Here is a 230686-nt window from a genome sequence, read left to right as displayed (position 1 = left end):
CAGAATCGATACGTGCGAATCGTGCCCGCAGGCGTGCATCACGCCCGTCTGTTGCCCATTGTATTCCGTTCGCGCTTCTGATTTAAACGGTATGTCGACGCGCTCCGTTACGGGCAGCCCGTCCATGTCGGCCCGCAGCGCGACGACCGGCCCCGGCTTACCGCCTTTCAGCAACCCAACGACGCCCGTCTTACCGACGCCCGTTTTCACCTCGATCCCCAGCGATTGCAGGTGGGCCGCAATCTTACTGGCCGTTTGGAATTCGCGGTTACCGAGTTCGGGATGCTGGTGAAAATCACGACGCCAGCCAATAACTTTTTTCTCCAGACCATCCGCCGTCTTATCCATCCGGGCGGTCAGGGCGTTTTGGGCATAAATGGCATTTCCCGCCAGCAAACTGCCCATCAGCAGTAAACTTATTCTTGTCTTGTCCATCCGACTTAATTCTATCAATTAAATAGTTTAATCTATAATAATTGGCAATTTAATCCTTAATCGAAATATATTATTGGTTAAAATGATGTTAAGACATATTTTTGTTCCCTGATTTTTTTACAAAATCTCATTTTCATTTTTATCACTCCTATGAGAAAACTTCTATTCGGAAGTTGGTTGCTCTCGTTGTTTTTCTGCCTGTCGGTTATGGCGCAGGATGCAACGATCAGTGGCCGGGTCACTTCATCAGACGACGGCTCCGCCCTACCCGGCGTGAGTGTACAGGTAAAAGGAACGACACGCGGTACGACAACCGACGCAAACGGTCGGTACAGTATCAGCGCGTCACCACGCAGCACACTGGTGTTTAGCTTTATTGGCTTTACGAACCAGGAAGTAGTTGTCGGGAACCGTAGTAACGTAACGGTTACGCTCGAAGGCTCAGCCAATGCCCTGAACGAGGTTGTCGTAACGGGTTACGGTGGTACGGTCAATCGGCGCGAATTCACGGGAGCCAGCTCGAAGGTAAACGGCTCTACCATTGCAAACCTGCCAGTTGGTAGTTTCGACAAAGCCCTGGCAGGCCGGGCAGCGGGTGTGCAGGTAACGTCGGCGAACGGCGTACCGGGTGGTGCCATTCAGATTCGTATCCGTGGTATCGGCTCGATTTCGGCCGGTAGCGATCCGCTGTACGTAGTGGATGGGGTACAGATCAACTCGACCAACAACTCCAGCTTTACAAGCACCAACCCGCTTGCGTTTTTGAATCCAAACGATATTGAAAGCGTTGAAATTCTGAAGGATGCCGCAGCAGCTTCGATCTACGGATCGCAGGCCGCCAACGGCGTCGTACTGGTTACGACTAAGCGCGGTAAGGCGGGTAAAACCCAGATCACGCTGAACTACTACAAAGGACTGGCTGACCCGATCAAAAAGCTCGACGTGCTGAACACGCAGCAGTGGATTCAGCTTCGTACCGAAAACCTGGTAAATGCTGGTACGGCTGCTGATGCCGCCCGCTCCACTGTACTGGGTACTCTGCGCCTGCCCACAACGCTGAGCGATGCTGACATCGCTGCTTTGCCCACCTACGACTGGCAGAACGCCGTTTTCAGACAGGGACAGACCGACAACTACGAGCTGGGCCTGAATGGCGGTAATGAGAAGACCCGCTTTTTCGTATCCGGGTCTTACTATACGCAGAGTGCCAACGTCGTTAACGTTAACTTCAAACGGGGTACGCTGAACACGACGCTGACGCACCAGATCAACAACAAGCTGAGCATCGACCAGACGCTGAAGCTGAGCACGATTATCTCTAACGGTCAGTTCGGCGGTCCTAACGGGGGTTCATTCCTGGGTGCTGGCGCTTTCTCCTCGCCCCTGATTCTGCCGAGCGTTGCCATCTACAATGCCGATGGCAGCTACAACGGTACACCTGCCTTGGGTGGAATTCCGGGTATCCTGAACCAGAACGTTGTGCAGGTCAGCGAACTGAACCAGATTCGCGCCAATATCAATCAGTTTGTGGGTAGTATCGCGCTGAACTACAAGGTGAATGACAATCTGACCATCCGGCCGTTCATTAGCCTGGATTATCGCTCGATTCGCGGTAAGAACTTCTCAGATCCACGTACAGCTGATGGTATCAACGTGCGGGGCCGGATTCAGGACCAATTCAACGAGAACAAGAACTTCCTGACCAACATCACAGCGAATTACACCAAGACAGTCGGCAAGAGTGATTTTGGCGTCCTGCTGGGAGCCGAATTCCGCTCTGACGTCAACGAAAACCTGCTGACCAACATCACCAACGTTCCGACGCCCGATTTCAAGTACGCCAGTGCAGCCGCGCTACCGCAGAACATCGGTGGTTCGTGGACAGGCTACCGGAAAGGCTCGGTATTCGGGAACATCAAATACAACTTCAACAAGAAGTACGACTTGAGTTTCATCGGTCGTCTGGACGGATCGAGCCGGTTCGGGGCCAACAACCGGTTCGGTTTCTTCCCGTCGGTATCGGGCGCGTGGTTGATTTCGGAAGAAGACTTCCTGAAAGGTGGCCGTTACGTGAGCGACCTGAAACTGCGGGCTTCGTTTGGTACAACGGGTAACGACCAGTTGGGTTCGCTGTTTGCCGCAGCTAACTTCCCCGGTCTGGGTCTGGTTAGCCCCGGTTTCGACTACAACAGTCAGGCTGGCTTCGCACCATCGCAACTGGCAAACCCCGACCTGAAGTGGGAAACCAACCAGACGATCAACCTGGGTCTGGACTTTGGTTTCCTCGGCAACCGGATTACCGGTTCGGTCGATGTGTTCCAGCGGACGAGCAAAGACCTGCTCCTACCCTTCAACCTGCCCTTCACGAGTGGTTACTCGGCGATCTCGCGGAATGCCGGTGAAGTACAGAACCGTGGCCTGGAGCTTGAAATCAATACGGTAAACGTTCGGGCGGGTCAGTTCCAGTGGAAATCGTCGTTCAACATCACGACGATTAAAAACAAAGTCACGAAACTGTACCCCGGTATCGTCCCACTGAACAACCCCGACAGCACCATCCTGCTGAGCTATGTCGATTTCTACGGAGTAGGACGAAATGCCATCCTGGGTCGGCCACTGCAACCACAATTCACCACCGATTACGCCGGTGTGAACCCAGCTACGGGTCGGGCTATGTGGTACGATTACGCTGGCAACATCACGTACCGCCCACTGTCACCCCGCGACCAGAAGTATTTCGGTTCTGAACAGCCGAAGTTCTACGGGGGCTTCAACAACACGTTTGTATACGGCAACCTGACGCTCGATTTCCTGTTCCAGTTTGACTACGGTCGTCGGTCGTTCAACTCACAGACCTCATTCCTGGTTGAAAACGCCGGGCGTAACTTCAACGCACTTACGGACGTATATAACCGTCGCTGGCAGCAAGCGGGCGACATTACGGACGTCCCCCGCGCCTACAACGCCAACGCCGAGACGAACAGCGTCAGCAACCTGGGCGGTACTCGTACGCTGGAAGATGCTTCCTACATGCGTCTGAAGCAGATTACACTGAGCTACGACGTACCAGCGGCCATCAGCAGCCGCATCAAGGCTTCGAAAGCCCGTATTTACATTCAGGGAGCTAACCTGCTTACGTTCACTAACTGGTCGAGTTACGACCCTGAATTCCTGAACTTTGGCTCGGGCAACAGCGGTGTTGTGCCCAACTCGAAGACCTATCAGGCAGGTATCAACGTAACGTTCTAATCACGACTTCGACAATACACGCTATGCGTACACTTAAGTCCATATTTTTATCAACCAGCCTGTTGACGGTTAGCCTGCTGGCCGCTACAGCCTGTAAAGACAGCGCGTTGCTCGAAGTTGCCCCTCGTTCGCAGGGCGACTCGCAGACTGCGCTGACCACAGCCGAAGGTTTCGATGCAGCCGTAAATGGTATTTACGACCGGCTACAGAGCGTCGTACTCTACGGCCGCGATATGCTCGCTGTATCAGAAGCCTTAGGTGACAACGCTCAGTTTACCAATAAATCGGGGCGACTATCCGGCGAAAACCGGAACCTTATCAATAACACCTTCGGTACAGCTACGTCGGGGGGGGCAACGTGGCAGACAGCTTATTTTGCGATCAACCAGGCTAACCTTGTGCTGGATAACATCGGCAACGTAACGTTTTCTGACACATCGCAGCGCAACCGGCTCCAGGGGCAGGCTTATTTTCTGCGTGCTTTGCTATACCATGATCTGTCGCGTATTTACTCGTACGATCCGGGTGTTGCTGTTCCGTCACAGGACCGGGGCGGAGTGCCCCTCCTGACAGCTGGAGTAGCCGATCAGAGTAAGATTACGTTTCCGGCGCGTGCAACTGTCGCTGATGTTTACAAGCAGATTTACAGTGACTTGCAGAATGCCATCCGGTTGTTCAGCCGCTCGAACCCCAGCGCACCAGCGTACGGCAACCTCCAGGCAGCACAGGCGCTGTTCTCCCGCGTTGCGCTGTACAACAAAGACTACGCAACTGCTGTACAGTATGCGACCAGTGCTATTGGCGGTTCGATCAAACTATCACCCAACGCATCGTATATCGGCGGCTGGCGCGCCCCGCAGAATCCAGAGTCTTTGTTTGAAGTTCAGTTCATCGTAGCGGAGAACATCGGGGTGAACACCTCGCTCCAGACGAGCTATACAACGCTGGTTCGGACGGGCGACCGGACAGCCACGGGCGGCTTCGGCGACCTCGTACCCACAACGGCGTTTATCAATGACCTTGAAGCCGAGAAAAGCTCGACGGGTGCCGTACTCGATATTCGTCGGCAACTATACGAACTGGGCACCATAGGCCGGGGAACGGCATTCATCGAATGCACCAAGTTTCTGGGCAAAAATGGAACGATCAACCTGGACAATGTACCAGTTATCCGGGTATCAGAACTGTATCTGAACCGGGCCGAGGCTAACTACAATCTGGGCAACACGACTGACGCGCTGACCGACCTGAACGTGATCCGCCAACGGTGCGGCCTGACAGCGGCTACCCTGACGGGCTCGGCTATCCTGACGGAAATCTACCGGCAGGAGCGCTTGGAGTATGGCTTTGAAGGGCACCGCTGGTTTGACCTGAAGCGCACGGGACAGAACGTAGTGAAGGCAACCGCGCAGGGTGGTGGCCTGGCTTACACGGACAACCGCATACTGGCTCCTATTCCGGTTAACGAACTATCGACGAACCGGAACATCGTACAAAACTTCGGCTACTAATTAACTGGCTCAACGGGAGTAATCTCCGTTGAGCCATTCAAACACATTTGATTGATGAAAAAAATAGCAGCTTTTCTGGCAACTGCCCTCGCACTAGTCGGTATGTATGCCTGTAATAATAACCTGGATAAAGTATTCGACGATAAAACACTGGTCGAGTTTCAGCCAGCCGTTGTCAACGCTACCAGTGTTGGCCGGACGTATCCGCTTCTTACAGCGCCCAACAGCACCACCGCTGGCGCAACGATTACGGCCCAGCTTAATCTGGTTGGTCGCCAGCGGGCTAACGAACTGACCGTACGTGTTGCCCCGGATCCGACAGCAACAACGGCGTCGGCATCGAGCTATACTCTGTCGAACGGTGGAACGGTTGTGTTCCCGCCCATGTCGAGTACCGTAAACATGACCGTTTCCGTTGCCAGAGCCAGCAGTTCTACCGCTGCTTCGGGTGTCCTGGTACTGGTTATCGATAGCACCAGCACTGACTATCAGGCCAGTCAGAATTACAAGCGAATTGGCTACTCGATTCGGCAATAAGATCGCCTGAACGACTCGTCAACAAAACGATTATCTGCAAACCCTCTGACTATCAATGGTCAGAGGGTTTTGTTTTTTACAGACTTCCCGCGAATGAACAACATAATTACTCTATAGAAAAACTTATTAAATCTGAATTAATGATATATTTGTTGCCCCAATTGGGGCTTAAGCTACTTTTTAAAACCACAGTCACCTCATGAACAAAATTTTATTAGGAAGCTGGTTATTGACTTTCCTGTTCTGCCTATCGGCAGTGGCGCAGGACGGCACGATCAGCGGCCGAGTCACTTCATCAGATGATGGTTCCGGGCTACCGGGCGTAACTGTCCAGGTACGGGGAGCCAATCGAGGCACAACGACCGACGCCAATGGTAATTACCGACTGACCGCTACGTCAGCCAACACACTTGTCTTTAGTTTTATCGGTTACGTTACGCAGGAAGCAGCCGTCGATAATCGGTCGGTGATCAATGTTTCGCTCGTTGGCGATTCGCAGCAGCTAAGTGAAGTCGTCGTTATTGGCTACGGTACACAGCAGCGGCAACGCGTCACGTCGTCGATTTCCGAAGTGAAGGGTGACGCTATCGCGAATCTGGCTACACCAAGTTTCGATCAGCAGCTGGCCGGTCGGGCAGCGGGTGTGCAGGTGTCGACGCCATCGGGTATTCTGGGTCAGGCACCCGTTATCCGGATTCGGGGGATCAACTCGATCTCGTCGGGTGCCAGTCCATTGATCGTTGTCGATGGGGTTCCGCTTATCACGGGCAACCAGAGCGGTACTACGCCCACCAACCCGCTGGGCGACATCAACCCGCAGGACATTGAGTCATATGACGTGCTGAAAGACGGTGCGGCAACGGCTATTTACGGCTCGCGGGCTGCCAACGGCGTTATCCTGATTACGACCAAAAAAGGCCGTAAAAACAGCGGTGTTCGCGTAAACCTCGATGTGCAGGGTGGCGTTACGAACCCGATCACGCGTTTCGATCTGCTGAACGCGCAGGAGTTCGTTCAGATTTCAAATGAGAAAAGCGCGAACGCTGGTGGGCAAACGATTGCCGCACTGGACGCTAACAACACGAATACCGACTGGCAAAACCAGATTTTCCGGCAGGGTACGTCGAGCAACTACAACTTGAGTATTGCCGGGGGTGGTGAGCGGACCAACTACTATACGTCGGTTGGTTTTAACAAGCAGGTCGGAGCGATCCGGCCCAACGATCAGACGCGTTTCTCGTTCCTGAGCAACATCGACCACAGCTTCAACAAGTTTTTGTCGGTTGGCGCGAAAGTACAGGTAGCCCGTACGATCAACAACGGTCTGAACACCGGTACGAACGCCCTGTCGGGTAATATCACGGCGGCTGCGCGGCTGCTGCCTAACGTTCCGGTATACGATGCCAGCAACCCAACCGGCTACAACATTTCGCCCGATGGGGCCATTCTGGGTTCGGGTGCCAACAGCCGCAACATCGATAACAACTACACCAACATCCGGTTCGTTATCGACAACAACAAGCTTGGCGCAACGACCACGCGGATTCTGCCAACGGCTTTCGTTAACATCACGCCGTTTTCGGGGCTAAGCCTGCGCTCGCAGGTGGGTGCCGACTACACCGATGTTCGCACACTGCTCTCCTACGACCCCCGTCATGGTGACGGTCGTGGCTCGAACGGTATCGTCAGTCAGACGTCGCGTGAGGTGATTCGCTGGAACGTTCAGAACGTCCTGAACTTCGACCGCGATTTCGGTGGTCATAACATCGGCCTGACGCTGGGTACCGAATATCAGAAAACCACAACTTCGTCGTTCACCGCCGGTGGTCAGAACTTTTCGGACCGCTTTTTCCTCCAGAACGGCCTGATTACCGGTAACTACGCGACGCAGTTGTCGAGCGGTACGTTCGTACCGTCAGGCTTCGACTCGTACTTCGGTCGACTCCAGTACAGCTACCGCGATAAGTATCTGGCTTCGTTCAGCGCCCGTAACGATGGTCTGTCGTCGCTGCCGCTGGCCAACCGCCGGGGTACGTTCATTGGTGGATCACTCGGTTACCGCATTGCACAGGAAGATTTCTACAAAAATTCCAGCCTTGCGCGGGTCATGAACGACCTGAAAATCCGGGCCAGCTACGCCGAAGTGGGTAACACGGAAATTGGTAGCTTCCCATACGTTGGCACCTTCTCGGCCGCGCAGTACGGCTCCCAGAACGGTATCGGTTTTGGGCAGGCGGGCAACCTCGATCTGCGCTGGGAGCGAAGCAAGAAAATCGACATCGGTTTGGATCTGGGCTTCCTCAGTAACCGAATCACGGCCAGCTTCGACTTCTTCCGCAACAACATCGACGGGCTGATTCTGGCGGCACCAACGCCAAGCTCGCTGGGTATTCCCAACAACTCGATCAACCGGAACGTCGGGGCGATGTACAACCAGGGTTTTGAAGCAGCCGTTACCGTCGACGCGATCAACAAAGGTGGTTTCCGCTGGAATGTCAGTGCCAACTTCACGACGCTGAACAACAAAATCGAAGCCCTCAACAAAAACAACGAAGGCGTCGATCAGGACATCATCTACACGTACAACATCAACCGGGTTGGCTACGCTGTCGGCTCAATTTACGGGTATGAGTACGCCGGTGTAAACTCGTCGAACGGTAACCCGATGTACTACAAAGCAGATGGGTCTATCGTACAGCGCATCCTGTCGTCGGGCAACTACGCCGTATACGACCCCAACAGCCCTTCGTCGGTGGCGCAGTCTGCCACCCTTAATGCCACTACCGACCGGAAGATTCTGGGCAACACGAACCCAACCTATTACGGTGGTGTAACGAACTCGTTCAGCTACGGCGGTTTCGACCTGCAAGTGTTTGTACGCTATTCGGGCGGCAACAAGATCATGAACGTGACGCGTCAGGAAACCCTGCTGAACCAAGATTTCAACAACAACGGCCGCGAAATTCTGAACCGCTGGCAGCGTGAGGGCGACGTCACCGACGTACCCCGCCTGTATCTGTCGCGTACGGCGCAGGCCAACCAGACGGGTAACGCCATCAGCCGGTTTGTGGAAAAGGGCGATTTTGTACGTATCCAGAACATTGTGGTTGGCTACACCCTGCCGAAGGGCCTGCTGGGCCGCGGTGCATTCCCGATCAACAGCCTGCGGGTTTATGCACAGGTGCAGAACGCGTTCACCTTCACGAAATACAAGGGACTTGATCCCGAAATCAATGCCAACGTAGGTGTCGACAACGAAAACAGTCAGTTTGGTGTCGATTACAACACCAACCCGCAACTGCGGGTGATCACCTTCGGTCTGAGCCTTGGCCTGTAAACTCGCACATTCATGACGTTCAAAAAATCATATATATACTTCGCGTTGGGGGGCTCACTACTGATGTCTTCCTGCAACGTGACCGATCTGGAGCCCCAGACGGCTCTTTCTGAAACGACCGCCTTTCAAACTCCCGAACGTATCGCCCTCGCCGTTGCGGGCGTGTATGACGGTGGTCAGTCGGGCTTTTACGCGGGTGGTGCCGTACGCGGTTACTCGTTCGGAGCCGCCCACCTCGAACAGGGCGATGTACGCGGTGAAGACATGGCGCTGGCAGCCACCTTCTACGGTGTTACCTACCAAAGCACTTACGACGCGACGCAGCCCAACAACGTGTACTACTGGCAGAACGCCTACGCGATGATTAACCGGGCCAACGTCGTTATCGCGGGCCTGAACAGCGTACAGCCGTCGACAGCCCTCACACAGGAGCAGATCAACGCTTACATTGCCGAGTGCCGGTTCCTACGGGCAATGGGTCACCACTACCTGCTGGTCAATTTCGCCCGGCCATACGGCGATAATCCGACGGCGGCTGCGGGCGGTGTTCCTTACCGGACAACGGCCGTAACGGGCGGCAGCACCGTTACAGAAGCTATTCAGCAGGGCCGCAACACGGTAGCTGAGTGCTACACCCAGATTTTGGCTGACCTGGATTACGCCGAAACCAACCTGCCCGAGTCGCGGACGGGTAACCTGAAAATAACCCGCCTGACCAAAGGCGCGGCCATCGCGTTTAAAACGCGGGTCCGTCTGCACCAGAACAACTGGGCGGAAGTGATTCGGGAGGCCAACAAGCTGGTTCCGAACGCGTCGCCATTCAACAGCACAGTCGGTTCGTATGCCCTGGCATCGACACCACTGGGGGCTTTTGGTTCAGCCAACAAGTCGAACGCCGAGTCGATTTTCTCGATGGAGAACAACGACGTCGACAACGCGGGCGTCAACGGGGCACCAGCCGCTATGTACACGGCGAGTTCGCTGGGTGGCCGGGGCATTATCCTGATTAGCCCTATTCTCTGGAATCAACCCTTCTTCCCAGCTGGCGACCTGCGCAAGGCACCCGGTACGGCTACCGCAGCGGATGCAGTCGGTTCGTCGGGTAAGGGCGGTTATTTCACCCGCAAGTATCCGGACGCGACGACACGCACGGAAAACGCGCCGATCATCCGGTACGCGGAAGTACTGCTGAATCTGGCCGAAGCCCTGTCGCGCGGTGGTTCTGGTGTCGATTCGCGGGCGCTGGCGTTACTCAACGCCGTTCGGAACCGCTCGGTAACGACGGCGGCCAACCAGTACACGGCCGCCAGCTTTGCTTCGGCAACCGACCTGACCCGTGCTATCATCAACGAACGTCGGCCGGAGTTTCTGGCCGAGGGTATGCGTTGGCTGGATATTCACCGGCTGGCTACGGATGCAACCTTCCGGCAGGCATCGGGTATTCCGGCAAAGGCCGCGATCAACATCACGAACTTTGCCCCGCTGTATACCAACAGCACGACGACGACGTTTGCAACGGAACCCGCCATTCCATACAACGACTACCGGTTTGTGTGGCCCATTCCGCTGGAGGAAATCAACAATAACCCGGTGCTGGCCCGTCAGCAAAACCCCGGCTATTAAGCCAGACAGCATACCTAAATGTGAAAAGCCCGCTCAGTGTGTAGCGGGCTTTTCGCGTTTTATCCAGACATTACACCCTCCTTACGCTAACCTGCCTCCCCTACTCACATGCAACCGGGCGATACGTACAGCCACGAATACCAGTTCTCGCAGGACGACGTCCGGCGGTTTGCCGAACTAACCGGCGACGATAATCCGCTCCACCTCGATGCGGAGTATGCTGCGCAGACGCCGTTCAAACGCCCGATCATGCACGGAATGCTGAGTGCCAGCGTATTTGCTAAAGTGTTTGGGCGCGATTTCGGCGGAACGGGTGGGGTGCACCTGTCGCAGTTACTGGAATTTGTCCGGCCTATGTACCCCGACACGTCGTACGAAGCGCGGTTCAAGTGTGAATCCATCGACACGCGCCGACACACGGCCGAAATCAGCTGCACGGTTGTTGATCCGTCAACGGGCAAAGTGACATTGCGCGGTACGGGGGTCGTGTTTCACAAAGACATGTTCAGCTAGTTGCGTAGCCGCACAAATGCGGAATGGCATCCTTCGATACAGGGTGGTGACAACCGGAGTGTGTCGTTGCGAATACCTACCCCCATCTGCAAACCAAGCAATTTACCTGCTGCATCGAACAGCGACACGTAAGCCACACGTACTGCTCCTCGCTGTAATGAATCGATGCGGTATGTACGAGCTGACGAGAAGAACTGATCATCGATTTTCGAGGTCAGTACCGTATTATCTGCCAAAAAATCGATCCGCTGAATAGGTTTTCGGGGTATCTGATCGACGATATAGCCCGCACCCGGTGAATAGCCCCGCTCCACGTATTGCCACGACCCAATCAGCCCCGCACCGGGCGCAATCAGATCCTTCGTTGACTGACAGGCGAGTGTATTCAGCAGCACAAACAGCAGGAGCGTAATCCGGTTCATACAAAAGTCAATTCATTTTTTTCCGTATAGACCCATCTATTGGTTTATGGGTTGTAGTCCTGCTATATGCCGCTAGCGAACTATACCACTCTATCCAATAGAGCGGAAAACTGCTGGAGAAACGGTTACATACACGAGCAGGACCCGTCAGTACGTTGTATAGACGTTTACCTCGTACCTCTATTCATAAAACTAACAACGCCCCTTTTGCCATGAAACGATACGGTATCGGCCTGGTTGCGGTTTGCTGGTACCTGCTAACCCCGGCCCTACTATCGGCGCAGACGCGGATCAACGCCACTGACTGGCCGTACCTCGACCCGAAGGCCGATTCTGTTGCGGGCATCAGCCTGAACAAAGCGTATGATCTGCTAAAAGGCCGCCCGTCTGTGCCCGTTACGGTGGGTGTCCTCGATTCGGGCGTCGACCTTGAGCACCCCGATCTGCGGTCCGTACTTTGGACAAATCCGAATGAACAGCCGGGCAACGGCACCGACGACGATAAAAACGGCTACGTCGATGATGTGCACGGCTGGAATTTTCTGGGTGCTCCCGACGGCACGACTTACGAGTACGATCAGCCCGAGATTACGCAGACCTACCTGCTGCTGCGCGGTAAATACGACAACGCAAACCGGGCGTCGCTATCGCCAACGGAGCAACGGCAGTACGATACTTACCAGCAGGCTAAGAAGCTGTTTTTACCCCGCTACAAAGCCGCCCTGCCCCAGTTGCTGGCCTTCACCGACACGGCCCGGTTTTGGCAAACCGCCAATCAACTGGCCACGCTCCTGCCCGACTCGGTCACGTCTCAAGCCGCCATTCGCTCGGCAAACATCGGCACCGACTCCGTAGCTGTAGCGGTTCGGCAAACGTTGGCCCGTGCTTATCAGCCGCCCTACGGTTCGTTTGCCAATTACCTGAATCTGGTGCGGCAACACTTCGATCGGTTCATGCTCATTGCCGGTGGCGAAGCCCTGATTGCGTACAATCCAGCCTATAACGCCCGGCAGTCGGTTGGCGACAATCCGGCAGATTTAACCGAACGCTACTATGGTAACCCGGCGGTTGTAATCGGTAAGTCAGCCGAACTGGGGCTGCACGGTAGCCACGTGGCGGGTATCATCGGGGCCACTCGTGGCAATGGTATCGGTATCGACGGGGTGGCCGACAATGTCCGGATTATGTCGGTAGCGGTGGTTCCGGCCAACGGCGATGAACGCGATAAAGACATCGCCAACGGCATTCGGTACGCCGTCGACAATGGGGCGAAAGTGTTGAATATGAGTTTCGGCAAGCGCTTGTCGCCGTTTAAAGAGCAGGTTGATGCCGCCATTCGCTACGCCCTCGATCACGACGTAATCATTGTTCACGCGGCTGGCAACAACGGCGAAGACCTCGACAAAACAACCAATTATCCCTCAGCTACCGACGAGCAGGGCCGACGCGCCCCCAACGTACTGACCGTTGGGAACAGCACCCGATACCTGAATAATCGGCTAGCGGCTTCGTCGTCTAACTACAGCCTGAATCAGGTTGATCTGTTTGCGCCGGGCACCGATATCAACTCAACCGTACCGCACAACCAATACGCCGTTTTTTCGGGAACGAGTATGTCCGCTCCGCACGTGGCGGGGGTCGCGGCCCTGATTCGCTCTTATTTCCCGCAGTTGACAGCCGTTCAGGTTTGTAACATCCTGCGGGAAAGCACACACCGCCCCACGCTGGTGGTAAATCGCCCCGGCCGTTCGGGCGATCTGACGCCGTTCAGTACCCTGAGTCAGACGGGTGGTTTGCTCAACGCGGCAGCTGCCGTTCAACTCGCCATCGACCGAACGCGACAGCCGTAAACGCCGTAAGCTCAACCAACGACCGCTTACTCAGACATTAGTCAGTTCCATTCGCTTATCCGCTAAACTTACACTACCGATTTATGAATCCGTTCTGGCACACCAATTTGTCGGCACTAGTTCTAACAGGTCTGACCACCGTTTCGGTGCTGGGGCAATCGGCTCCGCCCAACCGGCAGCAGGCTTTGTACGATCAATACAACGGCATCAGTCACCGATCGACCGGGGTCAAACCGGTGACGAAGCAAAAACAGCCTGTTGTCGGGCAGCCGCGCCCGGAATCAGCGCCTGCGCCCGTCGAAACTGACAGCCGGACTGAGGAAGCTGCGATGCCTGTTGTGCACATCTCCGAGCGGACACGGGTACGCATCGGGGCGCGGGGTGGTGTGCTGACGCCCGTTCTGACGGGAAACAACCGGTATTCCGCCGGAACGGACTTTATCGGTGGCGTGATGCTGGTGGTGGGTAGTGGACGGGTGCAGTTTCAACCCGAAGTAAACTATAGCCGTACCGCCTTCCGAAGCCGGTTTCTGGGAAACGGCATCGCCCGGTCGGCCGTCGATCAGGTTGTTGTACCGTTGCTGGCCCGGCTATCGTTTGGTCCCGTTACGGGTACTCAGGTGTATATCAATGCCGGTCCGTACAGTGCGTATGAAACGAGTAACAGTGTAAATGGCTTAAAAATACCGTTCGACCGCGACGAGCAGCGGCTTAGTTACGGGGCAGCAGCCGGGGTCGGTCTGGCCGTTCGTACCGGGCCGGGCCATATTGGTCTTGATGTGCGGGGACGCTATCAGCTAACCAGCACGACACCGGCAGGCAGCGAGGCCCGTTCCAGTGCTCTCTACACGGAAGCCACCCTGAGCTATCTGTATCCGCTCGGCCGACGACGCTGATTCAGACAAACTATTCTCATAGAGTGGGTTTTAAAATGGCGGTGGCTGTCTGGCTCCCGCCATTTTTGTGCGGTGCAGGTTTCAGGTTTGAAGTTTAAGGTTTGAGGTTCAACGTTGACCAACCTTAGACCTTGAACATTAGACTTTAAACCTTGAACCTCAAACCTTGAACCCAAAATCAAACCTCCTCCACATAGGCCATTGACTTTGTCCACAGCCATTCGGCGTTGGCGTCGGTGACGTCGCGGTTTGCCGTCTTCTTCGGGCGGCTGTCGGCGAAATAAGCACCGTTGTTCGATTCACCAATCGTTTTGAGTGGGGCCGAAGCCAGAAAAACGGACGTCTGGGCACCCTTTTCCGGTGATCGCATCAGAGGACCTGCCAGTTTGAGTGCCTGCCCGATAAACCCGGGCGTGTCGCTGCCGAAACTGGTTCGCACTGCGCCCGGATGCACCGAATAAGCCGTTATGCCAGTGCCGGACAGATGGGTGGCCAACCCTTTCGTAAACAGTACATTCGCCAGCTTATCATCGCCATAGGCGGCCCAGGTCGAGAGGTTGTCGATGTGGCGGAAGAAGCGGGCCTTACTGCCGAACGCATGCGCAGCCGACGAGAGATTGATAATCCGCACGTCGCCTGTTCTAGCCGCCGTCTTCTTCATCAGATCGAGCAGCTCGTGCGTCAGGACGAAGTGCCCAACGTGGCTGGAGAAAAACGACAACTCCGTACCATCGGGGGCAAACTCGATCGATGCCGGTGTGTAGCCTGCGTTGTTGAGCAACACGTCGAGTCGGTCGTAACGTTTCCGAATGTCGGCCGCTGCCTGCCGAACGGAGTTTAGATCCCCCAAATCGGCCGTTATCAGATCAACCTGCACGTTTGGATTTGCGGCTTTTACATCAGCCAATGCAGCTTGTCCCCGCTTTTCGTTTCGACAGATCAGCACCAGATCAAACGACCGAACGGCCAGCGCTTTCGCCGTAGCCAGGCCAATACCCGAATTAGCCCCTGTAATTACTGCTCGTTTAATACCCATAGTATCAATACCGTGTTTCATAAAACTGATAGAACAGTTTATAGACGAACGGCGGGAGAGCAATGTTTGCCGCAAACGAAAATCGCCGGATGTTGTCCGGCGATTTAATGATTAAAACAGGAGTTTCCAGTTGTTGAAAAACATGTCCTGTCCCGGTTGCCCCGACCAGTGTTTACTCTCTTCTATTGGCTCGTCGAGCGTGCTTTCTTTCTGCCGAACGATGGCCGAAACGCCTTCTTCAGCGAGTGAACGACATAGGTTTCGTACGCTCTGATCGCACGATCCTGCTAACATCGTAATGATTTTGTTGTCCTGTTTCATGGTTGCCTACTGGTTTAGTTGTTTGCACATACAAAATTTCACAAGTCGATAAGCCATCTGCTTACCAGCTATTCATCACCGGTCAACGCTTTTGCCGCCTGAAACACCTGCTTGGTTAACTGACAGACATTCGTTTCACCGATGGCCGCTGCGTACCGTTGCCCCACCCGACCCCAGGCTTCGTTGATATCCGCCTGGAGCGCTTCACCTGCTTTAGTTGGCTGGATCAGCGTTTTCTTACCTTCCGACTCCCGCCGGACGAGTTGCTTCTGCTCCAGTTTTTCCACCAGCCGCGTGATCGTTGATGGCGTCAGGTACAGCGTATCACTTAATTCAGAGGGCGTAATGCCCGGCTGACTGATTACTTCCGACAGCAGGTAGGCGTGCGAATACGACAGCCCCACCCGACCAAACTCTTCATCGCCGATGGCCGTGATTGCCCGCGCCAGTGCGTTTGCCGAAAAAAGCAGACAGGCACTGAACCGGGTTCCGCTCTTCTCTCCACTCCCAACTTTGCATTCACTCACTACGTCCATATCCGTATTTGCTGCTTGCGTGGTACAAAGCTATGCATAACATTTGTATGTGCAAACAAAAAAGATAATATAGTTGTAAAGTTATAGAGTCGTAGGGTTGTGAAGTTGCTGGCGCGTCCTGGCTGACGCCGGATGGACTGACGCGGTAGCAACTTTACAACTCTACGACTCTATAACTTTATAACTTCTATTTCAAAGGGAGATGTACTTCGGCCATCATGCAGCGGGCTGAGCCGCCCCCGTTGCCTTCGATCACATGCAGGTCGAAATGCATGGGCGTTGCGTACTCGTTGAGCAGGCTGATCTGCTGCTTCGTGAATGCTTTGTAAGCCTGCGTCGACATGACCAGCAGTTTGCGGCCCTTGTTAGTTTTCACCTGCAACACGTTGCCCGCAAAATGCGCCATCTGGTCCATCGTAATATCGACCACGCGCTTGCCCAGCGACTCCAGTTCCTGCCGCACCATCAGCCGCTCGTCGGGGTCGGGGATGGCCGATAGGCAGATGATGGCGAACGTATCACCGATCGACATCAGCACATTGGTGTGATAGATTGGGGTTCCGTTGGCGTCTACGGCGTCGAACGAAACCGTTCTGTAACCCGTCTGCGCAGCAAATTCGGCCAATACAGCGGCATCTGTCCGGGGCGACAGACAGGCGAACGCAACGCGGTTCATGCGGTCGAACACCAGGCTACCGGTGCCTTCCAGAAACTTACCTTCCTGCTCGAAGTGCGTCAGGTCGACGACGCGGGAAACGTGGTATGTCTTGGCCAGATCGTCGATAATCTCCTGCCGCCGTTCGGCCCGGCGGTTTTCAGCCAGCATCGGATACAGCACAACTTTGCCACTGGCGTGAAACGAGACCCAATTGTTCGGAAAAATGGAGTCGGGCGTGTAGGGTTCGTCGGTGTCATCGTACACCAGCACCTCAACCCCGCTGGCCCTTAACTGCTGAACCATGTCGTCAAATTCCTGCCGGGCGTCGTTTTGGGCAACGTCTTTCGTTTGCGCGGCTATCTCGCTGTCCTGAAACGTATTGGAATCGGCCGTTTGATCATTAAACCCGAACCGAACCGGGCGAATCATGAGAATGGTAGACGTTGCCTGTGATTGCATAACGGGGGTAAACAAGTAGATCAGTTGTGCCGGACTGGTGTAACTGGCAGACCAGCTTCCGGCTTAAAAGTACGTAAAAGGCGTCTCTTTCCGCCACTGCACCCGCCTTTACCGATCAGATTGCATCGCGGAGCAACGGTAAGCTCATGCAGTGCGACCCGCCCCGCGCCCGGCTCAGTTCCGCTGATGGCAGCATAATAAACGTTTTTTCGATCGTTTCCGGCGACGATTCTCCGCGCTCAAATCGCTGCAACAAAGCTGCCGCACCCACTACATCGAAACCGGCTTCCCGGAAGGCTTCGGCCGTTTTGTCGTTGCGGTCGTAGCCCACCACAACGCCGTCTTTCAACGCGAGCAGGTTACACGAGTCGGTCCACTGCTCGCGGGCACCAAACGGAAATTCGTTATTGCCCGAATAAATAAACCGGATGGGTTCGGTAGCGCCCAGCTCGCTACGACTGATGCTGCTGAGCAAGTCTTCCAGATTCTCGATCTCGACGGGTCGTTGTTCCTGCCCTTTCGTAAACTGGAGAATCTTCAGCTCTTCCGACAAATCTTTAGCCGCGAAAAAGTGGAGCACATCACGCTTGCGGGTTTCGTCGCCGGTGCGGGCCAGCGAACCCAGCACCACCCACGTATTGCGGCTCACCTGGGTAAACACGGTGTCGATGTGCATGTAATCGCGCTTCTTCGGAATTCTGATAATCGTCAGCGTATCGACCAGATCGCGGTCGAACACCAACCGCATGACCTGTTGGGCGGCATACAGGGTCGTGCGTTCGCTGACGCCTACGAGCAGGTGGCGCGGGGCAATCATCATCACGTCGCCCCCTTCCAGCGTCGAGCGGGTCAGGTCGCGGTTTATATCGGCATCGGCCAGCAGAAAGGCGTGTTCGTTGTCCGGTATTTCGATGATCTTGTCGCGGTACGGGGCAAACAGCGGATGGTTGAAAAAGATGTACTGCGCCAGCAGAGCTTCGCGCGTCCGGGCCGATTTGGCAGGCTTGTTCAACAGAATATGATCGCCGATGACGATACCAATGTCGCGGGTAAAAATAAAGTTGGGCAGGGGCGCAAACAGCATCGTCAGGTCAGGCATCGACCCCGAAATCATCACTTTCGCCAGTTCCATCGGGTCAAGCTGCGTGAGTTGCTGCTGGGTCCGAAACGACGTTCGTTCGATGCCGCAGATGGCCGCAATCAGCCGCGTCCGGATCGTTTCGTCGGCCAGTATATCCGACAGTAACCACTGAATATCGATGACCGCCGTAGACCGAAAATAATCGGGACTGTCGGGTTTGAAGAACGACCGGTCGTGCTCCCCAGCGTATCGACCCGCCCGCGTACGGTGTCGGGTTCGAGAAAATACAACAATAGATTGACGTAATAATCGTACTCGTCCCGGCGCATCATATCAAGATGAACGATGTCTTCAAACAGCCAGTCCTGCGCTTTTGAGGGTACCACTTTGCCCAGCCCCCGGTCGGGACTGTGAATCAGCAGCCGCCGGAGCCGGCCTATCTCCGATGACACGTTAATAGCAAATTTCTCTGAATCAGGCGAATACACTGTTTTTGTCGATTCTCGCCCTGTGGTTTGTTGTTGCTTATCCATGCACTAGCCGGTCGCCGTTAGTAAGCAGGCCGGGCGGTTAATGTACGCTTTTTTGACTGATGCGTATACCGCGACGCCATAGCCTGCAAGCGATCGTCAGAGTCATACGCTCACTCTTTTTTCCTTTCTCTATAGAGATGTTCTAAATAGCTGGATGGCCGTCAACTTTTAAGACCCCTATTTTGTTGTCCTTGAAAGGCAGATACCGTTTCGTCTGCTAACTTTGCGGCTTTGTTTGGCCGTACACGCTACAACCTATTATGTTATCCATCAGTAATTTACAGGCCGCTATCGGCGAAAAGCAGATATTAAAAGGACTTGACCTGGAAGTTAAAGCCGGTGAGGTTCACGCAATTATGGGTCCCAACGGGGCCGGTAAAAGCACACTGGCATCCGTACTGGCTGGTCGGTCAGACTATGAAGTAACGGGAGGCAGCGTATTGTTCGACGGTAAGGATCTGCTGGACATGGCTCCCGAAGAACGGGCCGCTGAAGGTATCTTTCTGGCATTCCAGTATCCGGTCGAGATTCCGGGCGTCAGTACGACCAACTTCCTGAAAACGGCGATGAACGAGATCAGAAAGCACCGGGGTGAGCAGCCGCTCGACGCCGTGCAGTTTCTGAAACTGATGAAGGAAAAGATGCAGCTCGTCAACATCGATCAGTCGCTGCTGAGCCGGTCGCTGAACGAAGGCTTTTCGGGCGGTGAGAAAAAACGGAACGAGATTTTCCAGATGGCCATGCTCGAACCGAAACTGGCGATTCTGGACGAAACCGACTCGGGTCTCGACATCGACGCACTGCGGATTGTGGCCGAAGGGGTCAACAAACTGCGGTCGCCGGAGCGGGCTACCATCGTTGTTACACACTATCAGCGTCTGCTCGACTATATCGTACCCGACTTCGTACACGTACTGTATAAAGGCCGGATCGTGAAGTCGGGACCGAAAGAACTGGCCTACGAACTCGAAGAAAAAGGATACGACTGGATCAAGGCGGAAGTGGCCTGATCCGCTCCGTAGTGACTCGACCCCCAACCCACCACCGCTACGACGGGCCGTTTCAAACTACCAACCAATGACTCCGACTTACGAATCATATACTGATTTTAAAAACCAGCTACTGACCGCCTTCCGGGCCGGTGAGGAACGCATGAATGGCGAAAGCAAGACAGCCCTGCACCAGGTTCGGCGGCAGGCCCTGACTGCGTTCGATCAGCTTGGCTTTCCCACCATCCGGCACGAGGAATGGAAATATTCCAACGTCAATAGCCTGATTAAACAGCGGTTCGCCATCGACGGGACGTCGACACTGACCGCTGACGACCTCTCGTCGCTGGAGATTCCCAACCTCGACGGCAACATTCTGTATTTTGTCAACGGGCACTACAAACCCGAACTGTCGCATATCGTTAGCCCGGCCTCGCAGGTGCAGATCAGCAGTCTGGCCGACGCCATCAAAGCTGATCCCGACGCTGTTGGTAGCCACTTTGCTACCTATGCCGACTACAAAGACAGCGCGTTTACGGCTCTGAACACCGCCCTCGCCAGCGACGGCGTCGTAATTCGGGTACCGGCCAACACCACCGTCGAGCAGCCGATCATTCTGCGCTTCATCTCTGATGCCCGCGACAATAACGTGGCGTCGCAGCCGCGCAACCTGATTCTGGTGGGCAAAAACGCCGAGGTCACGATAGCCGAGTCGTTCCGCACACTGGGCGACAACAGCAGCTTCGTCAACATTGTAACCGAGATTTCGCTGGAACGCGACGCCCGGATGCAGTACTACAAAGTGCAGGACGAAACCAACCAGGCCTACCACATCGGCACGACGCAGGTGCATCAGACCGACAACAGCCACTTCTACGCGGCTACCGTCACGCTGAACGGCAACTTCGTTCGCAACAACCTGAACATTGTGCTGAATGGTCAGTACGCCGAAGCGTTTATGTATGGGCTGTATATGCCGAACGGCCGTCAGCACGTCGACAACCATACGCTGGTCGACCACGCGATGCCAAACTCGTATAGCAACGAACTGTACAAGGGCATTCTGGACGACAGCGGCACGGGCGTGTTTAATGGTAAGATTTTCGTCCGGCCCGACGCGCAGAAAACCAACGCGTACCAGTCGTGTAAGAACGTGGTACTGTCGCCCAACGCGACGATGAACACCAAGCCGCAGCTCGAAATCTTCGCCGACGACGTGAAGTGTTCGCACGGCACGACGACTGGCCAACTGAACGACGAGGCCCTGTTCTATATGCAGTCGCGGGGTATTCCAAAAGCCGAAGCCCGGACGCTGTTGCTGTATGCCTTCGCGCAGGACGTGCTCAGTCAGATCAAGATTCAGCCAATCCGCGACTATCTCGAAGGTGTCGTAACGGCCAAGCTGGCGAAATAGTAAACACTGTCTTTCTGTCACTCCAACGACAGGAGGAATGATAAGGAACGGGGATTAACTGAGTTCTATCTAGGATTCGTTAATCCCCGATTTTTTTGCACCTTTCCCGCGCTCAGCCTGTTATTTATACAGCAACACCAGACAGTCTTATGCAAACGGCTATCGCCCCGTCTCTCGATATTCAGCAAATCCGGCAGGATTTTCCCATACTCGATCAGCAGATCAACAACCGTCCGCTGGTCTATCTTGACAATGCCGCTACGACGCAGAAACCCCGCGCCGTGATCGATGCACTGACGAATTATTACGAGGGCTACAACGCGAATATTCACCGGGGTATCCACCACCTGGCGGAGCAGGCTACGGCCGCGTTTGAAGCGTCGCGCCGGGCGATGCAGTCGTTTCTGAACGCCGAACACTGGCAGGAAATCATCTTCACCTACGGTACCACCGATGGGATCAACCTTGTCGCGCAAGCCTATGGCCGTCGGTTCCTCAACGCAGGCGACGAGATCATTATCTCGGGTATGGAGCACCACTCCAATATTGTGCCCTGGCAGATGCTGTGCGAAGAACGCGGCTGTGTGCTGAAAGTGATCCCGGTCGATGAACAAGGCGATCTGATGCTCGACGAATATGACAATCTGCTGTCGGAAAAAACGAAGCTGGTGTCGGTCGTCCACGCGTCAAACTCGCTGGGTACGGTCAACCCGGTCAAAACGATCATCGACAAAGCCCACGCTGTTGGTGCCGTTGTCCTGATCGATGGAGCACAGTCGTCTTCCCACCTGACCGTCGATGTGCAGGACCTCGACGCTGACTTCTTTGTTTGCTCAGCCCACAAATTCTACGGCCCGACGGGTATGGGCGTGCTGTATGGTAAAACGGCGCTGCTTGAAGCCATGTCGCCCTACCGGGGTGGTGGCGAAATGATTCGTGAAGTGACGTTTGAGAAGACGACATACAACGACATCCCCTACAAATTCGAAGCCGGCACGCCCAACATCGCCGATGTGGTAGCCGTGAAAGCCGCTATCGAGTATATCGGTCAGCTTAGCAAGGAAGCGATTTCGGCTCACGAGCTGGATTTACTCCACTATGCAACGGAGCAACTAAGCGAAATCGACGGGTTGCGGATCATCGGTCAGGCCAGGGAGAAAATCGGCGTTGTATCGTTCGTTATGGACGGTATTCACCATCAGGACATGGGCGTTATCCTCGATCAGCAGGGCATTGCCGTCCGGACGGGCCACCATTGCACCATGCCGCTGATGCATCGCTTTGGCATTGCCGGAACTACGCGGGCGTCATTTGCCGTTTACAACACCAAAGACGAAATCGACCGGCTCGCTCAGGGCATCCGCCGGGTTCAGAAAATGATGCTGTAAGGCTTTAACCGAAGTTGGTCATGCACAAAGACGAAATTTTGCTTGATAAGAACCAGGTCTTAGCCGCACTCAGCGACTTACCAGACAAAGTTTCTTCCGAGGAACTGATCGAGCGCATTCTCTTTATTAAGTTGATCGAGAGCCGACTGCTTGAAACAGCTGAGGTTCCAAACGATCAGGTTATGCAGTTGTTACGTGACGTAAAGCAGCAGAAGGTGGCCGAAGTAAACCGTAATGCATGATTACCTGGAAAGAGTCAGCGCAGGAGGAAGTTCGCGTCATTTACGAATACTTACTTGATCAGTCTTTTGCAGCGGCCGATGATTGGTCTGATCAGTTGGAACGCAAACTCGCCCTGTTAGATCAGTTCCCGGAAATGGGCCGTATCGTACCAGATTTGCATATTTCGTTCATTCGGGAAATTTTTGTGGGTAGCTATCGGGTTGTTTACAGCACGCAGGAGCCTAACGTAAAGATTATTGCCGTGCGTCCGATGAGCAGACCACTTGGCAAGCTATAACGATGACAATCAACGAGAAACAGGACGAGATAATCGACGAATTTGATTTATTCGACGATCAACTCGACAAGACGCAATACATCATCGACATTGGCAAGAAACTCCCGCCGATGCCGGAAACAGCCAAAACCGACGAGAACCGCATTATGGGTTGTCAGTCGAAAGTTTGGCTCGATGCCGAATTACAGGGCGATACCATTCGTTTTTACGGCGACAGTGAGCCAACAGCGCAGGTGTCGAAAGGGCTGATTAGCCTGCTGATCCGGGTGCTGTCGGACGAAAAGCCGGAAGACATCGCCAAGGCTGACCTTTATTTCATCCCCGCGTGGGCATGGGTAACCTGATCACGTCGCTGCGGGCGGGTGGTCTGGCCTCCATGATCGAACGCATGAAAGCCTACGGCCGGGCGTATTCGGCCAATTCCGTACAGTGATGACAGACGAAGAATTGAAGGAACAGGTCGTGCTGGCGCTCAAGAGCGTGTACGACCCCGAAATCCCGGTCGATGTATATGAACTGGGGCTGATTTACGACATCAAGATATTTCCCGTCAACAACGTGTATATCCTGATGACGCTGACGTCGCCCTCATGCCCATCGGCTGGTACGATTCCCAGCGAAATCGAAGAGAAAGTACGGGCCGTCGAGGGGGTTAGCGACGTTAGCGTCGAACTAACCTTCGACCCACCCTACTCAACCGAACTGATGTCGGAAGTTGCCAAACTTGAACTGGGTTTCATGTAATCAGCGTTTACGGTTAGCAGCATTCGGTTTACGGTTTTAGCAACTAGTATGCGAGTCAGCACCGAAAACTTTAAACCACAAACATTACAACTAACAAACACTTATGTATCCTCCTCATTTGCTTGTCCCGATGCGGGAAGACCTGACGAGCGTCGGGTTTCAGGAACTGACTACCCCCAAGAAGTTGATACGGCTATGGCCGATCAGCAGGGCATCACGCTACTGGTTGTCAACTCGGTTTGTGGCTGCGCGGCTGGTGCTGCCCGTCCGGGTGTGAAGGCCGCGCTGGCAGCGTCGCCGGTTAAGCCCGATCAACTACTAACGGTTTTTGCCGGTGGTGACACGGAAGCTACAGCCCGGATGCGGGAACACCTGCTGCCTTACCCGCCATCGTCGCCATCGATTGTACTGTTTAAAGACGGCGAGCTGGCGCACTTCATCGAGCGGCACCACATCGAAGGCCGGTCGGCTCAGATGATTGCTCAGCACTTGGTTATGGTGCTTGATGAGCTAAGCACACCTGCAACGGCTGCTTAATTTTTCGTCTCAGACAGCATCCCTGCTGTCGTGGCAATGCCTAGTTAGCCTACGGCTACGACAGCAGGGATGCTGTCTGAGACAAAATCATATATAGCCTGCCTGCCAAACGAACTTGTTTGGCAGGCAGGCTCTTTTTTTACCCCTCCGCTACCAGCGAAACGACGCAAAACGCGTCGACTATCAGCAGGCCAGCGGGCACTTCGCTGTATTTGCCAACGGCCAGTTTGATAACCGTCCACGACAGAAAACCCCAGATCAGACCCTGCGTAATAGAATAGCTGAATGGAATCAGGACGAGGGCCAGAAAAGCGGGTATAGCATCATCAAGCTTATCCCAGTTGATCCGCACGACGGGTGTCATCATAAACGCGCCGACCAGCACCACCGCCGGGGCCGTTGCAATAGCCGGGATCGCGGATAGCAGTGGCGACAAGAACAGGAACGGCAGGAAGCAGCAACCCGCCACAATCGCCGTCAGACCTGTGCGCCCGCCCTGCGCAATCCCCACCGCCGACTCGATATAAGCCGTTCCCGAACTGGTGCCCAATACACCCGCCAGCGTCGTTGCCACGGCATCGGTCAGCATCGACTGGCGCAGGTTGCGCGGTTCGCCAGTTTCGTCCATCAGGTCACCCGCTTCGGCGACGCCCACGAACGTCGACAGGCTGTCGAACAGGTCGGTAAAGGCAAAGGCGAAGATGACCGGGGCCACCGACCACCGCAACGATCCCCACAAGTCCAGCTTACCGATCAGCGAAAAGTCGGGAGTTGCAATCACTGACACCAGATTCACCAACGTTTTCTGCCCATAGTTCACCGCCGATGCGTCGCCCCAGTATCGGCCGATGGGCCAGGCCAGCAGGGTCGTCAACACAATGCCGATGATAATGGCCCCCGTCACCCGTCGCACGACGAGTACGCTGGTCAGCAACAGGCCGATAATGAATGTGAGTACGACAGGATCATTCAGCCGGGCCACACCGACGAGTGTAGCCGGGTTGTCGATGATAAAGTGTGCGTTCTGAAAGCCGATCAGCGTGATAAACAAGCCGATACCCGCCGAAACAGCGTAGCGCAGCGGCAGCGGAATGATGCGTACCAGTGCCGACCGGATATTGAAAATAGACAACGCCAGAAAGATAATCCCCGCCCAGAATACCGCCCCCAGCGCTGTCTCCGGTGCAATGCCCATCCCTTTGACGGCAGTGAACGTAAAGAACGCGTTCAGCCCCATACCCGGCGCGACGACGATCGGGTTACGGGCATACAGCCCCATCATCAGGCTACAGAAAAACGCCAGCAGCACCGTAGCTGTCAGTACCCCGCTAAATGGCAAACCCGCCTGACTCAGAATGGTGGGGTTGACAACGATGATGTACATCGTCGCCAGAAAGGTAGAGATACCGGCAAGCACTTCCGTCCGGCGGGTCGTTGTCGTCATAGTTCTGTAACGGTCGTATTCGTCACAAACTACGCAGGAATGGCTGAAATTCGGCAGTGTGTAGCCTGATGCGTAGCCTGGACCGGTCCGCCGGTGCGGTCCACGTCCGGGTGCCCGTTAGGGCAACTACGCAAGGCGGCAGCTTTGTTGGTCGCTTCGCGCCCACCCGGACGTAGACGTCCAGGCTACACAGACACACCAGACCACACCCCACAAACTTACCTCCGCTGGTTCAGGCGGAGTTTGCGACGGCGGTTCGAGACACCCGGCGGCTCATCGGTGACAGCGGTCGGGGCGGGATTCGAGCTGTTGTCGGGTAAGGCGGGGTCGCCGGAGGGGCCGCGCTGCTCGGCCGTGAGTTCGGCAGGTCTGGGCGACCGTTCCCAGTCGGCGGATAGGTCGCGGGTGAGCTGGGCGGTGCCCCGGCGCGTTATGAGCCGAACCTGTGCCATCAGCGGCTGGGTACCAAGAAGCAGGCCAAAAACGAGCGTAGCGTATGTAGTTGACATGAGCAGAAGATGCGTAATTTTGCGGTTCGTTTTTACACCAGTATGCAACTTGAACCATCTTCGGGTCGGTCGGCCCGCTACCAGATTCAGGGCGTCGATGTACTCAGCATAGCCGAGCAGTTTGGTCTGCCGCTGTATGTGTACGATGCTAACAAAATTATCGAAAAAATCGGCGACCTACGGTCGGCATTTAGCGGGGTAAATCTGCGCATAAAATACGCGGCAAAAGCCCTGACCAACGTGTCGATTTTGAAGCTAATGCGGCAGCAGGGCGTCGAGATGGATTCGGTGTCGATCAACGAAGCACGAATGGGTATGCTGGCCGGGTTTGCTCCGGAGCAGATCATGTTCACGCCCAGCGGGGTTTCGTTCGACGAAGTTCGGGAAGCCATCGAACTGGGCGTACAGCTCAACGTCGATAGCCTGTCGCTGCTCGAATGGGTAGGGCAGAATTACGGCGGCAGCGTCCCGGTGAGTATTCGCATTAACCCGCACATCAGCGAAGGCGGTAACCTGAAAATCTCGACCGGCCACGCCGATTCCAAGTTCGGTATTTCGGTGGAGCAACGAGCCGACATTCGCCGGATCGTGGAGCAGTACGCCATCCACATTGTCGGGCTACACGTTCACACCGGCTCTGATTTCAAAAACGCCAGTGCGTTTCTCGACGGTGCCGCCGTGCTATTCAACATGGCAACCGACTACACGGATCTGCGCTTTATCGACTTCGGCAGCGGTTTCAAAGTTGCTTACAAGGAAGGCGATCACGTAACCGACATTGCCGATCTGGGTCAGAAAGTGAGTACTGCTTTTCAGGCGTTCTGCGAGCGGTACGGTCGTAACCTCGAACTGTGGTTTGAGCCGGGCAAATTCCTGGTCAGCGAGAGTGGACATCTGCTGGTGCAGACAAACATTGTCAAGGAGAATCCAACCCGGACGTTTGCGGCTGTCGACTCTGGTCTGAACCACCTGATTCGGCCAATGATGTACGACTCGTGGCACGACATTCGGAACGTATCGAATCCGGAAGGCGACGAAAAGCCGTATACGGTTGTTGGTTATATCTGCGAAACTGATACGTTTGCCACCGATCGGCCTCTGCCGGAAGTACGGCCCGGCGATGTATTGTCGTTCGAGAATGCGGGAGCGTATGGCTTCAGCATGGCCTCGACCTACAATGCCCGGTTCCGCCCAGCGGAAGTGCTGGTCTACGACGGTGCGCCCTACCTGATTCGGCAGCGCGATACTTTCGAAGACCTAATGCGCGGCCAGGTCGACGTACCAGTTTTGAATACGGAAGAAATTGCTCAGTAAGTTTAATGTTTCAAGTTTAACGGTCAAGGTTGACTTCGATTGCCATGAACGTTAAACGTTAAACCTCGAACCACAAACCAAGAAAATGGGACGCGCGTTTGAATACCGGAAAGCCCGGAAAATGAAACGGTGGGGCCAAATGGCCAAAACCTTTACCCGCATCGGAAAAGACATCGTGATGGCCGTGAAAAGCGGGGGCCCTGACCCTGACTCCAACGGTCGGCTGCGGGCTATCATCCAGAATGCCAAGGCGGCCAACATGCCGAAAGACAATGTCGACCGGGCGATCAAGAAGGCATCATCCAAAGATCAGGAAGACTACAAGGAGATCGTGTACGAAGCCTACGCGCCCCACGGCATCGCGCTGGTAATCGAAACGGCAACCGACAACCACAACCGTACCGTTGCCAACGTTCGCAGCTATCTCAACAAGCTGGGCGGTAGTCTCGGCACACAGGGTATGCTCGACTTCATGTTCGATCGTAAATCAGTTTTCCGGATTCCGGCCGAAGGTATCGATCAGGAAGAACTGGAACTGGAACTGATCGACATAGGTGGCGACGAAATCGAATTCGACGACGAGACGGAGCAATTCGTTATTTATGGTGAATTTACGGCCTTCGGTGCGATTCAGAAATTCCTCGAAGAAAAAGGCTACGAAATCAAACAGGCCGAATTTGAACGTATCCCGAACGACTACAAAGAACTGACAGACGAAGAGGTTGCCGACGTCGAGAAGCTGATCGAGCGCATCGAGGAAGACGACGATGTGCAGACGGTTTACCACAACATGAAGTAAACGATCTTCTGGCAAGTAGCTATCAGGTGATGAAACGGAAAGGTTCTCTCGTTCCCGGCCCTTGGACGCTGATTTTCGTCATAGCGACAGCGCTGTTCATACTGGCTGTCTGGTGGCTACTTAACCGGTTTATGTAACAGTTACGCTTACGCAAAAAAGGGGGCCTTGTTTCGACAAGGCCCCCTTTTTTGTGTGTCGGTGCTTACCGCATGCTGACCCCTTCGCGTAGAATCTGCACGTAGCCTTTGAAGACCTGCGCTGGGGTATTGCGATCCAGTACCGCGTACCGAACCGTGGCCTGATAGTAGTACAGACCACTGGGCAGCTCCGTACCATCGCTGGCCCGGCCGTCCCAGTTGAGCACCGCCGTCGTTGTTTCGTATACTTTCGTGCCGTAGCGGTTGAAGACCACAAACGTGACGCTTTCTACCGCCCGCGCACAGCGCATCGGCTGGAAGGTGTCGTTTTTGCCGTCGCCGTTGGGGGTGAACACGTTAGGCAGGGCGAAATACGGACAGGCATCGTTGCAGACACGGTTGGACGGTACACTCTCCTGCCCTCGCGCATTTACCGCCGTTACGTAATAACAACCCGCCACCGTCGTCAGGCTACTATGGTCAAATGTGGTCGTAGGTGCGTTGACGCTGGTCAGCAGCGCGGGCGTATCCTGACTGTATCGGCCGTAGTAAATTTTGTAGCTGGCCACGTTGGGATCGCAGTTAACCCCGCTGGTCTGACGCCAGCGCAGCTTATTGGTAAAGCTGCTCAGGTTGCACTGACTCTCGGGGGACAGGCTGGCGCAGTTCAGACTATCCAGACCTAGATTGACCGGGCAGGGCCGGGTGGTATCGGTGGGCATGGCGCAACTGACCTGACTGTCGTTTTTTAGTATGCCAAACACCGCCAGCCGCGTGTCGGTATAACGGCCCTGCGTCGTCACCCGGTAGCAGTAGCTGCTGTCGGCGGTTAGCTGGCGGCTGGTGTTGCCGTCGGCTACGTAGGTATCGTTGCCCGTGTCGGTGAAGGTGTAGGTACCACTACCCTGCACAGATACGTCGGCGATGCGGTTGAACGGACCGTTGGGGCCGGAACGACTGCGGTAGACAATATGGGTCTGGTTGTCGTTGCTCCAGGGCGTGTTTGTCTGCCAGCTTAGCACTACGCTCCGGTTGGCCGGAGCCGTGCTAAGCCGCACACTCGAAGCCGCATCAGCCACGCCCAGCGAGGTGAGTTGCCGGGTTGTGGGGTCGGTGTAGAAGAACTCGATTTGGTAGCGATAGGCATTGGCAGTCGTGTTGAGCGCACTGGTTGAAGTACCCTGATCGACATAAACCGTATCGACTACATTCCGGTCCAGGTTGGTACTAACCGTGCCAATAGTGGTGAACGCCGTGCCACTCAAGCCCGTCGCCCGCTGAATGCGGTACTGGTAAGGCGCACCCAGATCACCCGCCCGCAGGTCGAGGGGACGGGCCCAGCGCAGGGTAATACGCCCGCGTGTTTCGTTGGTACTGTCGACGGTGACCTGCGTCAGCACGGGCGTCAGGCGCGGGAGTTCAAGACACACCTGCTGAGACGGCAGGCTCAAGCCCCCGTTGTTGACGTCGCCGGGGTTACGGGCAACGATGATGTAGGAGTAAACGACGCCCCGTCGGAGAGCCGTAGTGTCAGTAAACGTCGTAGCCGTGTAAGGCACCCGACCAACTTCCGTGAAGCCTAGTCCCGCCGGAACGCCAGTCGTACAGGAGACGGATGGGATGTTCGAACAGCTTCCCTCGCGCCGGTAGATAATCAGTTTGGTCGTATCAGGTCCGAGGCCCACGTCGACGATGCGGCCACAGCTATAAGCCGCCCAGTTGATCTGGATGGCGCGGCCCCCGGCCACGGCACTGGCCCGGCCAGTGAGGTTACGCACGGCAGGGGCAATGATTTTCACACTCAATGTCGCGAACGAAACAAGCGTAGTCGTACCACGAGGCGGCACGTCGCTGGCTTTTAGGGTAATATCATACGGCTGATTGCGGACCTGGTTACAGTTGGTCTGCCAATAAAACGTAGCCGTACCGGGCTGCGCCAGCGGTGTCCCGCCGTTGATGAGCCGGGCATATTCCTGCGGAACGCTCAAACTGGCTGGCAGTGGCGACCCATCCGCCAGTACGTTCAGTGGTCCGCCATAGGCGTTGATGATAACCCGTTGTCCATCGGGGTCAGTGGCGGTAATCGGTTGCTGAATCAGCGTACCCGCTTCCACGCAGAGCGACGCCCCCGCAATCAGCGGTCGTTTATTCGGCTGATCGACTACCACAATCTGCATATCGCGGGTGACTTCGCCAATCAGTACGCCATTGCGCCATTCCTCCACAATGAAGGCAAAGTTGAACTGACCAATTCGGTTAGGTGAATCCCAACAGAGCTGCCCGGTGCGGGAGTCGATCGTGAAACTGGGCGCACCTCCCGTCTCGCTGGTGGTGCTGTAAACGGTCGGATCCTGATAAGCCGGAATTACGCGGCTCCGGCAGCTGTTAGGCAAGCCTTCCTGTGGTTTGCTCAGACGGTAAGCCAGGCTGTCGCCGTCGGCATCGTAAGCCGCCGGGTTGTGGCAAAACCGCTGACCAACACGAGCTGAGTCGAGGGGTGGGTTGAGCATCACCGGCGTCGAGTTCAGGCCCAGGTTCGTCGGAATTAGAATCGTGGTCGAGACGAAGAACGTCAGGTTGTCCGACGTAGCCGGTGGCGGGAGGTTGATCGTACCGGCGTTCCGGTTGGCAATCTGCACGCTGATCGTGTAGACACCCGGCCCCGGAAAGGTGTGCGTCGTCCGGTAGATGTTGATCGACGACGTACGCCCGTTGATAAACCGAATCGGTAGCTGCCGGTTGACCGACTCCGTCGTGTTATCGCCGAAACAGAACGTGTACGAGTTCGCATCGCGGGCGGCAGCGGCACCGGTCCGTTCGTCGTAATAAGCCGTCAGCGTCACCTCATAGCTGAGCGACGTAGCCGACAAACGCCGAGTGGTGATTTCACCGGCTCGTACGTGCGTCGCCTGACTCACGTACGGCAGCAACAGTAACCCGAAAAAAAGGGCTGTCAGCCCGTATCTGTACAGTAAACGCATAGTCTTGACGCATTTCAAATACAACGCATATTCACCCTGAAAGCGTATTAATTGGGCCACCTGAAACCTGTGTTTTTCAGACCTTGTACAGCCCGGACCGATTGAATATAGTTTTCCAGAAAAAACGGCCAAAAATTCCTACCTGCCGGGCAAACATCCGCTGATTGTCCAGCTCCAGAAACGGTGATTTTCGGTTCTTCAGGTTGATGAGCATCTTCCCCGCAAAGACCACCGGCACAAGCAGTTCGTAGTGGGCCATGAGCAGCAGATAGGCCCCTACGCCATACTGCTTGCGCACCCACAACAGCTGCGATACCTGAATCTGCGACCGAAAGCGGTTGATGTGTGTTACGACGTGCTTACTGTTGTCGCTGCTACCGTATTCGAGGTGAATAAACCGGGCGTCGGGCAAGAGTAGCAACCGGCCCTGCTTACCGAGCCGATAGCCCCACTCCACGTCTTCGCCGTACATAAAAAACGATTCATCCAGCCCACCCGCTTTGGCAATGGTCGAGGGGCGGGTCATCAGAAACGCGCCCGACAGCCATTCGACCTGCGCGGGGTCGGCAAACTGAGGGTCGGGTAACTGACGGCTGAGCCAGTCTTCAGACCGCTGCCCCGCTGGCAGGATGTAGAACGCCCGGCGCATCTGATTGAATGTCGTGTATAGATTCGGGCGCAGGCTTCCGTCAGCCCCGAGTTGGTGCGCACCCACAGCCGCTACGTCGGGCTGTTCATCCAGCACCCGAACGCAACGGGCCAGTACGTTATCAATCAGCAGCGTATCGGAGTTGAGCAACAGCACGTTGCGGCCCGTTGCGTGCTGAATACCGAGATTATTTGCCCGCGCAAACCCGGCATTATACCCCATATCAAACCAGCGGACGTCGGCGTAGTAGGCCATCACCTGATCCCGACTGTCGTCTTCCGACTGGTTGTCAACGATAATTATCTCGAACGTAATGCCACTGGTATGGGTGTATACCGACGCCAGACAGTCGAGAATCAGTCGGGGCGTTTTGTAATTGACAATGATGATACTCAGATCCGGCAAAGCAGGCAGGGTTGGTCGGCGGTAAAGATAGTTTAAGGTTTACTGTTTAACGTTTAAGGTTGCTGCCGCAGTCAATCTTTTCACCGCGATAGCAACCTTAAACGTTAAACAGTAAACCTCAAACTTAATACAACACCCACGTATCCTTGCCGCCACCACCCTGCGAGGAGTTGACCACGAGGGAGCCTTTGCGGAGGGCAACGCGCGTCAGACCGCCGGGAATTACGTTGACACCATCGCCGTAGAGAATGTACGGACGCAGGTCGACGTGACGCCCCTCCGCCCGGTCGCCAACCAGGCAGGGCACCCGCGAAAGCGAAATCGTCGGCTGGGCGATGTAGTTGCGCGGGTTTTCGCGGATCTTCTGCCGGAACAGTTCGTGCTCTTCTTTGTCGGCTTTCGGCCCGATCAGCATCCCGTAGCCGCCCGCTTCGTTGGCTTCTTTCACGACCAGTTGCTCAATGTTGTCGAGCACGTACTGACAGTCTTCCTCTTCGCGGCAGATGTAGGTCCGTACGTTCGGGATAATCGGCTCTTCGTTGAGGTAGTACTCGATGATGCGGGGCACGTACGCATAAATTACTTTATCGTCGCCAACGCCGGTTCCGGGGGCGTTGGCGAGTGCGACACGGCCTTTTTTGTAAATCTCGAAAATACCCGGTACCCCAATCATCGAGTCGGGGTTGAACGCTTCCGGGTCGAGGAAGGTATCGTCGATGCGCCGGTAAATGACGTCGACAATCTGGAAACCTTTCGTGGTTCGCATCTTCACGTAACCACCCGACACGACCAGATCCCGTGCTTCGACCAGTTCAACACCCATTTGCTGGGCGAGGTATGAATGCTCGAAGTAAGCCGAGTTGTAAATGCCCGGTGTCAGCACGACCACCGTCGGGTTGGGCCGGTCGGCAATGAACTGAAGCATTTGCAGCAACCGCGTCGGGTAGTCGGATACGGGCCGAACGCCGGTTTTTGCCAGCACTTCCGGGAACGTCTGCTTGGTCAGTTCGCGGTTTTCGAGCATGTACGACACGCCCGACGGACAGCGCAGGTTATCTTCCAGCACCATGAACTGCCCGTCTTCACCCCGGATCAGGTCGGTACCGGTAATGTGACACCAAATGCCTTTCGGCGGATGAACCCCCATGCAGACGGGCAGGAATGACTTACTCGACTCGATCAGATCGCGGGGTACCACGCCGTCGTTCAGAATCCGCTGATCGTTATATACGTCGTCGAGAAACATATTCAGCGCCTTGATCCGCTGAATGAGTCCTGCTTCCAGCCGATCCCACTCGGCCGATTCGATCACGCGCGGGATAATGTCGATGGGCATAATCCGCTCAGTACCCTCGCCTTCCGAGTACACATTGAACGTGATACCCATGCTCATCAGCGATCGCTCGGCAGCATGTTGCCGGCTCACCATGTCTTCGCAGGTCAGCTGTTCGACGCGTTGCTGGAACGGCGCGTAGCCCGAACGTACCTGCGTTTCATCGACGAACATTTCATCAAAAAAATCCTCGGTGCGGTAGTCGGAAAAACTAAAATTGGTGGGCTTCTGGCTCTGCGACTGATTCATGCCGTTGAGCGATTGCGACTGCGACTGCATAGGTTAGCTAAGACAATAAAATACAATGTATGGCTAAATAGGCCGTAAGCCAAATAAACGACGCAACATAGACCCAAATGCCACATAAAACAAGCACGTTCCCTTTTTACAAACCAGATGAACCGCGCCATAAACACGTTGACCCGCCTGAGCGGGTCAACGTGTACTATCGGTTACCCGTCGTATCGGGCGGGGTAGTCGGCTCGGTAGGCGGGGCAGTCTGAATAAAGGTTGAATCCGTGGCTTCGCTATTCGTACTCGTCGAATCAGATTCGTCCGATTCTTCCTCATCATCCGGGTAGCTACATCCTTCGTACTCTTTCGTCACCGCAAATGTCGGCTTCGGAAATGGCCCCTGTAACGGTTTGAACTTCGGATCGGCGTAGACTTTCTGGAGAAACGTACCAACGATTGGCAGGGCCGTTCGGGCTCCTTCGCCCAGATCGGTCGATCGGAAGTGAATGCTGCGATCGTCACCGCCGACCCAGGCCCCCACCACCAGATTGTTCGACACAGCGACAAACCAGCCGTCGGAGTTATTGGACGTCGTACCCGTTTTAGCCCCAATCTCGTTACGATTTTTGAACAGATCGTATTGCCACAAACTCTGCGACGTACCACCTGACTCCTGCAAACCACCCTGTAGCATGTAGCGCATCAGGAAGGCCGACTCAGGGCTGATTGCGCGTCGGGTCGTCGCTGTAAAGGTCTGAATCTCTTTACCATCCCGGTCTTCGATCCGCTGCACAATGATCGGGTCGGTGGCTTCACCGTCGTTAACGAATGTGCAGTAAGCGCCCACCAGTTCGTAAAGCGACACGTCCGACGAGCCAAGCCCGATCGACGGCACAGCGTCGAGCCGGCTTTTTATGCCCATCCGATGCGCGTATTCGGCCACCCGCTCCGGCCCTACCCGATCGGTCAGTTCAGCCGTGATCGAGTTGACCGACCGGGCCATTGCCCGACGCAGCGTCATACTCGAATAGGTATAGTAGCCCGTCGAGTTGCGGGGTTCCCACACTTTATCCTCGCCGTTTTCGCGGTAATCCTTGCGGAACGGTTTGTCGGTAATCCGGTCGCAGGGGCTCATGTTGCTGAGCGTGTCGTCGATGGCGGTGGTGTACACAAACGGCTTAAAGGTCGATCCCGGCTGCCGCTTGCCCTGTTTGACGTGGTCGTACTTGAAATAATCGTAGTCCAGCCCACCGACCCATGCCCGGATGTAGCCCGTGTGCGGGTCCATGGCCACCATGCCCGCCTGTAGAAAATGCTTGTAGTAAGCAATGGAGTCGTACGGCGTCATCTCGGTTGAGTCGTAGCCGCGCTTATTATTCCAGCTGAACACCCGCATCTTGTACTTTTTATTCTTCATGTAGTACATGATCGAATCGGGGTACAGCGGCATGAAACGACGGCTCAGCGATTTGTAACGCTCGGTCCGGCGGGCTACGGAATCAATAAAGCCGGGCAGTTCGTTGCCGTCTTCGTCGGTCCACGGATTTTCGTCGCCCCAGTGATCATTGAACGCCTGCTGGAGCTTCTTCATCTTTTCCGATGTGGCGCTCTCGGCGTAGGTCTGCATGCGTGAATCGATGGTCGTTACGATGCGCAACCCATCGGTGTAGAGATCGTAGCCGTTCTCGTCGCCCCACTTCTTCACAAAATCCTGCACCGCGTTCTTGAGGTAACTGGCCGGGCCGGAGTACGGATTTTCGGGTGTAAAGTCAGTTACCAGCGGCAGGGCACTGATCGAATCGGCCTGATTTTTAGTCAGGAACTTGTACTTCGCCATCTGGGCCAGCACGATATTCCGCCGATCTTTCGACCGTTTGGGGTTTTTCAGCGGGTTATAGGCCGTCGTTGCTTTCTGCAAACCAACCAGCACAGCCCCTTCCTGCACGTTCAGGCTGTCGGGCTCTTTGTCGAAAAACGTACGGGCGGCTGTTTTCAACCCGAATGAGTTACTGCCAAAGTCAACCGTATTGAAGTAATAGGTCAGGATTTCGTTTTTCGAGAAATTACGCTCCAGCTTCAACGCCATTAGCCATTCCTTCGACTTGTAAACGATCGTCCGGACCACCGGAATACGGGTCAGCAGACCGGTATCCTGCTTCCGCCGGGTCTTGAACAGGTTCTTGGCCAGCTGTTGCGTAATCGTCGACCCACCGCCATCGCGCCCCAGGCTCAGCACAGCCCGACCAATGGCCCGGGGGTCGATACCGCCGTGCGAGAAGAACCGCACGTCTTCCGTCGCGACGAGCGCGCTGATGAGCGGTTTCGGAATGTTTTCGAACTTGATGGGCGTGCGGTTTTCGGCGTAGAACTTCCCGATCATCACCCCGTCCTGCGAGTAGATCTCCGACGCCTGATTGAGCTTCGGATTTTTCAGTTCCTCCACGCTCGGCATCGGGCCGGTGAGGTACAGGAAGTTGTAATTGATTACGAAGACGTACAGCCCGAGCAGCAATGCCCCGATCATCGCGAAGCGGGTGCCGTTTTTCAAATACGGATAATACCAGCTATTGGGGTCGACGTAGCGGTGAACAAACGAACGCAGGCGGTCGCGGTACTCGTAATAGCTTTCAGACCAGGCACTGACGCGTTCTTCACCGGCTACGCGGGCCGTTTGCCGGTAAATGTGTCGGCCGACTCCGCGTCTGACATCACCAAGCTGCGCCCGGCGCCGTCGAATTCGCTGCCGGAACGTGCCAAAGGCGTGCCTGACAGCGCGGAATCGCTTCCTATCTTCACTCATGCGATTAGTTGCGAATAAGAGGTTGGTTCAGGGTTTCCTGAGTCCCCCGAAGGTTGTATTTACGTACTGGCGGGGTCTCAAATATAACGTATTTCGGCCCATCTCGCGCATACCGCCCATCCGATTCACCGGCCGCCCCAACGGCCACCCAGCCATAAAACGAAACAGCCGACCCTTGGCGGGGTCGGCTGTTTCGTGCGAAGTGTCTCTTATTTTTTGTCAAACAACATGGCGGCTCCGTTCATGCAATAGCGCAGGCCGGTTGGCTTAGGGCCGTCATCGAACACGTGACCGAGGTGACCATCGCACACGCTGCACAGAATTTCGGTCCGCGCCATGCCATACGACTTATCGACTTTCTCTTTCACCGCATCTTTCGCGATGGGCTTATAAAAACTCGGCCAGCCTGTTCCCGAATCAAACTTCGTATCCGACACGAACAGCGGGTTTTTGCAGGCAGCACACACAAACGTGCCGTGCTCGTGGATGTCGTTGAGTGGGCTGGTGAAGGCACGCTCCGTACCGTGTTCGCGCAAGATATAGTACTGCTCAGCCGTGAGTGTTTTCTTCCACTCGGCGTTGGTCTTCACCACCCGACGGCCACCCGGCGATGTATCGCTGATCGTCTTTTTTAGTGGATCTCCAGCGGCATTCGACAGACTGGGAATCAGCAGGATACCAGCCAGCAGGCCAGCGTACAGTTTCGATAGGGGTGTCTTTTTCATAGTTCGTTCAGTAGGTATTGTCAGAAGCCCGGCGAGTGGCCGGGCTTCGTAAGTAAAACGTAAAATTGTGGGGCTGCGTTCCCATTGCTAGGCAGTAGGTGACATCGCCAGCAGTGTCTCCATCGAGGGCGTTGGGCTTCCTCCGCGTTTCTCTACCGTAACGGCAAACGCATCGGCTTCGGCAATAGCCCGGTTCAGTTTCTGAAGGGCCGTACCGTCTAGATTACCATCAAACACGCCAGCATCAATCGGCTTACCGTTAACCAGCGACCACAGCTGATACTGCTTGTCGGCGGGTAAGGCAGGCAGCGATTTTACTTCGACGGCCACCTGCTTGGTGCCGGGATTCCAGAACACCAGGATATCGCCCTTGGGTGATTTGTCGTTGCCACGCAGTTCCAGCGTGCGGGTGCCGGGCTGCCGCAACATGGCAAGCGTCTGCTCGGTTTGCTGTTGACTGGTACGCGTCTGCTTCAGTTCATTCTGCATCGATTCGTTGGCTTCCCGCAGTGAGGCCATCGCTTTCTGGTTCGACTGAAGCTGGGTGATCAGGAAATACGAAAAAAACAGGACCAGCAGCGCAGCCGCAGCCGCTACCATCCAGGTCGTTTTGTACGTATATGGTTGTGTGGCGGCAACGGGCGCTTCCCGGTCAAGGGGTAGCGGCCGGACGATTGTGTTATTATCGTCGGCTTCCTCAAACGTCAATTGACTAGCAATCCGGTCCCGCAGGCCAGTTGGTGGTTCTATACTGTGCAGCAGGGCGTAGTTCTCCACCGATAGCATCAGCTCGTCGAGCTCGTGCCTAATTTCGGGGTATATAGACGCCAGACAGTTAACCTCCCGCAGTTCCTGATCGCTAACCGCGCCGACTGCGTATGAGTCCAGAATGCCTGAAGCTATGTACTCTTCTACGTTCATGACTTAAACAATTGTTTCAGTTCCTGTAAAGCCGCGCGAATACGGGTCTTGACCGTACCGAGAGGCAGATTTAGTTCATCGGCCGCTTCTTCGTGGGTGTAGCCACCAAAATACACCAGGTCGATCAACTGTCGACGGTCGGGCCTGAGCTGGCTGACCACATCCTGTATGCCGATATGCTCGGGGTTAGGTTGCTGGGTATTATGCTGCCGATCAACTACATGTACGTTTTCTTCATCTGTACGGATTGCGTTGGCTGAAGAAGGCTGCGATTTTTGTGCGCGCAACGCGTCGATTGCCGTGTTGCGGGCTACGTTCAGCATCCAGGTAAACAGGCGACCCTTGCTGGGGTCGTAGGCATCAAGATTTTTCCAGATTTTGACGAAGATGTCCTGCACCAGATCCTGAGCATGCTCTTCTTCGCGCACAATCCGCAACACAACACCGTAAAGCGCAGGCGAATACTGATCGTATAGCCAGTGGAATGCCTTCTGATCGCGCTGGACCAACTTCTCGATCAGGACACTTTCCGAGACCAGGGATGATTGACGTTTCACAAGGAGGTAATTATACGCACCAATTGGAGATGAATTTTACAGGAACAGAGTAGCATTTTAATCAAATGCTAATCCAATTATAAAGCCCGTCGGGGTAAATGTATCCTTTTTGGTTAACAATATTTTCGCTGAGTAAACAACGTCTATAGACGAGCCTATCACCCGTGCGTTGCTCCATACCGTTACCAACAGGCATCAAACTAAAGCATAAAACACCAGATTGCCTAAACATCGAGAGGCAGTGACTATTGCGAGGCAAGTCGTGCCCATGCAATAATCACTGCCCGACCGACAGCCCATTGGTGATTACACCCGTCAGGCGGGGATTACCCTAGCGGTTACCCCGTTTTTTGGGCTTCGGCGTCGCTGCCGGACCTGCGGCTGCACTACCCACGCCCGTCGGAGCGTTCGTCACGGCGTCGGAATTGTAATTCGTAACGTTACTGTTGTTGATGGCCGTGCCGTCGTCGGTGGCTGCGTTGCGGTAACGCTCTTCCTCCACCCGGCTCGATACTTTGGACGTACCCCGTTTTTTCGACATCATCTTTCCGCCTTTTCGCGCCGATTTGGGCATGGTATCGGCTGCTACAACATTATGACCCGGGCTGGGTTTCCGATCAAACGACAGCGCTGGTACGGCCGAAACAATCAGCAGACTCAGTGCGATATGCATACTGGTTTTCATAACAGGATAGGTTAATCTGGTTTACTGAATATGCCAGTATGAACCCGCGTTATTCCGAAAAGTTTTAGCAACTACACGTTGTTTACCGACGGGCCGATAGCTTTGTTAGGTAATCAGCAAACCCGTTTTGTTTGTATGCAGACCATCCTTCCCTTACCGACTCAACACGTCAAGCCCGGCACCAGCACGGGGCAGCAGTTCTGGAGTTCGACCGAGAAAACGATTGATTCGTACTCCCCCGCCGATGGGCAACTCATCGCCCGGGTTCACCCCTCCACCCGCGCTGACTACGACCGCGTAGTTGAAACAGCACAGGCCGCACTGACCGAATGGCGGCTGGTACCGGCCCCACGCCGGGGCGAAATTGTCCGGCAGATGGGTGAGCAGTTCCGGCGTTACAAGCGTGAACTGGGTACACTGGTCAGTTACGAAATGGGCAAGTCGTTGCAGGAGGGGTTGGGCGAAGTGCAGGAAATCATCGATATCTGCGACTTCGCCGTGGGGCAGTCACGGCAGCTATACGGGCTGTCGATGCACTCCGAACGACCGGCGCACCGGATGCTGGAGCAGTGGCATCCGCTGGGTGTCGTCGGGATTATTTCGGCGTTTAACTTTCCGGTAGCTGTCTGGGCCTGGAACGCGATGATTGCCTGGGTCTGCGGGAATGTCTGCGTCTGGAAACCGTCGGAGAAAACGCCCCTCACGGCCCTCACCTGCCAGCAGATCATCAGCGACGTGCTGCGCAACAACGACGTACCGGAGGGTGTATCGTGCCTGATTACCGGGGGCAGGTGGCGGGCGAATGGCTGGCGCACGACCCGCGCATTGCGCTCCTTTCTGCCACGGGCAGCACCCGCATGGGCCGGGCGGTGGCGACGGCGGTGGCGAGTCGGCTGGGGAAAAGCCTGCTCGAACTGGGTGGTAACAACGCCATTATCGTCACCGAACATGCCGACCTCGACCTGGCCATTCCGGCTATTGTGTTTGGGGCGGTCGGCACAGCCGGGCAGCGATGCACCACCACCCGCCGAATCATCGTGCAGGACAGTATCTACGACGATGTAAAAAATCGGCTGGCGAACGCGTACGCGCAACTGCGTATCGGTAATCCGCTCGACGAGTCGTTTCACGTGGGCCCACTGATCGACACCGACGCCGTGCGGGGTTATCAGCAAGCCATCGACGCCGTTCAGCAGGCGGGTGGTCGGTTTGTGGTGGAGCCGGGCATACTCGACGGTCCGGGCTTTACGTCGGGCTGTTACGTGAAGCCGTGCATCGCCGAAGCGCAGAACGACTGGGCCATTGTGCAGCACGAAACCTTCGCCCCTATCCTGTATCTACTCCGCTACACGACGCTCGACGACGCCATTGCGCAGCAAAACGCCGTACCGCAGGGCTTATCGTCTGCCATTTTTACGCTGAACCTGCGCGAAGCCGAGCGGTTCCTGTCGGTGGCAGGTTCCGACTGCGGCATTGCCAACGTCAACATCGGTACGTCGGGTGCCGAAATCGGGGGTGCGTTTGGTGGCGAAAAAGAAACCGGCGGTGGGCGCGAATCGGGCTCTGATGCGTGGAAAGCGTATATGCGTCGCCAGACCAACACTATCAACTACGGCACGACGATGCCACTGGCGCAGGGGATTTCGTTTGAATTGTAAGTGGGTGCCTGTTCACCAGTGATACGTTCCAACTGATCGCTTGGGCAATGTGCTGACTATCGACTGGCCTTTGTACCGGATATTGAACGACCTAGTGGCGTCACTGTCGTTCAGCACAAGCACCGTGATACCGCCATCGGGGTCTTAAACGCTACATTGGGTAGCGCGCTGACGGTATTGGACGCGATACGAACCGACCCCGGCCGCACCAGCTTCGAGGCCGTAGCAATGGTGTAATAAGCCGGGTTGCGCGTTACCGCGTTCCCCGCCAGCGTAACGGCTCCCAGGCACTGTGTACAGCCGCCGGGTGTATGCGGTTTCTGATTCGGGTCGGCGGCCAGATTCCACTCCAGCACCGTCCGGGCCCAGTTGCGCGTGGCCCCGATGATCAGCGTTTTTACGTGCCAGTTCACATCAACAACCATGTTGCCTGGTGCGCCAACCCATTGCTCGGTGAAATATATGTTCTTGTCTGGGTAGGCGTTGTGTACGTCCGACAGTGCCGTAATCGGACCGGCGTAGAAGTGAAAAGCCGACCCATCGACGTATTGCCGGGCGTCGGGGTCGTTGAGGATGGCAAGCGGATAATCGGGGTGGTCGGCGTTGTGGTCGTACAGCAGGATTTTCGTAGCGAGCTTCGCCTGCCGGAACGCGGGGCCGAGGTTATGTTTGATGAATGCAGCCTGTTCGGTCGGCAGCATCAGCAAACTCGGGTTGTTGCCCGGATGCAGCGGCTCATTCTGAATCGTGATCGCGTCGATCCGAATACCTTCCGTCTGCATACCCTGAATGTACTTCACGAAATATCGGGCGTAGGCATCGTAAAAGTCAGGCAGCAGGCTCCCTCCTTTCGACTCGCGGTTGGTTTTCATCCAGACCGGCGGGGACCACGGCGACCCTAAAATCCGGATCGCTGGATTGATCGCCAGAATCTGCTTCAGCACCGGAATCAGATACGTTCGATCGGGGTCAAGCGAGAAGTTGGTCAGTGCCGGGTCGGTTTGTCCATCCGGCAGGTCATCGTACGAAAACACTTTCCCGTCGAGGTCCGACGCGCCAATGCTGATACGCAGATAGCTCACGCCGATACCGTTGCCAGCCGTAGAAAACAGTTCATTCAGCAGTGCCGACCGCGCCGATGTGTCCATCTGTTGCAGCAGCATGGCACTGCCGCCCGTCAGGGTGTAGCCGAAGCCGTCGATGGTCTGAAACGTCTGGCTTTCGTCAATACCGATCGTCGGGTTTTCATTGGCAACGCTGCCAAACGATAACATTCCGGGTTGCTTCACGAACAGAGCCGAGCCGTCGGGATTGGTGAGCCAGTACTCAGCGCCTTTCGCAGCAATTCGGCCTACGGTTGGGCGGAAGCAGGCGGTCGTCAGACCAAACAGTACCAGGGCGGTCAGCAAAGCCGGTACGTTACGTAGAAAAGTCATTCGTCTAATCTGCTAAGTGATGTCGCGGTGTGAAGCTAGCGGTTAAACGGCAAACACGGAAGCGATTACCCACCGGCCTCTACCCGTCCCACTCCCTCACTCCCCAGGCCGGTTTTCAACGATTCGGGTACCCCGGCAGTAGCTGTAGAAAAACAGATCGCAACTATGGCTTCGTTTCGTTGGGTGGTCAGTACGGCCTGGATACTACTGCTGGGCTGCGGGGGCGACAATACATCGTCGAACGTTAAGTCGCCGGGCGAAACGACGACCGCCAAAACCAAGACACTGGCCGCCGGTGCCGACCTGCTCCAGAATAAAGCCCCGCTGCGTAAGCTGAGCATGTATCTGGACGGTTTTCACTTTTACAACGGCGATCAGCGGGGGCAGATGGAAGCGCACCACTTCTGCTCGGTCATCAACGAAGACGTAACCCAGTGCATCATCTACGACGGCAATGGCGAAAACGCCAAGATCATGGGGGTTGAATACATCGTTTCGGAGAAGCTGTTTGCCAGCCTGCCCACTGACGAAAAAAAGCTGTGGCACAGCCACGTGTTCGAAGTAAAATCCGGTCAATTGATTGCGCCCGGCATTCCGGAACTAGCCGAGCACGAACTGATGGAAAAGCTGGTGTCGACCTACGGCAAGACGTTTCATACCTGGCACACCGACCAGGATTTTACGCTACCCATCGGCCACCCGATGATTATGATGGGCTTTACGAAAGACGGACAGCTAAACCCAGCGTTGGTAGCCGACCGAAACCGCCGGTTCGGCGTGTCGACGGACGCAAAGAGGAAAGACCGGGCCACGATCGCATCCCCGCCGATTCAGCCCGGTGCCGATGCCTGGCAGCAGGGCGACGTGGTACAGCTTACCCTGACGGACTCCGCAGCACCAGCCCACAATCACCGGGCCGTTAGGCAATAATTAACGCCCCTCCCATCAGGGCTATTACGGTTTTTTGGCATGAAGGTTTTGACAGGACCCTTCTACCCCTAAATCCCCTTCAGGGCAGGGCCGATAATGGTCAAATTTTCTTCGGTCTGTTTACCCCCCGGCCCCCTGAAGGGGGAGAAGTCTATTTACGGAATGCTCCCCCTTTAGGGGGCTGGGGGGTAGATTATCCAGAACATAACAACCCTGCCCTTCAGGGGATTTAGGGGTAAAATAGCCCTCTCCGTCAGGGAGAACTCGGAGGGGGTTCAACGCCCCATTGCCTTACTCAAGCCGGACACTTATGTCTCCGCAGAACGTGTGGCCCGGTGTCAGCACGACTAATCCTTCACCGTTGTTGAACGAGTCAACGTTGGCCGACAGTGGCTCAATGGCGACACTGTCCCGGCGGGGTGGCGTGAAACATACCAGGTAGTTAAGTTTGCCCGGCCCCGTTTGCTGGCGCATAACGATACTGGCGTTGGCAGCATCCGAACGCAGGCTGGTTTCCAGATAGCCTTCCTCACCCGTTTTCAGCTCATAGGCATTGTCAAGCTGAACACCATTCAGCGACAGTGGTTCTTTCTCGCGAACCGCTTCGCGCCCCGTCGGAATCATCGTTTTCTGATCGAGCACGATGGGCGCGCGGTCCGGCATCGTGATCGTCAGCGTATCGACAGATTGACCGTTGAACGTAAAGTACGGATGCCAGCCAAAAGCGACCGGACAATTGACCGACCCGGTGTTCAGGGCTTCGTATGACAGGTGCATGGTCGTCGGCCCGGCGGTTTTACGCAACGAATAAGACACGGTAAAATCAAACGGAAACGGATACCCTACCGTGTCGCCTTTGTGCTGATACCGGATCGTCAGGCACGCTTCAGTCGAGGTAACTTCCTTGTTGACGACGGTAAATTCTTTGTCGCTGATAAACCCGTGGATCGAGTTGTCGCGGTTCATTTCGTTGAGCCGCAACGCGTGGTCGCTGCCCTCAAAACTATACGTACCGTGCTTGATTCGGCTGGGGTACGGAAAAAGCAGCGCACCAGCGTACATCTCGTCGGCTACCAATGACGAAAGCGAGGTAGGGGCATGAAGAATCGGAATCAGCTTCTCGTCTTTCCGGAGGGCGAGCCGCCGGAGAAGACCGCCGTAACCGGGTATGACGGTCATGTATTCCCCGGTTTCGGTATCCTTGATTGTGTATTCAATAATGGGGTCGTACTGATCGGGCAGCACCCCAAACGGTTCTGACGTGATTACGTAGGCCATGCAGCTATGTGTAGGAAGTTTGTCTGCCAAAATAAGCCATTACAAACGGATTTTGTTTGGTATGACCCGGCCCGGCCCGCTTTATAACTCCCCTTCGACACCCAGCCCAAACAAGGCAAAGTCGTATCGGACGGGGTCGTTCGGATCAAGTTCGCGCAGCGTTTCGGTCAGGCGAAGGGCCGTCTTCCAGTCGGGTGAAGCGGGCTGATCGGTGCGGCTGTCGAGCAGACCCAGCCGGTGCGCCACCCGGTTGACGTGTACATCGATGGGGATAACCAGCTGACTCGGTTTCAGGCGGGACCAGAGGCCGAAGTCAACGCCTTTATCGTCCTGCCGAACCATCCAGCGCAGAAACATCAGCAGCCGTTTGCACGACGAGTTGCGGGCGGGCGTGGCGATGTGCTTGCGGGTGCGGGCGGGGAAATACTCACTTTCGGCGCAGAACCGGTCGTGAAACGCCATCAGGGCGGGGCCAACCGTCTCGGCGTTCGGGTCGACGCCCTGCACAAACGCATCTTCCAGCGAATTATGCTGTAGGTAGTATTCCCGGAAAAAGTGAATGAAATACAGCGCATCCGTCGCGTTGAAGGTGCGGTGTTTGAAATCCAGAAAGCGTTTGAGGTCACTCTCCTGATGCGTACGGATAAACTCGTAGGGCGAGCCGTCCATCAGGTCAATTAACTCGGCGGTCTTGCGCAGAATCACCGGGCGCTGTCCCCAGGCCAGCACCGCTGCCCAGAAGCCCATGATCTCGATATCCTGCCGAACCGTGAATTTGTGGGGAATGGAAACGGGGTCGCGCTCAATAAATGACGGCCCATTGTACTGATCGACCTTGCGGTTTAGCAGGTCGGCGACTTCGGCCCGAATCAATGCGAGCGCCCTCCGCTAACAACCCAGGCCATTGCTTTCGAAACGCCCGAAAAGAGGGCCAGCAACGTCGACATAACAAATGTGAAGACCGCAATGAACGGATAAGCCAAGGTAAACATGATGTTGAACGTCATGTAGCCGGGCGTAGCCTTCATCTTCTTTTCCCGTTCCTGATGCCGCCGGGCAAAGCGCTCTTCTTTAGTTTCCATAGTTGGGTTTAAGGTTTGTTGTTTAACGTTTAAAGTTTTGCCAGCGCAGAAGGAACATTGAACCTTGAACAACAAACCTTAAACTGCGCACCTACGGCGCGATATAACTGACTTCGGCTCGAAAACGCCGGTCGTCGGGGGAAAGTTTCGCGAATGCCTGACTCGACAGCTTTATCAGAATCTTGTCGTTGACACCGGTATCGGGCAAACGACCGATGACTTTCACCCAGATACTTTGATTGTTGAACGCATTGCGCACCTGCACCAGCGTACCGACGGGGGCACTCCGATGCAGGGCAAGGTACTTGCCCGATCCGTCGGTGCCGTCGATCATTTCGGCTACCCCCGTCGTCGATAACCGACGCCCCCGTGTCGGCATGGGCGCATCGTTGCCGGGGTGCGGCAATTCTATTTCGGTGATGGGCACGGCCGACGTGGGGCGGGACTCCGTTGGGCGGGTCGACGCGGGTTCGGTGGTGGCGGGTTTGGTCGTCGGTTTCGGCTCAGCGGGGCGCTCCGTACGGGTTGGCTCGGTTTTGGGCTCTGTCTTCGGCTCCGACTTGGGGGCTTCTGCTTTGGGCGTTTCAGCCTTTGCCGTCGGTTTTGGTTCGGCCGTCCGGGGTTCCGGCTTCGGGGTTTCTGCCCGTTCGGGCGTGGCCGGGCGCGACGTGTTGGCCGCTACCGACGGGCCGGGCACCCGTTCCAGATGTGCCTTTTCCGTCACGATCAGCGCCTGCCCGATCAGCACACTGTTCGACGGCAGATTGTTCCACTGACGGAGCTGATCCTGCGACACCCCGTAGCGCGTTGCCAGGCTGTAGAGCGTCTGCCCTTTTTCCACCACGTGAATACCGGTCCGCGTCGGGTCGGCGGCTTTGGCGGCAGCTTTTACCGTGCGATCTTCCTTGATAATAGCCTTGTCGATAGCGACCGCCTGTTTTGGGGTCAGCGCGTTGGCTGGAATAGGGATGCGAATGACCTGATCGAACCGGACGGCATCGGCCATATCGGGGTTGGCGGCTTTGATGGCACTAACCGACCGCTTGTACCGACGGGCAATGGCGAAGAGCGTCTGCCCCTGATCGACCCGGTGGAGAATGTATCGTTTGCCGTCTTTCTTCTCGACCCCCACCGAGTCAAACGGGACCGGCCGGGCGTGAACAGTGGCACTCAGAACAAGCAAGCCAAACAAACTCAAAAGGAACTGCTTCATAGGTTTTTATACGTAGTCTTCGGGGAGCGAAAGACTGCTGTAAAAGTACGCCAAAATTTATGGTTCGTTTCGATACAAACGGTGACAGACCCATTTTCTGTCTAGGTTTTCAGTTTATGCTTTTCCCTCGATTCACCCCCCGTCCCCCTGAAGGGGAGAGGACGCAGTTTTTGCTGCGGGGACTTCTCCCCCTTCAGGGGGACGGGGGGTAGATGACGACCAAACCCAACACCTTCCCGCTGTTAAAAAACCTTAATTCTGAACCCGCCGAACAGAAGGAGACGTTTGCAGTTAAACCAGTTCGGGCTTTATTCTTTGGAAAATGGCCCGCCTAACCGTTGATCTCATGCAAAACTATTCGATACTCTGGGCCGACGACGAGATTGATCTGCTCAAACCGCATATCCTGTTCCTGAAGAATAAAGGATACGACGTGACGCCCGTCAACAGCGGAGCCGACGCACTCGATCAGGTAGAGCAGTCCAATTACGACGTCGTCTTTCTGGATGAAATGATGCCGGGTATGACCGGGCTAGAAACGCTTGGGCAAATCAAGCAGATGCGGCCCAACCTGCCCGTCGTGATGATTACCAAGAGCGAAGAAGAGCACATCATGGAGGAAGCAATCGGCTCGAAAATAGCCGACTACCTCATCAAACCGCTCAACCCGAATCAGATTCTGCTGTCGGTTAAGAAAATTCTCGACAACAAGCGACTCGTCACCGAGCGAACCAACATCGGCTATCAGCAGGACTTCCGCAACATATCCATGCAGTACAACGACCGTATGGATTTCGACGAATGGGCGGAAGTCTACAAAAAGCTGATTTACTGGGAATTGGAACTCGACAGTTCGCAGGATAAGAGTATGCTGGAAGTGATGAATATGCAGAAAAGCGAAGCCAACGCGACCTTCTGCAAGTTCCTCATGGACAACTACGAAGACTGGCTCAACGACCCGAAGGCACCTCACCCGGTGATGTCGCATCAGCTGATGCGTAAGAAGGTATTCCCACTGCTGGACGCAGGCAACACGCAGCCTCCGCTGTTTTTCTTGCTCATCGACAACCTCCGCTACGATCAGTGGAAAGTGATTGAGCCGCTGCTGGCCGATTATTTCACGGTGGAAGAAGAGTCGTCGTACTACTCGATTCTGCCCACCACGACCGGCTTTGCGCGGAATGCCATTTTCTCCGGTATGATGCCCAGCGAAATGGAGCGCAAGCACCCCGATCTGTGGGTCAATGACGATAACGAAGACGAAGGGCTAAACAACCACGAAGACGAGTTTTTGCGTCGGCAACTGGAGCAGAGCCGCCTGAACGTGAAGATGTCGTACCACAAAATTCTGAACGTCAATCAGGGCAAATCGCTGGTCGACAACTTTAACAACCTGCTGCAAAATCAGCTCAACGTAGTCGTGTTCAACTTCGTCGATATGCTGTCGCACGCCCGCACCGATATGGCGATGATTAAGGAACTGGCCCCCGACGAGTCGGCGTATCGCTCGATTATGCGGTCCTGGTTCCTGCACTCGCCCCTGCTCGAATTCGTGCAGAAAGTAGCGGCAAAAGGCGGCCGTCTCGTCGTTACGACCGACCACGGCATGATTCGGGTGCAGAAACCGGCCAAGATTGTCGGCTACCGCGAAACGAACACTAACCTGCGCTACAAGCAGGGCAAGAACCTTGGCTTCGACGACAACCACCTGTTTGTCGGCCGCAAGCCCGAGCGGCTTTTCCTGCCGAAGCCCCACGTCTCGACGGCTTATGTGTTTACGCTGGAAGATTACTTTTTCGCGTACCCGAACAACTACAACTACTACGTGAATCACTACCGCAACACGTTCCAGCACGGCGGTGTCTCGCTGGAAGAGGTAATTATCCCGTTTGCGTATCTGAAGGCGAAATAGGGAGTTGTAGAGTTATATAATTGTAAAGTTGGCTGACGCCTGACTTGCGCCCCGGTTCTTATGAAGAACCGGGGCTTTTTTTGTCTAAAATCGCTTATAAACCGCTATCTTTCAACGTCAGACTCAACATCACTATCCGTATGATTGCAACAGAAAAGCGGCTCTATACGCCCGAAGAGTATCTGACGCGCGAACGGCAGGCCCTCGACAAAAGCGAATACTTTGCCGGTGAAATTATTCCGATGGCCGGCGCAACACGCAACCACAACCGCATTCGCGACAACGTAAATGGCAAAGTTATCAACCATCTCGAAGAGGGACCCTGCCAATCTTTCTCATCCGATATGCGGGTCCATCTGCCCGAAACGGGCTTGTATGCTTATCCTGATCTGGTAATCGTCTGTGGCGAGCCAGCCTTGTTGCCCGGTGAATTCGACAATCTGCTCAACCCAACCGTACTGATCGAGATCATGTCTGACAGTACGGAAGACTACGACCGGGGCCGTAAATTTTTCCGATACCGCGCCATTCCAACTGTTCAGGAATACGTGCTGATTGACGCGCAAACGATTGAAGTGGAGGTATGGAGCAGAAACGAACTCGGTAAGTGGACGTTGGCTGAACAAATAACCGACCCCGCCGGTCAGTTTACGATTCAATCCATCGACCTGACCATCACCCTGCAACATACCTACGCCCGTACGGTTGGGTTGCTGGCATAGACTACGAATTCAACTTCACAGACAAGCCTTCCATGCAGCAATTTTCTACACTGACAATCAACCTTACGAATCAGCAAATAGAGTCGAGTCTGGTAAAGATTAAGGCCGGCCTTGCCAAATATCTCGCGATTCAGAAACGATTCAACGAGCTGGAAGGTCAGCCAATACATAGTGACGACAACTTTAAAAAAAGCGTCAACGGTTTTTACCGCATTCGACAAAAACCGGCTACCTGGTACGCTACTTTCTACAAACTACTCGATGACTCGCGTAGTACAAAACCTGATTTCGCCACCGTATTGCATGAGTTGTCCAAAGCCACGAACAGGTTTGAAGTTTCATTCGCCAGCAAACTGCTCGCAACGATTGACCCTCAAATGCCCGTCATCGACTCTGTTGTGCTAAAGTACCTGAACGTAAAAATACCAGCTAGAAAGGGTGAAAATTATCAGGAACGGCATGACGCAGTTTGTGCCCTGCATAGCGCAATGAGCCGCTGTTACATGGATTATCTCGCATCGGAGCAAGGACAACGGCTCATTACTCAGTTCAGGCAAACATATCCCAAAGCAGATATTTCGACTGTCAAAATGCTTGATCTAGTTCTGTGGCAAACCCGTTAGACTACGCCAGCACAACGAAGCTGTAGGCAGGTACGCTTACTGTACCATCCTGAAAAGTACCCCCCTCCACCGACGACCAGACCAGTTGCTGACACCAGCTTTCGTTGGGCGACAGCACCACATCAATCGCCTTTCGGGACAGATTATGCACGACCAGTACACGCTGCCCATCGGCCGATTGTCGGGTAAAGGCCAGCGTACCCCGCTGCCGGATACCCGCTTCACCAATCCGGCTCAGGTTGTCGTTGAGCACCGGGTGGCTGTTGCGGAAGTGAATCACGCGTCGGTAATGGCTAAACAGCGAGTTTGGGTCGTTGCGTTGGTCCGATAAGGGCGGATAGTTTGGCTGGTCGAGTAGCGGCCCCGTCGCCAGGAGGTGCGCTGCTTGTCGTGGGCACGGTCGGCCCAGAGAAACGGCTCCCGGATGCTCTCGTCGGGTTTCATGCCCAGCATCCCGATTTCTTCGCCGTAGTACAAATACGGATTTCCCGGCAGGGTCAACAGCAGGTTAGCGGCCGTTGTCAGGTGTTTTGGGCTTCCCTTCAACAGACTACCGATGCGGTTCTGATCGTGGTTCGACAGGATAATGCCGTCGATAAACTGCGGGTTCACTTCTGCAAAGGCCCCCTGTACATACGTCACAAACTCCACCAGATCGTCGGAGTCGTATTCCCGGCGCACCACCGATTCAATAGTTTCGGCCAGATCGAAATTAAAATTGGCGCGCAGCCCCCGGAAGTAAGGCGCGATGCGTTCCGGCCGGGTCCAGACTTCACCGACGGTATAGGCCCCCGGTTTGGCGGCTTCTACCACCTGCCCGAACTCGTACCAGAACTGATGATTTTTCGGCTCCTCAAACTCGCGGTACAGATGCCGGGCCGCGTCGAGCCGGAACCCGTCGACGCCAATGTCGTTGAGCCAGTACCGGGCCAGTTTGAACATCTCTTCCCGTACGGGTGGGTAGTCGAAATTCAGGTCGGGCATCCCGCCCCAGAACATACCGTAGTACTTCTCCGGATAGCGCGCGCCCGGCACCGCATGCCACGGATTTTTCTCCCCCGAATCGGCTGTGATGTCGCGGGTGTTGAGCTTTCGCCGACGAATCTCGTCGGGTGTCAGCCAGTGGTAATAGTTTCGGTACGGGCTGTCCGGTCCTTTTGATGCGTCGACAAACCACGCGTGCTTCGTACTTGTATGGTGCAGTACGAGGTCGATAATCACGTCGATACCGCGCCGGTGCGCTTCGGCGATTAGTCGCCGAAAATCGTCCAGCGTACCGTATTCCGGGTCGATGCCGTAGTAGTCCGTGACATCGTATTTGTGGTAGGTCGGCGAGGGGCTAATGGGCATAAGCCAGATGGCCGAAATACCCAAATCCTGCAAGTAATCGAGGTTGGCCGTTACACCGTTGAGGTCACCGATACCATCGCCGTTGGAGTCGGCGAAGGAGCGTACAAAGATTTCGTAGTGAACCCCCGTCAGGCCGGTTTTCAGATTGCCGTGGGGCGTATGTGGGGAAGACGTATTCGGTACAGATTGGGCAGATTGTAGTGCCGTCATTGACATAGGTTATGGGAATCGACCGGAGAACGGCAGGCGGTCTAAATGAGTTTGACGAAGCCGCGAAAAAATGGACCCAAAATCATAAAAATCAGCTGAGCTGACGGTGGGATTCCATCAATCCTATCTTTACAAACAGAACTAATTGCGCTATAACCTTGGAAAAAATTTGGTGGAAAGAAGCGGTCGTTTATCAGATTTACCCCCGCAGTTTCAACGACAGTAACGGCGATGGTATCGGTGATTTACCCGGTATTATCGACAAGCTCGACTACATACAAAGCCTGGGCGTCGACGTCATCTGGCTCAACCCGATTTACGGCTCGCCCAACGACGACAACGGCTACGACATCTCGGATTATCAGGCTATCATGGCCGAGTTTGGCAGCATGGCCGACTTCGACCGCCTGCTGACCGGCCTGCACGAACGGGGTATCAAACTGGTCATGGACCTCGTCGTCAACCACAGCAGCGACGAGCACATCTGGTTTGTCGAATCCCGCAAATCGCGCGACAACCCGTACCGCGACTATTACCACTGGTGGCCTGCCGAAAACGGTAAACCGGCCCCGCGCTGGAGTTTTTTCGACAAAGACGGCGACGCCTGGAAATACGACGAAACGACGAACGCATATTACCTGCATTACTTTTCGGAGAAACAACCCGACCTCAACTGGGAACACGAACCCCTGCGCCGGGCCATCTACGACATGATGCATTTCTGGTTCCAGAAGGGTATCGACGGCTTCCGCATGGACGTGATTACGTTCATCTCCAAAGACACGACCTTCCCGCCCATCCCCGACCGGTATCAGGGCAAAATGTGGGATTATTTTTATGCCTCGGGGCCCCGGCTGCACGAGTATTTGCAGGAGATGAACCGGGAGGTGCTGAGCAAATACGACGTGATGACCGTTGCCGAAGGACCAGGTACATCGACCGAAACGATTCTGGACCTCGTCGCCGAAGACCGGCACGAGCTGAACATGGCGTACCACTTCGACATCGCTTATCTGGGACTGCTGCCCCGCAAGATGATATCGCCGACGGGCTGGAACCTGGTCGAGTTCAAGGCGATACAGTCGCGCTGGGATGCCGTTTTCGCTGAGCGGGGCTGGGGCACTATCTACCTCGGCAACCACGATCAGCCGCGCATGGTCAGCCGGTGGGGCAACGATAGCCCGGCATGGCGCGAACTGTCGTCCAAGATGCTGACGACGTTTATTCTGTCGATGCGGGGAACGCCCTACTACTATCAGGGCGACGAACTGGGCATGAGCAACATCCGGTTCGACCGGATCGAGGACTACCGCGACCTGGAAACCATCGGCTGGCACGGGCTGGTGCAGCGCGAAGGGGGCGACCTGACGCAGTTTATCGAGTCGCACAAAGTGACAGCCCGCGACAACGGTCGTACACCCATGCAGTGGGATAATTCGGCCAACGCGGGCTTTACCACCGGCACGCCCTGGCTGAGCGTAAATCCCAATTACCCGACGGTGAACGTAGCGACGGAAGAAGCCGACCCCGCCAGCTGCCTGCACTATTTCCGAAAGATGGTGCGACTCCGCAGGGAAAACGACGTGCTGATTTATGGCCAATACGCGCTGCTCGACGCGGCCAATCCGCAGGTCTACGCCTATACGCGAACCTGGGAAGGCCGCCGTCTGCTGGTACTGCTGAATTTCTCTGCCGAACCGGCCACGGCTACTATCGACCTTGACTTGAGCCGGGCTACCGTCCTGATCGGTAACTATCCATCCAACACGCCTTCGACTGAATTTCGCCCTTACGAAGCGGTAATTTACGATCTGTAAGCAGCACACCGTCTGCTCGTTACCAAAAGCAGCCCTGAGATTTGGGGCTGCTTTTGTTTTTACCAATCGCCCGGCTTATTCGCAGAATAACCGTTTACTCATTTCGGCTTCCAGGAGTATGAAATCTGGCAAATAACTGACAGATAATTAGCTACTTAGCACGATTTCACAGAACCCCTTTTTTACCATGAAACTATCCAATCTAGTAGCACTAACTCTCGTTTTTGGCACCGCCCTGCTGACGGTCAGTTTTTCCAGCAAACCCGCTGAGCCGCCAACCACTGCGGTTCGGCTACCACCCGATCAGGCACTCGTCAAGCGGGGTGAGTATCTGGTTGCAATTATGGGCTGTGGTGACTGCCATTCGCCAAAAGCGATGGGTCCCCAGGGGCCCGAACCCGTAGCAGGCAAAGCCCTTTCCGGTTACCCAGCCGACCGTACGCTGCCTGCGCCGAATACGGATGCACTAAAAGAGTGGGTGCTGTTCAACGGCGACAATACAGCCGCCGTGGGGCCGTGGGGCGTTTCGTTTGCCGCCAACCTCACCTCCGACGCGTCAGGCATCGGCAACTGGACGAGAGACCAGTTCAAACGGGCGTTGGTACAGGGGAAGTCCAAAGGTATTGCTACCAACCGCATGCTGCTGCCACCGATGCCGTGGCCCAATTACCGCACCATCAAAGACGCGGATCTGGATGCCATCTTCGCGTACCTCAAATCGACGAAGCCAGTAGAAAACGTTGTTCCGGCTCCGGTCCCGCCTAGACGTTAGTCGCTATATATAGTTGCGGATAGCCAGTTTTTGTCATTCCGAGCCTACGAGGGGGCTTCGAAGCTGGGCTGAACCCTTTTTCTACCGAAGATTCCTCGCAGGCTCAGAATGACAAAAAGCGTCAAATTTCAACAAATCAAGCACTTGCTTTCGTACATCACTTCACGACGAAGCCGTTCGTTGACCCTACAGAAACGCAGGCCCAGCGAACGGCCTCGTTTCATTTTCTATTACTGCGCCAGCGTTACACCGAAGCGTTCACCCAGTTCGAGCAGGCTTTTCATAACCGGCTCCACGACGGGAATCCCGTTAGCAAGTCGGTCGGCTTCCATCATCCGCTCGGGGTCGCCGGGAATCAGCACCTGTTTGCCTTCAACCGCTTTTGCCTGCCGGAATCGCTGAATCCAGGTATCCATGTGGGTTTTGAATTCATCGGCGGGGCGGAAGGCGTCGATACGCATGGCACCGAAGAAATGGCCCGTCCCCTGCCCTACACCTTCGTTAACACTCATAAATCCCGCGGTAGCGAAAGGTGGTACCCACGGCCCGTAGTTCGCACCCGACAGCACGCCCGAAAAAATATCGACGATCGCGCCCAAGCCATAGCCCTTGTGCGAACCGTGTTCACGGTCGGTACCCAGCGGCACGAGTGCGCCCCCGTTCCGCACGGCGTTGGCATCGGTCGTGGGGTTGCCTTCGGCGTCCTGCGCCCAGCCCAGCGGGAGGTCCTGCCCTTTGCGTTGCAGGATTTCGAGTTTTCCGTAGGCCACGGCCGTGCTGGCAAAATCGGCCAGAAACGTCGGTTCGGTAGCGGCCGGAACAGCAACGGCGATCGGGTTGGTACCCAGCATCTTCTCCAGCGAATAGGTCGGCGCGACGAGCGGTGCCGCGTGCGTCATGGCCTGCCCGATCATGTCGTGATCGGCAGCCAGCAGGGCATGGTAACCGGCAATGCCGAAGTGGTTGGAATTACGCACCGCGACCCAGCCCGTTCCAGCTACCCGCGCTTTCTCGATGGCAACCTGCATTGCCCACGGGCCCACCACAAGCCCCAGCCCCCTGTCGCCATCGACAACGGCAGTCGACGGTGTTTCGTGGACGATCTGCATACGTGGCTGCGGGTTGATTCGTCCATTGTCGTACAATCGGACGTAACCCGGCAGGCGAGCCACTCCGTGCGAGTCGACCCCGCGCAGGTCGGCGCTGACCAGCACGTCGGCGGCTAGTTGGGCGTCGGATTCAGAGCAGCCAATGGCCAGAAATATCTGTTCGGTAAAAGAGCGTAGTGCGTTGGCAGAAATCATGGCGCAAAAATACGTCTTTCTGCGCTTTGCTCTCCCCTCCCCCATTTTCCGACGTTGATTCGTTGACGAGCCACGGTTAGCCCGTCCTGCTCGTACGGATTCTCACTTTTTTCAAGCCGACAACCCGGCGGCAGGGCACTGTGCACTGGTGGATGTTATGCATTGACTGACAACGTCAAGTACGCACCCGTCAATGCCAGACAGTCCGTAGCACGGGTCGAATCGGCTTTTTTGGTCAATCGATCTGAGGAACCATCTTCGTCGGGCGGTCGTACGTTTTGTAGTTCCGGGTTCTCACCCTGCTGACGAGCCTGATGCTCGCTTCGGGGCGTTAACCGTTTAGAAAAACACCCTTGCCAACGAATGAAGAAACTTTTTGTGGGCCTGTTGCTGCTCGTCGGCACGGTCGCCAATGCGCAGAAAACAGCCGATGTATACGTCGATAAAGCCGGTGTGCTTCGCTGGGGAAAAACACCCGGTCAGCGGCCGGGTGCCGAAGTGCAGGGGTTTGGTACCAACTACACCGTACCGTTTGCCTACGCGTATCGCACGGCGAAGAAGCTGGGTGTTTCGCCCGAGAAAGCCATCGCCGACGACGTTTATCACTTCTCCCGACTAGGCTTCGACTCGTATCGGGTCCATGTCTGGGATACGGAAATCAGCGACACGCTCGGCAACCTGCTCGACAACGACCATCTGCGGCTCCTCGATTTTACGCTCAAACAGCTGAAAGACCGGGGCATCCGGTTTGTGCTGACGCCGATTGCATATTGGGGCAACGGCTGGCCCGAACCCGACGAGAAAACACCCGGCTTTTCGGCCAAATACGGCAAGGCAGCCTGCCTGACCAACCCCGATGCAATCCGGGCGCAGGAGAATTACCTGTACCAGTTTCTCAATCACGTCAATCGCTACACGGGTATTGCTTATCGTGACGAACCGAATCTGACGGTGCTGGAAGTCAGCAATGAGCCGCACCACGGTGGTACACCCGCGCAGGTGACGACCTTCATCGACCGGATGGTGACGGCGATGCGCCGGACCGGTTGCCAGAAACCCATTTTTTACAACATCAGCCACAGTATTCACCTCGCCGACGCCTATATCAACTCGACGATTCAGGGCGGTACATTTCAGTGGTATCCCACGGGTCTGGAATCGCGGCACGCCCTGACCGGCAATTTGCTGCCCAACGTCGACCGGTACACGATCCCCTTCGCCGACAAGCCGGGGTTCAAAAAGATGGCGAAGATTGTCTACGAATTCGATGCGGCCGACGTTGGCAGTTCGTACATCTACCCGGCGATGGCGCGGAGTTTTCGCGAAGCCGGTATGCAGCTGGCGCATCAGTTTGCCTACGACCCGACATACATGGCCGCGTCGAATACCGAATACGCGACGCACTTCATGAACCTGGCCTACGCGCCCCAGAAAGCGCTGAGCCTGAAACTGGCGTCGGCGGTTTTTCACCGGGTGCCGCTGTATCAGTCGGGGAAGCGGTTTCCGGCCGACACGCTATTCAACGATTTCCGCATCAGCTACGTCCGCAACCTCGCCGAACTCGTCACGGACACGCAGTTTATCTACACCAACGATACCGACGCCAAACTGCCCGCCCCCGACAAGCTGACCGAGATCGCGGGATACGGCCGGTCGGCGGTGGTCCAGTACGACGGCACGGGCGCGTACTTCCTCGACCGCATCGAACCGGGCGTATGGCGACTCGAACTCATGCCCGACGCCGTCTGGGTGCGCGATGTGTTCGAACGCAACAACCTGAGCAAGGAAAACGTGGTCATCAACTGGCGAACCTGGCCCATGACGATCAACCTGCCCGACCTCGGCACCGACTTTACCATCCGCCCACTCAACGACGGCAACGCATTTACCGGGCAGGTCAGCGGCATGACGGTACCCGTATCGCCCGGCTCGTATCTGCTGGTACGCAAGGGTGCGACGACACAATTGTCGGGCAATAGCCGCTGGAAAAATCTTACGCTAAACGAGTTTACGGCCCCGGCAACCTCAGTCGCGCAGACGTATGTGTTGCACCAGCCTTTCCCGACCGCTACAACCGGACAACCCTTGTCGCTGACGGCAACGATCGTTTCGGTCAACGAACCCGAAGCGGTCAACCTGTTTCTAACGGGTGTCGATCAGCAGCGGCAAACGATTCCGCTGCAACGGAGCCGGGGGTATACGTACACGGCCCAGATTCCGGCGTCGCTGGTTCGCGAGGGCATCCTGCGCTACACCATCGCCGTAACGGAAAAAGGCAATACACGAACCTATCCGTCGGGCGTAGCGGGTAGCCCCGACAGCTGGGATTTTTACGATACGGCGGCCTGGTCCGTCCGGGTGATGCCGAAACAGACGCCCATCAGCCTGTTCAATGCCGCTACCGACACCGATCGACTGAGCCGGGATTACCTGCCGGAGTCACGGCTGTTGCCCCTGTCGGAAACGGGTGATGCCGAACTGTGGCTGCCGATTACCAACCTGGCGACGACCGACCCGGAAGACAAAAACGCCAAACCGATTTACGATTATTCGATGCGCTACTACGTCGCGGCAAACGTAGCCGGGCGACGCCGTGACGTATCGTCCTTTCCCAATCTCGTGCTGTACGGCCGCTCGCTCGATAACCAGCCCTGCCCGGTGCAGGTAGCCCTGATTACGCGCAGCGGCACCGTTTACGGCGGCACGGTCCTGGTCGACGCGACGACGGGTCGGTTTGCGGTGCCTGTCAATCAGTTGAAACCGGTACCGTTCGTCAGTCTGCCCCGTCCGTACCCGTCGTTTCTGCCTTACTTTATCAATACCACGAGTCCGGCAACCCGCTTAGATCCGGCGACGATCGAGTCGATTCAGCTGTCGGTTGGGCCGGGGATGACGCCGGCGCAGGCGAACCAGAAACACGACCTGCGCATTCGCCGGGTAACGCTGGAGTAAGAAAAGTTTACAACCCGGATTAAACGGAGCCGTATCGGGTGGGGTCTATGGAATAACTACGTCAACGTACTCTAGTGGGTAGTTTACCATTCATTAACACAAATCCGATGAACCGATTACCGTTGTTGCTTTTCGTTTTTCTGTCCACACTTGCCCAGGCCCAGTCGGCTGATGAGCTGCGCGTGCAGGCTACGCTTCGGCAGGCCACCGTTTTTCTAAATCGCGCGCAGCTCGCAGCACAGGCCACGGCAACCATCGACGCGGGTACAACCCGGCTGATCATCGACAATGCCCCGCCCAGACCGACCCGCAAAGCATACAGGTATCGGGCAAGGGCGATGCTGTTATTCAGGGGGTTCAGTTTCGCACCAACTTCCTCGACAAAGCCCCGCGCCCGGCCTCGTTGCAGCGGCTGGACGATTCACTCCGCACGACGCGCGACGCCTACGAATCGCTGCTGGTGCAAAAGGACGTGCTGGAGCAGGAGCGCAGCCTGATTCTGGCGAACAAGGAAGTCGCTGGGAAGGATCAGGGCGCGACGGTCAAGGCGGTGTCGGAGATGGCGGCTTTCTACCGCGAACGCCTGACCCGCATCGGGCAGGAGTTGCTGGTGCTGAACCGACGTATTATCGAACAGAAAAAACGCGTCGACCGGCTGGATGCGCAGGTAAAAGAGCAGGACGCCAAGCGCGAACGGCCCGTTGGTGAGATCGAAGTGACGCTGACCGCCCGCAGCCGCACGGCCGTTTCGCTGAATCTGAGCTATGTCGTCAACAGCGCGGGTTGGTCGCCCGTGTACGACGTGCGGGTGCGCGACACGAAAAGCCCGGCGTCGCTGGCGATGAAAGCGCAGGTGTACCAGAATACCGGCTTCGACTGGCAGAACGTCAAACTCACGCTCTCGACGGCCAACCCCACCCTGTCTGGTTCGTCGCCCACGCTAAACACCGACTATGTTGGTTTCTATGACCCGAAGCCACCAGTAGCATACAGTCAGGCAGCACCAACACTTCGCATGAGCGCACGTGCTAAAAAAGCTGAACTCGAAGGTGGTCCGAACGCCGAAGAAGTCATCCCCGCCCCAGCCGCCGACCTGACAAACACCGCCACATTTACGCAGGCCGTCGATCAGCCGACCAACGTCAGTTTCGACATTGCGATTCCGTACACAATTCTGACCAACAATCGTCCGCAACTGGTCGACGTACAGACGGCAGAATTACCGGCGTCGTACCGCTACGAAATCACGCCCAAGCTCGACCCCGACGCGTTCCTGACGGCCCAAATCACAGGCTGGGACAAGCTTAACCTGCTCAACGGCACGGCCCGCATCTATTTCGAAGGTACGTTTGTCGGTGAATCGCAGGTAAGTCTGGCCGAAGCTAAAGACACGCTTTCCCTGTCGCTGGGCCGCGACAAGCGCATCATCGCCAAGCGCGAACAGATCGAAGACGTCAACTCGCGGCAGACCTTTGGCGGCAATCAGCGCGACGCCCATGCCTACCGCATTACGTTGCGCAACACCCGCCCCGAACCGATCAGCCTGACCGTCTACGATCAGATTCCGGTGTCGACCGACGAGCGGATTGTGGTGCAGCTAACCGAGAACGGCGGAGCGCAACTGAACCCCGAAACGGGTAAGCTCACCTGGCGACTGACGCTCAAACCCGGCGAAAGTCAGGCACTGAGTTTCCGTTACGAGGTCAAGTTTCCGAAAGGTAAAGTCATCACCCAATAAGGGCTTACACGCCCTTTCCGAACCGGCTCCGCTACATGGCAGAGCCGGTTTTTTTGTTTTCAGCCAACGCTATTTCACCGACCAATCATCACCTTTTCCGGCTCCGGTCAATAAAAGGAGGAGTCGGCAGTCGGGTAACGCTGCTTATTTTTCATGTAGCTCATCGGCTACTGCCGCCAACGTAACGATATACCTCAATCGCAACCTGTCAACCTCCTTACAACCAATACCTTATGAAATTCTATCAAGTCGTAGCTCTGTTACTGATTGGCCTGGCGTACACCGCGGTTTTTATCGCCAACAACTACCTCATGAATGGCCTGTATGGCGACGAGATTCACTTCTGGCCCACGGTGCTTCTGTTTAGTCACGAACCGATTCCGTCGGCCCACCTGCTGAATACGTACCCCGAAGTCATTGCCCCGCTGCCGTTTATGGTTGGCGGCTGGGTTATCAACGTGTTTGGCGAATCGCTTCAGCATCTGCGTCTGCTCAGTTTCACACTAAGCTTCGGCATCCTGACGCTATTTCTGGCGATGAGCCCCAACGCCAAACGGTTCTGGCTGGCCGCGCTGGGGCTAGTCGCGTTTCCATACTACTATTTTTGCAGCACGCTTTTCTACACCGACATGACCGCCCTGACGTTTATTCTGCTGGGCTGGGTGGCTTACCTGAAGCGGGTGCACTGGGCCAGTTGCCTGTGTTTCGTGGCGGCTGTCAGCTCCCGGCAGTACGCCGTCGTCTTTCCGCTGATCATCCTGTGCTACGAAACGCTGCCAGCCCTGTTTGCCGATCCCCGGCCCGGCACGATTACGGGGCTGATGCGGCAGAAGCCGTACCTGTTTTTCTACGTGCTGGCCGGGCTGACGCTGGCAGGCTGGTTACTCTTCTGGAAGGGCCTGGGACCGGCTCCCGAAATTGCCCGTCAGAAATACAACGGCACGGTGTATCAACCTTCCTACCAGCCCGGCTTTGTGTTGTACGCAGCGGCCTGTCTGGGGCTCTACTACGTCTTGCCGGAGCTACTGCTTACCCGCAGATTCCAGTTTTACGCCCTCCGAACGCAGTCGGCGGCTAGCGTGCTGGGCTGGCTCGTACTCATTGGTCTGCTGGTCACCACCTTTCCGGCCGTGCAGATGAACGACGGCTTTTTCGTAGTCCCCAACCTCGGCTTTTTCGACCGGCATCTGGAGATGGTTGGTATTAGCGGAACAACAAAGCAAATCCTGTTCGGCGGGCTGATGTTCCTGACAGTGCTGCGGTTTGCCAGTCCGGTGAGTGGGCTGGCGGGCTGGGTCGTTCTGCTCAACCTGCTGCTCATGGGCAAAGCGCATATCGCCTGGGATAAGTACCTGATGCCCACGGTGGCTACGCTGTGGTTACTTACCCTGTTCGATGCTCACTGGCCAGCCGCCGAACGCAACATGCGTCCGTCAACGCTGATCCGATTGGTTTCCCGCCGGGTAAGTCGGGAACCTGCTCCGGTGGACGAATAGCTTATTCCGGGTATCGGCGAACAAACGGGACGTTTTGCGTTTATATCAGGTAGACCATTACCCCCACCTGCGCCACCATGATTCGTCTGCTCATCACAACGCTATTCTCCATTGGTTTCTTCCTTTCCGGCTACGCCCAACCCCGCGACACGCTGACGATTGAGCAGCAACTCGAACGGCGGGGCGGCATCTATCTGGCCCAGACCCGTCCGACGAAATACCTGGCTCTCGACGTCAACCACGCGCTCGGCGGTTTTCACCGGTATCGGTTTTTTCCGGGCGATGAACTGCATTTCAAGGCGCGGGGCGAAAAGTACCGGGAAGAACTGTATGCCGTCAGCGATACCACGTTCACCATACTAATGGCCAATGAAGTGATGAACCGCGACGAACCGGTGTCGTTTCGATTTGACGAAGTGCAGAAGGTGATGCTACACCGTCGTATTCCGTTCGTCACTGCTGCGGGGACGCTGTTTCCGCTGGCGGGGTCATCTACGGAGCGGCCGACCTGATTCGCGACGAACGGTTCAACCGAGGAGTAATTCCGGTTGTGGGCGGTTTGATTGTCAGCGGTGGTATCTTCCACCTGCTGAGCAATCCGCGCATTCACATCAACAAAAACCACCGGCTGCGGGTATTGCGGACGTATTGAGTTGGCCGAACAACGGGTAGCCCCCTATCTTTGCGGCAATGACTGCCGTTCGACTCTCTCACCCCCACCGCCCCGTCCGGGCGACGATTCCGCTGGCTTCTTCCAAAAGTGAAAGCAACCGCGCCCTCATCATCGACGCCCTGACCGGCTTCCGCTGCGACCTGACTAACCTCGCCAGCGCCCGCGATACGCAGACCATGATCCGGCTGCTGAAAAGCACCGAGCAGACCGCCGATGTTCTGGACGCGGGTACGACGATGCGCTTTCTGACGGCTTATTTCACCGTCACCAACCAGCAGAAAATTATGACCGGCACGGCGCGTATGTGCGAGCGACCCATCGGTATTCTAGTCGATGCGCTGCGGTCGTTAGGAGCCGACATTACCTACCTCAACAACGAAGGGTATCCACCCCTGCAACTCAACGGCTTTACGGCCAACGGCAACAGTGAACTCAGCATCCGGGGCGACGTGAGCAGCCAATACGTATCGGCCCTGCTGATGATTGCGCCCCTGCTGCCCAGCGGACTGACGATCAACCTGACGGGTGCGGTTGGCTCGCGGCCGTATATCGAAATGACCATCGAGCAGATGCGTCATTTCGGGGCCGTTGTCGATACCGACTGGACAGCCAACCAACTGCGCGTTCAGCCGACACCGTACACACCGCAGAGCTACGCCGTTGAATCTGATTGGTCGGGGGCCAGCTATTGGTACAGCGTAGCCGCCCTCGCCGACGACGATACGGCCGAACTGGAACTGCTTGGGTTGAAAGCCCGCTCGTTGCAGGGCGACAGCGCCATCGTCGACATCATGCGGCCGTTGGGCGTCGAAAGTACATTCACCGAAACCGGCGTCCAGCTGACCAAGCGCCCTGCCGAACCCACGCTCGAATGGGACTTTACCAACTGCCCCGATCTGGCGCAGACGGTAGCGGTTTGCGCGGCCATGAAAGGTATCCGGCTGACGCTGACGGGGATTGAAAGCCTGAAAATTAAGGAGACCGACCGGGTCGCGGCTTTGCAGGCTGAACTACAAAAACTCGGTGCCGAACTGGTAGAGGTCGAGACAAACCACCGCTACGAAGTGCGTCGGCTGATGCAGCCGCTGGAAACGCTGTCCGTACCCGAAATCGACACCTACGACGATCACCGGATGGCGATGGCCTTCGCGCCGGTAGCGATGCTGCATCCCATTGTTATTCACGAGCCGGGCGTGGTTGCTAAATCATACCCGAGTTTCTGGGACGATATGGCGCGGGTCGTGACGGTTGAAGAAGTGTAGCTTACCAGCTTACGTTTCGCTTCACCACGCGGGCCGGGTTCCCGGCAATCAGCGTGTTTGGTTCGTCGAATGTTCCTCTGACGACCGAGTTGGCGGCTATCACACAGCCGTCAGCGATGGTCGTGCCCTTGTAGATCGACACCCGCGACCCGACCCATACCCGCCGGCCCAGGGTAATATCGGGCGAGGGTTGCGCCTTGCGGCCTTCGTAATAAATCTCGTGAAAATCGTCGTCGAGAAACTGGCATTCCCACGAGATGTTGCAGTCGTCGCCGATGCGTAGTGTGTGCATGATAACGAACGTGGTCAGTGCGTTGATAAACGTGCGCTGCCCCAGCTCGATACGCCCCTGCGCACCAACTGCCATCCGGCACCCCCGCCCGATCGACGCGGTACCCTTACAGTCGAGCCGGCCATCGATGTTCAAATACGTTACGTCGTTGCGATGGACGAACCCAGCATAGTCGAGACCAACTTTCAGCGGTCCGTTGGTTGAGATATGGTCGGCGTGTTTGATAATGGCCTGCTGGTGCGCGAAGATCATCTTGCCCGATAGCCGGTAGCCGAGGTAGCGCATCAGCACGGTTAGAAAAACAGAATCTGACTTCCGGCACAGCGCGTACAGCCGCTTCAACTCATTCATAGGTACTGCGTAAATCGACGGTGAAGATAGGCAGCGAACGGTCGTTAGCGCGCACACCGCCATTTTTTCGTCATCGGTCAGTCGATTTGCACGTTCGGTCACCAGCCGCCCGGACGCCCCGCACCACCTTTGTTGCGTCTTCAAACAAACACGTTTTGTTATGCACACGCCCCCTAAAACACTGGTGCTGGGCGCAACCGGCGGTATCGGTTACGCGATTACGAATAGCCTCCTTGCCCGGCAGTGGCCAGTAACGATACTGGTCCGCAACCGAGCCAAAGCAACGGCACTGTTTGCCACCAACCAACTGCTCACTATCGTCGAAGGCGACGCGCAGGATGCCGCCAGGGTCGATGCACTGGCGGCCGATGTCGACTTCATCGTTCATGCCATCAACTACCCGTATCATCAGTGGTTTGGCCGGATGGAGTCGGTGACGCGCCACGTCATCGAAGCCGCGAAGCCCCGCCCCGAACGAACCCTGCCCGGACCGGCAACGATTGTATTTCCCGGCAACGTCTACAACTTCGGCAATACCCACCAGCCCATCCGCCCCGATAGTCAGCCAGCGCCCTGCACCCGGAAGGGGCAACTACGGGTCGAGCTGGAGGCCATGTTACAGCAAGCCGCCGACGCCGGGCAGTGCCGCGTGCTGACGGTTCGCCTGCCCGATTTCTGGGGGCCGAACGTACTGAACGAAGGCATTGCCCCGGTGCTGCGGGGCGCACTAACGGGTCAGCCGATGCCCTGGCTCGTAAACGCCGACATTCCGCATCAGTTCGTCTACACACCCGACGCAGGCGAGGTAACGGCCCGGCTAATGGAACAGCACTGGCACGACCGCCTGACATCGGCAAACGAAGTACCGGCGTATCGCGTCTGGAATTACGGTGGCACTACGCACACGTCGATGCGCGACTGGTTTGGGCAGATGATGCAGCAGACCGGGAAAGTTTCGTCCGTCCGGGTCTATCCGCGCTGGCTTTTCTCGGTACTGGGTCTGTTTAATCCGGTTATGCGGGAAGTGAAAGAGATGCTGTACCTCTACGAAAATACAATTCGGCTCGACGACCGCGACACGCTGGCGGCCCTACCCGACTTCCGCCCGACGCCGATGAATCAGGCCCTGCGCGATACGCTGCGCTGGTTCTCCGAAACGCAATTGAAAAACTAACTCCACCACTTTATCTACCATGAAAACCTTGCTCAAACTCGAAGAATTGGCCCTGTTTCTTGGCTGCGTTTATTTGTTTTCCCGCCTGGCGTTTGCCTGGTGGTGGTTCCCGGCGCTGCTGTTGGCACCCGATATCAGCATGATTGGCTACGCAATCAGCCCGGCCGTTGGCGCATTCACCTACAACGTGGCTCACCACCGCGCCCTGGGGATTATCGTCGGCTTGTGCGGGCTGGCGATCAGCAGTCAGCCGCTGATGCTGGCGGGGCTTATCCTGGTAGCGCACACCAGCTTCGACCGGATGCTGGGCTACGGCCTGAAATACCCGGACGATTTCAAACACACCAGCCTGGGCTGGATTGGCCGCTCGTAGCTCAACGGGCAAGCTGTCGGTACGCGCCGGGCGTTTGCCCCGTCCATTTTTTGAACGACCGGAAAAAGACGCTCGGTTCGGCGTAGCCAAGCAGGTAGGCAATGTCGGTGGTGCTGAGAAACGGATCGCGCAGGTGGCGCTGGGCCAGTTCTTTCCGCACCTCATCGAGCAGGTTCTGGTAGGTCAGTCCTTCGCTGCGCAGATGCCCTTGTAACGTCCGAACGCCTATTGCCAGCCGGTCGGCGACGGCTGTCAGCGTTGGCTCCTCGCCTTTCATCAACGTCACGATTTCGTTGCGCACCCGCCCCGCCAGTGAAGGCGTCGTGAGTCGGTTCAGCAACGCATTGGCATGTTGCTCAAACAACGGCATCATACCGGGACTAGCATTCAGCACCGGCGTATCGAGCAGGCTGGCGGGTAGCACCAAAGCAGTCTCCGGGGCATCGAATACCAATCGCGCCGGGGCGAAAGCGCGCTCATGCTCACGGACATCCGCCGGTTGAGGATAGGCGAACCGAACTTCAGTAGGCGTGACCAGCAAACCGGTTAGCGCCCGGAACGCCGACAGAACGATCGACAGTTCCGAATTGTAGACCAGCGCCGGATACACAATGTCAGCACTGGTAATCCGCGAAACGAGCGCTACCTGATCGCCTTCCTGCCGCACCAGCAAGCGTGTTCCGTCGCAAATAATATCCTGATACCGACATAGCTGTTTGATTGCGCGGTCCAGCGTAGGACTGTGCATCATCACGTACGCCACCACGCCCACCGCCGACGGATTAATCAACTCACCCAGCCGCAGCGAAATCCGGTTTGTGTTGGTCAGCGCCGACAGTTCGCGCCAGATCGCCTGCACCTGCCGGATCGGCAGGCGACCATCCGGGTCCCGGAGGCAGTCCGGAGAAATACCAACGGCTTCAATCAGGGTATCCGTGTCGATCCCCTGCTGACGGGTCGCACTCAGTATCATATTCACCGACGCGGCCGATAGTGTATTGGTGGTAGGCAAGTGAGTCATTGTCGAATAAATTGTCGACGCAGTTGGGCAAAGTAAGCGCCGGATTTCACCAATCGACTGCCGTACCACGAAAACAGTTCACCATCGACCAGTTCAACCCGCGCATCGGGGCAGATGACTTCCAGTTCCGCCCGGTGCTTATCGCGGAACGGGTACGGCTCCGACGACAAGAAAATCAGGTCAGGGCGGGCCGCGCGCAGGTCGTCGGCGGTCAGTACGGGGTAGCGGGTCTGGTTGGCCAGGGCGTTGCAAAACCCAGCCACCCGCAGCATGTCGTCGATAAACGTGTGGCTCGCAGCGGCCATGTACGGCTTGCGCCAGATCAGATAAGCAACACGCAGGGTCGACGCGATCGGCGGGGGCATCGACGCCCTGATCTGGCTCACCAGCTGCTCCGCCTGCGACGGCTTCCCGACCAGCTGCCCCACCTCCTGAATCATCTGCAAAGCCTCCGGCAACGTAGCCATGTCCGTGACGTGAACGGGGTAGCGTTGGGCCAGATACTCAATCTGTTCGCACTCATTTTCTTCCTTGTTTGCCACAATCAGATCGGGCCGGAGCGTATCAATCAGATCGAGGTTCAGGTTCTTGGTACCCCCCACTATGGTTCGCTGCTTAACCCGGTCGGCGGGGTGCGTACAGTAGCGCGTCACGCCCACAATCTCCGCGTCGAGACCCAGATCGAAAAGCAGTTCCGTCTGGGAGGGAACAACCGACACCAATCGGCGCGGATATTCAGGAATTCGGCGCATTAAATCGGTCATTGCGCGGTATGTATCGGTGAATCGCCCGAGGAAAATCGTTGAATTTCGGAAATTTACGCAACACATCGCACCAAAACTCATCTTTCACGCATGGTCCGTTTTCCCGCTCCGCTTTTACTGGTCATGCTACTGACTAGCCTCTGCACACTGGCACACGCCCAGACAGCTGCCACCGCCCCATCGGGCAAAATCACCTACGAAGGGCTCCGCCGAATCGACATGTCACGGATGCGAATGAACGTCAACGGGCAGGACGTACGGCCCGGCAGTGGCGACGCAGCGGAAGGTATGCCCGACGTGATTTCGTTTACGCAGAAACTGATTTTCGCTGGCTCGTTCGCCAAAGAAGAGCGCGACCGGCCGCAGAACCCGATGCGCCAGAACCGGGCGGGCAACGCAAACAGTTCGCCCGACGGCGCTCCCACTGGTGGCCCGTCCGCTGGTGGACCCAACATGCGCATGATGCGGATGAACGATCAGGAGACGTATCTCGACATGGCCAATCGCCAGCGCATCAGCATCATGACCGTTCGGCGCGACTCGACAACCCAGCGGTACCGCACCGAACGACCGTTTCCCAAGCCCGAAGGCTGGCAGACGAGCGACAAGACCAAGAAGATCGCGGGCTACGTGTGCCACAAAGCGACCGTCACGCGTCGGAACGCTCCCTACACCATCTGGTACACAACTGACCTACCCTTCACCTACTCCCCCGTCGCCGACCTGACACCCGACAAAGGCGTGGTGCTCCAGATCGAATCCGATGATGAATCATATAAAGCATCAGCCGTCTCGCTGGAACCCGTCGACGCGGCCAGTCTGCAACCACCAACCGACGTCAAGACTATTTCATCCGAAGAAATGGAGCAGATTCGGCGCAAACAGATGGCCGACTTCCGGCAACGCATGATGCAGAACGGCGGCTTCCCCGGCCGTAATTGATCCAGCGTCAACTTCCCCGAAGTCTATGTCCGCACAGACCTTACTCGCGTCATCTACTCAACCGCTCTTCCTCTTTTCCATGCGCCCTCTTTACGTCTTCCTGCTCCTCCTGATTCCGCTCGCGTCATTGGCGCAAACGCCCGGTACGATCCGCGGTTCCGTCGTCGATTCCACGACCCGCAAGCCGCTGCTGGAAGCGTCGGTGTCGCTGCTGTCGGGCCGTGATTCGTCGCTGGTGACGTTCGGCATTACCGACGGCGACGGGCGGTTTACGTTTACGGGCGTGAAGGAAGGCAACTACCGCGTGCTGGTCAGTTATCTGGGCTACCGGAGCCGCGCGCGCCGGGTATCGGTCAGCGCCGACAAGCCCACCGCCGATATGGGGCCATTCGAGATGACTGGGCAGGCTAACGCGCTGACGGAAGTGACGGTGCAGGGCGAGAAAGCACCCGTTGCCGTAAAAGGCGACACGCTGGAGTTTAATGCTGGGTCGTTTAAAACGCAGCCCAACGCCATTGTTGAAGATTTGCTCAAGAAGCTGCCGGGGGTAGAAGTAGCCACCGACGGAACCGTAAAAGCCCAGGGGCAGCAGGTGTCGAAAGTGCTGATCGACGGTAAGCCGTTTTTCGGGAACGACGCAAAAATGGCGACCCGCAACCTGCCCGCCGACATTATCGACAAGGTGCAGGTGTTCGATCAGGCGTCGGAACAATCGCAGTTTTCGGGCGTCGATGATGGCGACCGCGAAAAGACGATCAACATCACCACCAAGCGCGACAAACGCAAAGGCGCGTTTGGGCAGCAGTCGGCGGGGATCGGTCCCCGGCCCGGCTCCGACCCGCGCTACTCCGCCCGGGCAACCCTCAACCGCTTCAATGACGGGCAGCAGATTTCGGTGCTGGGCATGGCCAACAACATCAATCAGCAGGGCTTTACCGGGCAGGACCTGGGCCTGGGCAGTAACTTCGGCGGTGCCGGGCAAGGGCAGGGTGGCGGAGCCGGTGGGGGTGGCAACGTAATCCGGGCCGGGGGCGGTGGTGGCGGAGCGGGCAACGGCAGCGGACAGGTCGGTAACAACGCCATTACGCAATCCTGGGCCGCTGGCATCAACTACCGCGACGGCTGGGGCAAGAAAATCGACGTGGTGGGCAGCTACAATGCGTCGAACACAAACACGCTGACCAATCAGACGAGCCGCCGGGACAATATTCTGCCGACAACCACGGCGGGTAGCACAACCCGTACTGACTCCGCCTTCGTCACGAACCGCGCCAACAACTCCGACAACACCAACACCAATCACCGCGCCAACCTCCGGCTCGACTACCGGCTCGATTCGATGACAACGATCCGGGTCATTCCCAGCCTGTCGTGGCTGAATTCGACCTATCAGAACAACAGCGATTCGCGGACATTCAGCGGATCGGGCGTCCCGACCAACACCAGCCGCACCAACTACAATTCGACGGGTTCGGGCTTTACGGGCAACAACACGGCCCTCATCATGCACAAGTTCAGAAAGAAGGGCCGCACGATCTCGCTGAACTGGAACACCGCCATCAACAATCAGGATAACGTAGGTTTCAACAGGTCGGTCAACACTTTTTCCCGACCCAACACGCCCACCTCGTCGACGGCGGTATCCACGTCGGCGGTATCCACGTCGGCCATCTCCACGTCGGGAACGTCTGGTACGGCCAATGGGGGGCTTTATGCTACCAATATCGATCAGCGCAGCCAGCAACGGACCGAATCGATGACCCATAGCATCAACCTGTCGTATACCGAACCGCTGTCGATGCGGCAGACGCTGGAGTTCCACTATTTCCTGTCGAACAACCGCAACACCTCCGACCGGGCCGTATTCGATCGCAACGCCGAATCGCAGCAGTACGACCTGCCCAACGCGACACTGACCAATAATTTCGTCAACACATACATGACCAACCGGGGCGGACTGACCTGGCAAACCAACCGGTTGAAATACACCTACGCCCTTGGCCTCGACGCGCAGCAGGCCACACTTCGCTCCGACAACCTGAGCCGCCCCGCCGATGTGCCGCTCAACCGAACGTTCAGCAATCTGCTGCCCAACGCGCTGTTTACCTACAACTTCGCCAAAAATCAGCGGCTGCGGTTCAACTACCGCACGCGGGTCAATGCGCCGTCGGTCAATCAGCTACAGCCCGTCATCAACAACACGAACCCGCTGAATATTCAGGTGGGCAACGCGGGGCTGCAACCCGAATACAGCCACAACCTGAACCTCAACTACAACCGCTTCAACCCGGCTACGTTCCGCAGTATGTTCGTGTTTATCAACGCCAGCCGGACCGACAATAAGATCGTTAACTCGACCACATTCAGCAACGCGGGCGCGCAAACCACCCGCCCCGTCAACACCGATGGCTATTACACAGTCAACGGTAGTCTGGCGTTGGGTCGACCCCTGCGATTCGATGAACAGCGCGTCAATCTGAATCTTAGTACCAATCTGACCTACAACACGGGCACGAGTTATATCAACGACCAGACCAACCGGTCGCAGAACTGGCTCATCGGGCAGAGTCTGGGATTCAACACCAATATCAACGACAAACTCGACGTTACGCTGCGGGGCGACATCACGCTGCAATCGGCCAAATACTCGCTGCAACCCCAGCAGAACACGACCTTCCTCAACCAGACGGCATCGCTCGACTTATTCTACCAGCTCCCCTTCCGCTTCACGTTTACCAGCAACGTACTGTTCAGTCACTACGGTGGTAGCTCATCCTCGTTCAGCCAGTCGTTTACGCTGTGGAACGCGGCCCTGTCGCGGCAACTCTTCAAGCAGAAGCAAGGCGAACTACGCCTGTCGGTCTTCGACCTGCTGAATCAGAACCGCAGCGTCGTACGAAACGTAACCGACACCTACGTGGAAGAAGTGCAGAGCCAGGTGCTGACGCAGTATTTCATGGTAAGCTTCGTTTACAACCTGCGCCGGTTCGTTGCCGGGACAAACGTCCCTTCTTCTCCTTTCGACCAACAGAACCGGGGCAACCGGGGTAACGGCGGCAATCGGGGTTTTCGGCGGAACGAATAATCTGCCCGGCTGACCGTTCAGCGCAGACCTAATCAAAGTCAACTGTCCCCGGCAGCTTCCAGCTGTCGGAGCCGTAGGCTAAACACAGCTGCCCAAGCAGCCGCTATCGCGGCTCCGACAGCTGGAAGCTGCCGGGGACAACACTGGTATCACCCCACAGTTATCTACATCTCCTATAGGCTGATATTAAAATCGGCTTTATCGTAGCTTGCCGTTTACTAAGTAACAGCACTGAAAACCAGCGCCATAAGAAAATTGGTATAAAAACTTTGTGTTACCATTGTGGAATTTAGTCCCCATTTATTTGGCATTCATTCCACAACACAGTAGTTTTATAAAACCTGACTCGGTTTTAACCTCTTTCGCATGACGAAAAAAATGCTCCTGACGGCGCTCCTCGCCGGCTCGTTTGGCATCAGTATGGCACAGTCCGTACCCACCGTTACCGAAAACGCATCCACCGTAGCTGTTTCATCAATACCCGCTGAAACGAACGAACAGACGTCTTTTTATGAGCGGATTCCGCTGGTGAACGACGTTATCGGCTTCGCAAAACAGCACCTGTCCATTCGCTACCGCTCCGGCGGTACCACCCGCAGCGGCTTCGATTGCTCCGGTTTTACCCGCTTCTGCTACAAACATTTCGGCGTTTCGCTGCCCCATTCCAGTGCCGCCCAGGGCAACGTGGGCCACTCGGTCGATAAAGAGGAAGCCCAGCCCGGCGACCTGATTCTGTTCAAAGGCCACAGTTCGGCGGGGAGCCGGATCGGGCACGTCGGCATGATTACCGAAGTCGTCGGCAACCGCATCAAGTTTATTCACTCAGCCTGGAACGGCGGTGTCCGCTACGATTACCTCCACGCCGACTATTATCAGCGTCGATTTGTTAGTATCCGCCGGGTCACCACCCTGCTGGCCAGTCGATAAGCCGTTTGACATACAACTAAAAAGGGCCTTACAATCGTCGTAAGGCCCTTTCCTTTTTGCAGATTACCTCGATTTACCGCTTATCTGCGTCGTTGTACGTCACCTCACCGTGCTGGAGCTGATCGGCACGACCGAACAGTTGCAACGCCTTCTTGTAGGTATCGTCGGTGTTGTTGATGACCTGGAAAAACTCGTTGTTCTGCCCGGCTTTGTTGCCCCGCTGGTAAATAGACCGGGCCACCAGCGCCTTGATCTGGTTCCGAATGTAATTCTTCGAGCGCAGGTACTCTTTCTCATTGAACCGAATTCCTTCGGCCGTCGCGTCGTTGAGCAGCTCGTTCATCTGCTGATCGGTGATGATGACCGACTTGTCGAACTCGGCAAACGGCATTTTCTCCAGCCGCTTCCGGTTTTCGTTGGCGTACTCCATCGCAAACTCCCGCACGATATTCTTGCTGTAGAGCTGAATCAGGTAGTTCGTCTGCCAGGTCGAATCGCGGGGGATGAAATAGTCGGGCGTGATGCCGCCACCACCGTAGACCGTGCGGCCGTGATCGGTTTTGAACTTTAGCTTCGGATCATTTTTGATCGAATCGGCGATGTAGTATTCGCCCCGCTTCGAGCGCAGTTCGAGGTCTTTTTCGTAGTCGCCCTCCTGCCCCATCACGTACGGCTTCTGAATGCTCCGGCCGCTGGGCGTGTAGTAGCGCGAGATAGTCAGGCGCAGTTCCGAACCGTCAGACAGTTGCACCGGCATCTGCACCAGCCCCTTACCGAACGACCGCCGACCAGCTATCAGAGCCCGGTCGTGGTCCTGCAAGGCACCCGCCACAATCTCCGACGCCGACGCACTGCCTTCGTCGATCAGCACCACCAGCGGGCCGTCTTCAAACTGCCCGGCGATGCGGGCGAACGTCTGCCGATCGTAGCGCGTGTCTTTACCTTTGGTGTACACCAGCATTTTGTTACCCGAAATAAACTCGTCGGCCAGGCTCGTTGCCCGGTCCATGTAGCCGCCGGGGTTGTTGCGCAAATCCATCATCAGTTGCGTCATGCCTTTCTCCTTCAGCGACGCCAGCGCGGCCTTAAACTCGTCGTATGTCGTTTCCGAGAACCGGTTGACCTTGATGTACCCTGTCTTGTTATCGATCATGTAAGCCGCGTCGACGGAGTAGGTCGGAATTCGGTCGCGGGTGATCGTAAACACACGCGGGTCGTTGCTGCCCTTACGCAGGATAGTCAGCTTCACGGGCGTCCCCCGCTTACCACGCAGCGCTTTAAACACCTGTGTATTCTCCACCTTGCCGCCTACCAACGGCGTTTCGTCGACCTTGATGATCCGGTCGCCACTCAGGACACCCGCCGTTTCCGACGGCCCACCCGAAATCGGCGTCACGACGTACACCGTGTCTTTGTAAATGTTGAATTCGACCCCGATACCGTCAAAGCCACCCTCCAGCTGCGACCGGGCGGCTACGGCATCCGTCGCGTTGAGGTAGGCCGTGTGCGGGTCGAGTTTGCTCAGCATCTTCTCGATCGAATAGTCGACCAGTTCGTCGGTGTTGACCGAGTCGACGTAATTATTTTCGATCAGTTGCAGAATCTCGCGGTACTTGGTGTAGCCCCGCCCGATGGTGTTGAGGCTCTTGGTGCTGCCGAAGAATGTCGCGCCGATCAGGATACCGCCCGCCAGTGTAATGCCCAGCAGCATCGGCAGCCGCACCGTTGCCCGATCATTGTGTATGCCTTCCTGCTGATGCCGCCGGGCCGCATCGTCCCGGTGCATCGCGTCTTTATGCTTATTTTCTTCGTGCTCCATTCGTTTGTCAGTCCCTTCTATTCGGCGTCGTATATACCCCTAAACGTTTGAATGGCAGCGAAATGTTTGCCGAAATGCAGGCAATACCAAAAAAAAGAAAAGGGGGCTGATTATCAACAAAGTAGCTTGGACGTCCACGTCCGGGTGGCCGTCAGGCCAACTCTGTAAGGGGCAGCTTTTTTGGTCGCTATCGCGCCCACCCGGACGTGGACGTCCAGGCTACGTAGTCGCGCCAAGTGACAACCCCACCACGCGAACCCACCGCCCCCGCCCGGTGTTAACTACATAGACGGGATAACTATCCGATCACCCGTACGTTTGGCTGAATGCTATACCCTACTACGCTAGAACACAAACTTGGTTTCGACACGATCCGCCAACGGCTGAAAGATGCCTGCATTAGCCCACTGGGGCAGGATTACGTCGACAAAATACGCTATACCGATAACGGGCAGCTGATCGATAAACTGCTGCGACAGACCGATGAATTTCGGCAGATCGTACAGTTCGAATCCGACTTCCCGAGCAACAACTACATCGACATTCGCGCCCATCTGGGCCGCGCCCGTATCGAAGGCCTGGCCCTGAGCGAAGCCGAGTTTTTCGATATCAAGCTGGCCCTGCGTACCGTGCAGGACTGTTTCCGGTTTCTGGCCAAGCGCGCCGAAACCAATGCATTTCCGTACCTGCGCGAACTGGCTCAGATGGGCGGTACCGGCTCGACAGGTATCGACAAACAACTGACCGACGCCATCGAGCGGGTCATCGACGACCGGGGGCTGGTACGCGATTCGGCATCGCCCGAACTGGCCAGCATTCGTCGGCGCATCATCAGCGAGCAGGCCAATTTGCGCAAACGACTCGACAGCATTATCCGGCAGGCCCGGCAAAATGGCTGGATTCCCGACGATCTGAGCCTGACCGTACGCGGTGGGCGGCTCGTGATTCCGATTGCGGCCGAGCACAAGCGCAAGATCAAAGGCTTCGTGCACGACGAGTCGCAGACGGGGCAAACCGTGTTTCTGGAACCGGCCGAAGTGTTCGACGCCAACAACGCGATCCGCGAACTGGAATACGAAGAACGGCGCGAAATTCACCGCATTCTGCTGGCCCTGACCAGTCTGCTACGCCCGCATCTGGATGAGCTGAAGAGAGCCGTCAACTTCCTGGCGCAGATCGACTTTATCCGCGCCAAAGCCAAACTGGCCCTGCAACTCGACGCCGTACTGCCCAAGCTGGTCGACCGCCCGCTAATCGACTGGACCAACGCCCGGCACCCGCTGCTGTTTCTGTCGTTTCAGAAGCCGACCGTAAACGAAGACGGGACGACCGCCGAGCGTAAATCGGTAGTGCCGCTGAGCGTTCGGCTCGATGACAAAGCGCGGATTCTAATTATCTCCGGCCCCAACGCGGGCGGTAAGTCGGTCGCGCTGAAAACCATTGGCCTGATTCAGTACATGCTGCAATGCGGCATGCTGGTACCCATGGCTGATTACTCGGAGATGGGCGTGTTCCAGAACCTGTTCATCGACATTGGCGACGAGCAATCGCTGGAAAACGACCTGAGTACGTATTCGTCGCACCTGACGGCGATGAAGCAATTCGTAATCGGTGCCAACAAGCGGACGCTGTTTCTGATCGACGAATTTGGTACGGGTACCGAGCCGGGGCTGGGCGGAGCCATTGCCGAGTCGATTCTGGAGGAAATCAACAAGTCGGGCGCGTACGGCGTCATCAACACGCACTACACCAACCTGAAAGTATTCGCCGATAAAACGCCGGGCCTGGTCAACGGGGCGATGCGCTTCGACGGCGAACAGCTGGAGCCGATGTATCAGCTGGAAATCGGGCGGCCGGGTTCGTCGTTTGCGTTTGAGATCGCGCAGAAAATTGGTCTACCCAAAGGCGTCATCGACCGGGCGAAAGAGAAGCTGGGCACGCAGCAGGTCAACTTCGAGAAGTTGCTGAAAGAGCTGGATATCGAACGGCGCGTGTTTGCCGAGAAGAACATGGAAATCGGCATCAATCAGCGTAAAGCCGCCCAACAGCTTGCTGAATACACCGCCCTGAAGACCCGCATCGACAACGAGCAGAAGCAACTCATCAACGACGCCAAGCAGAAGGCCAAGTCGCTGGTGCAGGAAGCCAATCAGCGGATCGAAAATACCATTCGGGAGATCAAGGAAAACAAAGCCGAGCGCGAACCAACAAAGCAGGTCCGGCAGGAACTGGAAACCTTCGACCGCACGCAGCTACAGCCTCAGGCGCTGGTCGTTGAAAAACCACAGCCTGCCGAAGAGGAGTTTGAAGCCGACGGCGGAGCCATCACGGTAGGCAGCTACGTCCGGATCACCGGGCAGAACGCGATCGGGCAGGTGCAGTCGATGCGGGGCAAAGACGTGGAAGTACGCATTGGTGATCTGAAGTCGAATGTGAAGCTCAGCCGACTCGAAAAAGTCAGCCGGAAGGAGTTTCGCAACGCCACCGAGAAGAAAGACGATACACCGCGCAGTCGTGGTCTCGACATCAACGAGAAGATGCAGAACTTCAACTTCAACCTCGACATTCGGGGCAAGCGGGGCGAAGAAGCCATCGGCGAAGTCGACCGCTTTGTCGACGACGCGCTGATGCTGGGTTTTCCCGAACTGCGCATCGTTCACGGCAAAGGCGACGGCATCCTGCGGACGCTGGTACGTAACCACCTACGCGGCTACAAGCAGGTGGCCCGCATGGCCGACGAACACGCCGACCGGGGTGGCGCGGGCGTCACGGTCGTCACGATGAAATAACTGACATTCATAGTATTACGCCAACCGTCCGGCATTAGCAGACTCTCTACACTGCTGATGCCGGACGGTTGGCGTTGTGGGGTTTACCAACGGTAGTGTCTGCCTGTCAGCACATCGCGCACCCAGCTGGTCACCCCTTGTAACTATTCAGGTTTTGTTTATGAAGTATCGATGTTTCGTTAAACAAAATGGACAAACGGTGGCATTGACTAGCAGGGCCGTAGAGTACTGCGGCATCATAAAACAACAAACTGATTGTACGATGAATACGACACAAATTTCCCACACGATCCATCCGGCCAACTACGGGCCAATTCAGGCACTGCAACAAAGCAAGCCTGCGCAATCTGTACAGCAGGAAACCACCGTTTTGGTGGACATCACTACCCCTACGGGTAATGTCCAGTCGGAGCTGCTCACGTTCGTCTGGCGTCCTGAAATCAACTGCTGGTACTCGATGCATCCCCTTTGCATACGGGCCTAACGGAAGGCCGTTCCTGCCCTGACATTGGCGCTATACCAATGACATATTAGGCTGGTTGACTGTTGACTTACCCAAGCCGTGCAGCGCGTTTAGATGCGAATAAGAAAACAGGTGGGGTGTGGAAACTTATGCAAGTTTCCACACCCCACCTGTTTTCTGCACAAACATCACTTGCCAGCAACCTCCTGCTGCACGGTTCTCACAAATTCGGGCGAGACACCGGCAATTTGCGCGATTCGGTCCGGCGCAAAATCAGTGTTTGTAAGTAGATTCGATATGATCTCCTTTTTAGCCCTGATGTAGAGATAATCATTCTCTGCATCAATGTATTTATCCATGTTCTGGATCATGTCGTCGAATTTTAAATCCAAATTACGCAGTTTCGACAAAACCCGCAACTGCCGCATATGCTTCTGAAACGTCCGCTGATCGGGGGTAGTTTCTTCCAGACGGTGAATAATTTGACCCAGTGCCTGATCGGATTTCTCCCGGTCGAAATCCGCCAGTACAGACAGAATTACCTCTTCAGGATTGTCTGACGTCAGGAAACGCAGATAGTCGAACTGCGTGATGTTGATAAGCTGAAACTGGAAATAGTTGCCGTCTTCGGTGAGTACCGTCTTCATTTTCGGCAATTGATTGCCAATGTAGATAACAAACTGCCGAACCGGAAGGCCGTATTTCGATTTGAGCAGTACCCAGTAATCAGCCATACGGAAAACCATTTTCAGGTAGTCGTCTACCTGAAACTCCAGATGCAGAATAAACTGGGCCCCGCCCGGTGCTGTCACAATGCGCAGTGCATCTGCCTCTTTTTCTTTCGTTTGTTGCAGCTTTTCCCGGATGACAACCGCTTCTTCTACCCGAAAGCCCAGTACGCTGCTCATTAGTGCAGGAATGATACTGTCAATGTTCTCTTTGACAATCTTGTCGTATTGGTTGCCTTCCCGCTTGTCAGTTTTTCGGTTCATCGCAGCAAATCTACACAACGCACAGTAGTCGCCAATAGCCTATTGTTTAGACGTAAAGGCGTTCAATTCCACGTCCAATACCATCTCATGTGTGAGGGGATATCTCACCCTGAAACCATCACAATCTATTCATAATACCGCCTTGCTATCAGGTGATTATTGCGTATCTTTATCATCCCAAAAAAACAACAGACAACCATACTAATGCGTCGGCGGGAGCCTGTTTGGGTAGCCCAATGACCTCAACCCGATGAAGCGAGGACGCTCGAATCCGAATCAACTCCAAATCGATTTTCTGGCGGCTTTCCGCCGGATGCTTATCAGTCTGGGCGGGCCGGAAAACCTGCCCGTCAACGAAAGCCTGTTCATGCGCATGACCGATCAGTGGGAAAACACGCAGGTGATCCCCGCCGATCTGTTGTTTCAGAAAAGCCCCGTCGAAGCGGTGGTGTTCCGGCTCAAAAAACTGGACGCCGACAGCGGTGATAACCGGATGCAGTTTCCCACTGAACTGATCGCCGGTGAGATTCGCGGAGAGCAGGGCCTGACCGGCTTTTCGGCTACGTTCCGCGAGCAGGGCTGGATTATCTTGCCTGCCGAACTGTCGGCCATGTACAAGAACCTGTTCCTGAATATACTGGCGGCATCCATCGGCCTGAATCATCTGTATACCTCGCGGGCGCAGTTGCTGGCCGAAGCGGAAAAAGCGGCCCTCGCGGCTCTGTTGCCCGAAGCCGAAGTGCAGAAGTTCTTTGGCCTGCGCCTGTCGAAATTCCCCGACAGTTTCCGCAGCGAAGTGGCCAACTACTTCAACCTGCCGTTTAACTACGTGCTAAAACGGGCCAACCACCTGGATATGGTATCGGAGCAGGTACTCGACGAAACGCTGAACAGCAAGCCCTCGCCACGGGCGATGCCGCTGCGCCGGGCAACGAGCAGTAAAGCGGCTTAATCCGCATTTAACAAACTTTCTTGCAGGGAGCCGGTTGGTAGCTACGACGAACGTACACAACCGGCTTCTTTATTTGCGTATGATTTGGCGAATCCTGACAGGTTTTCTTATCGTACTGATTCTACTATTGCTCGTGCTGCACATTCGGGCGAGGGGCCATCGCCGTGAAGAAGATATTACTCTGGCGACATTACCCAGAACCATAACGCTGTCGAGCCAATCGTTTCCGCCCGGTGGCGACCTGCCGATGGCCTGTAGCTGCAAGGGGCCGGGCAACTCCCCCGCCCTGGATTGGAGCAGTACCACAGCAGGTGTCAGAAGTTATGCGCTGCTGGCTACCGATTACGATGCTGTGCTGGCCCGTTTCCCCATTTTCAATTTTTCGCATTGGGTTGTGTACAACCTGCCGCCCACGGTTCGCAGCCTCCCGGAAGGCGTTACACCTGAGCAGATGCTGTTGCTGGGCGGCAAGCTTGGCGACAACGGTATGAACGAACAGCGTTTTGTACCGCCCTGCCCCCCCTTCGACCGACACCGCTACACGTTCCGCGTGTATGCCCTCGATACCACACTTTCGTTCAACCGCATCCCCGACCGCCAAAACCTGCTCGACGCCATGCAGGGGCATATTCTGGAATACGGCGAGCTAACGGGGCTGTTTGAGAAATAAAGAGTGAAAGAGTGAAAGAGCGAAAGAGCGAAAGAGTGGCCATCCGGCAAGATCACTCTTTCGCTCTTTCACTCTTTGGAAATGTTGTGAATCAAAAACACCCGGGCAATGTGATTGCTCACGAAGGCGTTGCCGGACGGCTGTTGGGTGAACTGGTTCATGTACCCCGCCTGCACTGACAGCGATTTGCTAAAGGGGTACGTGATGCCGACAAATAATCGATTCTGATCGAACACGTTGTAGGTGATCTGATGACCCGCGTTGACCATTACCTCATTTTGAAATACGGCCAATGGAACATGCCGGGCCGTTACAGAGCGAATGAGCGGGTATTGCAACGTCAGCATGAGCCGAAAACGCCAGTTGAACCCGTAGGTATCGAGAAGTTCGGAGCCGCTGGTACGCTGAATAAATCGTTCCTCGACGCGCAGCCGCTGCGTGGTCAGCAGGCGACCGTACCGGGTATCGACGCTGATCTGCTGCCACGGCCGGTGTTCGGTGCGCGTCGGGGCGGGCGTTGTCTGGGCGTAAAGTCTGGCGAACGTGTAGCCCCCCACCACACGGATGTTGTCGGACGGATAGTAGATGATGCCCGGCCTGACGAGGTGCATACTCCAGCGGTCGAGAAACGAGCTGGTCCGGCGGGTGTGGATATCCAGCCAAAGGCCCCAGTGCTTACTCAGTCGGGTCTGGTTGAGGTAGCCCAGCCACGTCTGCTGCTGGGGGGTAACGGTGTAGGTCGGGGCGGTTTGCGCTTGAAGAGTAGTGGCACTAAACAGCAACAGGAACAATACGGCGGGTAATCGGTATGACATAATGGGAAGCACATACGCAGCGACCGGTGCAGAACGTTGGTCGATGGGTCTGGTGCGTGACAAACCCGGCCAATTCACACTAAAAGCAGCCGTTAAGTTCCCAGTTTAGGTAAGCGACTCTGCCCCGCAGCCGTCAGTTGCCGGGGTGATGTCAGAGCCGGTTTGTCCGCTGCTGGTATGTATTTCCGCTGAATCGGTAGGTAGGATTACCGGCATCTGGTAGACTGGGGGGTTGTTTAAGGGCTATTTTTGTTAATCTTTACGATAGCCTCGTCATAGATGCTTTTCCAACCGCTTATGAAACGTTACGTTCTACTCCTGATCGGCTGGCTCACGCTGACGGCAGTGCACGCCCAGCTTATTCTGGGCGGCACGGTTACCGATGAGCAGCAGCAACCTTTGGGAGGGGTTAAACTTAGTATCCAGGGCACCTCAGCCAGTACCGTTTCGCTACCCAATGGTACATTTTCGCTGCCAACCGATCATTCATTACCCCTGCTCCTGCTGATTTCGCGAACCGGTTACCGCGACGAGCGAATCAAGGTACGTAGCGGCAACTTTCGCGCCGTCGATGTACAGCTGCGTGCCGAAGTTGCCGTGCCCGAAACAGTGCTGACAGCCGATAGCAAAGCCACCGACGAACAGCCGCTGGAAGGCGTCACGGTCGAAAAAATCCAGACGCGTCATCTGGCCAGCTCCCCCGCCCTATCGCCCTTCGATGCGTTGCAGAACATCAAGGGCGTCGATCTGCTGACGTCCAGTTTCCTGTTTAAATCCGTCAACATGCGGGGGTTTGGCTCAACGACCAATGGGCGGGTGGTGCAGTTGATTGATGGCATGGACAATCGCTCACCGGGGCTTGGCTTCGGGTTCGGTAACGTAGCGGGCCTGCCCGACCTGGACGTTGAAACGATCGAACTACGGCCCGGCGCTTCATCGGCTCAGTACGGTCCCGACGCCTTACAGGGGCTGATGCTGACGACCAGCAAAAGCCCGTTTGAGTATCAGGGGCTGAGTGTTCGGGCAACGCTGGGGGCCAACAACTTCGGCAAACCCGGTTTTGGCCCCAAAACCTACGCCGACTACGGCCTGCGCTACGCCCTGCAACTGGGCGACCGCCTGGCGGTGAAAGTAAATTTTCAGCGGCTGACCGGCACCGACTTCATCGCCGACGATTATACCGATAGATCGGCAGCGACCCGCCCCGGCTTTTTCGCGATCGACGCCAGCCGGAGCGGTCTGGCAACGGGCCTTGCATTTCGCCCCAACAACGACCCCAACACCAACTTTGAATACGATGGCGTCAATAGCTACGGCGACGATCTGAGCAACGGGGGTGCCTTTCGCTTTCCGGCCAGCTACGCCAATACCAGCCTGCAAAACAAACTCGTTACGCGAACTGGCTACACCGAACTCGATCTGCTGGGCAATCAGGGCCGGGTGTTCAACAACCGGGCAAATGCGTCGCTGCATTACCGGTTTGGCAGTAACGTAGAAGCAAGCATAGGCTGGTATTTCGGCAACGGCAATCTGATCGAGACGGCCGGGTTCCGCAACTACCTCCCGAACTATCGGCGCAACCAGTTCAGGGCCGAAATCAAAGGCGACAATTTCTTTGTCCGCGTCTACACGACGCAGCAACAGGCGGAAGGCTGGAACATTGGCCTGACAGCCAGAGCCGTCAACAACAGCTGGAAATCGCTGAATCAGTGGGCGGCCGAAGTGGGGCTGGCTTACGTCGAAAACAAAGTGTCGATCGGCGACGCCCGCTTCACCGCCAACCGCGGTCGTTACCTGCCCGGTTCGACCGATTTTAACCGGGTTCGCGACGCGTTCGCCAACACGGCCAATACCGACTCTATTCCCGGCACACCCCGTGCGCTTGGCCTGCGCTTCCGCGACAATTCGCAGCTGTGGCACTACGAAGGCATGTATACGGTATCGGCGCTGGCAGACATCGTTGAGGTAACAGTCGGAGCCAGTTTTCGGCAGTACCTACTCGAATCGGGTGGTACGCTGTTTGCCCGTCAGCCCAATGGCGCGGAATACACCATCAACGAAACCGGGGGTTACGTGCAGGCAGCCAAAACGGTGGCGCTGGGCCCTGTGACAGTCCGGCCACTGGTGGCGGTTCGGTACGACAAAAATCAGTACGTAACGGGCGGGTTTACCCCCGGGCATCAGTAGCCGTTCAGCTGGGCGTACACGTGTTCCGGGCTTCATGGCAGTCGGCGTTTCGCAATCCTTCCCCCGATCAGCTGTTCGGCATCGCACCCCGTAGCCTGGCTGGGGAGGTTGGCGGTATGGCCGTCGCTTACCGCGCAGCCGGGCTTGATACCAACCGGGCTTACCGGCAAACCGACGCAGTCGTTTACCAGCGTGCGCCCACAGCCGCAAACGCCCCCCAGCCATTGACGGTGTCGGCCGAGCCGATGCGTACCGAAAAAGTCAGCACGTGGGAGGTGGGGTACAAAGCCCTCATCAACGGAAAACTAGCGATCGATGGCGCTTACTTCAGTAGCCACTATACCGATCTGATCACGCCCGAACTGGTCTACCAGCCACTGTCGGCCACCGCCGGGGTATCGTCCCTGCTCACCCCAACCAGCTACCGCACGTTGCTGCTGAACCGAAATAGCCCCAACGATTTTTTTGTCCGGGGGCCAGTATCGGTATCGATTACAGCTTCGCCCGGGGCTACACGCTCAGCGGCAACTTCACACATCAAATCGGCCTGGTTACCCTGCGCGACGCCAGTGGCAATGTCCGCAACGACCGGGCGGGAGCACCGGTCGTACAACGGTTGACGAGCAATCCTGAAGTTGCCCAGTTAGGCCGAACGTACTTCAATTCGCCCGCCAACCGCTACACTGTTGCCCTGAGCAACCCGTACCTGACAAACCGGCTGGGTATGACGCTCGCTTACCGCTGGACCGACCGGATGTGGTATGAGCAGGGCATCACGCAGGGCGACGTGTGGCTACCCGCCTGGAGCAGCGTCGACGCGCAGTTTTCCTACAGACTGCCCGAACTCAAAACCGTACTCAAACTCGGCGGCACCAACCTCTTCAACACCTACTACGCGCAGGGATACGGCCTCGCCCGCATCGGGGCGATGTACTATCTGGGCCTGACCTTCGACGAACTGTTCAAGTAGTTCGCCTATCGCACGATCAGCAGTTTCTGGCTTACAGGGTTAAGCGCGCTGTGCCGCCGGACGATGTACGAACCCATCGGCAGTGACTGCACCGACACCTGCTCGGCATCGCTGACGCAGGTAACTTCCAGCAGCGTATGGCCCGTCAGATCGGTGAATGTCACGAGCTGATCTTTTGCCCCCGTAATCGTTATCAGGTCCGTCGCCGGATTCGGGTAAGCAAACAAGTTAAAACCCGCTTCCGGCTGGATATCCACCGCCGACAGCCGGCCCGAACCCGACGCGATTTCCGAGAGCAGGAATTTCTGACTGTCGCTTCCTCCACAGGTGTTTTGCACGATAGCCGCGCCGTCGGCCGTCGATTGGTTGGTTATGTCCAGACATTTCTGACTGTTGTTGACGACGATGTTAACGTACCCGCTACCCGCATCGACCAATTTGAACTGCTGGTTTGTCTGCCCATTAGCCGACCACTGATTCACCTTCGCACCGTCGGCAGTCGAGGCAGATACTATATCCAGCACTTTCCCGCTGTTTACCGACTGAAACGTGAAATAGCTACCCGTAGCCTGCGTTAATTTCCACTGTTGGTTTTTTCCACCGTTGTACGTCCATTGGATAATCGATTCACCATCAGCCACTGACTGCCCGGAGACATCTATGAACTTAGCGCTTTGCTTTGCTTTGATGGTATACACCTTACCCGACGTTGCGAAAGTTGGTGTCGTCGGCGTTGGGGTTGGGGTCGGCGCCACACTGGCGGTCGTGACTCCTGTAATGAAGCGTAGTTGCTGAATATCGATCGTGCGTTCGTAGTTACGCCCGTTGCACCAGAAAAACAGCCGGACCGTGCGCGGGTTCTGAAGGTTGCCCCCGGCCTCAAGCGCGCCGGTCGTTACGGCCGGATAATCCCGGTACTTGATAGTCAGCGACCCATTGCTCAGGCTGATGTTTATGGCATCAGCGGCAGAACCTACGGCCGATGCGGGATCGAAATAATAGCCCTGCGCAATCTGCTGGCCGTTACCCATTGTTTTAACCGGCGTACCTGCCTGATCGAAAAACACCTGATTATACAGCCGCGCCAGCACTTTCCCGGCGTTGTCGAGTACCTCGAAATACGACCCACCCGAATCCGACTGTCCGGGCGTACCGTTGTTGGGGTTCGTATTGTCGAAGCTGATTACGCCCTGCAAACTCCAGCTACCCAGGTTGGTGTTGTTGCCCAGATCGCGCGTAACGGTGTACTGGGTGGACGCTTTTGAGAAATTCACATATAGGTCGGGGCTGGCAAACCGATCATAACTCATAATACTGGTTTTTGCCGTCCATTTATTATCAGCTCCCGCCGTATTCTCCGCAGCCGGGTTTCGGTTCCAGCCCGCCGTTCCGTCCTGCAATACACTCGACGGCGACAACCCGCTGAGCAGATCGATGCCTTCCGTACCGGGTGTGGTAGTCGATACCGCGTAGCTGTCGAGCGATTTAAGCCCGATAACCTGCTCCTGAATAGACTGCATATTGTCGATGCGCCAGCGGTGTATGCCACCCCAGCCCGACTCTTCGCCGTGGTACAGGTAGGTAACGCCATTCGACGCCCGCACAGCCGTTCCGAAATACACGTTACCAGCCATGCCCGCCACCGGCCGGCCGTCCGGCGCTTCGATCCTCACTTCGGGGCCGGTTTTCCCGAAAATACCCAGCAACAGCCCGTTATCGTATACGTGCTGCCACTTGTTGACCTGACTACCTTTCCAGAACTCGCCGTGGTAATTCCAGAAGATAGATCGGTCCAGCACGGCGATGCCGCCCCCACCGTACTCCACACCATTTCCTACGTCGTAAGCTCCGTCGTTAGGGTAGGGTCCTTTGTAAGCGGCAGTAGTTGCCATCGCCGTTTTCCAAAGCCACTTGTTGTCGCCTACCCGCAGCCCGCCCAGGTGATAGCCGGCTCCCGTAGGCCCGTTGATTTTACCCTCGTCGAAGGAGACCACAACACCCGACGAAGTCGTCTCGCCCGTACGGCTTTGTCCACCGTACCAGTTGATGGGCTCACCACCCGAGTTGACCGGCGCGCTGGCGTATGAGGTAGCGGGTGCCCAGACCGGATCGTTATCAGCATCGAAGCCCGTCAGCCGGCGCGATTCCCAGACCACCGACCCCGACGTTCCGTTTATATTGTTGGCGGACTGCCGCAGCGATCCGTCGCTGGCGATGTGGTAAGTGTAGCGGTTCTGGGCATCGAACGCGATCTTTGTTATACGCAACGGTCCATTGGCAGGCAGTTCAGCCAGCACCCACTTGTTATCGTTGAACCGACGCAGAAAGCCGTATACCCGCCCATTGGACAGCGTCAGTACGTCCCGAAAAATGTTGGTGATGTACGTATGGTTGATCGTAAGCGACTCGAAATAGTTGGCCGGCATGGCTGCCCGCCAGTTCTTCACCAGCGTCCAGGAACCGTTGGTACCACCCAATGGCTTCGAATAATCGACAGCGAATTCCAGAAATTCGGCGAACAGCCGATTGGGGTTATTCTGGTCAATGAAGCTGCTGTAGTTGTTTTGAAGGTACATGATCCGGTCGATGTAGCTGCGACCTGCCGAATAGTGCTGCACCCGGTAATTACCCGAATCCCCAACCCAAAACGACCCATCGGGCGCAAACGCGACGAACGTGTCGTTGATACCACCGCTGGCATCGGAGAAGTAAAATTTGTCGTTGGCAACAGTCGGATCGGTTCGATAGCCACCCGCCTGCCCAAGTGTCCAGACTGACGCACCGGTGCTGTTGCTGTACGCCTTTACCTGCTGACTATCGCCACCATCGGCAACCACTACCGTCTGATTATCGGGCGATACGGCCAGTGCCATCGGCGAATTCAACCCCGACAGCGACAGCGTCGCGTTACTCAGCGTCCCATCATTATTTACCGTGAATCGGCTAACCGTGTTTCCGTTGATGATCCACAAATTATCCTGACCATCGACGGACAGCCCGGCCGCATCGTTGAAAAACAGCGACTGCACCAGGTTACCAGTCGTTTTATCCAGCACCCGTATCTGATGCCGGCTCTTGTGCGACACAAACAGGTACTTCCCGTTTTTTTGAACGGCCATTCCCGTTACTACCCCGGCCGCTCCGTTGATGACGTCGATTGCCGACGCGTAGGTCCGGCCCATCGCCATTTTCAGCGCCTGTCCGTTCGCGAACGACTGCTCACCATTGTCGGCGGTACGCGTAGCAAACACAAACCACTTATTACCATTGTCGTAGCCATCATAGCCCGCCCAGTAAACAAGCTTACCGTCTGTCGCTACGAAAAGCGTAGCCTGATCGGTACTGCCTTTCGGGAAAAAGTCGAGACGTTGTTGCGGATTCGACAACGCAAACCGAGCCTGCGACGGGTTCCCTTCGGCGTAACCAGCTCCGTAATACGCATAGTCACCCGCAATGGCCATACCTTTGGTACGGATGAAAGCCCGTTGCAGCCCGTTGCCCTGACTGTTACCAAACGACGAGTTACCAATTACGCCCTCCCAGGTGTAGGAAACGTTGTTCGATATAAGCCGAATATCGTACGTCGCGTTGGCAGCCGTCTGCCCCTTATCGTCGAGCCCATCCCAATATTTGGTGTAAGCACCGGCATTGAGCGAGACTCCGCTCCAGAGAGTTCTGACCAGCGTACCATCTTTGGCAAACACGCCTGCGCTGGTCTGCGCATTGGCGGATAGATTGAAGGAGAAAGGGACTGATCGTCTGGTTTGCGAGTAACTTTGTATCGACAAAGCCAGCACTAAAATCAATGTACTTGCTACGGTAAAAAAATATTTCACTGTCAATAAAATTTATTATTCGGTTAAAGAGAGAGAACGAAGATACGGCGAACTGAGTATCTAAAATATTTTAAGAAATGAAATTTAACAGAATTTTATTTTTGTTAACTAGTAATTAACAATATATAAACATAGGAATCACTATTGTTAGAATATATAGTACTAGAAAGAGATCAGCGTTTTTGCTCTAATTTCTCCCCTTTTGACGAGTGCGGCTTCTACTACAACAATAAGTAGGGTTTATACTCAGGCACTATTCATATGTAAGTCGGTAACCTCGCCAATACCAACACAAAGCCTGCTTCGTGTTGGTATTAGAAAGTATCGGACAGTTCGTTCGGATTACATTGGAAACGTAAACAGAACTTGTGTCTAGTCACCTGGTCGACTGATGTCTGGTATATATAGATATGCCTCAGTTTTTCGCCCCAGATACAGCAGCCCATGATTATCAGTCCGGAGAATCATGGGCTGATAACTACTTATCATTCAAGTTTTAATAGGTGTCTGGCTTACCGCTCACTAAATCGTTGCCCGTAAATCAACGAATATGTAAAAGTAGTCTCTATGTTGATAGACTCCTTTATTAACTTGCAAACTCTGTTCAACTACCATCTTCATCAAATAAGTATACAATAGCCAGATTGGCTACTCTGTAAAATATATACTGTTTTGACGAACTTGTGTACATTCATTATTCATCCGCCCCAACCTTATCCATATGAAGTTTTTTTACCGGCTTGCCGTTTTTTCATTACTCGTCACTATTCAGTTTAGTTGTACCAAAAAAGCTGTCGTTCGTTTCTCGCAAAAGGCTCCGGAACTTACATCAGCTGATATATTGACCGAGATTATGCTCGTCAATAAGTCGCCACGTATAGTACTCCGCGTTCCCAACACACGCACGGGCATTACAAACACGCAGGCCAACAGCAATTCGCCAATTGATCGCGTAGCCAGTCAGAAGAAGCAGGCCAAACGGATAGGGTTTGACGAACCGTCCGACGCTTTTCAGTACGACGAAGTATCGTTGTACAACGCTATCGAGAAACAGCTCTTCCGGGAGGGATTCAGCGTACGCGACCGGGCACTTTTCAACGAAGTACTGGAGGCCAATCAACGGCCTGATTACTCGAAAATCAGTTCGCTGACCAACACCGATCTCATCCTCGAACTCGTCCGGCTCGATGATGCCATTGGCTACACCACCAATGTATGCTACACGCAGCCCGACGATCAGCAGCGGATCATCAATGAGTATCGCGACATGCGGGGCGCTTCCGTCGAGTTCAAACTGATACACGTCAAGTCGAACGAGATCGTTGGCTCGTACAAACTCCACTACACTCCCTGCCTGAATGGCTGCCCCGGCCTGTACAAAAAAGTCGGCTCATCGGGCCTGTTTCTGAACCCTGCTTTGCTGAAGCTAAAAGAAGAAGCGCGTCGCAAGCAGAAGACTAAGCCGTACGAAACGCTGGACCAGGACGAACTGGAAGCGTTCATCGTCGATGCTACGCATCAGCTGGTCAAAACGATGCGCTAGTTTACAAGTAACCCCACATCTATGAAGCACCTTCTACTGTCCATCTTACTGGGCCTGTCTGGCAGCGCGCTCGCGCAGGACGCCATCTACACCAAAAACGGGCACCAATTACCCGACGCACGCCTGACCGACGTTCAGGACGACAAAGTATCGTTCACCATCAACGGCAAGACGCAGACGTTCAAGCGGGAGAATATTCTGTTTGCTTTTACCAGCAACGGCAATTATCTGGTTATCAACGAACTGAGCACCAATACAACAAAAGCACAGGAACAACTCAAGACGTTTCTGGCCGCTCCACCCCGCAACGACGACCGTGACTACCTGATTCAGGCCGTGCCACTGAAAGTGATTCCGGCCATGATTGCCTACGAAAGCGATCAGTTGGTCAACTACAACACACTCGAGGGCAAATCCGGCTCGATCTCAAAAGGGGAACTAGTGGCCATCCTGCACCGTGACGGGCATCACACCATCCTGCGCCCCGACTATGGCGAGGTATCCCCGCTGCTAGAGGCCGTACATGATCGCATCAGGCCCAATGCTTCTCCCAAGTCGGTACAGACCAAGCCCGAAATTTCTTCTGGACCAGAAAAGGCGAGTGAAAATCCACCGCGCAACGACTCGTCAGTCGTTATAAAACAAACAGAAGTTGATATTGCAGCAAAATATAGTCTTAGCCCTAGTCAGCAGCAGTTATACAGAAAAAAATCACTTCAGAAGGTAAACGAGTTCGTCGCTTATCTAAATGTCATTACGAACAAATCGCTGCCTACTACCGTCCGTGATGAAGCAATTAGAAACGCTTGTGAACTGTTCATGGAAGGTTCTACGATGGAAGTAACGTCCACAAGCCAGCCTGGATCTAGAAAATATACCATAACTGAATACTTGAACAGACTCAAACTCATATCCTATAGCTCCACCAAAATAGAATGGAGCGAAGTAAATTTTATAAAAGAATTAACCCAAGCAGTCGACGGCAGTTATTACGGCCTCATCTCAGGTTCGCAGAAATTTACAGGTAGCAGCAATGGTCGGGTGAAGTACATTGATTACACTGATAAAAATGTCCGGGTCAAATTAAAAAGGGGTATAAAGACTCAGGACGGAGAGGAGGTAGTAACCTGGGATCTTCTTCTGGGATCCATTAGTGTAGCTCATCAGTAAATGGTAAGCCTTATATATAGATGGCTTGCCGCAGTATTACTCACCCTGTCGGTTTTCCCTGCCGTTGCTCAGCAACCTGCTGAGCCTGCGGGGATTTCACTATCGGGGGTACTGATCGATCACAGCACGAAACGACCGTTGGGTAACTGTCGCCTTACAGCAAAAACCCCAACGGGAAACGTGCAGGTAAGTTTGAGTGCTGATTCTGGCAAGTTCTCCGGAACCCTGCCCTACGCAGCAACGACCTTGCTGGTAGAATGTGCTGCCTATCAGTCACGGTTGATTCCGATTCAGCGGTCGACTGGTAAGGCGTCTGTCGTAGTGATTATACCGCTCCTGCCCGTGACAGAACAGGCAAAGAATAAACCCTACCGGCAGACTGAGCAGACAGCGTATGTGCAGGACAACGAAACGCGTTCGGCGGGGCACGATACGGCTGGTGTACAACGCGGTATATTTCGGGTCTTCGACGCTACCCGTAATACGCCATTACCAGCAACCGTTTGTTTTTTCTTCACAAAATCAGGGCGCAAAACCTGCCTGACAACCAATGCCTCGGGCCAAGTATCACTCGCGTTTCGGGAGCGCGACATTGTTGCCCTCGAAGCTTCAGCCTCTGATTATGAACCTTACGCGGGCAACCTGGTCATTGAGCAGTTGGGTGGTTCATCGGTTAAGCACGCGATTCCAATGAATCGTACCCTGACACTATTAGCCGTTGAGGCCAAAGGAGCTACCCGTTGCATGATTCGGGTCGGCCAGCAAATCGTACCGTTGACAGTCCTACAACCCGGTCGATTTGCGGCCTACGACCTGCTGCCCGGTCAGTACGAATTAAGTATAGGGTACGGCAAACACGCCGTACAGCGAACAGTCGACCTCCGTAGTGGCCTGAACTGGACTTCGTTCACCAAGAGTGCCGATACTATTGCTATTGTAAAATCCCCTCGGCCCGCTACCGCACCGGAGCCATCGGTACGTAACCACGAGTTGGCCCCGTCGCTGTTGTCGATTGATTCGATTCCAATGATCTACTTCGAGCAGAGCAGCTATGTGCTCAGACCCGATTCGCAACGCGTATTGCAGCAGGTGGCACAGTACATGAAAACGCACCCGGACTATACGCTGGAGATTACCGGCCACACAGACAACGTGGGTACGCCTTCGCTGAATCAGACGCTATCGATGTACCGAGCCATGGTAACGGCCAGCTTTCTGGCCCGGCAGGGCGTCGACGACGACCGGTTCATCAAAGCCGGGCTTGGCGGTAATCAGCCACTAGCAACAAACGACACTGAAATCAATAAAGCCCGCAACCGACGGGTATCGCTGAAATTAATTTCTACTCGATGAGGAAACGTTACGCAATTAGAGCATTGGGCTTGCTAATAGCATTGACCGGTGTCAACATCGGCTGTCATCAGGAACCCGCCGTGCCCAAATCAGCCATTCCACTAACCTGCCAGATTTATCAGATAGCAGCCGTTGAAGAAAACGTACACGATACGACAACGTTTACCTACGACGCTTTCGGTAGCCTGACCGAAAGTCACTTCCGGCGTTGGTGGCTGGATACACTGAATACCCGTTTACGCCAGACTTATTCCTACAACGCCGATCACTATCTGACGATCCGGGTGGATCAGCAGGATCGGCTCGGCCGATCAACTGAGCGACGTAGCTACGACTATTCGTACCAAGATGGGCTAATTCGGCAGGTGGTCGTTAAGGACTACCAGTCGGGTCAGATTACGGGCTACCTCGATTACGAGTACGACAATGGCAAGCTGAAAACTTACAAGGAGAGCAACAGCCAAAAGACAGTACTGCGCCAGTACACCTTCGACACATCGGGCAAGCTGACCGATTATCAGGACCCGGACCAGTTGACTTCAGCACAAGTGACCAACGGTAAGATAGTATCGAAGCTGTTTAAAAACGGCGCCCGCGTTGCTAGCACCTTCGACAGTCAGGGACAACTCATCAGCGAGACGACCCTTGCCGGTACCGCCGAAACGAAAACCACCTACACTTACGACAACGAGCCGTATTGGGATAAAACACAGCTCCGGCTGCGCGGCATACCCATCGTAGACATGGGGGGCCATATGAACGTGCATAACCTGACCTCGGTAGCTGTTCAGCAGACAGTTGGCGGGCGAGTCACGCAGGCCCGCACGCTTACCTACCGGAACGCGTACAACCAGGCACGCTACCTGTTCGGCTACGCCCGCAGCGACGGTGCTCAGCAACGAACTATATACGCCAACTGCTTATGAGACACAAACTTATACTCCTCTTACTTGTACTGTGTGGCTTTTCCGGCGCGTCGGTAGCGCAGAAGAACACGGCCAAAGTATATGTGGCGAAAGTCACGAGCGGTACGGGCATTATTGCTAACAAACGCGACCGGGATGAAATCACGTTTCAGGCAAAGAACACAATCAAGGAGCTGGAAGCAACGCTCAATATGCTGACCGATACCAGCCTGACTGAATCGGAGCGTACCACCATCATCGAAAACTGCTACTTACCCAATCAGAACAAACTGTTTCTGAACGATGCCGTCGTAATCGAAGATGATATCGACCCCAGACACCGGAGTGCATCGACCACCGCCGACCTGCAAGTTGACCGCTACCTGCGGGATTTGGGTCTGTTTTACGTAAAGACCACGCCCCAAGCAACCATTGCTTTTACTCAACAGATTGCAACGGCCATACAGCAGGGTAAAGAACACCCTTACATCAAAGTCTTCTTTCTATCAACCTTCAAAGGAAAACGATCGGATTCAGATACACTGTACCAGCCTAATCAACGTGTAGCAGAACTGCGCCCCGAAAAGGTAGACGGTAAGTGGCGCACGTATATTACGCGCCTGGCATTTCCTCAACCCGGCGAAGGGGTGAGCGAGTTGACTAAGCCCATTATAACTGCGCTCGAATCAGTCAAACTACCGGCTATCAAGGGCGACGAAACAACGTTCCGACGCATGGACGGGCTGGCTGATTCGCTGCTGGTAAAATGGGATCAATCGTATTTCAACGTCATTCGGTCGTCGACGTCAGCCGTACCAGTCGGAGCCTATCAGCGCAGTGGTGCGGTCATCGCCGACCAAACGAGCTTACGGATCACACTGACAGACAACGACCAGCAACTTGCCTTCACCCGCATCGATAATACCAGTATTCCGTTCCAACGTGTGGGTAAAAAGCTGCCACCACCAGGTACTGTTACAGGAGGCAATCGTCCAAAACCAATCGTAGCCTGGCTGCAAATCGTGATCGGGGCGGCTGCGATTACGGCAAGTGTCATCGGCTACTCGTCAATCCGTAGCAGCTACGACGCGTATACAACCAGGCTCAGCGCGATGAATGCCGAATATGCCGTCTGGCAGACATTGTCGCAACAACAGGGCGTGTCCCCAGCCGCGCCGATGTCGTTTAGCACCTACGCGCAACCCGGCATTTACGGCGTCTACGGTGGTACTACCGTCGGCAGTGGCCTTATCATCAACGGTGTTCGGCAGTTACTGAAAATCAATAAGCTTAACAAACAGGCTGCCCGGTGATGACATCTCAACCCACTCCATTTCAAACTCAACCTATGCCCTCCTTTTTACGAACCTACTGGCTTCCGATACTTCTTTTCATCTGTAGCCTGACCCCATTGGCCGCCCAGCCTACACTGACGCTCTACTATGGCGACCCGGCCGCCAGCCCTGATGCTGCCTTCGACGGCAACGTGTTACAGGCGGGCAGTCAAATTGGCGATGCGCCGATCTACGCCAAATTTGGCGGCACTGGCACCAAATCGTTTCAGATCGACTCGCCGGGCGAAAACAAAACCATCACTGTCGATAAAGACGGCTTCTTTTTCATACGACCAACGGCCAGTATGGTTGTCGACGCCAGTAAAATCAAAAATTTTACGGGTACTGTGACCGGCTCGGTCAGCATCACAGTAAAGCAACTTGCCATTACAACAATCAGTGCCAATGTCACCTCCAGCGTGACGCCCGGCTCTGATCTGTTGATTTCCTACACAACAGGAGCCGGTACGTTTCCCGTCGACCTGACCGTCAATGGCTTTACGGTTAACCTGCTGACTTCCAGCGGCAGTTACGTTACTACCTTGCTCTCACCCGCCGACCAGTATAGTGGACGGGAGCAGAAAGGTTCCAGCTTTGGGGGCACCCGAACGATCCGAGCAACAATACCTGCATCCGTTAGTAGCGGTACATACCGGGTGCAGGTTTCAACAACGGCCCTGAATCAAAACGTGATCGGTAGCCAGAGTCCGACGTTTACTATCGCGGCCAACAACCCCTCTATCACGGCCAGCAGCATCAGCACAACAGCCTGTGCCGGGTCGTCGGTTTCGTTTCCATTCACGGTCACAGGCGGTACGTTTCCCAGCGGGACAACATTCAACGTCCAGCTCGTCAGTTCATCCGGCTCAGTGCAGACCTTGTCGGGAGCATCAGCCAGTTCGCCAATCTCAGCCGTCATACCCGCTAGTTTATCGACAGGCAGCTATTCCTTTCGAATCGTTAGCTCAACAGGTGCTACTAGCAGCATCGCGACAATACCAGTACGCGGGTTACCAACGATGGTCATCTCAGGCGGGGGAACCGTAAACGTGGGGGCTACAGCTCCGGTTGTACTAACCCTGACCGGCGTTGCCCCGTGGACAATTATCTATACAGATTATACATCGGCCACATCATCGTCGCTACGTAGCGTGACGACGTCGGTAAGCCCATTCACGATCTACCCGACATTCTACGCGACAACGACGTATTCAGCCACACAGATTAGCCTCCGCGATGCTGGCAGTTGTGGTACCAATGCGCCTATTTCGGGCTCGGCGCAGATCAACGTCGGACAAACGACCATCACGACGAATACGCTGTCCGGTACGTTCTGCCCCGGCACCACTATTTCGGTTGGCTTCGTAACCAGCACTGCGCTGCCATCCAATGTTACGTACCAGGCTGAATTGTCCGATGCCAACGGTAATTTTTCAAGTCCTACAGTCATCGGCAGCGGTAGCACCAGCCCGATCAGTGCCAGACTACCGGAACAACCCGACCTCAGCCTCAACTACCGGCTGCGAGTGGTTGCGCAGAAACCCGCTACGGCTGGCACGACGGACTACAGCAGTCTGACTACACCTGTGCCTACGGGCCTGCAAATTACCCGCCCGGCGGGGCCAATCGTCTCTGACGTGTCGTTCTGTCCCGGTGAGTCGCTAAAACCGCTGACGGCCATCGGTGCCAGTGTAAGCTGGTTCTTACAAGGTTCGACAGCCGTTGTTGGTAGCAATCCAATACCGGCCAATAACCAGTCGAGCGTTTATCTGGCTAATCAGATGGTCAATGGCTGCGCGAGTGTACTGTCTAGATTAAACGTGATCATGAAAGACGTTCCCGCTGCGCCGTCCGTTAGCAACGTAACCGTGTGTCAGGGTGGTCAGGGACAGTTCAACGCATCGATACCGGGAGCGCTCTGGTACACCAGTGCAACGGGCGGCAGTGGTTCCAGCCAGCCACCCGGCATTAACAGCCAGTCAGCCGGTGACCAGACGATTTACGTATCACAAACCGTCAATGGGTGTGAAGGACCACGCGCAGCCGTGAAAGCAACCGTCACGGCACCACCAGCCGCACCAACCGTTACCACATCAACTGTGTGCCAATACGCGACTGCCAGTCCGCTTACGGCCGTAGGCGCGAACCTGATTTGGTACGGATCATCCGGGCAACTTGCCAGTGCGCCCACCCCCAGTACGTCGGTACCAGCGACGCTGACATACGGCGTTACGCAGACCGTCAACGGCTGTCAAAGCGCACAGGCAACAGCTAGCGTCGTTGTGCAGGCAGCTCCGGCTATGCCAACAGCCAACCCGGCCCGGTACTGTGTTGGCGACACGCCCCAATCGCTGACGGCTACAGGCAACGGTACGGCTTTCCGCTGGTACCAGACGGCATCGGGTGGTGCGGCTTCCACCACAGCACCGGGTTTCTCTACTCAGTCGCCCAAAGTGCTCACGTTTTACGTCGCGCAGGTCGACGGCGGTGGTTGCGAAAGTCTGCGCCAGCCGGTATCGATATCGGTTGTAGCAGCTCCATCCACGCCATCCGTGACGGCGCAGCAGTTTGCCTGCCAGAATACGGTTGTGGGTCCGCTGTCAGCCAACCCCGGCACCGGATTAATCTGGCAGGGATCGGGTATCAACGGCAGCACAGCTACCGCCCCAACGCCCCTTACAACGCAGCCGGGCACCTTCACCTATCTGGTTACCCAGCAGGCTGGTAGCTGTAGCAGCCCCGCAGCCCGGATCTCATACACGGTAAACCCGCAGCCTGAAGCCCCCCGCGTGCAGTCGCCGGTAAGCTTCTGTCTGGGCAACACCGCCAGGCCGCTTTCCGCCACAGCCACTGGTCAGCTGACCTGGTACGTCAACCCCGACCGGTCGGGCACGGCATCAGCTTCACAAACACCAGATTTAAATACGGTGGGCAGGAAACTGTATTACGTTACGCAGCGCGACGGCAACAACTGCGAAAGCATCAACAGCATCGTTGAGGTGCGGGTAGCCAACCGAGCCACCGCCCGGATCACCGGCGACGGTAATATCTACCCCGGCGACAGCACGGCCCTCCGCGTGCGACTGACCGGCGACGGCCCCTGGACATTCACCGACTGGACGGGCAAACCCATCACCACGCAGGATTCGCTATATGTAAGCTGGGTACGACCAACGGCTACCCGTGCCTATAGTATCACTAATCTGCAAAGTGCCTGTGGAATCGGCGACAACGGTAGCGGGTATACGCTGACCGTCCGGGCACCACTTGCGGCCCAGCCCATCGCCGAACCGCTGACCGTTATCGCTTACCCCAACCCTACCCCCGGCGACCTCACCGTCGACTGGAGTTCGCCCACGCGCCAGCCAATCACCCTACAGATCGTCGACGCAACAGGGCACATTATCCGGCAGGTAAACCGCACGGCAACGACCCTGCGCCAGACTGAGCAGTTTCAACTAGGCCCCCACCCAACCGGCCAATATTATTTACGCGTACTCAGCGACACGAACACCCCCGTCATCCGCACCATAACGAAGCAGTAAATCATCCTTTTTTATAACGTCAACCTAAATTTCACATCACCCATGTTAAGTTTCAAGCAATTCACTTTTCCCCCAATAGGGCAACTGAACAATAATCCATTTGATCCATCCCTTTCCACCAAAAGACGTTGGTTTTATACCAAAAAGAACGAACTCAATTTTGGTGTAACATTACCTGGCCTGTGCGAAACAACAGATTACTCGACGCAAATGCTTGCCTTCTTCGGTATATTGTTGCTGGAGATAATTCCAACTGTATACGGAATAGCACAAGGCTTATTATGGGAAGCTGTAGCAGCAGCAATATTAATAGATATAGCACTAGCTATAGCATCTCATCTATGGCACAATAAAATTCTTGTTGCTAAAAATCAACTGGTTATAACATCTAACCCTATTCAGATTCAAAACATACAAGGCGAAATAAGCAAGTACAAAATCTGGACTAATTTTTTCTATGCCTTAATTTTCCTTTCGGGCTGCATAAAGTTTGCTTTCTTTTACGTAGCATACATCTATGTAGACGCCATATCAGGTGCGGTTCTAGTATGCTATTTGTTAGGCGCGGTCTTACACATTACTTACACGGGTTACTTTATTTACACATCCAGATATTACTGGTTTGTCAACAGCGAATACAATCAATACTTGAAGACGGGTGGTGGCAGATTCGCCATAAATATAGTTAACAAGCAACCTATATTAGTAGATGGCGCACAAGTTGCGCTCAACACCGCTCAAATTGGATTACATAGAATTTCTGTAGATAGCAAAGGCACGTATTTCTTCGAGACACTAGGCATAATGACTGACAAAGAACTCGTTGGTTTCATTAATGCTCAGCAAAGTCAAATTGCGCAAAGTGTAATCGCAAAAGAGGGATTGAAGCATCAGCTTCAATCTTTGGGAATTCTTCCGAATGGAGTCAATATGCAGAACAATCCCGGACCACAATTCAACGTAGCTGCTATCAATCCCCCAACAATCAATGGCGTGAGTGCAAATCAAAATATCATCACAGGTAACACACAAAACTAGTTTCGATATGCACGCTTACATAGCAAGATACACTACGGCTAAGATCATTGCACTAGCCACAGTATGCCAAATTCTTTTAGGGTGCGATGGTAGCGGTGAGAAGATAGACCGAGTAAAGCTGAAAATAATCTTCACAAACAAGCCGACGACGCTTTTCAACGAAGGCAATAAACTTTCGCCGGACGGCATCACTCTCTTAAGTGGTATGCACATAGAAAGACCGTGCAAAGACACGGTCATATTAGACCCATCTTTGATCAGAGCAGACATAGACAATTCTGATACGTCTGTTGCGTACCCAGTCGAAAGATCTAGTCTTACTCGAACGACAATGAATAGAGAGTTTAAGCTTTTAGGAGAGCACTTGCAAAAAACAATTATTCCGTCCTCTCTAACAGGAAAAACCACAACAAAGTCTGATAGTCTTTTCAGATCATACGTTCTATCAAACAACGACCTGAGCGCAGATTCACTAGTTGTTTATTTGACGACTAAACGGGTCGATTCACTAGAAATAAACGCAAAAAAATATAAAGCGTTTTCTGACATTGGATTAGTCAAGAAGCAGATTGAGACTATCCTTTGTAGTAATTCGAAAGCAACGATCGCTTTGCTCATTGATCCACCTAGCACTGCCATATCGTCTCAACTGACGATCACTGACATACAGCAGAATTGTAACATGAGCACATTGACTGTTCAAGCCGTTGGAGGTAATGGTAGCCCTATCATGTATGGTATTGATGGATTGAGCAGCGGTCAGTTAAGCAATAAGCTTACATTACCCAAAGACATGAGAAACGGCAAATCATTTGCTGTTTTCGCTATGCAAAAAGGACAACGGGTTAGGAAACAGTTTACGACCAGTTGTCCTTTAACATCACCTCAAGGAACGGTTGAAGAAAGTTCGACTATTTCTCGACGTACTGTAGTAAGTAGAAGATGGACGCGGGTGGCTGGCAGCAATTTTTGCGTAGGTAGTTGTATACTAGCATATACTGAAAAGGACAACCTAGGCAACACTCGTGAGCGTAGGGTTGATAATTACGCAGGCTGTTGCCCAGCCAATAATTAAAAACAAAAATCCGGTTTACGGTCGCCCGATGAGCCACCGTAAACCGGATACCGAAAACTGTAAACCGCCTTATTCTACCGTTACTGACTTGGCGAGGTTGCGGGGCTGGTCGACGATGCGGCCGCGCATAACGGCGATGTCGTAGGCCAGCAGTTGCAGGGGAATGAGCGTGTGGTATATACCTTTCACAACCAGCCCTCCCTTCTACTATCTGTCGAAGGGAGGGCTGGTTGTTTATCGGGCAATCAGTAATTTTTGGGAGACCACTGTATGCTGATCTGTCCAATGCACGGTGTATTGACCAGTGGGCAGCGAATGCACTGATACACGCTCTTCATCACTTGTACACCGTACTGTCAGCACAGTCTGCCCGGCTGAATTGACAAACGATACCAGCTGATCCGCAGCTCCGAGAATCGTAACATAGTTCGTTGCCGGATTGGGATACATCAGCAACACCGCTTCTGTCGATATCGATGCTGATTCAACACCAACCCGACCTCCTGCTGAACCAACCTCAGTGAACGTGAACTTCTGGCTATCGATGTTTTGGCAGGTGTTCTGCACGATAAGTGCGCCATTAGCAGTCGACTGCCCTTGTACGTCTAGGCATTTCTGACTGTGGTTAGCCATGATTTTGAAGTAACCACCACCAGCATCCACCAGCTTAAACTGCTGGTTTGCCTGCCCGTTCATCATCCATTGATTAACCTTCGCGCCATCTGCCGTCGATACGCCGACAATGTCGAGCGCTTTACCGCTGTTTACCGACTGAATAGTAAAGTAGCCCGTAGCAGCCTGCTTCAGTGTCCACTGCTGGTTTTTTCCACCGTTGTACGTCCATTGAATGATTGACGCGCCGTCGGCTGTCGACTGACCGGAAACATCGATGTTTTTATCGCTTTGCTTCGCTTTTATGTAATACGTTTTGCCAGCAGTCGGACCCGTTGATGCAGGTGCTGGTGTAGTTCCGGTAGCAGACACGCTTCCGGCAAAGAACCGCAGTTGCTGAATGTCGATCGTCCGCTCGTAGTTGCGGCCGTTGCACCAGAAAAATAATCGGACAGTGCGCGGCTTTTGCAAATTACCACCGGCTTCCAGCGACCCAGTCTTTACGGCCGGATAGTTCTGGTACTTGATCGACAGGGTTCCGTTGTCCAGGCTGATGTCAATCGCATCCGCTGCCGTCGCCACCGCCGATGCCGGATCAAAGTAGTACCCCTGTGCAATCGTCTGCCCATTGGCGATCGTTTTGACGGGTGGGTTGCTCGGGCCGAAGTACACTTGCTGATACAATCGGGCCAATACCTTACCCGCGTTGTCGAGCACTTCGAAGTACGACCCTCCCGAGTCCGACTGATCGGGCGTACCGTTGTTGGGGTTTGTGTTGTCGAAGGTGATGACGCCACTCAAACGCCAGCTGCTCAGGCTGCTATTGTTACCCAGATCGCGTGTAACCGTATACCGACTATTCGCCTTCGAGAAATTAACATACAGGTCAGGGCTGTCGAAGCGGTTATACCGCAGGATACTGGTCTTCACCGTCCATTTGTTGCCACCGTCCACGACGTTGTCGGTAGCTGGGTTACGGTTCCAGCCAGCCGCACCATCGCTTACGACACTGGACGGCGAGAGACCGGCCAGCAGATCAATACCTTCCGTACCCGACGTCGAACTGGCCGTTGAGTAGGTATTAATATTTTTTAAGTTGATGACCTGCTCCTGAACCGACTGCATGTTGTCGATGCGCCAGCGGTGTATGCCACCCCAGCCCGACTCTTCGCCGTGGTACAGGTAGGTAACGCCATTCGACGCCCGCACAGCCGTTCCGAAATATACGTTACCAGCCATGCCCGCCACCGGCCGGCCGTCCGGCGCTTCGATCCTCACTTCGGGGCCGGTTTTCCCGAAAATACCCAGCAACAGCCCGTTATCATATACGTGCTGCCACTTGTTGACCTGGCTACCTTTCCAGAACTCCCCGTGGTAATTCCAGAAGATGTGACGGTCCAGCACCGTGATGCCGCCCCCACCGTACTCCACCCCGTTGCCCACATCGTAAGCCCCATCATCGGGATAGATCCCTTTGTAATCGCGGGTAGTTGCCATCGCCGTTTTCCAGAGCCACTTGTTATCGCCTACCCGCAGCCCGCCCAGGTGATAGCCGGCTCCCGTAGGGCCGTTGATTTTACCCTCGTCGAAGGAAACCACAACACCCGACGAGGTCGTCTCGCCCGTACGGCTGTATCCGCCGTACCAGTTGATCGGCTCGCCACCCGAGCTAACCGGCGCGCTGGCGTATGAGGTAGCGGGTGCCCAGACCGGATCGTTGTCAGCATCGAAGCCCGTCAGCCGGCGCGACTCCCAGACGACAGCCCCGATGTGCCGTTGAGGTTGTTAACCGACTGCCGCAGCGATCCATCGCTGGCAATGTGATAAGTGTAGCGGTTCTGCGCGTCGAAGGCCACTTTGGTGATGCGAAGTGGCCCTTTGCTGGGCAGCTCGGCCAGCACCCACTTGTTATCGTTGAACCGACGCAGAAAGCCGTACACCCGCCCATTGGACAGCGTCAGTACGTCCCGAAAAATGTTGGTGATGTACGTGTGGTTGATCGTCAACTTCTCGAAATAGTTGGCCGGCACGCTTGCCCGCCAGTTTTTTGCCAATGTCCATGACCCATTGGTACCACCGAGGGGCTTCGTGTAGTCGATGGCAAACTCCTGAAATTCCGACAGCAGCCGGTTGGGGTTGTTCTGATCGATGAAGCAGCTGTAATTATTCTGGAGGTACATGATCCGATCAACAAACGAACGACCGGCCGAGTAATGCTGCATGCGATAGTTGCCAGAATCACCCACCCAGAACGAGCCATCGGGCGCGAACGCCAGAAACGTGTCGTTGATCAAACCACTCACATCCGAGAAATAAAACTTATCATCAGCCACTGTCGGATCGGTTCGGTACCCCCCTGGCTGGCCGAATGTCCAGACGCTGGCTCCGGTGCTGTTGCTGAATGCCTTCACCTGCTGGCTACTGCCCCCATCGGCCACCAGCAGTGTCTGGTTGTCGGGCGAGACCGCCAGCGCCATCGGGGTCTGCAATCCGGCCAGCGAGAGTTCAGCCTTGCCCAGCGTCCCATCATTATTTACCGTGAATCGGCTAACCGTGTTTCCGTTGATGACCCACAAATTATCCTGACCATCGACGGCCAGCCCGGCCGCATCGTTGAAAAACAGCGACTGCACCAGGTTACCAGTCGTTTTATCCAGTACCCGTATCTGATGCCGGCTCTTGTGCGACACAAACAGGTACTTCCCGTTTTTTTGAACGGCCATTCCCGTTACTACCCCGGCCGCTCCGTTGATGACGTCGATTGCCGACGCGTAGGTCCGGCCCATCGTCATTTTCAGCGGCTGCCCGCTGGCAAATGACTGTTCGCCGTCGTCGCTGGTGCGGGTGGCAAAGACAAACCAGTTATTGCCGTTGTTGTAGCCATCGTACCCCGCCCAGTACACCAGTTTCCCATCCGTGGCGACGAAGAGGGTGGCCTGGTCGGTACTTCCTTTTGGGAAAAAGTCCATCCGCTGCTGTGGACTTGACAGGGCGAGCTTGGCCTGTGAGGGATTGCCTTCGGCGTAGCCCGCCCCGTAATAGGCGTAGTTACCGGCGATGGCCATGCCCTGGGCATGCAAAAAGGCGCGTTGCAGTCCATTTCCCTGACTGTTGCCAAAGGATGAATTGCCGATCACGCCCTCCCAGGAGTAGGAAACGTTGTTGGCCAGTAGCCGGACATCGTAGTTGGCCGATGCCACAGTCTGCCCCTTGTCGTCGAGCCCGTCCCAGTATTTGGTATACGTGCCGGCGTCCATTGGCACGGCGCTCCACAGCGTACGAACCAACACGCCGTCTTTGGTGAAGACGCCAGCACTTGTTCGGTTCTTACCAGATAGAGAAAACGTAAATGGGACGGAGCGTTTAGTTTGTGCATGACACACAAAATCGAATGCGCATAGAAGGACAACCAGCGTTGTCCACACACAATACTTTTTCACAGTTAACAAAAGTTTATCTTACGGTGAAAGGCAATACGAAGCTATAGGGGACATATTTTTGTCTATCCTGTTCATTGACAGACTATTAGGCTAGCGTATTCATTTACTTGCATAAGAGAAAAGTAAATGAATACATGTTAATACACTTTAATTTCAGAGGTCATTACATACAGTGATTTGTTGACGAGTTGCATAGGCGAGTTCATTTTTAGAATGAGTTAAATAAGTAAAGAATCGGCATATTTTTGTTTATGATTTCAAAAATAATTAAATATAAATGATACCAATTGATAGCTTTTATAAATTTCTGTAAACAAAAAAACCGGCGTATAACAGCACTTTGCTGTTATACGCCGGTTTTTATACCTGTCAACTCTAACGGCTTATTCTACCGTCACTGATTTGGCGAGGTTGCGGGGTTGATCAACGTTGCGGCCGCGCATGACGGCGATGTCGTAGGCCAGCAGTTGCAGGGGTACTACTGATACCAGCGGCATAAGTACCTCGTGCACATTCGGGATTTCGATCGTGAAGTCGACCATACCGGGCAGGAGCGTGTCGCCCTCTGTGGTGATAGCGATAACGCGGCCTTTGCGAGCCTTCACCTCCTGAATATTCGACACGACTTTTTCGTACGAACTGTCTTTGGTCGCGGTTACGACCACCGGCATATCTTCGTCGATCAGGGCGATGGGGCCGTGCTTCATCTCGGCAGCCGGGTAGCCCTCCGCGTGGATGTAGCTGATCTCTTTCAGCTTCAGCGCACCCTCCAGCGCCACGGGGAAGTTCAGGCCCCGGCCCAGGTAGATGAAGTTGCGGGCGTAGGTGAAGATATACGCGATTTCCTTGATCTTGTCGGCCGATTGCAGCACCTTTTCCACCTTCGCCGGGATGCTTTCCATCTCGACCAGCAGTTGCCGGAACAGCGAATCGGAGATAGTGCCTTTGCGTTTGGCAGCGGCCAGGGCCATCAGCGTCAGTACCGTCACCTGTGCGGTGAAGGCTTTCGTGCTCGCAACGCCGATTTCTGGGCCAGCGTGGGTGTAAGCCCCCGCGTGAGTCGCCCGGGCGATAGAGGAACCAACCACGTTACAGACGCCGAAAATGATCGCGCCTTTTGACTTCGCCAGTTCGATAGCCGCCAGTGTATCCGCCGTTTCGCCCGACTGCGAGATAGCAATCACGATGTCGCCCTCCTTGATAATTGGGTTGCGGTAGCGAAACTCCGACGCGTATTCAACCTCGACGGGAATCCGGGCCAGTTCCTCAAAAATGTACTCGGCGACCAGCCCCGCGTGCCACGACGTACCGCAGCCGACGATTACAATGCGCTTCGACTTAGCCAGCTTGTCCATATAGTCGCGCAGGCCACCGAGTTGCAGCATACCGGCTTCGGCCTGCACCCGCCCGCGCATCGAGTCAGCGATAGAGCGGGGTTGCTCGAAGATTTCCTTGAGCATAAAGTGGTCGTAGCCGCCTTTTTCAATGGCTTCCAGTTCCAGCTCGACCGTCTGCACGTAGGGTGTCGTGGTAGTGTTGTCAAGCGTAACGACCCGCAGTTGGCCGTCTTTGATCACCGCGATTTCGTAGTCGTTCAGGTAGATTACCTCCTTGGTATACTCAACGATCGGCGTAGCATCCGACGCCAGAAAGTATTCGTTCTCGCCCACGCCAATTACCAGCGGGGAGCCTTTCCGGGCAGCAATCAGCTGAGTAGGGTCAGCTTCGCTCATGACCACGATAGCGTAGGCACCCACAACTTCCTGCAAGGCCAGCCGCACGGCTTCTTCCAGCGTTCCACCCGCATTTTCCCAGATCTCTTCGATAAACTGCCCGAGCACTTCGGTATCGGTCTGACTCGCGAAGGTGTGGCCTTTCTTGAGCAGCCGTTGCTTGATGGCCGCGTAGTTTTCGATGATTCCGTTGTGAATAATCGCCAGTTTTCGGTGAAACGAATAGTGCGGGTGAGCATTAACGTCGTTGGGTTCGCCGTGGGTGGCCCAGCGCGTGTGGCCCATTCCGATCGTCGACTGTACGGCCTTGCCAGCCAGTTCCTGTTCCAGCGCCGACACTTTGCCCTTCTTCTTATAAACGCTCAGCCCGTTATCATTCATCAACGCAACACCGGCACTGTCGTAACCCCGGTATTCGAGTCGTTTTAAGCCTTTAATTACCAGGGGGCACGCATCGCGATACCCCACATAGGCCACAATTCCACACATACTCAGTCTGTTAAAATAGGTTTATCAAGGTAGCTGAATCCGAAGATTCAGTAGTAAAGTAATGCAAAAAGCCGGGAAACCCCGGCTTTCTGTAATCGAATAGTATTACGCGGCAATGCGGTTAGCTGACCAGCTGATTGTACAGATTGTAGTACCGCTCGGTAACGTCTTCGTCTTCAGCGCTGTCGAATTTATGTTCCGGCAGATCGTTCAAAATGGCGTTCAGACTTTCGCTCGATTCTTCTTCGGCCCGAACAACGGCGTCGGCGTACGCGCAGCCGATGCGGATGAAGCCCGAAAAATCAGCGGTTTTCAGCTCGGCCAGCATCGAATCGTCGATGTCCATCATCCGGGCTTTTTCCACAATGTCGCCGTCGAAGCGGTGCTCAAAGGCGTTGTTGTAGACCGTGAAGACCGACTTGGTGTCTTTAAACATCGGGTCGTTCTTGTAGGTCGTCTTGAGGTACAGCGGAATCAGCGAGGTCATCCAGTCGTTGCAATGCACGATGTCAGGGGCCCAACCAAGTTTTTTCACCGTTTCCAGCACGCCTTTACAGAAGAAAATTGCCCGTTCGTCGTTATCATCGTAGAACCGATTTTCCTTGTCGTGGAAGACGTATTTCCGCTGGAAATAATCTTCATTGTCGATAAAATAGACCTGTAGTTTCGCGGTGGGAATCGAAGCCACCTTGATAATCAGCGGCTTCTCTTCGTCGCCAACGGCGATGTTAATGCCTGACAGACGGACAACTTCGTGCAACCGGTTCTTACGTTCGTTGATGAGACCGAAGCGCGGCACCAGAATTCGAATCTCCATTCCCCGCTCCTGCATTGCCTGCGGTAACTTACGGACGAAGTCGGCAACGTCGGATGTTTTGAGGAACGGATTGATTTCGCTGGCCACATAAAGAATACGTAATTTGCTCATAAACCGGGCTGGGTGTGTTGGTTAGATCACCGAAAAACTTGCAAAATTATACAAATTTTTCCCGTATTTCAATACGATTTGGCCATAAAAGATAGCGATCCTGTATCATTGCAGATTCAATACTGCCTATTGCTATGCTTCGCTTCGATACCATTGCCAGCCTACGTCAGCACCTCGCCGGACTGCGCGTCAGCCAATCAATCGGCCTTGTTCCGACAATGGGTGCCCTGCACGATGGCCACCTAACGCTGATTCAGCAGGCTCGTCAGCAAGCCGATGTCGTCGTGTGCAGCATCTTCGTCAACCCCGTTCAGTTCAACAACGCCGATGATCTGGCCCGTTACCCACGTACACTCGATGCCGATTGCGCTTTACTCGAAACCGTCGGCTGCGACATCGTATTTGCCCCTTCTGTCGACGAAATGTACCCGGCAGCGCCCAGCCTGACCCTCAACTTTGGCGCGCTGGAAACGGTAATGGAAGGCGCCTTCCGACCCGGCCATTTCAACGGTGTCGGCCTGGTAGTAGCCAAGCTGTTCAACATCGTTCAGCCTGACAAAGCCTTCTTCGGCCAAAAGGATTTACAACAGGTCGCCGTGATCCGTAGTCTGATCCGTAACCTGAGTTTTCCCGTTGAGCTGGTCCGTAGCCCAACCGTACGCGAAGCCGACGGACTAGCAATGTCGTCCCGCAACCGCAACCTGACGCCCGACGAACGCGATCAGGCAACGACGCTGTTTGCGGCCCTGACGCTGGCGCACGACCTACTTGCTGACGGACAGACACCCGCGCAGGCGAAAGCTGCTGTAGGCGACTTTATCAGCGCCAGACCGGCCTTTCGACTGGAGTACATCGAAATTGCCAATGCCGATACGCTGATGCCCGCCGATGAAGTGCTGGCACCGGGGCAAACGGCCATCTGTATCGCGGCTCACCTCGGCAAAGTTCGCCTGATCGACAATCTTGTGTTCTGAGTTTGTAGAACTGGTTGATTGATATGTCCCCGATAGCTTCCCAGCCGCTCGGCGGTCCGATGTCGGAGCCGTCAGGCTAAATAGCAAGAGTCCCGTTAGCCGCTATCGTGGCTCCGACATCGGACCGCCGAGCGGCTGGGAAGCTGCCGGGGATATACTGATTTAACCGGCAAACACTAGCATAAAAAACGGGGTACCCTGCGCAGGGTACCCCGTTTTACTTATTGATCGGATCGGCGGTTAGTCGCGAATCAGCTTGACCGTCTGCTGCTGGGTAGCGGTGCTGACCTGTAGCAGATAGATACCTGCCGACTGCCGTAACCGCACCGTAAGGCGCTCGACGGATACCGCCTGCTCAATTCGGTCGGCGCTGATCGCGTGCCCACGACCATCGATTGTTTGAATTCGCACCGATTGTCCTTCGGCCCCGCGAATCTCGATGTCGACCGTTTCACCCACGACCGGGTTACCAAGTACCGTTACCGTCAATAGTTCGGTACGCTCCGTTGCGCCAGTGCGACCGTTCGTATTACAAGCGGCCAGCCAGTTGTAGGCGTAGCTCACCTCGCTGCCGCTGCCCTGCATAGCCCGCAGGTTGATCACCGGGTTGTCGGTGTAGAGCTTGAGCATGTAGGGGCCCGGTGCAGTCGTCGCCACGCTCTCGTTAACTACCCGGAAGGTGATCGTTTCCCCCGTCACCCCCGCATACTGGGGCGTGAAGCTGATCTGACGCTCACCCGCCGAAATGGTCTGGCAGCTGTTCAAGGTCACCCCCGTGATGCTGAAGGGACCCGTCGGCGTGGGCGTCGTGGTCGCGGCCGGATTGACCGTGATCGTGAACTGGCTGCTGCTGCTCAGGTTGCCCGGATCGGTCGCCGTCAGGGTCACATTGCTCACCCCACTCATCGAGGGCGTACCGCTGATGGTGCTACCGCTTAGGATCAGACCCGCGGGCAGACCACTAGCCGACAGAGTCAGTTGGTTGGGTGTCTCGGCATCGGTGAACACGTTGGCCACTGACAGGGTGTAGCCACTGCCCACCGTCGCGCTCTGCGGGCCGACTGGGTTGGCTACCGTGGGAGCCGTGTTGGTCGGTGTGGGCGTGATGTTGTTACAAGCCGCCAGCCAGTTGTAGGCGTAGGCCACCTCGCTGCCGCTACCCTGCATAGCCCGCAGGTTGATCACCGGGTTGTCGGTGTAGAGCTTCAACGTGTAGGGGCCCGGTGCCGTCGTAGCCACACTCTCGTTAACCACCCGGAAGGTGATACTCTCACCTGTCACTCCCGCGTACTGGGGCGTGAAGCTGATCTGGCGCTCACCCGCCGAGAGAGTCTGGCAGCTGTTCAGGCTCACCCCCGTGATGCTGAAGGGACCTGTCGGCGTGGGCGTAGTAGTCGCAGCCGGATTGACCGTGATGGTGAACTGGGTGCTGCTGCTCAGATTGCCCGGATCGGTCGCCGTCAAGGTCACCGTGCTCACGCCACTCACCGAAGGTGTACCGCTGATGGTGCTGCCGCTCAGGCCCAGGCCCGCAGGCAAGCCGCTAGCTGACAAGGTCAGCTGGTTGGGCGTCTCGGCATCAGTGAACGCGTTAGCCACTGACAGCGTGTAGCCACTACCAACTGTTGCGCTCTGCGGACCAACTGGGTTGGCTACCGTGGGAGCCGTGTTGGTCGGTGTGGGCGTGGTGTTGTTACAAGCCGCCAGCCAGTTGTAGACGTAAGCTACCTCACTGCCGCTGCCCTGCATGGCCCGCAGGTTGATCACCGGATTGTCCGTGTAGAGCTTGAGCGTATACGGGCCCGGTGCCGTGGTGGCCACACTCTCGTTGACCACCCGGAAGGTGATCGTTTCCCCCGTTACACCCGCGTACTGGGGTGTGAAGCTGATCTGGCGCTCACCCGCCGAGAGGGTCTGGCAACTGTTCAACGTCACCCCCGTGATGCTGAAGGGACCCGTCGGCGTTGGCGTCGTTCCCGCGGCCGGATTGACCGTGATCGTGAACTGAGTGCTGGCCGTCAGGTTGCCAGGGTCAGTTACCGTCAGCGTCACCGTGCTCACCCCGCTCATCGACGGCGTGCCGCTGATGGTCGTGCCGCTCAGATTCAGACCCGCGGGCAGACCACTAGCCGACAGGGTCAGCTGGTTGGGCGTCTCGGCATCGGTGAACACGTTCGCCACTGACAGCGTGTACGCACTACCGACCGTGGCGCTCTGCAGACCAACGGGGTTAGCCACTATGGGGGCCGTGTTGGCCATTGTCACTGTCACACTCACCGTGGTGAAGCTGGTTTGAGCCGAGGGCGTGGTCGCATCGGTCACCGTGACGGTGAACGTCTGCACACCCGCTGACAGACCCGATACCGTAGCCGTATTGCCGTTAGGCGTAATTACACTGGGGCCAGTAAAAGCGTAGCTGTAAGGGGTCGTACCACCCGAGACGCTGGCTGACAATGTAGTCGTACCCGTCGTCAGAATTTGGGCTGGATTAGCCGAAGCAACCAGCGACAGGGCCGATGGGCTAACAGTCAGGGTAAACGTGGTACCAGCCGTGTTACTGGCCGGGTCAGTGGCCTTAATCGTAACAGTCGACGTGCCGCTGCTCGTTGGTGTACCCGACAGCGTGCGCGTGGCCGGGTTGAACATCAAAGGCGTAGGAACACCAGAGGCCACATACGTCAGCGTCTGGTTCTCGGCATCACTAAAGGCCGGAACCACATAGCTGAAGGCCGCACCCACCGTCGCCGTCTGGTTACTGACCGTCGATGCGACGGGAGCCTGGTTGGCGTTGATGGTGATAGTAAACGTACCAGCCGTCGTCGCGCTCTGCGGATCAGTGGCTACCACCGTCACCGTCGAGACGCCCGTCGTGGTGGGCGTACCTGAGATGACGCGGGTGCTGTTATTGGCGCTCAGGCCCGCCGGAACGCCGGTGATGGTGTAGGTCAGCGCGCCGTTTTCAGGATCGGTGAAGGCAGGCACGGTGTAGGAGAAGGCAACGGCTACCGTACCACTCTGGTTGGGCAGCGTCGGCGCAACGGGCGGCTGATTAGCTGTAGTCACCGTTACGCTGACGGTGGTAAAGCTGCTTTGGGCCGTAGGCGTTGTCGCATCGGTTACCGTGATCGTGAACGTTTGTACACCTGCCGACAGGCCCGATACGCTGGCCGTGTTACCGCTGGGCGTAATCGTACCTGGACCAGTGAAGGCGTAACTGTAAGGGCTCGTACCACCCATCGCCATACCAGTCAGCGTCGTACTACCCGTGGTCAGGATCTGGGTTGGGTTCGCCGAGGCCGTTACCGTCAGGGCGGGCAGGGCCTGAATCGTCAGTGTAAACGTCGTCGTTGTCGATAGGTTGCCCGGATCGGTCGCGGTAACGCTGATCGTATAGGGTGAACCAACCGTCGTCGAGGGTATACCGCTGATAGTAGCCGGAGCCGTGAAGTTTAACCCGGCTGGTAGTCCACTCACCGACAAAGTCAGCTGGTTGGGCGTCTCGGCATCAGTGAACACATTGGCCAGCGAGAGCGTGTAACCCACCCCTACCGTTGCGCTCTGAGGAGCAACTGCATTGGCGACTGAGGGAGCTGTATTCGGCGTCGTCACCGTTACGCTGACGGTGGTGAAGCTGCTTTGGGCCGTAGGCGTTGTCGCATCGGTTACCGTGACCGTGAACGTCTGTACACCTGCCGACAGGCCCGATACGCTGGCCGTGTTACCGCTGGGCGTAATCGTACCCGGGCCGCTGAAGGCGTAGCTGTAAGGCGTTGTGCCGCCCATTGCCATGCCCGTCAGTGTCGTGCTGCCCGTAGTCAGAATGTGGGTTGGGTTCGCCGTAGCCGTTACCGTCAGAGCTGTTACCGGCGCGGGGTTGACGGTGATGGTGAACGTCGTGCTCGCGCTCAGACTACCCGGATCGGTGGCCGAGATCGTCACGCTGCTCACACCAGTCATCGTTGGCGTACCGGAGATGATGCGCGTCGCCGGGTCGAAGCTCAGTCCGTCGGCCGGGTTGATGATGGCCGCGTAGGTCAGCTGGTTGGGCGTCTCGGCATCGGTGAAGGCGTTGACCGTGTAGGTGAAGGCCATGCCGACCGTCGCCGTCTGGTTGTTGTTAGCCGTCGCTACCGGAGCGGTGTTGAGTGGCGAACCAAGCGTTACAATCTCCGAACGAAACTTCTTGAAATTGTTCTGGGCCAGATCTTTGGCCACCATTCCATCGTTGTAATAAACTGCGTCACCATTGTCGATCAGCAGTTGCAGCGACGTGTTGTTATCAAGCGAAGCAGGTACTTCGACAATCGACTCGAAGCTACCGTTTACCATCAATGCCGTCAAATTAGCATTGTGTTCTACCAGAGCATCGCTGGCATTACCCGTCCAGGTAAACAGTCGGAAATCGTTAGGTGATGCACCAGCATCACCCGCTGGTCCGGCGATAATTACGTACTGATTGCTGACGTTTCGTCGCATTTCCCGGATGCCTCGTCCGCCCAGATTCAGTTCGATTGGCGCACCGAACGTAGCCGCCCCCTGCGATTGTCCGCTTACCAGGCTGGTCAGATTCGTTACGGGTACAATGAGCGCCTTCGTCCGGTTACCGGGCAGTACCTGCGGAGCCCGGAATCCCAGATAAACGGTAGTACCATCCGGCGCAAATTCCGCCCCTTCGATGTTATAACCACTCGTTTGCTTCGACCCTACACCAGCGGCTGCACTAGCCTGCAATCCATAGTGGTTGGCTCCTTTGCCGTGACCGTTGTTGACGTCCCAGCTGATGATGTCTTCGCGCAGGTGATCGTACCGACCCACGTAGCTGAGCGATGTCGATGCACCGTTACCCGACACGTCGGTGGCAAACACGCGGTCGCGGTTGACGCGGGCATTACCACCATCGGCGTTGCTTTCCGAGCCAATCCAGAAGATACGGTTGTTCTGCCGAACCGACAGTTCCAGATCGAACTCACGGGGTACACCACCCGACACGTCGGTCAGGCCGAGCGACGAAGTGAAATCGAAACCGGCAACGGGCAAACCTGAATTTTGCCGGTTGTACAGCCGAAGTACCTGGTTTTCGTCATCACCAACGAGCATGTAGTTCGCATCGACGAGAATGGCCGTCGAGGCATCGCTGGTTCCCGTGTGAAAGCGAGTGGTCGAGGGAGCAACCGAAGCCGCCGATCCCGCATAATTGACCACATAATTCGTCGTGTTCGTCCCGTCGCTGACCGATACGGTAATGGTTGAATAACCAGCATTGACCGGCGTAATTTTCAGGTTCCGGCTGCTGCCCGAGCCGGTCAGACTGACCGTAGCGTTTCCGTTGTTGCTGGTGGCTGTCGTCGTCAGCGTGTTTACGTCTGAGTCGGTATCAGCGAGTGTAAAGTCGATACCAAGTGTTTTCGCCGGATCAGTCGGGTCGTTTATCACTCCACTGACGTAACCGGGGCCGCTGGTGGGCAGGTTCACGTATTTCGTGGTCGTATTCGCCACCTGAATCGTCGGTGCGGCCGTTACGGGCGAATCGTTGTCAGTAATCGTAACAGAAACAGGATTCACTGCGATACCGTTGTAAGCTGCGTCGCTGCTCGTTACGTTTTGCGTGATCGTTACCGAACGGGGTGCACCCTGATACACATTATCGTCAATGGCCGTTACCGTGACGGTTTGCGCGGTGCTATAATTCGCCGACGTAAATGTCAGCGTAGTCGGGTTAACGGTCAGTTGCGAACCGGGGTTGATCGTCACCGTCACGTCGGACGATGGCTGGCTGTTGAGTGCCACCGTGTATGTATCTGTCGGACCACCTTCCGTTACCGTTGTCGTGCCGCCTGACTCACGTACCAGTACCCGGTTGAGCGGTACGAAATAGCCACCGGGATTACCCAGGTCGCCGGTAGTGGCGACATACGAATTCTGCGCATCACCCGCGACCGATAGCTGCCAGCCTGCCGTATTCGTCTGGCCCAGCAGATTACGCTGCGGCCACGCACTGATGTATTGCGTTCGAACCGTGTTGGCAGGATTCGTTCCCTGATCATTGTAGGTCAGGCTAGTTACAAGCGTACCTGATGCATCGTAGATGTTTATTTCGTCGTTCCGACCCAGGCCCTGATCGCTTCCTCCGACTATTTTCACCGAAGCAGGGAGGAACCAGAACTGACGGAACAGCGCGGCTGTCGCATCGGTAATGATAACCGATTCATTTGGCTGTACCGTACCCAGGCTGCCGATGGCAAACGACCCCGCCGTGCGGGTATTGTCGTCAAAGCTCCAGCCCGTCAGGTCGATAGCCGCATTACCGACGTTGGTCAGTTCAATAAATTCGCCGACGCCGTTTCCTGCTCCGTTGTTTGACGAATACATGTACTCCGTTATCCGAATTACCCCAGCCGCAGGTGCCGGGTTTACCGTCAGGGTAAACGTGCCGCTGGTCATGTTACTGGCCGGATCAGTCGCCGTAATCGTGATCGTCGACGTGCCGCTACCCGTTGGTGTACCCGAGATGGTACGCGTGGCCGGATCGAAGCTCAGGGGCGAAGGAACACCCGATGCCGCATAGGTCAGCGTCTGGTTCTCGGCATCACTGAAAGCCGGAACCACATAGCTAAAGGCCGTACCCACCGTCGCCGTCTGATTGGTGAACGTGGGGGCTACCGGCGGCTGATTGGCGTTGATGGTGATGGTAAACGTACCAGCCGTGGTCGCACTCTGCGGATCAGTGGCTACCACCGTCACGGTTGAAACGCCCGTCGTGGTGGGTGTACCTGAGATGGCGCGGGTGCTGTTATTGGCGCTCAGGCCCGCCGGAACGCCGGTGATGGTATAGGTCAGCGCCCCGTTTTCAGGATCGGAGAAAGCAGGCACGGTGTAGGAGAAGGCGACGGCTACCGTACCGGTTTGATTCGGCAGCGTCGGCGCAACGGGCGGCTGATTGGGTGCCACGACCGACGTCGTTACCATTTGCGTCGAACTGTTGTTGTTTTCGTTGCTTTCCGTGATCGTGTTAGCGGGATCGATGACGGCGGCTCCGGGCGACACGGTTTCTGTACCGGCCGCGTTCGGCGTTACCGAAACTAGCAGCGTGGCACTGCTCCCCTGCGTAAGCGTTCCACCCGTAAACGAAACGACTGAACCGCTCTGCGTCGCTGCGAAACTGTTGCTACCCGATGCATTGGCGTAGGCTACCCCACTCGGCAGCGTAAACGAAACCGGCACATTGCTGGCGTCGGCAGTACCGCTGTTGCTCACTACCAGACTATAGCTGTAGGCCTGTCCCGTCGTGGCCGATGCGGGTCCAGCCAGTGCTAGGGTCAGATCAGGTAGCGGCTGGGCATCGTCGTTTACGATCGTGCCAGTACCCAGGCCTTTCGATACCGTCGCCCCCGTTACATTCGCTACGTCGACGAAGAACGTCTTATCCGCTTCAAAGGTCGTGTTGCCGTTGACCAGTACGCTGATCGCAAACGTGCTGCTGCCTTCAGGAATCGTTCCCGTACCGCTGGTAGCGACGTAATCCGTACCCGCGGTGGCGGTGCCGTTGGCCGTTGCGTAGTTGAAGCTGACGCCACCCGCCGGAGCCGGAGCCGCCAGACTGATGGTAAACGTGAACGTGGTCGTGCCACTATTACCTTCGGCCATCGACACATCATTGATGCTCAGGCCGGGGGCTACATCGTTGTCGGTGATAGTGATGTTCTGCGCAACCGTGTTGCCCAGTGCCACGCCCGATGACGGGTTACTGATGGTCAGCGTTGCTGTTTCGGTGCCTTCGACAGCGTTGTCGTCGACAACCGTAAACGTGACCGAACCGGCCGTTTGTCCGTTCAGAATCGTGATGGTGTTGCTACTTAGCACGTAGTCGCCCGAGGTGATGCCCGTACCGGTCACGGCCAGGCTAACCGTCTGATCACCCACGACCGGAGCCGCAGCCATCGCCGTCACGGTGATAGCCGTTTTATCCGCTTCCGACCCGCTGTTGCTGCTCACCGACAAATTGACGGTGGGGTTCGATACCGTAATCGTTACGTTGCTAGCTGATGGTGTACAGGGTGCGTTACTGATCGTCCAAGTCAGGACGTAGCTGCCCATGCCGCCCGCCGGAGCGAATGTGGCCGTCGGACTGGTGATACTGCTGAACTGTGAAGCCGCCGTCGAGGGGCCGCTCGTCACCGACCACATCCCCGTTCCGGTTGTGGGTGTGTTGGCTGCCAGCGTTGCTGACTGCCCGGTGAAAATCGTTTGCGCCGTGCCTGCGTTAGCCGTCGTAGGAGGCTGATTGACTGTTACCTGCGCTGATCCGCTTACCGTAGCCGCACAAGCGTTAGCATCGGTTACGTTGACCAGCGTGTACGTCGTGCTGGTTGTAGGGCTAATGGTGATGTTAGCACCGCTGGTGTAGTTGCTTACGACCGTATTGGTTGTACCGTTGGAATACGTCAGCGAGTAAGGCCCGGTGCCGCCGGTAATGGTAGCGGTGAGATTGGCCGAACTGCCCGTGCAAATCGTGGATGTACCGTTAAGCGAAGCAGTGATTGAAGGGCAGACATTGACTGGGGCCATTGCTACCCCACGAAAGACAGTGTTAGTAGGCGCTGTAGACAGCAAGGTGGCAGTCGACCCTGAACCAGTATCCGTAATTTTTATGAGACGATTAGCCGTTGATTCCGTCGTAGTTGCGTAGATAACAGGGTTTGTCCCTGAAAAATCAACCGTCAAACCGAAGGTTCCATTAGTAGTGGCACTCCCTGTGGTAGTACCCAACGTGTATGATAGTGACCAAGTAGTACCGTTGTATGTCCATTTTTGGATTCCTCCTCCATTAGCGATAGTACGGCCATCAGCAACATAGCAAACAGTGCCCGCTGTGTTGAAAAAGAAGCCTGCCGACGCAGGGTTTCCGGTACCAGTTCCTGTCGTACTAAAGACGGGAGTTATCGTTTGACCAGCTGTTTTCGGTAGTCCGGTCCCAACTTGAAATATACCATAAGAACCGGCAACTTGGCTGGAGAAGTAAAGATTGCCATTAAAGACAGCAACTTCACGAGTGTTGGTCACCGTATTTTGCACAGTAGCTGGAGTACCCGTACCAAAATAATCTGTACCGTCGACCCCACCGGCAGCCCAGTAATTAGTACCGTCCGAAGTTGCTCCTCGAATGTTATTTCCAGAGTAAAATGTGCTACTGGTTAGAACCCGATTAAAGGTGCCGTTGATATCAACTGTACCAATCGCCCGATTGACTGTGGCAGCTGAAGTACCTGCAAGTGCAACCGTATTAGGTAGTACTTGGGCATATCCTGTCAAAACTAGTGACAGGCCATTGGCAGAGCGGGTCAGCATACCCTCCGAAGTAGCAGACCCGCTAATAATCATCGGATTACTTCCTGTAGATGGAATGGCTACGGTAGTGGCGGCCACTCCTGACGGGCTGAATTCTTTGAGAAGAATAGGATTACCCGTATTCGTCAGGCTGGTTGGCGACGTTCCATTACCAGCCTGCAACACGACCAGATTACCCGGCGTGTATTGTGCCCAAACTGTAGGGCCTGTAATTAGGATACTAAGACAGCAGAGCAGAGCCAGCCATCGGCATTGTAAAACGTGTTTCATGAAGTTAGTTGGGTTGGTAAAAGAACGGTTGTCTATTGGTGTGATATGAACAATGAATAAATGCGGATAAAAATAGTGGATCAGGCCATGCATATATGAAGCCTTAACAATCTGATAACATTGATTAACAGACTGTTAACACCAGCGATATACTAGAGAGTAGAGCATTGGAAAGCAGAAAACCCAGACCGTTTCCGATCTGGGTTTTCTACCCTAAATACTACTCGCTTAGTTTACTTTAAGCAGCTTCACCGTCTGCGACTGCGTTGGCGTCGTAACGCGTAACAGCAGCGTACCGACGGGTTGCCGGCCGACCGCGAACGTGTGCGCTTCAACCGAGCCAGCCCGCTCAACCTGATACTGACCGACTGTCTGTCCCTGCATATCGGTTAACACCATCGTCAACGGCTGACCGCTTACGCCACGCACTTCAACAGATGCCTGGCCGTCGTGGATTGGGTTGCCGATCACGCGAACATCCATCGTCGATTCAACTACACCGACGCGGCCGTTAGCATTGCAAGCGGCCAGCCAGTTGTAGGCGTAGCTCACCTCGCTGCCGCTGCCCTGCATGGCCCGCAGATTGATCACCGGATTATCCGTGTATAGCTTGAGCGTGTAAGGGCCCGGTGCCGTCGTGGGCACACTCTCGTTGACTACCCGGAAGGTGATCGTTTCCCCCGTTACACCGGCGTAGCGGGGTGTGAAGCTGATCTGGCGCTCGCCCGCCGAGAGGGTCTGGCAGCTGTTCAGGCTCACCCCCGTGATGCTAAAGGGACCTGTTGGCGTAGTAGCCGCGGCTGGATTGACCGTCAGCGTGAACTGGGTGCTGCTGCTCAGGTTGCCCGGATCAGTCGCTGTCAGCGTCACATTGCTCACTCCACTCATCGAGGGTGTACCGCTGATAGTCGTGCCGCTCAGATTCAGACCCGCAGGCAGGCCACTGGCCGACAAGATCAGTTGGTTGGGTGTCTCGGCATCGGTGAACACGTTGGCAATTGAGAGCGTGTAACCACTACCAACTGTCGCGCTCTGCGGACCAACTGGGTTGGCCACCGTTGGAGCGGTGTTAGTCGGTGTGGGCGTGGTGTTGTTACAAGCGGCCAGCCAGTTGTAGGCGTAGCTCACCTCACTGCCGCTGCCCTGCATGGCCCGCAGGTTGATCACCGGGTTGTCGGTGTAGAGCTTCAGCGTGTAGGGACCAGCCATCGTGGTGGGTAGGCTCTCGTTGACCACTCGGAAGGTGATCGTCTCCCCTGTCACCCCGGCGTACTGGGGCGTGAAGCTGATCTGACGCTCACCCGTCGAGATGGTCTGGCAGCTGTTCAGGGTTACACCCGTGATGCTAAACGGACCCGTTGGCGTGGGCGTCGTGGTCGCAGCCGGATTGATCGTGAGGGTGAACTGGGTGCTGCTGCTCAGGTTGCCCGGATCGGTCGCTGTCAGCGTCACATTGCTCACTCCACTCATCGACGGCGTGCCGCTGATGCTTATGCCGTTCAGGCTCAGCCCCGCGGGCAGGCCACTGGCCGACAAGGTCAGCTGGTTGGGCGTCTCGGCATCGGTAAACACATTGGCCACTGACAGCGTGTAGCCACTACCAACTGTCGCGCTCTGCGGACCAACTGGGTTGGCCACCGTTGGAGCGGTGTTAGTCGGTGTGGGCGTGGTGTTGTTACAAGCGGCCAGCCAGTTGTAGGCGTAGCTCACCTCACTGCCGCTGCCCTGCATGGCCCGCAGGTTGATCACCGGGTTGTCGGTGTAGAGCTTCAGCGTATAGGGACCAGCCATCGTGGTGGGTAGGCTCTCGTTGACCACTCGGAAGGTGATCGTCTCCCCTGTCACCCCGGCGTACTGGGGCGTGAAGCTGATCTGACGCTCACCCGTCGAGATGGTCTGGCAGCTGTTCAGGGTTACACCCGTGATGCTAAACGGACCCGTTGGCGTGGGCGTCGTGGTCGCAGCCGGATTGATCGTGAGGGTGAACTGGGTGCTGCTGCTCAGGTTGCCCGGATCAGTCGCCGTCAGCGTGACGGTGTAGGGTGAGCCCATCGTCGTCGAGGGTGTACCCGAAATCGTCGTCCCGTTCAGGCTCAGACCCGATGGCAAGCCGCTAGCTGACAAGGTCAGCTGGTTGGGCGTCTCGGCATCGGTGAACACGTTGGCCACTGATAGCGTGTAGGCACTACCCACCGTGGCGCTCTGCGGACCGACTGGATTAGCTACCGTCGGAGCCGTGTTGGCCTGCGTCACTGTCACGCTGACAGTGGTAAAGCTGGTCTGGGCCGTTGGTGTGGTCGCGTCCGTCACCGTGACGGTGAACGTCTGTACACCAGCTGATAGACCCGATACCGTGGCCGTGTTGCCGCTGGCCGCGATGTTGCCCGGACCTGTGAAGGCGTAGCTGTAAGGACTCGTACCACCCATCGCCATGCCGGTCAGCGTCGTGCTGCCCGTGGTCAGGATCTGGGTCGGGTTAGCCGTAGCCGTTACCGTCAGGGCCGTTACCGGCGTCACCAGTTTGGTCAGATCGAAACGGGTTACAATCGGGTTGTGGTCCGACGTCGTATTGCCGTAGTTCGGGATGCTGAACGGTTGCAACACATAGGTCGAATTTGAGATAGCCGCTGGTGCCAGATCATTCGAGATAATCATGTGATCGATGAAGCTGGCCGACGAGTTGAAGGTCGAGCATCCGTTGTTTTCCAGCGGCAGTGTCAGCGCACTGTAATTCGAAGCATCATCGACAAACGGCTTGTACGACGACTGTTGACCCGACGCGATGGAGCCGTTCAACTTATCGTTATAGTCACCCAGAATAATCAGTTTCGCGTTTGGATACGCTGCGTCCAGATTGGCTTTCAGATCAGCGATATCCTGTTTCCGGCGATTGTAATCAGCTGTAGCACTTCCCGATTTCGCGTGGATCGCCACAACGTGAACGCGCTGCGTAACACCGTTGATAGTCGCATCACCAACGAACAGGAACGGTAGTCGGCCCGACGACCAGTTATTAGCGCTGGGGTAGTTGTAGTTACCATCCAGCAGGGGCTTCGTTTCGGCCAGTACGGGCGTTACCGTTGCTTTGTTGTAGATCACGCACACCTTCTGCGCAAACTTGGTCGGACCGAATACCGTTGGCGGATTGCCCGAAGGCGTCTGGGTACACTCATCCTGGAAATAGTAGGAGAAGCGGTTTGAGCAGGTATAGCTGTAACTACCGGGGAGAGACGCTACTGTTGCGGCAAACCGGTCGATGTCGCTGATTTCCTCCACCGCAACGATGTCAGCTTTCAGCTTGCCTAATACCGTAACGGAATTACTCTGCTGTAAATCTTCGTTCGTCGGCCCCATGTCGTTGTAGTTCAGGTTACCGTTGGGGCAGATGATCGTACCCGCATCAGCACCGAAGAACTCCATGTTCCAGGCGGCAATGTCGAGCGTCTGATCTGTACTGAGCGTGCTGTTGCTCATGCCAGCCGTACAGGTCAGATCCTGCGCGGGTGTCGAGCCGGGAATATCGGCCAAAATCCGGGGTTGCAGTTGCAGTCCGTTTGTTCCGGTTGTCGTAGCGCCCGACACAAATCGATCGGCAATACCGGTCACACTAACCGGGTTGGCGGGTTGACCAGCACCGGCCAGTGGTGAGTTGGCATTAATGCGCAACGTAGCCGACTGATTGTTGGCCGTGATCGTGTAATTCGTTCCGCCCGTGAACGTCGACGCAACCGGTGTGATACTGGCGTTCGACACACTAACCAGTTGCCCCTGATAAGCAGGGAGCTGGTCAAGCGTGATGGCGACCGGTGTCGGAATGCGTGTACCGGCTCCCGATACGACCGTAAAATTGGTTGCCGCTGCCGACGTAATTTCCGTGTAGCCGCTGAATACGCTAATCGGGCCCCGTGCCTGTACGGAGTCGCCGAGTTGAACCAGCGTACTCAGGTCCGTACCCGTCGAACCGCTGTAGACAACGATACCACCGGTATTGTCCTGAATGTAAATCTGGCGCGAGCCAAGCTGATTCGTCACCGTTACCCGACCCGCAATCGTCACCGTCTGGCCAACGCTGTTCCGGGCCGTAGCGATCGGGGTATAAGGAGTGTTCGAGGCAACCGTGCCACTAACGGCAACATTGCCCGATACCGACCCGCTCACGTTGGTGATGTTGCCTGATACCGGACCGGCCGACGCACCCGTCAGCCGAACTGTAATCGTAGCATTGACCGACCCGTTTGACTGCGCAACGGTAATACTGTTTTGGAACGTCGCCCCATCCTGGCTAACCTGATAACCCGCCGGAGCCGTTACCGTTACGTCGTTCGTCAGGTTGCTACCCGACAGCGCGTAGGTCTGCGTAGCCGAAGCCGTACCCTGCGTCGTTGAGAAACCCGACAACGTAGTTGGGTTTACCGACAGCGACGGGCTATTCGGTGCATTAACAGTGCCGCTTACCGACACAGCTGCCGTTACGGTTCCGTTTGCCGTATTGGTAATTGTTCCGCTAAACGCGCCAGTCGTTGCTCCGCTGCTGATGCGAGCATAAATCGTAGTTGAAACGGAACTGGTCGTTGCTGGAATTGATAGCGTCGAGGCAAACGTGCTGTTATCTGTGCTAAGTTCGATACCTGCCGTAGCCGACACTGAAACCGGATTACCGTCCAGATTACTACCCGACAGTGCATAGCTTTTCGAGGTCGACGCTACTCCCTGTGTAGCAGCATAACCCGTCAGCGACGTTGGGTTTGTCGAAAGCGAAGCCACTGGCGTTGTCGATCCGTTACATGGATTAGCCGCCGTAGCCGAATTACGTGGTACAGGAGCGGAGACAATCGCGAAATCAGCATTATTATTATTTGTATCCTGACAGCCGTTGCTTTTTCTTACGGACCCCTGCGTACTCACGAGTGCAGTACCGTTATTGGCAGACGTCCCACCCTCAGCATTGTTGGCAGTTCCGTACGAAACGAGGTCCACAATATTAGCATTGGGCAGAGCACAGGGAGTAGCAGTTGCTCCGCAAGCTAATCCTGTGGCGGTAGTGGTTAGCGCTATCTTGCCGCTTCCAGCAGCCATGTTTATGTTCGTACTTACTTGGTCAGGTGTGACTGGTAGTGCCGCACCTGCAGTTCCAGTGGTACCAAGCTGTACCAGATAATACTTACCAGCACCTATTGTCCCTGCAAGGCTAAGTATGTTCGACGAAGATGCACCGAACTGTCCTGTTGAACTACCGTACTGGAGCGCGTAGCCATTGAGGCTAACAGATGCATTTCCTTGGTTGAATAGCTCTATGTAGTCATTGGTGTATGTAGGTGACCCTGTGTTAACACCTCCACCACTGTAAACTTGACTGATGACGATCTGCGCCTGTGCCTGTTGCGCAAAGAGCAAAGCCAGTACCCACAGCCACAATCGGCCGAGTAACCGTATAGATTGTTTCATTAAAATTGGATTAGTTAGATTTTTCAGTAAAAATAAACGCCTTAGCCAAGTATCCATGTTTCCTAATTGTTAATAAGGCCAACTGGACCCCGTATGAGCATAAGTTGATACGTGTAGACAGCACATTGTTAGTAAGCGGCTTGCACTAGTCTACTCCACAACCCGATACGTTGCTTTGGCGCGGCTGCGCGAGAGGGCGTTGAAGTGCCACCATTCGTATTCGATCCGAGTAAAACCGGCCCGCAGCATGGCCGTGCGGAGAATCTGCCGATTGGCGAGTTGCTTCTGCGTAAGCTTTCCCACCTGTAGCAATTTGGTTTCGCGGGATGGGTACGCCAGTTCGCCGAAGTAATCGTAGGGCGTCCCCATGTCGAGCGGGGTGCCGTCTTTAGTCGCTACCGTCAGATCGACCGCGCAACCGTAGCTGTGAATAGACCCTTCCCGTGGGTCGGCGACGTATTGCCGGCGCTGCCGTTCGGGCATGTCGGGCAGGGCATTCCAGAGTTTCACCTGCGCGGCACGGGGTCGGGCCGCATCGTACACAAGCAGGCGCAGGTCGGGGTGCTTTTCCTGCAAATAACGGCTCGCAGCCGCCAGTTTCAGAGCCGCCATCGGTTGCAGGTACGCCCGCGTCAGGTCGCCGTACACGTCTTTATGCACGAAGTTGTCAGTCGTCGAATACTTCAGCTCGACCCGAATCGACGGATCCGCCTGTTGCACATCGACCAGCCCCTGCTTCACCATAGAGGTTTCGAGGGATTGACCAAAGAGCGAAAGAGCGAAAGAGTGAAAGAGCGATACCAAGACGGCAGTTTTTGTTCTGAAATGGGCTAGTTTCATCGGGAATCCAAAGGCAGAGTTGATTTGTGCCGGTCAGTGCGTAAACTTACAGCATTTGCCGTCTTGGGACGCTCTTTCAATCTTTCGCTCCGCTTCGGCGGTCCGATTTCACTCTTTATACCTCTTGGCTCTTAACTACATCTGGGTTCTGTTTTTTCTGATTGCGTTTCTGGTCGCGCTCGTCAAGCTGATTTTTCTGGGCGATACCGAGATTTTCCGCGTCATTGTCGAAGGGTTGTTTGATTCCTCGAAAGTAGCCGTGATGGATATTGCGCTGCCACTGGCGGGGGTGATGACCTTCTTTCTGGGCCTGCTTAACATCGGCGAAAAAGCCGGGGCGATCAACTTTATGGCGCGGATTATCGGGCCGTTTTTTCACAAGCTGTTCCCCGAAGTACCGCGCGACCACCCCGCCAACGGGCAGATGATTATGAATTTTTCGGCCAATATGCTCGGCCTCGACAATGCCGCGACGCCTTTCGGGTTGCGAGCCATGCAGAGCTTGCAGGAGCTGAACCCGCAGAAAGACACGGCTTCCAACGCCCAGATCATGTTTCTGGTACTGCACACGTCGGGCCTGACGATTATTCCGCTTACCATCATGGCGCAACGGGCCATTCTGGGCGCGAAAGACCCGTCCGACATTTTCATCCCGTGCCTGATTGCCACTTACGTTGCTACCGTCGTCAGTATGATTGCCGTGGCGATCAAACAGCGCATCAACCTCATCAACGGGGTGGTGCTCGGCTGGCTGGGCGGCATTACGGGCCTGATCGGGCTAGCGCTCTGGTACCTGTCGACCAAGACGAAGGAGGAAATCGAGGTGATCTCGAAAGTGACGGGCAACCTCGTCCTGATGACGATTATCGTGGCCTTTCTGCTGGGGGCGATGCGGAAGAAAGTCAATATTTTCGACGCGTTTGTCGAAGGCGCGAAAGGTGGTTTTGAAACGTCCGTGCGGATCATCCCCTACCTCGTCGGGATGCTGGTGGCCATCAGCGCGTTTCGTAATTCGGGCGCGATGGATTACGTTATCGACGGGCTGAAATACGCGTTTAGCCTGACGGGGATGAACACTGAATTTACCGACGCGCTACCCGTCGCGCTGATGCGCCCGTTGAGCGGTTCCGGCTCCCGCGCCCTCATGATCGACGCCATGAAGCAGTTTGGCCCCGACTCGTTCGTGGGGCGGCTAGCCTGTATGTTTCAGGGCGCGGCCGACACCACGTTCTACATCGTCGCGCTGTACTTCGGCTCGGTCGGTATTCGTAACTCACGCTACGCCATTCCCTTCGGCCTGTTTGCCGATCTGATGGGGGTTATCGCCGGTATCGCGCTGGGTTACCTCTTCTTCCACTAAATGATACCGGGCGGTGCCATGTCGCTCGCTTATCGGGCAATGGCGTTAGCGCACCCAGTTGCGGAGCGCGGGCACAGCCGAAACACGAACCGCCGGACTGCGTTGTGGAATCAAAAAAACGGTCAGCGTTTTCGACTGTCGGGCAGGTAGCGGGGTTTCAAAACCGAGTAACGTTGTGCCGGGGTTGGGGGCGTCGTAGGGCTGGGGTGGTCCGGTGGGCCAGGTGCGCAATGTCGTACCGGCGGGTGCCTGCACAATCAGCGTTTTGCCGTTTTTCGTCAATTCCGCGCGATTGTCGCCTAGCAGTTTTACCGTAGCCGGGGTTAGCATCGTCCAGCGCACCGTTGCGTTCGTATCGCCCGCGGTCAGTTCATCCTGCACCACAACGTATTGCTGCTTCGCGATGGCTACACCCCGGTTTGCGCTGGTCAGTACGTTGGCGTAAACACCGGTCATATCGGTTGTAGCACCCATAAACTGGGGCGTGCTGACGGTACCGATGATAGCCGCTTTTCCATCGACCTGCTGCAAAGCGTCATTGATCGTCAGCGTATTGTGCACGTAGTTGTTGTACCGAAAGATGCGCCACCGCTGCGAATCCTGCTTCATGTTCCACAGGTCGACACCCTTTGATTCCAGCGACTCGTACTCCTGCATTCCAAAATCCATCGCCCAGCGTACGCCATCAGCTTCCATCACAAACGACCCCACATCCATGTGGGCATGGCTGAGTCGCGGGCTCCCGCCTTTCAGCCCGATGAACAGGGCCATCGCATCAGTCCACGACGTACGAAACAGAGCCACCGGGTTTTTGCTGCTCCCCCACCAGCTTGTTTCGCGGGGCGGTTTGATAGTGGCTATCGGCGTCTGACTCCCCCACAGCAACGCGGCCGGGAGTAGCCGGGCGTTTTCCTGTTTCTGAATCAGGTCGGGCCGTTGCAGATACCGGCGTTCTTCCCACAACCGATCGGGCTGACGAGTGCGGGCGGCAAACCAGAACATGGCCGGTTGCAGTTCGCCCCACATCCGCGCGTCGGCGTAGTTGAACACCTCGCCGGTCGGACCGGTCATGTGTTCCATATACCCCGCCGTTTGCAGAAAACCGGGTTTCTCCGCCAGTCCGAAACTCCGGCCGAACGCTTTTTCCAGTGCGCTGATGAGCAACACGTTGAAGCCCGTACCGTAGCCCCAGTAGTTGTAGCCTTCGGGGTAAACGCCGTCGGGCGCGTATTCACCCATCGGCAATATCACCGTGCGGATAGCCCGGTTCAGCACCTGCCGGGCCAGTTGGGGTTGCGTTTCGAAAATGGCCAATGCGCCGTAGCTCATGCCCGCGTTACAAACCTGATTCCAGTTGTTGGCCGAGCCGAGCCAGCCATTGTTGCGCGGGTCGAGCGACGGGCCGATGCCTTTGGTTTGAATCGCTTCGCTAACCAGTTGCCGGGTGCTGTCGGGCAGGGTGTCGTAGAGCCAGTCGTAGCCGATAGCCACGGCCATCGTCATCTCGCCGACGTCCAGAAAGTGCGACGGATTCCAATCCCGAAATCGGGAGACAGCACGCAGTTCGGCCTCGGCCCGGTCGCGGTAGCGGGTGTTTCCGGTCAGCCGCCAGGCGTAGGATAGATAGAAAATTCGGCGCAGAGCCTCGCGTGAGGTTGCCAGCAGGCGTCGGCCAATCTGCACCCGTTCGAGGGGGGTGGTGGTCAGCATGGTGTCGCACTGCGCCAGTACCGATCGATGTAGCCGGGTCCAGGTCGTATCAGCGCGGATTTGGGTGCGCAGCGTCTGCTCTTCACCCCGCAACAGCAGAATCCGGGGATGAGCGGGTGGGCTGACAGAAGCTGTCAGGCTATCGACCTGCGCCGACGAAACGGCCGCCATGTTCAGCCAAAGCAGTCCGGCCAGTACTATGTCATGAAAACGAATCATCAACGCTACGTTCGGCGGTTATCGGCCCGGTCGGCCCATCTGAAAATTACGGTGCGCACTACTTCCCGGAGCGTTTGCCCCTACCCGGCTTATCGACGTACCGGGCCATCTCGCAACTTGCCAGCAGGAACGCGCCGACGCCAAAATTCGTGGTCGATGCCGCGTTGACCACCTGCCCCGGAATAGCTTTCTCGCCAATGGGCTGCACATAGCCCACCGCGCCGTCGGGTTGCAGGGCTACCGTCGAGAGGTAGTGCCACGCTTTCCGAACCGTGGGTTCGTAGGTCTTTTTGTCGAGGTAGCCGTTGTTGATCCCCCACAGCAGACCGTAGGTAAAGAACGCCGTACCGCTGGTTTCGGGACCGGGCGCGTGCGCGGAGTCGAGCAGGCTGCGCGTCCAGTACCCGTCCGGCTGCTGACTTTTCCGTACTGCTTCGGCCAGCCCTTTGAACTTCTGCACGTAATCGGCGCGGTGCGCGTCATCGTTGGGCAGGTCGGCCAGCACTTTCGCCAGCCCGGCCATAACCCAGCCATCGCCCCGCGCCCAGAAATCCTTGCCGCCGTTGGTGCTCTTGTGTTTGGGGTACACGTACTTGGCATCGCGGTAGTACAGCCCCGTTTCGGCGTCGTACATGATACTGTTGGCGTAGGTGAAGTAGTCGTGCAGCTTGTCGAGGTACTGCCTGTTGCCGGTTAGTTTGTACAGCTTGGTCATCACCGGCATCACCATGTACAGCCCGTCGGCCCACCACCAATAGTCAGTACGCGGGGTGCTCATTTCGTACTCCATCACGGCCCTGGCGCGGGCTATTTTGTGCGGTTCGGGCTGGACGTTGTACAGGTCGATATACGTCTGAAAGCAAATCTGCCAGTCGCCGAACAGGACGTACTCGTCGGTTTCGCCGTAGCTGTATTTCCAGTTTACCCGGTCGTCGGACTTCGCGCCTTTCCAGTCGTTGTGGCTGGCCCAGGCTTCGGAATACTGCCGGTACGCGTCGTTTTTGGTCAGGAAGTACGCTTCCATGTTGCCGGTATGGTAGGCGGCATTGTCCCAGAACGCCCGCCTGTGGTCCGGATGCGTCGATTGCCAATGGTCGTTTACGCGCTGAATCGTGGTCAGCACCCCGATTTTCGTGGGCAACGGCTGCGCCACAACGGTCAGTCCTGAGAGCAGGCAGCACAGCAACAAAGCATAGTTCATGGGAGACGCGGCTTACTTTTTCCAGACACCCGTGGTCCAGGCATCGGTCCACTCGACAACGGGCTGATTGTTGGTAAAGGAAATGGGCAGCCACAGATACCGGCTGTCTTTAAGGTCTTTAGGATTCCAGCGGTCGGCGATAAAAATAAACGCATCTTTCTTACCCTGCACCGGCTGAATATAGGTCGATTGCCCGTCGAAGGTTTTGTCGGCCATCGGCCCTTTCATGGGGTCGCCCACCAGTTTCCAGGGGCCAAACAACGACGTGGCCGTGTGTAGACTGGCCCGGTTGGGTGCCCAGCCCGTACAGCCGCTGGTGATGAGAAAATACTGGCCATCTTTCTTGAAAAGAGCCGGGGCTTCGCGGTGGTTGCTGAACAGCAGCGTGTCCTGCGTGGTGGCCGACAGGTAATCGTCAGTTAGTTTCACCAGCCGCAAATCGTAGTTGTCGCGGGCGGAGTAGACGTGATAAGCCGAGCCGTCGTCGTCGACGTAGAGCGTCATGTCGCGCGACATGTGGCCGTTGGGGCGGAAACTTTTCTGGTACGTGTAGGGGCCGGTTACTTTATCGCTGACGGCCACTCCGGCACGGGCGGCATTGTAGCCCTGCCCCGGTAGTTCGAGGTGAAACCACATCACGTATTTTTTGGTCTTCGGGTTGTAGATAACCTTCGGACGCTCCATCAGCCCATTGGCAGCAATTTCACTGCCCGGATCGGTCGACTTTGCCAGCGCCATGCCTTCCGGTTTCCAGTTGTACAGGTCTTTCGACGAGTAAACGTTTACCCCCTCCGATGCCGATTGGCCGCGCTTCTCGCCAAACCAGTAGTACGTGCCTTTGTCGTAGAGCAGCCCGCCCCCGTGGGCATTGATGACTTCGCCTTTGGTGTCGAGCCACACATCGCCCGGCTTGAATTCAGCCTGTTTTTTGGGAACGTCCTGCGCCTGTCCGGTCAGCGAACCAGCTAGACAGGCCGTGAAAAGAAACATGGAGAAACGCATACGTAATCGGTTTGAAAATTGGTGGTCAATAGTCACTGATTTTGCCCCTGCCGGGCCGACAAAAAGCCGCTGGCATCAGCGAATGGAGTAGAGTCCCGACGCGTGGGCGGGCAGCGTTACGGAGAAGGTATTTTCGGCTTTTTGCAACGGCTTACCAGTCCACATATTCGTGATGGTCGCCTTTTTGGCAATACCCAGATCAGCCAGATTCACCGATACAGCGACCGGCTCTTTACTCTCAGACAGGTTGAAAACGGCCAGATAACGCTCGCCCGTTTTGGGGTTGCGCGACGTCACGGCTACTTTCCCATCCTGCTGAAACAACTGACGCACATCGGTGCTTTCGCGGTGCATGTTCAGTACCGCTTTGTTGGTCAGGAGCGAAGCCGTAAACGGGTCGAGGCTGGGCAGATCACCGCCAAACATCAGCGGAGAACGGAAGATCGTGAAGAACGTCATCAGCGACACCTGCTCATCGTTGGTCAGGCGCGTCTGCCGGTCTTTGCCACGCTCACCCCGAATCGAGATGCGGCCCAGCGGAATCATATCGCAGTCGGGCCACGTGCCGGGCTTGATATACGGATACCACGGTTCGGCTACTTTCATCAGGTGAGTCAGGTGCGGCCACGTATCCCAGACGTCGTCGACCATGCGCCACATATTGGCGTGATTACTGACGTGTTCGGCCTTGCTGACCGGCGTTTCGCCCGGCGACGTACTCAGCAAGATAGGCCGTCCGGTGCGGTCGATAGCCTTGCGGATCAGTTCGATTTCGGCCTGATGGTAAGGGCGCGATAAATCATCGATCTTGATAAAATCGACACCCCACGACGCATACAGATCCATGATCGAGTTGTAGTATTCCTGCGCACTGGGTTTATCGGCCACAACGGTATAATTGTCCCGCAGCCATTCGCACTGCATGGCCGTGGTGTAGATCTGATCGGCGGTGACAGACGTGCCTTTGATGGGCAGCTTTCGGGCAACGGCTTCCTTCGGTACACCGCGCATGATATGGATACCGAATTTCAGTCCTTTACCATGAACATAATCGGCCAGCGGTTTGAACCCCTTCCCACCCGCTGCCGACGGAAACCGGTTGACGGCGGGCAGATAACGGCCATATTCGTCCAGCACGTAGCGCGGGTCGGTCTGGTTGTAGCCGCCTGCTTTGTCGTTCTCAACGAACCAGCGAATATCGACCACCACGTACTCCCAGCCGTAGGGTTTCAGCTTCGCGGCCATGTAATCGGCGTTGGCTTTTACTTCGGGCTCAGTGATCGTAGGGCCGTAGGCATCCCAGCTGTTCCAACCCATCGGGGGCGTTTTTGCCCACTGCCGAAAGTCCTGTTGCGCGTAAACGCCCCCCGTCGAGGCACTAAAAAGCAGCACGGTGAAAAACAGAATCGTCTTCATTTGATGCGTATGGACGTGTTGTGATTGCGTACCAGCCCGGCAACGCAGCGCCGGGAGAACGAGGCCGTCCATGACGTCACGAAATTATTGGACGAAACCGCGTTTTTCTGACACAAAACCAGCCAATAGTAAGTCATTTTTGACCTACCCGGCTACTTCCGGCGTTGTCGCCTGGTTGAAGCAACCCGCCTGCCACTCATACCCACCGAGTAACGTCTGCCCGGCAGCACAGTCAAACGCGGAAATCGACCTGAGTCTGCAACCCTATCTACGCGGAACGGGTTAATTTATCGAGACTAATCCATTTTCCCCACTGCCATGAATATCAATCAGGTGCGCGAACAGCTCCATCTGCTTATTGACGAAGTCGACGATCTGTACGTGCTGAATGGCCTGTATCGTAACCTGCTGGCCGATAAACGGCAACGTGAAATCTACGAGAAGGAGCAGGCCGAAAAGGCAAGCAAGAAGAAAGAGAAAAGATGAACGAAGAAGTCTAATTCATCAGCCCCGATACCCCGCTGATCGTCAGGGCGATGATAATGGCGTTGAATACAAACGACAGTACGCCATGCAGCAGGGCTGTCCGGCGCTGCGATTTCGAGCTGACCGCCACGTCGGACACCTGACTTGTCATACCGACGACAAACGAGAAATACGCAAAATCGAGGTAATCAGGCTCGTCTTCATTGGGAAAATCAAGTCCGGCGGGGCGCTTCTTTGGGTTCGTACTGTCGCCGTAGTACAGGTGAGCGTAGCGGAGGGTGAACACTGTGTGCACCAGCGTCCACGAGCAGGCAACCGACAGCACAGCCAGCCATATAATCCACGACGGGCTGCTTTTGGTCATCGAATCGAGCAGCATAAGCACCACAAACAGACTGAGTGTTGCCGCCAGTGACACGAGCAGTGAGATCAGCGTCCGGCTCGAATCTTCCATCTTCGACAGGCCGGGCAGGTCGCGCGGGTGCGCCACCGTGATCGTGACCCACATCATCAGCAGCGTCGACAGCGAGAAGCCGACCCACGTAAACGCAATGCGAATTGGCCAGCTAAATGACGACGACGTGGCAAAAGCCGTGATAAACGCGATAGCAACAGCGATCACCAACCGGCGGCTGGTATTCAGGCGACTGATTCGGTCAAGCATAGACATCGATGCACGTACAGGTTAACGTAAGCGGTAGATACTGGTATCGTATGCGTCGATCGAAACTGGCTTGTATTCTGACGTTCCAGTCAGCGCACGCAGCGATATAACCCACGAAGCTGACTACTTAACCGAAAAATAAGGCTGCTCAGCGATTCGGACCGTGCATCACAACCAACGATGACTATCTTGGTCGGTTGCCAGCCTTATTCGGTGCCTGCTTCGCATGATACAACCCAAACTGTCTGCTTTTGATTTGACGATGATCGTCGTCAGTCTGGTCATTGGCATTGGTATTTTTCGCACCCCCGCCATCGTGGCCCAGTCGGCGGGTGACCCAACCATCTTTTTCGGTGCCTGGCTGACGGGAGGGCTAGTCAGTCTGTTCGGTGCCCTGACCTTCGCCGAAATCGGCTCCCGCCGACCGGTCGCGGGTGGGTTCTACAAACTGATTTCGGAGGCTTTCCACCCCGTTTTTGCGTTCATGCTCAACTGGGTCATCGTACTGACCTACGGCGCGGGCAACGTGGGGGTCGCACTCATCGGAGCCGAATACATCAACCCATTGCTACCTGCTTCATTGCAAGGCCCAACCGGCATTCGCGCAACGGTCATTATCACGGTGCTGCTGTTTTACGGCATCAACCTGCTGGGTATCCGGTCGGGCGCACGAACGCAGAATCTATTGAGTGGCCTGAAAATTGGTATGATGGGCCTGCTGTGCCTGGGTGCGTTTGCCGCAACTACGGTCAGCGAGACGCCAACGCTTACGCACGTTGCCAGCCCCGGCACGGCGTTTTTCGCCAGCCTGATCGCCGTTTTCTACACCTACGGCGGCTACCAGCAGGTGCTCAACTTTGGGGCCGATGTAAAGAATCCGCACCGCAACACGCCACGCGGTGTCATTGGCGGAATGCTGCTGGTTATGGCCCTGTACCTGACGCTCAACTATGCGTATGTCCGGCAGTTGGGCTTTTTACAGCTCCCCAACTCCAAACTCGTTGCCGCCGACCTCGCCCGCGCCCTCACCGGAGACGTAGGCTACCGGCTCTTTTCAGTCGCCATTTTCGTATCCGTTCTCGGCTACCTCAACGCCAGTCTGCTCTCCCTGCCGCGCGTATACTACGCCATGGCCGACGATGGGATTCTGCCGCCTATCTTCAAACGGGTTAACGAACGAACGCAGACGCAGGAATTTGCGCTGACGTTTCTGGTCGTGGTGATGCTACTGTCACTGTTTTTTCTGGGCACGTTCGAGAAGATCGTCAGCTACGTCATGTCCATCGACACCGTCGCCCTAGCCAGCGCAGCCGCGACCCTATTCGTCTTTCGCCGTCGCGCCCGCTCCGGTGATACCTACACCGGCTACCGCGTCTGGCTCTACCCGATACTACCGGCACTGTTCATCGGCTTTCTGCTGGTCGTATCGGCCAATGTTATCATCACCGACCCCGGCCCGGCCGCCGTTGGCTGGGGGCTATTCGCCAGCGGCTTCCCGCTGTATTATTTGCTGAAGCGTGTGTTTTGACGGGGTACCCTCACCCCCAACCCCTCTCCCAAAACGGGAGAGGGGCTTATACGTCCTTCATAAGTTTGATACTTTCAGAAGATATTATCGGTGTCCGCTCCCCTCTCCCGTTTTGGGAGAGGGGCCGGGGGTGAGGGGAATCAACAAAACCGAAAACCATATACCACATACCCACTCATGGACCTATCCTATATCCTCAACGAACTTGGCGAAGAGCGCGACCAGTATTTCAACGCCATCGCGCCCCCCATTATCCAGACCAGCAACTTCATGTTTCCGAGCGTTGCAGCCATGCGGGCCGACCTGCCGTTTGAGTACGAACGGCATTTCTACACACGCGGCAACAACCCCACCGTGGCTATTCTGCGGAAGAAACTGGCGGCTCTGGAAGGCACCGAAGATGCGCTGGTGCTGGCCAGTGGCAGCGCGGCCATCGCTGCGGCCGTGCTGGCCAATGTACAGCAGGGCGACCACATCGTCTGCGTGCAGAAACCGTATAGCTGGACGCTCCGGCTCATGCGCGACTACCTGCCCCGCTTCGGCGTCACGACCACCTTTGTCAATGGTACCGATATAGCCAATTTCGAAGCCGCTATCCGCCCCGAAACCCGACTGATCTATCTCGAATCGCCCAATACGTTCACGTTCGAGTTGCAGGATATTCGGGCCGTAGCAGAGCTGGCAAAGTCGCGCAACATCGTAACCATGATCGACAACAGCCATTGTACCCCCCTGTTCCAACGACCCATCGAGCTGGGCGTCGATATCGTGATGCATTCCGGCTCCAAGTATTTAGGCGGACATTCCGACGCGATTGCGGGGGTAATCTGCGGCACGACGGCGATGATGAAGCGTATCTTTTCGGGGGAATACATGACCCTCGGCGCGATCATTTCGCCCCAGAACGCCTGGCTACTGTTGCGGGGTTTGCGGACGCTTCAACTCCGGGTGCAACGCTCCGACGACAGCGCACGGCAGGTTGTCGCGTTTCTGGAACAACACCCTACCGTCCGCCGAATTTATTTCCCGCTGGCCGACAGTCACCCGCAGATCGAACTGGCCCGGCGGCAGATGACCGGCTGCGGGGGGCTAATTACCCTTTCGCTCAATACCGATCAGGTCGCTACCGTCGATACGTTTGCCGATGGGTTGAAACGGTTCCTGCTGGGTGTGTCGTGGGGTGGTCACGAATCGCTGGTATTTCCCGCGAGCATCGGCTACGACCCAACCACCCCACCCGCCGATGAGAACTACAACCTGATCCGGCTATATGTCGGACTGGAAGACCCAGCGGTACTCATCGACGACCTGCGCCAAAGCTTAGATGCGCTTTGATTTTTCAACACAAAGTCACAGAGTACACGGATGGTTTTATTTTGTCTCAAACAGCATCCTGCTGTTTGCCAATCATGCTTAACCTACCTAGCAAACAGCAGGATGCTGTTTGAGACAGGGGCAATTCACTGTGATCTCTGTGCCTCTGTGTTGAAAAACCTGTTCAACCCCTAAGCCGCACATTTTCGTACTTTTACCCGTTCACGTCTCAACGCGTTTCGTTCTCATGCCCCGTTACCGCCTTTTTCTGGCCACGCTACTTAGTCTGTTTAGCCTGACCGTCGTTGCCCAAACCAATACCCCCGCTTTCCTACGTCCCAACCCACGCATTGACCGCTGGGTTGACTCTGTATTTACCACGCTGACGCCCGACGAACGCATCGGACAGCTGATTATGGTGGCGGGCTACTCCAACCGCACACCGGCCTATGAAGATTCGCTGGTGACGCTGGTGCGCACCTACAAGCTGGGCGGGGTCGTAATGTTTCAGGGCGGACCCGTGCGGCAGGCCAAGCTGACCAATCGCTTACAGGCTCTCTCGACCGTGCCGCTGCTGATTGCCATGGACGCTGAATGGGGCCTGGCTATGCGACTCGACAGCACCGTGCGCTACCCCTACCAGATGACGCTGGGGGCCATGCAGGGCCACGACTCGCTGATTTACAACATGGGGGCCAGTCTGGCGAAACAGGCCCGGCGGCTGGGTGTCCACGTCAACTTTGCTCCCTCGGTCGACGTCAACAACAACCCCGGCAACCCGGTCATTAACTTCCGGTCGTTTGGCGAAAACAAGTACGCGGTGGCGCGCAAAGCGCTGGCGTACATGAACGGCATGCAGAACAATGGCCTGCTGACCACGATCAAGCACTTCCCCGGTCACGGCGATACCGACACCGATTCACACTACGACCTGCCCTTGATCGCGAAAAGTCGCGCTGAAATCGATTCGCTCGAACTGTATCCCTTCCGGCAGCTGATGCAGGCGGGCGCGTCGGGCGTGATGATTGCCCACCTCAACATTCCCGCGCTTGACACGACCCGCAATCGCCCGTCTACGCTCTCGCCCGCCATTGTGACCAGCCTGCTGAAAGACGAGCTGGGCTTCAAAGGGCTGATCTTCTCCGACGCCATGAACATGAAAGGCGTCACGAAATACTACCCCGCCGGGCAGGCCGACGAACTGGGACTGGAAGCGGGTATGGACGTGCTGGAATTCACCTACGACGTACCGGCTGCACTCCAGCAAATCCGGCTCGGCATCGCCAGTGGTCGGCTGTCGCAGGAATCGCTCGACGCGCGGTGCCGTAACGTACTGCGCGCCAAAGCCTGGGTCGGGCTGGACAAATACAAGCCCATTGTACTCGACAATCTGGTCAAAGACCTGAACCCGGCCAGCTCGGAACTGCTCAACCGGCAGCTAACGGAGAAAAGCCTGACCGTGCTGAAAAACGATCGGAGCATCCTGCCCCTGCAACGGCTCGACACCCTGCGCATTGCCTCGGTATCCGTAGAAAGCAACACCATTACGGCCTTCCAGAAGATGGCCGCCAACTACACCAAAGTCGATTCGTTTACGATGACATCGCAAACGCCCGACTCCGTACTGACGGCTATCCGCGATTCACTCAAGCAGTATAACCTGCTGCTGGTCGACGTACACCTGAGCAACATTCGCCCACCCCGCTATGGTACGCAACCCCGCACGGCTGCGCTGGTCAGTGAGCTGGTGTCCACGGGGAAAGCGGTCGTTACCGTCTTCGGCAATGTCTACTCGCTCGACAAGCTGACCATGCCGAACGACACCGTTACGGGCCGCTCCATCGAACAGGCGCAGGCCATCGTAATGCCGTATCAACTCACGAACTACACCGAAGAACTGGCCGCACAACTGATCTTCGGCGCGATTGGCGTGGAAGGCCGGTTGCCGGTTACGGTCAATCAGCGGTTTCGGGCGGGCGATGGGCTGAGCATACCGTCGCTGAACCGGATCAAGTACACCATTCCCGAAGAAGTGGGCATCGACGGGGCTTACCTGACGCAGCAGGTTGATTCGCTGGTTAGTGTTGGGTTGGAGAAACGGGCGTTTCCCGGCTGCGTGGTCGAGATGGCGAAAGACGGTAAGGTGATTTTCCAGAAAGCCTACGGAACACACGTCTACGATGCTTCGCTCGGTGGCGACCCCACACCCGACAAGCTCGACGACCTCTTCGATCTGGCATCGGTGACGAAAGTCAGCACCTCTACCCCCGCCCTGATGCAGCTGGTTGACGCGGGAAAATTCAACATCGACGGTAAGATGTCGGATTACCTGCCCAGCTATAAAAAGTCGAACAAGGCCGATATCGTCTGGCGCGACGTACTGACGCATCAGGCCCGGTTGAAAGCGTGGATTCCGTTCTGGCAGACAACCAAAAATCCCGATGGCACATGGAAGCCGAAAACGTTTCAGAACGAACGTACGAACCGCTACTCCATCGTCGTGACCGACAGTCTGTTTGAGTTCAAGAATTACCCGCAGACGATTTTCGAGCAGATCCGCGATTCACCACTCAACGCCAAAAAAGAGTACGTGTATTCCGACCTGTCGTTTTACCTCTACCCGCAGATCGTGAAGCGCCTGACGAAAACGCCGTTTGAAGACTACCTGAAAACCAATATTTACCAGCCGCTCGGTGCGTACACGCTGACCTACAACCCGATGCGCTACTATTCGCGCGACCGTATCGTTCCGACCGAATATGATTCGCTGTTCCGCAAAACCCTGATCTGGGGCCGCGTCCACGATGAAGGAGCCGCCATGCTCGACGGCTTGTCGGGTCACGCGGGTCTGTTCGGCACAGCCAACGACCTGATGAAGCTGATCGAACTGTACCGCCGTGGGGGCACGTACGCCGGCAAGCAGTACATCACGAAAAAAACGCTGGACGAATTCACGCGCTACCAGTTTCCTGAACTGGGCAACCGGCGCGGACTGGGCTTTGAAAAACCGTCGTTTACATACACCGGCAACGCCCCCCGCTCGGCGTCGAAAAACAGCTTCGGCCACTCCGGTTTCACCGGAACCTTCGTTTGGGTTGAACCGGATCAAAACCTGTCGTACGTGTTTCTCTCCAACCGCGTGTACCCAACCCGTAACAACAACCTGATCAGCACATTAAACACCCGTACCTACGTCGCCGAAGCCCTCTACCGGGCCACCAAGCGCGGGCTGCGGCCGGAGTAATCCTGTAGCTAATTTCATCCATAATTAATACTGACGATAGGGCTACAATTGCAACCTTGTTGCAATTGTAGCCCTATCTTTGTTTCCAAACCAATCAGCAAACCGACCGATGAAACTGTTATCTGTACACATCCCTGCCGCCCTACTTGTCAGTGCCATTGTTTTGTCTGCCTGCAATTCGAGCACTAAAAACTCCGAAGCGCACCAGAAACTTGTGGCCGACCATGCTACACTGGAAGCCAATCATGAGAAACTGGAGGCTACCCACCACAGCATGGAAGCCGATCACGAAACGCTGAAAGCTGCCCACGACTCGCTGCCGGAATCATTTACCAGCCACACAGCACTGGAAGCCGACCACGAGAAGCTGTTGGCCGAGCATGCGGAGATCGTAGCCCGGCACGAAGCGATGATAAAGCAGCATACTGAACTGGAAGAGAAGCACGAAAAAGGCAATATCTCGGACGAACAGATGGCGAAAGACCACAAGAAAATGAAAACCGAAGACGATCAGATGATGCAGGAAGACAAACGCATGGCTGATGAGGAAGCGCAGATGGTAAAAGACCACGAAAAAATGATGGCCGACCACAAGGTGGGCAAAAAGTAATAATCACAACGCGTCAGTAAAGCCGCATTGCTCCTTGGGCGATGCGGCTTTGCTGTTTTACAACGGTCTTGTCCGTGTTTCTGTAAAAATCAAGAAAAACTTGACTCGTTAATTTTTAATTCTACATTTGTAGAACAAGCTCTATAAATGTAGAAAATGAAACTGACGGCGGCTGAAGAAATATTGATGCACCACCTATGGGAGTCAGAAAAAGCCTTTATGAAGGACATACTCGACGCCTATGACGATCCCAAACCCGCGACAACTACGGTGGCGACACTGCTGAAGCGGCTAATCGACAAAGGAGCTATCAGCTACAGAGAGTACGGAAACTCCCGGGAATACTACCCGCTGGTTGCCCGTGACGCGTATTCCCGAAATCAGGTTAGCGGACTGATTCGGAATTTCTTCAACAACTCATCGGCGCAGTTTGCCTCCTTTTTCGCGACCGAAACGGACTTGTCAGCCGATGAACTGGAAACGCTTAGGAAGATTGTCGAACAGGAAATTCAAAAGCGAAAAGCATGATCCTCTACGGTCTGAAGTCCATCCTTATTTTGTCGGTGCTGGCCATCGCGTATAAGCTGCTGCTGGAAACCGAAACCATGCATCGGTTTAAACGGGTGTATCTGCTGGCGAGTGTACTGCTCGCGGTGGTTGGGCCGCTGTTGTCGTTTCCAGTTACCGTTCAATCCGATTTCATCCCGCCGACACCGTTACCGGCATCGGTTGTAGCCCGAATCGAGCCCACTCGCATTACGTTGCCAGCCGACACGGCACCATCTCCCCCAACCGACCATTCGCCCGACCTATGGTTGCTGGTATACGGCGCAGTCACGGCCGTGTTGCTTGTTCGACTCGTTCGAAATCTGGTTAGCATCGCTTGCCGAATCCGTCAGCATCCGGCCGTTCGTCATGCCGAAGCCACGGTCATTTTACTACCGGTTGCCACGCGTCCACACACCTTTCTGCATTACCTGTTCGTCGGTCAGGCCGACTACGAAAAGCAGGCGGTTGAACCCGAACTGTTTACGCATGAACTAACCCATATCCGGCAACAGCATTCGGTCGACATCCTATTCGCTGAGCTGATTAGCTGCTTCTATTGGTTCAACCCAGCCCTATTCTTCGTTCGTCGGGCGATTCGGCTCAACCACGAGTTTCTGGCCGATCAATCGGTTAACACCCGGCATCAGAATATTATCCGTTACCAGCAGTTGCTGCTGAGCAAGCTAACGCCTACGAAGACTGTCTTTCTAACCAGTGCTTTCACATTTCAAACCGCTAAACAACGCTTGATTATGATGACCAAATGCACATCTCCCCTGCGGGCGGGTTTTACCGTCGGTACGGCCGCAATCCTGTTTATGCTACTCACGCTGGCCGCTGGTTTACGATCGATTGCTCAGGTAACGAAGTCTGCTTCCAATAAATCAACCAGTACAGTCACGAAGGCAAAGGCGCCGTCCGATTCGATGACGCTGGAACAGCGCTACAGCGACAAACTGGTTATAACCTGGCTTGCGAACAATAAAAATAACCTAAAGAGACGGGTTATGAAGCGGTTTTCTGATCTGTCGGAAGCGGAAAAGAAAAAGGTAGTTTTCATTCCACCTCAGGCCGCCAAGACGCCGACAGACGAACAATTCGAGGACTGGAAAAACCCAAAGCGGTTTGGTATCTGGCTAGATAACAAACACATCAAAAACAGCGATCTCAATAAGTACAAACCCAGTGATATTGCTTCCTTCTGGGGTAGTTATGTACACAAGAACGCCCGGCAGCTGCAAGGGTATCTCTACCAGTTTGATTTGATGACCCACAAGGAATACGAGCGGTATCTGAGGGAAAAAACTGAGTCTCCTTTTTTATTCGTTGCAGATAGAGCACCCAGGCCGAAAGCCGTCTGGGTAGAACCGAAGTAGTAGCCAAGGCCGTCGCGACAAAGGCACATCAGACGGTTTGCAGGTAGATCGCTTCGAGTTCGTTGGCGGTCAGGTCGGCGGCAGGTAGTGTTTCGACCAGGTGCCCCGCCCGCATGATGCCGATGTGCGTGCCAACTTCCTTCGACCGGAAAATATCGTGCGTCGCCATCAGGATCGCCGTACCGTCGGCGCTGAGCTGGGTCAGGAGTTCCGAAAATTCGTTACTGGCTTTAGGGTCCAGTCCACTGGTGGGTTCGTCGAGCAGGAGCACCTTTGCCTGTTTGGTAAGCGCGATAGCAATACCCACTTTCTGACGCATTCCTTTCGAGTACCCACCCAGCGGACGCTTGTGTGCTTCGGCCTGCAAACCGGCTCTCACCAGCAAACTACGCAACTCGTCGGTCGACAAAGTGAAGCCAGCCAGCGACGCAAAGAAGTCCAGATTTTCCAGCCCGCTCAGGTTGGGGTACAGCAACACCGTTTCGGGCAGGTACGCCAGAAATTTCTTGGTTTCCTGCGGGTGTTCAGCCACGGTCAGCCCATTGATAAGTGCCTGCCCCGACGTAGGTTGCAGGAAGCCCAGAAACAGGTTGATGGTCGTGGTTTTGCCCGCGCCGTTCTGCCCCAGCAAGCAAAAAATTTCGCCGGGCGCAACGGTCAGGTTCAGTGAATCAAGGGCGGGTGGCGCGTCGGGCGCGTATTGTTTGGTCAGGTTTATGGCTTGTAGCATAGATATCGTTGTTTATAGTCTGAGACAGCTTCCAGCTGTCGAGCCGTTAGGCTAATTGGTGCAGATGATATTAGCCGCTATCGCGGCTCGACAGCTGGAAGCTGTCTCAGACATTATGTTCTTACGCCATTGCGGCCGTTTTTCTGAAAGTAAGCCAGCCCACACCGACAAACAGCAGGATGAACGCCAGCAGGGGCAGCAAGCCCACAAGTGTGTCGGAGGGAGCGTTGTCGCGGAAAGTTTTAACGTCGAAGCGGTTCCAGTTTTCGGCACTGACGGGCGTATCGGTGAACATCGTCTGGTAGAAATGCAGCCGTAATTCTTCGTGAAACCGGCCCGTCGCCGTCTGAAACCGCAACTGATTGCTCAGCCCCGACCCGGCCAGTTCGTTCAGCTGTAACTGCGTGTGCAATGGGGGAATAAACCGCGCCAGTTGCCGACTGACCATTTCGCGCTGTGCTACTTTCTGCCGCAGCGCGTTAGCCGATTTAGCCGCGTCGTCGTCGCCGAGTTGCTGCATGGCGTAATACCACGGCCAGTTGAAGGCCAGCTTTGGCGGAGGTATCGATCGGAACTGCGGATAGTGCGCAAAAAACGCCTGCATTGTCTGCTGCTTGTCGGTGTCCCACTTTTCGTGGTAGCCTTTGCGGGCGGTCAGCGTTGTTTCGAGGGCTTCCGGCGTTGGGTAGCGTGCAACGATGTACGTGTTCAGCAGGGTCGGCAGCAGGACGATCAGGCCCAGCCAGCCCGTCACCAGCAGCAGGGCATTGACACTCGATTGTTTCCGCAGCGAGGTCACCCAGAAACAGACGGCCGCCCAGAACAGCACATACAGCACCGACATACCTGCGAACCCCGCCAGGGCACCATCGACCGGTAGGTTCAGCACCAATACAGCCAGTACCAGTAGCACGGCCAGTACCCCCAGGATCACCCCGACGCGGATGGCGTAAAGGCGGTAGATGACGGACATCACGTCAGGCTGTTGCACCACGATCAGCTTCCAGGTGCCGTTCTCCCGCTCGTCGGAAACCAGGTTGTAGCAGCATGCGATGACCAGCAGCGGAAACAGGTAAATCAGCACGAAGCTAAAGTCCAGATTACCCAGCAGCAGGTTGGCAGGGTTGGTCAGATCGGCGTCGTACCGCTGACTCTCCAGCGCCCGAATCGTGACGCTCTGAATCGACGGGTTAACATCGCGCTGCCCCAGCGACAGCCCGCTCAGCGGCAGCGAAGGATTGACGAGCGAGAATTTCAGGTAGTACAGTAGCAATCCTAACTCGTCTTTGTGAATGGCGATGTTCCGGGCAAAATCCGTTTGCTGATACGCCCGTACGTCGGCGATCGCCTGCGCCTGCCGATCGAGAAACTGCCGCCCAATAAACAGGCTGACCACGCCCGCCACCAGCAGCAACGCCAACCCGACGCGCACGCCCCCCGACCGAATGAAATTTTTAAACGCTAATCGAATCATTTTATGCAACGGTGAATGTTCTGGCGACCCAGCGGAACGCGACTACCAACCCGACCAGCCAAACAACCAACGCGACCAGCGACCGCCACGACTGCGTCAGTGTTACACCGACCGGTACGGGCTGGTACGTAAAGTCAGGCATGGCTTCCCAGTTGGCGCGGCTGATGGCATGAGGCTTATCGGTAGGGCCGGCTTTTTTGTTTGGAATGTACTTTATCTGCAAGGCGTTGAGATACTGCGCCATCTCGTATCGGTAGTGCTCGGCCTGTTGCTGAAAATCGGCGTAGGTCGCGTAGTCGGTACCAGCTAGGGCCATCGATAGTTGCCTGATCGCCAGGAAGGGATCAACAAAAGCGACGAGTTCCGATAGCCGATTTTGCCGGGCGTACACCTGCTGCAACTGATCGAAATGATTTGTGTAGATATGGGCGCTGATTTTCTCACCCTCGGCCATCACCACCCCGCTGTAGTTGACGGGTAGCTGCTGCACCGAATCGACGTTGTAAGCCGTTAATAGCGAATCTTTGAGTTTGGCGTAGTGCGGATCGGCGGGGTTGTGGCTGTCACCTTCCTTCAGCACGTCGTCCTGAATCCGGGCGAAGAACTGCGCTTTCGACGGAATTTCGTAAACGTATGCGCCCACCGCCTGTGCCGCGCGGGGCAGCACAATCGTCAGCATCAGCCAGATACCCATGAGCGTCACCAGCGCCGTCCGGGCTGAACTGCTCCGCGCCGAGACCAGCACGGCTACGCCACAGCAGATGACCAGGTATCCTGCGTAAGCCAGCATCAGCAGCAACAGCCGGGCAGTTTCATCGGCACTGACCCGTCCGTTTTGCAGCACCAGCCAGCCTACCACCGTCAGCAGCACAACCGGAACGTACAACCGCATTACGACGCCGACCAGCCCCCGCATTTTCCCGACCAGCAGCTGCCGTGGACTGATACCCTGACTGAGCAGCAACCGCAGCGTACCCGAGTCGCGCTCGGCAGCTACGACCCCGTACCCCAGAAAGAAAATCAGCAGCGGCAGCAGCAGTTGCAGCACCATCGCCAAACTGATTTCACCGAAGCGCAGCAGGCCCGTCGAAAAGCCCGCTTCCGAGAAGTTGACTGAATTCTGCTTGTGCGCTTCCAGAAAAACCAGGTTACCCAGGTAGCTTTCCATCCCAAACTCGAACAGGCTCAGGGGTGGTTTTGGCCGAAAGGCGAAGTTGCCGAAATGCGCCATCCGGTGCGGGTGCTTGTCGGGATTGCTGAGCCAGTCGTGCCGGGCTTCCTGCTGATAGCGGACGCGCAGGGCGGTTTGCTCCCGAAAACTTAGCCAACCCAGCACGGCCGCGTACACCAGTAACCCGGCAATAAGCACCATCGGGAGCCAGACGACCCGACTGGCAAACGCCGTTCGCCGGACGTGTCGGGCCAGTATTCGTTCAGGTAGTTCAAGCATCATCAGAAACGGTACGTCACGGTCAGGTTGGTGTTGCGTGGAGCGCCGGGGAACAGCCGCAGGTAGTTTTGCGCGCCGATCCAGTAGGTCGTGTTCAGGACGTTGTTCATGTTCAGGGCCAGTTGCACGTTGCTGCGCGAGGGGTTGTAATACACGGCCAGATCGAACAGCGTGTAAGCCGGCACCTCGAACGCCCGCGTGAACCACGGAATCTTGCTGCCGCTGTACTGCGCGCCGAGACCGATACCCAGATCGGCCAGCGGAGTGTTGGGGGCAAAGTTGTAGCGCGTCCAGAGGTTGCTGCTGTGGACGGGGGTGTTCTGCTTCCGCGCGCCAATCAGGCTGGCTTCACGGTCGTTAACGATGATGGCGTCGATGTAGCTGTACGATGCGTTGATCTGCCAATTAGGGAGCAGGTAGCCCGCCAGGTCCAGCTCGAAGCCCCGACTGCGTTCGGCCCCGCGCGTTACGAGCAGGTCAGGATTGGTTGGGTCGTTGGCGTTCATCAGCAGGTTGCGCTGATTGATCTCGTACAGGGCCGACGTAAGGTGCAGGCGGTTACCCAGCAGGTCCGCTTTTACGCCCACTTCTTTGAGATCACTTTCCAATGGGTCGAACGTGCTGCCCGCTGGGGCTGTTACCGGCAACAGCGTTACCGTGTTCGACTGGGGCTGATACCCGCGCAGGTAGGTTCCGTAGACGTTGACAGCCGGATTAATGGCATAGGTCAGGCCGAGCCGGGGCAGCAAGGCCGTTTTCGTCACGGTAATCGGACCGGGCGCATCGTAGTTGGTGATGTCTTCGAACCATTCGTTGCGCAGTCCCAGTAACAGCGTAAGCCGGTTTAGCTTTACCTGTTCCTGCACATAAATGGCATTGGTCGTGGTCAGGGCCGGTTGCAGAGCGGTACGGACATTCGTCACGTAATCGTCGGCACTGCGGATGGTGTAGGTCGGGTTGTTGAGGTCGAAGTGCGGTACATTGGGGCGGGGGATAACGACGCCCCCGGTAACGGGCCAGTTACTGTCTGCGTTTGGTAATTGGCCGCGTTAGCAGAGGTATAACTGTTGGAAACTGAGCCATCTTTGAGCAGGTAACCACGAGCTACGTTTTGCCCGCCACCCTTCAGTTTCTGCCAGCGGTGCAGGTCGTAGCCGACCACCAGATTATGCCCCAGCGGCCCCGTCTGTCCGGTAAAATTCAGGTACGCCGTTACGTTGTCAACATTCCAGAACTGCCGGCGCTGCACAAACTGCATGGCCGCCAGCGACGTAACAGATTGCCCGGCAACATCAACGCCGAAGGCACCCGTAGTACGGTGTTCCTGCAAGTCTTCCTGCCACGTCTGTTTCATGTATGACCCGTTCAGACTGACATGGTCGGTGAAGCGGTGCGCCAGCGTACCCGTCAGCAGGAGTTGATTCGACCGGAAATAATCGCTGGCAGCCCCCAGGTTCAGGCTGATAGGCGTGCTGTTGAGATTCGTTTGTCCGGCGACGGCCCCGAAAATGGGTTGCCCCCGATCCAGATTACCGTCCATCCGGCTCACGATCAGTTCGGCGTTGATGGCCGTACGGTCGCTGGGGATGTAGGAGAACGAGGGCGAAAACAGCAGCTGGTTGTTGCGGACCAGATCGCGGTAGCTGCGGGCTTCCTGGTACGCGCCGTTAACCCGGTACAGCAGCGTCTTGCTCGCGTTGAGTGGCCCCGTGAAGTCCATCGTGCCGCGCAGGGTGCTGAAACTACCCACGCTTAGCCCCACCTCACGCCGGGTTGTCGCCAGTGGTTTTTTCGTAACCAGATTTATGCTCCCGCCCGGATCGACCGACGAAAACGCAGCCGTAGCGGGTCCTTTGATGACCTCGACCCGCTCAATATTCGTCGTCAGCGGTTGCAGGAAATAGTACTGCCGGGTCCGCATCCCGTTGATAATCTGCCCCTCCTCATTCTGACTGATACCCCGAATGGCATACTGGTTGTAGAAACTCGACGGCACAACTCCGCTGACAACCTTCACCGCATCGGCCAGTTGAAACGCCTGCCGGTCGGCCATCAGCTCTTTCGTCACCGTACCAATCGACTGCGGGACGTCTTTGTTGAGCGCGGCAATTTTAGTGGCCGAAAACGAGTATTCACTGTTGTATTCGCGCGTCGCCCGACCTACGACTTCCACCGTTTGTAGTTCGTTAGTCGTCGGGATCAGTTCAATGGTGAACGGTACCGCCCGACCCGTCATCGTCAGCGGCCGGTAGCCCACCGCTGATACCCGGATCGTGCCTTTACCCGGCAATGTGAACCGCCCCGTCGAATCGGTCGACGTACCTGTTTGACCGCCCGTCAGTTGCACCGATGCGCCGGGTATCGAACTACCCGTCACGGCGTCGATAACCGTTCCCGAAATTGTCTGCGCCTGGAGGTTGATTGTAAAGAGAAAGAAGAGGAAGGTAAAGATGTGTTTCATCAGGTTGTATGTTGGGTGAGTGGTGGGTACTGGATTGTAGCCTGAACCGCACCACGCCACGGTGCTAGGCGGACCGGTCCAGGCTACAGTTACTTACTCAGTTTCAGATCATCGGCAATGAGCACCCTGTTGATCCAGGCCCCCGTTTTAACGCCACTGGCGACGGCAACCGCAACCTGCCGCATCATCGTTGTCACATCACCCACGGCAAACACGTTCGGCACTGTCGTTTCGCCGGTTTCTGTCACCTTCACGAAAGTCTGATCGGTCAGCTCGCAGCCCAGTTGTACCGCTATGTCAGAGGTTTGTTTCAGCGGTACGCGGGCAAACAGGGCTTTGGGCATAACCCTGCTCCCATCGGCCAGTTGCAGCGCCGTCAGGAAACCGTCGGTATGCTCAATCGCGGCAAGGGGCGTTTCAACAATTGGGATAGCCAGTCGCGCCAACACCTGCTGCTGCTCGTCAGTCAGCGTCGACGGGCCGTTGGTGAACAGCGTTAGTTGGCGGCTCCACTGTTGAATCAACGTCGCCATGTCGTATCCCGTCTCGCCGTTGGCCAGCACACCCAGCGGTTGACCGTGTACTTCATACCCGTGGCAGTATGGGCAATGCAGCACCGACCGGCCCCAGCAGTCGGAGAAGCCAGGAATGTCGGGCATTACGTCGAGCAGGCCGGTTGCCAGTATCAGCTTACGGGCGCTGTATGATTCACCGTCGTCGGTACGCACCTGAAAGCCGCTGTCTACCAGACTGGCATTCGTGGCCGTACCCGCCTTGAACGTTACTGTTGGGTAGTGGCTCACCTGTTCGCGGGCAATAGCGGCCAGTTGGGCGGGCGTTTCGCCATCGCGGGTCAGAAATCCGTGCGAATGCGGGGTTCGCCGGTTGCAGGGCTTCCCCGCGTCGATAACCAATACCCGGCGCAGCGACCGTCCCAGCACCAGCGCGGCACTCAGCCCGGCATAGCTGCCGCCAATGATAATAACATCGTAGTTCATTATGTAGTCGTTTGTTGGGTTCTACCCCTCCCTAAATCCCTCCCCGTTGAGGGAGGAACTTTGAACACTGAATAAGTAAAGTCCCTCCCTAACGGGTAGGGGTTGGGGTGGAGTAAGCTCTATTCCCAAACCGGGAAGGGGTCTTTGAACGCACCATCGTTTTCCATATGGCTGATCTCCAGTTCAGTACACAGACAGTCCTGCAACTCGGCCGTGATTTGCGACTGATTCAGGTCCTGCCCGATGATGACCAGTTCGTTCTGCCGGTCGCCAAACCGTTTGTGCCAGCGAGATTCAATAGCCTGACGATTTTCCAGAAACGAGCCGTACTGCACCCGTTGGCTAAACGGCATCGATGCCCACCACACACCCGCCGACTCCGCCCGTAAACTCCCCCCGGCCTGACTAAAGTTGAGCGCGTCATCGGGTCGCGACGCCAGCCAGAACAGCCCTTTACTGCGAATGATACCGGCCGGAAAATGCTCACTTAGGTACGCCCAAAACCGGACCGGGTGAAACGGCCGACGGTCGCGAAACACAAACGACGACAGACCGTATTCTTCCGTCTCGGGGGTGTGGCCAATGCCGTTCTGCTGGTTTTGCAGTTCCTGAATCCAGCCCGCCGACTGCGACGCTTCTTCGAAATCAAACAGATGTGTATTCAGAATCTGCGCCGGATCGACTTTCGAGAATTCGGATTCGATTAACCGGGCCTTCGGGTTCAGCTTGTGTAGAATAGCCTTCAACTCCCCTACCTGTTCGCGGCTCATCAGATCGGTTTTGTTCAGAATCAGCACATTGGCAAACTCGATCTGATCGGTCAGCAGGTTGACAATCGTGCGGGTATCGGCGGGGTCGTTGTTAAGTTCGCGTTGATAGACATTATCGACTGAGCCGAAATCGCGGAAAAAATTGAACGCATCGACAACCGTAACCAGCGTATCGAGCCGCGAAAACCGCGACAGGTCAATATCGGTGGTCTCGTCTACGAATGAGAAGGTTTGTGCCACCGGCAACGGCTCGGAAATACCCGACGACTCGATGAGCAGGTAGTCGAAGCGGTTTTCGCGAGCCAGCTTTTCGACCTCCAGCATCAGGTCTTCGCGCAGCGTGCAGCAGATACAACCGTTGCTCATCTCGACCAGTTTCTCCTCCGTCCGCGACAGCGTATGCTGATCCTTCACCAACTGCGCATCGACGTTGACCTCGCTCATGTCGTTGACGATCACGGCCACTTTCAGCCCTTGCTTGTTGTGCAGCACGTGGTTGAGCAGGGTCGTTTTACCCGCGCCCAGAAAGCCGCTTAATACCGTTACAGGTAGTTGTTTCATCTGTCAATTATAAATGCAACATTGTTGCAAATATAAGAACAGCGTGAATCCGTCAAACACAAAAGCGAGTTATTTTGCAGCATTGTTGCAAAATAACTCGCTCTTGTGGGCCTTACTGATCAATTTCTACTCGCTACCCGACCAGCAGTACAGGTTCCGGCTTACTCAAAAACGTCGGCCAACGGGATACTGACCGACAGCACATCGTCCAGCAGCGTATCGGTATGAGTAAATGTGCTGAATGAATCAAACGAACGGAACACGTAGATCGAGCGCAAACCGGGCAGTACCAGCCAGCAGGATTGCACCTTGTGCTCGAAGTAAGCTCTCGCCTTATCGACCAGTTCCTGCAAGGACTGCATGGGTGATATAATCTCGATAGCGCACAATGGGGGTTCGGTCATGCGAATTTCATCCTGCCGAACGTCAATGGACAATTTGGGATATATCGACAGGTCAGGTACGCTTCTCCAGCCGTTCAGATCAAGGCTCAACTCAGACAGAAATGTAAAGCGATCTTTATAGCACGACTTCAATTCAAAAATCAGATTTGCCTGTACGTAGGCGTGGACTTTACTGGGCATGGGTTTTCCGCGTTCCGCTTCGTAGGCTGTCTTTTCGGCGATGAATTCCATAGTGTATAGCGTTTACCGGTCTGTAATGATACAAAAAAAAGAGACGCCGGATTAGCGTCTCTTTCTGGCAGGAACTGATCAGCGTTAGTACGCCCGCACCAGCCGGCCTTCCATGAAATTGACGAAGGCTTTGTTGACGACGTTGTTGCCGCCGGGTGTGGGGTAGTTGCCCGTAAAGTACCAGTCGCCCGAGTGGTTGGGGCAGGCAACGTGCAGATTCTCAACGGTCTGGTAAACCACGGCCACTTCAGCTTTGAGGTCGTCTGGCGTAACGATTTGCGCGACTTTCTTCGACAGTTCTTCGTGCGTAAACGGATCGAACAGCGCCTTTACGTGGTTCACTTTCGTGGCGTTCCCCGATTCGATAGCGGCTACGCTTTGCGCGTACACTTCGTCGATCAGGTTTTCCATACCCCGCTCGCGAATCAGTTCAAGAGCCGCCCGGAACCCAACGAACTCCTTGAACTTCGACATGTCGATGCCGTAGCAGTCGGGGAAACGAATCTGCGGAGCCGATGATACGATGATGATCTTCTTTGGGCCGAGCCGGTCGAGCATTCGCAGGATACTCTTCTCCAGCGTCGTGCCGCGCACGATCGAATCATCGACCACCACCACATTATCGATGCCTTTGCGGATCACCTCAAACGTTGTGTCGTATACGTGCGACACCATTTCGTCGCGCTGTGAATCGTCGGTAATAAACGTCCGCATCTTCACATCTTTCGACACGAGCTTTTCAATCCGCGGCCGGAACGCCAGCACCTTGTCGAGTTCTTCCTCAAACAGGATGCCGTCCATAATCGCTTTCTTCCGCTGCTTGTACAAGTACTCTTCCAGGCCCTCGACCATACCGAAAAACGCGGTTTCAGCCGTATTCGGAATGTATGAGAAGACAGTGTTTTCAAGGTCATAATCGACCTCTTTCAGGATCTGCGGAATGAGCAGTTTACCCAGCGTTTTGCGCTCGTTATAAATATCGGGATCGGTGGCGCGGGAGAAGTAAATCCGCTCGAAGCTGCACGACCGCTTTTCCGTGGGCTCTACAAACTGTAGCTCGTTGTATTCGCCGTGCTTATCAATGATCAGCGCGTGGCCGGGCTGCACTTCTTTAATCTGACTATACTCAGCGTTGAACGCCGTCTTGATGGCGGGCTTTTCCGACGCAACTACCACGACTTCATCGTCGGCATAGTAATACGCCGGGCGAATGCCAGCCGGATCACGGGCAACGAACGATGCACCGTAGCCCGTCATACCGACCATCGCGTAACCCCCGTCGAAATCGCGGCACGAGCGGTGCAGTACCCGCTGCATGTCGATGTTGTCTTCGATGATGTCCGACAGCTCGGGGTTTTCGTAGATGCCCTTAAAGCGGTCGAATACGCGCTGATTCTCTTCATCGAGGAAATGGCCGATCTTCTCCATCACCGTCACCGTGTCGACCTTGTCTTTGGGGTGCTGCCCCAGCGACACCAGTTTGTCGAACAACTTCTCAACGTTGGTCATGTTGAAATTGCCCGCTACGACCAGGTTCCGGCTGCGCCAGTTGCTTTGCCGCAGCATCGGATGGCAGTTTTCAATCTCGTTGGAGCCATGGGTACCGTAGCGCAGGTGGCCCATCCAGACCTCGCCGGTGAAGGCGACGTTCTGCTGAAGCCACTGGGCGTCTTTCGCCTTGTCTTTGTTACCCTTAAGTGCCTTGCTGAATTTCTTATTGACCTTCTCGAAGATGTCGGTCACCGGACGCTGATCGACGGAGCGATACCGGCTGATGTAGCGACTGCCGGGCGGCACGTCGATCTTGATGTTAGCGATACCGGCACCATCCTGCCCCCGGTTCACCTGTTTTTCCATCAGCAGATACAGCTTGTTGGCTCCGTAGAGGGCCGTGCCGTATTTGTCGATGTAATACTGATACGGTTTACGGAGCCGGATAAGGGCAATACCGCACTCATGTTTGATGGCGTCGCTCATAGCTGGAACCGTTGCTGCAACACAAAATTGCCGGAACGGCTGATTGTCAGGTTGATGAAAAAACAACGGCCTCCGAACGGCTTTCGTTCAGCGGCTAGGTGAACAAAGATAGAAAAAAGATGGGGAGCCAACCGCCCAAAAAAATGATTTTACGGTCTGTCTTCTCCAGTGCAATTGCCTTGCCAACCGATTGCCAGTGGCTTACTGCAACCGGCCTTCCACCTGAAACGTATTCTGATCGAAGTACGAAAGCTTCTGATAACCAGCGAGTTTGTAGTGCTGCACACGCCACGTTTTTTCACTGGCGGGACCGCTGTCGAGCGTCAGGTGCCGCTCCGATGAATACAGCGCATTACTGGTTTTCAGCACGGCGTCGATCTGCCGGGGCTGGCGAGTAGCAGCATCGAGCCGGACAGTCAGCGAACGCACCGTCAGCCGTTCTTCGGTCGGTTTGAGCGTGTATTGGTACGTCAGCGAGTCGGGGCGGGTGATCCGATAGCTGCTGCGAAGGGCGGGTTTGTTGATGTCGGCCTGGGTAAACAGGTCGAGTTCACGCGCCCAGTCGATGTCGCGGGTCGAGTGATGGCTGTGCTCTTTGTTGATCGTGGCGTCTTTGTTGACCAGCGGCTTCTGCGCCGATAGCCCCGCAATCTGCTGGCGGACGTACCCCAGCACATCGAAATAAACCGGGGGTTGGTCGGACTTCGCCGGATCGGAACAACTGCTGATAGTCAGCGCAAAAAGGGCAACAAAACCAATCGAAAGACGCATAGATACGGTGGTCGGGATGCCCGAAACGAAGCCCCCCGCCGACTCTGCAACACGATTTTCCAGAAATCGGTTTGGGCAATCGAATTCTGAACCAAATTTGCACTCGCAATGCTAACAGCGTGTTCAAGGTTTAAGGGGTAAGGTTTAACGTTCTGTGGCCGTTAGATTCGGGCGAGGAACAACCTTAAACGTTATACTTTAGACCTTAAACTACATTCCCAATACATATCATGGACTACGACGTAATTTTTATCGGCTCCGGACCGGGGGGCTACACAGGGGCTATCCGCTGCGCGCAGCTTGGGTTGAAAACCGCTGTTATTGAAAAATATGCGACACTCGGCGGCACCTGCCTGAACGTGGGCTGTATTCCGTCGAAAGCCCTGCTCGACTCATCGGAGCATTTTTACAACGCGGCCCATACCTTTGCCGAACACGGCATCAAAGTAGCTGATTTGCAGGTCGATCTGGGTCAGATGATCGACCGCAAGAATACGGTCGTCGACCAGACCACGAAGGGCATTACCTTCCTGATGAAGAAAAACAAAATCGACGAACTGCACGGCCTCGGCTCGTTTGTCGATGCAAACACGGTAAAAATTACGAAAGACGACGGTTCGGAGCAGACGATCACGGGTAAGAACATCGTGATTGCCACCGGCTCGAAGCCGATGTCGTTCCCGTCGATGCCGATTGATAAAACGCGGGTCATCACCTCGACCGAAGCCCTGAACCTGCCCGAAATTCCGAAGCACATGATCGTGATCGGCGCGGGCGTTATCGGTGCCGAACTGGGTTCTGTCTACGCCCGGCTAGGTGCCAAAGTCTCATTCATCGAGTTTGCCGATTCGATGATCCCGACGATGGACAAGACGATGGGTAAGGAGTTGCAGCGGGCCGTCAAAAAACTCGGTGCTGATTTCTATTTCAAGCACAAAGTCACGAAGGTTGAAAACACGGGCGATGAGGTCGTCGTCAACGTCGACACGCCCGATGGCAAATCGATCACCCTCACCGGCGACTATTGCCTGGTATCGGTCGGCCGTCGCCCCTACACCGACGGACTGAACCTCGAAGCGGCTGGCCTAAAAGCCGACGAGCGCGGTAAAATCGAAGTCGACAGCAACCTCCGCACCAGCGTCCCACACATTTACGCGCTTGGCGACGTGATCCGGGGAGCCATGCTGGCCCACAAAGCCGAAGAAGAAGGTACATACATCGCCGAAACGATTGTCGGGCAGAAGCCGCATATTCACTACCGGCTTATTCCGAACGTCGTCTACACCTGGCCGGAAGTAGCGGCCGTTGGGTACACGGAAGAGGAAGTGAAGCAGCAGGGCATTCCGTACAAGACGGGTTCGTTTCCGTTCAAAGCACTGGGCCGCGCCCGCGCCAGTATGGACATCGACGGCCTGGCGAAAGTACTGGCTCACAAAGAAACCGACGAAATTCTGGGCGTTCACATCATCGGGCCCCGTGCCGCCGATATGATCGCCGAAGCGGTCGTCGCGATGGAGTTCCGGGCATCGGCTGAAGACGTCTCACGTATGTCGCACGCCCACCCGACCTACACCGAAGCCTTCAAAGAAGCCTGCCTTGCTGCCACCGACAACCGGGCGATCAATATGTAAGCTCTTCTAGAAGAAAGAGGTGATAAGAAAGACGCCCGGCTGCTGAGAGAGTAGCCGGGCGTCTTTTTGTGTACAATAATCAATTCGTTTCGCTCACTTTACACTAGCCTTGATGCACTTACTTACTCAAGTCACTCCCCTACCTGACTACAAACTCGCGTTGACGTTTGGAACCGGTGAAACGAAAGTGGCGGACATCAACCCTTTTTTACAGACCGAAGCGTTTGAAAGCCTGCATAATCCGACCCTATTCAACACCGTTGCCAATAAAGAATATTACGTGGAATGGCTCGACGGAGAAGTTGATTTGAGTGCCGACACACTATGGCACATCAGCACGGCCATTAAACACAAAGAGAAATAGACTGCTAACCGCAGATAACACAACAACGCCCGGTCACTGTAGCAGTAGCCGGGCGTTGTTGTGTTGACCAATACTGTGTAAGTAAATTGGGGTTTCTGTATCTTACCGGTTCACGAATACAACCCCAACCATGAAAAAAATTACTACGCTGCTGCTTTCGCTGCTCGCTAGCTCGGTGCTGGCGCAAAATTCGGACTCGGTCGCGATCCGACGGATTTACAACGAAGCCCTCGCAAACGGGAAATCATACGAGTGGCTGCGGCACTTGACTAAGCAGATTGGGCCACGGCTCAGCGGGTCGGAGGGGGCGCAAAAAGCGGTCGACTGGACAAAGCAGGTGATGGAGCAGCAGGGCTTCGACCGGGTGTTTTTGCAGGAAGTGATGGTACCGCACTGGGTGCGGGGCGCTAAAGAAGAAGCGTATATCCACAGCGGCAGTAAGAAAACAACAGTGCCGATTGCGGCACTCGGCGGGTCGGTAGCGACAAATCCGAAGGGTGTCGAAGCGCAGGTAATCGAGGTAAAGTCGTTTCCTGAACTGCGGGCCTTGGGCACCGAAAAGGTGAAGGGTAAAATCGTGTTCTTCAACCGACCGATGGACCCGACCAAACTCAATACGTTCGACGCATACGGCGGGGCGGTCGATCAGCGGGCCAACGGGGCAACTGAAGCGGCCAAACTCGGAGCGGTGGGCGCGATTGTCCGGTCGATGAGCAACCGGCACGACGATCAGCCACATACGGGCGGAACGCGCTACGGCACCGGCGTCCCGCTGATTCCAACGGCAGCTATCAGTACCAACGGGGCTGATTTGCTCAGTAAGTCACTGACCGAAAATCCGTCGCTGACGTTCTATTTCAAACAGAATTGCGAAACGCTGCCCGACGCGAAGTCATACAACGTGGTTGGCGAAATCAAAGGCAGCGAGAAGCCCGACGAGATTATCGTGATCGGTGGTCACCTCGATTCGTGGGACCTAGCCGAAGGGGCGCACGACGACGGATCGGGCTGTGTACAATCGATCGAGGTGTTGCGGATTATGAAGGCGCTGGGTATCAAACCCAAGCGGACGCTGCGTGCGGTGATGTTTATGAACGAAGAAAACGGCCTGCGCGGGGGCATCAAATACGCCGATCTGGCGAAGCAGAACAACGAAAAAACCATCGCGGCTATCGAGTCCGACGAGGGTGGGTTCACGCCACGTGGCTTCGGCATCGTCGGCAAACCCGAAGAGCGAGCTAAAGCTATGCGCTGGGCACCGCTGCTCGCTCCCTACGGTCTGACCGACATTGGTCCCGGCAGCGGTGGGGCCGACATTGGCCCGCTCGCCCAGACGGGCACGGTACTATTCGGCTTCAAACCCGATTCGCAGCGGTATTTCGACTATCACCATACGCCCGTCGACCGGTTCGAAGCGGTTAGTCAGCGGGAGTTAGAACTGGGCGCTGCGTCGATGGCCGCACTGACGTACTTACTCGATCAATACGGCCTGTAATAATCCGTCGTTGCAACGCTATTCGGTTGCTGCGGGTCTGTCGACTGTACTACTACTTGCATCATGCGTATCATACTGCTAAGCCTGCTGCTATTAGCCGGATTCGTTTCTCAGGCTCAGAACCGGCCAAGAACCGTATCGCTGCCGACTTACAATCAGATCAAACCTGCCAGCCGGGAAATCTACGATCACGTTAGTCCCAGCGGTACGGGCAATCAATCGGTGCAGGGTGCGGTTGTTCGACTATTCCGACAGCGAGGCAACGTACATTATCAACAGCAAAATTGTGAGCAATGCCGTGGTTCGGCAACGGGTAGCACAGCCGGGTATGTACATCGACAGTGTCAGCGTTAGCCAGCCAAATGATGCCGGGAAGCGACTGATTCGCATTCAACTTTTACCGAATCGGCCCTGACGATACAAGGGCTTTGTATCGTCAGGGCCGATTCCCTGTATCGTTACCGGGTACGGTAACGGCTTCTTATTTCGCCTTACCGTTCACCAGCAACTGAACACTCTTAGGTTCAGGTTCTTTGCTGAAGTCAATCGTTCCACCGTAGTTTTTGTCGAGCATAGTCAATAAAAGCAAACTCATTTCGCCAGCCCATCCTTCCTCTGCTGAATAAGCCTTGCTATCGTTTATACTCTTACCTTTTCGCAGATCGACTGCGATGGTAGAGAAAGCCAAATCATTTGCTGACAGCGTATTCACAGTCCAAGTTGTCTCCCCTTTGAAAAGATCAGTCAACGTCAGTTTTTTATCCTGCAAAGCCCATTTGCCGGTCTTGGGAACTTTATTGACCATAGCCGTGAACGTACCATCTTTCTTGAATACCAAGACGTTCTCATCACCGAATAATCCTCCTCCCGTTGGTAGTACAGCGGGTATCTTATACTTTTTAGCATCCGTCTGAACGCTAACATCGTTAAAAACCCACGTACGCACGAGCAGATCAGCGGGGCTGGATGTTGTGGCTGGGCTGACATTATCGTCGGATTTGGAACAGCCAGCCAGGGTCAGTGTGAACAGAGCGATGATGGCGAGGAAATAATTGATACGCATACTGTTTTGAGGAGTGTGATAGAGAATTGATTATCTGGAAACCTCAAACGTACTGCGAAAAACCAAACCATTCGCTGGATATTTATTGAACGTATGTTGTATTTTTAATATTTGCATACGTCGCTCTATTTCACATACCCCAGCTTACGCGGAATCGTGTAAATCTCCGTTTGGCGACCGTCAATATAGCGGAACGTCTGCCCATCATAGAAGCCGTCTTCTTCCAGCATAATCCGGACGATTTTCTTCCACTCGGGAATCTCGACGGCCGCGTTTAGCTCAATCGAATAGGCCGTGTTTGCCATCAGCGGGTAATCGCCGGAACCGGGAACGCCCTTCTGCTGATCCCACAAGCCAATCGTCGGACCGGCGGCATGACCGTGAACGCCAATGGGGTGCGTGTAAATCGTACCCGTAATTCCTTCTTTTTTGGATTGCTCCAGGGCCGCCAGCAGCATCTGATTGCCCGTCCGGCCCGCCTTGAATTGCTCAGTCAGAATGTCCTGTAGGCGATTGCCTTGCTTAAATGCAGCTTTGATGGACTCCGGCACATCGGTTTCGCCGGGGCGCAGGATGTACGCGTGCTGTTGCTGATCGGTGTTCAGTCGCAGATACGTAATGCCAAAATCGACGTGAATCAGGTCACCGGGCATGATGATCTGCTTGTCGGGTCGCTTCGAGAATGTACGCAGGTGTTCAAATTCTTTATCATCGGCGCGCTGCACGTCGACGGTGGGGTGAAACCAGGTATCGAGGCCGAGGTTGGTGATGCGCTGCCGAAACCACCACACTACGTCGTCAGTCGTTGTGATGCCGGGCTGAATAACCTGTTCCGAAAACCCTTCCTGAATCATCTCGTGCGACAGTCGGCAGATCAGCGGGTATATCGCCATTTCTTTCGCCGTGCGGGTTTCGAGCCAGCCCACCGCCACCTTTTCCGCCGACACCACCCGCGACCGATACTCCGCCGGTAGCTTCTGCAAAAATTCGTCGTGCTCTGTGTTCGACAGCCCGTCGGCGTGGGCGTAATTGGTCGACATGTTCAGCCCGATCTTTTTGGGTTTCCGCTGCTGTATTGTGTTCACCAGCGCATCCCACTGATTGGGCCGCACGTCGATGTCCCAGGCTCCTTTCAGCAGGTTCCCCACGTCGTAGCGGGCAATGGCCAGCTTTTCCAGTTCTTCCCCATTGTCGTAAAACACGATAATCGTCCGGCGACGGGCCGACAGCCACGTGCTCGGCAGCATCGTCCGCAGCACCGGGTCTTCGTTGTATTCGCGTGAGATAATCACCCACATGTCGATACCTTCACGACGCATGAGTTGGGGCAGCAAATTGGTGAACCGGTCGTCCAGAATCTCGTCGACAACCCGCGCCCGTTCCCGTTCGGGTAGAATAACGGTCGGTGTCGGCGACTGGGCAACGGAGCGCGTTGCCATAAAAAGTACAAGAAGAAGCAGGTAAAGCGGTTGATTCATGCGGAGAAATGGCGATTTTTGGAAAGATACGCGGTAATTGGTGCCGATAGTAATTTTCGCGAAGCAACCCATTTCGGGGTCACGGCATCGTTATAGCGATCAGATTACTTCCTCCGTTCTATGCACCGCTGCTTACTGGCACTCATCGCCTTCCTCTTTTTTCAATCGGTACTTGCCCAAACACCGTCGACCGGCCTGCGCGGACTGGTCAAAAGTACAGCGGGCGATGCCCTCCCCTACGCGGCTGTCGTGGTCCGCAAAAGCGCGGCCGACGACCGGCCAACCGGCACGATCACCAACAGCGAAGGCCGGTACGACATTGCCCTGGCACCCGGCGCCTATACCATTACGTTTCAGTCACTCGGCTTTCAGAACGTCCAGAAAACGGTCGAGATCAGTAACGACTACAAGGTGCTGGATGTGACGCTGACCGAGCAGGCGCTGCGGTTGGCCGAGGTGCAGGCGAAGGCGGGGAAGGAAGATCCGGCTTATACAATCATGCGCCGGGCCATTGCCAAGAGCCGGTTTCACCAACTACAGGTGCAGCGATTCAAAGCCCGTGTTTACACCAAATCCACTATCACCATCACCGACCTGCCGTTCGGGGCGGAGTCGCTGTTTCGCAAGCAATTGAAGGAAGCCGAACGCGACGCCAATTTCAAAGTGGGCGTACCGATCCTGAACGAAACGGTGTCGGAAGTGACGTTCCAGCAACCCAACATTTACCGGCAACGGGTCATCGCCAACCGCAATTCACAGGGCGATTTCCTGAGTCCGAGCCAGTTTTACAATGTCAGCTTCTACAGTCCGACCGTGGCCGGGGCCGTATCGCCCCTGTCGCCCAAAGCGTTTGGCTACTACAAGTTCGAGTATCAGGGCACCTTCCGCGAAAACGGTCCCGACGGCAGGCCGGTTGAAGTCAGCAAGATTCAGGTGATTCCCCGGCAGTACGGCGAGGGCGTCTTTCGCGGCACGATTTTCATCATTGAAAACACCTGGGCGATCTATAGCCTGCAACTCGAAACGGTGTCGAGCCTCGGCATTTCGTTCACGATCCGCAACCTGTGCAGCCCGATCAAAGGCGTCTGGATGCCGACCAACCAACGCTACAGCGGGGCGGGGTCGTACCTGGGCGTGAAGGGCAACGCGCAATATGTCCGCAACCTGACCTTCAACGAGTTTGTGATAAACCCGGCCTTTGTGGAAGACATTGAGGTGGTTGATGAAAAGAAGGCTCAACCCGCGCAAACCCTGTCGAAAGGCGACATCAAAGGGCAGCAATTCGATAATCTGGTGCAGAAACAAAAGGAGTTTTCGACCAAAAACCTGCGCCAGATGATGAAGGAATACGAGAAGCAGGAAAAGCAGACCCGCAAAAAACAGGGGGCCGACGTGACCGTGGTGCGCGATGATTCGCTGGTGATCGACACGCTGGCCCGCCAACGCTCGACGGCCTTCTGGGACTCCCTACGGTCGGTGCCGCTGACATCGGACGAGCGTATCAGCTACCGCAAGAACGACAGCCTGCGCGTAATCCGAACCGGGGACAAAACGAAGATCGACAGCCTGAATAAGGCAGGGAATCCGTCGGCGAAAAAGACGAAACCGATCACGATTGGTAAGCTGCTAATGGGCAACACCTGGTACCCCTCGAAACCGACGTCGCTGAGTTATACCGGTCCGCTGAGCCAGTTGAACTACAACACCGTTGAGGGCTACACCGCCGAGCTGGGGCTGCTGTTACGCTATCGCCCCCGCGTCGATTCGGTGAACCGGTTTGTAAAAATACCACTCAGCGAATGGAGCGTCGGCGGTACGGCCCGGTACCAGTTTGGTCGCCAGAATCTAATCGGCTACGGGCAGGCAGGCTACCGGCACAAAGCCACTCGCATCGACCTGACCGGCGGACGCTACCTGTTTCAGTATAACCCCGACAACCCGATCAGCCCGGCGCTCAACGGCATCACAACGCTGCTGTTTGAGCGGAATTTCATGAAATTGTACCAGAAAGACTTCGCCAATCTGACGGTTACGGCCACGCCCTTCCAAAGCCGCGTAACCCTGACGGGTAGCCTTGAATACGCCCAACGCACCGAACTGGAGAACTTTAAAGAAAACATCAAACCGCTGATCGACTGGCGCAACCGGACGTATACCCCCAACCGGCCCGTCAACGAAGAACTCGCCAGCACGGCTTTCCCGGTGCATTCGCTCGTCACGCTGAACCTGACGGCGTCGGCACGACTGGGGGCCACCGAATACACCATCCGTAACGGTCGTCGGACAGCCCGGCGCGACAACGATGCCCCCCTGCTGACGCTGAACTACCGGAAGGGCATGGGCGTCAACTCCGCCGACCCGGTCAGCTACGACTTCGTACAGGCGACGCTGGCGCATTCGTTCGAGCTGGGCATCCGCAGTCGGCTGAGTTATCAGGTCAGCGCAGGTAGTTTCCTGAACGACAAGAAGCTATACTTCCCCGACTTCAAGCACTTCGCGGGCAACGAATTTTTCCTGCAACAGGGCGACCCGGTATCGGTATTCCGGCTGCTGCCCTATTACCAGTACAGCACTGGCAAACGCTTCGCCGAAGGCCACCTACTGGGCGAATTCCGCCAACTGGTACTGACGCAGCTAACGGTTCTTCGGCTGTTGGGTCTGAAGGAAAACGTGTTCGTGCACTACCTCGCCACTCCTGCCTCGCGCAACTACACCGAAGTCGGCTACGGGCTGGACGGGCTGATTCCGCAGGTGCTGCCCTTCTTCCGCGTCGAAGTCATCTCGCAGTGGCAGGACGCTCAGTATAAAGGTCTCGGCTTCCGCATCGGCACAACCTTGAAGTTTGGGCGGCAGTAGCATACATAATCTCATGAGGAATACCCTTGTAGGGATTTTGAACGATGTATATTAATTGACTTTATAACCAGGCTGTTTTGCCCCCAGCCCCTGAAGGGGGAGTATTCCGCCAATGGATCACTCCCCTTCAGGGGGCTGGGGGGTAAACAGGCCAAAGAAAATTTGGCCATTGTTAGCCTTGAATCAAGAACTTAACAGCCCTGCTCTTCAGGGGATTTAGGGGTAAAACAGCCCTCCCTGAGAGCTAGCCGACTTAAAATACTTAAACCCCTCCCTGACGGGGAGGGCGGTTCGACGGCTCGGTTGGAGTGGGGTCTTTCGTCTAATCGTAATTTCCTAATGCAATCGTAATCAGCCGGTAACACAGCTCATTTCCCGATCCACTTACTTTGTGCAAACCATCGTACAGGTATGAATCGTCGGGACCTTGTCAGACGAATGGGCGCCGGATTGGCGGCCACCACCCTCTCCCCCTGGGCCATCGCCCAACCCACCACTACCCCCCAGCGCGTCCTGCGTATCGCCCACATCACCGACGTGCATATGCAGTCGCTGGTGGGAGCCGCCAAAGGGTTTGAACGCTGCCTACACCACGCGCAGAACCTCCCCGACAAACCCGACCTGATTATCAACGGGGGCGACGCAATCATGGAAGCACACGGTCGGCAGGCCGACAGCGTGAAGCGGCAGTGGGAACTCTACCGGCAGGTACTGACCAGCGAAAACAGCCTGCCCATTCTGAACTGCGTCGGCAACCACGACATCTGGTGTCGGCAGGAAACGAAAGAAGCGTTTGCAGGCGGACGTCAGTGGGCCATGGACGAGCTACAGATGTCGACCCGTTACTACAGCGTCGACCGCGCAGGCTGGCACATCGTCGTACTTGACAGTGTGCAGCCCAAAGCCGACGGTAGCTGGTACACCGCGCATCTCGACGATGAGCAATACCACTGGCTCGAAGCAGATTTGAAAGCGGTTCCCGAGCAGACGCCGGTACTAGTCGTCTCGCACGTGCCGATTCTGGCGGCCTGCGTATTCTTCGACGGTCAACGATTTGCCGACGAAAACTGGAGCGTTCCGGCGCGGTGGATGCACAGCGACACCGTCCGGCTGACGAACCTGTTTCACAAGTATACGAACGTCAAATCGGCGCTGAGTGGCCACATTCACCTCGTCGATCGGGTCGATTACGACGGCGTGTCGTACTTCTGCAACGGGGCCGTAAGTGGGGCGTGGTGGTTCGGCAAGTATCATCACACAGCCGCCGGCTACGCCCTCGTCGACCTCTACAGCGACGGCTCGGTGGTGAATCAGTATGTGAATTATTAGGTTTAAAGTTTGTCGTTCAAGGTTTAAGGTTGCCATCCGGAGGAACCTTAAACCTTGAACGACAAACCTTAAACTACAGACAAAGTCTGATCTGCTCCGCCGTTGCGGCTAACTCATCGGCGGTGGGGCGGGGTTCTAGTTTGTGGCTGAAATCCATGTCGGCCATGCTGTTGAGCGGAATCAGGTGAACGTGCGCGTGGGGCACTTCCAGCCCGACAACGGCAACGCCTATACGCTGACACGGAATCGCTTTCTCCACCGCTGCCGCCACCGTTTTCGCGAACGCCATCAGACCCGCATAGGTCGCGTCGTCCAGATCGAAAATGTAGTCGACTCCCTGTTTAGGAATGACGAGCGTATGGCCCGTCGTGGTGGGCATCACGTCCAGAAACGCCAGAAACTCGTTGGTTTCGGCAATCTTATGCGCCGGTATCTCACCAGCCACGATACGGGAGAATATAGAGGGCATTTTTGGGGGTTTGATGTTCAAAGTTTAACGTTTAATGTCGCGTCAGCCAACCTTAAACGTTAAACTACAAACCTTAAACTAACGATTTACCGGCTAATATCGACAACGTCAAACTCCAGCACGCCGGCGGGGACGGTGATCTGCGCCACGTCGCCGACACGCTTGCCGAGCAGCCCTTTGCCGATAGGCGAACTAACCGAAATACGACCCGCTTTCAGATCGGCTTCCTCTTCCGACACAAGCGTGTAGTTCATCTCGGCACCGTTTTTCTTATTCCGAATCTTCACTTTCGACAGTACCGACACCTGCGACGTATCGATGGTCGATTCGTCGAGGATGCGGGCGTTCGACAGTACATCTTCCAGTTTGGAAATCTTCAGCTCGTGCAGGCCCTGCGCGTCTTTAGCGGCATCGTACTCCGCGTTTTCGCTGAGGTCGCCTTTGTCGCGGGCTTCGGCAATCTGGTGGGCGATAGCCGCCCGGCCTTTGGTTTTGAGTTCGTTGAGTTCAGCTTTGAGCCGGTTCAGGCCCTCTTCGGTGTAATATGAAATCTTTCCCATGATGACTATATAACTAACTGATATTGGGGATAACTGCGGAATGGGTTAAAAACAAAAAAACGGCCTACCGACCGTTCTGCAACCAAATTGGTTTTCTTTGCAGACGCGTCAGGGTCGCCGTCGGCGTACCGGAGCGAGCGGTTCAGAAACAGGATAAAAGGATCGTCGCATACGCGTTACCATTGGTCTGTTCTAACGGACGAAACGCGCCGTCTCCGGCGCGTCTGTGAGACAAAAATAAGAAACTTCCGGGCGATGTCAACAGCCGATTTATCGACCGCCCCAAATTTACCCCGTCTATGCCTTCTCCACTCCGTATCGTATTTATGGGTACGCCCGACTTCGCCGTAACCACCCTGCAACGGCTGTTGGGAGCTGGTTGCCACGTCGTTGCGGTCATCACCGCGCCCGACCGGCCATCGGGCCGTGGGCTGCAACTTACGCCGTCACCGGTGAAAAAAGCCGCCCTTGCCGCCAATTTACCCGTGCTGCAACCCGAACGCCTGCGCGACCCCGCTTTCCTTGATGAATTAGCCAGTTACAAAGCTGATCTGCAAGTGGTTGTCGCGTTCCGAATGCTACCCGAAGTGGTGTGGGCCATGCCAACCGTCGGAACCTTGAACCTGCACGGATCGCTGCTACCGCAGTACCGAGGAGCCGCGCCGATCAACTGGGCCATCATCAACGGCGAAACCGAAACGGGCGTCACGACTTTCTTTATCGAAAAAGAGATCGACACGGGGCAACTGCTGTTCAGCGACCGCGAGCCGATCTACCCCGACGATACCGCCGGAACGTTGCACGACCGCCTGATGGAACGCGGGGCCGATCTGGTGCTGAAAACGGTGCGGGCCATCGAAGCGAACGAATACACGCCCACGCCCCAATCCCATTCTGACGAACTGAAAGCGGCCCCCAAACTGAGCCGCGACAGCACCCGCATCGACTGGAATCAATCGGTTCACACCATCCGCAATTTCGTGCGGGGCCTGTCGCCCTACCCGGCTGCATGGACGATGATTAACGACCGGTTCTTTAAAATTTACGCCGTATCTGTAGCCAACGACTCGCCCCTGGCCGCCGAACCGGGTCAAGCCTGGACCGACGAGAAAAAGCAGATTCTGGTCCGGGCTACCGATGGATGGCTGTCTGTCGAGTCGCTACAGGCAGAGGGCAAACGACGTATGACCGCCGAGGAGTTTTTGCGCGGCAACCGATTGTAACAATTTTGAATGACAGAATGATTGAGTGATTGAATGGAGAAGCCTTTTTGTCATCCCGAGCCTGCGAGGGATCTTCGCTAACAGGCGGTTTTGTTTGCACCTAGCGAAGATCCCTCCTGTCGTCGGGATGACAAAAAAGGCTACCCTCGAATCCTGTAATCCTGTCCATACCCGTTATGCATCGAATTTGTCTACTCCTATCGTTGCTTATTACACATACGCTGTCGGCGCAGACCGAGCCGACGTATGCGGAAAAGTTAGGCTTTCCGAAGGGTAAAAAAGTCGTTATCCTGCACGTCGATGATGCGGGGATGAGCTACGAGTCGAACGCCGGAACCATACAGACACTCGACAAAGGCATCGCCAACTCGACCAGCGTTATGATGCCCTGCGGCTGGGTACCGCAGTTTTTCGCCTACCTCAAAACCAAACCCAACACCGACGCGGGTGTGCATCTGACACTGACTTCCGAGTGGGACAGCTACCGCTGGGCACCGCTGACGGGTCGCGACAAAGCACCGGGCCTGTACGACGAACAGGGGGCATGCTGGCATTCGGTGGCGCAGGTGGTGGAACACGCGTCGGCCGACGAAGTTGAAACCGAGATCCGGGCGCAACTGGCGCGGTTTCGGGCGTTCGGCATCCAGCCTACGCACATGGACTCGCACATGGGAACGCTGTTCGAACCCAAATTCATCGGGCGATACGCCAAGGTGGCGATGGAGGAAAAAATCCCGATTCTGTTTCCGGGGGGCCACGCAACGCTGATTAGTCAGGTCAGCAAGGTGCCGCCCGCGATGCAGCAGATGGTCCGGCAACTGGGGCAGCAGCTTTGGAACGCTGGTCTGCCCGTATTCGACGACCTCGACGGCAGCAGCTACGGCTGGGAACTCCCCGCCGGTATACCCATGACGGAAGCCAACCTGCAACGCTATAAAACGCAGCGATTTATTAGCCTGCTCAAAGCCGCCCAACCCGGCCTGACCTACATCATTCTGCACGCAACGCTTCGTACCCCAACGTTCGATCAGATCAGCACCTCCGGCCCCACCCGCGACGGCGACCGGCTCGCCATGCTCGACCCCGCCCTGCGGCAGTACATTAAACAGGAAGGCATCATCCTGACCACATGGCGCGAACTGATAGAACGACGCAAAAAAATGTGAAAGAGCGAAAGAATGAAAGAGTGAAATCGGACCGCCGAAGCGGAGCGATGGCGCTAAAAATCACTCTTTCATTCTTTCGCTCTTTCGCTCTTTAAACAACATGAAAATTAGCCTCATTGCCGCCGTCGCACAGAACGGCATGATTGGTCGGAACAAGCCCGACGGAACACCCGATTTGCCGTGGCACCTGCCCGACGATTTCGCGTTTTTCAAGCGCAAAACAAGCCATCACCCGATCATCATGGGCCGCAAATCGATGGATGCGCTGGGTAAGCCGCTGCCCAACCGGACGAACATCGTCATCACCCGACAAACCGACTACGAGATGCCCGGTGCCACCTGCGTCACGACGCTGGACGATGCGCTCACCGAAGCCCGCAAAGCCAACACCGACGAGATTTTCGTGATCGGCGGGGCCGAAATCTACGCGCTGTCCCTGCCCGTCGCGACGACGCTATACCTGACGGAAATCCACCGCGACTACGACGGCGACACCCGCTTCCCCAACTTCGACCGCAGTCAATGGCGCGAAACCGCCCGCACCCCACACCCCGCCGACGACCGCCACGAAGCCGCCTTCGACTTCGTGACCTACGAGCGCGTGTAAGGTCGAAACGGTGTTTATTACCACCGCTGCGTTAGTACGAAATGGGCAAACAAGCCGGTCAGTACGATAAAATTTTCCGGGAAAACCTGGAAGCAATCATACCAAGTCTGATACAGAACGTACTTGGTATTGAGGCCGCGTCGACGGAAGAACTGCCGGACGATGTTCAGCACACGAAGGAGCGAAAACCCGATGTATTGAAGCGCGTTACCGATGTTCAGGGCAACACGTTTGTGCTTCAGATCGAGTTTCAGCTAGCCGATGAATCGCAGATGGTTTACCGCATGGCGGAATACTACGTTATGCTAAGCCGGAAATATGCATTACCTGTTGAGCAGTTTGTCATTTTTCTAGGGTCGTCAAAACCGACAATGCCCGTACGGCTTACCCACCGGAGAATGCAGTTCGAGTTTTCGCTCATTTCGTTCGCTCAACTCGACTACCGGTTGTTTTTGCGCTCGGAACGACCCGAAGAAGTGGTATTGGCCGTGCTGGCCGATTTTCATGGCAACAACGCAATTGACGTCCTGACCCAGATTGTTCAGCGAATAAGCGAAACCACCGAAAGCGATCTGTCGCTGAAAAGGCATATCAATCAGTTGCGGATACTGACTCAGCTACGTAACTTAGACATAAATTTAACAACCGTCATGGACAGTATCGCTTCGTTTTTCAAGGAAGAAAAAGACTTTCTCTACATCCGGGGACAAGAACGTACGGAAGCTAAAATCATCAGCAATCTGTTGACGAACACGGATTTCTCGGCCGAGAAAATCGCTGATCTTACCGGGGTACCTGTCGAATTCGTCCGTACGGTTCAGCGGAAACAGAGTGGTGAGGTAGATTAGCTGACCTGATACGGCTGGCATAGCTGTGTTAAATTATCTGCACTACGGCGATAAATCGGGGAGTTTGTCGTAGTTTTGTCCGGCAAATAACAACACCTGCTATTTGCCATGAGCTTAGATTCCAGCAAGTTTCTCTACGAGGCTCTCACCTACGACGACGTACTGCTTCTGCCCGCTTACTCAGAAGTACTCCCCCGCGATACCACCACTGTTACCCAGCTTACCCGCAGCATCCGGCTGAACGTTCCGCTTATTTCGGCGGCTATGGACACCGTTACGGAGTCGGCACTCGCCATTGCGATGGCGCAGGAGGGCGGTATCGGCATCATCCACAAAAACATGAGCGTTGAAGCGCAGGCCGAGCAGGTCCGCAAGGTGAAACGCTCGGAAAGTGGGATGATCATCGACCCCATCACGCTTCAGCAGGACTCCTCCTTGTCCGACGCGCTCAAGATCATGCGCGAGTTCAAGATCGGCGGTATTCCCGTTGTCGACGCCGACAACAAGCTGGTCGGTATCCTGACCAACCGCGACCTGCGTTTCCAGAACGACCTTTCGCGGCCCGTCACCGACATTATGACCCGCGAAAACCTGATTACGGCCGACGCGGGCCTGACGCTCGAAGAAGCCGAAAGCATTTTGCAGGAACACCGCATTGAGAAACTGCCCATCGTCGATGCGCAGTACAAGCTGGTGGGCCTGATTACCTACAAAGACATCCTGAAGAAGAAAAGCCACCCCAACGCCTGCAAAGACGAACTGGGTCGGCTGCGCGTCGGGGCCGCTGTCGGCGTAACGCCCGACCTGACCCGGCGTATCGAAGCCCTCGTCAAAGCGGGCGTCGACGTGATTAGCGTCGATACGGCGCACGGCCACTCGAAAGGGGTGCTGGATGCCGTTCGCAACATCAAACAGCAGTTTCCGAACCTACAGGTTATCGCCGGAAACGTCGCGACGGGTGCGGGTGCCAAAGCCCTCGCCGATGCCGGTGCCGACGCCGTGAAAGTGGGCGTTGGTCCGGGAAGTATCTGTACCACGCGGATTATTGCCGGTATTGGAATGCCGCAGCTGACGGCCGTCTACGAAGCCGCGCTGGCCCTGAAAGACACCGACGTTCCAGTCATTGCCGATGGTGGTATTCGCTTTTCGGGCGACATCACCAAAGCTATTGCGGGCGGTGCCAGTACGGTTATGATCGGGTCGCTGCTGGCCGGGACGGAAGAAGCCCCCGGCGAAGTGGTATTGTACGAAGGTCGTCGGTTTAAGACGTACCGGGGCATGGGTTCGGTGGAAGCGATGGAAGATGGCTCCAAAGACCGCTATTTCCAGGATGCCGAAGACGACATCAAGAAGCTGGTGCCGGAAGGTATCGTCGGGCGGGTGCCGTACAAAGGGCGCGTGTCGGAGATCATTTACCAGATGGTCGGCGGTTTGAAAGCGGGCATGGGCTACTGCGGTGCGGGTACCATCACGGCGTTGCAGGAGGCCAAATTCGTAAAAATTACCACGGCCGGTTCGCGCGAGAGCCATCCCCACGACATTCAGATTCAGAAAGAAGCGCCCAACTATTCGGCGCGGTAGGCAGGCGATTTTCGGCAGCTGGTGTTTGCCGTTGTCTGTTTAATTTCGACTAAACCAGCAGGAGCCATCCCGAACCAGTGGGGTGGCTCCTTTTTTAATGCGTTTTTGAGCCCACAATTAAACTTTAGTGAAATATGGCTCCGTACAATCACCTTATTGAGGAGTGAGCGATTAGTAGGCGTCTTTAGCGTTATAGACAGGCAACGAATCAGCGCGCACAGGGCGTACTCAACCATACAAGCGTTCAACACACCCAGACTCATGAATATTCTAGCAATTGGTGGGTGCCACACGGGCAACTATGGCGTTCAGGCACATCTCAGTTTTGCCCGCCAATGGGCTATTCATCTGGAAACCGCAGCGCAGGAACCGGTACAGCTACACTGCCTGAGCATGGTCAAGCTGGAACACATCGACAGCCTGATCTGCCAGTATCGGGCCGACATGCAGGCGGCTGATCTGATCGTACTGCAACTGGGTCACTACGAACTGTCGTGGCGACAGCCGTTTTCGACGCTGTTTAGCTCCCGCGCACTGGCACCGACCAAAGACGCATCGGTGTATAAATCGTCGGCGATGCCCAAACCGCACCTTGGCCCGGAGAAAATTCATAAAGCCGCTCATCTGTCGCGTCGCTGCGTGTGGCGCGACGGTGCCAAGACGGCGATGCTGCAAGCGTATCAGCTTCTGTACAAGGAGGTTCCATACCTGGCGACGTTTCGGCAGCAACTGGGGGATGCGTTTACCCAACTGGCCCCCTTCCGCGACAAAATTATCGTACTGACGCCCTTCCCCACCCTGAACAAAGTCGATTACTGGCTCCGGTGTCAGTGCCATTCGTTCATCGTCGATAGTGCCATCGAGCGGTCGTTTACCGTGGCCGACACGTTTGACGCCATTCCCAAGCACCCGGCGTTTTTTCAGGCCGACGGCGTTCACCTCAACAGTCTGGGGCATATGGTACTGGCCCTATTTCTGAGCGAACTACCCTGCGTAGTCGACCTGCACCGCGACCTGGTTTCAGTGTAGCCAATCGTCAGGTGGGGTTGTCACTTATTTCTTAAAACTGACCCATAGGCTGACGGGTTGTATAAACGGCCGGTCGGGCAAACGACCAGTCTTAACCTAATCAACGCTATGGAATACCGGACCATTGGTAGTTCTGACCTGTCGATAGCACCGCTGGCCTTCGGCGGTAACGTGTTCGGCTGGACAGCCGACAAAGCCACCTCATTCAAACTCCTCGACGCTTTTCTCGACACGGGTTTTAATCTGATCGACACCGCCGACGTGTACTCGCGCTGGGTGCCGGGCAACGAAGGTGGAGAGTCGGAGACGATTATCGGGCAATGGCTCAGCGCGCGCAACAATCGCGAGAAAGTCGTTATCGCAACGAAGCTGGGCGCGGAGATGGGTCCCGATAAAAAAGGGTTGTCGGCTGCGTACGTCCGGCAGGCGGTCGACGCGTCGCTGCAACGGCTCCAAACCGACTACATCGACCTCTACCAGACCCACTTCGATGATCTGGACACGTCGGTCGAGGAAACGCTGGGTGCGCTGGCCGATCTGGTGAAAGCCGGAAAGGTGCGGGTCATCGGCGCGTCGAATATGGAGCCGGATCGGCTGCGGCAGTCGTTGTCGGTCAGTGCGCAGCAGAAATACCCGGCCTATCAGTGCCTGCAACCCGAGTACAACCTGTTCAGCCGGGAACACTACGAAACGCAGTACGAGCCGATCTGTCAGGAATACGGCCTGAGCGTTATTCCGTATTCGTCGTTGGCGAGTGGATTTCTGTCGGGCAAGTACCGGTCGGAAGCCGACGCGTCGAAGAGTCCGCGCGGTGGAGGCATCACAAAAAAATACCTCAACGACCGTGGCTACGCAATTCTGAACGCCCTCGACGCGGTATCAGAACGCTACAACGCCACACCCGCGCAGGTGTCACTGGCGTGGCTCATCGCCCGCCCGTCGATCACGGCACCCATCGTGAGCGCGTCGGAAGTAGACCAATGGCAGGACCTCGCCAAAGCCGCCGAACTATCGCTGGACGATGACGCAATCAAGACATTGACCGACGCCAGCGCGTACTAAGAGCTGTTTTTTTTCAACACAGAGGCACGGCGTACACGAAGCATAGTATGTTTCTTCGTGTTCTCCGTGCCTCTGTGTTGAAAAAACTATTGAATCCGAATTTGATCGCCGACGGAAAAGCGCTGCCAGTCGGGGTTAGATGACCGGAACTGTGACGTAGCCGTGTCAATTACCCACTGCCGTGTCGACTCATCAAACGTAATCCGTTCAATGCGTTCGCCCGAAGGCGCGGGCAGATTAGCAACCGTCGTATCCCGCACAACACGACCCTGTTGCAGGTGAACGACCCGGTCAGCAAGGGCGCGGACATCGGCGTCGTAATGACTGACCAGCAACGTCGTCGTACCCCACTGCCGGTGCAGGTCGAGCAGCACGGTACGTAGCGATTGGGATGAGTCGGCATCCAGCGCAGCAAAGGGTTCATCGAGCAGCAGCAGTTGCGGCCGACGAACGAGCGCACGCGCCAACGCCACCCGCTGCCGCTGCCCACCCGACAGTCGCGCCGGTTTCTGATCGGCAAAGGGCCGGATGCCCGTTGCATCGATCAATTCGTCAACCCGTTTCGCTTGCCCGGCCGGGGCTGCGTAGGCCACATTACCGCGCACCGTCAGGTTTGGGAACAGGGCCGAATCCTGAAACACGTAACCGACCGATCGCTGCTGCGGTGGCAGACTAATGTGTTGTGCCGTATCGAGCCAGGTGGCGTCATCAACCGCGATGCGGCCCTGCGTGGGTTTGTCAAGCCCCGCCAGCAACCGCAGTACCGTCGTTTTTCCCGACCCCGACGGCCCCGTCAACGCGGTCAGGCTACCGGTTTCGAGCGTCAGTTGCAGGTCGAGCAGGCCGGTGCCTTCCGAGAAAAGCCGGGGCATTGTCAGGGCGATGTCGATCATATCGTGACGCGTTTGTTGATGGCGTACACCAGCAGGAGAATCACGAACGACAGCCCCAACAGCAGAGCCGCGTAGGTGTGTGCCGTCTCGAAGTGCAGTTGTTCGACCTCGTCGTAAATGGCGATCGACGCTACCCGCGTCTGCCCCGGTAGGTTGCCACCGATCATCAGTACCAGCCCGAATTCGCCAATCGTGTGCGCAAACGACAGCACGATACCCGTCAGCAAAGCCGGTTTGCAGTTGGGCAGCAGCACCCGCCAGAACGTACGCACCGGCGATTGCCCCAGCGTGTAAGACGCTTCGCGCCACGAAACCGGCAGGTTTTCAAGCCCCGCCTGAATCGGGTGAACCATGAACGGTAAGCTGTACAGAATCGACGCGACGACTAGCCCCGGAAACGAAAAAACCAGCTGCACATCGAATGTGCGCAGCAGCCACGCCCCCAGCCCACTCGTGGGGCTAAACGCCAGCAGTAGGTAAAAGCCAACCACCGACGGTGGTAGCACAATCGGCAGGCTGACGAGCGCTTCAACAACGGCTTTGAGCCGGAACCGACTCAGAGCCAGCCAGCCCGCCAGTGGTATGCCAATTAGTAGCAATAGAATCGTTGTGATGCTGGCAAGCCGGAGCGTGAGCCAGATGGGTTCCCAGTCGATGGGCATAGGCAGAATCAGGTCGTGGGCAGCTTGTAGCCGAATTGCTGGAAGATACGTTGGGCGGCTGGACTGCGCAGAAACGTGATGAACTGTTGCGCGAGTTTAGGCTGTGTCGTACGCTGCAACACCACCACCCCCTGCGCGATGGGTTCGTACCCAGACGGCAGATCGACCCAATGGCCTTTGCCTTTCATAGCCGGGTCGAGCACGACGGATTTGGCCGTAAAGCACACATCGGCGGCACCCGTCAGCAAATATTGGTTGACCTGCGATATGCTTTCGCCATACACGATTTTGGGCTGGACTTTGCCGGTTAGCTTTCGCTTGTTCAGCAAGGTCATAGCGGCTTCGCCATAGGGTGCCACTTTCGGATTGGCGATAGCAATGTGCCGCACGGTTGGGTTGAGCAGAACCGACAGATTCGCAGACAGCGGCAGGTCGCCGAGGGTCCAGAGCACCAGTGAGCCGTACCCGTACACGACCGGAGCAGTCAGCGTTAGTTTCTGCTCATGCAGTGCGGTTGGATAACTCATGTCGGCCGACAGAAACACGTCGTACGGGGCGCCCTGCTGAATCTGCGTCGTCAGCTTGCCCGACGAGCCGACAATGGTTTCCAGTTGCTGGCCCGTCTGTTTTTGGAAAGCCGCCTTCAACGCTTCCATCACAAACTGCGCATTGGCGGCCACGGCTACCCGTAACTTCTGGGCCTGCACCAGCCCCGGCAACAGGAGGAGCAGCAGGAGTATTTTTTTCATCGGTTCGTTTGCGAAGTCTTTTTCGCTATTTCCTGCCAAATATAACGAGGCCGTCTGGATTACGCTTGTCAGGCTAGTGAATGGCCCGCGCCCGCCGGGGTAGCTGGCCCAAAACGCTTTCTTAATTGGTTTATAATAAGCCCGTAGGTCGAATCAGTGTTACTTGTCGGTAGTCCTTCAACCTACTTTCATATGCCGACCTCATCCCGTAAAAACACTCCTCCCACCTTCGGCCCGCTCGTTCCGCTGCCGGGAAGCGAACGGCCAGCCCCAGCCGCAACCAAATCGAGTCTGGCTAATTCAAATGAATCGATAAACGTAACCATACGGCTGCGCAGACGGCAGTCGATAAATACGCTCGTAAACCAGTCGGCAGCTGTAGCACAACCACTCAATCGCTCAGATTATGCCCGGCAGTACGGTGCCAGCCCGGCCGACATGCGACTAGTTGTCGCATACGCTGCGGCCAATGGCCTGACTGTTGTGTTGAAAAGCACAGCCCGGCGAACAGTGCTGGTGCGTGGCACGGTGGCGCAACTCAGTAAAGCCTTTGGCGTAACGCTGAACATCTATCGACTGGCCGATGGCAGCACCGTGCGCGGGCGCAAAGGTCCCGTTATGGTGCCTGACAATCTGGTTGCCAGCATCGAGGGTGTTTTCGGCCTTGACAACCGCCCGCAGGCACGAGCGCATTTTCAGATTTATAATCCCGGCGATGCGCAGGGTATCGCTAATCCTCGCGCAGTGGCAGCGTCGTTTACCCCACCCCAGTTAGCGAAGTTGTACAATTACCCCACCGACCGCACCGGCAAGGGACAAACGATTGCGATCATCGAACTGGGCGGTGGGTTTCGGCAGGCCGACATTACGGCGTATTTCAAAAGTATCGGCTTGAAAGCACCGTCAGTAAAAGCAGTGCTGGTCGATGGCGGCAAGAACGCACCCAGCAATGCCAATGGGGCCGACGGCGAGGTTATGCTCGATATTGAAGTGGCGGGGGGGATTGCGCCCGGTGCTAACATTGTCGTGTATTTCGCGCCCAACACCGATCAGGGCTTTCTGGATGCGATCACGACGGCCCTGCACGATGCCCGCAACAAACCGTCCGTCATTTCCATTAGCTGGGGATCGGCCGAAAAGAGCTGGACGCCACAGGCCCTGAATTCATTCAACCAGGCCTTTCAGTCGGCGGCTGCGTTGGGCGTTACGATCTGCGCGGCAGCGGGCGATACGGGATCCGACGACAGCGTAGGCGACAAACTGGCGCACGTCGATTTCCCGGCGTCGAGTCCGTTTGTGCTGGCCTGTGGCGGTACGAAGTTGCTGACGACGACCAACGGAACGGCGATCAGCACCGAAACGGTCTGGCACGAAAGCAACACGAGTGCAACGGGGGGCGGCATCAGCGACGTGTTCGATAAACCCGATTATCAGGCGAAAGCCAGCGTGCCGCCGTCGGTCAACGATGGTAAGCGCGTCGGTCGTGGTGTACCCGACGTGGCTGCCGTCGCAGACCCCGCCACGGGCTACGTCGTTCGGGTCGACGGACAGAATCTGGTTATTGGTGGCACAAGCGCGGTGGCTCCACTCATGGCAGGCTTAGTGGCGCTCATTAACGAGCAGCGTAGCCAGCCGGTGGGCTTTATTCACCCCAAAATCTACGCAACACCCACCGTCTTCCGCGACGTTACGCAGGGCGACAACATAACCGTTACGAACAGCAAAGGCTATTCCGCCACAACCGGCTGGGATGCCTGTACAGGTCTGGGCGTTGCCGACGGGCAGAAGCTGGCCAGTTTGTTGACGACGGTTGCCTGAACGGTCCCACGACTTATGTAATAACAAAGCCCCGCTCCTGAGAAGAAGCGGGGCTTTGTTATAACTTGTAAACCGAATGCTTAGAAGCTATAGCGAGCACCCAGTTGCATCTGCCAGCGCGAACCGAGCGGATCGATCGAGTACGGCGTGGTAGGGCGGCTCCAGGTAAACGTCGGGTCGCCGGTAGTTGGGTTCGTCGCACGAGCCAGACCAATCGACGCGGTCGAGTTGAACGTGTTGGGCGAGAAGTAGTAGTAGCCCAGCTTCTTATCAACCAGATTCAGGAAGTTAAGAATGTCGTATGAGAGCTGGAGCGTGTGCCCATTGGCAATCTTAATCTCGTGCAGGAAACGCAGGTCCATCGTGTTGTTCCAGGGCGTGCGGCCACCGTTACGCTCGGTGAACTGACCCATCCGGCTGCTCAGGTAGCTGTCGCTCTGAACAAAGTTCAGGAAATCCTGCGCCTGTGTGCCTGTCGGAATCAACCGCTGTGCTTCGCTCAGATCTTTCGGGATGTAGGCCAGGCTGTTCGCTTGTCCCGATCCGTTGATCGTGCTGTTTACGTAACCCCATGAGTAAGGCGAACCCGACTGGAACGAGTAGAACAGCGTAACGGTCGTAGCATTGCTGGGGCTCCAGGTCTGCCGGTAGTTGACCGTACCCACGATGCGGTGACGGATATCGAAGTTCGAGTAAGCCAGCGATGGATTGTTCGGCGACAACGACTGGTTCAGCTGCCAGTTCGATTCCATCGAGTTCCGGATACCGTTGGTCAGGTCAAACGCTTTGCCGTAGGTATAGGCCGCCGAGAAGCCAAAACCAGCCGAGTAGTTCTTCTGAATCTGGGCCGTCAGGTTGTAGCGGTAGCCTTGGTTTGTGTTCGACAGCAGGTAGGCGTTAGCGAAGTTGTTGTCGATCCGCTGCGCACCGGCCGTACCGGTCGTGCCAACGTAGATCGGCTGTTGTTTCTGCGTATCGTAGCTATAATAACGTACTACGTCTTTCGTATTTACCTGCTGGAATTTCAGATCCTGAATCACTTTGGTGTACAAACCTTCCAGCGTGATCTTGTAACCAGCAATCGTGTAGTCGACGGCCAGGTTACCCCGGAACATCTGCGGCATCTTGAAATTGTTGTCGATCAGGTCAACCTGCGTTCGGCGAACACCACCGTTGGCCGAGTTGTTGTTGATGCCCAGAGCACCACCCGGTGTCAGCGGATCGCCAACCAGTTTGGTCGTTGCCGTTGCGTTGTTGTTGAAGTCGTACGCACCGTAGCCGACGCCGTTGTTGTAGAAGGCATATCCCAGCCAGGCAAACGGAATACGACCCGTGAACAGACCGGCGCCACCCCGGAAGATCAGGCTCTTGTCGCCTTTAGCGTCGATGTACAGACCCAGGCGGGGTGATATCTGTACGTTGTTCAGGTACGAATTCGTAATCTGGTTCAGCGGGGTGTACGTGTAGGTCGTTCCGTAGTTCGGATCACCGGTCGACGCAGCTACCTGTGGGCTCAGCGTTGGCTTGTTTGGCAGACCCGTGTAATCCAGACGAATACCCGGCGACAGTTTAACGCGGTCGCTTACCCGAATGTCGTCCTGCGCGTAGAGGCTAAACAGGTTGACATTGAAGTGTGCGTACGGATTGTTGAACTGATTGTCGAGGTTGTTGCTGGCATCACCGAACGGATACGAACCCCGAACCCGGTTGGGTAGGTTGATCAGGAAGTTCTGAACACCATCACGGGCAGGTGTGCCAGTAGTAGCGTTTGCCGCTGTTCCTGCGTACGAAATACGACCATTAGGTGCGTTCACAAAGCCGTAGTCAATCGTGTACAATTCGTTGTGTGTACCAACCGTGAAGGTATTGATGCCTTTGTAGAAGGTAAAGTTGTCGGTAATCTCGAATGTCTTCTGGCGCAGGTTGAATACTGATGCTTCGCGGTCGTTACCCAGGAAGATCGTACCACCGTTGTAGGCAATTTCTACTTGCGGAAACGTACGAACGTTCGACAATGTCGTGCGGTAGTCATGTACTGTAGAGTACCCCACGATCAGGCTGTTCGACGCCTGACCCAGTTGCGTTTTCAGTTCGGCAACCGTGCTCGACTGATTGTTGTTCTGGCGGAAGTCGATGCTGCCGAAGCGGAAGTTAGCCGCGTCGCGCTCCAGGTTGGTCGCTTCCGAAAACACCGTGTTGTTACGGATGCTCAACTGGTTTTTCGCGTTGATATTCCAGTCAAGTCGGTTGAAGAACTTGGTGCTCTTCGAGTAAATCGCATAGTCACCGTATGAACCAGCGTCAAGACCATAATTGGTTTTGACGAAATCCGAAATCTGCTGAGCCACAGCTACATCTTTAATCAGCGACGAAGGCGAACCAGCCTGGAACTGTACGGGATCCTGGCGATTGGTGATTTCTTCGTTGGTGAAGAAGAACAGTTTATCTTTAATCAGTGGCAGACCAACCCGAAAACCAGTTTGGTATTCATGGAACGTGCTGGGCAGCTTTTCTTTCGCGTCCGACGCACCATTCCAGGAACCCGTCAGCGCAGCGTTGCGGCCAAATCCGTAGACCGAACCCGATACTTTGTTGGTACCGCTGCGCGTTACGGCGTTCACCGAACCACCGAGGAAGTTACCCAGCCGCACGTCGAACGGAGCCACGGCAACCTGAATATCCTGAATAGCATCAAGGCTAACCGGGTTAGTGCGCGTGCTCGAACCAGGTTGCCCCGACGAACCCGTCGAACCACCCAGCGATGGGCTGAAGCCGATAGCGTCGTTGTTGATAGCACCGTCGATCGTGACGTTGTTATACCGGAAGTTAGTACCGGCAAACGAGTTCTGGTTGTTAACCTGTGGCGACAGACGGGTCATGTCCGTCAGGCTGCGCGAGATCGTTGGCAGTCGGCGGATGGTTTCGCTACCGACGTTGATTCCGGCACCTTCGCGCTCACCGCCCCGGCTGCCTTTCACGACAACTTCGCTCAGCGTTGCGCTGGCATCTTCCATCACCACGTTCAGATCGGTCGTTTCGCCCAGTTGCAGGGTTACGCCCGACCGTGTGGTCGTTTTAAAGCTTACGTACGAGTAGGTAATTTCGTAAGGACCGCCTGCCGTCATGTTATTGATCCGGTAGCGACCTTCTGCGTCAGTCACGGTGGCGTAGCGTGCGCCGGTGGGGGTGTACAACGCCTGAACGGTTGCACCAATCAGGCTTTCTTTTTTGGCGTCGGTAATACGACCGGTCAGGCCGCTTGTCGTAACCTGCGCCCAGGTTAGCGTACTTAGTAAAATGAAAATCAGCGTAAAACTGTGGCGTATCATGCAGTACCGCATATTGGTTGGTGCCGCAAAGGTCTGCCGGGGGTATTGCCTGTATATTATTTCAATGTTAACAAGCCCCGCAAGTTGATTAAAAGACTATTAACAAAGCACAGTTACAATAGTGACTAAACAGACTTCTACAAACAAAAAACCCGCTAACTCATGACGGGTCAGCGGGTTCGCAACTTACTGCGGCTTTGTTAACTACAATTTCTCCTTCACAACGCGGGTGTCTTTTTTCGCTTCATCCTTGATGAGCTTACCTTCTTCTTTGATCCGGGCTTTACGGCCGGCTTTGAGGGCGTCTTTTGCTCCGCTCATCTTGTCCATTTTGCGCGCATCGCGATTTGCCTGTAGGGCGGCCTTGTCGGCAGCAACATCCATCTTCGCTTCGGCAACAGCGGCCTTCTTTTTCATTTTACCGTCCTGCGCCTGCGTCATCGTCAGGCTGGCGCTCAGGGCGAATACCAGTGCAATAGTAATACGAACTGTTTTCATGTGTAGCGGGCGATGGCTGATGTTTGTTTGTTCAAGCCATTCCACTCACTTAAACGGAAAAGGCTGGCTAGTAGCTGGTTAAAAGGCTGTTAAACTTGCTTTACAGCCTGTTGACGGGTATTTACCTTTCACCTACCGACTGATTTATATGCCCTGATTCAGTCATAGATCGCCAGAGCCGTCTACTCTTTTCCGCGCAGTACTATACAGTCCAAACGAAGCCGGTAACAGATGGCCGAATCTGACTTTAGTACAATAATATTCTACACATACTTGCTAATTTGAGATAGTTTTCTTACTTTTGCACCAGATTTTACAAGCGGCATCCGTCGCACCTCTGTTTCTCTCCTTTTTACACGCTGAGTTAGGTCTGACAGAGCCGGTACGGTGGTACCCAGTACGGATGTACAGGATGGGTTTCTGTGTGGAGGTTCCCCGGGTGGGAACGAATGCGCGTGGGCTAATCATCAATCGTTTCTTTTGTTCGGGTTCCCCTGTTTGTTGGCAGGTCGGGGAACAGGCGGGTCCGTTGGGTCGTGTGGGCAATCGTGGGTTGGTTTTCATTGGCAATATCGCGCCGGTCACCGGTAGGTACTCGTCTTAGTTTGGCAAAATCGAAACGCTATAACTAAGCATATGAACACCAACACAACAAATGCCGACGAGCAGAACGAGGTTCTGCCGTCAGACCAATCGGTAGCTGAAACTACCAACACCGCAGCCGACGACAACGAAACGCCGGTCGCCAACACTGAAGTTGAGCAAATCGTCAGCGACGTTATCGTTGCCGAACCTGCAGCCGAAACACCGGCCAAATCGATCAGCGAACAACTGGTTGCCAACCCCAATCAAATTTTATTCTCCGATCTGGCGATTTCGCCCGAGCTGCTGCAGGCCGTTACAGACATGGGCTTCGTTAGCCCGTCGCCCATTCAGGCCGAAGCGATCCCGCCCATTCTGGCTGGCCGCGACGTGATCGGACAGGCGCAGACGGGTACGGGTAAAACCGCAGCCTTCGGTATTCCTGCCCTTGAACTGATCGACGTGCAGAACCGGGCCGTACAGACCCTGATTCTATGCCCAACCCGCGAACTGGCGTTGCAGGTAGCCGAAGAGATCAAAAAACTCTCGAAGCACAAGCGGGGTGTCCGGGTCGAAGCCATCTACGGTGGCGATTCGATTGAGCGGCAGATTCGCTCGCTGAAGAGCGGGGTTCATATAGTGATCGGTACACCCGGCCGCGTTATGGACCATATGGAGCGCAATACGCTCAAGCTGGATCAGGTCAGAATGATGGTGCTTGATGAAGCCGATGAGATGCTTGATATGGGCTTCCGCGAAGACATCGAGAACATTCTGGAAGAGATGCCCGAAGAGCGGCAGACGATTCTATTCTCGGCTACGATGTCGAAGCCGATCATGCAGATCACCCAGAAATTCCAGAACGATCCAGTACTGGTGAAGGTGGTCAAGAAAGAGCTGACAAACACCAACATCGAGCAGGTTTATTTCGAGGTGAAGCCGAAGGCGAAAGTCGAGGTGATGTGCCGCCTGATCGATATGTACGACCTGAAACTGATGCTGGTGTTCTGTAACACCAAGCGGAAAGTCGACGAGATCGTGGAAGACCTGCAAATCCGGGGCTATCAGGCCGAAGGGCTGCACGGCGACCTGCGGCAGGCGCAGCGGAACAACGTGATGAGCAAGTTCCGCGCCGGTACGACGAGCGTACTGGTTGCTACGGACGTAGCTGCCCGTGGTATCGACGTGGACGACGTAGACGCGGTTATCAACTTCGACATTCCGCTCGACGAAGAATATTACGTACACCGTATCGGCCGGACGGGCCGCGCGGGTAAGTCGGGCCGGGCGTTCTCGCTGGTTGGCCGCGACGAGAAATACCGCTTCCGCGAAATTCAGTCGTACACCAAAGTACGGGTTGAAAAAGGCGTAATTCCTTCGTTCGAAGATATCGTGGGTGTGCGCAAGGCCCGCTTCATCGAGCAGGTACAGCAGACCATCACGGAAAGCAAAGACCTGAATCTGTATGACGACATGCTCAACCAACTGCACCACGCCGGTTTCTCGACCGAGCAGATCGTGGCCGCGCTGGTGAAACGTAGCATGGGTCTGGAGAAAAACGAATTCGCCGATCAGAACCTGGGCCTTGAAGACGATCGCCGTCGGGAAGGTCGGGGCAACGACCGCTATGCGGATCGCAATGATCGGGGCAACTCGCGCTTTGGCGACCGTAACGATCGGGGCAACTCGCGTTTCGGCGACCGCAACGATCGGGGCAACTCGCGCTTCGACGACCGGCGCGGTGGACCACGTGGTGACCGGCCTGCTTACGGCGATCGTAACGACCGGGGTGGCCGCAGCGAAGGTGGCGATGGCGCACGTCGTCCGTACTTCGACCGCGACGATCAGCGTCAGCCGCGTGAGCGCGATGCCAACATGACCCGCCTGATGGTAAGCATCGGTCGTCGGGATTACGTACGGCCGGGCGACATCGTAGGTGCCATTGCCGGAGAAGCCAACATCTCGGGTAGCAGCATCGGCAGCATTGATATCTTCGACAAACACACGTACGTCGACGTACCGAAAGACGTAGCCAACCGCGTTGTTGATGCGATGGAAGGCAACACGATCAAAGGTCGCCGGGTAAACATCGAAATTGCTCGATAACAGCCTGATATAAAGTAAGAAAGCCGGAGGACTCCCTCCGGCTTTTTTTTTGTGCCTTCACGAAAGGATAACAGCGGATAACCGGGCAAATGTGTTGCTTTGCAGGGAATACACCTGATCGCCGACGCCCATGAATTTCACTGCACTACTCCCCTGGCTTAGCCTGGTCGGCGCGGCTCTGTGCCAGACTGCCTGGACACTGTCGCTCAAACTCCTGCGCTGGTCTGACCTGACCACACCACAGTGGCCATCGGCCGTAGGCCCGCTATTGGGTTACATCGGTTTCGGCATTGTCAACACCATTCTGCTGGCCATCGCCATGCGGACAATAGCCCTGACCACTGCCTTTGCCGTCTGGACCGCCCTGACCTTGGTATTTATCAAGCTAGTCGACGTGCTGTGGCTGCAATCGGGCTGGTCGTGGACGGAGCTGTTTTTCCTGCTGCTGATTGGTATCGGCATCGTCGGGCTGAAAGTTGTGGCCCCGGCCCCCTAATCTTCGTAGTAGTAGCCGAAGATAATCCCCATTTCGTCCTCGCTCGTCAGGCCGAAGCCGACCAGTTTGCTGGTCGTGTTGTTGTAGGTAATCTCCGACGTCAGCCCCTCCCCTACCGCGAGCGAAAGCGGTGTTGCAAACGACACGATATCCGGGTGCTCCCAGTCGGTTGAGGTGTAGACAACCTGCCCATCGCGTGACCCACCTTTTATTTTGATGACGAATTTTTCGCCCAGCTTATGCATGTGCGAGGTAAGGGCCAGAATCTGACGGGGTTTCGTCACGGTGAACGATTTCGTCAGTGTAACACGGCTGTTGGCCGGAATGCGCAGGTCGGTGTTGTTCAGGTCCAGCGTCTGCGCGACGTGCTGCACTTTCGATTTATCGACCGTGAAAAAGTTGATCTGCGCTTCGCCCGTCATCACGGAACTGGTTTTATTGACGTAGTGCGAATTCAAATCAAAGGATGCGTTGGCCGGGATGAGCAGGGCCGCCCCCTCGGGTAGCGTGTAATCGACCGAAGGTGCCTGCGCCCCCGCCAGATACACGTGATTCGACATAGTCAATGCCGTAGCAATGTTGAGGGAGTTATCGGCGTTGCGCAGATCGCGAATATCGTTTAGCGTAGGCAGCAGGTTTTTATTGCGGAAATCATAGGCCAGAAAATGGTGGCTCCCCGACCGCATCTTTATCTGGTACCGATTGACGTACACGGCCTGCGTGTTGCCGAGCATCCGGCGTGAGAAAAATTCGCGCTCGAAGTTAGCGGGCACGTCAAACGGAGACAGTGCCATCTGATAACCAGTTCCGGCGGCTGGTACCGGCAGGGGTTCCCAGGCCGTTGTCGTCACGGTTTTATCGGCCAGCAATGCCGGGTCGGCAATACTCCCTGTCCTGGGAGCCCCCGCGTCGATCCAGCGCCGGACAAACTCGACCTGCCCGTCAGATAGCGGGCTCCCGCCCAGCGGCATTGGGTTGCCGTACTGTTTACCCGAATGGTGACTGGCCGTAGTTGTCAGTTTGTGATACAGTAAACTCTCCACCGACGCGAACGCTTTAACCCGCTTCAGTCCATCGGCTTTGGCCGAACTGTTCTTCGGATCGACCCCAACCAGATTAGCGTACGCTTTCCCGTCTGTCAGCACCAGCCCATGCTGCGCATAGCTGGCATCCTGCTCGGATGCGTGGCAACCCGACGAGGCACAGGAAGGGGTCAGTATTTTTTGCTGAATCAGCTCAAACGACGCTAAGGGTTCGGGGGTGGCAGCGGCACTATCGTCGGTGTTTTTCGTTCCGCAGGAAACGCCGATCAACGCCAGTGCAGCGGCACTTATAAACAAACCTAATCGAGTAGAGATCAGCATAGATAGGGTGCTGGTTTAGCAGTAAACGAGCTACGAAAGATAACGGAAAGAATTGGCTGTATAGCCGATATCGGCCTCAAAGATGACCGAAGCGCAATATAAAGTCCTGCCGGGGCTGCTCCTGCCGGAAAAACACCAGCCCGACGCCAAACAAATCGATCGTTACCCGCACGGCCGGGTGCGCCTGAATATAGACCCACGCCTGTTCCATCTCCGCCGACCAGTGAATGTCGTCGAACACGAACAGCGTGTCGTTATGCCGGTGCAGCAGGCAGGTTTCGAAGTAGCGAACGGTTGGTTCGTAGCGGTGGTTGGCGTCGAAAAATACCAGATCGACCGACCCCAGTTTGAGCAGTTCGGGTGCCAGCGTATCATCGATATTACCGACAACGGTCGACACGTTCGGCAGATCGAGCCGGTCGAAATTTAGCTGTGCCTGTCGGGCGGTTTGGGGGCATCCCTCGAAGGTCAGCACGCGCCCACCGGCGGAACGGACAGCTTCGGCCAGATGCGCCGTTGTCAGACCCAGCGACGTACCAAGATCGACCACCGTTTTGAGGTTCAGATACCGGATCAGCCGAAACAGCAGCCGGGCGTAACGGGGCGACTTCTGCGAGTGGCGGGCAATGTCGCTGACGGTACGCTGACGCGCACCGTTTACCTTCGACCCGGCCCCCAAGTCAGTAATCTGAATCAGTTCCTGACTCCGTCTGAGGTCGTTACGCAACAGCCGAATCGACGCCAGCGCGGGTTCGCGTCGGCTATCGGTTCGGATTGCTTTCGTATAAAGCGAGAAAACAAAGGGCGAGTGTATCGAGTGCTCGTCCTGAGCGTGGCTGAGATAGCGCAGGTAAGCGGCAATCATGGTAAGCGGTACAACGTCATGCACTCGGTTGGTTGAGGCACGCGGGCACCTTTACGCAAACTACGGGCAGCAAGCAGATGAGATTAATTGAGTTTGTAGGGCACAACCATCGTGAATTCGGGAATCGTTACCTGTAACTGCTTCCCGTCGATGACGCGCTCAACCAGATACGTACCGGCCATTTTGCCCATGCTGGAGCGCAGGTTGCAACCGGAGACGTATTCGTGTACTTCGCCGGGTTCCAATACCGGCTGAAGCCCTACCACGCCTTCCCCTTCCACCTCCCGGATGGTTCCGTTCGAATCGTAAATGAGCCAACGTCGACGCAGTAGCTGAATCGTGTGGTCGCTGGCATTTTCAATTGTGATACGGTAGGTAAAAACGTAGTGTGCCTGTAACGGACTGGAGTACTCAGATTGGTACTCAGTCTTTACACTAACTTTGACACCTTCTGTGACGGACGATACCATAAATTTCGTGTCTTTTGGCAACCTTAGAACGAAAATTAAGTTGATAAGTTTTGTTACGCAAGAACCACTTCCAAAAAAATAATTGGGGAGTGGCTTTTGGTATTTGTCCTACCCCAACACAAGAAAATCCTGACGCGTTCTCTTTATGAATGTAACTATCGCCGAATCGTGGCAATCGAGGCTACAGCCGGAGTTTAATAAACCATACTTCGTTCAACTGGCCGAATTTCTTCGTCACGAATACAGTACACAACGCATCTATCCACCGGGAAAACTGATTTTCAATGCGTTTAATAGTTGCCCGTTTGAGGAGGCCCGCGTTGTGATTCTGGGGCAAGATCCGTACCACGGTGAAGGGCAGGCCAATGGATTAGCTTTCTCCGTGGCGGATGGGATAGCCAAGCCGCCATCGCTTATCAATATTTTCAAAGAAATTCAGGACGACCTTGGCAAGCCAGTGCCCAAATCGGGTAATCTGGAGCGCTGGGCCAATCAGGGCGTGATGTTGCTCAACTCAACGCTTACTGTTCGGGCGGGGCAGGCCGGGTCACATCAGGGTAAGGGCTGGGAAACCTTTACCGATACCGTTATCAAGCTGATCTCCGACGAGAAAGAACACGTCGTCTTTATGCTGTGGGGGGCTTACGCGCAGAAAAAAGGGGCCGTTATCGACAGCAAAAAGCACCTCGTACTGAAAGCAAAACACCCCTCGCCGATGGCCGCCAATTACGGCGGCTGGTTTGGCTGTAAGCACTTCAGTCAGGCCAACGACTACCTGACAGGCAAGGGCCTCCCCCCGATTGAGTGGTAAGTACCATAGTAAATGAGTCAGTCGCGCTCCTCACTCCAGCCACATAAGTCTCTGATTAAAAACTTATTAAATAAATCAGTAACCTTATCAAGACTGTCTCTATATTGATGGTGGAAGTTACATTATCACAAACAGTAGCGTGAACAGGCGAGTTGTTTTGGCTAACCAACAAAACAACACCTGTGACTATGAAACGTACCCGTACATCGGTTGGCCAACTGCTAACTGGTTTGTTCTTTGCTTTCTTCATCAACACGCAGTCTGGGCTGGCTCAGCAACGCACTAACACCCCGACAACACCGACAACTACCGCAAACGACCCAATCCCGAACAACCGGCCGACAGCGCCCCCGACCGGGTCGCAGTTGGGCAATTACCGCAACGAGCAGGCCGATAACTGGATACCGCTCGAAGCTTCGAAGCGACAAGCTATCGTTACTGATCTGCAACCCACTGTAACTGAGTTATTGCAGCTTTATCACGACGCCAAACAAAGCCACTGGAACCTGCGCGGCCCGCTATACCTGTCGCTGCACGAAGCCTTGCAGGAATTTGCCGACTTGTTTCTCGACCAGTCTGATCTAATCGCTGAGCGTGTTCTTCAGATCGGTCAGCCAGTTGATGGACGCCCGGACGTGCTGGTACAGACGTCGGGCCTACCGCGCTACCCCGGTGGCTACCTTTCCGACCGGCAGGTGTTAGCCCTCATGGACGAGCGAGTCAACACGGTTGCCGTACGCGTAAGACAACGCGTTGAAAGCACCAGTAAAAACGGCGACGAAGTATCGTCCAACAAGCTACAGGATCTGAGCTATCAACTAGATAAAATCGTCTGGAAACTGCGCGTGATGCAGCAGTAAGCTACAGGCTTATAAACGAGTAAGGGGGCCGGTAAACGAACATGCGTTTACCGGCCCCCTTACTCGTTTAGTTTTGTTAGTCAATCGTGCGGAACAGGCGATTCCAGCGGATTTTGTTCCAGATATTGGCCGGGTTCGGGTCGAGCGACATCCAGACGAATACGGCTTTCCCCACGATGTGATCTTCGGGAACAAAGCCCCAGAAGCGCGAATCCAGCGAATTATCGCGGTTGTCACCCATCATGAAGTAGTAATCCTGCTTAAACGTGTACGACGTAATCGGCTTGCCGTTGATACTGATCGAGGTGGGCGTCAGCGTTACGTTTTCGTTGTGTTCGTACTGCTCAATGACGGGCCCGTACACGGCGATCGTCTGCGCGTTGATGGGCGTGGTAGCGCCTTTCTTCGGAACAACCAGCGGACCGAAGTTATCGTGGTTCCAGTGAAAAGTCGGCGTACCGTAGATGCTCGGCATGGTTTCGCCCGGCTTGTCGATCAGCGGTTCGATGCCTTTCACCCAGTCGAACGTGCGGAATTTCTCGATCACATCAGCCGTAGTGTTGACGGTATACCCGACCAGCGACGTCGTTTTGGTCGAATCGTTGAACTGCTCCTGAGGCTTCCAGTTTTCGGTTGGCTGATTCAGGTCGCGGTAATCGTTGACGATCTCGTATTTGCGGAAGAAATTGGCGTCGAGCGCTTCAGTCGTTTTGATGAAGTACTTCTGTTCAGACCGGGGGGGCGCGGGCATCAGCGCCCCGTTGATGTATACCGCCCGCTGCCGCACTTCAAGTTTATCGCCCGGAATACCGATACACCGTTTGATGTAGTTGGTTTTCAGATCAGTGGGGTAGTCGATGCCATCGTTCAGGTAGCGGGGCGGCACGTTGAATACGACAACGTCGCCGTTTTTTACGTGCGTAAATCCTGGCAGCCGGTACGAGGGCAACTGAATGGCTGTGCTATACGATGGAATGTTGGTACCCCAAATTTTCTGGTGCGTCAGCGGTACTTGCAAGGGCGTCTGCGGGGTGCGCGTGCCGTAGTGCAGCTTGCTGACAAATAGAAAATCACCCACCATCAGGCTGTTTTCCATCGATGGCGTCGGGATGGTGAACGCTTCCATAAACAGCCACCGAATGAGCGTAGCAGCTACAACGGCAAACAATACAGAATCGAACCATTCCCGCAGGGGGATTTTCGGGCTTTGGCCGGGCGATGCTCGGCGCGGGTGGTGTTGGTTACTGACACGTCGGAAAAGAGTTATCCGGTTATGGTTGGTCGGTTCGGACGAAAACGACCGCGCCTTGTAAACCGCTATAACGACGGTTCACAAGGCGAAATTACGAAGACGGCGCGGTTAATGCCTAACCGTCTGTCACTTGCTGCGGCTATTCGTCCGGCTCAGGCGTCGAGGAGATCGTCCATGCTGAACACCCCCGTACGGCCCTGCACCCACTCGGCAGCTACGACCGCACCCACCGCGAACCCCTGCCGACTATGGGCGATGTGCGCTATTTCAATCCGGTCCACGTCGGAATCGAAGCGGACGATGTGCGTACCGGGCACGGTTCCTTCCCGCAGCGACTCGATAGCCACGGCGTCGGTACTCGTAATCTGTGCCTGTTTGTCCGTCGGCTGTTCGACCCAGCCGTTCAGGTTCGGCAGGTTTTCGAGCAGCCCCTCGGCCAGCGTAATCGCCGTTCCGCTGGGCGCATCTTTCTTTTCGGTATGGTGAATCTCCGTCATCGACGCGTGGTACGACGGATAGTTGCGCATGAACTTCGCCAGCGTCTTGTTGAGCCGGAAGAACAGATTGACACCAATGCTGTAATTCGACGCGTAGAAGAAGGCTCCTTTCTTGTCGGCGCACAATTGCTCAATCTCGGTCCGGTGACTCAACCAGCCCGTCGTACCGCAGACAACCGGCCATCCCCGCTCCAGACAGGTTTTGATGTTCTCAACGGCTGATTCGGGCGAACTGAATTCGATCACGACATCGACCGAATCTGCGTCCAGCGTTTCGAGTTCAGTGCGATTAGTAGCGTCGATACGGGCGGCAATCTGATGGCCGCGTTCGAGCGCAATCGGCTCAATCGCCTTGCCCATCTTGCCGTAGCCAAGTAATACTATGTTCATGGTCGGTCTTTATTATTAACACAGAGGCACAGAGTACACAAAGAGAGAAGCATGACAAAGATCTCTGTGTTGGCCTGAATTTATTTAAACGTGAAGGCGACGCGGACGCCGGGAGCCATGTTCAGGCCGGGCAGCGGCAGTACGGCCGGTTGCACACGCATGGAAATGTTGTCCGACAGGTCGAAGGTTTTCAGGTGAGCTGCGACGTTGGCTTCCACGATGTTTAACCCCCACAAGGCAATCGACAGCAGAATGTTCAGATCGCGGTAGCGCCGGAACAGATCGTAATAGGCTTTGGCGGTGGTAGTCGTTGTAATTCGCTGCTCGTTGATAATTACCGATGCGGGCTTGATGTTAGTGACATACTCCTGCCGAATGGATTCCGGCAGCGATGGGTCGACACCATAATAATTCGTCCCGTAGAGCAGCAACCTGTAACCATCGGCCGCCTGCTGGGCCAGCCCCCGGTACCGGACGAACAGATAGCCCATTACGCCAAAGCCAGCGTAGATAAACGGTATTTTGTAATACTGCTTGTTATAGGCCTGACCCAGGCCGGGGAGTACGAGCGACCGGATGGTGGCCTGTTTGGGGATAATCTTGCGGATGGCGGCTTCCTGCTGCGCCGTAACCTGCGTCGTGTCGCTGGTAAACGCGAGTGAATCCTTTTCGGCCCGCTGCGTCGAATCGTTGACGAGCACCCCGTTGTCGCGCATGCCCGTCGGGATACTGTCGGTATCGATCAGGAGCGAGTCGCGGACAGGCGCGGGCGTTTTAGCGGGTGTGATGGCCGGTAGCTGCGCCCATGCCATGCCTGCACTGCCCACGAAAAGCAGTGCGATAAAGCAGAATAAGCGAGTGAAATTGGTCAAGGGGTTACGCCTGCGAGTTCAGCACTTCCAGGATTTTGGTTAATTCTTCCTGAGAGGTAAACGGAATTTTGATCTCTCCCTTATGTTTCTCGTCGGCTTTGATCGACACTTTCGTGCCAAACATCGACGAGAGTTTGAATTGCAGGCTACGCATTTCCTGCTTGGGCAGCGTCACGCGCCGAACCGATGCATTTTCGGGCGTTTCATCGCCCAGATTCCGCACCGCTTCCTCCACCTTCCGCACCGACCAGTCTTCGTCCACGGCCCGGTTGAACAGCTTAATCTGCGAATCGGGGTTGTCGATGTTGATAATGGCGCGGGCGTGGCCCATTGAAATCTTATTGTCGCGCAGGGCAGCCTGAATCACGGGGGGCAATTTCAGCAGCCGGATGTAGTTATTGACCGTCGTGCGGTTTTTCCCGACGCGTTCGCCCAGTTCTTCCTGCTTGAGACTACATTCGGTTATGAGTCGCTGATAGCTGAGGGCAATTTCAATCGAGTTGAGGTTTTCGCGCTGAATGTTCTCGATCAGGGCCATTTCCAGCATCTGCTGGTCGTTGGCCGTGCGAACGTAAGCGGGAATATGCGTCAGCCCGGCGATTTTCGACGCCTGCAAACGCCGTTCACCGGCGATGAGCTGGTACTGGTCTTTCCCCAGCTGCCGGACTGTGATAGGCTGAATGATACCCTGCGTACGGATCGAGTCGGCCAGCTCCTGAAGGGCTTCCTCATCGAAGCGGGTACGCGGCTGAAACGGGTTGGTCTCAATCTGACCCAGCCCGATTTCGGTCATCGTACTGATTACTTCAAACGGCGACGGCTTCGACTGCCGGTTAACGGCCTCGCTGTCGTGCAGCAGGGCACCCAGTCCACGGCCCAGGCCGATCATTTTTTTATTGGGTACTTTGGCGTTCGCGTTATCCATACGAAAAGGTCATTTTGGGGCACGTGTCATCGACTCACTGCTCTATCCACACCGGATGATGACAAACCGTACCAATCAATCACTACGGGCAACGTACTACACTTCGTGGGGCATCAGCCCATTCTTCACCAGGATTTCGCGGGCCAGATTCAGGTAGCTCACCGCGCCTTTGCTGTCGGCATCCTGCGCCAGGGCCGGAATACCAAAGCTGGGCGATTCACTCAACCGGATGTTACGCGGAATGATCGTGTTGAACACCATGTGCTGGAAGTGCGTCGTTACTTCGCCCACCACCTGATTCGACAGCCGCACGCGCAGGTCGTACATCGTCAGCAAAATGCCTTCGATAGCCAGGTGCGTGTTGAGCCGCGACTGAATAATTTTGATGGTATTCAGCAGTTTACCCAATCCTTCGAGGGCGAAATATTCGCACTGCACCGGAATGATTACCGAGTCAGCAGCGGTCAGGCTGTTGATCGTGATAAGACCGAGCGATGGTGAGCAGTCGATGATGATGAAGTCGTACAGGTCGCGGATGCTGTCCAGCGCGTCCTTCATCTTATCCTCCCGGTTCTGGAGGTTAATCATCTCGATTTCAGCCCCGACCAGATCGATATGCGACGGCAGCAGATCGAGATTCGGGAAATCGGTCTGAATAATCGCATCGTTGGGCCGGATGCCCTCCACCATGCATTCGTAAATACTGTGCTCAATTTCTTTCGGATTGTAACCCAGTCCGGAGGTCGAGTTGGCCTGCGGGTCCGCGTCTACAATGAGCGTCTGAAATTCGAGGGCGGCCAGACTGGCGGCCAGATTGATCGTTGTCGTAGTTTTACCGACGCCCCCCTTCTGGTTGGCGATAGCAATGACTTTACCCATGGGTCTGTGCGTTGCAGTTCCAAAGATGCCGGATAGTTTCCACGATTGCAAGGTATGTTCCACGGAATGTTTCACAGAAAGTAAAGAGTGAAAGAGCGAATGAGTGAAAGAGCGAATCTGGCTTCGCCTGAAAACACTGCTTCGGTGCATTCGCTTACCTTAGAAATCCCTACACTTATGAGAGTTGTCGTCTGCCTGTTCGCTCTTTTGTTCTTTCACTCTTTCGCTCTTTGCCAGTCCAGCCTGAATTATCTCTACAGCATTTCGGGGAAGAAAACGGCGAGTGGTCAGCACAATCGCGAACCCAACGCCCAACCCGCAAAGTGGACCAACGCCATCGACTCACTGACGGGCCATTACCCAAAGCTGTGGAGCGGTGATTTTCTGTTTCAGGCCGACAATATCGCTAACCGGGGTATGATGATCGCCGAAGCAAAACGGCAGTGGAAAAAGGGCGCATTGATCAATATCATGTGGCATGCCTGCAACCCCGCCCGGTCGCAACCCTGTGGCTGGGACAGTACGGGTGTGCTGAGCCGCATGACCGACGCGCAATGGCAACAACTCCTGACCGATGGTACGCCGATCAACGCGCGCTGGAAACAGATGATGGATGAAGTGGCGGTGTACTTGCAGGATCTGGAAGACAGCGGGGTCGAAGTCATGTTCCGACCGCTGCACGAAATGAATCAGGGACTGTTCTGGTGGGGTGGTCGGCGCGGGGCAAACGGAACGGCGCAACTATACCGGCTTACGCACGATTATTTCACAAAAACGAAAGGTTTGTCGAACCTGATCTGGGTGTGGGACATGCAGGATTTTCTATCCCTCGCCACCGACCTCACCGACTACAACCCCGGCAATGACTATTGGGATGTGGCGGCCCTCGACATCTATGATAGCGGTACGGGCTACTCCGATTACAAGTACAACGCCATGCTCAAAGTAGCGGGCAACAAGCCCATCGCCATCGGTGAATGTCAGGTACTGCCCACCGCAGCCCAACTAAAAACACAACCCCGCTGGACCTTCTTCATGGGCTGGGCCGAGCTGGTTTTCTCCTCCAACACCCCAACGGTAATCAGGGAATTGTACAACAGTAAGGAGGTGGAGAATCTTAAAGAGTGAAAGAGCGAAAGAATGAAAGAGCGAACCGAGCTACTGAATACAATACCGGAAGACTTTCACTCTTTCATTCTTTCGCTCTTTCACCCTAGTCTCCCCACACCTGCGTCCCTTCGGTGCAGTTGCGGCACATCTCGATTTCGGAGCGGGAGCGGAGCAGCGTTTGGCGGAAATTGGTGTAGGCCGGGCCGTGCCAGAGGTCGGCAAAGGATTCGGTTTGCAGATCGCCCAGCCGGTGATGCGCGTCTTTGTCGAAGCAGCAGGGTACAACCAGGCCGTCCCACGTGATGACGCAGGAGTGCCACATCTTCCAGCAGTGATCGCCGAAGCCGTTTTTGATGCGGTACGTATCGTCGGCCTGATGGGCGTAGCGGCTGTATTTGTCGATGGTCGGGATCAGATCGGAACCGTTTTCGTAGTCGTAAATCTGCGCCGTTTTCAGACCGACCTCATCCACACCAAGTTCACGGGCCAGCTTTTTCACCTGGGCAATCTGATGCTGATTTGGTTTGACGACCAAAAACTGAAACACCACGTGGGGTGTCCGCGACTTCAATTCCTTTTTCCAGCGAATGATATTCTTCGTGCCTTCCAGCACCTTTTCCAGCTTCCCCCCTACCCGGTACTGCTGATACACCTCCTGCGTTGTTCCGTCGATGCTGATAATCAGTCGGTCCAGCCCTGACTCTACTGTCTTGCGGGCGTTGGCATCGGTCAGGTAATGGGCGTTGGTGCTCGTCGCCGTGTAAATATTCCGGTCGGTTGCATACCGGACAAGGTCGAGGAATTGCGGATGCAGGTAGGGTTCGCCCTGGAAATAGAAAATCAGGTACAGCAGCGTCTCGTGCAGTTCGTCGATGGTACGCTTGTACAGATCCTCACCCAGCATTCCGGTTGGTCGCGTAAACGATCGTAACCCGCTAGGACATTCGGGACATCGCAGGTTGCAGGACGTCGTCGGTTCAAACGAAATCGACATCGGCAACCCCCGCTGCGCTGCCTGACCCGACTGTCTCGATCTGTAGTAGCTGCCCACAACTTTCAGCGCGTTGGCGACCCGCCTGGGCGTCAGCTTAGACGCGAAGTTAAGTCCATCGTACAGGTTCCGATTCATACGTTGATGCGATAGCCGTTGACAGCTAGTCAACAAAGGTCGTGAATTGCCGGGGAAGACAGACGTATAGATAGTGATTCCTGAGTCCACCCCAACAAAGCCGCAGATAACAAACTGATTTACAGTGATAATTTATTTATTATCTACTTAATATATAGAATAAACTAACATTACTTTAACATGACCCGTTGATACCTGAGTCGGTCTTACTGTGAGCCTGGCTTGTTTCAACTAATCGGCTATCTGATGATTCTGAAAATGGATCGGCTCCCTATCGAGCTCCCAACCCCCAAAAACCCGTCGGCCAATGATGCGGCTGTCATTCAGGAGCTGCTCGGTGGCAAATTCGGCGAGATGTCGACCCTGATGAACTACACCTATCAGTCGTTCAACTTTCGGGGCCGTAAAAAAATACGTCCGTTCTACGACGTTATCAGCAGCATCGCGGGCGAAGAGTATGGGCATGTCGAGGTAGTGTCGTATGCCATAAACCTGCTGCTCACCGGCACGACCAAACGCGGTTTCGACCCGACGATTGGCCCGTTGTCCGACGCAGCAAACTGGCGCAATACTCACCACGCTATCGCCAGTGGTCAGGCGTCGCTGCCGATGGATTCGATGGGGCACTACTGGACGGGGCAGAACGTATTCAGCAGCGGCAATTTGAAACTCGACCTGTTGCACAATTTCTTCCTTGAATGTGGCGCACGGGCTAACAAAATGCGGGCTTACGAAACCGTTACCGATCCCACTGCCCGCACGATGGTAGGCTATCTGCTGGTACGGGGTGGTCTGCACGTGGTGGCCTACGCGAAAGCGCTGGAAAAACTGACGGGCGTTGAAATGACCAAGCTATTACCGATACCGGAACTGAGTAATAACGCGTTTCCGGAGGCCAGGAAGTTTATGGAACAGAAGCTACACCTGTCGCTCTACACGTTCAGCCCGGACGATTACCAGCAGGCAGCCCTGATCTGGAATGGCCCGCACCCCGACGACGGGCAGGAATGTTTCGTCGTACAGGGTGGTATGGAAGGGTACCCCGTTCCGGATCTGGAAGAAGAACCCCAGCTCAACGCCCCCGGCGCTGAAGACTTCGACCCACAGGTATTCGCCGACATGGCGAAGAAGATGGGCATAAAGTACGAGTACTAACTTCTTCATTGATAACAAGCCGACGTTTCAAGAACCACTGAGCGGTTTTATGAAACGTCGGCTTATTCATGTCATTACCAGCCTAAAACTCCTGCGCGAAATTGAAGTAGAAGCCGGTGTTGCCCTGCCGGTTGATAGCTCCGCTGAGCCGGATGACAAGGTTGTAGTACGTGACGAGGTCGAAGCTCAGGCCGGTACCGACCAGGAGTTGGTTGGCCAGGCGGCTCTGGTATTGCTCAGCCACAGTACTGCCGACGTAACCCGCGTCGGCGAAGGCGGTGATGTAAGCGGCAATGGGCAGGGTGTTGAACTGCCGGATACGTAGCCAGTTGAGTTGCTTGACGGTGTCGAATAACTGATACCGAAAACTACTCCGGGCTACGGCTGAGTGCTGCCCGTCGATCACGTAGAGTTCGTAGCCGCGCACGTTGTCGGTGGAGTTGCCGATGCCGTGCAGGTTGAAATACGGCTGTCGATCGGGCCAGGTGGTACGGGCGCGCAGGTTAGCGGCCCCGTACACTTTTTTACCCATCGGCCAGTAGCGGCTGACGGACGTGGTTACGTCGAGGAAGCGGAAATTGTCGGACGGAAGCAACCCCGATACGCCGACAGAGCCGAGAAACAAGGTTCCCCGCAGCGGGTAGGCTACATTGTCGCGCCGGTCGTAGCGGTAGCCATAGGCAAGCGATGCGTAGCGCTGCTCAGTTCGGTTATCGAGAAAATAATCGGGATTCAGGCGCACAACCGTATCAGCCACCGTATTCCGGCTGTACCGAATGTCAACGCTGTGGTAGTGGTACAGGCCGTGGCGGTTAGTGAGCGTCAGCGCACCCCATGTGCGGCTCCTCAGCGTCTGATCGGCCCGGACGTACCGCCATTTATCGGCGATGGTTGTGTACGGAATATCGTTGTTGGTTTGGTACCCGACGTCAACACGGAGCCCGATTCGCTGAGCTTTGTCGATGTATGGGCGGGCGTATGATAAGACGGTTCGCTGCCAGAAACCCCTGATTATTTCCACTTGTAGACGATCGTTCGAGCCGGTTACGTTGCGGTAGCTGAGCCGACCGCCGTAGATGGTCCGGCGGAGGTCACGGCCCCGGTCATACCACCACTCGTTGAGATTGCGGTCAGCGATGTCGAATACGGGATACGCAATCAGGTACCAGCGTTCCTTCATCCTGACGGTCAGATCGAGCTGCGCCAGTTGGGTTGTATCGGTGGGGGTAGTCTGCTCAGTCTTCAGGTCGACGGTGATGAACAGATTAGTGTTGCTGATATTCCGCCGATCCCAGGTCAGGCGACCCGGCAGGTCAGAAAGCAGGACTGTGTCACCTGTTTTCAGCGTCATTTCACGGAAAACAATTCTGTCTCGGGTACGTACATTACCAATCAGCGTAACCGATCGCACGACGACTGACCGTGATGAATCGGTGTCGACAGCGGCCACAGTCGTGTCTGAATGACTGGTGGCGGCCCATGCCGACTGTGCCATTCCGGTCAATACCAGCAACACGCTCCCCAGCCATTTAATCGGGTCAGAGATCATACTGAGTAGTATCCGTTTCTAAAAAAATAGGATAACAATATCTCCGTATCCTGCAAATCCGTTCGTATCATTGTTTTCCCTTTTCTACCGCAAATGTCGCGGTAATTCTACCTTATAACCTATGAAACAAAAACCCCGCCTGACTTTCTGGCAAATCTGGAACATGAGTTTCGGATTTTTGGGCATTCAGTACGGCTTCGGTCTGCAACAGGCCAACATGAGTCCAATTTTTCGGTATCTCAACGCCGATGAAGCAAACATTCCTATTCTATGGCTGGCCGGTCCGGTTACGGGGCTGATCGTGCAACCCATCATCGGCTCCATCAGCGACCGGACATGGTCGCCCCGCTGGGGTCGCCGGAAGCCGTTCTTTCTTATCGGCGCCATCGTTACCAGTCTGGCTCTCTTTCTGATGCCCAACTCATCAGCCCTGTGGATGGCGGCTAACCTGATGTGGATTCTCGACACGGGTTTGAACATCACGCAGGAACCGTTCCGGGCGTTTATCGGTGACAAGCTAAGTGACGAGCAGCGTGGACTGGGCTTCGCCATGCAGAGTTTTTTCGTGGGTTTCGGTCAGACGCTGGCGAACTTGATGCCAACGATTTTCCGGCTGCTGGGCATTACCACAACGGCCGCCGTGGCTACCAACGTCATTCCCGACAGCATTAAATTTCCGTTCTACATTGGTGGTGCGGCCGTAATTCTGGCCGTGATCTGGACGATCTACACCACCGACGAATACCCGCCCGACGACATGCAGGAGTTCGAGCGAATGAAGCGGCAAAGCAGTGGGGTCAGCGGAGCATTTACCGAAATTGTGCATGCCCTTCGCGATATGCCGTCTACGATGAAGCAGCTCTGGTGGGTGAAATTCTTTACCTGGTTTGGCCTGCCGCTGATGTGGCAGTACCTGACGCTGGCCGTTTGCCGCCATGCGTTCAACGCCCCCACGGCGCAATCGCCCGGTTTTCAGGAAGGCACCGAATGGGGCAACCTGTGCTTTGCCGTCTTCAACATCGGCTGTTTCGGCGTGTCGTTTTTTCTGCCCGCCATCGCCAACCGAATTGGTCGTCGGGGTACGCATGCCTTATTTCTGACGTTCGGCGGGCTGGGCTTCCTGTCGATGCTGCTGTCGAACGACAAGTACGCGTTTCTGATCGGGATGGCGTTCGTTGGGCTGGCCTGGGCGTCGATCCTGTCGATGCCATACGTACTGCTGTCGAGTTCGGTACCCGCCGAGCGGATGGGCGTATACATGGGTATCTTCAACGGCTTTATCGTCGTACCGCAGATCGTCAACAACCTGTCGATCAGCTATATCTACCCGCTGCTGGGCAGCGACCCGCGTAACGCCCTGGCACTGGCGGGTGTCTGTTTGTTGCTGGCGGCTGGTGCCTGCTTTCTGGTGAAAGAAAACCGGGTCAGTCAGGTAGCGGCTTTCCCGATGGGCGCGGGTGGCCACTAAGCCACGCTGCAAAATCTCAGAAAATCAATGTTCTTTGCATCCGGCCGTTCCAACAGCCGGATGTTTTTTTAAGCAATAACCTATGAATTCGTTTTCCAGTCAGGAGCCCTTCGCCATGCTTGCCGTTGGCGAACTACTGGTCGATCTGATCGGCCATTCCATCACCGACAATCTACTCGATGCCAATGATTTTCGCCGACTCCAGGGAGGCAGCCCGGCCAATATGGCTGCCAACATGGCCCGGCTGGGCAATCGGTCGGCGTTGGTGGCCTGCGTCGGTACCGACAATCTGGGGCGGTTTCTAACCGCGCAGGTGGCCGCTGCGGGGGTAGAGACGGGCTTTATTCAGCAGGATAGCCGCGAACCGACCAGCCTTGTCGTCGTGTCTCGGACAAAAGGAACCCCCGACTTTATCGCCTATCGCAGTGCCGACCGGATGTTGCAGCCCGATCACTTACCCGATTCGCTGCTGAGCCAAAGCCGGATTTTCCACACAACCTGTTTCGCGCTCAGTCAGGCACCGGCGCAACAAACGATTGTCGATGCCGCCCGGCGGGCGCACAAGCTGGGTTGCCAGGTGAGTATCGACGCGAACTACGCCCCCAGCATCTGGCCCGACCGCGAACAGGCTTGGCAGATACTGGCGGACTACTGCTCAGCGAAGGCGTTGGTCAAACTAAGTGAAGATGATGCGGCCCGGCTCTACGGCATTCGTACGGGCGATGCGCTACCGTCGCACGAAGCGATCATCGACAAGTTTCACCAGATGGGCGCGGAACTCGTCTGTCTGACGCTGGGTGCTGATGGGAGTCTGGTGTCATCAGCGGGGGGAGCCAAACAGGTTCGGGTATTGGGGCAGCCGGTTGAAGTGGTCGACGCGACGGGAGCCGGTGATGCGTACTGGGCGGGTTTCCTGACGGCTTACCTCGACGGGCAGACACCCGAAGTCTGCGCCCGCGCCGGAGCCAAGCTGGCTCAATTGAAACTCGAACGCTCCGGCCCGCTCCCCGCGCAGGTCGACCGGGCGTTGTTGTATTAGTCTTGAACTGCCGGGCGGCCCCGTGTGATTTTTCTGATTTATTGATTTCGCTGATTCCTAGGAAAAAAGAAAATTATAGTCCATCAGCGAAATCAAAAAAATCAGGGTCAATCACAGTTCAGATTGTCTTGAACTATGATTGACCCTGATTGCCTTGATTTCGCTGATTTTAAGAGAAAAGAATCATAGTCCATCTGCGCAATCAAAAGAATCACAGTTCAGGACAATCACAGTTCAGGACAATTATCACTTCCCAATCGTATCCTCTAACTCCTTCGGTACCACGACTGGATGCTTGTAGCTGCGGACGAGGAAGTAAATACCGAGCAGAACGGCCGGGATACTGAGCAGTTGCCCGATGTTGAGCGCCATCGTCGCTTCTTTCGCTACCTGGTTTTCTTTGACGTACTCGAACAGGAAACGCAGGGTGAAAATCCAGATCAGGAAAATGCCGAGCATACTGCCGCGTGGGGTCTTGTCCTTATAGCGATTCCAGAACCACAACAGCACAACGAAGATGATCAGGCACGACAGGGCCTCGTAAAGCTGGGCCGGGTGGCGCGGCACAAGGTGCAGCTCAGGCGGGCCGAGAACGTCGCGGTAGTCGGCTTTGGGGAAGACCACTCCCCACGGCAGATCCGTCGGGCGGCCAATGATTTCGGAGTTGACAAAGTTACCCATCCGGATAAATGCACCGGCCAACGCCACCACAATCACGATACGATCCGTTACCCACAGAAACGTCTGGTTGGTGGCGATACTTTCTTTCCGGCGCGAGTACAACCACAGTGCCGTCAGGATACCGATAGTCGCACCGTGACTGGCCAATCCGGCGAAGGGGGGTGTAATTACCGTCAGCGGGTGATTGATGAGCACTTCGGGTTCGTAGAACAGGAAGTGGCCGAAGCGCGCACCGACAATTGTCGACACGACCATGTAGATCAGCAGCGTATCGGTATCGGCAACGGGCTTCCGTTCAACTTTGAAGATATAGGACATGATCTGCATGCCGATCAGGAAACCCATCGCGAAGAGTAGCCCGTACCAGCGAACCGAAAACGCGCCAATGTGAAAAATTTCGGGATCAGGCTCCCAAATCAGGTATTGCAGCATGAGGTTTGTGCGTATAAGCCCGATGCGATCAGCGGGTAGTGGGCAAAGATACAGATTGCGGGAAAGTTTTTGGCCATTTTGGTGTTTACCCCAACGTGATGAAATCAGTGGTTATCGGACTCGTCAGGGCGTATCAGGCGATGCTCTCGCCTTACCTGCCCAACGCCTGCCGGTACACACCTACCTGCTCGCAATACATGATCGAAGCAGTGCGGAAGTACGGCGCGTGGCGGGGTGGCCGCATGGGGCTGAAGCGCATCAGCCGCTGCCACCCGTGGGGTGGCCACGGATACGATCCGGTACCCTGATTAGTTTAAGGTTTAACGTCCAATGTTTGGCTCAACGAGCTAACATCCGGGACACAACCTTGAACGTTAGACCTTAACCATTAAACACAGAGTAATGCTTGGAATTTCTGCCGACAATAAACTCAAACGCCTGATCGTCGTGGGCGACCGGGTGCTGATTAAACCCAAAGACGCTACCGACCGCACGGCAAGTGGTCTGTATCTGCCGCCGACAGTACAGGAAAAAGAACAGGTGCAGTCGGGTTACGTTATCAAAGTGGGGCCGGGTTATCCCATCCCCACACCGTCGGAAGACGAGCCCTGGAAAGAAGCGGAGGAGGCTGTAAAATATATGCCGCTACAGGCGCAGGAAGGCGACCTGGCGTTGTATCTGCAACGTAACGCCATCGACCTGCAATACGAAGGGGAGCAGTACGTAATCGTACCGCAGGGGTCGATCCTCCTGCTGGAACGGTCAGAAGATCTGGATTAGAGAACCTTGTCTCAAACAGCTTCCCAGCTGTTTGCTAAACACAAAAACAAACAGCTGGGAAGCTGTTTGAGACAAACCATGCGAAAATGGCTCATTATGCTTCCGCTGCTACTGCTTGGCACGCTGGTGCAGGCACAGACAAAACCACTGAAAAACCGGCTGCGCGAAAAACGCGATGATCGCCGGGTGCTGCTGTTCTACGGAACGCCGTCGGGTGGTTTGACCGAGCAACAGCGCAAACTTCAATCCGCCCAGGCTGAACTTGACGATCGCGATATGGATGTGATCACGCTCGATGCCGCGACGGTGTCAGCCGCCGACCGGCAGTTTCTGGAGCAGACATACAAACTCAATCCCAACGTGGGCTTTATGGGCTGGCTGATCGGCAAAGACGGGGGCGTTAAAGAAACGTATCGGCACCCCGTCGACCCGGCGCAGTTGTTTGGCCTGGTCGACAAAATGCCGATGCGAAAGATCGAGATGCGGAGAAAGCAGTAGTTAGCTTTTCTTCTGCTTTTGCGCCAGCGCCCGTTTACCGGCAATGCTGTCGATAGCGGCAACCAACCGGTCGAGGTCTTTGGGTGTGTGGTAAATGTGCGGGGTTACGCGGATGCCGTGAATGTTTTCCCAGTCGATACCGACCGTATGAATTTTATGCTGGTTCATCAGTTGCCCGTCGATCTCGCTGGGTTTCATCCCGTCGATGGAGAACAACGCTACTGCGCCCGCATGTTCGGGTTTGAACGACGTATGTAGCTTCACGCCGGGTATGTCTTTCACCCGCTCCATCCAGTAGTTTTTCAGGTAATGCGCCCGGGCAAATTTCCGCGCCGACCCGATACTGTTGTGGAAGTCAACCGCCGTCCCAATCGCCATTTCCGATGCGAACGATCGTGTGCCCAGACTTTCGAACTTGCGGATGTCAGGCCCGTCGGGTTCTGTATTCGACAGCAATGCCCAAACGTTCTTGATTTTCGGCTGACGGATGTAAAGCATACCGCTGCCGAAGGGCGCGCATAGCCATTTGTGCAGACTGGTGGCGTAATAGTCCGCGCCGAGGTCGGGAATTTTGAAATCGAACAGGGCAAACGAGTGCGCCCCGTCGGCAATGACTTCGATGCCCCGCTTGTGCGCTTCGTCGGCAATTTTCCGCACGGGCAACACCTGCCCTACCCAGTTGACCAGGTGCGTTACGTGCACCACTTTCGTGCGTGGCGTAAACGCCTTCACAAACTGTTCAGTAATCGCGTCGTCATTCTCGCTGGGTAGGTCAAGATTCAGATACACCAGCTTGATACCGTCGCGCTTTTCGCGCTGTTTCCAGGCGTTAAGCATGTTGGGGTAATCCTGCTTCGTCAGCACAACTTCGTCGCCCGGCTTCAGATTTAGCCCGAAAATCACGGTGTTGAGTCCTTCCGTCGCATTGCGGTTGATCGCTAATTCTTCGGCCGAGCAACCCGCCAGATCAGCCAGTTTTTCGCGCAGCGCTTCGCGACCCTGATCCAGAATTCGCCACATGTAGTACGAGGGCGCTTCATTGGCATACTGGTAAAACCGGATATGCGCATCCTGCACGACCTTCGGCTGCGGGCACACCCCGCCATTGTTGAGGTTGAGCAGATTAGGCGATACGGTATATTCCGATTTTACCCACGCCCAGAAATCTTCGTCGGCTGCCCATTCAGCCGCAGATTTCAATCCGGCGTCGGTTCTGGTAAGGGGGTTGGCAAACGAATCAGGGAGAAATGTGGGGAGTGTCAGCGCGCTTGTAGCGGCCACCGCCGTCTGGCGGAAGAAGGATCGACGGGTTGTCATGGTCAAAAACAGGAGAGGTTGTCAAGTAGATACGCAAGTAAAACTAATCGTTTTCCACTATGAATCAACCAATTGGCTGCTTTGACCTATGATTTACCCGATTTTTCTGCACTGTGATTTTTCTGATTTATTGATTCCGCTGATTTAAACAATCTTGAACTATGATTCCCGCTGATTATATGATTTCGCTGATTCAAGGAAAAGAAAATCACAGTTCAAGACTTACTGATTTCCCTGATTCAAGGAAAAATAAATCATAGTCCATCAAAGCAATCACAAAAATCACAGTTCAAGAAAAAGCTACTGACCCGTAAATCGCCCTCCTTCCGTAACTCCCTTCCACGTGTCCATGCGGAACGGGACGGCCGGAAACCCGCCTTTGTTGTAGAGGTTGGCGTCGCTGTTATCGTCGGCCCAGCCGTAGCGGACGGCGACGGGCGTTGCTACTGAATCGGCGTGAACGACGATAGAGCCGCCCCGAATCTCGGCTTTCGCGTAGTGAAACTGCTGGTCGGCACCGGCAACTTCAAAGCCCCGGACGTAGCCGTACCTGTCTTTGGTCATCAGGCCGCCGGGCGCGTTTTTAAACGAAAGTGTCACCTGTCCGTTTGCGACCGTCATTTTGTCGAACATTGGGCCACGCGATTGCGTACCGGCTTTTCCGGCCGAATCGTAGGCCACGCGCATGGCTTCAGCAGCAAGCCGCAAACCAACGTCCTGTTTATTTTTTGGGTGAATGTCATGGGGCTCTCCGATGTCTGACGTAACGGCCATACCCGTGGCGGGCAGATCGAGCGTCATCGTCTGCGCTTCCCGTAGTTCCGCCCAGCCGCTTCCTTTCTGGCTATTTCCGCCACCCGCATCGAAACTGGCTAGTTGCACAAACAGGAACGGAAAATCACCCTCGCCCCAGCGTTGCCGCCAGTCCTGAATCATCGCCGGAAACGCCCGTCGGTACTGGTACGACCGCCCCGCGTTCGATTCACCCTGATACCAGATTACCCCTTCGATAGCATACGGAATCAGCGGCAACAACATGGCGTTGAACAACTGGGTCGGATACGAATTCGGCCCCGGTTTGTACGACCACGGACTGATTTCGGCTGCTCTATACTGCCACTGCCCGGCCAGTGGAATGTCATCATTCGGACCCGCCAGTTTCAACTGATCAGCCGCGCCTACGATGCCACCGGCTCCGCCCGTGTCTTCCACCCGAACGGCAATCACGTTGCGCCCCGTCTTGAGCAGACCAGCCGGCAAGGTATATCCACGCTTTCCCATCCCCCGCTTCGAGCCAACCAGTTGGCCATTGACGAATGTCGAATCATTATCATCAATTGATCCCATCACCAACGTCATGTTATCGGGCGATTGGCCCTCGGGAATAAGTACCTCACGCCGAAACCAGACCGATCCGTCGATATTGGGCAAGCCGCCCCACTGCCAGTCGCCGGGCATGTTCATCGATTTCCACTGACTGGTGTTCAGACCGGGATCGGCAAAAGTCCGCTGCTCGGCGGCCGTTGGTAAGCCGCCCTGCTGGGTCTGAAGTAGTGCCTGGGTTCGCTGCTTGCCCTCCCGAATCACTTCGTCGGTATCAGCCGGTAACTTCTCGACCATGTAGCGCAGCGTACTATCGCGGGCCAGGGCTTCGCGGCTCGTCCAGGTTTCGGAATGAGTGCCGCCCCAGGACGTGTTGATCAAACCGATTGGAACGTTGAGGTCGCGCTGTAGTTGCCGGGCAAAGAAATACCCCACCGCCGTAAACTGGGCGGCCGTAGCCGGGCTGCACACCGCCCATTCGCCGGAAATATCGTCTTTGGGCGTCAGGCTCAGGTCTTTGTTGACAAACAGCTGCCGGATTGTCGGGTAGTTCGCCCGTCGTACTTCTTCCTTACCGTTGGTCGAAGCAATCAGTTGCCACTCCATATTCGACTGCCCCGAACATATCCAGACTTCACCCAACAGGACATCGGCAAGCGTTACCGAGTTACCTTTTCCCGACACAGTCAGTTGATACGGGCCACCCGCTTCCATCGGGTCGAGCCGGACGCGCCAGGTTCCGTCTTTTGCAGCTTTAGTTGTTTTCGTCTGCCCATTCAGGCTGACGGTAACTTTCTCACCGGCCCCGGCCCATCCCCAGACAGGGAGCGGCTTACGGCGTTGTAACACCATGTGATCGCCAAAGACGTGCGGCAACCGAACAGCGGCCATACCAACGGAAGCCGTCAGTAGCAGTCCCAACACCAATGCGTAAGTGGATAAACGAGTCATACCAACAAGTAACGTATACAAACATAAAAAGCGGTATCAGATCGGCTATACTGCCCTGATACCGCTTTTCAAATTAAACCATCAACTGATCGCTATTTGCCCAGTCGGCTACCCGTATTTTTCAGGACGTTGCTCAGCGGCTGCTTAAGTGCTATGCTGTAGCGCAGGGTCATGCCGTAGGTCATGCCGGAGCCGAGACCGCGTAGCTGCGCATACTGCGTTGGCTTACTCGTTGTGCTGTACGATAAATCCGTATCGATAGAGCTGCCCAGCCCCCATAGTTTCCGCGCCGAAATTCCCAGGTCGAAGCGATTGCTCAGCCGAACACTATATTCGGCTCCCAGTTCGGCAATGGCCGAAGGCGTGTTGCTGAGCTGCGTTTCGCCCGACAGCCGCAGCGTATCGACTTTTTCGCGGCTGCGATAGGCGTATTCGGCCAGAGACAGTTCCCCCCGGTTGCCGCCTTTGCCCGGTACCAGCCACACACCCGCCGTCAGCCAGAAACCCGACCGACGCCAGGGACCACTTGTTGAAAACAGTAACCGCTTACCCCGCAGCACGAAACTGTGCTGATCGTTGGCGTATTGAAACAGAGATGGAACGACGCGCCCCCGATCAACGGACAAACTCGTATGGGCAGGCGACTGAACGTAACCGGCTTCCACGGCCCACTTTTCTTTGTAGGCCCAGCCCAGCAGTGCCCCCCAGCCCGGCCGCACGACGCGTCGGGCTCCAACCATCCCACCAATCGAGTTGTCGAGCAGTGCTTTGTCGGCCCGGACGAAACCCGTCAGCGAAACATACCAGCGGTCTTTGATGTAAGCTCCGCCGTAGCGCGTCACCAGCCGATTGTACTGAACCTGGTTGTGGTCAGGCAGTCGGTAGTAGTCGCTGACCTGCTGCCCCATCGTGGGCAATGCAGCAAATACGGCGAGAAAGAAAAGCATGTAAAGTTTACTCATGGGCTTCAGACCGATACAGGGCAGTATAAATAGCTGGATATACGACAAAAGTGCGGACAGGCGATTCCGTACAGGCAGGCAGCTAACTAAATCGGTCGATACTCATTCTTCTACTTGCCGCCCATACTCGATCGAGGTTACAACCCGGATAACCGTTTGTCTGTTAGCGAATTACGAAATTTTTTTTAACAGATCACTCTTTGTTGAGCGAATGGCCCAAAATAGCTGTAAATAAGCCCTTTACAAACAAAAATCCCTTTCACAGGACGGCTGTCGAGTGAAAGGGATTGTACTAGTGGAAAGTACCTGATTCTACCGGCTTACATGCCGTGCTTCATTACTGGCACCGAAACCGTCATGTTGTCCCAGGCAATAGCGATGCTGCTGTTAGCGGGCGTGATGGTCAGTTTCTCGATCGGTGTCTTGTTCATCGATACCGGCACTTTTACCATAGCCACGTCGCTGCCTTTGATTTTTTCGTAGTCGTAAGCCCCCCACTGACCCAGCGTGCTGTTCAGCAGTACGTCCCACTCTTTTGCGTTGGGGATGGTGTATAGGGTATACGTACCCGCTTTTACCATCTTGCCACCGAACATAACATCACTCTTGAACGTCACTTCGGTTGCTTCGTTAGCACCCGTACGCCATACTTTACCGTACTTCTCCAGACCGTTTTCACCGAAGATAACCCGGCCCCGCTTCGACGGCTGACCGTAGATTACCTTGATGTTTTTATCGGGGCTCTCGGCCGTAATCTTGGGGCTCATTGGCGGCTTTTTGTCCTGCGCCTGCACCAGTGAGACAACAGCAAACAGCAGCGTAAAGAGAACAGCAAGTTTTTTCATGTTTGATTAATTGGTTTGATTTGATCGTCATGTATACGACGAACGATAAACGTTAGTTTTCCACTAACAGTTTACAGTAAGCTTAAAACGTGGTACTTTTACTTAACAACCCGTATGCACGCATACAGCTTTTCGTGTGTAGAAGAATGATGTGGGAAGAAATGGGACGCACTTAGCTCAGGTGTGGTCTCTTCTCGTTCATCTCACCTCTTTCTTCCCGTTTAATCCTAACTCTTTATCATACACATGGCAACAACTTATTTCAGCAAACGCAATCTGCATTTTCTGCTTCACGAAGTATTCAAGGCCGAAGAACTGGCCAAATATGAGTATTTCAGTGCCCACGACAAGGAAACATTTAACCTCGTGCTCGACTCGGCTACATACATCGCCGACACGATCATGCACCCCAACCTGCGCGACGTCGACCGGAATCAGCCCGAACTCAAAGACGGGAAAGTAACGGTTCACCCCAAGATCCGGGAGTATCTGAAAGCGATGGGCGATGCCGGACTGATCGGGGCTGGTTTTTCGTTCGATCACGGCGGGCAGCAGCTACCAGAGATGATTAACTCAGCGGTGAGCTTTATCCTGATGGCCGCCAACAACGGCATGATGTACACCGGCCTGACGTCGGGAGCTGCCCACCTGATTACGTCGTTTGGCTCGCCCGAACTAAGCGAATTTTACGTACCAAATCTGCTGGCCGGAACGTGGCAGGGAACAATGGCCCTGACCGAACCACAGGCCGGTTCGTCGCTCTCAGACGTAACGACATCAGCCACGCCACTCCCCGATGGGTCATACAAAATAAGCGGCCAGAAAGTGTTTATCTCGGCCGGTGACCACGATGCCGCCGACAACATTATCCACCTCATGCTGGCCCGCATCGACGGGGCACCCAAAGGCACGAAAGGCATTTCCTTATTCGTCGTGCCCAAGTTCCGACTCGATGAGCAGGGCAACGTGGTCGACAACGATGTGCAATCGACGGGGGTGTATCACAAGCTGGGGCAGAAAGGTGTTCCGGCCATGTACCTGACGATGGGGTCGAACGACAACACGATTGGCTACATTGTCGGCGAACCGCATCAGGGCCTGCGCTACATGTTCCAGATGATGAACGAAGCGCGGATTGGCGTGGGGATGACAGCCGCTGCCATCGCGACGGCGGCTTACTACTCGGCTCTACAATACGCCCGCGAACGCCCGCAAAGCCGCCGGTTGAACGAGAAAAACCTGCTCGACGCCCCCCAAACGGCGATCATCAACCACCCCGACGTCCGCCGGATGTTGCTGTTCCAGAAGGCCGTAACCGAAGGGTCGCTGTCGCTGCTGCTGGAAGCCGCCCGCCTGTACGACATCAGCGAAGTAGCTGAGGGCGAGGAGAAAGAAAACGCGTTCCTGCTGCTCGACCTGCTGATGCCGGTGGCGAAATCGTACCCCTCGGAAATGGGCGTACAGTCGGTGAGTCAGAGTCTGCAAACGTTCGGCGGCTACGGCTTTACGGAAGATTTTCCCGTCGAGCAGTTGTACCGCGACATCCGCATTACGCCCATCTACGAAGGCACCACGGGTATTCAGGCGCAGGATCTGCTGGGCCGTAAGATGACGCAGAAGGGCGGCAAAGGTCCGCAGCTGCTGTTTGCCGAGATGAGCAAAACGATCCGGGAAGCCAGTACGCACGACGAACTGAAGCCCTACGCCCAGCAACTCGGTGCCGAACTGAAACGGACGCAGGAAGTGGTCGAAAGCCTGATGCCCCACGCCATGAACGGCGACACGGAACGCTACCTCGCCGATGCTACGCTGTTTCTGGAGCTGTTTGGCATCGTGGTCGTAGCGTGGCAGTGGCTCAAGCAAAGCGTCGTGGCGAAGCAGGCCATGCTAACGCAGAATCCGCAGGGCGACGAACTAGCGTTCTACGAAGGCAAGCTACACACGATGAAGTTTTATTTCCACTACGAAGTGCCCAAAACGCTGGGCCTTGCCGTGCGGCTGAAAGACACCGAAGTGCTCACGATCGTAACGGAGAAAGAACTGGCGCTGTAGCCAGTCAGATCGAATGAAAACAGAAAAAGCCGGGACTGCTCCCGGCTTTTTCTGTTTTTGTCCACGGACGGAATCGCCGGGCTACTTCTTCAACAGACGCAGGCTCTGCACCTTTCCGGGGCTGGCAACTCGCAGGAGATATACTCCAGACGGGCGGTTGCCCAGCCGCAGCCGCACCTCATGGTGGTTGGCGGTCACCTGCTCAGTCTGGCTCAGAACGGGCCGACTCGTGATATCGGTCAACAGGAGCTGTACCGACGAATTAGCCATCCCGTCGAGACTCAGCACAAACTCGTCGTCAATTGGGTTGGGCTGAACGCTCGCTCCCAGACTGGCCGACGGTTCCGCCATAGCCCCAACACGACCACCTACCGGGCACTGAGCCCGAATGTTCCACACATAGGTCACCTCGACACCGTTCTGCCGGGCGTGTAGCGTCAGGGGCTGGGCATCGGCAGCCGTGCGCAGTTCGGCATCGACAAACTGGTTGGGGTTGGTCGTCCAGCCGGTGATGCCGATAGCCATGTACTCGATTGGCGAACTGTTACCTCCGCTTGTCTTGAAGACAAACGCACCGGTCGAACAGTTGTAGTCGGGCGCAACGAATTGAAGTGCTCCAACAGTCGTTGGCGTCTGCGTTCCCCCCACCGGGCACTGGGCCCGAATGTTCCATACGTAGGTCACCTCGACACCATTCTGGCGGGCCCGTAGCGTCAGCGGCTGAGCATCGGCAGCCGTGCGTATTTCAGCATCGACAAACTGGTTGGGGTTGGTCGTCCAGCCGGTGATGCCAATGGCCATGTACTCGATCGGTGAACTGTTGCCCCCACTCGTTCTGAACAGAAAGGACCCCGTCGAACAATTGTAGTCAGGAGCAATCAGCGTCAGACTGCCGACTGGGGTAACCGGGGTAGTACCACAGGCCCCTAACGCATTCCACGAATACGTTACCGTGACACCGTTCTGCGTAGCCGTCAGAGTAATCGGCTGTACGTTCGGCTTCTGCTCCCGAATATCCTCCGCTATACCGGCATCGACCATCGCCAGGCAGTTTGTCGACGGCACCGAGATACCAACCGCCGAGAAGGTAATTGGCGAACCATCTCCGCCCGTCGTGTTGAACTTAAATTCTCTCGTAGTGCAGCTGTACGTTGGTGCAACGAGGTTCAGCGGCTGACCCAGCGTTGCCGTCGGGCTACCGCAGGTCGTAGTCGTGGGCGAGCAGGTACCCGTCACCACAATTTGCTGCGTGGCCGTCCGTGTGTTGCCACAGGCATCAGTAACGGTCCAGGTCCGGACGATGGTGTACGACGTACCGGCTGTCGGGTTGGCGGGCGTCGTCACGTCACTGACGGTAACGTTGACCGTACCGGGGCAGTTGACGGCCGATGCCGTGATCGTGGCCGTACTGGCCACAGGCACATCGCTGGTACACGCGTACTGAGCCGTTTGAGGAATACCGCAGATCTTGGGGACGAAGCTCATACCCAGCGCCGGGTTACCGGACGCCCGAACGCTGCTGGGATTATTGTTGAGCGTGTTGTTCAGATAATCCCGAAGGGCCGGCTTCTCCTGCCCGCTACAGGCATCGACCAGAAACGCTTCCTCGGTCGTGCGCCAGTGGCCTGTCAGGTACCCCCACAGCGTGATGCCGATAACCGATGGGTGATTCCAGTACAGGCCAAAAATGCGCTGATACTCCGACTTCTGGAACGCCTGCTTCACGGCTACGTTGGTTGTGACCGTGTAGGTGCTGTCTACGTTGCCGTCGATATCCAGTTCGGTAATCATGATCGGCAGCTTGGTAGCGGCAATTTTATCCAGCTGTGTCCGCAGGTAGTTGGTATGGTCGGCGAAACTCTGGCTGGCATTGTATTTCCGGGTCGAGAATGAGTGCGCCTGCAACCCCACGACGTCCAGCAGATTATCGGCCTTCAACAGGTTGACCAGCGTTACGTAGTCGTCGGCCAGTATGGTTTCGGCGTTGTACTCGTTGAGCACCAGCTTGGTTTCGCAGGGGAAGTATTTGCGAGCCAGCTTGAAGCTGTTAATTACCCAGTCGAAGCGGCCGGGCGTGGTGCCCAGTTCCGCGTTCAGCGATTTCAGCGCGTTAACATAGTCGCCACTGGCCGGATCGTTGACGTTGGCGCCTTCGTTGTTTGGCGGATCGTTGAGCGTTTCGTTGGCTACTTCGATATATTCCAGCCGAGCCCGTGCATCCGAACTGCCATCGTAGTGATTGGCAACGGCCTGAAACCAGGCTTTCAGCTTCTGCACCTTTTGCGCGTCGCTGAGGGGTTTCAGCCAGGTTGGCTGCTGGGCACCCCAGACGAGCACGTGAAACCGGAAGGGAAACCCACGTTGCTTAGCAAACGCACGCGCCTGATCGACTTCGGTGAAATTATAAACACCCTGGGTTCCTTCGATACTACCCCATTTGCCCGCGTTTTCGGGCGTTACCTGGTTGAAATACTTATCGAAGTTTGGTATCTGGGGGTGCTGTAAGCCGACCCAAGGAATTTGTTTTTCCCCGTGGCAATCGGTGTCTGACTGGCGGGTACCTGATATTTAACCGCGCAGTCGTCGGCCCCCACCACCGTCACGTTATCGACGAAGAACGTACCGGCGCTTGTACCCATGTCCAGCACAATCCGGGTGCTGGGGTCGTTGGCCGTAAAGGTCCAGGTCATCGCTTTCCAGGCCGTCGTGGTGGTGAAGTCGGGCCCGTACTGAGCCCCGGCAGTAGCGTTGGTCGAAAACCGGATGACTTCTCCACCCGTATTCGAGCGCACATAGACCGTAGCGGTGTAGTTTTTCCCGGCACTGAGGCTCATCGGATCACTCACCAGTTGCACGCTGTACGGTTGCCCGGCAGCCGTGTTGATTACCTTCACCGCCCGGCTCCCTTCGTTCACTTCGGCGGGAACGGTGGTTTCGGTCATGTTGGCTGCGCCGTTGTACTTCGACCAGTTGGTGAAGTTGTTGCCGGGACCACCCTGCTCAAAGCTGCCATTGCTGACGAGGTTGATAACGGCCGTGCTGATGTCAGCATCGTCGAGGTAATAAACGTTCGTGTTTTTGCCCAGATCGAGCACCAGTTGGGTTTGGGTACTGTTGGCGGTAAACGTCCAGCTCAGTTTGGTCCAGGTGGTCGGAACGGGCGTATCGGGTCCGTATTGGGGGCTGGGCTGGGTCGAGAAGCGGATCGTACTACCGGCGGTAGTGGCTTTGGCCCAGATCGAGAACGTGTACTGCGTTCCGACCACCGTCGTAGCCGCGTCGTTGATAAGCTGGACAGAATAGGCCTGTCCGGCGTTGGCCTGCGTACCCGTTACTTCGGCCCGGAGCGCCCGGCTACCCGAGTGGGTTTCGGTGGTCGTTGCCGTCAGAAACGACGCGCCGTTCTGTTTGGTCCAGTTCGTAAAGTTATCGCCCAGCCCGGTTTCAAACCCGCCGTTTCCGATCAACAGCGCATCAGTCGACGTCAGTCTCATGTCGTCCACGAAATAAGTGGCGGCACTCGTTCCCATATCGATGGCGACCCGCGTGGTGGGTTCTACCGGTGTAAAATCGAGCGTCAGCTGTTGCCAGTCGGTACCAATGCTGGTGGTAGTCGAATAGGCATACGCCCCGTAGTTAGCCAAAGGCGAAATCGTCGACAGCCTGACCATGCCCCCGGCTACGGCCGCTTTGATGTAGATGCTGAACCGAAACCGTTTGCCAACCGGCGTATTGAGAAACGGGCTGGCAAACTGCACCTCGTAGGCGTTGCCGGGGGTTGCCGACACTACTTTCAAGGCTCTCGCACCCACTTTCACCTCGGCGGGGTTCGTCGTTTCCGAAAACGAGCCAGCCCCGTTGAGGGCCGTCCAGTTCGTAAAGGTGCTGCCCGTACCGTCTTCAAAACTGGGGTTAGGCAGGTAGTTGGTCAGGTTTGCGGGCGCGGGCGTAGTGACGACAGCGCCCAGCATTTCCATATCGTCCAGATAATAAACGACGTTGCTCTGCCCCAGATCCAGCGCGATGCGGGTTTGGGCTACGGTGGCCGTAAACGTCCAAGACAGTTGCGTCCACACGCCTGCCGGTACGGGGGTATCGGGGCCATAGAGCGGGCTGGGCTGGGTTGAGAAGCGTACCGTACCACCCGCCGTAGCGGCTTTGACCCAGATTTTAAACGTGTACGACGTGCCGACGGTCATGTTTATCAGATCGCTCAGCATCTGCACCTGATACTGCTGACCGGCAAAGCCCGGCCCCGCCGACTTCAGCGCACGCGTTCCGCCGTGAACTTCGGCGGCTGCGGTGGTCGCCGTCAGATAAGCCGCCCCATTGGCTTTGGTCCAGTTGGTAAACACGTCGCCGGTGCCAGACTCAAAACCCGGGTTAGGAATAAGGTTTTGTTGCGCAAGAAGCGGAGAAATACCCGACAGCAGCAACGCGCACAGCACGATAAAAAGGTAGTTTTTCCTCATAACAGACAAGCTGGTAGATCATTTGATCTGGTCTGATTTTCAGCTTACTGCGTAAGTCACTATTCTTTTCGTTATACTCATAATTTATATAATTATGTTTTTAATAATATCCTGCTTCATTAGGTAGTTATTTCATTAATGTGTGCTGATGACACCATTAGCTGGGTCGAGCCGTCAATCGACTCGATGCGAAAGCGAACACGTCTAACACTTTACCAATTAACTATATAATTTTTACGATATACAGAATAGCGATTCTACGTAAGCCCTTTGAAACCTGTACCTTCGTCCATTGAGTCATCTGCGTCCCGTTCAATGCCGCTGATTGCCCCGTCGACGTACCGGCCACCCGCCCTTTTGTGGAATGGTCATTTGCAAACGATTGTTCCGTCGCTGTTTCGGAAGGTGTCGGTCGAGTACGTCCGTGAGCGAGTCGAAACACCCGACGACGATTTTCTGGACCTCGACTGGATTTCCCCGCCTGCCCCGAAGCCACTGGCTGAGCGGCAACTGGTTATCCTGACACACGGACTGGAAGGAAGTTCGGGGAGTACGTATCTGGCGGGCATGGCGCGGCACCTGAGCCAAAACGGCTTCGACTGTCTGGCGTGGCATTACCGTTCGTGCGGGGGCGACCTCAACCGGCAGCAGCGGTTCTACCACCTCGGCGACACCGATGACCTGCACTTCATCATCACCCACGCGCTGGCCAAAGGCTACACGTCGCTGCACCTGGCTGGCTTTTCGGCCGGAGGCAGTATTACGCTTAAATACCTTGGCGAACGAAGTACGGCGATCGACCCGGCCATTCGGCGGGCGGTCGTCTTCTCGGTACCGCTCGACCTGATTGGCTCGTCGGACCGACTGGAGCAGTGGGACAGCCTGATTTATAACCGCCGGTTCAGCCGGTCGCTCAACGCCAAAGTAGCGCGCAAAGCGGCTGTAATGCCGGGCGTCTTTCCCCTCGATGCGGTTATGCAATCGCGCCGGGTGCGGCAGTTCGACGAGGTATTTACTGCCCCGATGAACGGTTTTCGCGACGCCACCGACTATTACACCCGCAGTAGTTCGCTCCAGTACATACCCGGCATTGCCGTTCCGACGCTGATCGTCAACGCCCGGAACGACCCGTTTCTGTCGCCGACCTGCTACCCGGAGTCGATGGCGCGGGAACTGGCTAACGTCTGGATGGAGTTTCCCGAACAGGGCGGTCACTGCGGCTTCCCGGCCAAAACGGGCGGCATCAACGGTACGTACTGGTCGGAACGGCGGGCGCTGGAATTTTTGACACAACCCTTCGACTGAGTAAGGTCGGAGATTTAGTAGTGAACTGTTATCGGCCCGCCTGTAAAGCCGGGTTTATCTATATGCTTACCAAGACACCAGAACAGACGTTTTTCGTCATCGATTTCGACAGCACTTTCACAAAGGTCGAGGCTCTCGACGTGCTGGGCGAAATCTCACTCGTTGGCCGGCCCGACCGCGACGACGCCCTAAATCAGATCAAGACCATTACCGACCGGGGTATGGCGGGCGAACTGTCGTTTACCGAATCGCTCGAACTGCGGCTGAAACTGCTCCGCGCCCACCGCGATCAACTTCCGGCCCTGATCGAAACGCTGTCGGGTAAAATCTCGGATTCGTTTCAGCGCAACAAGGAGTTTCTGGTCGAAAATGCTGACCACATTTATATCGTCTCGAACGGTTTCCGCGAGTTCATCGTACCGGTCGTAGCCTCGCTGGGCATTAAAGCCGATCATGTGCTGGCCAACACGTTTGTCTACGACGAAGCGGGTAACATTGTTGATTTTGACCGGACCAACCCGCTATCAGCCAACGGAGGAAAGCCGCAGGTAATTCGTAGCCTGCAACTCGACGGCGAAGTCTACGTCATCGGCGATGGCTATACCGATTACGAGATTCGGGAGTCGGGTGCCGCAGCCCGTTTTTACGCCTTTACCGAAAACGTGCTGCGCCCACGCGTGGTCGAAAAAGCGGATTTTACGGCCCCGTCGCTCGACGAATTTCTGTACCACAACAACCTGAGCCGCAGCCAATCGTACCCCAAGAGCCGGATCAAGGTCCTGCTGCTGGAGAACGTTCACCCGGTGGCGGTGCAATTGTTCGAGCAGGAAGGCTTTAACGTCGAAATCCGCAAAGGCGCGCTGGACGAAGACGAGCTGATCGAAGCCATCCGCGACGTATCGATTCTGGGTATTCGCTCGAAAACCAACGTCACGGCCCGCGTCCTCGAACACGCCAACAAGCTAATGACCGTCGGTGCGTTCTGCATCGGTACCAACCAGATCGACCTGACGGCCTGCACCGAACGCGGGGTGGCCGTGTTCAACGCGCCCTACAGCAACACCCGCTCGGTGGTCGAACTGGCGATTGGCGAAATCATCATGCTGATCCGGGGTATCGTGCCGAAAAGCAATTCGATGCATCGGGGCGACTGGGACAAATCAGCAAAGAACAGCTACGAGGTACGCGGTAAAAAGCTCGGTCTGGTTGGCTACGGCAACATCGGTACGCAGCTATCGGTGGTGGCCGAAGCGCTGGGCATGGAAGTGTACTTCTACGACATTGTCGACAAGCTGGCCTTGGGGAATACCCGCAAATGCAAGACGCTGGACGAACTGCTGGCCGTTTCTGACATCATCAGCCTGCACACCGATGGACGCAAGGAAAACAAAAACCTGATCGGCGAACGCGAGTTCGGTCTGATGAAGCAGGGCGTTATCTTCCTGAACCTGTCGCGCGGGCACATCGTCGACATTCCCGCGCTGGTCAACGCCATCAAGCAGGGCAAGGTCATCGGTACGGGTGTCGACGTGTTCCCGCAGGAGCCGAAGACCAACAACGAGGAGTTTATGAGCGAACTGCGCGACCTACCCAACGTGATTCTGACGCCCCACATCGGCGGCAGCACCGAGGAAGCGCAGGCCAACATTGGCAATTTCGTACCGGCAAAACTGCTCGAATACATCAACAACGGCAGTACCTACGGCAGTGTCAACTTCCCCGAACTGCAACTGCCGCTGCTGAAAAATTCACACCGTCTGCTCCACATCCACGCCAACGTGCCGGGCATTCTGGCCAGGATGAACAACATCTTCGCCAAGTACCACATCAACATCCACGGTCAGTACCTGAAAACCAACGAGCAAATCGGCTACGTCATCACCGACGTCGCCAAAGAATACGCCGACGAGGTTGTACAGGAACTGAAAGGCATCGACAACACGATCAAGTTCAGACTACTTTATTAATGTTGAATGATTGAGTGATAGAATGATTGAATAGGCTGACGCACGCCACCATTCAATCATTCTATCACTCAATCATTCACTCATTGCTTATGAAAAACACCTACTTCACGCCGGGGCCGGCTGAGTTGTATCCGACGTTTCAGCAACACATCCAAACGGCTTTCGATAAGCAGCTCGGGTCGATTTCGCACCGCAGTCAGGCGTTTCGGGACATTTACAAATTCACCGACGAGCAACTGCGGACGCTGCTGAACATCCCGAAAACGCACGCAATTTTCTTCACGGGGTCGGCGTCGGAAGTGTGGGAACGGCTGCTGTTCAACTGCGTCGAACACGAAAGTTTCCATTTGGTGAATGGGTCGTTTTCGCAGAAGTTCTACGACTATGCCGGATCGCTGCGGAAGTTTGCCCACAAGCTGGAAAAACCCTTTGGCGAAGGCTTCGACGCGGCAGACATTGAGGTGCCTGAATACGCGGAACTGGTGTGCATGACGCACAACGAAACGTCGTCGGGCGTGCAGATGCGCGTGGCCGACATGCACAAGCTGAAGAAAAAGTACCCGAAGAAGCTATTCTGTGTCGACATGGTCTCGTCGGCCCCCTACCCTGACCTCGACTATACACTGATCGACTCGGCCTTTTTCTCGGTGCAGAAAGCCTTCGGTATGCCCGCTGGCCTGGGCGTCTGGATCGCGAATCAGGCGTGTCTGGAAAAAGCGACCCGGTTGCAGCAGTACGAGAACCTGACAATCGGTGCGCATCACACCTTACCGACGTTGTGGAAGCACTACAAGGACTTTGAAACCCCCGCTACGCCCAACGTGCTGTACATCTACGCGCTGGGCAAAATCGCGGAAGATTTCAACAAGATCGGTGTCGGTACCATTCGGAAGCAGACCGAGGAGAAAGCCAAAATGGTGTACAAGTTTCTGGAGGATTCGGATCTGTACAGCCCATTCGTGAAAGAAGAGCGGCACCGGTCGCAGACGGTAATCGTAGCAGACACGAAAAAGCCGTCGGCAGAAATCATTGCCGAAGCGAAAACGGCGGGTATGGTGATTGGCAGCGGCTACGGCGCGCAGAAGAATTCGCAGATTCGCATCGCCAATTTCCCGGCCACATCGGCCGAACAGGTCCAGAACCTCATCAATTATTTGAGCAATAGTCGATAGACGCAATAGTCTTTTTCCGGGCACCCGTTTGCTTTTTGTCAACAGCAAACGGGTGATTTTGTATTATTCTCAGGTGAGTAACTGATTTCAACAAACCTTATCCGATTTGGCTGGTTAATAGCCTATATCAACGGTTTACACAGACTTAGAACTCAACGACGATGAAAAAACTATTCACAACTACACTGCTGCTGACGGGTTTATCCGTGGCGGCACTGGCGCAAAACAACAGCGATTCGACCAGTCGCAAGCCGATTATCAGCGACGAAACCAAGCAGGAAGTCCGCGAGAAAGCGGGTGAAGCCAAGGAAAAACTTGAAGACGCGGTCGATCAGTCGGTCAACTACCAGCAGCGTAACCAGTTGACCTGGTTTCAGCCGGGCAGCCTGTTTCTGGGCGGGGGTGTTGGCTTTGGTGCAACGGATGGCAAGGTGTACGTCGACGTCAATACACGGCTGGGTTACTTTTTCCAGCCTGGTTTTGCCGCCGGTATTCGCTACGACTACGATCGGCTGGTGGGTAACAAGTACCACGCCCGGCAGTTTGGCCTGTTCGCCCGGTACTACCCATTCCGCACCCGGATCAGCAGCTTTGTAGGAGCCAGCCTGAACTCGGGTCGCGAGTTTTCGGAGAACATTCCATCTGGTACGAAAGCGAAGTACACCAGTGTTGGGCTTGAACTGGGCGTGATGGCCTGGATTCTGCCCCGCTTAGGTGCTGAACTGAGTTACGAAGGTAGCTTCTATAACAAAATTGATCCGACTGTAGGACGCGGCAAAGGTGGCCGACTGAAGTTTGGCGTCAACTACTATTTCGGGCGCGTAGGCCGGAGCGGCAAAGTGACGCTGAACCGCTAGAAACAACCCCTAGCAGCAAAAATAAAGCGGCCCCGGAATTGATTCCGGGGCCGCTTTATTTTTATTTTAACTTGTTGATTTTCAGCAGTATAAAATTTAAAATAACTATCAATCAGGGATTCATTCAGGCTGTAGTTTCGTTGTATAAATAGCCAGTTAGTCGGCCAGTTTCGGAGCCGCTGACCGCCTTTTCTCAACGATATGACGACTAATCTGATAACCCCTGTTGCCCCCCAGCCGACCAAGTCGGAGCCGCTTGTGCGCTCACCGCGCCTGTGGATGCCGAAGCGGGTGGTCTTCACTCCCGACGCTCTCAACGAACCGTTCGGGCAGGCAATTTACGAGCGCGTCTCGGCGCTTGACCTGCCCATCGAGATAGCGAAAAGCAATCGTATCACCGGTCTGCGCGGTGCCGACGAGCGGGAGACGTATCGCATTGCGAAGAACACGCTGGCGGTAGTGAATGCCCCGCCGAGTGCGTTCCGACTCCAGCCCATTCCGCCCTCCGCCGACTGGCAGATGAACCTCGCCGAAGGGTGCCCGGCCCACTGTCAGTACTGTTATCTGGCGGGTAGTCTGGCAGGACCGCCGGTGGTGCGAGCGTATGCCAACCTACCGAAGATGCTGGCGAATACAGCTACGTACGAGGGCACCTATCCACCCAACAAAAGCTGGCAGGGTACCGACACTAATCGCCCGACAACCTTCGAGGTAAGCTGCTACACCGACGTGCTGGGCATTGAGCACCTGACAGGTAGTATGGCCGAGTGCATCCGCTACTATGGTACGCGGGAGAAAGCGGAGCTACGTTTTGTTACGAAGTACGACCACGTCGACAGCTTGCTCGACCTGCCGCATAACGGTCATACCCGCGCCCGTTTCAGCCTCAACGCCGACTCAGTGGCCCGGCGGCTGGAAGGCGGCACGGCGTCGGTAGAAGCGCGGTTGCAGGCGTTGCGGAAGCTGGCTCTGCCACGCGAGCTGGGTGGGGGCAGCTACCCCATCGGGCTGGTCATTGCTCCGATCATGCCCATCCCCGATTGGCGCGCCCACTACACCGCCCTCCTCGACCGTATTGCCGAGGTAATCGACTTTCCCGTCGACATGAATGTGGAGTTTATCAGCCACCGCTTCACACCCGGCTCGAAAGACGTGCTACTCCAGTGGTATCCCAATACATCGCTCGACATGGACGAGCAGGTACGGGCCGAGAAGCGGAACAAATTCGGCGGTACCAAGTACGTATACCGCCCGGAGGAGATGCGCGAGATGAAGGCGTTTTTCTACGCCGAGTGGCAGCAACGTTTCCCGAGTGCGCCGGTGCTGTACTGGACGTAATTGCCCTCACGGTAGGCATGTAATTACCCTCACCCCAACCCCTCTCCCAAAACGGGAGAGGGGCTTTTTTTTGCAGAATAAATGACCTTGATGTAGGTTGGACTCTATAAATACCACACTATTCACTGTATTATGAAAGGAGCATCGAGTACGTCTTCAATGAAAGAATTACGTCGAGAACTTCGGCGGGAGCAAACAGAGGCAGAAGCAACGTTGTGGAGTCTATTACGTGATAGACAACTAGATGGTGTCAAGTTTAGGAGGCAACATGGCTTCGGCCGCTTTATCGTTGACTTTTACTGCCCAACTTCTCGGCTAGTTATAGAGTTAGACGGCTCAGTTCACAATTCACCGGAGGCTAAACTTGCGGATGCCGAACGGGAATGTGCATTGTGTGACCTGGGTCTATCAATCATGCGCTTTTCAAACGACGAAGTCATGTGCAGTATAGACCGCGTTTTGGAAAAGATTCGCGAAAATCTAACGTAAAAAAAGCCCCTCTCCCGTTTTGGGAGAGGGGCGGTCCGACGGGTCGGTTGGGGTGAGGGTAAACCCCTACCAAACCTTTGCCTGATCCACCTCCGGCTTATACAGCTTGTCGCCGGGCTGCACGTTGAATGCCTTGTAGAACGGCTCGAAGTTCGCCAGCGGGCCGTTGACGCGGAACTTGGCGGGCGAGTGTGGGTCGGTTGTGATGCGAACCCGCTCTGACTCGTCGCGCACTTTGACGCGCCATACCTGGGCGAAGCCGAGGAAGAACCGCTGATCGGGCGTAAAGCCGTCGATTTTCTCGTTGCTCTGGCCCTGCTTTGTCAGCTTGAACGCCTGATACGCCAGCGTGATACCGCCGAGGTCGGCTAGGTTTTCGCCCAGCGTCAGCCGACCGTTAACGTGCATATTGTTCAGGATCGAATAGCCATCGTACTGCTTCACCACGGCCTGCGTTTTGGTCGTGAACCGCTGCGCGTCCTGCTTCGTCCACCAGTCGCGGAGGTTGCCGTTTTCGTCGTACTGCCGCCCCTGATCGTCGAACAGGTGGGTCATTTCGTGGCCGATTACCATGCCGATAGCGCCGTAGTTGATGGCGTCGTCTGCGTCTTTGTCGAAGAACGGAAACTGGAGAATACCGGCCGGAAATACGACTTCGTTGTTGCTGGGGTTAGCGTAAGCGTTCACCGTAGGAGCCGTCATCAGCCAGTCGGCCCGGTCGACGGGTTGGTTGACTTTGTCGAAATCTTCTTTGGTATGGTGCGCCCGGGCCTGCTGTACGTTGCCGAAGTAGTCGTCGCGCTTCACGTTCACGTCGCCGTATTCTTTCCACTTGTCGGGGTAGCCGATTTTCTTCAGAAACTTATCCAGCTTGACAAGCGCTACTTTCTTGGTTTCGGGAGCCATCCAGTCGAGTTTATCGATGCGTTCACGATAGACCTTTTGCAGGTTATCGACCAGCGTCAGCATTCGTTCTTTGGCTTCGGGCGGAAAATACTGCTTCACCCACAGTTGCCCCAGCGCATCGCCCAGATAGCCGTCGACAGCGTCGGCCACGCGCTTCCAGCGTTCGGGTTCCTTCAATTGCCCATACAGTGTTTTGCCTTTGAAGTTGAAGCTGGCTTCGCGGAACGGCTTGCTCAGCAGCCCCGCGTTTCCGTCGATCAGCGTAAACGTCAGGTAATCTTTCAATTCGTCCATCGACGTCGCGGGCAGGCTTCTGCTCAGTGCCTGGTAGTATTCCGGCTGGGCCATCAGTACCGAGTCGATCTTGCTCAGGCCCATTGTGTTGAGCAGGTTGCGCCAGTCGAGGCTGGGCTGCTGGCGGGTCAGGTCGGCGACGGCCAGTTTGTGGTAATTCGCTACCGGGTCGCGCAGGTCGGCGGGGGCTTTGTGGGAGCGGGCCAGCATCGTTTCGAACGCCAGAATACCGTCGGCCTTCGTCTTTGCCGACGTCGGATCGACGCCCGTCAGCGTGAACAGTTTAGCGATGTATGTCACGAACGCCTTTCGCACCGCCACCGTCGCCGAGTCGGTTTTAGTGTAGTAATCTTTCTCCGGTAGCGACAGCCCGGCCTGCATGAAATTGATCCGGTTAATGCTGCTCTGCCGATCGTCGGACCCGACGGCGAAGCCAATCAGCCGCCCGCCGGGGTCCGATTTGCTGGCAGCCAGATAGTTGATTGCGCTTTTGTAGTCGGTCAGGGCGGCAATCCTGGCCAGTTCGGGTTTCAGCGGCTCGTAGCCCAGCGATTCGATACGAGCCGTATCCATCCCGCTCGCGTAGAAATCGCCCACTTTCTGCTCAACGCTCCCCGCTTTCGCATCGGCGGCAGCGGCTTTCTCCAGAATGACTTTCGTCTTTTTCAGGTTCTCGTCGTAAAGCGTGTTGAACGAACCCCAGCCGGTCTGATCGTCGGGAATTTTCGTGTTTTTCATCCAGTCGCCATTGGCGTAGGTAAAGAAATCGTTGCCGGGCCTGACGGTCGTATCCATGCCCGACTTATCGAAGAAAACGGTTCGGTCGGGCGTAGAACTGGTGTCGGCATCTTTGTTTTTCTGACAGGCAGTCAGCGCAATAGCACTTAATCCGGCCAGCAACAAACAGGACGTATGTCGCATAATGATGAGGTGATGATTTCGTTTTAAATGGTAATTTTGGTTATCGGCCAACGACTTGCAACAACTATTTGATGTGCGGCAAGGCGCCGTTTCGTACTACAACAACGCACAACCAACCGATCAGCGATGAAAACGATACTGACGTTATTACTACTCAGTGTATCTCTTGCGGGCTACAGCCAAAGCAGCTACCACGGCAAGAAGATCACGGACTCGGGCGCAATTCCGGCCACGCAGCTAGCCGCCAAGATGGGCGACAAAGCGAAGATGACGACCAAAGTAGAAGGCACGGTCGAGGACGTCTGCAAAATGAAAGGCTGCTGGATGAAGGTCAACACCGGCGACGGACAGACCATGCGCGTGATGTTTAAAGACTACGGTTTCTTCGTACCGAAAGATATCGTCGGCAAGAAGGTCGTAATGGAAGGCGTGGCTGAAACCACCGAAACCTCTGTGGATGAACTGCGTCACTACGCCGAAGATGCGGGCAAATCGAAAGCCGAAATCGCGAAAATTACCAAACCCGAAAAGGCCCTGACGTTTATGGCCGATGGTGTGATTGTGAAGTAAATCGGCAACAGACAACCAGTTTTGTCATCCCGACGCAGGAGGGATCTTCGGAAACAGGCGATTTTACTTTCGCTTACCGAAGATCCCTCCTGACGTCGGGATGACAAAAAACATAGTCACCACACTGTAATGAGACTAGGACGAATCGGAATTTGCCTGAGCATTGCATTGATCGGCTTTTTTGCAGCCTGCCAACACGACGACCCCACACCCGCCGTACCCGATGGCTACATCGAACTGAAGGCAGGCACCACAGTCCCGGTGGTAGATGGTATCAGCGTTGTCGTTGATACAGCGGGCGTTGCGTACTGTCCTAAAAATTACAATTGTCTCATCGCCGGTAGTGCTTACGCCAGCATGCGGTTAGTCAAGGCTGAGTCTAGTCAGCGGGTACGATTAGTCCATATTCTCGGCCGTACGGTATATCGCCCCGACGAGCTTGACCGCATGGACTCTACCGGTATCGGACTATCTGGGCAGTCCTATAAACTCATCTTGAGGGAACACTATTTAGGCGAAATAGACGGAGAGCCCCGAGGTAGAGCAATCCTAATGGTCAGCCGATTATAAATACGGGTCTCGATCACCAACGATTATTCGGAGATACCGCAACAATTCAATAGATTAAGGGCTGCAATCAACTGATTGCAGCCTTTTTTGTACCCAACCAATCTGTTACATGAAAAAACGTTACCTGCTGGCAGTGCTCCCGCTGCTGACTACTCCTCTTTTCGCTCAACGCACACTCATTCACTGCGGCAATCTGTTTACCGGCACCGGCACAACCCTGCAACCGCAAATGACCGTAGTTGTCGACGGCAACAAGATTACGGCGGTTGAAAAAGGCTACTCAGCCGCGTCGGGGCAGGACAAAGTGATCGACCTGAAAAACAAAACTGTACTGCCCGGCCTGATCGATATGCACGTGCATCTGGAAAGTCAGACGCGCCGGGGCGGCAACATCGACAACTTCACGCTGAACCCCGCCGACGTCGCATTCCGGGCGGCACAGTACGCTAAAACGACGCTTATGGCTGGCTTTACAACCGTGCGCGACCTGGGCGGTTCGGGCATCAACGTGTCGCTCCGCAACGCCATTAACGCCGGTATCGTCGACGGTCCGCGTGTGCTGACGGTTGGCAAATCCATTGCTACAACGGGCGGCCACGCCGACCCGACCAACGGCTACAAAAAGAGTCTACAGGGTGATCCCGGCCCGGAAGACGGCGTTATCAACTCGCCGGAAGATGCCCGCAAAGCCGTTCGCCAACGCTATAAAGACGGTTCTGACCTGATAAAAATTACGGCGACGGGCGGGGTACTGAGCAACGCCAAAGACGGGTCGGGACCGCAGTTTACGCAGGACGAAGTCGACGCTATCGTGAAAGCGGCCAACGACTACGGCTTTGCGGTAGCGGCCCACGCGCACGGAGCCGAAGGCATGAAACGGGCCATCAAAGCGGGCGTGCAAACCATCGAACACGGTACGCTGATGGACGACGAAGCCATTGAGCTATTCAAGAAATACGGCACCTACTACGTCCCGACGATTATTGCCGGTAAAACAGCCGCCGACTCCGCCCGGCACTTCGGCTATTACCCAGCCCTTGTGGTTCCGAAGGCACTGGCCATCGGCCCGAAGATTCAGGCGACATTTGCCAAAGCGTACAAAGCAGGGGTGAAAATTGCGTTCGGCACCGATGCAGGCGTCTTCATCCACGGCTACAACGCCAAGGAGTTTGAGTACATGGTCGAAGCCGGGATGCCCCCCGCCGAAGCCATCAACGCGGCCCTGCTGACCAACGCCAAACTGCTGAAAATGGCCGATCAGATCGGGTCCATCGAAACGGGCAAAATGGCCGATATTATCGCCGTTGACGACAGCCCGATTCAAAATATCAAGACCCTGCAAGCCGTCAGATTCGTGATGAAGGACGGGAAAGTGTATAAGCAGTAAAGTCCAGTATCAACTCATTCACCCGCTGGGGCGCTTCGTGCTGCACCCAGTGGGTGGTATCGAGGTATTCGGCGCGCCCATCGTCGCAGCGGGTGAGGCTGGCCTGCGCCAATTCGCGCTGGAGAAACCGGTCGTGAATACCCCAGATTATCAGCGTCGGCACGGTGACGCGGATAGATGGACGACGGGCAGCGGGCCGGCGAATCAGGGCCCGGTACCAATTGACCATGCTCCGCACCGCCCCCGGCTGCGACCAGGCTGTGCGATACTGCGCCAGATCATCGCGGGAAAACGTACCGGGTCGGCTGCTGCTCCGCAACGTCCTGGCCAGCATAGCCCCGCGTCGGCGCCCCATCAGCCATTCGGGCAAAATAGGTAGCTGGAAGAACGCGACGTACCAGCTTCGCAGCAACTGACCGGGATTGCGCCGGATAAAACCCGACAGCACAGCGGGGTGCGGCACGTTGAGAATCACCAGCCGTTCGACCCGTTCGGGATATGTCACGGCCAGCCACCACGCCACGATACCGCCCCAGTCGTGCCCGACGACGATTGCCTTCTCCACGCCGGCCGCGTCGATCAACCCCACCACATCGGCCACCAGCGTATCGAGCCGGTACGCGTCGATACCGGCGGGTTTATCGCTCAGGTTATAGCCCCGCTGATCGGGTACCCAGACCCGAAAACCGGCGTCGGCAAGGGGCTGCATCTGGGCTTTCCAGCCGTACCAGAACTCCGGAAACCCATGCAGCAACAGCATAAGCGGACCCGTTGCCGGGCCCGCCTGTACGACGTGCAGCCGCACGCCATTGGTATCAACCGTGGTGTGCGTCATAGGTAGCTGATTCGTTTAAAAACCGAAATACTGGTCAGCGTTGCGATAGCAGATATCCTGCACGAGATTCCCGATCCAATCGACGTCGTTGGGCAGTTCGCCATTTTCGACGTCGTTGCCGAACAGGTTACAGAGAATCCGACGGAAATATTCGTGGCGGCTGTAGGAAACGAAGCTGCGCGAATCGGTCAGCATCCCGACGAACGTACTGAGCAAGCCCATGTTCGAGAGAGTGTTTAGTTGTTTCTCCATACCGTCTTTCTGATCGAGAAACCACCAGCCAGACCCAAACTGCACCTTGCCGCGCACCGAGCCGTCGTTGAAGTTGCCGATCATCGTCGCCATCACTTCGTTGTCAGCCGGGTTGAGGTTGTAGATAATCGTTTTCGCCAGTTTGTTGCGGTCGTCCAGCCCACCGAGGAAGCGCGACAGGGCAGCCGCCTGCGGGAAATCGCCGATGGAATCCCAGCCCGTGTCGGGGCCGAGGTCGCGGAGCCGACGCCGGTTGTTGTTACGCAGCGCGCCGAGGTGAAACTGCTGTGTCCAGCCTTTCTCGTGGTCCCACTCGGCAAACTGCACCAGCATGAACGACTTGAATTTGGCAATATCGGCCGGGCTGAGATCAGCCAGCGCGTTGTCGTAATCGGGCAGCAGGCTGTTGAAAATGGCGCGAATCTCCGACTCGGTGTACGGTTCGGCATAGATCATTTCCAGCCCGTGATCCGACAGTCGGCAGCCCATTTCGGCAAAGTAATCGTGCCGGGCTTTCAGCGCGTCGATGTAGTCGGACAGTGAGTGAATCTCGCGGTTGGTCACTTCCCCCGTCCGTTTTACGTACGCCCGAAACGCGGCCGGGTCTTCAGCGGCCATCGCCTTATCGGGCCGGAAGGTGGGCAGAATTTTCACGCCAAAACCGTCGGCAGCAATGGCTCGGTGATGCTCCAGACTATCGAGCGGGTCATCGGTGGTGCAGACGGTGCGGACGTCAAAATGCTGGAGCAGTCGGCGGGTGGTAAAATCATGTAATTGCTCGTTACAGCGGTCGTAGACATCGCGGGCCGTTGCCGGGCTGAGCACGTCGGTGATGCCAAACGGGTTTTTGAGTTCGAGGTGCGTCCAGTGGTAAAGTGGGTTTCGCATCGTGTACGGCACCGTTTCGGCCCATTTCTGGAACTTCTCCCAGTCGCTCGCGTCGCCGGTGCAGTAGCGTTCATCCACGCCGTTGGCCCGCATAGCCCGCCATTTATAATGGTCGCCGTGAAGCCAGAGCTGCGTTATCGTATCGAACTGCCGGTCGGCGGCAATCTGATCGGGCGGCAGGTGGCAATGGTAGTCGATAATCGGCATCGACCGGGCGTAGTCGTGGTAGAGCCGCCGGGCCGTGTCGGTTTGCAGGAGGAAGTCGTCGGACAGGAACGTGGGTGATAGCGTCAGGGTGTTCATAGGGGCAAAAGAAAGAGCCGGGGTATTTCTCCCGGCTTGCTGAAAATTTTATCAACTATGGCTTAGGCCGACCATTAGCCCGCGCAGTTCGGCCAGGCCGCGCAGTCGCCCGATGGCCGTGTAGCCGGGGTTAGTGCGCTTGCCGGAGGTCAGGTCGTCGAGCATCCGGTGGCCGTGGTCAGGGCGCAGCGGCATTTGGTAGTCAGCGCGGCCTTCGGCCTGTCGGCGGGCTTGTTCGGTGAGCAACGCCCGCATCACAGCGGCCATCGGCACGTCGCCTTCGAGGTGGTTGGCTTCCTGAAAACTGCCGTCGGCGAAGCGTTCGGTACTGCGCAGGTGAACGAAATGAATACGGTTGCCCAGCCGCGTTGCCATTCCCGCCAGATCATTGTCGGGCCGGACGCCGTAGGAACCAGTGCAGAAACATAGCCCGTTGGCGGGTGAATCGGCCGCAGCCAGCAACGCCCGCGCGTCGGCTTCAGTGCTGACCACGCGCGGCAAACCCAGAATCGGGTACGGTGGATCGTCGGGGTGAATCGCCAGCCGGACACCAACCGACTCGGCAACGGGCACAATCTCGCGCAGGAACGCGTACAGGTTCTGCCGCAGTTCATGGTCGCCCACGTCGGCGTAGGTACCCAAGGCATCGCGGAACTGCTCAACGGTGTAGCTTTCTTCGGAGCCGGGCAAACCCGCGATGATCGTGCGGATGAGCCGTTTTACCTGCGCTTCGGTCATGGCGTTGAGCCGGGTGCGGGCGCGGTCCTGCTGTTCGGTCGAATAAAAATACTCGGCACCGGGACGTTGCAGAATATACAGTTCAAAGGCGGCAAACTCGGTCGCGTCGAAACGGAGGCCAGTGCTGCCATCGGGCATGGTGTAGTCGAGGTCGGTACGGGTCCAGTCGAGGACCGGCATGAAATTGTAGCAGACTGTGTCGATGCCTGCTTCGGCGAGGTTGACAATCGACTCTTTGTAGTTGTCGATGTAGGTTTTAAAGTCGCCGGAGCGCGTTTTGATGCCTTCGTGTACTGGAATACTCTCCACCACAGACCAGCGTAGCCCGGCCTGTTCGATGAGTTGTTTGCGGGTACGTATTTCGTCGACGGGCCAGACCAGGCCGTTTTTGATATGGTGCAGGGCCGTGACGATACCGGTGGCACCGGCCTGCCGGACATCGGCGAGCGAAACGGGGTCATTCGGGCCAAACCAGCGCCAGGTTTGTTCAAGCATAGCGAATCTGTACGGTAAACGGGTTGGAACAAGCCGGGCCTGACGTATGATGCGTAGTTCCTGCGACTTATTGGTAGGTAAAAAAAGCAGTGTATTCGCTTTTCTCCCCAATTAGCCCCGATTATTTTGCAGACACCTACCACCACCGGCCGCTTCCGCTGGCGAATTGTCGCCCTGCTCTTTCTCGCGACAACCATCAACTATGTCGACCGGCAGGTGCTTTCCTTTACGATGACCGATGAGGTTTTCCGCAAGGAAATGCTCGACATGGCCCCCGACGCCGTGCTGACCAAGGAGGCCACCGACCGCTTCAAAGTACTCTACAGCGACGTCGACGCAGCGTTCAAATTTGCCTATGCCATTGGCTTTCTGCTGGTTGGCTGGCTAATCGACCGGATCGGCACCAAACGTGGCTTTTCGCTGGGTATCATCGTCTGGAGCATTGCGGCTGCGCTGACGGCCTTCGTGAGCAACATGGCGGGGCTGCGCTGGGCACGGGCACTGCTGGGGCTGGGCGAGTCGGCCAACTTTCCCTCATCCATCAAGACGGTTGCCGAGTGGTTTCCCCGGCGCGAACGCTCGTTTGCCAACGGCCTGTTCAACGCGGGGGCCAACGTCGGCATTATCCTGACGGCACTCGCCGTTCCCTACCTGATTCTGCATTTCGGCTGGCGCAGTTCGTTTCTCGTGACGGGTGTTCTGGGCTTCGGGCTGCTGGCGTTCTGGTGGTTTACCTACAGCAAGCCCGAACAAAACCCGAAACTCTCGGCCGACGAACTGGCGTATATCCGCAGCGACGAAGAAACTATTGTGCCGCTGAAAGTATCGTGGGGCAAGCTGCTGGGCTACAAACAAACGTGGGCCTTTGCCGTGGGCAAGTTCATGGCCGACCCAATCTGGTGGTTTTACATGACGTGGCTCCCCGATTTTTTCAACTCCAACGACGCCCTCGACCAGAAGCTGGACCTGAAAAGTTTCGGCATCCCGTTCCTCATCATCTACGTCGTTTCGGACGCGGGCAGTATCTTTTTCGGCTGGCTGACGACTCAGTTTATGAACATGGGCTGGACAGCCAACCGC

General features: G+C 55.6%; 171 protein-coding genes and 7 pseudogenes (2 of these 178 running past the window's edge). 94 read left to right on the top strand and 84 right to left on the bottom strand.

Going from position 1 to position 230686, the window contains the following annotated elements; genetic code table 11:
* On the bottom strand, positions 1-435 hold the 5' end (the start) of the coding sequence (locus HH216_RS11260; RefSeq protein WP_169550905.1) for an amidohydrolase. 885 nt of this gene lie to the left of the window's left edge; the window shows 435 of its 1320 coding nt (coding positions 1-435); it begins with the start codon at positions 433-435; its stop codon lies off the left edge, out of view.
* Between the two features lie 150 nt (positions 436-585).
* On the opposite strand from HH216_RS11260, the gene HH216_RS11255 reads away from it, so the two are divergent.
* The 6 genes from HH216_RS11255 to HH216_RS11230 all read left to right on the top strand — a co-directional run bounded on the left by HH216_RS11255 (position 586) and on the right by HH216_RS11230 (position 11205).
* Entirely contained in the window at positions 586-3684 is a 3099-nt protein-coding gene (locus HH216_RS11255) for a SusC/RagA family TonB-linked outer membrane protein (protein WP_169550904.1), read from the top strand.
* A gap of 23 nt (positions 3685-3707) precedes the next feature.
* Positions 3708-5195 carry a RagB/SusD family nutrient uptake outer membrane protein gene (locus tag HH216_RS11250; protein WP_169550903.1) on the top strand — a complete coding sequence of 496 codons (1488 nt, stop codon included), beginning with the start codon at positions 3708-3710 and terminating at the stop codon, positions 5193-5195.
* A 54-nt stretch (positions 5196-5249) separates the two neighbouring features.
* Positions 5250-5732: a hypothetical protein gene (locus HH216_RS11245; protein ID WP_169550902.1), complete on the top strand. Its 483-nt coding sequence runs from the start codon at positions 5250-5252 to the stop codon at positions 5730-5732.
* 199 nt (positions 5733-5931) lie between these two features.
* Positions 5932-9069 (top strand): SusC/RagA family TonB-linked outer membrane protein, encoded by a 3138-nt coding sequence (locus HH216_RS11240; RefSeq protein WP_169550901.1) that lies wholly within the window; start codon positions 5932-5934, stop codon positions 9067-9069.
* 12 nt (positions 9070-9081) lie between these two features.
* On the top strand, positions 9082-10692 hold the full coding sequence (locus tag HH216_RS11235) for a RagB/SusD family nutrient uptake outer membrane protein (protein ID WP_254448787.1): 1611 nt from the start codon (positions 9082-9084) through the stop codon (positions 10690-10692).
* Between the two features lie 108 nt (positions 10693-10800).
* Entirely contained in the window at positions 10801-11205 is a 405-nt protein-coding gene (locus HH216_RS11230; RefSeq protein WP_169550900.1) for a MaoC family dehydratase, read from the top strand.
* Here the strand turns inward: HH216_RS11230 and HH216_RS11225 are convergent.
* Positions 11202-11627, bottom strand: a complete 426-nt coding sequence (locus HH216_RS11225) for a type 1 periplasmic-binding domain-containing protein (RefSeq protein WP_169550899.1) — start codon at positions 11625-11627, stop codon at positions 11202-11204. The genes HH216_RS11230 and HH216_RS11225 overlap by 4 nt on opposite strands.
* Before the next feature lie 212 nt (positions 11628-11839).
* On the opposite strand from HH216_RS11225, the gene HH216_RS11220 reads away from it, so the two are divergent.
* Together HH216_RS11220 and HH216_RS11215 are read left to right on the top strand one after the other, a co-directional pair.
* Positions 11840-13477: a S8 family peptidase gene (locus HH216_RS11220; RefSeq protein ID WP_169550898.1), complete on the top strand. Its 1638-nt coding sequence runs from the start codon at positions 11840-11842 to the stop codon at positions 13475-13477.
* 83 nt (positions 13478-13560) lie between these two features.
* Positions 13561-14373, top strand: coding sequence for a porin family protein (locus HH216_RS11215; RefSeq protein ID WP_169550897.1), 813 nt, complete (start codon positions 13561-13563; stop codon positions 14371-14373).
* Between the two features lie 178 nt (positions 14374-14551).
* Here HH216_RS11215 and HH216_RS11210 read toward each other — a convergent pair whose 3' ends face one another.
* The 5 genes and pseudogenes from HH216_RS11210 to HH216_RS11190 form a co-directional block, all read right to left on the bottom strand.
* Complete coding sequence (locus tag HH216_RS11210) at positions 14552-15409, bottom strand: SDR family NAD(P)-dependent oxidoreductase (RefSeq protein WP_169550896.1); 858 nt, start codon at positions 15407-15409, stop codon at positions 14552-14554.
* A 111-nt stretch (positions 15410-15520) separates the two neighbouring features.
* Complete coding sequence (locus HH216_RS11205) at positions 15521-15730, bottom strand: hypothetical protein (protein ID WP_169550895.1); 210 nt, start codon at positions 15728-15730, stop codon at positions 15521-15523.
* Between the two features lie 68 nt (positions 15731-15798).
* Positions 15799-16266 carry a MarR family winged helix-turn-helix transcriptional regulator gene (locus tag HH216_RS11200; RefSeq protein ID WP_169550894.1) on the bottom strand — a complete coding sequence of 156 codons (468 nt, stop codon included), beginning with the start codon at positions 16264-16266 and terminating at the stop codon, positions 15799-15801.
* 187 nt (positions 16267-16453) lie between these two features.
* Positions 16454-17383 carry a citrulline utilization hydrolase CtlX gene (ctlX, locus tag HH216_RS11195; protein ID WP_169550893.1) on the bottom strand — a complete coding sequence of 310 codons (930 nt, stop codon included), beginning with the start codon at positions 17381-17383 and terminating at the stop codon, positions 16454-16456.
* Positions 17384-17498: 115 nt separating this feature from the next.
* Positions 17499-18997, bottom strand: a pseudogene (locus HH216_RS11190) (arginine deiminase family protein).
* A 260-nt stretch (positions 18998-19257) separates the two neighbouring features.
* Here HH216_RS11190 and sufC point away from each other — a divergent pair.
* From sufC to HH216_RS11150, 8 genes and pseudogenes are all read left to right on the top strand, one after another.
* Entirely contained in the window at positions 19258-20007 is a 750-nt protein-coding gene (gene sufC / locus HH216_RS11185) for a Fe-S cluster assembly ATPase SufC (RefSeq protein ID WP_169550892.1), read from the top strand.
* 67 nt (positions 20008-20074) lie between these two features.
* Entirely contained in the window at positions 20075-21400 is a 1326-nt protein-coding gene (gene sufD, locus HH216_RS11180) for a Fe-S cluster assembly protein SufD (RefSeq protein WP_169550891.1), read from the top strand.
* A 149-nt stretch (positions 21401-21549) separates the two neighbouring features.
* A complete protein-coding gene (locus tag HH216_RS11175) occupies positions 21550-22788 on the top strand; it encodes a cysteine desulfurase (RefSeq protein WP_169550890.1) in 1239 nt (412 codons plus the stop codon).
* Positions 22789-22808: 20 nt separating this feature from the next.
* A complete protein-coding gene (locus HH216_RS11170; protein WP_169550889.1) occupies positions 22809-23030 on the top strand; it encodes a phospholipase D-like domain-containing protein in 222 nt (73 codons plus the stop codon).
* On the top strand, positions 23027-23308 hold the full coding sequence (locus HH216_RS11165; RefSeq protein WP_169550888.1) for a type II toxin-antitoxin system RelE/ParE family toxin: 282 nt from the start codon (positions 23027-23029) through the stop codon (positions 23306-23308). The genes HH216_RS11170 and HH216_RS11165 overlap by 4 nt, the downstream gene beginning before the upstream one ends.
* 2 nt (positions 23309-23310) lie before the next feature.
* A pseudogene (locus HH216_RS11160) lies at positions 23311-23741 on the top strand (SufE family protein).
* A complete protein-coding gene (locus HH216_RS11155; RefSeq protein WP_169550887.1) occupies positions 23741-24052 on the top strand; it encodes a DUF59 domain-containing protein in 312 nt (103 codons plus the stop codon). Before HH216_RS11160 ends, HH216_RS11155 begins: the two are co-directional and overlap by 1 nt.
* A gap of 103 nt (positions 24053-24155) precedes the next feature.
* Positions 24156-24589, top strand: a pseudogene (locus HH216_RS11150) (BrxA/BrxB family bacilliredoxin).
* Positions 24590-24728: 139 nt separating this feature from the next.
* Here HH216_RS11150 and HH216_RS11145 read toward each other — a convergent pair.
* Together HH216_RS11145 and HH216_RS11140 are read right to left on the bottom strand one after the other, a co-directional pair.
* Positions 24729-26033: an NCS2 family permease gene (locus tag HH216_RS11145; protein WP_169550886.1), complete on the bottom strand. Its 1305-nt coding sequence runs from the start codon at positions 26031-26033 to the stop codon at positions 24729-24731.
* A gap of 218 nt (positions 26034-26251) precedes the next feature.
* Positions 26252-26542, bottom strand: coding sequence for a hypothetical protein (locus tag HH216_RS11140; RefSeq protein ID WP_169550885.1), 291 nt, complete (start codon positions 26540-26542; stop codon positions 26252-26254).
* 42 nt (positions 26543-26584) lie between these two features.
* Between HH216_RS11140 and lysA the strand changes: the two genes are divergently transcribed.
* Together lysA and HH216_RS11130 are read left to right on the top strand one after the other, a co-directional pair.
* Positions 26585-27856: a diaminopimelate decarboxylase gene (gene lysA, locus HH216_RS11135; protein WP_169550884.1), complete on the top strand. Its 1272-nt coding sequence runs from the start codon at positions 26585-26587 to the stop codon at positions 27854-27856.
* Positions 27857-27941: 85 nt separating this feature from the next.
* Positions 27942-28655, top strand: a complete 714-nt coding sequence (locus HH216_RS11130; RefSeq protein ID WP_169550883.1) for a YebC/PmpR family DNA-binding transcriptional regulator — start codon at positions 27942-27944, stop codon at positions 28653-28655.
* Between the two features lie 202 nt (positions 28656-28857).
* Here the strand turns inward: HH216_RS11130 and HH216_RS11125 are convergent, their stop codons facing one another.
* The 8 genes from HH216_RS11125 to HH216_RS11090 all read right to left on the bottom strand — a co-directional run bounded on the left by HH216_RS11125 (position 28858) and on the right by HH216_RS11090 (position 40082).
* Positions 28858-31773, bottom strand: coding sequence for a T9SS type B sorting domain-containing protein (locus tag HH216_RS11125; RefSeq protein ID WP_169550882.1), 2916 nt, complete (start codon positions 31771-31773; stop codon positions 28858-28860).
* Between the two features lie 76 nt (positions 31774-31849).
* Positions 31850-32827, bottom strand: coding sequence for a glycosyltransferase family 2 protein (locus tag HH216_RS11120; RefSeq protein WP_169550881.1), 978 nt, complete (start codon positions 32825-32827; stop codon positions 31850-31852).
* Between the two features lie 124 nt (positions 32828-32951).
* A complete protein-coding gene (locus HH216_RS11115) occupies positions 32952-34439 on the bottom strand; it encodes a circularly permuted type 2 ATP-grasp protein (protein ID WP_169550880.1) in 1488 nt (495 codons plus the stop codon).
* Between the two features lie 166 nt (positions 34440-34605).
* Entirely contained in the window at positions 34606-37194 is a 2589-nt protein-coding gene (locus tag HH216_RS11110; RefSeq protein WP_169550879.1) for a penicillin-binding protein 1A, read from the bottom strand.
* 209 nt (positions 37195-37403) lie between these two features.
* Positions 37404-37919, bottom strand: coding sequence for a peptide-methionine (R)-S-oxide reductase MsrB (msrB, locus tag HH216_RS11105; RefSeq protein WP_169550878.1), 516 nt, complete (start codon positions 37917-37919; stop codon positions 37404-37406).
* An 87-nt stretch (positions 37920-38006) separates the two neighbouring features.
* On the bottom strand, positions 38007-38840 hold the full coding sequence (locus tag HH216_RS11100; protein WP_169550877.1) for an anti-sigma factor: 834 nt from the start codon (positions 38838-38840) through the stop codon (positions 38007-38009).
* Positions 38837-39397, bottom strand: coding sequence for an RNA polymerase sigma factor (locus HH216_RS11095; protein ID WP_169550876.1), 561 nt, complete (start codon positions 39395-39397; stop codon positions 38837-38839). The genes HH216_RS11100 and HH216_RS11095 overlap by 4 nt, the downstream gene beginning before the upstream one ends.
* Positions 39398-39728: 331 nt before the next feature.
* Positions 39729-40082, bottom strand: a complete 354-nt coding sequence (locus HH216_RS11090; protein WP_169550875.1) for a hypothetical protein — start codon at positions 40080-40082, stop codon at positions 39729-39731.
* 135 nt (positions 40083-40217) lie between these two features.
* Here HH216_RS11090 and amaB point away from each other — a divergent pair.
* Positions 40218-41740, top strand: a pseudogene (gene amaB / locus HH216_RS11085) (L-piperidine-6-carboxylate dehydrogenase).
* 12 nt (positions 41741-41752) lie between these two features.
* Here the strand turns inward: amaB and HH216_RS11080 are convergent.
* Positions 41753-43176 (bottom strand): annotated as a pseudogene (locus HH216_RS11080) (glycoside hydrolase family 30 protein).
* A 165-nt stretch (positions 43177-43341) separates the two neighbouring features.
* Between HH216_RS11080 and HH216_RS11075 the strand changes: the two are divergent.
* A complete protein-coding gene (locus HH216_RS11075; protein WP_169550874.1) occupies positions 43342-44106 on the top strand; it encodes an OBAP family protein in 765 nt (254 codons plus the stop codon).
* A 291-nt stretch (positions 44107-44397) separates the two neighbouring features.
* Here the strand turns inward: HH216_RS11075 and HH216_RS11070 are convergent, their stop codons facing one another.
* The 4 genes from HH216_RS11070 to HH216_RS11055 all read right to left on the bottom strand — a co-directional run bounded on the left by HH216_RS11070 (position 44398) and on the right by HH216_RS11055 (position 47679).
* Complete coding sequence (locus HH216_RS11070) at positions 44398-45384, bottom strand: aldose 1-epimerase (protein ID WP_169550873.1); 987 nt, start codon at positions 45382-45384, stop codon at positions 44398-44400.
* Between the two features lie 81 nt (positions 45385-45465).
* Positions 45466-46254 carry a TIGR02757 family protein gene (locus HH216_RS11065; protein ID WP_169553348.1) on the bottom strand — a complete coding sequence of 263 codons (789 nt, stop codon included), beginning with the start codon at positions 46252-46254 and terminating at the stop codon, positions 45466-45468.
* Positions 46254-46466, bottom strand: coding sequence for a hypothetical protein (locus tag HH216_RS11060; RefSeq protein ID WP_169550872.1), 213 nt, complete (start codon positions 46464-46466; stop codon positions 46254-46256). Before HH216_RS11060 ends, HH216_RS11065 begins: the two co-directional genes overlap by 1 nt.
* Positions 46467-46557: 91 nt before the next feature.
* Positions 46558-47679 (bottom strand): LysM peptidoglycan-binding domain-containing protein, encoded by a 1122-nt coding sequence (locus HH216_RS11055; RefSeq protein ID WP_169550871.1) that lies wholly within the window; start codon positions 47677-47679, stop codon positions 46558-46560.
* Between the two features lie 346 nt (positions 47680-48025).
* On the opposite strand from HH216_RS11055, the gene porX reads away from it, so the two are divergent.
* The 3 genes from porX to HH216_RS11040 all read left to right on the top strand — a co-directional run bounded on the left by porX (position 48026) and on the right by HH216_RS11040 (position 50936).
* Complete coding sequence (gene porX / locus HH216_RS11050; protein WP_169550870.1) at positions 48026-49591, top strand: T9SS response regulator signal transducer PorX; 1566 nt, start codon at positions 48026-48028, stop codon at positions 49589-49591.
* Between the two features lie 140 nt (positions 49592-49731).
* Positions 49732-50313: a Uma2 family endonuclease gene (locus HH216_RS11045; protein WP_169550869.1), complete on the top strand. Its 582-nt coding sequence runs from the start codon at positions 49732-49734 to the stop codon at positions 50311-50313.
* A gap of 32 nt (positions 50314-50345) precedes the next feature.
* Positions 50346-50936, top strand: coding sequence for a hypothetical protein (locus HH216_RS11040; RefSeq protein ID WP_169550868.1), 591 nt, complete (start codon positions 50346-50348; stop codon positions 50934-50936).
* A gap of 1 nt (position 50937) precedes the next feature.
* Here HH216_RS11040 and HH216_RS11035 read toward each other — a convergent pair.
* Positions 50938-52496 (bottom strand): annotated as a pseudogene (locus HH216_RS11035) (alpha-amylase family glycosyl hydrolase).
* Between the two features lie 158 nt (positions 52497-52654).
* On the opposite strand from HH216_RS11035, the gene HH216_RS11030 reads away from it, so the two are divergent.
* Positions 52655-54313, top strand: coding sequence for a glycoside hydrolase family 13 protein (locus tag HH216_RS11030; protein ID WP_174842709.1), 1659 nt, complete (start codon positions 52655-52657; stop codon positions 54311-54313).
* Between the two features lie 187 nt (positions 54314-54500).
* Complete coding sequence (locus HH216_RS11025; protein ID WP_169550867.1) at positions 54501-55085, top strand: c-type cytochrome; 585 nt, start codon at positions 54501-54503, stop codon at positions 55083-55085.
* Positions 55086-55315: 230 nt separating this feature from the next.
* On the opposite strand, the gene HH216_RS11020 is transcribed toward HH216_RS11025, so the two are convergent.
* The gene (locus tag HH216_RS11020) at positions 55316-56389 is read right to left on the bottom strand and encodes an Ldh family oxidoreductase (RefSeq protein WP_169550866.1); all 1074 of its coding nucleotides are present in this window, start codon (positions 56387-56389) and stop codon (positions 55316-55318) included.
* 363 nt (positions 56390-56752) lie between these two features.
* Here HH216_RS11020 and HH216_RS11015 point away from each other — a divergent pair, with 363 nt between their 5' ends.
* From HH216_RS11015 to HH216_RS10995, 5 genes are all read left to right on the top strand, one after another.
* On the top strand, positions 56753-59341 hold the full coding sequence (locus HH216_RS11015) for a glycoside hydrolase 5 family protein (protein ID WP_169550865.1): 2589 nt from the start codon (positions 56753-56755) through the stop codon (positions 59339-59341).
* Positions 59342-59657: 316 nt separating this feature from the next.
* Positions 59658-61079, top strand: a complete 1422-nt coding sequence (locus HH216_RS11010) for a mucoidy inhibitor MuiA family protein (protein WP_169553346.1) — start codon at positions 59658-59660, stop codon at positions 61077-61079.
* 233 nt (positions 61080-61312) lie between these two features.
* Positions 61313-62575, top strand: coding sequence for a hypothetical protein (locus HH216_RS11005; RefSeq protein ID WP_169550864.1), 1263 nt, complete (start codon positions 61313-61315; stop codon positions 62573-62575).
* A gap of 77 nt (positions 62576-62652) precedes the next feature.
* Positions 62653-63087, top strand: coding sequence for a hypothetical protein (locus HH216_RS11000; RefSeq protein ID WP_254448786.1), 435 nt, complete (start codon positions 62653-62655; stop codon positions 63085-63087).
* Positions 63088-63265: 178 nt separating this feature from the next.
* Positions 63266-64510, top strand: coding sequence for a 3-phosphoshikimate 1-carboxyvinyltransferase (locus HH216_RS10995; protein ID WP_169550863.1), 1245 nt, complete (start codon positions 63266-63268; stop codon positions 64508-64510).
* A 1-nt stretch (position 64511) separates the two neighbouring features.
* On the opposite strand, the gene HH216_RS10990 is transcribed toward HH216_RS10995, so the two are convergent.
* The gene (locus HH216_RS10990; RefSeq protein ID WP_169550862.1) at positions 64512-65153 is read right to left on the bottom strand and encodes an acyltransferase; all 642 of its coding nucleotides are present in this window, start codon (positions 65151-65153) and stop codon (positions 64512-64514) included.
* A gap of 160 nt (positions 65154-65313) precedes the next feature.
* Between HH216_RS10990 and HH216_RS10985 the strand changes: the two genes are divergently transcribed.
* Positions 65314-66327 carry an NAD(P)H-binding protein gene (locus HH216_RS10985; RefSeq protein ID WP_169550861.1) on the top strand — a complete coding sequence of 338 codons (1014 nt, stop codon included), beginning with the start codon at positions 65314-65316 and terminating at the stop codon, positions 66325-66327.
* Positions 66328-66346: 19 nt separating this feature from the next.
* On the top strand, positions 66347-66700 hold the full coding sequence (locus tag HH216_RS10980; protein ID WP_169550860.1) for a DUF4260 domain-containing protein: 354 nt from the start codon (positions 66347-66349) through the stop codon (positions 66698-66700).
* Position 66701: 1 nt separating this feature from the next.
* Here HH216_RS10980 and HH216_RS10975 read toward each other — a convergent pair whose 3' ends face one another.
* Together HH216_RS10975 and HH216_RS10970 are read right to left on the bottom strand one after the other, a co-directional pair.
* Positions 66702-67721, bottom strand: coding sequence for an AraC family transcriptional regulator (locus tag HH216_RS10975; protein WP_254448785.1), 1020 nt, complete (start codon positions 67719-67721; stop codon positions 66702-66704).
* Positions 67718-68485, bottom strand: coding sequence for a helical backbone metal receptor (locus HH216_RS10970; RefSeq protein WP_169550859.1), 768 nt, complete (start codon positions 68483-68485; stop codon positions 67718-67720). The genes HH216_RS10975 and HH216_RS10970 overlap by 4 nt, the downstream gene beginning before the upstream one ends.
* 90 nt (positions 68486-68575) lie before the next feature.
* Between HH216_RS10970 and HH216_RS10965 the strand changes: the two genes are divergently transcribed.
* From HH216_RS10965 to HH216_RS10955, 3 genes are all read left to right on the top strand, one after another.
* Positions 68576-69427 carry a GLPGLI family protein gene (locus HH216_RS10965; RefSeq protein WP_254448784.1) on the top strand — a complete coding sequence of 284 codons (852 nt, stop codon included), beginning with the start codon at positions 68576-68578 and terminating at the stop codon, positions 69425-69427.
* Positions 69428-69506: 79 nt separating this feature from the next.
* The gene (locus HH216_RS10960; RefSeq protein WP_169550858.1) at positions 69507-72512 is read left to right on the top strand and encodes a TonB-dependent receptor; all 3006 of its coding nucleotides are present in this window, start codon (positions 69507-69509) and stop codon (positions 72510-72512) included.
* A 366-nt stretch (positions 72513-72878) separates the two neighbouring features.
* Positions 72879-73439, top strand: coding sequence for a C40 family peptidase (locus HH216_RS10955; RefSeq protein ID WP_169550857.1), 561 nt, complete (start codon positions 72879-72881; stop codon positions 73437-73439).
* A 73-nt stretch (positions 73440-73512) separates the two neighbouring features.
* On the opposite strand, the gene HH216_RS10950 is transcribed toward HH216_RS10955, so the two are convergent.
* Positions 73513-75225, bottom strand: coding sequence for a S41 family peptidase (locus HH216_RS10950; RefSeq protein WP_169553343.1), 1713 nt, complete (start codon positions 75223-75225; stop codon positions 73513-73515).
* A 359-nt stretch (positions 75226-75584) separates the two neighbouring features.
* On the opposite strand from HH216_RS10950, the gene HH216_RS10945 reads away from it, so the two are divergent.
* Both HH216_RS10945 and HH216_RS10940 read left to right on the top strand, forming a co-directional pair.
* Positions 75585-78047: an endonuclease MutS2 gene (locus HH216_RS10945; RefSeq protein WP_169550856.1), complete on the top strand. Its 2463-nt coding sequence runs from the start codon at positions 75585-75587 to the stop codon at positions 78045-78047.
* Positions 78048-78309: 262 nt separating this feature from the next.
* Complete coding sequence (locus HH216_RS10940) at positions 78310-78531, top strand: hypothetical protein (protein ID WP_169550855.1); 222 nt, start codon at positions 78310-78312, stop codon at positions 78529-78531.
* A 167-nt stretch (positions 78532-78698) separates the two neighbouring features.
* Here the strand turns inward: HH216_RS10940 and HH216_RS10935 are convergent, their stop codons facing one another.
* Positions 78699-79502: an RpnC/YadD family protein gene (locus HH216_RS10935; RefSeq protein WP_169550854.1), complete on the bottom strand. Its 804-nt coding sequence runs from the start codon at positions 79500-79502 to the stop codon at positions 78699-78701.
* A gap of 250 nt (positions 79503-79752) precedes the next feature.
* On the opposite strand from HH216_RS10935, the gene HH216_RS10930 reads away from it, so the two are divergent.
* Both HH216_RS10930 and HH216_RS10925 read left to right on the top strand, forming a co-directional pair.
* Positions 79753-80454, top strand: a complete 702-nt coding sequence (locus HH216_RS10930) for a hypothetical protein (RefSeq protein WP_169550853.1) — start codon at positions 79753-79755, stop codon at positions 80452-80454.
* 79 nt (positions 80455-80533) lie between these two features.
* Positions 80534-81124, top strand: a complete 591-nt coding sequence (locus tag HH216_RS10925; protein WP_254448783.1) for a YbhB/YbcL family Raf kinase inhibitor-like protein — start codon at positions 80534-80536, stop codon at positions 81122-81124.
* 68 nt (positions 81125-81192) lie between these two features.
* On the opposite strand, the gene HH216_RS10920 is transcribed toward HH216_RS10925, so the two are convergent.
* On the bottom strand, positions 81193-81939 hold the full coding sequence (locus HH216_RS10920) for a DUF2490 domain-containing protein (protein WP_169550851.1): 747 nt from the start codon (positions 81937-81939) through the stop codon (positions 81193-81195).
* A 297-nt stretch (positions 81940-82236) separates the two neighbouring features.
* Here HH216_RS10920 and HH216_RS10915 point away from each other — a divergent pair, with 297 nt between their 5' ends.
* Genes HH216_RS10915 through HH216_RS25825 form a run of 3 tightly spaced genes read left to right on the top strand, consistent with a single transcriptional unit; the run spans position 82237 to position 85096 of the window.
* A complete protein-coding gene (locus HH216_RS10915) occupies positions 82237-84126 on the top strand; it encodes a TonB-dependent receptor plug domain-containing protein (protein ID WP_254448782.1) in 1890 nt (629 codons plus the stop codon).
* Between the two features lie 8 nt (positions 84127-84134).
* Entirely contained in the window at positions 84135-84746 is a 612-nt protein-coding gene (locus tag HH216_RS25830) for a TonB-dependent receptor domain-containing protein (RefSeq protein WP_254448829.1), read from the top strand.
* On the top strand, positions 84743-85096 hold the full coding sequence (locus HH216_RS25825) for a hypothetical protein (RefSeq protein ID WP_332871502.1): 354 nt from the start codon (positions 84743-84745) through the stop codon (positions 85094-85096). The genes HH216_RS25830 and HH216_RS25825 overlap by 4 nt, the downstream gene beginning before the upstream one ends.
* 5 nt (positions 85097-85101) lie before the next feature.
* Here HH216_RS25825 and HH216_RS10910 read toward each other — a convergent pair whose 3' ends face one another.
* A complete protein-coding gene (locus HH216_RS10910) occupies positions 85102-88800 on the bottom strand; it encodes an RICIN domain-containing protein (protein ID WP_254448781.1) in 3699 nt (1232 codons plus the stop codon).
* 853 nt (positions 88801-89653) lie between these two features.
* Here HH216_RS10910 and HH216_RS10905 point away from each other — a divergent pair.
* From HH216_RS10905 to HH216_RS10870, 8 genes are all read left to right on the top strand, one after another.
* A complete protein-coding gene (locus HH216_RS10905) occupies positions 89654-90475 on the top strand; it encodes a hypothetical protein (RefSeq protein ID WP_169550850.1) in 822 nt (273 codons plus the stop codon).
* Positions 90476-90496: 21 nt separating this feature from the next.
* A complete protein-coding gene (locus tag HH216_RS10900; RefSeq protein WP_169550849.1) occupies positions 90497-91645 on the top strand; it encodes a hypothetical protein in 1149 nt (382 codons plus the stop codon).
* 192 nt (positions 91646-91837) lie between these two features.
* Positions 91838-92998, top strand: a complete 1161-nt coding sequence (locus tag HH216_RS10895; RefSeq protein WP_169550848.1) for an OmpA family protein — start codon at positions 91838-91840, stop codon at positions 92996-92998.
* Entirely contained in the window at positions 92995-93924 is a 930-nt protein-coding gene (locus HH216_RS10890; RefSeq protein ID WP_169550847.1) for a hypothetical protein, read from the top strand. The genes HH216_RS10895 and HH216_RS10890 overlap by 4 nt, the downstream gene beginning before the upstream one ends.
* Positions 93921-95216, top strand: coding sequence for a hypothetical protein (locus HH216_RS10885; protein ID WP_169550846.1), 1296 nt, complete (start codon positions 93921-93923; stop codon positions 95214-95216). Before HH216_RS10890 ends, HH216_RS10885 begins: the two co-directional genes overlap by 4 nt.
* Before the next feature lie 35 nt (positions 95217-95251).
* Positions 95252-98782, top strand: coding sequence for an Ig-like domain-containing protein (locus tag HH216_RS10880; protein WP_169550845.1), 3531 nt, complete (start codon positions 95252-95254; stop codon positions 98780-98782).
* 42 nt (positions 98783-98824) lie between these two features.
* Entirely contained in the window at positions 98825-99820 is a 996-nt protein-coding gene (locus tag HH216_RS10875) for a hypothetical protein (protein ID WP_169550844.1), read from the top strand.
* A gap of 331 nt (positions 99821-100151) precedes the next feature.
* On the top strand, positions 100152-100895 hold the full coding sequence (locus tag HH216_RS10870; protein WP_169550843.1) for a hypothetical protein: 744 nt from the start codon (positions 100152-100154) through the stop codon (positions 100893-100895).
* Between the two features lie 234 nt (positions 100896-101129).
* Here HH216_RS10870 and HH216_RS25820 read toward each other — a convergent pair whose 3' ends face one another.
* From HH216_RS25820 to HH216_RS10855, 4 genes are all read right to left on the bottom strand, one after another.
* Complete coding sequence (locus HH216_RS25820) at positions 101130-103106, bottom strand: RICIN domain-containing protein (RefSeq protein ID WP_254448780.1); 1977 nt, start codon at positions 103104-103106, stop codon at positions 101130-101132.
* A 137-nt stretch (positions 103107-103243) separates the two neighbouring features.
* Positions 103244-104794 carry an NHL repeat-containing protein gene (locus HH216_RS25815; RefSeq protein WP_254448779.1) on the bottom strand — a complete coding sequence of 517 codons (1551 nt, stop codon included), beginning with the start codon at positions 104792-104794 and terminating at the stop codon, positions 103244-103246.
* 536 nt (positions 104795-105330) lie between these two features.
* Entirely contained in the window at positions 105331-107169 is a 1839-nt protein-coding gene (glmS, locus tag HH216_RS10860; RefSeq protein WP_169550842.1) for a glutamine--fructose-6-phosphate transaminase (isomerizing), read from the bottom strand.
* A gap of 121 nt (positions 107170-107290) precedes the next feature.
* Entirely contained in the window at positions 107291-108097 is an 807-nt protein-coding gene (locus HH216_RS10855) for a glycogen/starch synthase (protein WP_169550841.1), read from the bottom strand.
* A 134-nt stretch (positions 108098-108231) separates the two neighbouring features.
* On the opposite strand from HH216_RS10855, the gene panC reads away from it, so the two are divergent.
* Positions 108232-109071: a pantoate--beta-alanine ligase gene (gene panC, locus HH216_RS10850; RefSeq protein ID WP_169550840.1), complete on the top strand. Its 840-nt coding sequence runs from the start codon at positions 108232-108234 to the stop codon at positions 109069-109071.
* 240 nt (positions 109072-109311) lie between these two features.
* Here panC and HH216_RS10845 read toward each other — a convergent pair whose 3' ends face one another.
* The 4 genes and pseudogenes from HH216_RS10845 to HH216_RS10835 form a co-directional block, all read right to left on the bottom strand.
* On the bottom strand, positions 109312-117636 hold the full coding sequence (locus HH216_RS10845) for a putative Ig domain-containing protein (RefSeq protein ID WP_169550839.1): 8325 nt from the start codon (positions 117634-117636) through the stop codon (positions 109312-109314).
* Between the two features lie 1278 nt (positions 117637-118914).
* A complete protein-coding gene (locus HH216_RS10840; RefSeq protein ID WP_254448778.1) occupies positions 118915-123450 on the bottom strand; it encodes a putative Ig domain-containing protein in 4536 nt (1511 codons plus the stop codon).
* A 333-nt stretch (positions 123451-123783) separates the two neighbouring features.
* Positions 123784-124131: pseudogene (locus tag HH216_RS26865) on the bottom strand (lamin tail domain-containing protein); the annotation flags it as partial.
* A gap of 150 nt (positions 124132-124281) precedes the next feature.
* Positions 124282-124875: a M15 family metallopeptidase gene (locus tag HH216_RS10835; protein WP_169550838.1), complete on the bottom strand. Its 594-nt coding sequence runs from the start codon at positions 124873-124875 to the stop codon at positions 124282-124284.
* A 220-nt stretch (positions 124876-125095) separates the two neighbouring features.
* Between HH216_RS10835 and HH216_RS10830 the strand changes: the two genes are divergently transcribed.
* The gene (locus tag HH216_RS10830; protein WP_169550837.1) at positions 125096-126331 is read left to right on the top strand and encodes a nucleoside recognition domain-containing protein; all 1236 of its coding nucleotides are present in this window, start codon (positions 125096-125098) and stop codon (positions 126329-126331) included.
* A gap of 45 nt (positions 126332-126376) precedes the next feature.
* On the opposite strand, the gene HH216_RS10825 is transcribed toward HH216_RS10830, so the two are convergent.
* From HH216_RS10825 to HH216_RS10810, 4 genes are all read right to left on the bottom strand, one after another.
* Positions 126377-128260 (bottom strand): heparinase II/III domain-containing protein, encoded by a 1884-nt coding sequence (locus HH216_RS10825; protein ID WP_169550836.1) that lies wholly within the window; start codon positions 128258-128260, stop codon positions 126377-126379.
* Positions 128261-128318: 58 nt separating this feature from the next.
* The gene (locus HH216_RS10820) at positions 128319-129461 is read right to left on the bottom strand and encodes a glycoside hydrolase family 88/105 protein (RefSeq protein ID WP_169550835.1); all 1143 of its coding nucleotides are present in this window, start codon (positions 129459-129461) and stop codon (positions 128319-128321) included.
* A 12-nt stretch (positions 129462-129473) separates the two neighbouring features.
* A complete protein-coding gene (locus HH216_RS10815; protein ID WP_169550834.1) occupies positions 129474-130463 on the bottom strand; it encodes a glycoside hydrolase family 43 protein in 990 nt (329 codons plus the stop codon).
* Between the two features lie 75 nt (positions 130464-130538).
* Positions 130539-131879, bottom strand: a complete 1341-nt coding sequence (locus HH216_RS10810) for a glycoside hydrolase family 27 protein (protein ID WP_169550833.1) — start codon at positions 131877-131879, stop codon at positions 130539-130541.
* A 318-nt stretch (positions 131880-132197) separates the two neighbouring features.
* Here HH216_RS10810 and HH216_RS10805 point away from each other — a divergent pair, with 318 nt between their 5' ends.
* Entirely contained in the window at positions 132198-132365 is a 168-nt protein-coding gene (locus HH216_RS10805; protein WP_169550832.1) for a hypothetical protein, read from the top strand.
* Positions 132366-132375: 10 nt separating this feature from the next.
* On the opposite strand, the gene HH216_RS10800 is transcribed toward HH216_RS10805, so the two are convergent.
* Positions 132376-133029: a DUF1345 domain-containing protein gene (locus HH216_RS10800; protein ID WP_332871501.1), complete on the bottom strand. Its 654-nt coding sequence runs from the start codon at positions 133027-133029 to the stop codon at positions 132376-132378.
* Between the two features lie 226 nt (positions 133030-133255).
* Between HH216_RS10800 and HH216_RS10795 the strand changes: the two genes are divergently transcribed.
* From HH216_RS10795 to HH216_RS10770, 6 genes are all read left to right on the top strand, one after another.
* On the top strand, positions 133256-134557 hold the full coding sequence (locus tag HH216_RS10795; protein WP_169550830.1) for an APC family permease: 1302 nt from the start codon (positions 133256-133258) through the stop codon (positions 134555-134557).
* 177 nt (positions 134558-134734) lie between these two features.
* The gene (locus HH216_RS10790; protein WP_169550829.1) at positions 134735-135892 is read left to right on the top strand and encodes a trans-sulfuration enzyme family protein; all 1158 of its coding nucleotides are present in this window, start codon (positions 134735-134737) and stop codon (positions 135890-135892) included.
* Between the two features lie 226 nt (positions 135893-136118).
* Entirely contained in the window at positions 136119-139115 is a 2997-nt protein-coding gene (locus tag HH216_RS10785; protein ID WP_169550828.1) for a glycoside hydrolase family 3 N-terminal domain-containing protein, read from the top strand.
* 109 nt (positions 139116-139224) lie between these two features.
* Positions 139225-139725 carry a hypothetical protein gene (locus HH216_RS10780; RefSeq protein WP_169550827.1) on the top strand — a complete coding sequence of 167 codons (501 nt, stop codon included), beginning with the start codon at positions 139225-139227 and terminating at the stop codon, positions 139723-139725.
* Between the two features lie 156 nt (positions 139726-139881).
* Entirely contained in the window at positions 139882-140253 is a 372-nt protein-coding gene (locus HH216_RS10775) for a BlaI/MecI/CopY family transcriptional regulator (protein WP_169550826.1), read from the top strand.
* The gene (locus tag HH216_RS10770) at positions 140250-141650 is read left to right on the top strand and encodes a M56 family metallopeptidase (protein ID WP_169550825.1); all 1401 of its coding nucleotides are present in this window, start codon (positions 140250-140252) and stop codon (positions 141648-141650) included. Before HH216_RS10775 ends, HH216_RS10770 begins: the two co-directional genes overlap by 4 nt.
* A gap of 28 nt (positions 141651-141678) precedes the next feature.
* Here HH216_RS10770 and HH216_RS10765 read toward each other — a convergent pair whose 3' ends face one another.
* From HH216_RS10765 to HH216_RS10725, 10 genes are all read right to left on the bottom strand, one after another.
* Entirely contained in the window at positions 141679-142380 is a 702-nt protein-coding gene (locus HH216_RS10765) for an ABC transporter ATP-binding protein (RefSeq protein ID WP_169550824.1), read from the bottom strand.
* Positions 142381-142501: 121 nt separating this feature from the next.
* Positions 142502-143854, bottom strand: coding sequence for a DUF3526 domain-containing protein (locus tag HH216_RS10760; RefSeq protein ID WP_169550823.1), 1353 nt, complete (start codon positions 143852-143854; stop codon positions 142502-142504).
* 1 nt (position 143855) lies between these two features.
* On the bottom strand, positions 143856-145307 hold the full coding sequence (locus HH216_RS10755; protein ID WP_169550822.1) for an ABC transporter permease: 1452 nt from the start codon (positions 145305-145307) through the stop codon (positions 143856-143858).
* Positions 145307-146227, bottom strand: a complete 921-nt coding sequence (locus tag HH216_RS25810) for a TonB-dependent siderophore receptor (RefSeq protein WP_254448777.1) — start codon at positions 146225-146227, stop codon at positions 145307-145309. The genes HH216_RS10755 and HH216_RS25810 overlap by 1 nt, the downstream gene beginning before the upstream one ends.
* On the bottom strand, positions 146224-147765 hold the full coding sequence (locus HH216_RS25805) for a TonB-dependent receptor (RefSeq protein WP_254448776.1): 1542 nt from the start codon (positions 147763-147765) through the stop codon (positions 146224-146226). Before HH216_RS25805 ends, HH216_RS25810 begins: the two co-directional genes overlap by 4 nt.
* A gap of 89 nt (positions 147766-147854) precedes the next feature.
* Entirely contained in the window at positions 147855-148763 is a 909-nt protein-coding gene (locus HH216_RS10745; protein ID WP_169550821.1) for an NAD(P)/FAD-dependent oxidoreductase, read from the bottom strand.
* 119 nt (positions 148764-148882) lie between these two features.
* Positions 148883-150094 carry a GTP-binding protein gene (locus HH216_RS10740; RefSeq protein WP_169550820.1) on the bottom strand — a complete coding sequence of 404 codons (1212 nt, stop codon included), beginning with the start codon at positions 150092-150094 and terminating at the stop codon, positions 148883-148885.
* 161 nt (positions 150095-150255) lie between these two features.
* Positions 150256-150729 carry a Uma2 family endonuclease gene (locus HH216_RS10735; protein ID WP_169550819.1) on the bottom strand — a complete coding sequence of 158 codons (474 nt, stop codon included), beginning with the start codon at positions 150727-150729 and terminating at the stop codon, positions 150256-150258.
* Positions 150730-150813: 84 nt separating this feature from the next.
* A complete protein-coding gene (locus HH216_RS10730; RefSeq protein ID WP_169550818.1) occupies positions 150814-152706 on the bottom strand; it encodes an amidophosphoribosyltransferase in 1893 nt (630 codons plus the stop codon).
* Positions 152707-152907: 201 nt separating this feature from the next.
* Entirely contained in the window at positions 152908-153477 is a 570-nt protein-coding gene (locus HH216_RS10725; protein WP_169550817.1) for a hypothetical protein, read from the bottom strand.
* 230 nt (positions 153478-153707) lie between these two features.
* Here HH216_RS10725 and lpdA point away from each other — a divergent pair, with 230 nt between their 5' ends.
* From lpdA to HH216_RS10705, 4 genes are all read left to right on the top strand, one after another.
* A complete protein-coding gene (gene lpdA / locus HH216_RS10720) occupies positions 153708-155108 on the top strand; it encodes a dihydrolipoyl dehydrogenase (protein ID WP_169550816.1) in 1401 nt (466 codons plus the stop codon).
* 112 nt (positions 155109-155220) lie between these two features.
* Positions 155221-155472 carry a DUF2442 domain-containing protein gene (locus HH216_RS10715; protein WP_169550815.1) on the top strand — a complete coding sequence of 84 codons (252 nt, stop codon included), beginning with the start codon at positions 155221-155223 and terminating at the stop codon, positions 155470-155472.
* A 130-nt stretch (positions 155473-155602) separates the two neighbouring features.
* A complete protein-coding gene (locus HH216_RS10710) occupies positions 155603-156967 on the top strand; it encodes a M28 family peptidase (RefSeq protein WP_169550814.1) in 1365 nt (454 codons plus the stop codon).
* A gap of 229 nt (positions 156968-157196) precedes the next feature.
* Positions 157197-157382 (top strand): hypothetical protein, encoded by a 186-nt coding sequence (locus HH216_RS10705; protein ID WP_169550813.1) that lies wholly within the window; start codon positions 157197-157199, stop codon positions 157380-157382.
* Between the two features lie 66 nt (positions 157383-157448).
* Here the strand turns inward: HH216_RS10705 and HH216_RS10700 are convergent, their stop codons facing one another.
* Both HH216_RS10700 and HH216_RS10695 read right to left on the bottom strand, forming a co-directional pair.
* Positions 157449-158030, bottom strand: coding sequence for a hypothetical protein (locus HH216_RS10700; RefSeq protein WP_169550812.1), 582 nt, complete (start codon positions 158028-158030; stop codon positions 157449-157451).
* 125 nt (positions 158031-158155) lie between these two features.
* Complete coding sequence (locus HH216_RS10695) at positions 158156-159508, bottom strand: M24 family metallopeptidase (protein WP_169550811.1); 1353 nt, start codon at positions 159506-159508, stop codon at positions 158156-158158.
* Positions 159509-159628: 120 nt separating this feature from the next.
* Between HH216_RS10695 and HH216_RS10690 the strand changes: the two genes are divergently transcribed.
* Together HH216_RS10690 and HH216_RS10685 are read left to right on the top strand one after the other, a co-directional pair.
* The gene (locus HH216_RS10690; RefSeq protein ID WP_169550810.1) at positions 159629-162364 is read left to right on the top strand and encodes a DUF5686 family protein; all 2736 of its coding nucleotides are present in this window, start codon (positions 159629-159631) and stop codon (positions 162362-162364) included.
* 411 nt (positions 162365-162775) lie between these two features.
* Positions 162776-163693 carry a metallophosphoesterase family protein gene (locus HH216_RS10685; RefSeq protein ID WP_169550809.1) on the top strand — a complete coding sequence of 306 codons (918 nt, stop codon included), beginning with the start codon at positions 162776-162778 and terminating at the stop codon, positions 163691-163693.
* A gap of 73 nt (positions 163694-163766) precedes the next feature.
* Here the strand turns inward: HH216_RS10685 and HH216_RS10680 are convergent, their stop codons facing one another.
* Both HH216_RS10680 and greA read right to left on the bottom strand, forming a co-directional pair.
* Entirely contained in the window at positions 163767-164162 is a 396-nt protein-coding gene (locus tag HH216_RS10680; protein ID WP_169550808.1) for an HIT family protein, read from the bottom strand.
* A gap of 86 nt (positions 164163-164248) precedes the next feature.
* Positions 164249-164722 (bottom strand): transcription elongation factor GreA, encoded by a 474-nt coding sequence (gene greA, locus HH216_RS10675; protein ID WP_169550807.1) that lies wholly within the window; start codon positions 164720-164722, stop codon positions 164249-164251.
* A 299-nt stretch (positions 164723-165021) separates the two neighbouring features.
* Between greA and fmt the strand changes: the two genes are divergently transcribed.
* The 7 genes from fmt to HH216_RS10640 all read left to right on the top strand — a co-directional run bounded on the left by fmt (position 165022) and on the right by HH216_RS10640 (position 172238).
* Positions 165022-165945: a methionyl-tRNA formyltransferase gene (gene fmt / locus HH216_RS10670; protein ID WP_254448775.1), complete on the top strand. Its 924-nt coding sequence runs from the start codon at positions 165022-165024 to the stop codon at positions 165943-165945.
* A gap of 176 nt (positions 165946-166121) precedes the next feature.
* The gene (locus HH216_RS10665) at positions 166122-167111 is read left to right on the top strand and encodes a polysaccharide deacetylase family protein (protein WP_169550806.1); all 990 of its coding nucleotides are present in this window, start codon (positions 166122-166124) and stop codon (positions 167109-167111) included.
* 100 nt (positions 167112-167211) lie between these two features.
* On the top strand, positions 167212-167718 hold the full coding sequence (locus HH216_RS10660) for a dihydrofolate reductase (RefSeq protein WP_169550805.1): 507 nt from the start codon (positions 167212-167214) through the stop codon (positions 167716-167718).
* 41 nt (positions 167719-167759) lie between these two features.
* Positions 167760-168566 (top strand): RpnC/YadD family protein, encoded by an 807-nt coding sequence (locus tag HH216_RS10655; protein ID WP_169550804.1) that lies wholly within the window; start codon positions 167760-167762, stop codon positions 168564-168566.
* A 108-nt stretch (positions 168567-168674) separates the two neighbouring features.
* Positions 168675-170147, top strand: a complete 1473-nt coding sequence (gene guaB / locus HH216_RS10650; RefSeq protein WP_169550803.1) for an IMP dehydrogenase — start codon at positions 168675-168677, stop codon at positions 170145-170147.
* Positions 170148-170408: 261 nt separating this feature from the next.
* Entirely contained in the window at positions 170409-171176 is a 768-nt protein-coding gene (locus tag HH216_RS10645; protein WP_169550802.1) for an SGNH/GDSL hydrolase family protein, read from the top strand.
* A gap of 108 nt (positions 171177-171284) precedes the next feature.
* On the top strand, positions 171285-172238 hold the full coding sequence (locus tag HH216_RS10640) for an aldo/keto reductase (protein ID WP_169550801.1): 954 nt from the start codon (positions 171285-171287) through the stop codon (positions 172236-172238).
* Positions 172239-172324: 86 nt separating this feature from the next.
* Here the strand turns inward: HH216_RS10640 and HH216_RS10635 are convergent, their stop codons facing one another.
* Genes HH216_RS10635 through modA form a run of 3 tightly spaced genes read right to left on the bottom strand, consistent with a single transcriptional unit; the run spans position 172325 to position 174542 of the window.
* On the bottom strand, positions 172325-173131 hold the full coding sequence (locus HH216_RS10635; RefSeq protein WP_169550800.1) for an ABC transporter ATP-binding protein: 807 nt from the start codon (positions 173129-173131) through the stop codon (positions 172325-172327).
* On the bottom strand, positions 173128-173793 hold the full coding sequence (gene modB, locus HH216_RS10630) for a molybdate ABC transporter permease subunit (protein ID WP_169550799.1): 666 nt from the start codon (positions 173791-173793) through the stop codon (positions 173128-173130). Before modB ends, HH216_RS10635 begins: the two co-directional genes overlap by 4 nt.
* An 8-nt stretch (positions 173794-173801) precedes the next feature.
* Positions 173802-174542 carry a molybdate ABC transporter substrate-binding protein gene (modA, locus tag HH216_RS10625; protein ID WP_169550798.1) on the bottom strand — a complete coding sequence of 247 codons (741 nt, stop codon included), beginning with the start codon at positions 174540-174542 and terminating at the stop codon, positions 173802-173804.
* Positions 174543-174734: 192 nt separating this feature from the next.
* Here modA and HH216_RS10620 point away from each other — a divergent pair, with 192 nt between their 5' ends.
* Complete coding sequence (locus HH216_RS10620; protein WP_169550797.1) at positions 174735-176360, top strand: S53 family peptidase; 1626 nt, start codon at positions 174735-174737, stop codon at positions 176358-176360.
* Between the two features lie 80 nt (positions 176361-176440).
* Here the strand turns inward: HH216_RS10620 and HH216_RS10615 are convergent, their stop codons facing one another.
* Together HH216_RS10615 and HH216_RS10610 are read right to left on the bottom strand one after the other, a co-directional pair.
* Positions 176441-179689 (bottom strand): TonB-dependent receptor, encoded by a 3249-nt coding sequence (locus HH216_RS10615; RefSeq protein ID WP_254448774.1) that lies wholly within the window; start codon positions 179687-179689, stop codon positions 176441-176443.
* A 204-nt stretch (positions 179690-179893) separates the two neighbouring features.
* Positions 179894-180187 carry a hypothetical protein gene (locus HH216_RS10610; RefSeq protein ID WP_169550795.1) on the bottom strand — a complete coding sequence of 98 codons (294 nt, stop codon included), beginning with the start codon at positions 180185-180187 and terminating at the stop codon, positions 179894-179896.
* 636 nt (positions 180188-180823) lie between these two features.
* Here HH216_RS10610 and HH216_RS10605 point away from each other — a divergent pair.
* On the top strand, positions 180824-182875 hold the full coding sequence (locus HH216_RS10605; RefSeq protein WP_169550794.1) for a DEAD/DEAH box helicase: 2052 nt from the start codon (positions 180824-180826) through the stop codon (positions 182873-182875).
* A gap of 130 nt (positions 182876-183005) precedes the next feature.
* A complete protein-coding gene (locus tag HH216_RS10600) occupies positions 183006-183371 on the top strand; it encodes a DMT family transporter (protein WP_169550793.1) in 366 nt (121 codons plus the stop codon).
* On the opposite strand, the gene HH216_RS10595 is transcribed toward HH216_RS10600, so the two are convergent.
* The 3 genes from HH216_RS10595 to apaG all read right to left on the bottom strand — a co-directional run bounded on the left by HH216_RS10595 (position 183368) and on the right by apaG (position 186070).
* Positions 183368-184735 carry a hypothetical protein gene (locus HH216_RS10595; RefSeq protein WP_169550792.1) on the bottom strand — a complete coding sequence of 456 codons (1368 nt, stop codon included), beginning with the start codon at positions 184733-184735 and terminating at the stop codon, positions 183368-183370. The two genes, HH216_RS10600 and HH216_RS10595, sit on opposite strands and share 4 nt — an antisense overlap.
* Before the next feature lie 76 nt (positions 184736-184811).
* Positions 184812-185600: an O-methyltransferase gene (locus HH216_RS10590; RefSeq protein ID WP_169553339.1), complete on the bottom strand. Its 789-nt coding sequence runs from the start codon at positions 185598-185600 to the stop codon at positions 184812-184814.
* Between the two features lie 83 nt (positions 185601-185683).
* Entirely contained in the window at positions 185684-186070 is a 387-nt protein-coding gene (gene apaG, locus HH216_RS10585) for a Co2+/Mg2+ efflux protein ApaG (RefSeq protein ID WP_169550791.1), read from the bottom strand.
* A 145-nt stretch (positions 186071-186215) separates the two neighbouring features.
* Between apaG and ung the strand changes: the two genes are divergently transcribed.
* Complete coding sequence (ung, locus tag HH216_RS10580) at positions 186216-186881, top strand: uracil-DNA glycosylase (RefSeq protein WP_169550790.1); 666 nt, start codon at positions 186216-186218, stop codon at positions 186879-186881.
* A 188-nt stretch (positions 186882-187069) separates the two neighbouring features.
* On the top strand, positions 187070-187741 hold the full coding sequence (locus HH216_RS10575) for a Dps family protein (protein WP_169550789.1): 672 nt from the start codon (positions 187070-187072) through the stop codon (positions 187739-187741).
* A gap of 76 nt (positions 187742-187817) precedes the next feature.
* Here HH216_RS10575 and lepB read toward each other — a convergent pair whose 3' ends face one another.
* The 5 genes from lepB to HH216_RS10550 all read right to left on the bottom strand — a co-directional run bounded on the left by lepB (position 187818) and on the right by HH216_RS10550 (position 192556).
* Positions 187818-188909 (bottom strand): signal peptidase I, encoded by a 1092-nt coding sequence (gene lepB / locus HH216_RS10570; RefSeq protein WP_254448773.1) that lies wholly within the window; start codon positions 188907-188909, stop codon positions 187818-187820.
* A gap of 236 nt (positions 188910-189145) precedes the next feature.
* Positions 189146-189880, bottom strand: a complete 735-nt coding sequence (dapB, locus tag HH216_RS10565) for a 4-hydroxy-tetrahydrodipicolinate reductase (RefSeq protein ID WP_169550788.1) — start codon at positions 189878-189880, stop codon at positions 189146-189148.
* Between the two features lie 80 nt (positions 189881-189960).
* Positions 189961-190752 (bottom strand): DUF5683 domain-containing protein, encoded by a 792-nt coding sequence (locus tag HH216_RS10560; protein WP_254448772.1) that lies wholly within the window; start codon positions 190750-190752, stop codon positions 189961-189963.
* Between the two features lie 4 nt (positions 190753-190756).
* On the bottom strand, positions 190757-191677 hold the full coding sequence (locus tag HH216_RS10555; protein WP_169550787.1) for a ParB/RepB/Spo0J family partition protein: 921 nt from the start codon (positions 191675-191677) through the stop codon (positions 190757-190759).
* Positions 191678-191773: 96 nt separating this feature from the next.
* Complete coding sequence (locus HH216_RS10550) at positions 191774-192556, bottom strand: ParA family protein (RefSeq protein ID WP_169550786.1); 783 nt, start codon at positions 192554-192556, stop codon at positions 191774-191776.
* Between the two features lie 177 nt (positions 192557-192733).
* On the opposite strand from HH216_RS10550, the gene HH216_RS10545 reads away from it, so the two are divergent.
* Positions 192734-193684 (top strand): glycoside hydrolase family 26 protein, encoded by a 951-nt coding sequence (locus HH216_RS10545; RefSeq protein ID WP_217371904.1) that lies wholly within the window; start codon positions 192734-192736, stop codon positions 193682-193684.
* 85 nt (positions 193685-193769) lie between these two features.
* Here HH216_RS10545 and HH216_RS10540 read toward each other — a convergent pair whose 3' ends face one another.
* Complete coding sequence (locus HH216_RS10540) at positions 193770-194795, bottom strand: SPASM domain-containing protein (RefSeq protein ID WP_169550785.1); 1026 nt, start codon at positions 194793-194795, stop codon at positions 193770-193772.
* A gap of 258 nt (positions 194796-195053) precedes the next feature.
* Between HH216_RS10540 and HH216_RS10535 the strand changes: the two genes are divergently transcribed.
* A complete protein-coding gene (locus HH216_RS10535) occupies positions 195054-195950 on the top strand; it encodes a manganese catalase family protein (RefSeq protein ID WP_254448771.1) in 897 nt (298 codons plus the stop codon).
* A gap of 82 nt (positions 195951-196032) precedes the next feature.
* Here HH216_RS10535 and HH216_RS10530 read toward each other — a convergent pair whose 3' ends face one another.
* Positions 196033-197499: a BamA/TamA family outer membrane protein gene (locus HH216_RS10530; RefSeq protein WP_169550784.1), complete on the bottom strand. Its 1467-nt coding sequence runs from the start codon at positions 197497-197499 to the stop codon at positions 196033-196035.
* Between the two features lie 121 nt (positions 197500-197620).
* Here HH216_RS10530 and HH216_RS10525 point away from each other — a divergent pair, with 121 nt between their 5' ends.
* On the top strand, positions 197621-198967 hold the full coding sequence (locus tag HH216_RS10525) for an MFS transporter (RefSeq protein WP_169550783.1): 1347 nt from the start codon (positions 197621-197623) through the stop codon (positions 198965-198967).
* A gap of 82 nt (positions 198968-199049) precedes the next feature.
* Entirely contained in the window at positions 199050-200006 is a 957-nt protein-coding gene (locus tag HH216_RS10520; protein ID WP_169550782.1) for a carbohydrate kinase family protein, read from the top strand.
* 246 nt (positions 200007-200252) lie between these two features.
* Here HH216_RS10520 and lgt read toward each other — a convergent pair whose 3' ends face one another.
* Positions 200253-201119, bottom strand: a complete 867-nt coding sequence (gene lgt / locus HH216_RS10515; protein ID WP_169550781.1) for a prolipoprotein diacylglyceryl transferase — start codon at positions 201117-201119, stop codon at positions 200253-200255.
* Between the two features lie 98 nt (positions 201120-201217).
* Between lgt and yidD the strand changes: the two genes are divergently transcribed.
* The 3 genes from yidD (at position 201218) to HH216_RS10500 (ending at position 202397) form a co-directional block, all read left to right on the top strand.
* A complete protein-coding gene (gene yidD / locus HH216_RS10510; RefSeq protein WP_169550780.1) occupies positions 201218-201427 on the top strand; it encodes a membrane protein insertion efficiency factor YidD in 210 nt (69 codons plus the stop codon).
* 94 nt (positions 201428-201521) lie between these two features.
* Positions 201522-201899 carry a co-chaperone GroES gene (locus HH216_RS10505; RefSeq protein ID WP_169550779.1) on the top strand — a complete coding sequence of 126 codons (378 nt, stop codon included), beginning with the start codon at positions 201522-201524 and terminating at the stop codon, positions 201897-201899.
* Between the two features lie 78 nt (positions 201900-201977).
* The gene (locus HH216_RS10500) at positions 201978-202397 is read left to right on the top strand and encodes a DUF4174 domain-containing protein (protein ID WP_169550778.1); all 420 of its coding nucleotides are present in this window, start codon (positions 201978-201980) and stop codon (positions 202395-202397) included.
* Here the strand turns inward: HH216_RS10500 and HH216_RS10495 are convergent, their stop codons facing one another.
* From HH216_RS10495 to HH216_RS10480, 4 genes are all read right to left on the bottom strand, one after another.
* Positions 202398-203714, bottom strand: coding sequence for an aminotransferase class V-fold PLP-dependent enzyme (locus tag HH216_RS10495; protein ID WP_169550777.1), 1317 nt, complete (start codon positions 203712-203714; stop codon positions 202398-202400).
* Positions 203715-204014: 300 nt separating this feature from the next.
* Positions 204015-205988, bottom strand: a complete 1974-nt coding sequence (locus HH216_RS10490) for a sialate O-acetylesterase (RefSeq protein WP_169550776.1) — start codon at positions 205986-205988, stop codon at positions 204015-204017.
* Positions 205989-206080: 92 nt separating this feature from the next.
* Complete coding sequence (locus tag HH216_RS10485) at positions 206081-206935, bottom strand: hypothetical protein (RefSeq protein ID WP_254448770.1); 855 nt, start codon at positions 206933-206935, stop codon at positions 206081-206083.
* A gap of 335 nt (positions 206936-207270) precedes the next feature.
* A complete protein-coding gene (locus HH216_RS10480; RefSeq protein WP_169550774.1) occupies positions 207271-207795 on the bottom strand; it encodes a DUF2911 domain-containing protein in 525 nt (174 codons plus the stop codon).
* A gap of 246 nt (positions 207796-208041) precedes the next feature.
* Here HH216_RS10480 and HH216_RS10475 point away from each other — a divergent pair, with 246 nt between their 5' ends.
* Positions 208042-209847, top strand: coding sequence for an acyl-CoA dehydrogenase (locus tag HH216_RS10475; RefSeq protein WP_169550773.1), 1806 nt, complete (start codon positions 208042-208044; stop codon positions 209845-209847).
* An 81-nt stretch (positions 209848-209928) separates the two neighbouring features.
* Here HH216_RS10475 and HH216_RS10470 read toward each other — a convergent pair whose 3' ends face one another.
* A complete protein-coding gene (locus tag HH216_RS10470; RefSeq protein WP_254448827.1) occupies positions 209929-212274 on the bottom strand; it encodes an endo-1,4-beta-xylanase in 2346 nt (781 codons plus the stop codon).
* A 29-nt stretch (positions 212275-212303) separates the two neighbouring features.
* On the bottom strand, positions 212304-214319 hold the full coding sequence (locus tag HH216_RS10465; RefSeq protein ID WP_169550771.1) for a carbohydrate binding domain-containing protein: 2016 nt from the start codon (positions 214317-214319) through the stop codon (positions 212304-212306).
* A gap of 315 nt (positions 214320-214634) precedes the next feature.
* Between HH216_RS10465 and HH216_RS10460 the strand changes: the two genes are divergently transcribed.
* The 6 genes from HH216_RS10460 (at position 214635) to HH216_RS10435 (ending at position 221447) form a co-directional block, all read left to right on the top strand.
* Positions 214635-215624: a YheT family hydrolase gene (locus tag HH216_RS10460; protein ID WP_169550770.1), complete on the top strand. Its 990-nt coding sequence runs from the start codon at positions 214635-214637 to the stop codon at positions 215622-215624.
* Between the two features lie 62 nt (positions 215625-215686).
* Positions 215687-217591, top strand: a complete 1905-nt coding sequence (serA, locus tag HH216_RS10455; RefSeq protein ID WP_169550769.1) for a phosphoglycerate dehydrogenase — start codon at positions 215687-215689, stop codon at positions 217589-217591.
* 89 nt (positions 217592-217680) lie between these two features.
* The gene (locus HH216_RS10450; RefSeq protein WP_169550768.1) at positions 217681-218763 is read left to right on the top strand and encodes an aminotransferase class V-fold PLP-dependent enzyme; all 1083 of its coding nucleotides are present in this window, start codon (positions 217681-217683) and stop codon (positions 218761-218763) included.
* A gap of 161 nt (positions 218764-218924) precedes the next feature.
* Positions 218925-219620, top strand: coding sequence for a hypothetical protein (locus HH216_RS10445; RefSeq protein ID WP_169550767.1), 696 nt, complete (start codon positions 218925-218927; stop codon positions 219618-219620).
* A 201-nt stretch (positions 219621-219821) separates the two neighbouring features.
* Positions 219822-220958 (top strand): spore photoproduct lyase family protein, encoded by a 1137-nt coding sequence (locus tag HH216_RS10440; protein ID WP_254448769.1) that lies wholly within the window; start codon positions 219822-219824, stop codon positions 220956-220958.
* A 132-nt stretch (positions 220959-221090) separates the two neighbouring features.
* Positions 221091-221447 carry an endonuclease domain-containing protein gene (locus HH216_RS10435; RefSeq protein ID WP_332871500.1) on the top strand — a complete coding sequence of 119 codons (357 nt, stop codon included), beginning with the start codon at positions 221091-221093 and terminating at the stop codon, positions 221445-221447.
* A gap of 66 nt (positions 221448-221513) precedes the next feature.
* On the opposite strand, the gene HH216_RS10430 is transcribed toward HH216_RS10435, so the two are convergent.
* Positions 221514-223568, bottom strand: coding sequence for a M13 family metallopeptidase (locus HH216_RS10430; protein WP_169550765.1), 2055 nt, complete (start codon positions 223566-223568; stop codon positions 221514-221516).
* 126 nt (positions 223569-223694) lie between these two features.
* Between HH216_RS10430 and HH216_RS10425 the strand changes: the two genes are divergently transcribed.
* The gene (locus HH216_RS10425; RefSeq protein ID WP_169550764.1) at positions 223695-224138 is read left to right on the top strand and encodes a DUF4920 domain-containing protein; all 444 of its coding nucleotides are present in this window, start codon (positions 223695-223697) and stop codon (positions 224136-224138) included.
* A gap of 679 nt (positions 224139-224817) precedes the next feature.
* A complete protein-coding gene (locus tag HH216_RS10420; RefSeq protein WP_169550763.1) occupies positions 224818-226095 on the top strand; it encodes a metal-dependent hydrolase family protein in 1278 nt (425 codons plus the stop codon).
* Here HH216_RS10420 and HH216_RS10415 read toward each other — a convergent pair.
* From HH216_RS10415 to uxuA, 3 genes are read right to left on the bottom strand one after another with little or no spacing between them, the layout of a single operon-like run.
* On the bottom strand, positions 226055-226930 hold the full coding sequence (locus HH216_RS10415; protein ID WP_169550762.1) for an alpha/beta fold hydrolase: 876 nt from the start codon (positions 226928-226930) through the stop codon (positions 226055-226057). The genes HH216_RS10420 and HH216_RS10415 overlap by 41 nt on opposite strands.
* Positions 226931-226945: 15 nt before the next feature.
* Entirely contained in the window at positions 226946-228373 is a 1428-nt protein-coding gene (gene uxaC, locus HH216_RS10410; protein ID WP_169550761.1) for a glucuronate isomerase, read from the bottom strand.
* Positions 228374-228424: 51 nt separating this feature from the next.
* Positions 228425-229606 (bottom strand): mannonate dehydratase, encoded by a 1182-nt coding sequence (gene uxuA, locus HH216_RS10405; protein WP_169550760.1) that lies wholly within the window; start codon positions 229604-229606, stop codon positions 228425-228427.
* A gap of 126 nt (positions 229607-229732) precedes the next feature.
* Here uxuA and HH216_RS10400 point away from each other — a divergent pair, with 126 nt between their 5' ends.
* On the top strand, positions 229733-230686 hold the 5' portion of the coding sequence (locus tag HH216_RS10400; protein ID WP_169550759.1) for an MFS transporter. Its footprint extends 387 nt past the window's final position; 954 of the gene's 1341 nt are visible here — the first part of the coding sequence; the start codon lies at positions 229733-229735; the stop codon falls past the right edge of the window.

The organism is Spirosoma rhododendri (assembly GCF_012849055.1).
GTDB classification, from domain to species: Bacteria; Bacteroidota; Bacteroidia; order Cytophagales; family Spirosomataceae; genus Spirosoma; species Spirosoma rhododendri.
The sequence above is the reverse complement of the archived record's forward strand: the minus strand, read 5'-3'. Positions and strand labels throughout refer to the sequence as shown.

Coding starts and splice junctions, on each gene's coding strand:
- HH216_RS11255 (WP_169550904.1), top strand. CDS start 586: ATGAGAAAACTTCTATTCGGAAGTTGGTTGCTCTCGTTGTTTTTCTGC.
- HH216_RS11250 (WP_169550903.1), top strand. CDS start 3,708: ATGCGTACACTTAAGTCCATATTTTTATCAACCAGCCTGTTGACGGTT.
- HH216_RS11245 (WP_169550902.1), top strand. CDS start 5,250: ATGAAAAAAATAGCAGCTTTTCTGGCAACTGCCCTCGCACTAGTCGGT.
- HH216_RS11240 (WP_169550901.1), top strand. CDS start 5,932: ATGAACAAAATTTTATTAGGAAGCTGGTTATTGACTTTCCTGTTCTGC.
- HH216_RS11235 (WP_254448787.1), top strand. CDS start 9,082: ATGACGTTCAAAAAATCATATATATACTTCGCGTTGGGGGGCTCACTA.
- HH216_RS11230 (WP_169550900.1), top strand. CDS start 10,801: ATGCAACCGGGCGATACGTACAGCCACGAATACCAGTTCTCGCAGGAC.
- HH216_RS11225 (WP_169550899.1), bottom strand. CDS start 11,627: ATGAACCGGATTACGCTCCTGCTGTTTGTGCTGCTGAATACACTCGCC.
- HH216_RS11220 (WP_169550898.1), top strand. CDS start 11,840: ATGAAACGATACGGTATCGGCCTGGTTGCGGTTTGCTGGTACCTGCTA.
- HH216_RS11215 (WP_169550897.1), top strand. CDS start 13,561: ATGAATCCGTTCTGGCACACCAATTTGTCGGCACTAGTTCTAACAGGT.
- HH216_RS11210 (WP_169550896.1), bottom strand. CDS start 15,409: ATGGGTATTAAACGAGCAGTAATTACAGGGGCTAATTCGGGTATTGGC.
- HH216_RS11205 (WP_169550895.1), bottom strand. CDS start 15,730: ATGAAACAGGACAACAAAATCATTACGATGTTAGCAGGATCGTGCGAT.
- HH216_RS11200 (WP_169550894.1), bottom strand. CDS start 16,266: ATGGACGTAGTGAGTGAATGCAAAGTTGGGAGTGGAGAGAAGAGCGGA.
- ctlX (WP_169550893.1), bottom strand. CDS start 17,383: ATGCAATCACAGGCAACGTCTACCATTCTCATGATTCGCCCGGTTCGG.
- sufC (WP_169550892.1), top strand. CDS start 19,258: ATGTTATCCATCAGTAATTTACAGGCCGCTATCGGCGAAAAGCAGATA.
- sufD (WP_169550891.1), top strand. CDS start 20,075: ATGACTCCGACTTACGAATCATATACTGATTTTAAAAACCAGCTACTG.
- HH216_RS11175 (WP_169550890.1), top strand. CDS start 21,550: ATGCAAACGGCTATCGCCCCGTCTCTCGATATTCAGCAAATCCGGCAG.
- HH216_RS11170 (WP_169550889.1), top strand. CDS start 22,809: ATGCACAAAGACGAAATTTTGCTTGATAAGAACCAGGTCTTAGCCGCA.
- HH216_RS11165 (WP_169550888.1), top strand. CDS start 23,027: ATGATTACCTGGAAAGAGTCAGCGCAGGAGGAAGTTCGCGTCATTTAC.
- HH216_RS11155 (WP_169550887.1), top strand. CDS start 23,741: ATGACAGACGAAGAATTGAAGGAACAGGTCGTGCTGGCGCTCAAGAGC.
- HH216_RS11145 (WP_169550886.1), bottom strand. CDS start 26,033: ATGACGACAACGACCCGCCGGACGGAAGTGCTTGCCGGTATCTCTACC.
- HH216_RS11140 (WP_169550885.1), bottom strand. CDS start 26,542: ATGTCAACTACATACGCTACGCTCGTTTTTGGCCTGCTTCTTGGTACC.
- lysA (WP_169550884.1), top strand. CDS start 26,585: ATGCAACTTGAACCATCTTCGGGTCGGTCGGCCCGCTACCAGATTCAG.
- HH216_RS11130 (WP_169550883.1), top strand. CDS start 27,942: ATGGGACGCGCGTTTGAATACCGGAAAGCCCGGAAAATGAAACGGTGG.
- HH216_RS11125 (WP_169550882.1), bottom strand. CDS start 31,773: ATGCGTTTACTGTACAGATACGGGCTGACAGCCCTTTTTTTCGGGTTA.
- HH216_RS11115 (WP_169550880.1), bottom strand. CDS start 34,439: ATGCAGTCGCAGTCGCAATCGCTCAACGGCATGAATCAGTCGCAGAGC.
- HH216_RS11110 (WP_169550879.1), bottom strand. CDS start 37,194: ATGAGTGAAGATAGGAAGCGATTCCGCGCTGTCAGGCACGCCTTTGGC.
- msrB (WP_169550878.1), bottom strand. CDS start 37,919: ATGAAAAAGACACCCCTATCGAAACTGTACGCTGGCCTGCTGGCTGGT.
- HH216_RS11100 (WP_169550877.1), bottom strand. CDS start 38,840: ATGAACGTAGAAGAGTACATAGCTTCAGGCATTCTGGACTCATACGCA.
- HH216_RS11090 (WP_169550875.1), bottom strand. CDS start 40,082: ATGAAAACCAGTATGCATATCGCACTGAGTCTGCTGATTGTTTCGGCC.
- HH216_RS11075 (WP_169550874.1), top strand. CDS start 43,342: ATGGCTTCGTTTCGTTGGGTGGTCAGTACGGCCTGGATACTACTGCTG.
- HH216_RS11070 (WP_169550873.1), bottom strand. CDS start 45,384: ATGGCCTACGTAATCACGTCAGAACCGTTTGGGGTGCTGCCCGATCAG.
- HH216_RS11060 (WP_169550872.1), bottom strand. CDS start 46,466: ATGGAAACTAAAGAAGAGCGCTTTGCCCGGCGGCATCAGGAACGGGAA.
- HH216_RS11055 (WP_169550871.1), bottom strand. CDS start 47,679: ATGAAGCAGTTCCTTTTGAGTTTGTTTGGCTTGCTTGTTCTGAGTGCC.
- porX (WP_169550870.1), top strand. CDS start 48,026: ATGCAAAACTATTCGATACTCTGGGCCGACGACGAGATTGATCTGCTC.
- HH216_RS11045 (WP_169550869.1), top strand. CDS start 49,732: ATGATTGCAACAGAAAAGCGGCTCTATACGCCCGAAGAGTATCTGACG.
- HH216_RS11040 (WP_169550868.1), top strand. CDS start 50,346: ATGCAGCAATTTTCTACACTGACAATCAACCTTACGAATCAGCAAATA.
- HH216_RS11025 (WP_169550867.1), top strand. CDS start 54,501: ATGAAACTATCCAATCTAGTAGCACTAACTCTCGTTTTTGGCACCGCC.
- HH216_RS11020 (WP_169550866.1), bottom strand. CDS start 56,389: ATGATTTCTGCCAACGCACTACGCTCTTTTACCGAACAGATATTTCTG.
- HH216_RS11015 (WP_169550865.1), top strand. CDS start 56,753: ATGAAGAAACTTTTTGTGGGCCTGTTGCTGCTCGTCGGCACGGTCGCC.
- HH216_RS11005 (WP_169550864.1), top strand. CDS start 61,313: ATGAAATTCTATCAAGTCGTAGCTCTGTTACTGATTGGCCTGGCGTAC.
- HH216_RS11000 (WP_254448786.1), top strand. CDS start 62,653: ATGATTCGTCTGCTCATCACAACGCTATTCTCCATTGGTTTCTTCCTT.
- HH216_RS10995 (WP_169550863.1), top strand. CDS start 63,266: ATGACTGCCGTTCGACTCTCTCACCCCCACCGCCCCGTCCGGGCGACG.
- HH216_RS10990 (WP_169550862.1), bottom strand. CDS start 65,153: ATGAATGAGTTGAAGCGGCTGTACGCGCTGTGCCGGAAGTCAGATTCT.
- HH216_RS10985 (WP_169550861.1), top strand. CDS start 65,314: ATGCACACGCCCCCTAAAACACTGGTGCTGGGCGCAACCGGCGGTATC.
- HH216_RS10980 (WP_169550860.1), top strand. CDS start 66,347: ATGAAAACCTTGCTCAAACTCGAAGAATTGGCCCTGTTTCTTGGCTGC.
- HH216_RS10975 (WP_254448785.1), bottom strand. CDS start 67,721: ATGACTCACTTGCCTACCACCAATACACTATCGGCCGCGTCGGTGAAT.
- HH216_RS10970 (WP_169550859.1), bottom strand. CDS start 68,485: ATGACCGATTTAATGCGCCGAATTCCTGAATATCCGCGCCGATTGGTG.
- HH216_RS10965 (WP_254448784.1), top strand. CDS start 68,576: ATGGTCCGTTTTCCCGCTCCGCTTTTACTGGTCATGCTACTGACTAGC.
- HH216_RS10960 (WP_169550858.1), top strand. CDS start 69,507: ATGCGCCCTCTTTACGTCTTCCTGCTCCTCCTGATTCCGCTCGCGTCA.
- HH216_RS10955 (WP_169550857.1), top strand. CDS start 72,879: ATGACGAAAAAAATGCTCCTGACGGCGCTCCTCGCCGGCTCGTTTGGC.
- HH216_RS10950 (WP_169553343.1), bottom strand. CDS start 75,225: ATGCACCGGGACGATGCGGCCCGGCGGCATCAGCAGGAAGGCATACAC.
- HH216_RS10945 (WP_169550856.1), top strand. CDS start 75,585: ATGCTATACCCTACTACGCTAGAACACAAACTTGGTTTCGACACGATC.
- HH216_RS10940 (WP_169550855.1), top strand. CDS start 78,310: ATGAATACGACACAAATTTCCCACACGATCCATCCGGCCAACTACGGG.
- HH216_RS10935 (WP_169550854.1), bottom strand. CDS start 79,502: ATGAACCGAAAAACTGACAAGCGGGAAGGCAACCAATACGACAAGATT.
- HH216_RS10930 (WP_169550853.1), top strand. CDS start 79,753: ATGAAGCGAGGACGCTCGAATCCGAATCAACTCCAAATCGATTTTCTG.
- HH216_RS10925 (WP_254448783.1), top strand. CDS start 80,534: ATGATTTGGCGAATCCTGACAGGTTTTCTTATCGTACTGATTCTACTA.
- HH216_RS10920 (WP_169550851.1), bottom strand. CDS start 81,939: ATGTCATACCGATTACCCGCCGTATTGTTCCTGTTGCTGTTTAGTGCC.
- HH216_RS10915 (WP_254448782.1), top strand. CDS start 82,237: ATGAAACGTTACGTTCTACTCCTGATCGGCTGGCTCACGCTGACGGCA.
- HH216_RS10905 (WP_169550850.1), top strand. CDS start 89,654: ATGAAGTTTTTTTACCGGCTTGCCGTTTTTTCATTACTCGTCACTATT.
- HH216_RS10900 (WP_169550849.1), top strand. CDS start 90,497: ATGAAGCACCTTCTACTGTCCATCTTACTGGGCCTGTCTGGCAGCGCG.
- HH216_RS10890 (WP_169550847.1), top strand. CDS start 92,995: ATGAGGAAACGTTACGCAATTAGAGCATTGGGCTTGCTAATAGCATTG.
- HH216_RS10885 (WP_169550846.1), top strand. CDS start 93,921: ATGAGACACAAACTTATACTCCTCTTACTTGTACTGTGTGGCTTTTCC.
- HH216_RS10880 (WP_169550845.1), top strand. CDS start 95,252: ATGCCCTCCTTTTTACGAACCTACTGGCTTCCGATACTTCTTTTCATC.
- HH216_RS10875 (WP_169550844.1), top strand. CDS start 98,825: ATGTTAAGTTTCAAGCAATTCACTTTTCCCCCAATAGGGCAACTGAAC.
- HH216_RS10870 (WP_169550843.1), top strand. CDS start 100,152: ATGAATAGAGAGTTTAAGCTTTTAGGAGAGCACTTGCAAAAAACAATT.
- glmS (WP_169550842.1), bottom strand. CDS start 107,169: ATGTGTGGAATTGTGGCCTATGTGGGGTATCGCGATGCGTGCCCCCTG.
- HH216_RS10855 (WP_169550841.1), bottom strand. CDS start 108,097: ATGAGCAAATTACGTATTCTTTATGTGGCCAGCGAAATCAATCCGTTC.
- panC (WP_169550840.1), top strand. CDS start 108,232: ATGCTTCGCTTCGATACCATTGCCAGCCTACGTCAGCACCTCGCCGGA.
- HH216_RS10845 (WP_169550839.1), bottom strand. CDS start 117,636: ATGGCCCCAGTCAATGTCTGCCCTTCAATCACTGCTTCGCTTAACGGT.
- HH216_RS10835 (WP_169550838.1), bottom strand. CDS start 124,875: ATGGTGAAGCAGGGGCTGGTCGATGTGCAACAGGCGGATCCGTCGATT.
- HH216_RS10825 (WP_169550836.1), bottom strand. CDS start 128,260: ATGATTCGTTTTCATGACATAGTACTGGCCGGACTGCTTTGGCTGAAC.
- HH216_RS10820 (WP_169550835.1), bottom strand. CDS start 129,461: ATGAACTATGCTTTGTTGCTGTGCTGCCTGCTCTCAGGACTGACCGTT.
- HH216_RS10815 (WP_169550834.1), bottom strand. CDS start 130,463: ATGCGTTTCTCCATGTTTCTTTTCACGGCCTGTCTAGCTGGTTCGCTG.
- HH216_RS10810 (WP_169550833.1), bottom strand. CDS start 131,879: ATGAAGACGATTCTGTTTTTCACCGTGCTGCTTTTTAGTGCCTCGACG.
- HH216_RS10805 (WP_169550832.1), top strand. CDS start 132,198: ATGAATATCAATCAGGTGCGCGAACAGCTCCATCTGCTTATTGACGAA.
- HH216_RS10800 (WP_332871501.1), bottom strand. CDS start 133,029: ATGCTTGACCGAATCAGTCGCCTGAATACCAGCCGCCGGTTGGTGATC.
- HH216_RS10795 (WP_169550830.1), top strand. CDS start 133,256: ATGATACAACCCAAACTGTCTGCTTTTGATTTGACGATGATCGTCGTC.
- HH216_RS10790 (WP_169550829.1), top strand. CDS start 134,735: ATGGACCTATCCTATATCCTCAACGAACTTGGCGAAGAGCGCGACCAG.
- HH216_RS10785 (WP_169550828.1), top strand. CDS start 136,119: ATGCCCCGTTACCGCCTTTTTCTGGCCACGCTACTTAGTCTGTTTAGC.
- HH216_RS10780 (WP_169550827.1), top strand. CDS start 139,225: ATGAAACTGTTATCTGTACACATCCCTGCCGCCCTACTTGTCAGTGCC.
- HH216_RS10775 (WP_169550826.1), top strand. CDS start 139,882: ATGAAACTGACGGCGGCTGAAGAAATATTGATGCACCACCTATGGGAG.
- HH216_RS10770 (WP_169550825.1), top strand. CDS start 140,250: ATGATCCTCTACGGTCTGAAGTCCATCCTTATTTTGTCGGTGCTGGCC.
- HH216_RS10765 (WP_169550824.1), bottom strand. CDS start 142,380: ATGCTACAAGCCATAAACCTGACCAAACAATACGCGCCCGACGCGCCA.
- HH216_RS10760 (WP_169550823.1), bottom strand. CDS start 143,854: ATGATTCGATTAGCGTTTAAAAATTTCATTCGGTCGGGGGGCGTGCGC.
- HH216_RS10755 (WP_169550822.1), bottom strand. CDS start 145,307: ATGATGCTTGAACTACCTGAACGAATACTGGCCCGACACGTCCGGCGA.
- HH216_RS25805 (WP_254448776.1), bottom strand. CDS start 147,765: ATGAAACACATCTTTACCTTCCTCTTCTTTCTCTTTACAATCAACCTC.
- HH216_RS10745 (WP_169550821.1), bottom strand. CDS start 148,763: ATGAACTACGATGTTATTATCATTGGCGGCAGCTATGCCGGGCTGAGT.
- HH216_RS10740 (WP_169550820.1), bottom strand. CDS start 150,094: ATGAAACAACTACCTGTAACGGTATTAAGCGGCTTTCTGGGCGCGGGT.
- HH216_RS10735 (WP_169550819.1), bottom strand. CDS start 150,729: ATGGAATTCATCGCCGAAAAGACAGCCTACGAAGCGGAACGCGGAAAA.
- HH216_RS10730 (WP_169550818.1), bottom strand. CDS start 152,706: ATGAGCGACGCCATCAAACATGAGTGCGGTATTGCCCTTATCCGGCTC.
- HH216_RS10725 (WP_169550817.1), bottom strand. CDS start 153,477: ATGCGTCTTTCGATTGGTTTTGTTGCCCTTTTTGCGCTGACTATCAGC.
- lpdA (WP_169550816.1), top strand. CDS start 153,708: ATGGACTACGACGTAATTTTTATCGGCTCCGGACCGGGGGGCTACACA.
- HH216_RS10715 (WP_169550815.1), top strand. CDS start 155,221: ATGCACTTACTTACTCAAGTCACTCCCCTACCTGACTACAAACTCGCG.
- HH216_RS10710 (WP_169550814.1), top strand. CDS start 155,603: ATGAAAAAAATTACTACGCTGCTGCTTTCGCTGCTCGCTAGCTCGGTG.
- HH216_RS10700 (WP_169550812.1), bottom strand. CDS start 158,030: ATGCGTATCAATTATTTCCTCGCCATCATCGCTCTGTTCACACTGACC.
- HH216_RS10695 (WP_169550811.1), bottom strand. CDS start 159,508: ATGAATCAACCGCTTTACCTGCTTCTTCTTGTACTTTTTATGGCAACG.
- HH216_RS10690 (WP_169550810.1), top strand. CDS start 159,629: ATGCACCGCTGCTTACTGGCACTCATCGCCTTCCTCTTTTTTCAATCG.
- HH216_RS10685 (WP_169550809.1), top strand. CDS start 162,776: ATGAATCGTCGGGACCTTGTCAGACGAATGGGCGCCGGATTGGCGGCC.
- HH216_RS10680 (WP_169550808.1), bottom strand. CDS start 164,162: ATGCCCTCTATATTCTCCCGTATCGTGGCTGGTGAGATACCGGCGCAT.
- greA (WP_169550807.1), bottom strand. CDS start 164,722: ATGGGAAAGATTTCATATTACACCGAAGAGGGCCTGAACCGGCTCAAA.
- fmt (WP_254448775.1), top strand. CDS start 165,022: ATGCCTTCTCCACTCCGTATCGTATTTATGGGTACGCCCGACTTCGCC.
- HH216_RS10665 (WP_169550806.1), top strand. CDS start 166,122: ATGCATCGAATTTGTCTACTCCTATCGTTGCTTATTACACATACGCTG.
- HH216_RS10660 (WP_169550805.1), top strand. CDS start 167,212: ATGAAAATTAGCCTCATTGCCGCCGTCGCACAGAACGGCATGATTGGT.
- HH216_RS10655 (WP_169550804.1), top strand. CDS start 167,760: ATGGGCAAACAAGCCGGTCAGTACGATAAAATTTTCCGGGAAAACCTG.
- guaB (WP_169550803.1), top strand. CDS start 168,675: ATGAGCTTAGATTCCAGCAAGTTTCTCTACGAGGCTCTCACCTACGAC.
- HH216_RS10645 (WP_169550802.1), top strand. CDS start 170,409: ATGAATATTCTAGCAATTGGTGGGTGCCACACGGGCAACTATGGCGTT.
- HH216_RS10640 (WP_169550801.1), top strand. CDS start 171,285: ATGGAATACCGGACCATTGGTAGTTCTGACCTGTCGATAGCACCGCTG.
- HH216_RS10635 (WP_169550800.1), bottom strand. CDS start 173,131: ATGATCGACATCGCCCTGACAATGCCCCGGCTTTTCTCGGAAGGCACC.
- modB (WP_169550799.1), bottom strand. CDS start 173,793: ATGCCCATCGACTGGGAACCCATCTGGCTCACGCTCCGGCTTGCCAGC.
- modA (WP_169550798.1), bottom strand. CDS start 174,542: ATGAAAAAAATACTCCTGCTGCTCCTCCTGTTGCCGGGGCTGGTGCAG.
- HH216_RS10620 (WP_169550797.1), top strand. CDS start 174,735: ATGCCGACCTCATCCCGTAAAAACACTCCTCCCACCTTCGGCCCGCTC.
- HH216_RS10615 (WP_254448774.1), bottom strand. CDS start 179,689: ATGATACGCCACAGTTTTACGCTGATTTTCATTTTACTAAGTACGCTA.
- HH216_RS10610 (WP_169550795.1), bottom strand. CDS start 180,187: ATGAAAACAGTTCGTATTACTATTGCACTGGTATTCGCCCTGAGCGCC.
- HH216_RS10605 (WP_169550794.1), top strand. CDS start 180,824: ATGAACACCAACACAACAAATGCCGACGAGCAGAACGAGGTTCTGCCG.
- HH216_RS10600 (WP_169550793.1), top strand. CDS start 183,006: ATGAATTTCACTGCACTACTCCCCTGGCTTAGCCTGGTCGGCGCGGCT.
- HH216_RS10595 (WP_169550792.1), bottom strand. CDS start 184,735: ATGCTGATCTCTACTCGATTAGGTTTGTTTATAAGTGCCGCTGCACTG.
- HH216_RS10590 (WP_169553339.1), bottom strand. CDS start 185,600: ATGATTGCCGCTTACCTGCGCTATCTCAGCCACGCTCAGGACGAGCAC.
- apaG (WP_169550791.1), bottom strand. CDS start 186,070: ATGGTATCGTCCGTCACAGAAGGTGTCAAAGTTAGTGTAAAGACTGAG.
- ung (WP_169550790.1), top strand. CDS start 186,216: ATGAATGTAACTATCGCCGAATCGTGGCAATCGAGGCTACAGCCGGAG.
- HH216_RS10575 (WP_169550789.1), top strand. CDS start 187,070: ATGAAACGTACCCGTACATCGGTTGGCCAACTGCTAACTGGTTTGTTC.
- dapB (WP_169550788.1), bottom strand. CDS start 189,880: ATGAACATAGTATTACTTGGCTACGGCAAGATGGGCAAGGCGATTGAG.
- HH216_RS10555 (WP_169550787.1), bottom strand. CDS start 191,677: ATGGATAACGCGAACGCCAAAGTACCCAATAAAAAAATGATCGGCCTG.
- HH216_RS10550 (WP_169550786.1), bottom strand. CDS start 192,556: ATGGGTAAAGTCATTGCTATCGCCAACCAGAAGGGGGGCGTCGGTAAA.
- HH216_RS10545 (WP_217371904.1), top strand. CDS start 192,734: ATGAGAGTTGTCGTCTGCCTGTTCGCTCTTTTGTTCTTTCACTCTTTC.
- HH216_RS10540 (WP_169550785.1), bottom strand. CDS start 194,795: ATGAATCGGAACCTGTACGATGGACTTAACTTCGCGTCTAAGCTGACG.
- HH216_RS10535 (WP_254448771.1), top strand. CDS start 195,054: ATGGATCGGCTCCCTATCGAGCTCCCAACCCCCAAAAACCCGTCGGCC.
- HH216_RS10530 (WP_169550784.1), bottom strand. CDS start 197,499: ATGATCTCTGACCCGATTAAATGGCTGGGGAGCGTGTTGCTGGTATTG.
- HH216_RS10525 (WP_169550783.1), top strand. CDS start 197,621: ATGAAACAAAAACCCCGCCTGACTTTCTGGCAAATCTGGAACATGAGT.
- HH216_RS10520 (WP_169550782.1), top strand. CDS start 199,050: ATGAATTCGTTTTCCAGTCAGGAGCCCTTCGCCATGCTTGCCGTTGGC.
- lgt (WP_169550781.1), bottom strand. CDS start 201,119: ATGCTGCAATACCTGATTTGGGAGCCTGATCCCGAAATTTTTCACATT.
- yidD (WP_169550780.1), top strand. CDS start 201,218: ATGAAATCAGTGGTTATCGGACTCGTCAGGGCGTATCAGGCGATGCTC.
- HH216_RS10505 (WP_169550779.1), top strand. CDS start 201,522: ATGCTTGGAATTTCTGCCGACAATAAACTCAAACGCCTGATCGTCGTG.
- HH216_RS10500 (WP_169550778.1), top strand. CDS start 201,978: ATGCGAAAATGGCTCATTATGCTTCCGCTGCTACTGCTTGGCACGCTG.
- HH216_RS10495 (WP_169550777.1), bottom strand. CDS start 203,714: ATGACAACCCGTCGATCCTTCTTCCGCCAGACGGCGGTGGCCGCTACA.
- HH216_RS10490 (WP_169550776.1), bottom strand. CDS start 205,988: ATGACTCGTTTATCCACTTACGCATTGGTGTTGGGACTGCTACTGACG.
- HH216_RS10485 (WP_254448770.1), bottom strand. CDS start 206,935: ATGCTTTTCTTTCTCGCCGTATTTGCTGCATTGCCCACGATGGGGCAG.
- HH216_RS10480 (WP_169550774.1), bottom strand. CDS start 207,795: ATGAAAAAACTTGCTGTTCTCTTTACGCTGCTGTTTGCTGTTGTCTCA.
- HH216_RS10475 (WP_169550773.1), top strand. CDS start 208,042: ATGGCAACAACTTATTTCAGCAAACGCAATCTGCATTTTCTGCTTCAC.
- HH216_RS10465 (WP_169550771.1), bottom strand. CDS start 214,319: ATGAGGAAAAACTACCTTTTTATCGTGCTGTGCGCGTTGCTGCTGTCG.
- HH216_RS10460 (WP_169550770.1), top strand. CDS start 214,635: ATGCCGCTGATTGCCCCGTCGACGTACCGGCCACCCGCCCTTTTGTGG.
- serA (WP_169550769.1), top strand. CDS start 215,687: ATGCTTACCAAGACACCAGAACAGACGTTTTTCGTCATCGATTTCGAC.
- HH216_RS10450 (WP_169550768.1), top strand. CDS start 217,681: ATGAAAAACACCTACTTCACGCCGGGGCCGGCTGAGTTGTATCCGACG.
- HH216_RS10445 (WP_169550767.1), top strand. CDS start 218,925: ATGAAAAAACTATTCACAACTACACTGCTGCTGACGGGTTTATCCGTG.
- HH216_RS10440 (WP_254448769.1), top strand. CDS start 219,822: ATGACGACTAATCTGATAACCCCTGTTGCCCCCCAGCCGACCAAGTCG.
- HH216_RS10435 (WP_332871500.1), top strand. CDS start 221,091: ATGAAAGGAGCATCGAGTACGTCTTCAATGAAAGAATTACGTCGAGAA.
- HH216_RS10430 (WP_169550765.1), bottom strand. CDS start 223,568: ATGCGACATACGTCCTGTTTGTTGCTGGCCGGATTAAGTGCTATTGCG.
- HH216_RS10425 (WP_169550764.1), top strand. CDS start 223,695: ATGAAAACGATACTGACGTTATTACTACTCAGTGTATCTCTTGCGGGC.
- HH216_RS10420 (WP_169550763.1), top strand. CDS start 224,818: ATGAAAAAACGTTACCTGCTGGCAGTGCTCCCGCTGCTGACTACTCCT.
- HH216_RS10415 (WP_169550762.1), bottom strand. CDS start 226,930: ATGACGCACACCACGGTTGATACCAATGGCGTGCGGCTGCACGTCGTA.
- uxaC (WP_169550761.1), bottom strand. CDS start 228,373: ATGAACACCCTGACGCTATCACCCACGTTCCTGTCCGACGACTTCCTC.
- uxuA (WP_169550760.1), bottom strand. CDS start 229,606: ATGCTTGAACAAACCTGGCGCTGGTTTGGCCCGAATGACCCCGTTTCG.